General features: G+C 67.7%; 193 protein-coding genes and 1 pseudogene (2 of these 194 cut by a window edge). 106 read left to right on the top strand and 88 right to left on the bottom strand.

The window, feature by feature from the left end:
• From nagA to ACZ9YD_RS11080, 5 genes are all read left to right on the top strand, one after another.
• Positions 1-409, top strand: the end of a protein-coding gene (gene nagA, locus ACZ9YD_RS11100) for an N-acetylglucosamine-6-phosphate deacetylase (RefSeq protein WP_465075271.1). Its footprint begins 731 nt before the window's first position; the window shows 409 of its 1,140 coding nt (coding positions 732-1,140); its start codon lies off the left edge, out of view; its stop codon occupies positions 407-409.
• A 4-nt stretch (positions 410-413) separates the two neighbouring features.
• Complete coding sequence (locus ACZ9YD_RS11095) at positions 414-1,475, top strand: acyltransferase family protein (protein ID WP_465075270.1); 1,062 nt, start codon at positions 414-416, stop codon at positions 1,473-1,475.
• Between the two features lie 124 nt (positions 1,476-1,599).
• Positions 1,600-2,640, top strand: coding sequence for an aminoglycoside phosphotransferase family protein (locus ACZ9YD_RS11090; protein WP_465075269.1), 1,041 nt, complete (start codon positions 1,600-1,602; stop codon positions 2,638-2,640).
• Entirely contained in the window at positions 2,637-2,993 is a 357-nt protein-coding gene (locus ACZ9YD_RS11085) for a bleomycin resistance protein (RefSeq protein ID WP_465075268.1), read from the top strand. The genes ACZ9YD_RS11090 and ACZ9YD_RS11085 overlap by 4 nt, the downstream gene beginning before the upstream one ends.
• A 26-nt stretch (positions 2,994-3,019) precedes the next feature.
• A complete protein-coding gene (locus ACZ9YD_RS11080) occupies positions 3,020-3,856 on the top strand; it encodes a DUF72 domain-containing protein (protein WP_465075267.1) in 837 nt (278 codons plus the stop codon).
• A 17-nt stretch (positions 3,857-3,873) separates the two neighbouring features.
• Here ACZ9YD_RS11080 and ACZ9YD_RS11075 read toward each other — a convergent pair whose 3' ends face one another.
• Complete coding sequence (locus ACZ9YD_RS11075; protein WP_465075266.1) at positions 3,874-5,097, bottom strand: multifunctional CCA addition/repair protein; 1,224 nt, start codon at positions 5,095-5,097, stop codon at positions 3,874-3,876.
• Between the two features lie 5 nt (positions 5,098-5,102).
• Positions 5,103-6,974, bottom strand: coding sequence for a lytic transglycosylase domain-containing protein (locus tag ACZ9YD_RS11070; RefSeq protein WP_465075535.1), 1,872 nt, complete (start codon positions 6,972-6,974; stop codon positions 5,103-5,105).
• Between the two features lie 268 nt (positions 6,975-7,242).
• Between ACZ9YD_RS11070 and purT the strand changes: the two genes are divergently transcribed.
• From purT to ACZ9YD_RS11045, 5 genes are all read left to right on the top strand, one after another.
• Positions 7,243-8,436 carry a formate-dependent phosphoribosylglycinamide formyltransferase gene (gene purT, locus ACZ9YD_RS11065; protein ID WP_465075265.1) on the top strand — a complete coding sequence of 398 codons (1,194 nt, stop codon included), beginning with the start codon at positions 7,243-7,245 and terminating at the stop codon, positions 8,434-8,436.
• A 259-nt stretch (positions 8,437-8,695) separates the two neighbouring features.
• Positions 8,696-9,493: a sulfite exporter TauE/SafE family protein gene (locus ACZ9YD_RS11060; RefSeq protein ID WP_465075264.1), complete on the top strand. Its 798-nt coding sequence runs from the start codon at positions 8,696-8,698 to the stop codon at positions 9,491-9,493.
• 28 nt (positions 9,494-9,521) lie between these two features.
• Complete coding sequence (locus ACZ9YD_RS11055) at positions 9,522-10,700, top strand: amidohydrolase (RefSeq protein WP_465075263.1); 1,179 nt, start codon at positions 9,522-9,524, stop codon at positions 10,698-10,700.
• 163 nt (positions 10,701-10,863) lie between these two features.
• Positions 10,864-11,979, top strand: coding sequence for a PLP-dependent cysteine synthase family protein (locus tag ACZ9YD_RS11050; RefSeq protein ID WP_465075262.1), 1,116 nt, complete (start codon positions 10,864-10,866; stop codon positions 11,977-11,979).
• A gap of 119 nt (positions 11,980-12,098) precedes the next feature.
• On the top strand, positions 12,099-14,972 hold the full coding sequence (locus ACZ9YD_RS11045; RefSeq protein ID WP_465075261.1) for a TonB-dependent receptor plug domain-containing protein: 2,874 nt from the start codon (positions 12,099-12,101) through the stop codon (positions 14,970-14,972).
• A gap of 219 nt (positions 14,973-15,191) precedes the next feature.
• Here ACZ9YD_RS11045 and ACZ9YD_RS11040 read toward each other — a convergent pair whose 3' ends face one another.
• From ACZ9YD_RS11040 to ACZ9YD_RS11025, 4 genes are all read right to left on the bottom strand, one after another.
• Positions 15,192-15,977, bottom strand: a complete 786-nt coding sequence (locus ACZ9YD_RS11040) for an endonuclease/exonuclease/phosphatase family protein (RefSeq protein WP_465075260.1) — start codon at positions 15,975-15,977, stop codon at positions 15,192-15,194.
• A 12-nt stretch (positions 15,978-15,989) separates the two neighbouring features.
• Entirely contained in the window at positions 15,990-16,784 is a 795-nt protein-coding gene (locus ACZ9YD_RS11035; protein ID WP_465075259.1) for a thiol:disulfide interchange protein DsbA/DsbL, read from the bottom strand.
• A gap of 41 nt (positions 16,785-16,825) precedes the next feature.
• Positions 16,826-17,479, bottom strand: a complete 654-nt coding sequence (locus tag ACZ9YD_RS11030) for a thiol:disulfide interchange protein DsbA/DsbL (protein WP_465075258.1) — start codon at positions 17,477-17,479, stop codon at positions 16,826-16,828.
• 143 nt (positions 17,480-17,622) lie between these two features.
• Positions 17,623-18,555: a c-type cytochrome gene (locus ACZ9YD_RS11025; protein ID WP_465075257.1), complete on the bottom strand. Its 933-nt coding sequence runs from the start codon at positions 18,553-18,555 to the stop codon at positions 17,623-17,625.
• A 129-nt stretch (positions 18,556-18,684) separates the two neighbouring features.
• On the opposite strand from ACZ9YD_RS11025, the gene yihA reads away from it, so the two are divergent.
• A complete protein-coding gene (gene yihA, locus ACZ9YD_RS11020) occupies positions 18,685-19,317 on the top strand; it encodes a ribosome biogenesis GTP-binding protein YihA/YsxC (protein ID WP_465075256.1) in 633 nt (210 codons plus the stop codon).
• A gap of 14 nt (positions 19,318-19,331) precedes the next feature.
• Here the strand turns inward: yihA and ACZ9YD_RS11015 are convergent, their stop codons facing one another.
• Entirely contained in the window at positions 19,332-20,048 is a 717-nt protein-coding gene (locus tag ACZ9YD_RS11015) for a VIT1/CCC1 transporter family protein (RefSeq protein ID WP_465075255.1), read from the bottom strand.
• A gap of 117 nt (positions 20,049-20,165) precedes the next feature.
• Here ACZ9YD_RS11015 and ACZ9YD_RS11010 point away from each other — a divergent pair, with 117 nt between their 5' ends.
• From ACZ9YD_RS11010 to ACZ9YD_RS10975, 8 genes are all read left to right on the top strand, one after another.
• Positions 20,166-21,530: a glutamate--cysteine ligase gene (locus tag ACZ9YD_RS11010; protein WP_465075254.1), complete on the top strand. Its 1,365-nt coding sequence runs from the start codon at positions 20,166-20,168 to the stop codon at positions 21,528-21,530.
• A gap of 47 nt (positions 21,531-21,577) precedes the next feature.
• Positions 21,578-24,301: a phosphoenolpyruvate carboxylase gene (gene ppc, locus ACZ9YD_RS11005; protein ID WP_465075253.1), complete on the top strand. Its 2,724-nt coding sequence runs from the start codon at positions 21,578-21,580 to the stop codon at positions 24,299-24,301.
• 72 nt (positions 24,302-24,373) lie between these two features.
• Positions 24,374-25,009, top strand: a complete 636-nt coding sequence (locus tag ACZ9YD_RS11000; protein ID WP_465075252.1) for a glutathione S-transferase family protein — start codon at positions 24,374-24,376, stop codon at positions 25,007-25,009.
• Between the two features lie 151 nt (positions 25,010-25,160).
• Positions 25,161-25,436, top strand: a complete 276-nt coding sequence (frmR, locus tag ACZ9YD_RS10995; protein ID WP_465075251.1) for a formaldehyde-responsive transcriptional repressor FrmR — start codon at positions 25,161-25,163, stop codon at positions 25,434-25,436.
• A 24-nt stretch (positions 25,437-25,460) separates the two neighbouring features.
• Complete coding sequence (locus tag ACZ9YD_RS10990) at positions 25,461-26,570, top strand: S-(hydroxymethyl)glutathione dehydrogenase/class III alcohol dehydrogenase (protein WP_465075250.1); 1,110 nt, start codon at positions 25,461-25,463, stop codon at positions 26,568-26,570.
• On the top strand, positions 26,570-26,902 hold the full coding sequence (locus tag ACZ9YD_RS10985) for a DUF3658 domain-containing protein (protein WP_465075249.1): 333 nt from the start codon (positions 26,570-26,572) through the stop codon (positions 26,900-26,902). The genes ACZ9YD_RS10990 and ACZ9YD_RS10985 overlap by 1 nt, the downstream gene beginning before the upstream one ends.
• Position 26,903: 1 nt before the next feature.
• Positions 26,904-27,746: an S-formylglutathione hydrolase gene (gene fghA, locus ACZ9YD_RS10980; protein ID WP_465075248.1), complete on the top strand. Its 843-nt coding sequence runs from the start codon at positions 26,904-26,906 to the stop codon at positions 27,744-27,746.
• A 107-nt stretch (positions 27,747-27,853) separates the two neighbouring features.
• The gene (locus ACZ9YD_RS10975; RefSeq protein WP_465075247.1) at positions 27,854-28,912 is read left to right on the top strand and encodes a L,D-transpeptidase; all 1,059 of its coding nucleotides are present in this window, start codon (positions 27,854-27,856) and stop codon (positions 28,910-28,912) included.
• A gap of 10 nt (positions 28,913-28,922) precedes the next feature.
• Here the strand turns inward: ACZ9YD_RS10975 and ACZ9YD_RS10970 are convergent, their stop codons facing one another.
• The 6 genes from ACZ9YD_RS10970 to grxD form a co-directional block, all read right to left on the bottom strand.
• Positions 28,923-29,594, bottom strand: coding sequence for a Dph6-related ATP pyrophosphatase (locus ACZ9YD_RS10970; RefSeq protein WP_465075246.1), 672 nt, complete (start codon positions 29,592-29,594; stop codon positions 28,923-28,925).
• Between the two features lie 16 nt (positions 29,595-29,610).
• Positions 29,611-29,952, bottom strand: a complete 342-nt coding sequence (locus tag ACZ9YD_RS10965) for a hypothetical protein (protein ID WP_465075245.1) — start codon at positions 29,950-29,952, stop codon at positions 29,611-29,613.
• Between the two features lie 242 nt (positions 29,953-30,194).
• Positions 30,195-31,133, bottom strand: a complete 939-nt coding sequence (locus ACZ9YD_RS10960; protein ID WP_465075244.1) for a DegV family protein — start codon at positions 31,131-31,133, stop codon at positions 30,195-30,197.
• Positions 31,134-31,748: 615 nt separating this feature from the next.
• Positions 31,749-35,198, bottom strand: a complete 3,450-nt coding sequence (locus ACZ9YD_RS10955) for a hybrid sensor histidine kinase/response regulator (RefSeq protein WP_465075243.1) — start codon at positions 35,196-35,198, stop codon at positions 31,749-31,751.
• A gap of 89 nt (positions 35,199-35,287) precedes the next feature.
• On the bottom strand, positions 35,288-36,796 hold the full coding sequence (locus ACZ9YD_RS10950) for a GGDEF domain-containing protein (RefSeq protein ID WP_465075242.1): 1,509 nt from the start codon (positions 36,794-36,796) through the stop codon (positions 35,288-35,290).
• Positions 36,797-36,985: 189 nt separating this feature from the next.
• Positions 36,986-37,915: a Grx4 family monothiol glutaredoxin gene (gene grxD / locus ACZ9YD_RS10945; protein ID WP_465075241.1), complete on the bottom strand. Its 930-nt coding sequence runs from the start codon at positions 37,913-37,915 to the stop codon at positions 36,986-36,988.
• Positions 37,916-38,032: 117 nt separating this feature from the next.
• Between grxD and ACZ9YD_RS10940 the strand changes: the two genes are divergently transcribed.
• Entirely contained in the window at positions 38,033-38,806 is a 774-nt protein-coding gene (locus tag ACZ9YD_RS10940) for a polysaccharide deacetylase family protein (RefSeq protein WP_465075240.1), read from the top strand.
• Positions 38,807-39,033: 227 nt separating this feature from the next.
• Here ACZ9YD_RS10940 and ACZ9YD_RS10935 read toward each other — a convergent pair whose 3' ends face one another.
• Genes ACZ9YD_RS10935 through ACZ9YD_RS10920 form a run of 4 tightly spaced genes read right to left on the bottom strand, consistent with a single transcriptional unit; the run spans position 39,034 to position 42,165 of the window.
• Positions 39,034-39,570: a hypothetical protein gene (locus ACZ9YD_RS10935; RefSeq protein WP_465075239.1), complete on the bottom strand. Its 537-nt coding sequence runs from the start codon at positions 39,568-39,570 to the stop codon at positions 39,034-39,036.
• Positions 39,567-40,283 (bottom strand): class I SAM-dependent methyltransferase, encoded by a 717-nt coding sequence (locus tag ACZ9YD_RS10930; protein WP_465075238.1) that lies wholly within the window; start codon positions 40,281-40,283, stop codon positions 39,567-39,569. The genes ACZ9YD_RS10935 and ACZ9YD_RS10930 overlap by 4 nt, the downstream gene beginning before the upstream one ends.
• Entirely contained in the window at positions 40,280-40,900 is a 621-nt protein-coding gene (locus ACZ9YD_RS10925) for an SGNH/GDSL hydrolase family protein (protein WP_465075237.1), read from the bottom strand. The genes ACZ9YD_RS10930 and ACZ9YD_RS10925 overlap by 4 nt, the downstream gene beginning before the upstream one ends.
• Positions 40,897-42,165 (bottom strand): aminotransferase class I/II-fold pyridoxal phosphate-dependent enzyme, encoded by a 1,269-nt coding sequence (locus ACZ9YD_RS10920; RefSeq protein WP_465075236.1) that lies wholly within the window; start codon positions 42,163-42,165, stop codon positions 40,897-40,899. Before ACZ9YD_RS10920 ends, ACZ9YD_RS10925 begins: the two co-directional genes overlap by 4 nt.
• A 150-nt stretch (positions 42,166-42,315) precedes the next feature.
• Here ACZ9YD_RS10920 and rsgA point away from each other — a divergent pair, with 150 nt between their 5' ends.
• A complete protein-coding gene (rsgA, locus tag ACZ9YD_RS10915) occupies positions 42,316-43,473 on the top strand; it encodes a ribosome small subunit-dependent GTPase A (RefSeq protein ID WP_465075235.1) in 1,158 nt (385 codons plus the stop codon).
• Positions 43,474-43,651: 178 nt separating this feature from the next.
• Positions 43,652-44,878 (top strand): flavohemoglobin expression-modulating QEGLA motif protein, encoded by a 1,227-nt coding sequence (locus ACZ9YD_RS10910; RefSeq protein ID WP_465075234.1) that lies wholly within the window; start codon positions 43,652-43,654, stop codon positions 44,876-44,878.
• 146 nt (positions 44,879-45,024) lie between these two features.
• Here the strand turns inward: ACZ9YD_RS10910 and ACZ9YD_RS10905 are convergent, their stop codons facing one another.
• Entirely contained in the window at positions 45,025-48,207 is a 3,183-nt protein-coding gene (locus ACZ9YD_RS10905; protein WP_465075233.1) for a diguanylate cyclase domain-containing protein, read from the bottom strand.
• 89 nt (positions 48,208-48,296) lie between these two features.
• Between ACZ9YD_RS10905 and ACZ9YD_RS10900 the strand changes: the two genes are divergently transcribed.
• A complete protein-coding gene (locus ACZ9YD_RS10900) occupies positions 48,297-48,938 on the top strand; it encodes a LuxR C-terminal-related transcriptional regulator (protein ID WP_465075232.1) in 642 nt (213 codons plus the stop codon).
• Positions 48,939-49,140: 202 nt separating this feature from the next.
• Here the strand turns inward: ACZ9YD_RS10900 and ACZ9YD_RS10895 are convergent, their stop codons facing one another.
• The 3 genes from ACZ9YD_RS10895 to ACZ9YD_RS10885 all read right to left on the bottom strand — a co-directional run bounded on the left by ACZ9YD_RS10895 (position 49,141) and on the right by ACZ9YD_RS10885 (position 55,634).
• Positions 49,141-51,786, bottom strand: coding sequence for a hybrid sensor histidine kinase/response regulator (locus ACZ9YD_RS10895; RefSeq protein WP_465075231.1), 2,646 nt, complete (start codon positions 51,784-51,786; stop codon positions 49,141-49,143).
• A gap of 296 nt (positions 51,787-52,082) precedes the next feature.
• A complete protein-coding gene (locus ACZ9YD_RS10890) occupies positions 52,083-54,221 on the bottom strand; it encodes a methyl-accepting chemotaxis protein (RefSeq protein ID WP_465075230.1) in 2,139 nt (712 codons plus the stop codon).
• Positions 54,222-54,461: 240 nt separating this feature from the next.
• Positions 54,462-55,634 carry an OprO/OprP family phosphate-selective porin gene (locus ACZ9YD_RS10885; RefSeq protein ID WP_465075229.1) on the bottom strand — a complete coding sequence of 391 codons (1,173 nt, stop codon included), beginning with the start codon at positions 55,632-55,634 and terminating at the stop codon, positions 54,462-54,464.
• A 237-nt stretch (positions 55,635-55,871) separates the two neighbouring features.
• On the opposite strand from ACZ9YD_RS10885, the gene ACZ9YD_RS10880 reads away from it, so the two are divergent.
• The 4 genes from ACZ9YD_RS10880 to ACZ9YD_RS10865 all read left to right on the top strand — a co-directional run bounded on the left by ACZ9YD_RS10880 (position 55,872) and on the right by ACZ9YD_RS10865 (position 62,253).
• Positions 55,872-57,227, top strand: coding sequence for a dicarboxylate/amino acid:cation symporter (locus ACZ9YD_RS10880; RefSeq protein WP_465075228.1), 1,356 nt, complete (start codon positions 55,872-55,874; stop codon positions 57,225-57,227).
• A 53-nt stretch (positions 57,228-57,280) separates the two neighbouring features.
• The gene (locus ACZ9YD_RS10875) at positions 57,281-58,300 is read left to right on the top strand and encodes an alpha/beta hydrolase (RefSeq protein WP_465075227.1); all 1,020 of its coding nucleotides are present in this window, start codon (positions 57,281-57,283) and stop codon (positions 58,298-58,300) included.
• Between the two features lie 41 nt (positions 58,301-58,341).
• Positions 58,342-59,820, top strand: a complete 1,479-nt coding sequence (locus ACZ9YD_RS10870; RefSeq protein WP_465075226.1) for an OprO/OprP family phosphate-selective porin — start codon at positions 58,342-58,344, stop codon at positions 59,818-59,820.
• 141 nt (positions 59,821-59,961) lie between these two features.
• The gene (locus ACZ9YD_RS10865; protein ID WP_465075225.1) at positions 59,962-62,253 is read left to right on the top strand and encodes an NADP-dependent malic enzyme; all 2,292 of its coding nucleotides are present in this window, start codon (positions 59,962-59,964) and stop codon (positions 62,251-62,253) included.
• Positions 62,254-62,778: 525 nt separating this feature from the next.
• Here ACZ9YD_RS10865 and ACZ9YD_RS10860 read toward each other — a convergent pair.
• From ACZ9YD_RS10860 to ACZ9YD_RS10850, 3 genes are read right to left on the bottom strand one after another with little or no spacing between them, the layout of a single operon-like run.
• On the bottom strand, positions 62,779-63,150 hold the full coding sequence (locus ACZ9YD_RS10860; RefSeq protein ID WP_465075224.1) for a response regulator: 372 nt from the start codon (positions 63,148-63,150) through the stop codon (positions 62,779-62,781).
• Entirely contained in the window at positions 63,150-63,590 is a 441-nt protein-coding gene (locus ACZ9YD_RS10855; RefSeq protein WP_465075223.1) for a response regulator, read from the bottom strand. Before ACZ9YD_RS10855 ends, ACZ9YD_RS10860 begins: the two co-directional genes overlap by 1 nt.
• Position 63,591: 1 nt before the next feature.
• The gene (locus ACZ9YD_RS10850) at positions 63,592-65,409 is read right to left on the bottom strand and encodes a sensor histidine kinase (RefSeq protein WP_465075222.1); all 1,818 of its coding nucleotides are present in this window, start codon (positions 65,407-65,409) and stop codon (positions 63,592-63,594) included.
• Between the two features lie 199 nt (positions 65,410-65,608).
• Between ACZ9YD_RS10850 and aceE the strand changes: the two genes are divergently transcribed.
• The gene (aceE, locus tag ACZ9YD_RS10845) at positions 65,609-68,299 is read left to right on the top strand and encodes a pyruvate dehydrogenase (acetyl-transferring), homodimeric type (RefSeq protein WP_465075221.1); all 2,691 of its coding nucleotides are present in this window, start codon (positions 65,609-65,611) and stop codon (positions 68,297-68,299) included.
• A 74-nt stretch (positions 68,300-68,373) separates the two neighbouring features.
• The gene (locus ACZ9YD_RS10840; protein ID WP_465075220.1) at positions 68,374-70,824 is read left to right on the top strand and encodes a hypothetical protein; all 2,451 of its coding nucleotides are present in this window, start codon (positions 68,374-68,376) and stop codon (positions 70,822-70,824) included.
• A gap of 321 nt (positions 70,825-71,145) precedes the next feature.
• Here ACZ9YD_RS10840 and ACZ9YD_RS10835 read toward each other — a convergent pair whose 3' ends face one another.
• Together ACZ9YD_RS10835 and ACZ9YD_RS10830 are read right to left on the bottom strand one after the other, a co-directional pair.
• Entirely contained in the window at positions 71,146-71,769 is a 624-nt protein-coding gene (locus tag ACZ9YD_RS10835; RefSeq protein ID WP_465075219.1) for a hypothetical protein, read from the bottom strand.
• 36 nt (positions 71,770-71,805) lie between these two features.
• A complete protein-coding gene (locus ACZ9YD_RS10830) occupies positions 71,806-72,672 on the bottom strand; it encodes a protein NO VEIN domain-containing protein (protein WP_465075534.1) in 867 nt (288 codons plus the stop codon).
• Between the two features lie 136 nt (positions 72,673-72,808).
• Here ACZ9YD_RS10830 and ACZ9YD_RS10825 point away from each other — a divergent pair, with 136 nt between their 5' ends.
• The 4 genes from ACZ9YD_RS10825 to ACZ9YD_RS10810 all read left to right on the top strand — a co-directional run bounded on the left by ACZ9YD_RS10825 (position 72,809) and on the right by ACZ9YD_RS10810 (position 77,330).
• Positions 72,809-73,552, top strand: coding sequence for a PIN domain-containing protein (locus ACZ9YD_RS10825; protein ID WP_465075218.1), 744 nt, complete (start codon positions 72,809-72,811; stop codon positions 73,550-73,552).
• 63 nt (positions 73,553-73,615) lie between these two features.
• On the top strand, positions 73,616-74,017 hold the full coding sequence (locus ACZ9YD_RS10820) for a hypothetical protein (protein ID WP_465075217.1): 402 nt from the start codon (positions 73,616-73,618) through the stop codon (positions 74,015-74,017).
• Between the two features lie 485 nt (positions 74,018-74,502).
• The gene (locus ACZ9YD_RS10815; RefSeq protein ID WP_465075216.1) at positions 74,503-75,888 is read left to right on the top strand and encodes a serine hydrolase domain-containing protein; all 1,386 of its coding nucleotides are present in this window, start codon (positions 74,503-74,505) and stop codon (positions 75,886-75,888) included.
• A 104-nt stretch (positions 75,889-75,992) separates the two neighbouring features.
• Positions 75,993-77,330: a Fic family protein gene (locus ACZ9YD_RS10810; RefSeq protein WP_465075215.1), complete on the top strand. Its 1,338-nt coding sequence runs from the start codon at positions 75,993-75,995 to the stop codon at positions 77,328-77,330.
• A 192-nt stretch (positions 77,331-77,522) separates the two neighbouring features.
• On the opposite strand, the gene ACZ9YD_RS10805 is transcribed toward ACZ9YD_RS10810, so the two are convergent.
• Positions 77,523-78,863 (bottom strand): putative bifunctional diguanylate cyclase/phosphodiesterase, encoded by a 1,341-nt coding sequence (locus ACZ9YD_RS10805; protein WP_465075214.1) that lies wholly within the window; start codon positions 78,861-78,863, stop codon positions 77,523-77,525.
• A gap of 332 nt (positions 78,864-79,195) precedes the next feature.
• Here ACZ9YD_RS10805 and ACZ9YD_RS10800 point away from each other — a divergent pair, with 332 nt between their 5' ends.
• The gene (locus tag ACZ9YD_RS10800) at positions 79,196-79,609 is read left to right on the top strand and encodes a hypothetical protein (RefSeq protein WP_465075213.1); all 414 of its coding nucleotides are present in this window, start codon (positions 79,196-79,198) and stop codon (positions 79,607-79,609) included.
• Between the two features lie 6 nt (positions 79,610-79,615).
• Here the strand turns inward: ACZ9YD_RS10800 and ACZ9YD_RS10795 are convergent, their stop codons facing one another.
• The 4 genes from ACZ9YD_RS10795 to ACZ9YD_RS10780 form a co-directional block, all read right to left on the bottom strand.
• Positions 79,616-79,876: a hypothetical protein gene (locus ACZ9YD_RS10795; protein WP_465075212.1), complete on the bottom strand. Its 261-nt coding sequence runs from the start codon at positions 79,874-79,876 to the stop codon at positions 79,616-79,618.
• A 219-nt stretch (positions 79,877-80,095) separates the two neighbouring features.
• Positions 80,096-80,551 carry a nuclear transport factor 2 family protein gene (locus ACZ9YD_RS10790; RefSeq protein WP_465075211.1) on the bottom strand — a complete coding sequence of 152 codons (456 nt, stop codon included), beginning with the start codon at positions 80,549-80,551 and terminating at the stop codon, positions 80,096-80,098.
• Positions 80,552-80,624: 73 nt separating this feature from the next.
• Complete coding sequence (locus ACZ9YD_RS10785; RefSeq protein WP_465075210.1) at positions 80,625-81,539, bottom strand: type 1 glutamine amidotransferase domain-containing protein; 915 nt, start codon at positions 81,537-81,539, stop codon at positions 80,625-80,627.
• 91 nt (positions 81,540-81,630) lie between these two features.
• Positions 81,631-82,647, bottom strand: a complete 1,017-nt coding sequence (locus ACZ9YD_RS10780; RefSeq protein ID WP_465075209.1) for an AraC family transcriptional regulator — start codon at positions 82,645-82,647, stop codon at positions 81,631-81,633.
• A 519-nt stretch (positions 82,648-83,166) separates the two neighbouring features.
• Between ACZ9YD_RS10780 and ACZ9YD_RS10775 the strand changes: the two genes are divergently transcribed.
• Positions 83,167-83,349 carry a hypothetical protein gene (locus ACZ9YD_RS10775; RefSeq protein WP_465075208.1) on the top strand — a complete coding sequence of 61 codons (183 nt, stop codon included), beginning with the start codon at positions 83,167-83,169 and terminating at the stop codon, positions 83,347-83,349.
• A 309-nt stretch (positions 83,350-83,658) separates the two neighbouring features.
• On the top strand, positions 83,659-84,783 hold the full coding sequence (locus ACZ9YD_RS10770) for an LBF_2804 family protein (protein WP_465075207.1): 1,125 nt from the start codon (positions 83,659-83,661) through the stop codon (positions 84,781-84,783).
• Between the two features lie 8 nt (positions 84,784-84,791).
• Here the strand turns inward: ACZ9YD_RS10770 and ACZ9YD_RS10765 are convergent, their stop codons facing one another.
• Positions 84,792-85,628: an alpha/beta hydrolase gene (locus ACZ9YD_RS10765; RefSeq protein WP_465075206.1), complete on the bottom strand. Its 837-nt coding sequence runs from the start codon at positions 85,626-85,628 to the stop codon at positions 84,792-84,794.
• A gap of 26 nt (positions 85,629-85,654) precedes the next feature.
• On the bottom strand, positions 85,655-85,921 hold the full coding sequence (locus ACZ9YD_RS10760) for a hypothetical protein (protein WP_465075205.1): 267 nt from the start codon (positions 85,919-85,921) through the stop codon (positions 85,655-85,657).
• A 361-nt stretch (positions 85,922-86,282) separates the two neighbouring features.
• Here ACZ9YD_RS10760 and ACZ9YD_RS10755 point away from each other — a divergent pair, with 361 nt between their 5' ends.
• The 4 genes from ACZ9YD_RS10755 (at position 86,283) to ACZ9YD_RS10740 (ending at position 98,437) form a co-directional block, all read left to right on the top strand.
• A complete protein-coding gene (locus tag ACZ9YD_RS10755; RefSeq protein WP_465075204.1) occupies positions 86,283-86,972 on the top strand; it encodes a response regulator transcription factor in 690 nt (229 codons plus the stop codon).
• A gap of 342 nt (positions 86,973-87,314) precedes the next feature.
• Entirely contained in the window at positions 87,315-93,287 is a 5,973-nt protein-coding gene (locus tag ACZ9YD_RS10750; RefSeq protein ID WP_465075203.1) for a DUF7507 domain-containing protein, read from the top strand.
• A gap of 14 nt (positions 93,288-93,301) precedes the next feature.
• Positions 93,302-96,991: a hypothetical protein gene (locus ACZ9YD_RS10745; protein WP_465075202.1), complete on the top strand. Its 3,690-nt coding sequence runs from the start codon at positions 93,302-93,304 to the stop codon at positions 96,989-96,991.
• A 30-nt stretch (positions 96,992-97,021) separates the two neighbouring features.
• Positions 97,022-98,437, top strand: coding sequence for a hypothetical protein (locus ACZ9YD_RS10740; protein ID WP_465075201.1), 1,416 nt, complete (start codon positions 97,022-97,024; stop codon positions 98,435-98,437).
• Positions 98,438-98,470: 33 nt separating this feature from the next.
• On the opposite strand, the gene ACZ9YD_RS10735 is transcribed toward ACZ9YD_RS10740, so the two are convergent.
• Positions 98,471-100,048 carry a sensor histidine kinase gene (locus ACZ9YD_RS10735; protein WP_465075200.1) on the bottom strand — a complete coding sequence of 526 codons (1,578 nt, stop codon included), beginning with the start codon at positions 100,046-100,048 and terminating at the stop codon, positions 98,471-98,473.
• Positions 100,049-100,113: 65 nt separating this feature from the next.
• On the bottom strand, positions 100,114-100,473 hold the full coding sequence (locus ACZ9YD_RS10730) for an excalibur calcium-binding domain-containing protein (RefSeq protein WP_465075199.1): 360 nt from the start codon (positions 100,471-100,473) through the stop codon (positions 100,114-100,116).
• A gap of 138 nt (positions 100,474-100,611) precedes the next feature.
• On the opposite strand from ACZ9YD_RS10730, the gene ACZ9YD_RS10725 reads away from it, so the two are divergent.
• Complete coding sequence (locus ACZ9YD_RS10725; protein WP_465075198.1) at positions 100,612-100,959, top strand: hypothetical protein; 348 nt, start codon at positions 100,612-100,614, stop codon at positions 100,957-100,959.
• Between the two features lie 75 nt (positions 100,960-101,034).
• Here the strand turns inward: ACZ9YD_RS10725 and ACZ9YD_RS10720 are convergent, their stop codons facing one another.
• The gene (locus ACZ9YD_RS10720; protein ID WP_465075197.1) at positions 101,035-101,583 is read right to left on the bottom strand and encodes a DUF805 domain-containing protein; all 549 of its coding nucleotides are present in this window, start codon (positions 101,581-101,583) and stop codon (positions 101,035-101,037) included.
• 347 nt (positions 101,584-101,930) lie between these two features.
• On the opposite strand from ACZ9YD_RS10720, the gene ACZ9YD_RS10715 reads away from it, so the two are divergent.
• From ACZ9YD_RS10715 to ACZ9YD_RS10700, 4 genes are all read left to right on the top strand, one after another.
• Positions 101,931-103,853 (top strand): putative bifunctional diguanylate cyclase/phosphodiesterase, encoded by a 1,923-nt coding sequence (locus ACZ9YD_RS10715; RefSeq protein WP_465075196.1) that lies wholly within the window; start codon positions 101,931-101,933, stop codon positions 103,851-103,853.
• 222 nt (positions 103,854-104,075) lie between these two features.
• Positions 104,076-104,360 carry a hypothetical protein gene (locus ACZ9YD_RS10710; RefSeq protein ID WP_465075195.1) on the top strand — a complete coding sequence of 95 codons (285 nt, stop codon included), beginning with the start codon at positions 104,076-104,078 and terminating at the stop codon, positions 104,358-104,360.
• A gap of 101 nt (positions 104,361-104,461) precedes the next feature.
• On the top strand, positions 104,462-105,442 hold the full coding sequence (locus ACZ9YD_RS10705) for an NAD(P)H-quinone oxidoreductase (RefSeq protein ID WP_465075194.1): 981 nt from the start codon (positions 104,462-104,464) through the stop codon (positions 105,440-105,442).
• Entirely contained in the window at positions 105,439-105,939 is a 501-nt protein-coding gene (locus ACZ9YD_RS10700) for a CIA30 family protein (protein ID WP_465075193.1), read from the top strand. The genes ACZ9YD_RS10705 and ACZ9YD_RS10700 overlap by 4 nt, the downstream gene beginning before the upstream one ends.
• Before the next feature lie 71 nt (positions 105,940-106,010).
• Here ACZ9YD_RS10700 and ACZ9YD_RS10695 read toward each other — a convergent pair whose 3' ends face one another.
• On the bottom strand, positions 106,011-106,337 hold the full coding sequence (locus tag ACZ9YD_RS10695; RefSeq protein ID WP_465075192.1) for a hypothetical protein: 327 nt from the start codon (positions 106,335-106,337) through the stop codon (positions 106,011-106,013).
• A gap of 167 nt (positions 106,338-106,504) precedes the next feature.
• Here ACZ9YD_RS10695 and ACZ9YD_RS10690 point away from each other — a divergent pair, with 167 nt between their 5' ends.
• The gene (locus ACZ9YD_RS10690) at positions 106,505-107,107 is read left to right on the top strand and encodes a hypothetical protein (protein WP_465075191.1); all 603 of its coding nucleotides are present in this window, start codon (positions 106,505-106,507) and stop codon (positions 107,105-107,107) included.
• A 67-nt stretch (positions 107,108-107,174) separates the two neighbouring features.
• On the opposite strand, the gene ACZ9YD_RS10685 is transcribed toward ACZ9YD_RS10690, so the two are convergent.
• The 3 genes from ACZ9YD_RS10685 to ACZ9YD_RS10675 all read right to left on the bottom strand — a co-directional run bounded on the left by ACZ9YD_RS10685 (position 107,175) and on the right by ACZ9YD_RS10675 (position 109,352).
• On the bottom strand, positions 107,175-108,332 hold the full coding sequence (locus tag ACZ9YD_RS10685; protein ID WP_465075190.1) for an extracellular catalytic domain type 1 short-chain-length polyhydroxyalkanoate depolymerase: 1,158 nt from the start codon (positions 108,330-108,332) through the stop codon (positions 107,175-107,177).
• A 202-nt stretch (positions 108,333-108,534) separates the two neighbouring features.
• Positions 108,535-109,074 carry a pyridoxamine 5'-phosphate oxidase family protein gene (locus tag ACZ9YD_RS10680; RefSeq protein ID WP_465075189.1) on the bottom strand — a complete coding sequence of 180 codons (540 nt, stop codon included), beginning with the start codon at positions 109,072-109,074 and terminating at the stop codon, positions 108,535-108,537.
• A 74-nt stretch (positions 109,075-109,148) separates the two neighbouring features.
• Positions 109,149-109,352 (bottom strand): hypothetical protein, encoded by a 204-nt coding sequence (locus ACZ9YD_RS10675; protein ID WP_465075188.1) that lies wholly within the window; start codon positions 109,350-109,352, stop codon positions 109,149-109,151.
• Between ACZ9YD_RS10675 and ACZ9YD_RS10670 the strand changes: the two genes are divergently transcribed.
• Both ACZ9YD_RS10670 and ACZ9YD_RS10665 read left to right on the top strand, forming a co-directional pair.
• Positions 109,351-109,794, top strand: a complete 444-nt coding sequence (locus tag ACZ9YD_RS10670; protein WP_465075187.1) for a hypothetical protein — start codon at positions 109,351-109,353, stop codon at positions 109,792-109,794. The two genes, ACZ9YD_RS10675 and ACZ9YD_RS10670, sit on opposite strands and share 2 nt — an antisense overlap.
• 125 nt (positions 109,795-109,919) lie before the next feature.
• Positions 109,920-110,210, top strand: a complete 291-nt coding sequence (locus ACZ9YD_RS10665; protein WP_465075186.1) for a hypothetical protein — start codon at positions 109,920-109,922, stop codon at positions 110,208-110,210.
• Positions 110,211-110,253: 43 nt separating this feature from the next.
• Here ACZ9YD_RS10665 and ACZ9YD_RS10660 read toward each other — a convergent pair whose 3' ends face one another.
• Entirely contained in the window at positions 110,254-110,871 is a 618-nt protein-coding gene (locus ACZ9YD_RS10660) for a TetR/AcrR family transcriptional regulator (protein WP_465075185.1), read from the bottom strand.
• 121 nt (positions 110,872-110,992) lie between these two features.
• Between ACZ9YD_RS10660 and ACZ9YD_RS10655 the strand changes: the two genes are divergently transcribed.
• Complete coding sequence (locus tag ACZ9YD_RS10655) at positions 110,993-112,138, top strand: MBL fold metallo-hydrolase (RefSeq protein WP_465075533.1); 1,146 nt, start codon at positions 110,993-110,995, stop codon at positions 112,136-112,138.
• 152 nt (positions 112,139-112,290) lie between these two features.
• On the opposite strand, the gene ACZ9YD_RS10650 is transcribed toward ACZ9YD_RS10655, so the two are convergent.
• Both ACZ9YD_RS10650 and ACZ9YD_RS10645 read right to left on the bottom strand, forming a co-directional pair.
• Positions 112,291-112,521, bottom strand: coding sequence for a hypothetical protein (locus ACZ9YD_RS10650; RefSeq protein WP_465075184.1), 231 nt, complete (start codon positions 112,519-112,521; stop codon positions 112,291-112,293).
• Between the two features lie 138 nt (positions 112,522-112,659).
• Positions 112,660-113,553 carry a LysR family transcriptional regulator gene (locus tag ACZ9YD_RS10645; RefSeq protein WP_465075183.1) on the bottom strand — a complete coding sequence of 298 codons (894 nt, stop codon included), beginning with the start codon at positions 113,551-113,553 and terminating at the stop codon, positions 112,660-112,662.
• A gap of 113 nt (positions 113,554-113,666) precedes the next feature.
• Between ACZ9YD_RS10645 and ACZ9YD_RS10640 the strand changes: the two genes are divergently transcribed.
• The gene (locus ACZ9YD_RS10640; RefSeq protein WP_465075182.1) at positions 113,667-114,776 is read left to right on the top strand and encodes an aldo/keto reductase; all 1,110 of its coding nucleotides are present in this window, start codon (positions 113,667-113,669) and stop codon (positions 114,774-114,776) included.
• 15 nt (positions 114,777-114,791) lie between these two features.
• Here the strand turns inward: ACZ9YD_RS10640 and ACZ9YD_RS10635 are convergent, their stop codons facing one another.
• Positions 114,792-115,742, bottom strand: coding sequence for a GAF domain-containing protein (locus ACZ9YD_RS10635; RefSeq protein ID WP_465075181.1), 951 nt, complete (start codon positions 115,740-115,742; stop codon positions 114,792-114,794).
• Between the two features lie 120 nt (positions 115,743-115,862).
• Between ACZ9YD_RS10635 and ACZ9YD_RS10630 the strand changes: the two genes are divergently transcribed.
• On the top strand, positions 115,863-116,186 hold the full coding sequence (locus ACZ9YD_RS10630) for a DUF3817 domain-containing protein (protein WP_465075180.1): 324 nt from the start codon (positions 115,863-115,865) through the stop codon (positions 116,184-116,186).
• A gap of 12 nt (positions 116,187-116,198) precedes the next feature.
• On the opposite strand, the gene ACZ9YD_RS10625 is transcribed toward ACZ9YD_RS10630, so the two are convergent.
• Entirely contained in the window at positions 116,199-117,041 is an 843-nt protein-coding gene (locus ACZ9YD_RS10625; protein WP_465075179.1) for a class I SAM-dependent methyltransferase, read from the bottom strand.
• A gap of 127 nt (positions 117,042-117,168) precedes the next feature.
• On the opposite strand from ACZ9YD_RS10625, the gene ACZ9YD_RS10620 reads away from it, so the two are divergent.
• From ACZ9YD_RS10620 to ACZ9YD_RS10600, 5 genes are all read left to right on the top strand, one after another.
• Positions 117,169-118,263, top strand: a complete 1,095-nt coding sequence (locus ACZ9YD_RS10620) for an ABC transporter substrate-binding protein (RefSeq protein ID WP_465075178.1) — start codon at positions 117,169-117,171, stop codon at positions 118,261-118,263.
• A gap of 263 nt (positions 118,264-118,526) precedes the next feature.
• On the top strand, positions 118,527-119,237 hold the full coding sequence (locus ACZ9YD_RS10615) for an outer membrane protein (protein ID WP_465075177.1): 711 nt from the start codon (positions 118,527-118,529) through the stop codon (positions 119,235-119,237).
• 249 nt (positions 119,238-119,486) lie between these two features.
• On the top strand, positions 119,487-120,311 hold the full coding sequence (locus ACZ9YD_RS10610) for an alpha/beta fold hydrolase (protein ID WP_465075176.1): 825 nt from the start codon (positions 119,487-119,489) through the stop codon (positions 120,309-120,311).
• Between the two features lie 171 nt (positions 120,312-120,482).
• Complete coding sequence (locus ACZ9YD_RS10605) at positions 120,483-121,592, top strand: catalase family protein (RefSeq protein WP_465075175.1); 1,110 nt, start codon at positions 120,483-120,485, stop codon at positions 121,590-121,592.
• A gap of 86 nt (positions 121,593-121,678) precedes the next feature.
• Positions 121,679-122,773, top strand: a complete 1,095-nt coding sequence (locus ACZ9YD_RS10600) for a DNA glycosylase AlkZ-like family protein (protein WP_465075174.1) — start codon at positions 121,679-121,681, stop codon at positions 122,771-122,773.
• A gap of 43 nt (positions 122,774-122,816) precedes the next feature.
• Here the strand turns inward: ACZ9YD_RS10600 and ACZ9YD_RS10595 are convergent, their stop codons facing one another.
• Together ACZ9YD_RS10595 and ACZ9YD_RS10590 are read right to left on the bottom strand one after the other, a co-directional pair.
• A complete protein-coding gene (locus ACZ9YD_RS10595; protein WP_465075173.1) occupies positions 122,817-123,536 on the bottom strand; it encodes an alpha/beta fold hydrolase in 720 nt (239 codons plus the stop codon).
• Positions 123,537-123,702: 166 nt separating this feature from the next.
• On the bottom strand, positions 123,703-124,485 hold the full coding sequence (locus ACZ9YD_RS10590) for a transglutaminase domain-containing protein (protein WP_232133977.1): 783 nt from the start codon (positions 124,483-124,485) through the stop codon (positions 123,703-123,705).
• 137 nt (positions 124,486-124,622) lie between these two features.
• Between ACZ9YD_RS10590 and ACZ9YD_RS10585 the strand changes: the two genes are divergently transcribed.
• From ACZ9YD_RS10585 to ACZ9YD_RS10575, 3 genes are all read left to right on the top strand, one after another.
• Positions 124,623-125,825 (top strand): GAF domain-containing sensor histidine kinase, encoded by a 1,203-nt coding sequence (locus tag ACZ9YD_RS10585; RefSeq protein ID WP_465075172.1) that lies wholly within the window; start codon positions 124,623-124,625, stop codon positions 125,823-125,825.
• A gap of 63 nt (positions 125,826-125,888) precedes the next feature.
• The gene (locus tag ACZ9YD_RS10580) at positions 125,889-126,728 is read left to right on the top strand and encodes an SDR family oxidoreductase (RefSeq protein WP_465075171.1); all 840 of its coding nucleotides are present in this window, start codon (positions 125,889-125,891) and stop codon (positions 126,726-126,728) included.
• A gap of 116 nt (positions 126,729-126,844) precedes the next feature.
• The gene (locus tag ACZ9YD_RS10575) at positions 126,845-127,021 is read left to right on the top strand and encodes a CsbD family protein (RefSeq protein ID WP_232133980.1); all 177 of its coding nucleotides are present in this window, start codon (positions 126,845-126,847) and stop codon (positions 127,019-127,021) included.
• Between the two features lie 266 nt (positions 127,022-127,287).
• Here the strand turns inward: ACZ9YD_RS10575 and ACZ9YD_RS10570 are convergent, their stop codons facing one another.
• Genes ACZ9YD_RS10570 through aroE form a run of 3 tightly spaced genes read right to left on the bottom strand, consistent with a single transcriptional unit; the run spans position 127,288 to position 128,738 of the window.
• Positions 127,288-127,542: a YkgJ family cysteine cluster protein gene (locus ACZ9YD_RS10570; protein ID WP_465075170.1), complete on the bottom strand. Its 255-nt coding sequence runs from the start codon at positions 127,540-127,542 to the stop codon at positions 127,288-127,290.
• 6 nt (positions 127,543-127,548) lie between these two features.
• Complete coding sequence (locus ACZ9YD_RS10565; RefSeq protein ID WP_465075169.1) at positions 127,549-127,884, bottom strand: hypothetical protein; 336 nt, start codon at positions 127,882-127,884, stop codon at positions 127,549-127,551.
• Between the two features lie 8 nt (positions 127,885-127,892).
• Complete coding sequence (gene aroE, locus ACZ9YD_RS10560; RefSeq protein WP_465075168.1) at positions 127,893-128,738, bottom strand: shikimate dehydrogenase; 846 nt, start codon at positions 128,736-128,738, stop codon at positions 127,893-127,895.
• 284 nt (positions 128,739-129,022) lie between these two features.
• Between aroE and ACZ9YD_RS10555 the strand changes: the two genes are divergently transcribed.
• Positions 129,023-132,385, top strand: a complete 3,363-nt coding sequence (locus ACZ9YD_RS10555) for a S8 family serine peptidase (RefSeq protein ID WP_465075167.1) — start codon at positions 129,023-129,025, stop codon at positions 132,383-132,385.
• Between the two features lie 211 nt (positions 132,386-132,596).
• On the opposite strand, the gene hemB is transcribed toward ACZ9YD_RS10555, so the two are convergent.
• The 3 genes from hemB to ACZ9YD_RS10540 all read right to left on the bottom strand — a co-directional run bounded on the left by hemB (position 132,597) and on the right by ACZ9YD_RS10540 (position 136,086).
• The gene (gene hemB, locus ACZ9YD_RS10550; protein ID WP_465075166.1) at positions 132,597-133,586 is read right to left on the bottom strand and encodes a porphobilinogen synthase; all 990 of its coding nucleotides are present in this window, start codon (positions 133,584-133,586) and stop codon (positions 132,597-132,599) included.
• Between the two features lie 107 nt (positions 133,587-133,693).
• The gene (locus ACZ9YD_RS10545) at positions 133,694-134,725 is read right to left on the bottom strand and encodes a chorismate transformation FkbO/Hyg5 family protein (RefSeq protein ID WP_465075165.1); all 1,032 of its coding nucleotides are present in this window, start codon (positions 134,723-134,725) and stop codon (positions 133,694-133,696) included.
• Positions 134,722-136,086 carry an NAD(P)/FAD-dependent oxidoreductase gene (locus ACZ9YD_RS10540; protein ID WP_465075164.1) on the bottom strand — a complete coding sequence of 455 codons (1,365 nt, stop codon included), beginning with the start codon at positions 136,084-136,086 and terminating at the stop codon, positions 134,722-134,724. The genes ACZ9YD_RS10545 and ACZ9YD_RS10540 overlap by 4 nt, the downstream gene beginning before the upstream one ends.
• Positions 136,087-136,212: 126 nt before the next feature.
• Here ACZ9YD_RS10540 and ACZ9YD_RS10535 point away from each other — a divergent pair, with 126 nt between their 5' ends.
• The 10 genes from ACZ9YD_RS10535 to ACZ9YD_RS10490 all read left to right on the top strand — a co-directional run bounded on the left by ACZ9YD_RS10535 (position 136,213) and on the right by ACZ9YD_RS10490 (position 144,208).
• Positions 136,213-136,482, top strand: a complete 270-nt coding sequence (locus ACZ9YD_RS10535; RefSeq protein ID WP_159680767.1) for a phosphopantetheine-binding protein — start codon at positions 136,213-136,215, stop codon at positions 136,480-136,482.
• Complete coding sequence (locus ACZ9YD_RS10530) at positions 136,479-137,165, top strand: COG4648 family protein (RefSeq protein WP_465075163.1); 687 nt, start codon at positions 136,479-136,481, stop codon at positions 137,163-137,165. The genes ACZ9YD_RS10535 and ACZ9YD_RS10530 overlap by 4 nt, the downstream gene beginning before the upstream one ends.
• A 64-nt stretch (positions 137,166-137,229) precedes the next feature.
• The gene (locus ACZ9YD_RS10525) at positions 137,230-138,000 is read left to right on the top strand and encodes a lysophospholipid acyltransferase family protein (RefSeq protein WP_465075162.1); all 771 of its coding nucleotides are present in this window, start codon (positions 137,230-137,232) and stop codon (positions 137,998-138,000) included.
• A 3-nt stretch (positions 138,001-138,003) separates the two neighbouring features.
• The gene (locus ACZ9YD_RS10520) at positions 138,004-138,318 is read left to right on the top strand and encodes an ApeI family dehydratase (protein ID WP_465075161.1); all 315 of its coding nucleotides are present in this window, start codon (positions 138,004-138,006) and stop codon (positions 138,316-138,318) included.
• Positions 138,315-139,310, top strand: coding sequence for an LpxL/LpxP family acyltransferase (locus ACZ9YD_RS10515; RefSeq protein ID WP_465075160.1), 996 nt, complete (start codon positions 138,315-138,317; stop codon positions 139,308-139,310). Before ACZ9YD_RS10520 ends, ACZ9YD_RS10515 begins: the two co-directional genes overlap by 4 nt.
• Entirely contained in the window at positions 139,213-139,941 is a 729-nt protein-coding gene (locus ACZ9YD_RS10510) for a LolA-related protein (RefSeq protein WP_465075159.1), read from the top strand. The genes ACZ9YD_RS10515 and ACZ9YD_RS10510 overlap by 98 nt, the downstream gene beginning before the upstream one ends.
• 98 nt (positions 139,942-140,039) lie before the next feature.
• Entirely contained in the window at positions 140,040-142,343 is a 2,304-nt protein-coding gene (locus ACZ9YD_RS10505; RefSeq protein WP_465075532.1) for an MMPL family transporter, read from the top strand.
• A complete protein-coding gene (locus ACZ9YD_RS10500; protein WP_465075158.1) occupies positions 142,340-142,789 on the top strand; it encodes a hotdog family protein in 450 nt (149 codons plus the stop codon). Before ACZ9YD_RS10505 ends, ACZ9YD_RS10500 begins: the two co-directional genes overlap by 4 nt.
• Before the next feature lie 90 nt (positions 142,790-142,879).
• The gene (fabG, locus tag ACZ9YD_RS10495; RefSeq protein WP_465075157.1) at positions 142,880-143,626 is read left to right on the top strand and encodes a 3-oxoacyl-ACP reductase FabG; all 747 of its coding nucleotides are present in this window, start codon (positions 142,880-142,882) and stop codon (positions 143,624-143,626) included.
• Positions 143,627-143,722: 96 nt separating this feature from the next.
• Entirely contained in the window at positions 143,723-144,208 is a 486-nt protein-coding gene (locus ACZ9YD_RS10490; RefSeq protein ID WP_465075156.1) for a hypothetical protein, read from the top strand.
• Positions 144,209-144,370: 162 nt separating this feature from the next.
• On the opposite strand, the gene ACZ9YD_RS10485 is transcribed toward ACZ9YD_RS10490, so the two are convergent.
• Genes ACZ9YD_RS10485 through ACZ9YD_RS10470 form a run of 4 tightly spaced genes read right to left on the bottom strand, consistent with a single transcriptional unit; the run spans position 144,371 to position 148,818 of the window.
• Entirely contained in the window at positions 144,371-145,999 is a 1,629-nt protein-coding gene (locus ACZ9YD_RS10485; protein WP_465075155.1) for an NAD(P)/FAD-dependent oxidoreductase, read from the bottom strand.
• On the bottom strand, positions 145,999-146,826 hold the full coding sequence (locus ACZ9YD_RS10480) for a glycosyltransferase family 2 protein (RefSeq protein ID WP_465075154.1): 828 nt from the start codon (positions 146,824-146,826) through the stop codon (positions 145,999-146,001). Before ACZ9YD_RS10480 ends, ACZ9YD_RS10485 begins: the two co-directional genes overlap by 1 nt.
• The gene (locus tag ACZ9YD_RS10475) at positions 146,819-147,622 is read right to left on the bottom strand and encodes a beta-ketoacyl synthase chain length factor (RefSeq protein ID WP_465075153.1); all 804 of its coding nucleotides are present in this window, start codon (positions 147,620-147,622) and stop codon (positions 146,819-146,821) included. Before ACZ9YD_RS10475 ends, ACZ9YD_RS10480 begins: the two co-directional genes overlap by 8 nt.
• Entirely contained in the window at positions 147,619-148,818 is a 1,200-nt protein-coding gene (locus ACZ9YD_RS10470; RefSeq protein ID WP_465075531.1) for a beta-ketoacyl-[acyl-carrier-protein] synthase family protein, read from the bottom strand. The genes ACZ9YD_RS10475 and ACZ9YD_RS10470 overlap by 4 nt, the downstream gene beginning before the upstream one ends.
• 132 nt (positions 148,819-148,950) lie before the next feature.
• On the opposite strand from ACZ9YD_RS10470, the gene ACZ9YD_RS10465 reads away from it, so the two are divergent.
• Positions 148,951-149,655 carry a YdcF family protein gene (locus ACZ9YD_RS10465; RefSeq protein WP_465075152.1) on the top strand — a complete coding sequence of 235 codons (705 nt, stop codon included), beginning with the start codon at positions 148,951-148,953 and terminating at the stop codon, positions 149,653-149,655.
• A 58-nt stretch (positions 149,656-149,713) separates the two neighbouring features.
• On the opposite strand, the gene ACZ9YD_RS10460 is transcribed toward ACZ9YD_RS10465, so the two are convergent.
• The 6 genes from ACZ9YD_RS10460 to ACZ9YD_RS10435 form a co-directional block, all read right to left on the bottom strand.
• A complete protein-coding gene (locus ACZ9YD_RS10460; RefSeq protein ID WP_465075151.1) occupies positions 149,714-151,510 on the bottom strand; it encodes a DUF885 domain-containing protein in 1,797 nt (598 codons plus the stop codon).
• A 68-nt stretch (positions 151,511-151,578) separates the two neighbouring features.
• On the bottom strand, positions 151,579-152,082 hold the full coding sequence (locus ACZ9YD_RS10455; RefSeq protein ID WP_465075150.1) for a cytochrome c oxidase assembly factor Coa1 family protein: 504 nt from the start codon (positions 152,080-152,082) through the stop codon (positions 151,579-151,581).
• 23 nt (positions 152,083-152,105) lie between these two features.
• Entirely contained in the window at positions 152,106-154,376 is a 2,271-nt protein-coding gene (locus ACZ9YD_RS10450; RefSeq protein ID WP_465075149.1) for a S9 family peptidase, read from the bottom strand.
• A gap of 62 nt (positions 154,377-154,438) precedes the next feature.
• A complete protein-coding gene (locus tag ACZ9YD_RS10445; protein ID WP_465075148.1) occupies positions 154,439-154,717 on the bottom strand; it encodes a hypothetical protein in 279 nt (92 codons plus the stop codon).
• Positions 154,718-154,865: 148 nt separating this feature from the next.
• On the bottom strand, positions 154,866-155,561 hold the full coding sequence (locus tag ACZ9YD_RS10440) for a glutathione binding-like protein (protein WP_465075147.1): 696 nt from the start codon (positions 155,559-155,561) through the stop codon (positions 154,866-154,868).
• Positions 155,562-155,886: 325 nt separating this feature from the next.
• Positions 155,887-158,484, bottom strand: coding sequence for a glycoside hydrolase family 3 protein (locus tag ACZ9YD_RS10435; protein ID WP_465075146.1), 2,598 nt, complete (start codon positions 158,482-158,484; stop codon positions 155,887-155,889).
• A gap of 198 nt (positions 158,485-158,682) precedes the next feature.
• On the opposite strand from ACZ9YD_RS10435, the gene ACZ9YD_RS10430 reads away from it, so the two are divergent.
• Positions 158,683-159,708: a LacI family DNA-binding transcriptional regulator gene (locus tag ACZ9YD_RS10430; protein WP_465075145.1), complete on the top strand. Its 1,026-nt coding sequence runs from the start codon at positions 158,683-158,685 to the stop codon at positions 159,706-159,708.
• A 28-nt stretch (positions 159,709-159,736) separates the two neighbouring features.
• On the opposite strand, the gene ACZ9YD_RS10425 is transcribed toward ACZ9YD_RS10430, so the two are convergent.
• The 9 genes from ACZ9YD_RS10425 to ACZ9YD_RS10385 form a co-directional block, all read right to left on the bottom strand.
• Positions 159,737-161,242 (bottom strand): tryptophan halogenase family protein, encoded by a 1,506-nt coding sequence (locus tag ACZ9YD_RS10425; RefSeq protein ID WP_465075530.1) that lies wholly within the window; start codon positions 161,240-161,242, stop codon positions 159,737-159,739.
• 16 nt (positions 161,243-161,258) lie between these two features.
• Positions 161,259-162,278: a cupin-like domain-containing protein gene (locus ACZ9YD_RS10420; protein ID WP_465075144.1), complete on the bottom strand. Its 1,020-nt coding sequence runs from the start codon at positions 162,276-162,278 to the stop codon at positions 161,259-161,261.
• A complete protein-coding gene (locus ACZ9YD_RS10415; RefSeq protein WP_465075143.1) occupies positions 162,265-162,969 on the bottom strand; it encodes a SapC family protein in 705 nt (234 codons plus the stop codon). The genes ACZ9YD_RS10420 and ACZ9YD_RS10415 overlap by 14 nt, the downstream gene beginning before the upstream one ends.
• A 102-nt stretch (positions 162,970-163,071) precedes the next feature.
• A complete protein-coding gene (locus ACZ9YD_RS10410; protein ID WP_465075142.1) occupies positions 163,072-166,107 on the bottom strand; it encodes a TonB-dependent receptor in 3,036 nt (1,011 codons plus the stop codon).
• Positions 166,108-166,305: 198 nt separating this feature from the next.
• Positions 166,306-167,754, bottom strand: a complete 1,449-nt coding sequence (locus tag ACZ9YD_RS10405) for a glycoside hydrolase family 47 protein (protein WP_465075141.1) — start codon at positions 167,752-167,754, stop codon at positions 166,306-166,308.
• Positions 167,751-169,049 (bottom strand): AGE family epimerase/isomerase, encoded by a 1,299-nt coding sequence (locus ACZ9YD_RS10400; protein WP_465075140.1) that lies wholly within the window; start codon positions 169,047-169,049, stop codon positions 167,751-167,753. Before ACZ9YD_RS10400 ends, ACZ9YD_RS10405 begins: the two co-directional genes overlap by 4 nt.
• Positions 169,049-170,044, bottom strand: a complete 996-nt coding sequence (locus tag ACZ9YD_RS10395; RefSeq protein ID WP_465075139.1) for a carbohydrate kinase family protein — start codon at positions 170,042-170,044, stop codon at positions 169,049-169,051. Before ACZ9YD_RS10395 ends, ACZ9YD_RS10400 begins: the two co-directional genes overlap by 1 nt.
• Complete coding sequence (locus ACZ9YD_RS10390) at positions 170,044-171,333, bottom strand: sugar MFS transporter (protein WP_465075138.1); 1,290 nt, start codon at positions 171,331-171,333, stop codon at positions 170,044-170,046. The genes ACZ9YD_RS10395 and ACZ9YD_RS10390 overlap by 1 nt, the downstream gene beginning before the upstream one ends.
• A gap of 17 nt (positions 171,334-171,350) precedes the next feature.
• Positions 171,351-172,430: a LacI family DNA-binding transcriptional regulator gene (locus tag ACZ9YD_RS10385; RefSeq protein WP_465075137.1), complete on the bottom strand. Its 1,080-nt coding sequence runs from the start codon at positions 172,428-172,430 to the stop codon at positions 171,351-171,353.
• Positions 172,431-172,586: 156 nt separating this feature from the next.
• Between ACZ9YD_RS10385 and ACZ9YD_RS10380 the strand changes: the two genes are divergently transcribed.
• From ACZ9YD_RS10380 to uvrD, 5 genes and pseudogenes are all read left to right on the top strand, one after another.
• Positions 172,587-174,920 (top strand): GH92 family glycosyl hydrolase, encoded by a 2,334-nt coding sequence (locus ACZ9YD_RS10380; protein WP_465075529.1) that lies wholly within the window; start codon positions 172,587-172,589, stop codon positions 174,918-174,920.
• A 368-nt stretch (positions 174,921-175,288) separates the two neighbouring features.
• A complete protein-coding gene (locus tag ACZ9YD_RS10375) occupies positions 175,289-175,939 on the top strand; it encodes a TIGR00645 family protein (protein WP_465075136.1) in 651 nt (216 codons plus the stop codon).
• A gap of 69 nt (positions 175,940-176,008) precedes the next feature.
• A pseudogene (locus ACZ9YD_RS10370) lies at positions 176,009-176,791 on the top strand (hypothetical protein); the annotation flags it as partial.
• 487 nt (positions 176,792-177,278) lie between these two features.
• The gene (locus ACZ9YD_RS10365; RefSeq protein ID WP_465075135.1) at positions 177,279-179,423 is read left to right on the top strand and encodes a putative bifunctional diguanylate cyclase/phosphodiesterase; all 2,145 of its coding nucleotides are present in this window, start codon (positions 177,279-177,281) and stop codon (positions 179,421-179,423) included.
• A 42-nt stretch (positions 179,424-179,465) separates the two neighbouring features.
• Positions 179,466-181,646: a DNA helicase II gene (uvrD, locus tag ACZ9YD_RS10360; protein WP_465075134.1), complete on the top strand. Its 2,181-nt coding sequence runs from the start codon at positions 179,466-179,468 to the stop codon at positions 181,644-181,646.
• Between the two features lie 78 nt (positions 181,647-181,724).
• On the opposite strand, the gene ACZ9YD_RS10355 is transcribed toward uvrD, so the two are convergent.
• On the bottom strand, positions 181,725-181,904 hold the full coding sequence (locus ACZ9YD_RS10355; RefSeq protein ID WP_159680720.1) for a hypothetical protein: 180 nt from the start codon (positions 181,902-181,904) through the stop codon (positions 181,725-181,727).
• Between the two features lie 96 nt (positions 181,905-182,000).
• The gene (locus ACZ9YD_RS10350; protein ID WP_465075133.1) at positions 182,001-182,246 is read right to left on the bottom strand and encodes a hypothetical protein; all 246 of its coding nucleotides are present in this window, start codon (positions 182,244-182,246) and stop codon (positions 182,001-182,003) included.
• A gap of 182 nt (positions 182,247-182,428) precedes the next feature.
• On the opposite strand from ACZ9YD_RS10350, the gene ACZ9YD_RS10345 reads away from it, so the two are divergent.
• Positions 182,429-184,516, top strand: coding sequence for a S46 family peptidase (locus tag ACZ9YD_RS10345; protein ID WP_465075132.1), 2,088 nt, complete (start codon positions 182,429-182,431; stop codon positions 184,514-184,516).
• A gap of 70 nt (positions 184,517-184,586) precedes the next feature.
• On the opposite strand, the gene ACZ9YD_RS10340 is transcribed toward ACZ9YD_RS10345, so the two are convergent.
• From ACZ9YD_RS10340 to ACZ9YD_RS10325, 4 genes are all read right to left on the bottom strand, one after another.
• Positions 184,587-185,630 (bottom strand): oxidoreductase, encoded by a 1,044-nt coding sequence (locus ACZ9YD_RS10340; RefSeq protein ID WP_465075131.1) that lies wholly within the window; start codon positions 185,628-185,630, stop codon positions 184,587-184,589.
• Positions 185,631-185,634: 4 nt separating this feature from the next.
• The gene (locus ACZ9YD_RS10335) at positions 185,635-185,931 is read right to left on the bottom strand and encodes a DUF2782 domain-containing protein (RefSeq protein ID WP_465075130.1); all 297 of its coding nucleotides are present in this window, start codon (positions 185,929-185,931) and stop codon (positions 185,635-185,637) included.
• Between the two features lie 93 nt (positions 185,932-186,024).
• Complete coding sequence (locus ACZ9YD_RS10330) at positions 186,025-187,689, bottom strand: TPM domain-containing protein (protein WP_465075129.1); 1,665 nt, start codon at positions 187,687-187,689, stop codon at positions 186,025-186,027.
• A gap of 24 nt (positions 187,690-187,713) precedes the next feature.
• Positions 187,714-188,499: a DUF3667 domain-containing protein gene (locus tag ACZ9YD_RS10325; protein ID WP_465075128.1), complete on the bottom strand. Its 786-nt coding sequence runs from the start codon at positions 188,497-188,499 to the stop codon at positions 187,714-187,716.
• Between the two features lie 218 nt (positions 188,500-188,717).
• Here ACZ9YD_RS10325 and polA point away from each other — a divergent pair, with 218 nt between their 5' ends.
• The gene (polA, locus tag ACZ9YD_RS10320; protein WP_465075127.1) at positions 188,718-191,462 is read left to right on the top strand and encodes a DNA polymerase I; all 2,745 of its coding nucleotides are present in this window, start codon (positions 188,718-188,720) and stop codon (positions 191,460-191,462) included.
• A gap of 316 nt (positions 191,463-191,778) precedes the next feature.
• On the opposite strand, the gene ACZ9YD_RS10315 is transcribed toward polA, so the two are convergent.
• From ACZ9YD_RS10315 to ACZ9YD_RS10300, 4 genes are all read right to left on the bottom strand, one after another.
• Entirely contained in the window at positions 191,779-192,459 is a 681-nt protein-coding gene (locus ACZ9YD_RS10315; protein WP_465075126.1) for an RluA family pseudouridine synthase, read from the bottom strand.
• A gap of 4 nt (positions 192,460-192,463) precedes the next feature.
• The gene (gene hemF / locus ACZ9YD_RS10310) at positions 192,464-193,375 is read right to left on the bottom strand and encodes an oxygen-dependent coproporphyrinogen oxidase (protein WP_465075125.1); all 912 of its coding nucleotides are present in this window, start codon (positions 193,373-193,375) and stop codon (positions 192,464-192,466) included.
• 61 nt (positions 193,376-193,436) lie between these two features.
• Positions 193,437-193,913: a hypothetical protein gene (locus ACZ9YD_RS10305; protein WP_465075124.1), complete on the bottom strand. Its 477-nt coding sequence runs from the start codon at positions 193,911-193,913 to the stop codon at positions 193,437-193,439.
• On the bottom strand, positions 193,910-196,270 hold the full coding sequence (locus ACZ9YD_RS10300; protein WP_465075528.1) for a S9 family peptidase: 2,361 nt from the start codon (positions 196,268-196,270) through the stop codon (positions 193,910-193,912). The genes ACZ9YD_RS10305 and ACZ9YD_RS10300 overlap by 4 nt, the downstream gene beginning before the upstream one ends.
• A 181-nt stretch (positions 196,271-196,451) precedes the next feature.
• Here ACZ9YD_RS10300 and ACZ9YD_RS10295 point away from each other — a divergent pair, with 181 nt between their 5' ends.
• The 5 genes from ACZ9YD_RS10295 (at position 196,452) to ACZ9YD_RS10275 (ending at position 203,479) form a co-directional block, all read left to right on the top strand.
• Positions 196,452-197,849, top strand: coding sequence for a cytochrome ubiquinol oxidase subunit I (locus tag ACZ9YD_RS10295; protein ID WP_465075123.1), 1,398 nt, complete (start codon positions 196,452-196,454; stop codon positions 197,847-197,849).
• Positions 197,849-198,868, top strand: coding sequence for a cytochrome d ubiquinol oxidase subunit II (cydB, locus tag ACZ9YD_RS10290; protein WP_465075122.1), 1,020 nt, complete (start codon positions 197,849-197,851; stop codon positions 198,866-198,868). The genes ACZ9YD_RS10295 and cydB overlap by 1 nt, the downstream gene beginning before the upstream one ends.
• Before the next feature lie 97 nt (positions 198,869-198,965).
• The gene (locus ACZ9YD_RS10285) at positions 198,966-199,238 is read left to right on the top strand and encodes a YcgL domain-containing protein (protein WP_465075121.1); all 273 of its coding nucleotides are present in this window, start codon (positions 198,966-198,968) and stop codon (positions 199,236-199,238) included.
• Complete coding sequence (locus ACZ9YD_RS10280) at positions 199,231-202,533, top strand: ankyrin repeat domain-containing protein (protein ID WP_465075120.1); 3,303 nt, start codon at positions 199,231-199,233, stop codon at positions 202,531-202,533. Before ACZ9YD_RS10285 ends, ACZ9YD_RS10280 begins: the two co-directional genes overlap by 8 nt.
• A gap of 79 nt (positions 202,534-202,612) precedes the next feature.
• Entirely contained in the window at positions 202,613-203,479 is an 867-nt protein-coding gene (locus tag ACZ9YD_RS10275) for an energy transducer TonB (protein ID WP_465075119.1), read from the top strand.
• 90 nt (positions 203,480-203,569) lie between these two features.
• On the opposite strand, the gene rho is transcribed toward ACZ9YD_RS10275, so the two are convergent.
• Positions 203,570-205,366 (bottom strand): transcription termination factor Rho, encoded by a 1,797-nt coding sequence (gene rho / locus ACZ9YD_RS10270; RefSeq protein ID WP_465075118.1) that lies wholly within the window; start codon positions 205,364-205,366, stop codon positions 203,570-203,572.
• 213 nt (positions 205,367-205,579) lie between these two features.
• Positions 205,580-205,906, bottom strand: a complete 327-nt coding sequence (gene trxA / locus ACZ9YD_RS10265) for a thioredoxin (RefSeq protein WP_465075117.1) — start codon at positions 205,904-205,906, stop codon at positions 205,580-205,582.
• 202 nt (positions 205,907-206,108) lie between these two features.
• On the opposite strand from trxA, the gene rhlB reads away from it, so the two are divergent.
• The 5 genes from rhlB (at position 206,109) to ung (ending at position 211,487) form a co-directional block, all read left to right on the top strand.
• Positions 206,109-207,875, top strand: coding sequence for an ATP-dependent RNA helicase RhlB (gene rhlB / locus ACZ9YD_RS10260; RefSeq protein ID WP_465075116.1), 1,767 nt, complete (start codon positions 206,109-206,111; stop codon positions 207,873-207,875).
• A 325-nt stretch (positions 207,876-208,200) separates the two neighbouring features.
• Entirely contained in the window at positions 208,201-208,890 is a 690-nt protein-coding gene (ftsE, locus tag ACZ9YD_RS10255) for a cell division ATP-binding protein FtsE (protein WP_232134043.1), read from the top strand.
• Complete coding sequence (gene ftsX, locus ACZ9YD_RS10250; RefSeq protein ID WP_465075115.1) at positions 208,883-209,833, top strand: permease-like cell division protein FtsX; 951 nt, start codon at positions 208,883-208,885, stop codon at positions 209,831-209,833. Before ftsE ends, ftsX begins: the two co-directional genes overlap by 8 nt.
• Before the next feature lie 3 nt (positions 209,834-209,836).
• The gene (locus tag ACZ9YD_RS10245) at positions 209,837-210,655 is read left to right on the top strand and encodes a response regulator (RefSeq protein ID WP_465075114.1); all 819 of its coding nucleotides are present in this window, start codon (positions 209,837-209,839) and stop codon (positions 210,653-210,655) included.
• 133 nt (positions 210,656-210,788) lie between these two features.
• Positions 210,789-211,487: a uracil-DNA glycosylase gene (ung, locus tag ACZ9YD_RS10240; RefSeq protein WP_465075113.1), complete on the top strand. Its 699-nt coding sequence runs from the start codon at positions 210,789-210,791 to the stop codon at positions 211,485-211,487.
• A 131-nt stretch (positions 211,488-211,618) separates the two neighbouring features.
• Here ung and ACZ9YD_RS10235 read toward each other — a convergent pair whose 3' ends face one another.
• Positions 211,619-212,020, bottom strand: a complete 402-nt coding sequence (locus tag ACZ9YD_RS10235) for a phasin family protein (protein WP_465075112.1) — start codon at positions 212,018-212,020, stop codon at positions 211,619-211,621.
• Positions 212,021-212,181: 161 nt separating this feature from the next.
• The gene (gene queD / locus ACZ9YD_RS10230) at positions 212,182-212,538 is read right to left on the bottom strand and encodes a 6-carboxytetrahydropterin synthase QueD (protein WP_465075527.1); all 357 of its coding nucleotides are present in this window, start codon (positions 212,536-212,538) and stop codon (positions 212,182-212,184) included.
• Between the two features lie 101 nt (positions 212,539-212,639).
• Between queD and ACZ9YD_RS10225 the strand changes: the two genes are divergently transcribed.
• From ACZ9YD_RS10225 to ACZ9YD_RS10170, 12 genes are all read left to right on the top strand, one after another.
• Positions 212,640-213,737, top strand: a complete 1,098-nt coding sequence (locus ACZ9YD_RS10225; RefSeq protein ID WP_465075110.1) for a glycerophosphodiester phosphodiesterase family protein — start codon at positions 212,640-212,642, stop codon at positions 213,735-213,737.
• Between the two features lie 65 nt (positions 213,738-213,802).
• Positions 213,803-214,588: a hypothetical protein gene (locus tag ACZ9YD_RS10220; protein ID WP_465075108.1), complete on the top strand. Its 786-nt coding sequence runs from the start codon at positions 213,803-213,805 to the stop codon at positions 214,586-214,588.
• Between the two features lie 113 nt (positions 214,589-214,701).
• Complete coding sequence (locus ACZ9YD_RS10215) at positions 214,702-215,271, top strand: sigma-70 family RNA polymerase sigma factor (protein WP_465075106.1); 570 nt, start codon at positions 214,702-214,704, stop codon at positions 215,269-215,271.
• Positions 215,268-216,056 carry an anti-sigma factor gene (locus ACZ9YD_RS10210; protein WP_465075104.1) on the top strand — a complete coding sequence of 263 codons (789 nt, stop codon included), beginning with the start codon at positions 215,268-215,270 and terminating at the stop codon, positions 216,054-216,056. The genes ACZ9YD_RS10215 and ACZ9YD_RS10210 overlap by 4 nt, the downstream gene beginning before the upstream one ends.
• Before the next feature lie 135 nt (positions 216,057-216,191).
• Complete coding sequence (locus ACZ9YD_RS10205; protein ID WP_465075103.1) at positions 216,192-217,145, top strand: acyl-CoA desaturase; 954 nt, start codon at positions 216,192-216,194, stop codon at positions 217,143-217,145.
• Entirely contained in the window at positions 217,142-218,443 is a 1,302-nt protein-coding gene (locus ACZ9YD_RS10200) for an NAD(P)/FAD-dependent oxidoreductase (protein ID WP_465075101.1), read from the top strand. Before ACZ9YD_RS10205 ends, ACZ9YD_RS10200 begins: the two co-directional genes overlap by 4 nt.
• Positions 218,440-219,255: a DUF1365 domain-containing protein gene (locus ACZ9YD_RS10195; RefSeq protein ID WP_465075099.1), complete on the top strand. Its 816-nt coding sequence runs from the start codon at positions 218,440-218,442 to the stop codon at positions 219,253-219,255. Before ACZ9YD_RS10200 ends, ACZ9YD_RS10195 begins: the two co-directional genes overlap by 4 nt.
• Positions 219,252-220,496 (top strand): class I SAM-dependent methyltransferase, encoded by a 1,245-nt coding sequence (locus ACZ9YD_RS10190; protein WP_465075097.1) that lies wholly within the window; start codon positions 219,252-219,254, stop codon positions 220,494-220,496. The genes ACZ9YD_RS10195 and ACZ9YD_RS10190 overlap by 4 nt, the downstream gene beginning before the upstream one ends.
• Entirely contained in the window at positions 220,493-221,284 is a 792-nt protein-coding gene (locus tag ACZ9YD_RS10185) for a DUF1295 domain-containing protein (protein WP_465075095.1), read from the top strand. Before ACZ9YD_RS10190 ends, ACZ9YD_RS10185 begins: the two co-directional genes overlap by 4 nt.
• Complete coding sequence (locus ACZ9YD_RS10180; RefSeq protein ID WP_465075094.1) at positions 221,281-222,363, top strand: SAM-dependent methyltransferase; 1,083 nt, start codon at positions 221,281-221,283, stop codon at positions 222,361-222,363. Before ACZ9YD_RS10185 ends, ACZ9YD_RS10180 begins: the two co-directional genes overlap by 4 nt.
• Positions 222,364-222,400: 37 nt before the next feature.
• On the top strand, positions 222,401-222,991 hold the full coding sequence (locus ACZ9YD_RS10175) for a lipocalin family protein (RefSeq protein ID WP_465075092.1): 591 nt from the start codon (positions 222,401-222,403) through the stop codon (positions 222,989-222,991).
• 229 nt (positions 222,992-223,220) lie between these two features.
• Positions 223,221-223,616: a YbaN family protein gene (locus tag ACZ9YD_RS10170; RefSeq protein ID WP_465075090.1), complete on the top strand. Its 396-nt coding sequence runs from the start codon at positions 223,221-223,223 to the stop codon at positions 223,614-223,616.
• 145 nt (positions 223,617-223,761) lie between these two features.
• Here the strand turns inward: ACZ9YD_RS10170 and ACZ9YD_RS10165 are convergent, their stop codons facing one another.
• Complete coding sequence (locus tag ACZ9YD_RS10165) at positions 223,762-224,196, bottom strand: hypothetical protein (RefSeq protein ID WP_465075088.1); 435 nt, start codon at positions 224,194-224,196, stop codon at positions 223,762-223,764.
• A 12-nt stretch (positions 224,197-224,208) separates the two neighbouring features.
• Positions 224,209-225,306 carry a DNA/RNA non-specific endonuclease gene (locus ACZ9YD_RS10160; RefSeq protein ID WP_465075086.1) on the bottom strand — a complete coding sequence of 366 codons (1,098 nt, stop codon included), beginning with the start codon at positions 225,304-225,306 and terminating at the stop codon, positions 224,209-224,211.
• 154 nt (positions 225,307-225,460) lie between these two features.
• Between ACZ9YD_RS10160 and ACZ9YD_RS10155 the strand changes: the two genes are divergently transcribed.
• The 5 genes in view from ACZ9YD_RS10155 to ACZ9YD_RS10135 are tightly spaced (at most 37 nt apart) and all read left to right on the top strand, a layout consistent with a single transcriptional unit that may run on beyond the window.
• Positions 225,461-225,754, top strand: coding sequence for a hypothetical protein (locus ACZ9YD_RS10155; protein WP_465075084.1), 294 nt, complete (start codon positions 225,461-225,463; stop codon positions 225,752-225,754).
• A gap of 37 nt (positions 225,755-225,791) precedes the next feature.
• Positions 225,792-226,631, top strand: coding sequence for a diaminopimelate epimerase (dapF, locus tag ACZ9YD_RS10150; protein WP_465075083.1), 840 nt, complete (start codon positions 225,792-225,794; stop codon positions 226,629-226,631).
• Positions 226,631-227,308, top strand: coding sequence for a DUF484 family protein (locus ACZ9YD_RS10145; protein WP_465075081.1), 678 nt, complete (start codon positions 226,631-226,633; stop codon positions 227,306-227,308). The genes dapF and ACZ9YD_RS10145 overlap by 1 nt, the downstream gene beginning before the upstream one ends.
• Positions 227,309-227,316: 8 nt before the next feature.
• Positions 227,317-228,198: a tyrosine recombinase XerC gene (gene xerC / locus ACZ9YD_RS10140; RefSeq protein WP_465075080.1), complete on the top strand. Its 882-nt coding sequence runs from the start codon at positions 227,317-227,319 to the stop codon at positions 228,196-228,198.
• 19 nt (positions 228,199-228,217) lie between these two features.
• Positions 228,218-228,570, top strand: partial view of a hypothetical protein gene (locus ACZ9YD_RS10135; RefSeq protein WP_465075078.1) — the 5' portion only. 46 nt of this gene lie beyond the right edge of the window; 353 of the gene's 399 nt are visible here — the first part of the coding sequence; the start codon lies at positions 228,218-228,220; the stop codon falls past the right edge of the window.

Here is a 228,570-nt window from a genome sequence, read left to right as displayed (position 1 = left end):
CATCGTCGACGGCGCGCACGTGCACGCGGCCAGCCTGCGCGTCGCGCTGGCAGCCAAGCCGCGCGGCAAGATCTTCCTGGTCACCGATGCGATGCCGCCGGTCGGCAGCGACAGCGCCGACTACGTGCTCTACGGCGAGACGATCACCGCGATCGATGGCGTCGTGCGCAACGCGGCCGGTGCGCTGGCTGGCTCCGCGCTCGACATGATGACCGCGGTGCGCAACACAGTGCGCACGCTCGGCGTGCCGCTGGACGAAGCAGCGCGGATGGCATCGACCTATCCGGCGCAGTTCCTCGGACTCGACGGCGAACTCGGACGCATTGCGCCGGGTCTGCGCGCCGATTTCGTGGTCGTCGACGAGGCGCTGGCGCTGCAGGCGACGTGGATCGGTGGCGCGGCCGGCTGAGATGATGGCGTCGCGTCTGGCCTCGGTGGACGCGCTGCGCGGCATGACCGTCGCGGCGATGCTGCTGGTCAACACGCCTGGCGACTGGGCGCACGTCGCTGCGCCCCTGCGTCACGCCCCGTGGCACGGCTGCACGCTGGCGGATCTGGTGTTCCCGACCTTCCTGTTCGTTGTCGGCGTGTCGCTGGCGTTGTCGCTGGTGCCGCGCCGCGAGGCTGGTGCCGCGACCGCCGCACTGGCGCGCGGCGTGCTGTGGCGCGCGCTGCGGATCGTCGGCATCGGCTTGCTGCTGCATCTGCTCGCGTGGTGGGCGCTCGACCAGACGCACGTGCGGCCCTGGGGCGTGCTGCAGCGGATCGGCCTGTGCTTCGCGCTGGCCGGGCTGGCAGCGCTGACCCTGACCCCGCGCGTGCAATGGCTGCTGTGCGCCGGCCTGCTGCTCGGCAGCGCTATCGCGCTCATCGGGGGCGGCATGGCGCCAGGCGCCAATCCCTTCGACAGGTTCGATACGGCGCTGTTCGCGCCCTGGCTGTATCGCTACGACCCGACGACGGGCCTGGGCCATGATCCCGAAGGCCTGGCGAGCACGGCCGGTGCGCTGGCGACGACGCTGCTCGGCCTGCGCGCCGGGTCGTGGCTGCGCGCCGGTCGCGTACGCACGTTGGGCATCGCCGGACTGGTGTCGCTCGTCATCGGTGGCGCGTGGTCGTGGTGGCTGCCGCTCAACAAGCCGCTGTGGTCGCCGTCCTACGTGCTGTGGACCGGCGGTCTGGCGATGCTGGCGTTGGCCGCTCTGCATGTGCTGGTCGACCGGCGCGGCTGGCCTCCGTTCGGGCGCCGCTTCGGCGTCAACGCGATCGCGGTCTACGCCGGTTCGATCGCTGTCGTGCTGCTGGCGATCGCGCTGGACCTGTGGACGCCGCTGTACCGGCAGTTGTTCGAAGCGCCGCTCGCGCCGTGGATCGGACCGCAAGGCGCCTCGCTGGCGTTCGCACTGGTCTTCGTCGGCGCGTGGTGGGGCGTGGCGTGGGTGCTGGACCGGCGCGGCATCCACCTGAAGGTCTAGGCCGGTTCGGGACGCGCGCACGTCGATGCCGATGTCGCAAACGCAGGTTCCTGACGAAATCGCGACTTTGGCGACACGCATCCAGCTTGTACCCTGCGCGCTGCCGTTTTCCGGAATCTGCACGATGACCGTTCTCTCCGATGCCGCGCCCGTCGCCCGCGACGCCGAACGCGCGCGCGCGCGCCTGGCCTGGGCGCGCGCGACCACCGGCGATGCCGCGCTAGAGCTCGAGCGGGCGTCGATGGACGCGGGCTTCCGGAGCTACTGGCGCACGCACGGCGCGGGCGCGAGCCGCATCGTCATGGATTCGCCGCCCGACCTCGAGGACGTGCGCCCGTGGCTGCGCATCCGCATGCTGCTGCGCGACGCTGGCGTGCGCGTTCCCGAGGTGTGGGCCGAAGACGCCGACACCGGCTTCCTGTTGCTCGAAGATCTGGGTGCGAAGACCTGCCTTGATGTCGTCGACGACGGTTCCGCCGATGCGATGTTCGACGCCGCGTTCGACCAGCTGCTGCGCGTGCAGGCGATCGCGTGCCCCGACGATCTGCCGGTCTACGACGCGCCGATGCTGCAGCGCGAGCTCGACCTGTTCGAAGACTGGTTTCTCGGGCGCCATCTCGGCGTCACGCTCGACGCCGACGCGCGCGCTGGCCTGCAGGCGGTGCAGCAGACGCTGATCGACGCGGTGCTGTCGCAGCCGCAGGGCTTCGTGCACCGCGACTACATGCTGCGCAACCTGATGCCGCTGGATGCGGGCGCGGCGGTCATCGATTTCCAGGGCGCGGTGCGCGGACCGCTGGCTTACGATCCGGTCAGCCTGTTCCGCGATGCCTTCCACAGCTGGCCGGCCGCGCGCGTCGATACCTGGCTGGCGCGCTACCACGCACGCGCGATCGATGCCGGCCTGCCGTTGCGCGCGGAGCTTGCCGCGTTCCGGCGCGACGCGGATCTCGCCGGCATGCAGCGCCACCTGAAAATCCTCGGCCTGTTCGCACGCCTGCACTATCGCGACGGCAAGCCGAAATATCTCGCCGATGCGGCCCGCTTCGTCGTCTACCTCGACGACGTGCTCGCACGCGAACCGTCGCTGTCGCCGCTGGCGTCGATCCTCGATCGCCACGTGCGCCCGCGGCTTGCCGCCCGGGCTTCAGGAGAGCCGCGATGATCCAGACCGTGATCCCGCAACTGCGCATGACCGACGCCGAGCGCAGCCTGGGGTTCTACGCCGCACTCGGCTTCACCGTCGACTGGGAACATCGCTTCGACACCGGCATGCCGGTGTTCGCGCAGCTCACGCGCGAGGGCCAGACGATCTTTCTCAGCGGGCACGCCGGCGATTGCGCGGTCGGCGGTGCGATCTATTTCAAGGTGCGCGACGTCGACGCCTGCGCGCGCGCGTTCGCCGCCGCGGGCGTGCCGATCGTGACGGCGCCCTGGGACACGGACTGGAGCACGCGTGAGATGGTGCTCGTCGATCCCGACCACAATCGCCTGCGGTTCGCGCAGCACCCCGACTGATCGCGCTGCGGCGCGAGGAGATTCCGATGGACGACCTGTTCGCAGACGCACCCGTGCCCGTCCACGGCATCCGTACCGGCATCGGCGGCTGGACGTATCCGGAGTGGCGCGACAACTTCTATCCCAAGGGTCTCGTGCAGAAGCGCGAGCTCGAATACGCGAGTCGCCGGCTGACCGCGATCGAGATCAACGGCACGTTCTACGGCGCGCAGAAGCCGGCGACCTATGCGAAGTGGGGCAGCGAGACGCCACCGGGCTTCGTGTTCTCGCTCAAGGCGCCGCGTCACATCGTCGGTGCCCGTGCGCTGGCCGGCACGGGCAAGCAGATCGCGGGCTTCGTCGAAGGCGGCATTGCCGAGCTCGGCGAACATCTCGGTCCGTTGCTGTGGCAGTTCGCGCCGCAGCGGCGTTTCGATGCCGAGGATGTCGAAGCCTTCCTCGGCCTGCTGCCCGATGCGGTCGACGGTCTGCCGCTGCGCCATGCGGTCGAAGTGCGGCATCCCTCGTTCCAGAGCGAGGCCTGGCTGCGCCTCGCGCGTGCGCGCGGCGTGGCGACGGTGTTCACCGATTCCACCGAATACCCGTCGTTTGCCGATATCACCGGCGATTTCGTCTACGCCCGGCTGATGGCCAGCCGCGACACCAGCACCACTGGCTATCCCGGCCTGCAGCTCGACGCCTGGGCCAAGCGCGCGCTGCAATGGGCAAACGGCGAGGCGCCGGCCGATCTGCCGTATGCCGGGGCGCGCGATGCCGCACCGGTGGCCCCGCGCGACAGCTTCGTGTTCTTCATCTCGGCGGCGAAAGAACGCAACCCCGCTGCAGCGATGGCGTTGCAGCAGCGGCTTCAGGCCGCCGCGTAACTCAGCCGTCGGCGCGCTCAGCCTGCGCGCGACTGCGCGATCGCCGCGATCCGCGCCTTGCGCAGCGCGTCGCCGATCGCGGGACCGGTGATGCCCTCGGCGACGATGTCGCGGGCGTTGATCGCGAGCGCGGCGGCGTGCGCCCGGCGCAGGATGTCGGCCTGCGGATAGGCGTCGTCTGCACTGCCGAGCCGGCCGCGCTTGTCGCATTCGCAGACCAGCGCGAGCTGGTCGATACGCGCGGGCTTGCGGAACCCGTCGCAGCGGGCGATCAGGTCGTGCAGCGTGGCGTCGCGCAGTTCGGCGATGCGGTGCACGTTGAGGTGTTCGCGGCAGGCGACGATCGCGAGCTCGCGTTGCAGGGCCGGCACCTTGAGGCGCGCGCACAGCGCGTCGAGCGGCGCGAGTCCGGCGTGTTCGTGGCCGACGTGGCGCGGCAGCTTGTCCGCCGGCGTCAGCGCCTTGCCGAGGTCGTGGGTCAGCGCGGCGAAGCCGATCACCGCATCGCCGGGCGCGACCCGTGCGGCCATGTCGACGACCAGTTCGATGTGCACGCCGGTATCGACTTCGGGATGGAACTCGGCGCGCTGCGGCACGCCGTAGAGCGCATCGACCTCCGGCAGCACAACTGCGAGCGCGCCGCAGTCGTGCAGGGTGCGCAGGAACGCGGACGGACGCGCCGACGCCAGTGCCCGCGACAGCTCCTGCCACACGCGCTCGGGCGTCAGCGTTTCGAGTTCACCGGCCGCGACCATGCCGCGCATCAGCGCCATCGTCTCGTCGGCGACGGTGAAGCCGAGCGGGGCAAAGCGGGCCATGAAACGCGCGGCGCGCAGCACGCGCAGCGGATCTTCGGAGAACGCGTCTCCGACGTGCCGCAGCACGCGCGCTTCGATGTCACGCGCGCCACCGTAGGGATCGATCAGCGTGCCGTCCGGCGCTTCGGCGATCGCATTGATCGTGAAATCGCGGCGGCCGAGATCCTGCTCCAGCGTCACCGACGGATCGGCGTCGACGACGAAGCCGCGATACCCGCGACCGGACTTGCGTTCCGTGCGCGCGAGCGCGTGTTCTTCCTGGGTGTTGGGATGCAGGAACACCGGGAAATCACGGCCGATCGCGCGGAAACCTGCGGCTTCCATCGAGGCCTGGGTTTCGCCGACGACGACATGGTCGCGGTCGCCGGCCGGTTGCCCGAGCAGACGATCGCGGACCGCGCCGCCGACGAGATAGATCTCCATCGTTCTCAGCCCGGGCAGGCGAAACGCTTGTTGCGCTGCGCCTCGGCGCCACGCATACGCGGTTCCAGCGGCGCGGCCTGGCCGTACATGCGCCAGTCGTAGAGCACGCTGAAGGCGAGCACGCGCGCGACGTATTCGCGCGTTTCGCGATAGCTGATCGTCTCGATCCAGATATCCGGGTCCATGTCCGGGCGCTGCGCGAGCCAGCGGCCGGTCGGTGTCGGGCCCGCGTTGTACGCGGCGATGGCCACGTAGGGCAGCGTGTACATGTCCTTCTTCTCGCGCAGGTACGCGGTGCCGATCGCGACGTTCGTCGCCGGGTCGTACAGGCTGTCCGGGCCGCCGTAGGCGATGCCCAGGCGACGCGCGACCGCGGCGCCGGTGGCCGGCATCACCTGCATCAGACCGCGCGCATCGGCGGGCGAACGCGCATTGGGATTGAAGGTGCTCTCGGCGCGGATCTCGGCCGCGACCCATGCGGGATCGAGGCCCTGGCGCTGCGATTCGCGTTCGATCAGCGCCTGCTGGGTCAGCGGGAACCGTAGCGTGTAGAGACGCGTTTCTTCCGGCTGGCGACCGAGACCGAACACGCCGCGGTCGTACCAGCCGCTTTCCTGCGCGACCTGCACCGCGATGCGGCGCTGGCTGTCGTCGAAGTTGCGCAGCGCGGCGGTCCATTCGCGCGTGGCCCAGCCGGGGCGGTCGATGCGATACAGCGCGAGCGCACGCGTCAGGCCCGGATCGGCGGCGATCTTCGCGCGTGCATCGTTCGACGGCGAGAAGTCGAGCGGGCACAGCGCGTACGGCTGATCGACGCGATCGGCTGCGAGAAAGCCGTGGAAATCGGAATTCTTCGCCGCCTCGCGGAACAGCGGTGTCGCGCCGGCACGATCGCCGGTGAGTTCGGTCGTGCGCGCCTGGAACCAGGTCCAGCGCGACTGGCCGCGCTGGCTGGCGCCCATCCTCTTGATCGCCGTCAACGCGGCCGGCCAGTCCTTGCGCGCGAGTGCTTCGCGTACGCGCCATTCGTGCAGCCGGTCGTCATAGGCACTCTCGGGCACGCGGTTGAGCAGGCGCGCCGAGTCGGGCAGATACGACGCGACCGTCCACAGCGCGGCCTGGTACAGCACGCGGCCGTTCTCGGTCTCGCCGAAGCCGAGCGCATCGGCCAGCGCCGGCAGCTGGCGTTCGGCGGCCAGCGGATCGGACTTGGCGAACTTCGCCAGGCCGTGCGACGCGACGAGGCGGCTACGCGCGGTCTTCGGCCACTGCAGCGCGCGCGCATGCGGCGCGGTCATGTAGGCGGCGTAATCCTCGGCGAGTGCCTGCTGGCCCGTCGACAGACCACGCGCGACGGTGCGCATGACGCCGACATCCTGTTCGGCGACGGCGAGATCGAACCGTTCCCAGCGCAGGTCGTCGCCGAGACCGCCGCGCGTGGCCAGCGTCGCGAACGGCGCATCACATTCGTTCGGCAGCGAACTGCCGCTGCTGCGCCACAGCGCCTGCGCGTCGCGCGTCCACTGTGCATCGGTGGCGCCGGCGCGCGCGCGCGCGTCGAGCTCAATGCAGCGCAGCGTCGCGTTGGTCGTGCCGGGCACCCAGGCCTCGCGCACGGCCGCCCATTCCTGGCGCTTGGCCAGCGCGCGCAGCCAGCCCTCACGGAACACTTCGGCGACCGGCTCGCCCTGATGGCGCGTGATGAAATCCCGGCCTTGCGCGAGCGGCAGGGTGTCGAGATTGCGACGCAGCGCGGCGAGTTCCAGCCACGCGCCCGCGGGATGCGACTGCATCGCCGGTGCGACCGGCTGGCCGCGTTCGGCCGCCAGCATCGCAGCGCGGAATGCGGCGTCGTCGACGGTCTGCGCACAGGCCATGCCCGGCAGCGCAAGTGCGAGCGCAGGCAGCAGGACACGCAGCGCGCGAACGCGCAGCGGGCGGTGGGTCGGGGTCGTTTCGCGGCGGTTCGGCGGCATCGGCACAGGCATGTCGAGGGCGGCGGCCGACTATAGCGGAGGCGGGCTGAAGCGCCCTTCGCAGGCAGTGCTTGCGCGAGACGTGTTGCCGGTGCGGGAGAGCCGAGTCGGAGCCGCTGGCGGCGACGCTTTAGAATTGTCGTCCCCAACCGCTTCCCGGCCCGCGCACATGATCACTCTCGGCACGCCCCTGTCTCCCTCCGCCACCCGCGTGCTGCTGCTCGGCTCGGGCGAACTGGGCAAGGAGGTGGCGATCGAGCTGCAGCGCTTCGGCGTCGAAGTGATCGCCGCCGACCGCTACGCCGATGCGCCGGCGATGCAGGTCGCGCATCGCAGTCATGTGCTCGACATGCTCGATCCGGCCGCGCTGCGTGCGCTGATCGCCAAGGAGCAGCCGCACCTCGTGGTGCCCGAGATCGAGGCGATCCACACCGACACGCTGGTCGCGCTGGAGGGCGAAGGCCTCAAGGTCGTGCCGACCGCGCGCGCAACGCGCCTGACGATGGATCGCGAAGGCATCCGCCGTCTCGCTGCCGAAACGCTCGGCCTGCCGACGTCGCCGTACCGCTTCGTCGACACACGCGAGGAATACCGCGCTGCGATCGACACCGTCGGTCTGCCCTGCGTGGTCAAGCCGGTGATGTCGTCGTCGGGCAAGGGCCAGAGCACGGTGCGCAGCGAGGCCGACATCGATGCGGCGTGGGACTACGCGCAGACCGGCGGCCGCGCCGGTGCGGGCCGCTGCATCGTCGAAGGCTTCATCGATTTCGATTACGAGATCACCCTGCTGACCGTGCGCCACGCTGGCGGCACCGCGTTCTGTGCGCCGATCGGCCATGTGCAGATCGCCGGCGATTACCGCGAGAGCTGGCAGCCACAGCCGATGTCGCCGGCCGCCCTGCAGCGCGCGCGCGATGTGGCGCGTGCGGTCACCGACGATCTCGGCGGCCGCGGCGTGTTCGGTGTCGAACTCTTCGTCAAGGGCGATGAGGTGTGGTTCTCGGAAGTCTCGCCGCGTCCGCACGACACCGGTCTGGTGACGTTGGCCTCGCAGGATCTCAGCGAGTTCGCCCTGCATGCGCGCGCGATTCTCGGCCTGCCGATTCCGGTCGATGCGGATGATGTCGTGCAGCACGGCGTCGCCGCGTCCTGCGCGCTGTTGGCGCAGGGCACGGGCGTGCCTGTGTTTTCGAACATCGACGCCGCGCTGCAGTCGCCCGACAGCGCGCTGCGCCTGTTCGGCAAGCCGCGCGTCGAAGGCCAGCGCCGCGTCGGCGTGACGCTGGCGCGTGGCAGCGATGTGGATGCGGCGCGGGCGACGGCGCGTGAGGCGGCGGCTGCGATTGCGATCGAGTGGACCTGATCGGGCGCGTGATTCGGTCAGAGATCCCTACGCTCGCGAATTCCTGCTCCTTCCCCCGCATGCGGGGGAAGGCTGGGATGGGGGCGAACGATCCGTTTGCTGCTCTGCGTGATCCCAAGTCCGATTTACCGCTTGTGTGCGATTGCCGTAGCGATCTGACGGTTCGCCCCCACCCAACCCTCCCCCGCGCGCGGGAGAGGGCTCTTGAGCGCCGCGTTCGTTCCGCACCGCGTCCCGCCGCGCAAAGTGGTTTCCAGGCATGCTGACCTGGTCGATGCTCTGCTTCCCGCTGCTCGGTGCAGTCGCCGGCGTGCTCGCCGGTCTGCTCGGCATCGGCGGTGGGCTGGTGCTGGTGACCGCCCTGGTCTGGTTGCTGCCGCTCTACGGCGTGCCGCAGGACGCGGCGATGCACACCGCGCTCGCGACCGCACTGGCGAGCATCATCCTGACCGGACTGTCGTCGGCGCGCGCGCATCATCTGCGGCGCAGCGTGTTGTGGCGCACGGTCGCGTGGATGGTGCCCGGCGTGATGCTGGGCGGCTGGATCGGCAGTTGGCTCGCGGTGCTGCTCGACGGCGACGTGCTGCGCTACTGCGTCATCGCTTACTGCGGTGTTGTCGGCACGCAGTTGCTGCTGTCGCGCACGCCGCCACCCGGTGGCGATGCGGTGGTGCCGACCGGCGTCGGACTGTCGGGCGCGGGTGTCGGTATCGGCGCGCTGTCGTCGATCGTCGGCATCGGGGGTGGTGGCATGACCGTCCCGCTGCTGGTGTGGCGGGGCGTGTCGCCGGTGCGCGCGGTCGGCACGTCGTCGGCCTGCGGCGTTTTCATCGCCTTCGCCGCGGCCGCGGGTTACGCGCTGCAGGCGCCGGCGGATGTGCTGCCGGGCGTGTCCTGGGGGTATGTGTATCTGCCCGGCGCCATCGGCATCGCGCTCGCCTCGGTGATCGCCGCGCCGTATGGCACGCGGCTGGCGCATGCAATCAGCGGCGCCGCGCTCAAGCGCGTGTTCGCGGTGTTCCTGTACTGCATCGGCGCGAGCCTGCTGTTCCTGTGATTCCTCTTCCTTTTCCGTTGGACCGTCCATGACCACTGCCGTCCCCGCCATCCCAGACTCGATTGCCGCGCTGGCGCCGCAGATGACCGCGTGGCGCCACGAGATCCACGCGTGGCCGGAACTCGGTTTCGAGGAAGAGAAGACTTCGGCACTGGTCATCCGCGAGCTGCGCGCGCTCGGTCTCGACGTGCACACGGGCCTGGGCGGCACCGGCGTGGTCGCGGTGATCGACAGCGGCACTTCGGGCCTGTCGATCGGCCTGCGCGCGGACATGGATGCGCTGCCGATGGACGAAGTCGCCGACGAACGGGGCGAACTGCCGTACCGCTCGCAGCGCCCCGGTGTGGCGCATACCTGCGGGCACGACGGTCATACCTCCGCGTTGCTCGGTACCGCGCGACACCTGGTGGCGCATCCGCCGGCCAGCGGGCGCGTGGTGCTGATCTTCCAGCCGGCCGAAGAGGGCGGTCGTGGTGCGATCCGAATGATCGAGGACGGCCTGTTTGCGCGCTGGCCCTGCGACGAGGTCTACGCCTTCCACAACATGCCCGCGCTGAAGACCGGCGAGGCCAGCGTGCGCAGCGGTGCCACGCTGCAGTCGCTGGCGGTGTTCGAGATCGCGATCGAGGGCGTCGGTGGCCACGCCGCCGCGCCGCATCGTGCGAACGATCCGCTGCAGGTCGCGGCCCGTCTGGCCGTGGACATCGGCGCGATCGTCGGCCGCCATATCGATCCGATGGAAGCGGCGCTGATCAACGTCGGCTCGCTGCAGGCCGGCACCACGCACAACATCATTCCGTCGACCGCTACCCTCAGCGGCACGATCCGCTCGCTGTCGAAGGACGTGCACGACGAACTGCTCAAGCGCCTGCGCGCACTGTGCGAGGGCCATGCGCAGATCTCGGGCTGCAGCATTGCGCTGGAGATTCCACATTCCTGCCCGCCCTGCGTCAACGCACCCGAGCAGGCGGCGCTGGCGGCCGAGGCAATCGCCGACGTGCTCGGCGCGGACCACGTGAAAACCGATCTGCGCGCGTATCCGTTCTCCGACGACTTCTCGTACATGCTCGAACAGTGGCCCGGCGCCTATCTGTTCCTCGGCATGGACAGCGCGATGTGCCACCACCCGACCTTCCGCTTCGACGACGGCCTGCTGCCGGTCGCGGTCGCCGTGTTCGACCGCATCGTGCGGCGCCGTCTGGGCTGAGCCGGCGACGGCCGAGTCGTCGCCTTGTGTAGGAGCGCGCTTGCGCGCGAGACGCCTTCCCGCTGAAGCTCCATCGCGCGCAAGCGCGCTCCTACGGGGCGTCGTAAGCTGTGCGCCGCGCCGCAGACGCACCACGGCGCGCCGACGTCCACGCGAGTGCCCCATGTCCCAGCGCGACTGGGTGGCCCAGGCCATCCGCAAGATCGAAGCCGATTTCAACCGTTCGGCCGACACCCATCTGATTCCGCTGGCGCTGCCGGGCTTTCCGGGCATCGACGTCTATCTCAAGGACGAATCCAGCCATCCGACCGGCAGCCTCAAACACCGGCTCGCGCGCTCGCTGTTCCTCTACGCGCTGGCCAACGGCTGGCTGCATGCGGACAGCACGGTGGTGGAAGCGTCGAGCGGTTCGACCGCGGTTTCGGAAGCGTATTTCGCACGGCTGCTGGGCCTGCCCTTCGTCGCGGTGATGCCGGCGTCGACCTCGCCGGAGAAGATCGCCGCGATCGAATTCCACGGCGGCCGCTGCCATCTGGTCCCCAGCGCCTGCGGCATCGGTGAGGCGTCGGTGCAGCTCGCGCGCGAGACCGGCGGTCATTTCATGGACCAGTTCACCTATGCCGAACGTGCGACCGACTGGCGCGCGAACAACAACATCGCCGAGTCGATCTTCAAGCAGATGTCGCAGGAAGCGCACCCGGTCCCGCGCTGGATCGTCTGCAGCGCCGGCACTGGTGGCACCAGCGCGACGATCGGCCGCTACGCCAGCTACCGCGGCTACGACACGCGCGTGCTGTGCGCCGATCCGGAACATTCCGCGTTCTTCGCCCATTACGCGCGCTGCATCGATGGCGACACGTCCGGCCATGCCGACGCCGTCGCGCCGTCGTCGCGCATCGAAGGCATCGGTCGTCCGCGTGCGGAGGCCAGCTTCATTCCCGGCTGCGTCGACGCGATGCTGAAAGTGCCCGATGCCCTCAGCCTCGCGGCGATGCGCTGGACGAACACGCGTCTGGGCCGGCGCGTCGGCGGCTCGACCGGCACCAACGTCATCGGCGTGCTCCATGTCGCGCATGCGATGCGCGCGGCGGGTCGCAGCGGTTCGATCGTCAGCATCCTGTGCGACGGCGGCGAGCGCTACGCGCACAGCTACTACAACCCGGACTGGTACGTGGCGCACGGCTTCGACATGGACGCCGCGGATACGCTGGTGCGCGCAGTGGCCGAGCAGGCCGCGGCCTTGCCATCGCTCGCGACCGCCGGCGACGCTGTCGACTGAATGCTGCGCGTCAAGCTGGGGTTGACCCCGGGTGCGGTCAGGTTAAGGATTCGTTACAACAGATCGCCGGCGGCGCAGGGGCACCGGCTCGACCTTCCGCACCATTCGGAGTTGCACACATGACGATGCCTCGCCACCGCCTGGCCGCTGCAGTCCAGCTGTCGCTGCTGCTGGCCCTCCCGGCCGCCGCCAACGCCCAGACCTCCGCGCCGGAGCCCGAGGCGCGCACGCTCGATACCGTGCAGGTCACCGGCTCGCGCATCCGCAAGGCCGAGCTGGAAACCGCGGTGCCGGTGCAGGTCCTCACGCGCGAGGACATCGACCGCAGCGGTTTCACCTCGGTCGCCGACATCGTGCAGAACCTCACCGCCAGCGGCGCGGCGCTCAATACCAAGTTCAATTCCAGCGGCAACTTCGGCTTCCCGCCCGACGGCGGCGGCGTGGGCGCGGGCGCGGCGACGGTCGATCTGCGGCACCTGGGCGCCAAGCGCGTGCTGGTGCTGGTCGACGGCATCCGCTGGGTCAACGAATCCTCCGCCTCGGGCGTCGGCTCGGCGGTCGATCTCAATACGATTCCGCTCGCGCTGATCGACCGCATCGAAGTGCTGGAAGACGGCGCCTCGTCGATCTACGGCTCCGACGCGATCGCCGGCGTGGTCAACATCATCACCAAGCGCGATGCCGAAGGCGGCACGCTCGACCTGCATTACGGCGAGTACGACGATCTCGGCGGTGCGACCTGGGGCGCAGATCTGGGCTGGGGCGGCAGCAGCGAGCGCGCGCAGTGGTTCTTCGGCGCCTCGTATTACAAACAGCGCGAAATCGCCTCGACCAAGTTCGCCAATGCGAGCGTGCCGGTGCCCGGCACAGGTCTGTCCAACGGCAGCTCGGCAACGCCGGAAGGTCGCTTCATCTTCCAGGATCCGAACACCGGCGAGACCTTCGACCTGACGCCCAACGATGGCGCCACGTCGCCGGTCTACGACCCGACCCAGATCGACTGCGCACGCAGCGATGACTTCCACTGTTTCGGCACCGCGGACCGCTACAACTTCGCGCCGAACAACCTGCTGCTGACCCCGTCGGAACGCAAGTCGGTGTTCGGCCAGGCGCGCTTCGAGTTCACCCCGCAGGTCTCGGCCTATGCGCGCGTGCTCTACAACGAGCGCACCTCGGCCAACCAGGCCGCGCCCGAGCCGATCTTCCTCGGCACCGATGCCGGCGTGTACAACCCCTACGCGGAAAGCACGCTGACGATTTCCGCGCTGAATCCGTTCAACCCGTTCGGCTTCGACCTCACCACCGAGGGCGACAATCCGAACCTCTTCCTGCTCGCGCGTCGCCCGGTCGAAGGCGGCCCGCGGCGCTACCAGCAGGACGTCAAGACCTGGTACGCGGCCGGTGGCCTGGAAGGCACGTTCGGCGTCGGCGTGCGCACCTGGAACTGGGACGTGAATCTGGTCCGCAGCCAGAGCCGCGCCGAGCAGACCAATACCGGCAGCTACAACATCCGCCGCATCAACGAAGCGCTGGGCGATCCTGCCGCGTGCGCGGCAATCGCGGGCTGCACACCGCTCGATCTGTTCGGTGGCCCGGGCACGATCACCCCGCAGATGCTCGCCTTCATCCAGCCCGTGGTCCGCGATGAGAGCAGCAACACGCTCACCCTGGCCTCGGCCAACGTCACCGGCGACCTGTTCGAGATGTGGGCCGGTCCGCTGGCCTTCGCGGCGGGCGTGGAATACCGCAAGTACGAAGGCAGCTACACCCCCGATCCGATCACCGTTGCCGGCGAATACAACGGCGTGCCATCGGGCATCACCCGCGGCGATTACGACGTCAACGAGGCCTATGCGGAGTTCAGCGTGCCGCTGATGCGCGACACCGTGTTCGGCGAGACGCTCGACCTCAGCATCGCCGGCCGGTATTCGGACTACTCGACCTTCGGCGGCGAAACCACCGGCAAGGTTGGCCTGCGCTGGCAGCCGGTCGACGAACTGCTGTTCCGCATGAGCTACGCCGAAGGCTTCCGCGCGCCGTCGATCGGCGAGCTCTACGGCACGCTGAGCCGCTTCGACGCGACCCTGGTCGATCCGTGTTCGGGCGCCGCCACGCTGTCCCCAGCCTGCGCCGCGGACGGCGTGCCGGCTGGCTACGAGCAGACCAATTCGCAGATCTCGGTGGTGACCTCGGGCAATGCCGATCTCGAACCCGAGCGCAGCCGCAGCCTGATGGTCGGCTCGGTGTGGAGCCCGTCGTTCGCCGATGAAGTGTGGTGGTCGGACCGCGTCGATCTCGGCGTGACCTTCTACCGGCACCACATCGACGATGCGATCCAGGCGCCCGATGCACAGGCGATCCTCGAGCGCTGCATCGCCACGCGCGATGCGTTCTCCTGCGCGTCCTACGACCGCAGCGACCGTGGCCAGATCATCCGTTTCGACGACATCCTTGCCAACCTCGGCACGATCAAGACCGACGGCTGGGATTTCACCGCCGCGTGGACGCTGCCCGAGCGCGACTGGGGCCGCCTGCGCTTCGACGCCAAGACCACCTGGGTCACGCGCTACGAACTGGCGAACGAGACCGGTGAACTCGAACCGCGCCGTCCGGGCGTCGAGGTCAATAACAGCGCGATTCCCGAGTGGAGCGGCACCCTGGTCACCGACTGGACCCGCGGCCCGTGGTCGCTGGCGTGGACGGTGCGCTACATCGACAGCCTCGTCGAATCCTGCGGCGGCGCCAACGGTTTCCCGATCTGCGACGACAGCGACAACGATCTCAACGGCCTGGGTTCGACGACGTACCACGACCTGCAGCTGTCCTGGCGCAACACCGCCTGGCTCAAGGGCACGCGTCTGGCGCTGGGCGTCAACAACGTCACCGGCAAGGAACCTCCGGTGTGCCTGAGCTGCAGCCTCAACGGCTACGACGCCTCGACCTACGACCTGCCGGGCCGCTTCATCTACGCGCGGTTGGGCATCGATTTCTGAGGTCGCGTCAGGGTTGCTGAAACGAGTGATCCGGATTCAAGGCGATCGGATGATTCGCCCCCACCCAACCCTCCCCCGCGTCGCGGGGGAGGGCTAGAAGCGCGCGTGTCTCGCCCGATTGCAGACGACCAAAGCCCACCCCCGCTTGCGGGGGAGGGTTGGGTGGGGGCAATCGGTCCGTCCCGCGTGGTCCTGAATTAGGCGGCCATCACGGAAAGATCATCTCCGCAGCGCGGCCTCGGGCACGTGCAACTCGGTCGACAGCGCCAGATGGTCCGAGAACGCGGCCGGCAGCGCCTTCATGTCGGCGCACTTGAGATTGCCGGTGACCAGGATGTGGTCGATCGCGCGTTGCGGGCGCCAGCTGGGGAAGGTGTGCACTGCGCACTCAGGCGGCTGCAGGCCGGTCTGGCGGTAGAGCACCGACATCTCGGGCCGGTCGGAGGTGCAGTTGAAGTCGCCCATCAGCACCGCATGTGGGTGATCGGCCAGCACTTCGGCGATGAAGGACAGTTGCGACAGACGCGACTGCGCGCCCAGCGACAGATGCGCCACCGCGACCACCAGACCTTCGTCGCCGTCGCCGAAACGGCTCAGCAGCACGCCGCGGCCGGAGATGCGGCCGGGCAGAGCGTGGTTGACGACTTCGACCGGCTCCAGCCGGCTCAGCAGGCCATTGGCACTCGAGGCAACTGCACCCACGCGCCGGTTCGGCTGGTGGGTCCAGTACTCGAAGCCGCCGCGTTCGGCGAGGTAGTGCGTCTGGTTGGTGAAACCGGAACGCCAGCTGCCCGGATCTGCTTCCTGCAGACCCACGATGTCGTGGGTGCCGGCGAGCGTGGCGATGGCGTCGAGCGCCGTGCGCTTGCCGGCCGGCAACACATGGGACCAGCTGCGCGTCGCGTAGTCGCTGTAGCGACGCGTGCTGGAGCCGGCCTGGATGTTAGCGCTCAGCAGCTTGAGCGTGCGCGACGCCTCGGCGGCCTGCGGATCGGAGTTGTTCACAACGTCGGACGCTTACTGCGCCGCACGCTCCATCGCGACCAGGTGGTCGGTGATGCGCAGGATGTCTTCCAGCGACTTGCCGCCGATCACGCGGTACTTGCCGTTGACGACGATCGTCGGCGTGGCGTTGATACCGCTGCGCACGGCGAACTGGCGGGCGCGGCCGAGGTTGGCGTTGACCGCGAAGCTCTGCATCGTGCTGGTGAAGCGCTGCTGGTCGATGCCCAGCGTGCCGTAGAACGCGGCGATCGCAGCGGCGTCGGCGTTCGGGCGCAGCGTCTTCTCGATGTGGATCGCGTTGAACGTGGCGTCGTGGGTGCGCGGCAGCGTGCCCATCGTCTCGGACGCGAAGAACGCGCGCGGGAAGTTGTCGCTCTCGTCGAACACGGCCGGCAGCGCGACGAAGTTCACGTCGCCCGGCAGGCGCGCCTTCCACGCATTGACCAGCGGTTCGAACGCGGCGCAGTGACCGCACCAGTAGGCGAACACTTCGGCCACTTCGATTTCGCCCGAGGCGTTGGCGAACGGCTGGCCGCCCTGGATCTCGACGTAGTCGGTGCCGGCGACCGGGGCCGGACCCTGCGGTGCGACGACGGGATTGCTGTTGGCGGCGGGCGCCTCGGCCTGCGGATCGGTCGGCGCGGCAGCGTCGCCGACCGGCGCGGCATCCGCAGCGGGCGTCGCCGGCGCGGTCTGCGCCGGCGTCGCGGCCGTGGCAGCCGGCGTGGCAGCAGGATCGGGCTGCTGGCTGCAGGCCATGAGCAGGACGGGTGCGAGCATCAGGAGCAGGGTGTGGCGGATCTTCATGTTCATTCTCTCGAAGGAAATCGTTCGATGGGCGACGCGCGTCAGCGCTGGGCGCGTTCGCGTGCGATCAACTGGTCGGCAATCACGAGGATGTCCTCAAGCCGCCGTCCCATCACCCGGTAACGGCCGTTGATGATGAGCGTGGGCGTGCCTTCCACGCCACTGCGCACCGCGAACGCCCGCGCGGCGTTCAGTTTTTCGTCGGTCGTCGGGCTCGCCATCGCGTCTGCGAAACGGGCCTGCGAACGTGCGCCCTGCGTGGCGTAGAACGCCGCGATCGCCTCGATGCTCGCGCCGCTGCGCGGCAGCACGGATGTTTCGTGTACGGCCGAGAACACCGCGTGATGGCTGCGCGCATCGAGGCGCTGGGCCTGTGCGACGAAGAAGCCGCGGGCGAAGTTGTCGCCGGCCGAGAAGGCCGCCGGCAGATAGGTGAAACGCACGTCGGGTGGCGCCTTCGCGCGCCAGGTGTCGACCAGCTTCTGGAAGTGGAAGCAGTGCACGCAGCCGTAGGAAAAGATCTCCACGACCTCCATCTTGCCGTCGAGCGGCTGCCACGGCTGGCCGTCGGCGATCAGAGCGTAGTCAACGCCTTCGACGGGCGCAGCGGTCTGCGCGGCCGCCGGCAAGCATGCGGATGCGGCGAGCACGGCGATCGCGAGCAGATGGCGCCAGCTGCGGGTCAGGGACGACATCGTCGGGTCACTCCGGAATGCAGACGCCGTGCGCGCGTCGGCCCCTGCGCGCGGAGGCGCGAGGACCGGCATCGGCACGGCGTGGAAGGGGGATGTGCAGGTTCAAGTCGACAGGGTGCCGGAGTCCGGCACCGGGGAATGCATCACGGCGTTTCGGGCGCCGGTGCGGGCGCGGGCTCCGCGGCAGGCGCAGGCTCCGCAGCTTCGAGCGCGTCGTCGGCGGTCGCATCGGTCGCCGGGACCGCCTGTTCTTCGGCCGGCACCGCCGGCGCGGGCATCGACGCGGCCTGTGCCTCGATCGCGGCCAGCATTGTCGGGTCGGGGCGCGCATGCAGGCCCTGCATGTAGCTCGCCACCGCTTCGATCTCTTCGTCGGTCAGCGACTTGGCCACCGCGGCCATGACGTTGAACAGGTGCTTGTCGTCTTCACTGCTCTGGCCTTCGCGGTAGGCGTAGAGCCGCCCGGAGCTGTACCAGGCCTGCTGGCCGCCGACATGCGGATACGCCGGGCCTGGATTGCCGCTGCCCGCCGGGCCGTGGCAGGCCATGCAGGCCGGAATGCCGCGCTCGGTGTCGCCGCTGCGGAACAGTTTCTGGCCGACCTCGAAGAACTTCATGTCCTTGTACGGACCGGCCTCGACCACGGCATCGTCGGCAATGCCGGCGCCGCTGGTCTGCTGGGCGAAGTGCGCGCCGAGATCGCGCATGTCCTGCGCGCTGAGCGGCATCGCGAACGGCTGCATGATCGCGTTGACGCGCTCGCCGCTCTTGAACAGCGCCAGCTGGCGGGCCATGTAGCGCTCGCTCTGGCCAGCGATGCGCGGGTAGAGACTGGGGTCGGCTTCGGCATTGCCGTCCAGACCGTGGCACGCGGCGCAGGCGCCGGCGAGCTGGGCACCCTTCTGGGGATCCCCGTGCGTCGTCTTGGTGAGTTCGGCGACGGCGTTGTCGTCCAGATTCCGTGTTTCCACGGCCGGCGCGTCCGGCAACGGCTGCACGGAGGACTGCGCGAACGCGACTGCGCCCACGGCAATGACAACAAGACCGGCGATACCAATGACGCGAGCATGGCGCATTGCTGGGCTCCGAGATCGTTCAACGCCGGTCCGACAGGTGCCGGCCGCGAGTCTCCGGATTATGTTGGCCCGCACCGGGCGGGTCAAACCGCGCGGGCAAGGCGGCGTCTGTCGTGCCAAGCTATTGCGATGTCCAATCCCTTTGCACGCGCCAAATATCTGTTGGCCGCCCACACCCCGCAGCAGCTTCCGGCCGACGGCGGGTACGAGGTCGCATTCGCCGGCCGCTCCAATGCCGGCAAGTCCAGTGCGCTCAATGCGCTGTGCCAGCAGAACGCGCTCGCGCGCGTGTCCAAGACGCCGGGCCGCACCCAGCAGCTGGTGTTCTTCGATTTCCCGCCGCACGACAACCGCTTCCTCGTCGATCTGCCCGGCTACGGTTACGCCAAGGTGCCCCGTGACCTCAAGGCGCACTGGCAGGCGTTCCTGGCGCAGTACTTCCGGGAACGCCAGGCGCTCAAGGGTCTGGTCGTGGTGATGGACATCCGCCATCCGCTCAAGGAGTACGACCGCCAGATGATCGCCTTCGCGGTCGAGCACGGCATGCCGGCGCACGCCCTGCTGACCAAGGCCGACAAGCTGGGCCGCGGCGCGGCGGGCAACACCCTGCAGGCGGTCCGCAAGGAACTGCTGGCGCTGCACGGCGACAAGGTCAGCGTGCAGACGTTCTCCGGCGAAACCAACATCGGAATCGACGAGGCGCGGGGCGTGATCGCGCGCTGGATGGACATCGGCCCGCGGACCCCCGTACGCGCGTCCTGAGCGGACCGCGCGCCTCAGAGCGCGACGTGGAAGAGCCGGCCGATCAGGCTGGCCGCCGCCATCGCCAACGCGCCCCAGAAAAACACCCGCATAGCGCCGCGCGCGACCGGCGCGCCGCCGGCCCAGGCGGCCAGTGCGCCTGAGGCCAGCAGCGCGATCAGCGTGGTCGCCACGATCACCGGCTCGGCGTGGCCTGCGGGCGTCAGCAGCGCGGCCAGCATCGGCAGCGCGGCACCCACGCAGAATGCGGCGGCCGAAGCGCCGGCCGCCTGCAGCGGACGCGCGGTCAGGGTGTGACTGAACCCCAGTTCGTCGCGGGCATGGGCGCCGAGCGCGTCATGGGCGGTCAGCTGCACTGCGACCTGTTGCGCCAGGGCCGGATCGAGGCCCCGGGCGCGGTAGATCCCGGCAAGTTCCTCGAGTTCTTCGGCAGGCGTGTCGCGCAGCTCGGCGCGCTCTGCGGCCAGGTCGGCGTGTTCGGTGTCGAGCTGCGAACGCACCGACACGTACTCGCCCGCGGCCATCGACATCGCACCTGCCACGATGCCGGCCACGCCGGTCAGCAGCACAGTGGCGTGCGGGCTGCCGGCTGCGGCCACCCCGACAATCAGGCCCGAGATCGACACGATGCCGTCGTTGGCGCCGAGCACCGCCGCGCGCAGCCAGCCGACCCGCTCGCCGCGATGACGCTCGGGGCGCAGATGACGTTGCAAAGACGGCGCGCTGACCATGATCCGAGCATACGCCGCGGCGACGAGACACTGCGGCTCCATTGACGAGGCCGACAGCGCCGCACGGGACGCTTATAGTGCCGGCCTGCGGGCTCTGCCCGATCGCGAGTTGCCGCCTTGTCCAGTCCCAGCCACGTCGCAGACACCCCGATCACCGACCGCGCGCAGCTGGTCGAAGTGCTCGCATCCGGCGAGAAGCCGATCGAGGACTGGCGCATCGGCACCGAGCACGAGAAGTTCGGCTTCCGTCTCGACGATCTGCGCCCGCCGACCTTCGACGGCGCACGCGGCATCGAAGCGCTGCTCACCGGGCTGACCCGCTTCGGCTGGGCGCCGGTGGACGAAGGCGGCCGCACCGTCGCGCTGCTCAAGGACGGCGCCTCGGTGACGCTGGAGCCGGCCGGTCAGCTGGAGCTCTCCGGCGCACCGCTCGAACACATCCACCTGACCTGCAGCGAAGTCGAAAGCCATCTGCGCGAAGTCCGCGCGGTGGCGGATGGCTTGGGCCTCGGTTTCCTCGGCATGGGCTTCCAGCCCAAATGGTCGCGCGCCGACATGCCGTGGATGCCCAAGGGCCGCTACAAGATCATGCGCGACTACATGCCCAAGGTTGGCGATCTGGGCCTGGACATGATGACCCGCACCTGCACGGTGCAGGTCAACCTGGACTACGCGACCGAAGCCGACATGGTGAAGAAGTTCCGCGTGTCGCTCGCGCTGCAGCCGGTGGCCACGGCGCTGTTCGCCGATTCGCCGTTCGTCGAGGGCAAGCCCAATGGCTACCTCAGCTACCGCTCGCAGATCTGGACCGATACCGACGCCGACCGCACCGGCATGCTCGATTTCGTGTTCGAGGACGGTTTCGGCTACGAGCGCTACGTCGACTACCTGCTCGACGTGCCGATGTACTTCTCGTACCGCGACGACACGTATCACGACGCCAGCGGCCAGAGCTTCCGCGACTTCATGCGCGGCGAACTGCCCGTGTTGCCGGGCCAGCTGCCGACACTGCGCGACTGGAACGATCACATGACCACCGCATTTCCCGAAGTGCGGCTGAAGAAGTTCCTGGAAATGCGCGGCGCCGATGGCGGCCCCTGGAACCGGCTGTGCGCGTTGCCGGCGTTCTGGGTCGGCCTGCTGTACGACGACGCCTCGCTGGACGCGGCCTGGGATCTCGTTCGCGATTTCTCGATGGCCGAACGCAACGCGCTGCGCGACGACGTGCCGAAGTTTGCACTCAAGACGCCCTTCCGCGGTGGCACGCTGCGCGATCTGGCGGTCGAGGCGCTGAAGATTTCCGCCGCCGGCCTGCAGCGTCGCGCGCGCACCAATGCGCGCGGGCAGGACGAGCGCGTGTTCCTCGAGACATTGATCGAGATCGCCGAGTCCGGCGAAACGCCGGCCGAGCGCAAGCTCGCTCTGTATCACGGACCGTGGCAGGGCGACATCGACCGTGTGTTCCGCGAGTTCGCGTACTGACGCAGACGTTGCACGACAGTCACACGGGGCTTGTGTAACGTGGTCGGATGAACGCCCACGACGATCTGCCCCTACCGCTGCGCGAAGTCGGTTTCGCGAAGACCGATGTCCTGCTCCGCGATGACGTCCGCCGCCTGGGCGCGATGGTCGGCCATATGTTGTCCGAACAGGTGTCGCCTGCACTGCTCGACCAGGTGGAAGCGGTGCGTCGCGCGGCGATCGCACGACGCGAAACCGGCGCGCCGGTCGACACGCTCGCCGATGGTCTGGCCAATGTCTCGCTCGACGATGCCGATGCGCTGGTGCGCGCGTTCGCCGCGTACTTCGGCGCGATCAACCTCGCCGAACGCGTGCACCGCATCCGCCGACGCCGTGACTACCAGCGCACCGGCGACGCGCCGCAGCCCGGCGGCCTGGAAGCGGTGCTGCAGGAACTGAAAAGCGCCGGCGTCGAACTGCCGCAGCTCGAAGCCGCACTCGCGCGCCTGCACATCGAGCCGGTGTTCACCGCGCATCCCACTGAGGCCGTGCGCCGGGTGCTGCTGGAGAAAGAGCGCACGATCGTCGAACGGCTGATCGCCGACATCGACCGCGAGCGCACGCCGACCGAACGCCGCGCCGACGATGCACGCATCGTGCTCGCGCTGACGTCCGCGTGGCAGACCTCGGAATCGCCGGCGCACAAGCCGACTGTCGCCGATGAGGTCGAGCATGTCGGCTACTACCTGTCGAACGTGCTCTACCGCGTGCTGCCGGTGTTCTACGAGGCGCTGGGGGAGGCGATCGAATCCGTCTATGGCGCGCGTCCAGAGCTGCCGCAGGTGCTGCGTTTCGGCACCTGGGTCGGCGGCGACATGGATGGCAATCCAAACGTCAACGCCGACACCATGCGCGCCGCACTCGGCGCGCAGCGCAGCCAGGCGCTGGCGCAGTACCGCCGCGACCTGCGCGGGCTGGGCAATGTACTGACCCAGACCCTGGGCCGCGCGACGATCGACGAGACCATCTCCGCACGCGTCGACGATTACCGGCGCCGCCTGCCCGACGCCGATGCCGCGCTCAATCCGCGCCATGCCGACATGCCGTACCGGCGCCTGCTTGATCTGATGCAGCTGCGCCTGCGCCTGACCGACGCCGATCATCGCGCCGGTTACGCGGACGCCGACGCGTTCCGCGCCGACCTCGACCTGATGGACGACAGCCTGCGCACGAACCGCGGCGATCACGCCGGCCTGTTCGCGCTCGAACGCCTGCTGTGGCGTGCGCGCACGTTCGGCTTCCATCTCGCAGCGCTCGATCTGCGCCAGGATTCGGCGGTGCATGACGAGGTGCTCGGCCGCATCGACGGCAGCGACTGGGCCGCGCTGGCCGTCGACGCGCGCGTCGAGCGTCTGCACGCAATGCTCGATGCGCCGCCGAAGGCCAATGGCGCGCTGTCGAATGACAGCGTCGCCTCGACGCTCGGCGTGTTCGATGCGGTCACCGATCTGCGCCGCAGCCATGGCGCGTCCGCGACCGGCCTGTACATCATTTCGATGGCGCGCAGCGCCGCCGATGCGCTCGCGGTGCTGGCACTGGCGCGCATCGCCGGCTGTGTCGAAGACGCTCAGGTGCCGCTCGATGTGTCGCCGCTGTTCGAGACCGTCGACGATCTGCAGGCCGCGCCTGCGGTGATGCGCGCGCTGTTCGACGATCCGCGTTATCGCGCGCACCTCGCCTCGCGTGGCGAACGGCAGACGGTGATGCTCGGCTACTCCGACAGCGCGAAAGACGGCGGCCTGCTGGCCTCGCGCTGGGCGCTGCAGCGCACCCAAGTCGAACTGACCGCGCTCGCCCGCGATGCCGGCGTGCGCATCGTGTTCTTCCACGGCCGCGGCGGTTCGGTGAGTCGAGGTGGGGGCAAGACCGGGCGTGCGATCAACGCCGCGCCACGCGGTTCGGTCGATGGCAGCCTGCGCGTGACCGAGCAGGGCGAGGTCATCCACCGCAAGTACGGCATCCGTGCACTGGCGCTGCGCAATCTTGAACAGTCGACCGCAGCGGTGTTGCAGGCGACGCTGCGTCCGCGTGCGCCGGATCCGCGCGAGGACACCTGGCGCGCGATCGCCACCGATCTGGCCGACGTGTCGCGCGCGCACTACCGCGCGCTGGTGCACGAACGCGCCGACTTTCCCGACTATTTCCGCGCGGCCACGCCGATCGACGTCATCGAACGTCTGCAGATCGGTTCGCGCCCGTCGCGCCGGCGCGATGGCGGCATCTCGAACCTGCGCGCGATTCCGTGGGTGTTCGCCTGGGCCCAGAACCGCTCGGGCCTGACCGGCTGGTACGGCCTCGGCACCGCGCTGCAGCACGGCATCCAGACCTACGGCCAGCAGGCGATGACCGAAATGGCGCGCGACTGGCCGTTCTTCAGCGCCGCGCTCGACGATGTGGAGATGCTGCTCGCCAAGACCGACATCGCGATCTTCGAGCGCTACTCGCGACTCGCCGGCGACGCGCACGACGCGTTCTTCCCCGGCATTCTCGAAGAGTGCCTGCGCACCCGGGACGCGATCCTGTTGCTCAAGGAACAGGACGTGCTGCTGGCCGACGACTACCGCCTGCAGCTGTCGATCCGCCTGCGTAATCCGTACGTCGATCCGATCAGCCTGCTGCAGGTCGAACTGCTGCGCCGCTGGCGCGCGACGGACCGCGAGGACGATGCGCTGCTCAGCGCACTGGTGTCGACCGTCAACGGCATCGCGGCGGGCATCCAGAACACGGGTTGAGGTGCCGACTGGCGTCGTCCTGCTGTCTCGATGCCAAGCGCACACTCTGCTTTCCGTAACGGGAGAATTCTCATGGCTGCAGCCGAACTCGTCCTCTACACCAACCCGATGTCGCGCGGCCGCATCGCGCGCTGGATGCTCGAAGAAACCGGGCAGCCCTACCGGGTCGAGACGGTCGGTTTCGACGGCGGCAACCGCGCGCCGGACTTCCTCGCCGTCAATCCGATGGGCAAGGTGCCGACGCTGGTGCACGGCGGCGCCGTGGTGACCGAGGCTGCTGCGATCTGTGCGTATCTCGCGGATGCGTTTCCGCAGGCCGATCTGCTGCCGGACCCGACGCCGGCGTCGCGCGCTGCGTATTTCCGTTGGCTGTTCTTCGCGGCCGGTCCGGTCGAGGCCGCGGTCACGGCCAAGTCGCTCGGTCTGCTGGCGCCGCCCGAGCGTTCGATGATGGTCGGCTACGGCAGCTTCGAGCAGATGGTCGACGTGCTGGAGCAGGCCGCGGAATCCGCCGCGCCGTGGATCGCCGGCACGCGCTTCACCGCCGCCGATGTCTACGTCGGCAGCCAGATCGCCTGGGGCCTGATGTTCAAGTCGTTGCCGGCGCGTCCGGCCTTCGTTGCGTACGTCGAACGGCTGCAGGCGCGACCCGCGTGGCAGCGCGCCAGCGCGCTCGATGATGCGGCGATGCCGAAGCCTGCAGGCTGAGGGCAGGCCAGGGGCGGATCGCGCGCCGGCGCGCCGCTGTCATGCGTGGGGTGGCGTTTGCGGGCCGGTCGCGGGCTGTCAATGCCCGCGGCCGACTGCAGGTTCAGTCGCGGCCCGATATACTCCCCGGCAGTATCGAGACGCAGCTGCCATGCCCCATTCGCCGGACGAGAAAAAACGGGTGCTCACCCGCGTGCGTCGCATGCGCGGGCAGCTCGATGCGCTCGAGCGTGCGCTCGAAGCCGGCGCCGACTGCGGCCCCGTGCTGCAGCAGCTCGCCGCGCTGCGTGGTGCGGTCAACGGGCTGATGTCCGGCGTGCTCGAAAGTCACCTGCGCGAGGAACTCGGCCAGCCGGCCGACTCGCCCGAACACCGCCGCGCCAGCGTCGACGATGCCGTCGCCCTGGTGCGGACCTATCTCAAGTAACCATCGTTTTTTCGGGAGTCCATCATGAAATCACGTGCCGCCGTTGCGTTCGCCGCGGGCGAACCACTGCAGATCGTCGAGATCGACGTCGCACCGCCGCAGGCCGGCGAGGTGCTGGTCAAGATCACCCACACCGGTGTCTGCCACACCGACGCGTTCACGCTGTCGGGTGATGATCCGGAAGGCCTGTTCCCTGCGGTGCTCGGCCACGAAGGCGCGGGCATCGTGGTTGAAGTGGGCGCGGGCGTGACCTCGGTGAAGCCGGGCGATCACGTGATTCCGCTCTACACCGCCGAGTGCGGCGAATGCCTGTTCTGCAAGAGCGGCAAGACCAACCTGTGCGTCGCCGTGCGCGCCACGCAGGGCAAGGGCGTGATGCCCGACGGCACCACGCGCTTCTCCTACAACGGCGAGCCGGTCTATCACTACATGGGCTGCTCGACCTTCAGCGAATACACCGTCGTTGCCGAAGTCTCGCTGGCGAAGATCAATCCGGATGCGAATCCCGAACACGTGTGCCTGCTCGGCTGCGGCGTGACCACCGGCATCGGCGCGGTGCACAACACCGCCAAGGTGCAGGCGGGTGATTCGGTTGCCGTGTTCGGCCTGGGCGGCATCGGTCTGGCGGTGATCCAGGGCGCGCGCCAGGCCAAGGCCGGCCGCATCATCGCCGTCGACACCAATCCGTCGAAGTTCGAACTGGCCAAGGAATTTGGCGCCACCGACTGCATCAACCCGAAAGATTTCGACAAGCCGATCCAGCAGGTCATCGTCGAGATGACGGACTGGGGCGTCGACCATTCGTTCGAGTGCATCGGCAACGTCAACGTGATGCGCGCCGCGCTCGAATGCGCGCACCGCGGCTGGGGCCAGTCGGTGATCATCGGTGTCGCCGGCTCCGGTCAGGAAATCTCCACGCGCCCGTTCCAGCTGGTGACCGGCCGCAAGTGGCTCGGCACGGCGTTCGGTGGCGTCAAGGGCCGCACGCAGCTGCCGGGCATGGTCGAGGACGCGATGAAGGGCGACATCGAACTCGCGCCGTTCGTCACCCACACGATGGGACTCGATAAAATCAACGATGCCTTCGACCTGATGCACGCAGGCACATCCATCCGCTCCGTGGTGCACTACTGATGACTGATTTCATGGACACGATCGCGCTCGAAGCCGCGATCGAACATCTCGATCTCGAACAGGAACAGCGCGATGCGATCGCGCAGCTGGACGACGGCGATCTCGAACAGATCGACCAGGCCATCCTGTCGGCACTCGACAGCAGCTGGAAGAAGGCGGGCTTCATCGCCTCCGGCGTGATGATCGCCGCGCCCGACGAGCACGAGGAACTGCCGGAAGTGCTCTACACGCTCCGCATCCGCGCGCTGGTGCAGGCCGGTCGCATCGAGGGCAAGGGCGATCCGCAGGTGATGAAGACCTTCGAGATCCGGTTGCCGCAGGACGGTCGCTGACGTGGCGCTCGAGCGCATCGAGCACCGCGCCTGCTCCGGCGGCTGGCAGGACGTCTACGAACACGATTCGAAGACGCTCGGCTGCACGATGCGCTTCGCGGTGTACCTGCCACCGCAGGCCGGGACGGCGAAGCTGCCGGTGCTGTACTGGCTCTCGGGCCTGACCTGCAACGAGCAGAACTTCATCACCAAGGCCGGCGCGCAGCGCTACGCGGCCGAGCACGGCGTGATCCTCGTCGCGCCCGACACCAGTCCGCGCGGCGACGACGTGGCCGATGCCGACGGCTACGACCTCGGCAAGGGCGCGGGCTTCTACGTCGATGCGACGCAGCAGCCCTGGGCCACGCACTACCGGATGTACGACTACGTCGTGCACGAACTGCCGGCGCTGGTCGAGGCCGAACTGCCGGCGAACGGCGCGCGTGCGATCAGTGGCCATTCGATGGGCGGCCACGGCGCGCTGGTGATCGCGCTGAAGAATCCGGGCCGCTATCGCAGCGTGTCGGCGTTCTCGCCGATCGTCGCACCGAGCCAGGTGCCGTGGGGCGAGAAGGCCTTCGGTGCGTATCTGGGCGACGACCGCGCGGCATGGCATGCGTATGACGCGACTGCGCTCGTCGAGCACGCGACCGAACGCCTGCCGCTGCTGATCGACCAGGGCGATGCCGACGAGTTCCTCGACGGCCAGCTCAAGCCGCACCTGCTGCAGGCCGCGTGTGAGGCCGCCGGTCATCCGATCGAACTGCGTCTGCAGCCGGGTTACGACCACAGCTACTACTTCATCCAGAGCTTCATCGGCGCGCACATCGCGCATCACGCGCAGGCGCTGCACGCCCAGGGCTGAGGCAAAACGCGCTCGCAGGCGAGAGGCATCCGCCTGCGCGGCCTTGCGACGCGTGTGATGCGCATCGCGTGCTAGCGTCGAGTTCCACGCGTTCCGGGGAGAAGACGATGTCGATACGACGACAGTGGTGGCTGCTGTGCTGGCTGTGTCTGCTGTGCGCTCCATTGGCGGCAACCGCCGCGACATCGGTACCGTCCTGGGGTGCGCCGCAGTCGAGCGCGATCGACACGCCGCCCGAACAGCTGAAGCCGGGCGCCTGGATCTGGGCGGGCGACGATCCCGCGCTCGGCCCGATGGTCATGGTGGTGAGCCTCGACGAGCAGCGTGGTTACGTCTATCGCAATGGACTGCGGATCGCGGTGACCACGGTCAGCACCGGCAAGCCGGGCCATGCCACGCCGACTGGTGTGTTCACCATCCTGCAGAAGGATCGCGACCACCACTCGAACAAGTACAACAACGCCGCGATGCCCTACCAGGAGCGACTGACCTGGGACGGCGTCGCGCTGCATGCCGGCGGTCTACCAGGCTATCCGGAATCGCACGGCTGCGTGCATCTGCCGACCGAGTTCGCACGACGTCTGTTCGCCGCGACGACGCTCGGCATGACCGTCGTCATCGCGGAGGCCGGGCATGCGTCCGCCGATGCGGTACATCCCGGCCTGCTCGCGCCCGTCGATCCGGCCAGCGGCGCGTCGCTGGCCGCCTTGCCGCTTGACGATGGTCAGCCCTGGCGCTGGACGGGTGACGCGGCGGCGACGGGATCGCTGTCGCTGGTGCTCAGTCGCAGCGACCAGCGTCTGATCGCGCTTGCGGACGGCCGTGAGGTCGGCCGCGCGCGGATCGTCGTGCCCCCGGCGGTTACCCCACGCGGCACGCACGTCTATGTGATGGGCGCGGGCACCGTGCCGGTGCACGTGGACGGCGTCCCCGATGGGCAATGGCCACAGTGGCAGTCGATTGCGGTCCCCGGACGCGAAACAGATGCCGGCCAGACACTCGATCCGGCGCTGTTGGCCGGCGTGCAGGTGCCGCCCGGATTCGTCGAACGCGTGTTGCCGCAGCTGCGTTCGGGCACCGTACTGGTGGCGACCGATGCCCACGTGCTGCCGGAAACCACGGGCCACGGGCAGCGTGTGCTCGATGCGCTGCCGCCGGAGCACTGATCGCCGCAGCTCAGTCGCGCAGACGGAAATCGGTATAGGCGAAGCGCGCGTCGCGGAGCACGGTTTCGCCCTGCACCAGCGGGAGCGGCGCCGCGAACATTGGACCGTCGAACACGCAGGTATGGAACTCGCCATGCTCGCCGCAGGGATCGATCTGCGGGGGCAGAGTGTCCAGCAGCGTGGCGTCGAATACGTGGCCGGCGAAGCGCGCGTCGAGCTGGGTGGTGTCGACGCAGCACAGCGCCGCGCACAGGCCCCTCTCCTGCATCTCACGCGCGAGCGCGTGGGTGTCGCTACCGAACAGCGGGAACATCGCATCCCAGTCCACCGCCGCGCATTGCGCCTGCCGCCACGCGCGGATGTCGTCGAGGAACAGATCGCCGAACGCGATCGTGCGCAGTGCAGGCCAGCGTGTGCGCGCCACACGCAGCGCGTCCGCGAACGCGGCTGCGTAGATCGTGTTATCGGCGGCCTGCGGGATCCGCGCCTCGATCACCGGCAGGCCCGCGGCCCGCGCCTGCGCATGCAGCACGTCGACGCGGATGCCCTGCATCGAGATGCGCTCGAAACCCTCGGTGATCGTCGTGACCAGCCCGACGACTTCGACGTCATCGCGCTGTCGCAGGACGTGCAGTGTCCAGGCCGCATCCTTGCCGCCGCTCCAGGACAGGAGCACGGGCATGGGCGCTGCGGCCATCTCAGCCGGCGCGGACGTCGCGCAACTCCCAGGCGCTGCCCGCGAGCAGACCCAGGCGGTGCTTGAGGATGCTGCTGGAGATCGACGTGGTGACGACCAGATCGACACCGAGGTCGCGATCCTCGCCACTGACCTGCGCCTGCGGATCGGTCACGCCAAGCGCGGGATCAACTTCGTCGGGATCGGGCTGCTGATCGCGCCAGCGTGCGAACAGCGTGTCGTTCTGCAGCGCGGCCTGGACTTCGGCGGCAATGCCGTCGGCACCCTGCGATTGCAGGGCATGTGCGCCGGACGCGCGGGCCTTGGCGGTATCGGGCAATCGAATCAGGTAACGGGTGCTCATGCGGCGTCCATCCGGCAATATGAAGGCCGCCAGCCTAGCAACCGGATGCGTTAGAAATCTGTCATGTCGGCGCGCGGGCGGTGAGGCACGGCCGATCAGACGGCGCCACCCAGGGAGACGGGGCGATCGGGATGATCAGAAGCGGCTCTGCGCGCAATGTCACATCGCAGCAGTACAGATTCCTGCTTCGCCTGTGCCTGTTTCCGCCGTCACAGCGCGAATCCCGATCAGCTTGAAAGCGTCTACGCGAATGCGTGCGGCGGTGCCGCGAAGCCGAGCGTCAGCGAGCCGGCACCCACGTTGACCATGCCGGTCACGCTCATCACGGTCTCGAATCGCTCGACGTGGTGTTCCTCGCACGCGGCCACGAGCGCGGCGTAGCCGGTCAGGGCGCGCATCTGCGCGAGCTCACCGCCGTAGCTCAGACACAGCGTCGGGGTCAGCAGACCGGCGCGCACGCGCTCGGCGGCGAAGGCGAACAGTGTCTCGGCGGCGGGTTCGAAGCCGCGAACCTTGCCGACCGGGCCTGTGTCGCCGCGGTGGCAATGCAGGATCGGCTTGATGTCGAGCGCGCCGCCGATCAGCGCTGCCAGCAGGCTGACGCTCTTGTCGCCGCGATGCTTGATACGCGCGCGCAGATAGCCGAGGTCGCGCGGCACCATGTAGGCGTAGCTGCGTTCGGCGAGGAATTCGAGGCGGCTGCGAATTTCCGGTGCGCTGGCACCGGCATCGCGCAGGCGAACCGCTTCCACCGGCAGGATGCCCTGGCCGGCGAACACCTGTTGCGAATCGACGATGCGCAGCGCGAACGGCGTGGTGCGGCCGGCCTGCGCGCGGATCGGCTTGTACTCGTTGAGGATCGCGAAGCTGGCGAGCGTTGCGTTGTCGTGGATCTGGCTGCGATGGCGCGTGACCGTCAGGCAGAACACGTAGTCGTACTCGATGACCAGCTGTTCGAGGAACAGCGCCTTGATCTTGTCGGCGGGAAACGCCACGGTCTCGGCGGTGTGGCGCCCGGTGACATGGCTGTCGATGAAGTCCAGCGTCGCGCGCTCGTCGCGCAGGTCCACGAATTCGGACTGGCCGATCTTGACCGTGACCGGCAGCAGATGGATGCCGTGGGCGGCCAACCAGTCGGGCGGCAGGTCACAGGCCGAGTCGACGACGATTCCGATGCGCATGCGTGCTCCCCGTTGTGTATCACCGGCGCCCGTCTGTGCCGACGGATCGCGAATCGGGCGCGCGGCGCCCATTCGCACTCTACGCGATAGGCGCCTTGGCCCGCATGTCAGCTGCGCGCCGCATGTCCGGCGTGGCGCGCAGGTCGGGACCCTCAATCGCCGACAGCAGCGCTGCAAACAGGCCCGACGCCGGGCGGATGTCGCGCGTGGCGCGCAGGGACGCGAAGGGGGAGACGACGTGGAGGTCGCAGGCCTGACCGGCGCCGTCGGTGGGAGTGCTCTTGCCAATCCGCGGGTGCGCGGCGCATCGATCTCCCTGCGACGATGCTGCCGGCCGTGAGGCGCTTACTCCACGCCACCACCGATCCCGATCGCCACCATGTAGATGACGAGCGGCAGTACCACGATGGCAACCACCGCGCCGAACAGGAACACGCGGCGGCGCTTGGTCATGGGCGGCTTGGGAGTCTTCTCGTTGGAACGCATAGCGGGTATCCGGGCGGAACAGGGCTCACGATCCTAGGCATTCGCCTGTGAGGCCATTGAACACGCGCGTAAGGGCCTTGGCATGTTCTGTGTGACGTGCAGTCATACGGCGCAATCGCGACTCTCCCTTCAGGCGTCCGTGCGTCTGCTGGCGGCCATGCGCTGCGCGCCGAGGAAGGCACGCATCGAGGCTGGCTTCACCGGCTTGGTCAGCACGCGGTAGCCGCGGATACGTGCGGTCTGCTTGAGCGCATCGCTGCCGTCGGCGGTGAGCAGCGCGCCGGGCACGTCGGGCGAGATGCCGCGCAGCGTGTCGAGCGTGTCCAGTCCGTCCAGCCGGTCGTGCAGGTGGAAGTCGACCAGCATCACGTCGGGCGATTCGTCCATGCACGCGATCGCTTCGTCGATGGTCTTCGCACACAGCGGCTCCACGCCCCAACGGCGCAGCAGGGCGCGCATGCCGGCCAGGATGTCGTCGTCGTTGTCGACGCACAGCACGCGCAGGCCCTGCAGCGACGTGTCAGGCACCACGTTGGGCATCGGTGTCGGCAACAGCGGTCCTGTGCTGCGCGGCACATTGATCGAGAACATGCTGCCCTTGCCGACCAGAGCGCGCGCATCGAGCGTGTGCCCGAGCAGGCGCGAGATGCGCTGGCAGATCGACAGGCCCAGACCCAGGCCGCGACCATCCCAGTCGAAGGGCTGTTCGTAGCGATGGAACTCGTCGTAGATCTGCCGCATGTGGTGATCGGGAATGCCGGGGCCGGTATCCCAGACCTGCAGCGCGATGGTGTCGCCGCGCGTGCGGCAGGCCAGCACCACGCGGCCCGTGCGCGTATAGCGCAGCGCATTGGCGAGGAAGTTCTGCAGCACGCGGCGCAGCAGGCGACGGTCGCTGCGGACCGGCGTCGGCGGTGCGTGCAGGCGGATTTCCAGGTTGCGCGCGGCTGCCATCGGCGCGTACTGGCCCGCCAACTGGCGCAGCAGTTCGGCCGCGTCGAAATCGACGATCACCGGCCGCATGGCGCCCGCGTCGAGGCGCGACACGTCGAGCAGGCCGTCGAGCAATTCCTCGGCCGCGCGCAGTGACGTGTCCACGCGTTCGGCGAGATGCTTCTGCTCGGCGCCGTCCTGGGTTTCGCGCAGCGCAGAGGTGAACAGACGTGCGGCGTTGAGCGGTTGCAGCACGTCGTGGCTGACCGCGGTGAGGAAGCGTGAACGCGACTCCTGCGCGACTTCCGCATCGCGCGTGCGGTCGGCGACGCGCTGCTCCAGCGTTTCGTTGATGTCGCGCAGCTCCCGTTCCACGCGCTTGTAGTCGGTGACATCGCTGTAGCTGGTCGCGTACCCGCCGCCGGGCAAGGGCTGGCCGCGCAGTTCGATGACCTGGCCGTTGCCGAGCACGCGCTCGGACACGTGCGGCGAACCGGCGCGCATGTAGGCGATGCGCTTGTCGATTTCGGTGTCGATGTCGATGACATCGCGCGGACCGAGTTCGCCGCGCTCGGCGTTGTAGCGGATCAGATCGGCGACCGGGCGACCGACGTAGAGCATGTTGTCGGGATAGCCGAACAGGCGCTGGTAGCTGCGGTTCCAGGCCACCAGCCGCATGGTGCGATCGACCACGCTCACGCCGTGATCGATATTTTCCAGCGTCGACGACAGCACCTCGCGATTGAAGCGCAGTTCCTGGCCGGCCTCGTCGAGCATCGCGACGACCTCGTCGACCTCCATGCCCGAACCTTTGAGTGCGCTGGTCATCAGCAGGCGCGCCGACGACGCGCCGACTGCAGCGGCGAGCTGACGTTCGGTGAACTGCAGCCAGGTGCGGTCGGCCGATACGTTGAGCGCCAGGCCACGTCCCTGCACCAGCGCCTGTTCGTCGAACGCGCGTTGCGCGGTGCGGTCGCCGACGACGCGCCCGGTGAGCGTCAGCAGTTCGCCGACGCGCACATTGCCGTGCCAGTCCTCGGATGCCAGCGATCGGCGCTCCGCATAGGGATCGAGAAACGGCGCGGCGCGCAGGCGTTCGTCGAGCGAAGGCCGCCAGCGCGCCGAGACCAGCAGCATCGCGCCGACATTGAGCAGCAGGGACCAGAACGTCCCGTGGGTCAGCGCGTCCCAGCCATCCAGACCGAACAGCTGTCGCGGCTGCAGCCATCCGATACCGAGCGGACCGGTGCTCAGCCAGCCGGCATCGAGCCAGCCCGAGTCGGTCAGCGTGGGCAGCAGCAGGGTGTAGGTCCAGACGCCGAAGCCGATCAGCATGCCGACCTCGACGCCGCGCCGGCTGGCGCCACGCCAGTACAGGCCGCCGATCAGCGCCGGTGCGAACTGTGCGACCGCCACGAACGCCAGCAGTCCGTAGGCCGCCAGCGTGGTGTCCGATCCGCTGACCCGGTAGTAGCCATAGGCCAGTGCGGCCAGCCCGACGATTGCGACGCGGCGGACCCACAGCACGGCCGATGCGACGTTGCCGCCGTGACGTTCCGCATAGCCGCGGCGCAGCAGCAGCGGCATCACCAGATCGTTGCTGATCATCGTCGCCAGCGCGACGCTGGTGACGATGACCATGCCGGTCGCGGCCGAGAAGCCACCGATGTAGGCGAACAGCGCCAGCAGATCGGCGTTCTCCGCCATCGGCAGCGCCAGCACGAAGCTGTCCGGTGCCACCGGTCCGTCGCGACCGAACAGTGCCACGCCGGCGCTGGCGATCGGCAGCACCATCAAGCACACCAGCACCAGATAGCCGCCGAACAACCAGCGCGCGCGGCGGATGTCGCGCACGTCGCCGCATTCGACGATCGCCACGTGGAACTGGCGCGGCAGGCAGATCAGGGCGGCGAAGGCGAGCAGGGTCTGGGCGACGAAACTCGTCGGCGGCGCAGAGGCGATCAACGCGCGTGTGGCGTCGACCAGGTGCAGTTCGCGCGCATCGAGCCAGAAGATCGCGAACACGCCCACAGCCACCAGGGCGACCAGCTTGATCAGTGATTCCAGTGCGACCGCCAGCATCATGCCGGGGCGGTGCTCGGTGGCATCGACGGTCCGGGTGCCGAACAGGATCGCGAACAGCGCCATCAATGCGGCGACGTAGAACGCGGGGTCGCCGAACGGCGTGACCGGTGCGTCAGGCCCGCCCAGCACACCCAGGCTGATCGCCACCGCTTTGTATTGCAGCGCGAGGTAGGGCACCGCGGCCATCAGCGCGATGCCGGCGATCATGCCGGCCAGCCGCTGCGAGCGTCCGTAACGGCTGGCGATGAAGTCGGCGATCGAGACCGTGTTCTGCGACTGCGCGATCAGCGCCAGGCGTTCGAGGATGCGCCAGCCAAACAGCAGCAACAGCAGCGGCCCGAGATAGATCGGCAGATAGCCGATGCCGTAGCGCGCGGCCGTGCCGACCGCGCCGTAGAACGTCCACGACGAGCAGTACACCGCCAGCGCCAGGCTGTAGATCACCGGGCGCAGCCAAGGACGATCGGGGTACAGCGGGCGTCGATCGCCGTACCACGCCACGGCGAACAGCAGCGCGGCGTAGCTCAGCGACACCAGCAACAGTACCCAGCCCGGCAGCATTCCGTTTTCCGCGATGCGATCTGCGCAGTGTACGTGGCGGTGTCGCTACGAATACGCCGCGCGGCGCATGTCCGCGTGCCGCGTCGGGCTCAGCCCGGTGCGGCGAGGCTCCTGTCCTTGCCTTCGCGTTTGGCGCCGTACATCGCCAGATCCGCGCGCTTGAGCAGGGACTCGAACGTCTCGCCTGGCCGCTGCATCGCGATGCCGGCGCTGAAGGTCATCGAGATGCGGGCGTGCTCGTGCACCACCGGGCGGTGGTGCAACACCGTGCGCAGGCGAGCGAACGCGGCCAACGCATGCGGCAAGGTGGTCGCCGGCATCAGGATCACGAATTCCTCGCCGCCGAAACGGCCGACGACATCGTTGTCGCGCAGCGTCAACTTGGTCACGTCGGCGAAGTGGCGCAGCGCCGCGTCGCCGCCCAGATGGCCGTGCACTGCATTGAGGCGGCGGAAATCGTCGAGGTCGGCCAGCGCCATGCACAAGGGGCGGTCTTCGCGCATGCGCGCAGCCTCCCGCTCGAAGGCCTCGTCAAAACCGCGGCGGTTGAGGCAGCCGGTGAGCTCGTCCTCGCGCGCCAGGCCCGAGGCGTCGCTGAGTTTCTGTTCCAGCTGGTGGATGCGCCGCTCGCTTTCTTCCAGTTCGCGGCGCGCGGCCACCAGATCGTCACGCGCGCGGATCGCGCGGGCCTGGATACGTCCGGTGTCGTCGAGCACCGCGTCCAGCACGCCGTTGAATTCGGCGATGCTGCGCGACTCGCGGATCCGGCTTGCATGTCCGGCCAAACGGTCCTGGAACTCGCCGGTGTGCGTGGCCATGCTGTCGAGGCGTTCGACGAACGTGCCCATCATCGAGCGCATCGCCGTCCGCGACTCGTCGATGCCCGCCTTGAGCAAGGTCTGCCGGTACAGGACTTCGCGCAGGTTGGCGCGCGCTTCCTGCATGGTCGTTTTGTCCATCGGCCCGGCCAGCAGGCTGCGGATCTGGGCAACCTGGCCGTGCAGCCAGCTCTTCTCCTCCAGCAGCTCGCCGACATTCTCCAGCAGCAGGTCGAACAGGCCGATCAGCAGCGAGAGCTGTTCTTCGGTGTCCTGGGTGTGCACGCCGACCCGGTGGCACAGATCGGTCAGTCGTCGTGCGAGCCCCGTGAGGTCCTGGCCAGGCGTCCAGTTGCGGAATCCGGTGGCCAGTGAGAGCGCCTCGTCCGACAGCGCCGGATCGTTGCGCAGCAGTGCCGCAAGCGCCGCGCCCAGAGTGTGGCGCAGCAGGTCGCGCAGACGTTCGATTTCCGCGCCGCCCGGTGGCGGCGTCTCCAGTTCGACGTGACGGACGTACTTGTCGATCAGCTGGCGCATCGCGCGCCCGTAGGTCAGCCAATCGCCTGACTTGGATGCCGCCTGCAGATAGCGGCCCAGGTCGCCCAGCTCGTCATGCAGGCCAGCCATGCCATCGGCGAACGCGACCAGCAGGCGCTGTGGTTCATCGACGCCCGCGAACAGCGCCACCAGTGCCTCGGCGCCGATCGCACTGCCAGCATCACGCGCCCGCCCACGGAATGGGGGTTCGGCGGCGACGTTGGCGTCGGTCGGCTTGGGCATGGCACTCACGGCGTGAAGGCGATGGTCCGCGCGTGCGCGTCATCTCCCGGAATCGGTCATCCGCTATCGGCCGATCCACGCGCGACTTGAGCGCGCCGACGTGTAACGGGCAGCGCCGGACGCCCGACCTGCGACCCTTCACGGACAGTCGGGACGCGGCCACCCGGAACGGGTGACCGCATCGGGGACTCAGTACTTCGGCACGCCGCCGTCCACGCTATCGCTCCAGGCATCGATGCCGCCGGCGACGTTGTAGATGTGGGTGAACCCCTGGTTGCGGAAATGCTCGGCGGCCTGCTGGCTGCGGCCACCGTGGTGGCACAGGAACGCCAGCGGCGTGTCCTTGGGCAACTCTTGCAGGCGGGTGATCGCGTCGCCGTCGAGCACTTCGAACGGACGCGCGACGCTGGCGGTCGCGCGCTCGTCCGGCGGGCGCACGTCGACGAGGGTCAGCGTGCCGGCGGCGAGGCGGTCGTTGGCGTCGGCCGGGCTGATGTCCTGCACCGGCTTCGGCGCGTTCGGGTTGTCGATGACCAGACCGCGGCCGCGAATGTCGTCGGCGAAGTCGATCGTCATGCCCTCGGCGCGGCGTGCGCCGGCGAGGTCGAACTGCACGTCGATGCCGTCGGCCTGGGCGATGATCGCCGAGGCGCTGCGCGGTGCGAGCTGCAGGCGGGTGCGGAAGTTGCCGTCGATGTCGACCTGCAGCACGTAGTCGCCGCCGGCGTCGCCGACCGCCTTGGCGATCATCTCGCGCGCGGCCGGGGTGATCGAGATCGACGGCGGTGTGCGATCCGGCGGGGCGACGCCGAACAGGCCGTGCAGTTCACCGCTGCCGACCATCTGCTCGATGATGTCGCTGCCGCCGACGAGTTCTCCGTCGACATAAAGCTGCGGGATCGTCGGCCAGTCGCCGTAGGCCTTGATGCCTTCGCGGATCTCGCCGTCCTCGAGCACGTTGACGGTCGTGTACTCGATGCCCACCGCGTCCAGCGCGGAGATGGCCTTGGCGGAGAAGCCGCATTGTGGGGTCGTCGGCGAGCCCTTCATGAACAGCACGGCCCGGTTGCCCTGCAGCAGGGTGTCGATGCGGGTGCGGAGAGCGGGGTCGAGGGACATGGCAGACATCCGGAGTGCGGGAACGACCCACATGGTACCGCGCGGCCCCTGATGCAAGCCTGATGTGGCGGCGCGCGGCCCCGGAACGCCGCGTTGCGCGGCAGTGGCGATGGCATCATGCGCGCCATGTCCGTGCACCGCCCGCCCCGTCGCCCGCAGCTGTGGCTGCCGCTGCTGATCGCTTCGCAGCTGCTGATCGCGCTGGTCTGGTGGTGGCTGGGCTGGGCGATCGGCCTGCCGTTGCTGCTGGCCAGCCACGCGGTCTGCCTGTGGGGCGTGCTGGCGCCTGCATCGCGACTGTACGGGCCGGTGCTGACCCGGCTGCCGGGCGACGGCGTGTGGCTGACGATCGACGACGGCCCATCCGACGACACCCGCGCGATGCTCGATCTGCTTGATGCGCACGATGCGAAGGCGACGTTCTTCCTGGTGGGCGACCGCGCAACCGCGCGGCCGGAGCTCGTGCGCGAGATCGCCGCGCGCGGCCACGGCATCGGCAACCACAGCCAGACACATCCGCAGGCGGTGTTTTGGGCGCTCGGCCCGGCGCGGATGCGGCGCGAGATTCTCGACTGCCAGCGCACGCTGGCCGGGATCACCGGCCATGCACCGGTGTGGTTCCGCTCGGTCGTCGGTCATACGAATCCGTTCGTGCATGCGCCGCTGCGCGCTGCGGGCCTGGCGCGCGTCGGCTGGAACGCCCGCGGGTTCGACGCGGTGAAGGCGGATGTCGATGACGTGGTCGCGCGGATCGATGCCGACCTCGCACCCGGCGCGATCGTGCTGCTGCACGAAGGCGCGAAGCACGGCGCGAATGTCGCGATGGTCGAGGGCGTGCTTGCGCGGATGCGGGCGAAGGGATTGTGCGCGGTGCTGCCGGATCAGCTCTGACGATCAGGCCAAGCAGGCTGCAGTGATTGATGGGATTCGCTGCGCTCTACACATCCTGTGAATACCGCATCGTGCGGATCGAGCCCCTCTCCCTCAGGGAGAGGGGTTGGGGTGAGGGCAGCGCGCGCACGGCCGACGGATCGAAGATGGCTGTGTCGGACGGGTAGAGCGCAGCGACACCCATCGTGTGGCGTTCGCACATCCCGTCGACCCGTGCGAAACCCGGCTTACTCCGCGCGCAACCACGCCAGCGTCGCGTCGATATCGTCGGCTTCGAGCAGCAGTTCGGCCACCGCATGCTGTCCGGTCGCCGCCGCGGTCGCGGCCAGCGCGGCGATGCACATTAGCTCGCTCCAGTCGGGCGCTGCGACGAGGCCCGCCAGCAGCGGCAGTCGCGCCAGCGCGGTGACGTAGCCATCGATCAGGTGTTCGGGAATCTCCGCATCATGCGCGGCGCGCGCCAGTTCGATGCTGGCCGGCAGCACGAAATGGCTCGACGTCGCGCGTTCCGGCGCCTCGGCGAGTAGAGCCACGATGTGCGGCACGGCGGCGAACGAGGCGCTGTACACCGTGCCCTGATGACACAGCGCGGACCACAGCGCATTCCAGGGCTCGCTCTGCCAACCGTCCTCGCGCGCGCCGTCGAGCTGGGCCAGCAGCGCCGGGATCCCGCGCGCGTCGCCGTATGCGCATTGCAACGTGGTCCATGACGGATCGTCGAGCGCCAGCATCGGCGCATCCGGCAGGCCGTCGCGGGCGGTCACGTGCGGGTGCCGGTGATCAGCCAGTTGTTGAACGGCGTGTCGCCGTAGAGCGGGCGCAGCGTCGTCTGCAGGCCGGCGCCCTCGAGCTGGCTGCGCAGGCCGTCGGCGGTCGGGTAGCTCTTCGCGCGCTCCTGCATCCAGCCGGCGAAATTGGCGAGGCGGTCGGTGATGCGCGATGTGCGGCTGCGCGAGGTGTCGTCGGCGAGACCGCTGCGGATCACCAGCCGTGCCCCGGGCACCAGCATCGTGATCACGGTGTCGAGCAGTTCGCGTTGGCGCTCGGGCGACAGGTACTGCAGGACGTCGAGGATCGTGACGCTGCCCTGGTGCGCCGGCAGGCCGACGCCGAGATCGAGCACGTCGAGCTGCACGTCGGCGAGTCCGGTGCGCGCGGCGACTTCGCGGCCACGACGGATCTTGGCCGCGTCGATGTCGACACCGGTGAACGGCAGCGCCTGCCCGTCGGCGCGCAGTGCATGCGCGAGCAGGCCGAGGCCGCAGCCCAGATCGAGCACCGGCGCGGTTGTCGGACGCAGCGCCTGCAGCACGCCCGGATACAGCGGGTCGGTGCGCAGCTTGGTCAGCGTGTAGTAGTAGTCGTAGCGGTTGCCCAGCGCGTGCGTCGGCAGGAACGCGCGCGCGATGTTACGGGCGTCCTCGCGCGGATACGGTGCGGTGGAGAGCGGCGTGGTGTCGGAAGTGGTCGCAGTCATGCCCGGGACAATAAGCCGCGCGCGACCGGCAACGCCAGCTGCATCCATTCGGTATGCAGTGCGGCAGAAGGATGCAGGCCGTCATCGGCGAGCATTTCCGCCTCGCCGCCGTGGGCGCGACTAACTGGCGCGATGTCGACGAAGGCGACGCCGCGCGCGGCGCAGATCGTTGCGGCGGCGGCGTTGTAGGCGTCAAGTTCGCGCGCGATCGCGGCGACGTCGCGCCCCGAATGCGCACCGAACGGGGTGACGCCCCAGTCCGGAATCGCGAGCACGAGGACACGCGCTGCATCACCACCGGCGAAGCTGGTCGCACGGTCCAGCAGCGCCGAGAACGCCGGGCCGTAAAGCGCAACGTCGCGCCCGCGGTACTGGTCGTTGACGCCGATCAGCAGGCTCACCAGATCGAACGGGCCGACCGGCGCCGCGGCATCGATCGCCGCATCGAGTTCGTCGGTCGTCCAGCCGGTGGTCGCGATGATCTCGGGCGCATCGAGCGCGATGCCCTCGCTGCGCAATGCATCGGCCAGTTGTACTGGCCAGCGGTCTTCGGCGGCGATGCCTTCGCCGATCGTGTAGCTGTCGCCGAGTGCGAGGTAGCGTCGAGGTGCGGTCATCCGGCGGCGCGAGCCTGGCGCTTCGCGAGCGGCACGACCTTGCGCGCGTCGGTGATCTGCCGCTCCAGTACGCGATGGATGCGCGCGAAGACCTCGCGCAGCTGCGCGGGTTCCGGCAGCAGGGTCACGCGGAAATGGTTGCGATAGGGCACGTTGAAGCTGTTGCCCGGCACCACCAGCACGCCCTCGGCTTCCATCAGTTCCAGTGCGAACGCGTGGTCGTCGAAGCCCTGGCTGAATTCTTCGGCGATGCCCGGGAACGCGTACAGCGCACCGGCCGGCGCGACGAGTCGCAGATACGGGCTCGCATCGCAGGCCTCGACCACCGCGCGGCGTGCTTCATGCAAACGGCCACCGGGTGCACACAGGGCGCTGATCGTATCGATGCCGGTCAGTGCGGCTTCGATCGCGAACTGGCCCGGCACGTTCGCGCACAGGCGCAGCGCACCGAGCAGGTCCATCGCATTGCGGAAGTCGCGGCTGCGCGCCTCGTCGCCCGACAGCACCGCCCAGCCCACGCGCCAGCCGCAGGCGCGGTGCACTTTCGAGAGGCCGCCGAACGACACGCAGGGCACGTCGCCGGCGATCGGCGCGATCGGTTCGAACGGCGCGTCGTCGTAGGTGATGCCGTCGTAGATCTCGTCGCACAGCAGCAGCAGCTCGTGCTTGGCGGCGATCGCGACGATGCGCTCGAGCAGTGCACGCGGATACACCGCGCCGGTCGGATTGTTCGGATTGATCAGCACGATCGCGCGCGTGCGCGGCGAGACCAGTGCTTCGAGTTCGTCGGGATCGGGCAGGAAGCCGTTGCCTGCCTTGCACTGGTAGAACACCGGGCGGCCGTCGTTGAGGATCGTTGCCGCCGACCACAGCGGATAGTCGGGCGAGGGCACCAGCACTTCGTCGCCGGGATTGAGCAGGGCGCGCAGCGAGATATCGATCAGTTCGCTGACGCCGTTGCCGACGAACACGCGCTCGGCCGACACGTCCCGCGTGCCGCGCGCGGCGTGGAACGCGGCAATGGTCTCGCGCGCGGCCGGCAGGCCCTGCTGGTGCGTGTAGGGATCGGTATCGTGGATGCGCTCGGCGATCGCGCGCTGCAGATGATCCGGCGCGCGGAACCCGAACGCGCCGGGGTTGCCGATGTTGAGCTTGATCAGCGTGCGGCCCTGCGCCTCCAGTTCACGCGCTCGCCGCGCCAGCTCGCCGCGGATCTCGTAGCGGACTTCGGTCAGGCGTTCACGGGTCTTCAGGGGGGCGGACATCGGCGGCGCTCGGCGCAGGAATGTCGCGCGATGCTATCGGAAAAGCGGGGCGCATGCGGCCGCAGCCGGCGCGTGGCGCCGATTGCCGGTTCGCGCGTGCGCACCCGGCGCCCGTAGAATCCGCGGCATGACGACCGCCCGACCCAGCGCTTGAATCCCGCCGACCCGACTCCCGACGACAGCGCGCTGCGCGCGATCGGCTGGCCGTTCGACGGCGCTCCGTCAGGCCCCTGGGGCGAGATGATGGCTGCGCATCCGCAGGCGCAACCGATGCGCGTGGTCGAGCAGCACCGCTCCGGCTATCTGGTCGCCGGTGCGCCGGGCGAGGCGATCGCGGTCGAATCGCTGCCCGACTGGCTGCGCCGCAGCGGCTACCGCAAGGGCACGATCGCGCCGGAAGACCGCGCCGCGGTCGGCGACTGGGTGCTGGTCGAAGACGGCAAGCGCATCGTCGCGATGCTGCCCCGGCGCAGCGCGATCAAACGCGCCGCCGCCGGCGAGCATTACAAGCAACAACTGATCGCCGCGAACATCGACACCGTGCTGGTGGTCTGCGGCCTCGACGCCGACTTCAACCCGCGCCGCATCGAACGTTATCTGCTGCTGGTGCAGGGCGGTGGCACGCCGGTGATCGTGCTGACCAAGGCCGACAAGCCCGAGGCCGACATCGCCGCCGCCGTGGCCGCACTGACCGAGATCGCCGGGCTCGGCGTCGCGGTCGTGCCGGTCAACGCGCGCGACCATGACAGCGCGGCGGTGCTGCACCGCTGGCTCGGCCCCGGCATGACCGCGGTGCTCGTCGGCAGTTCCGGCGCGGGCAAATCCACGCTCACCAACAGTTTGCTCGGCACCGAGCGCATGAAGACCGCCGCGGTGCGCGAGACCGACGATCGTGGGCGCCACACCACGACGCATCGCGCGCTGATTCCGCTGCCGTCCGGCGCCTGCCTCATCGACACGCCCGGCATGCGCGAGCTCAAGCCGACCGGCGAAGAGGATCTGTCGGAAGGCGGATTCGCCGATGTCGAAGCGGTCGCGGCGCAATGCCGGTTTCGCGACTGCACCCATGGCGACGAGCCGGGCTGCGCGGTGTGGGAGGCGGTCGACGCGGGCACGCTGGATCCGGGGCGCCTGGGCAGTTACCTGAAGCTGCGCGACGAGCTCGCCGGCGCTGCGGGGCAGCTCGCAACGCGCATGGCGCAGAAGGTGGAGAGCCGGCCGTCCGGAAAAAAGCCGGCGGCGAAGACGGGTGGGCGCCCGGGTGTGAAGCCGGCGAAGCGCGGGTCGGACTGGACTAGGGAGGAGTAGGGCGTTTCGGCGCTCTGGTCGCTTCGTTTCTGAAGGGAGGCCAGTCGCAGGAACCGTCCGAAGCGCGGCGCTTTTGAACGTTCCCAGCGTGCGGTGCCTCTCGAAGCCGGCGCATACGCCACTTTGAGTCCCCCACCCCAATCCGCTAGCGTGACCACACCGCCCGCCGGAGTCCCCGATGCCCGACGCCATCGCCCATCACGCCGCACTCGATGCGCGCATGGTCGCGGCCGCGCGCGGGATCCGGGTGTTGAGCCTGGCGAGCTGGCCGCCCGATGCGCAGCAGCGGTTCCTGTCCGCGTTCGCGTGCGGGCGCAGGGACATGCCGGAGATCGCATACCCGGTTCTGGACTTCACCGAGACCCGCCGGGACCTCGCCTCGATCGGCGCCGCCGCAGATCCGGATCACCCGCTCGGCGTCTACATCCTCGAATCGACGCGCGCCTGGGACACGGCCGCGCAGCTGCTCGAATCGCTCGGCACCGCAGCGGCCAGCAGTCATGCGATCGCGCTCTACGGCCGTCCGGATGCGGCATTGCCCGGCGGCGCGCTGACGACCTGCGACGCGGCGCGGCACTTCATCCAGATCGCCGACGAACTCGATCCCGGGCTGCTCGCCGACGTCGAATATCCGACGCTCGATGCGGCCACTCTGCAGGCGCAATTGCAGGGTGATCTGGATGCCTACTTCGGCACGCGCGTGGTCGCGGTCGAACTCGATCCGGGCATGATCGCCAAGGCTGCGGCCGGTGCGTATCGACTGCGCTTGCGCAGCGATGCGCGCTACTCGATCCACGATCGCGAGCAGCTGCTGCAGCACGAAGCCTTCGTGCATTCGCTGACCGCGCTCAATGGCCGCGAACAGCCGGTGCTGCCGAGCCTGGCGATGTCGTCGCCGCGCACGACCTGCACGCAGGAAGGGCTGGCGGTGTTCGCCGAACAGATCACCGGCAGCATCGACATCGGCCGGATGAAACGCGTGAGCCTGCGTATCGAGGCGATCGCGCGCGCCCTCGACGGCGCGGACTTCCTGCAGGTGTTCGACTATTTCCATGACGCCGGGCAACCGGCCGCGGAAAGTTTCGCGTCCGCGCAGCGCGTGTTCCGCGGCGTGCCGCTGACCGGCGGTCATGCGTTCACCAAGGACGCGGTGTATCTGCGCGGCCTGATCGACGTGCACACCTTCTTCCGCCAGGCCCTGGCCGCGCAGCGCCTGCCGCTGTGCCGGCACCTGTTCGCCGGCAAGATGACGCTCGACGATGTGCGACGACTGTCGCCGCTGTTCGACGACGGCACGCTCGCACCGCCGCGCTGGTTGCCGCCGTGGCTGGAACGCGCCGGCGGGCTGGCCGGCATGCTGGCGTTTTCTCTGTTCGCGAACCGGATCCGGATCGATCAGCTGTAGGCGATCACATGCACGGATGGGTTTCGCTGCGCTCTACGGATTCGACGTCGTGTGTAGGCGCGCGCCTGCGGCAAGATCGAAGCGCGCGTCCGCGAAGCCACTGCAGGAGGGGTCGAGCGTAGCGACACCCGTCGGCAGAACGCCGATCAACGCTCGAAGCGCGGCGGCGTCATGGTCGAATGCAGCAGCCGCACCGCATTGCCCAGCATCACCGGATCGGCGCCCGACAGCAGCGCCTGCAGGCGCGGTCGGTCCGCGTCGAGACCCGGCAACAGGCCCACCCAGGCATCGCGGCCGGCATCCTTGGCGGCGTAGAGGCAACGGTCGGCGATCGCGATCGTCTGCTGCCAGTCGCCGAGCGTCGGCCACGCGGACGAGAACGGCCACGGCGCGAAGCCGATCGAGCAGGTCATGCGCAGCGAGGTGCCATGCGCAAGTGCGATCGGGGTGTCGGCGATGGTGCTGCGGATCCGCTCGGCCAGCCCGGCTGCGGCATCGGCATCGTCGAGGCGCGCGACGAGCATGAATTCCTCGCCGCCCCAGCGCAGCAGCAGGTCGCCGTCGCGGGTCAGTGCACGCATGCGCGCGGCGAACTGCACCAGCGCTTCGTCGCCGGCCTGGTGGCCGTGGCCATCGTTGATGCGCTTGAACGCATCGATATCGAGCATGAAGAAAAACAGTGCGTCCGAACCGCGACGACCGGGTGCATGTACGGCTTCGCGGCTGAGCCATTCCTGCAGCTCCCGGCGGTTCGGTACCTGGGTCAGCGGGTCGAGGCGCGTGGCCGCATCGAGCTGGGCGTTGCTCTGCTGCAGCTGCTGGTTGGCCTGTTCCAGCTGCGCGGTGCGCTCGGCGACGGTGCGGTTGAGCAGTTCGACGCGCTCGCGTTCGCGCTTCACCGCACGCCGCGTGCGCCGCACGAAGAACGCCACCGCCAGCGCGGCCAGTACGGCGTAGAGGATGTAGGCCAGTGGATGCCGCCACGGCGGCGGTGGCATCGCGATCGTCAGCACGCGCGACTCGCCGAACTGGCCGTCGCGGCCCGCAGCCTGCACTTCCAGCCGGTAGCGGCCGGCCGGCAGATGGTTGAGCGAGAACTCGGTGCGTGCCTGGTGCGGATAGATCCAGCCGGTGTGCAGGCCATCGACGCGATAGCGCAATTGCGCGGCCGCCGGGGCGAGGAAATCGATCGCCGTCATGCCGATCGTGAACACGCTGTCCTCGTCGCCCAGATCGATGCCGGGCGCGTAGACGATGTCGGTCTCGGCGCCATTGCGCGCGTCGGTGTCGGATTGGCGGCTCAACAACTGCAGGCTGGTCAGCACCGGATGCGCGGATGCGCTGCGCCTGGGCAGCTGCATCGGCGCCAGCACGTCCACGCCCATCGTGCCGCCGAAGTACAGCAGGCCGTCGCGGCCCTGGAACGCCGAGCCGCTGTTGTACTCCTGGTTGCGCAGGCCGTCGCGGCGGCCGAGGTTCTGCACGATGCCGCTGTCGGGGTCGTACACGCTCAGGCCGAGATTGGTGCTCAGCCACAGGCGCCCGTCACCGTCGGGCAGGATCCGGTAGACCACGTTGTTGGTCAGGCCATCGCGTTCGGTCAGCACGGTCGATGCGCCGCTCGCGCGGTCGATGCGGTAGAGACCGGCGGCGAACGCGCCGACCCAGATCGCGTCCGCGTCGCCGTAGATCGCCCAGACCGAGCGGTGCATGCCCGCCCCCGTGGGTGCGACCTGCGCGAGCACGCCATCGTGCAGGCGCCACAGACCACGCGTATTGGTACCCACCCACAGGCTGCCGTCCGCGTCGCGGTAAATCACGGTCACCATGTCACCGGCGATCGCGGCGAAACGCGGATCGGCTTCGAGGCGTCCATGACGCAGCTGCATCAACCCACTGCGCGTGCCGATCCACAACACGTCGTCTTCGGCCAGTAGGGCATCGATGCGCGAATCGGGGAGTCCGTCGAGCGTGTCTACGCGCGCGTCCGCATACAGCCGGTGCAGGCCGGCCTGCGTGCCGACCCACCAGCCGCCGCCGCGCGCCGGTTCGATCGCGCGGACCGACATGTCCGCCAGTCCCGGCACCGCGCGCCAGTCGGACCGCGCGCTGTCGCGCATGCGCAGGCCGCTGTCGGTGCCGATCAGCACGCGTGCGCCCTCCCGGTGGATCGCGCGGACGCTGTGGCTGGCCCAGTCGTCCATCGTGCCGACGCCCGCGCCGTCATGCCGGATGACCGAGGCCAGCGGCCGCACGCGGTACAGACCCGAGGTGTAGGTGCCGATCCACCACGCGCCTGTCTCGCCCTGATAGAAGCTGGTGATCGCGCTGCGCGGCGGATTGTCGAACCGGAGACGTCGCGGCCGGTCACTGCCGGGCGCGAGCTGCACCACTGCGCCACTGCCGTAGCCGATCAGCACGCGCCCATCCGCGAGCCGGATCATCGCGGTCGGATCGGTGCCGTTCACGCCGAGCGTCGCCAGCGGCCAGTGGCGCCGCAGGCGGCCGGCGGTATCGAGCCGGAACAGGCCGGCATCGGCGGTCAGCACCCAGAATCCTTCACGACCGGACTGCAGCGACACACAGCGCGTTGCGCCGGGCAGTGCCGGCAGCGGCACCAGTGCATCGGATTCAACCGACCATAGGCCGCAGTCAGCGTCCAGCGCGACGGGACGTCCGCGTGCAGCCGACCACGCCAGGTCCACGATCTGGCCGGTCGCGCCCAGGGTGCGTGCACTGCGGACCTCGGCATCGACATGGTCCACGCCGGCTTCGGTCCCCAGCCAGGCGCCGCCGGCGGGATCGAGCAGGATGCGCACCACGCGCGTATGCGACAGGCCGTCGGCAACGCCGAGCCGGCGCTGGGTCCAGGTCGGCAGATGTACGACCTCCAGGCCGGTATCGTTGCTGCCCAGCCACATCCGCGTGCGCTGCGGTTCGAAGGCCAGGCTGTCGATGCTGCTGCTGACCAGATTCGCGCCACCCACCGGCTGGTCGGGCGCGTTGCGATAGGCGCGGAACCGATGACCGTCGAAGCGGTTGAGGCCGTCCTGCGTGGCGACCCACAAAAAGCCCTGGTCGTCGCCGGTCATCGCCGACACCGTCAGCTGCGACAGGCCTTCGTCGAGGCCGTACATCTCCAGGCTCAGCGGCGGATCGTCGACCGGGTCAGGCACCTGCGCAGCTGCACTGATCGTCGCGCAGGCCAGCAACGCCGCACCCAGCGCACGCGTTGCGCGCCGCACACGGCCGAGCATGCCGACGCTGCACGCATCAACACGCACTGGCTGGCACCCGTGGCGCACGCTGGCGACGGCTTGGTTGCGCAATTGAGATTCCCCCTTTGCGTAGTGTGCCTGCGAATCCCGTGCCAGCGTGACCGACGTCGCATTCGGCCGTCCGTGCCAGACTGCACACAATGGACGCCGTGCCCACCATCCTCGTCGCCGACGACCACCCGCTGCTGCGCGCCGCCGTGCTGCATGCACTGCGCGACAGCCTCGGCCAGATCCGTGTCATCGAGGCCGCCACCGCATCGGCGCTCGAACCCGCGCTCGACGCGCACCCGGACATCGAACTGGTGCTGCTGGATCTGACGATGCCCGGTGCGCGCGGCCTGTCGTCGCTGGTCTGGCTGCGCGGCGAGCGTCCGGAACTGCCGGTCGTGGTGATCTCGTCCAACGACCACCCGCGCACCGTGCGCCGCGTGCAGCAGTTCGGCGCGTCGGGCTTCATTTCCAAATCGGCGCCGGCCGAGTCCATCGGCCAGGCAGTGTCGAACGTGCTCGACGGCGGCAGCTGGTTTCCGCCGTTGACCGCGGAGCGTTCGGAAGAAGACGCGCAGCTCGCCACGCGTCTGGCCCAGCTCACGCCGCAACAGTTCCGCGTGCTGCTGGGCATCGCCGACGGCCTGCTCAACAAGCAGATCGCGCATCAGCTCGGGTTGGCCGAGAACACCGTCAAGGTGCACGTCACCGCGATCCTCAAGAAGCTCGAATGCCACAGCCGCACGCAGGCGGCGGTACTGGTGAAGGCGTTGGAGCGGGAGGATGAGGCGTAGTCGCCTCAGGGATTCCAGATTCCGTCGCCCCGGCGAAAGCTGGGGCCCATTTTGATCGTTGCTGGAAAAGCCGGATCAAATGGATGACCAGCCATTCGGCTGTTGAAAAGCGTGTCCAGCGTCCGCTGGGATGACGAGCGGATCGACTTGGGGAAAGAATTGAGCTGAGGTTCGCTCCGCCAATGTAGAGAGCAGCTTCGCCTCAATACCCCCGCAACCGCATCTGCATCATCAGCGCCCGCAGGGCCGGCGGTCGCACCGGTTTCTGCAGGAATCCCTGACCCGCATCGCGTGCCTGCGCGCGCAGGGCCGGGTCGGATTCGCCGGTGACCAGGATCGCCAGCGGCACCGCGCTCCAGCGGTCGCACAAGGTGTCGAACAAGGTCGGCCCGTGGTGCTCGACCATACCCACATCGAGCAGCACGATGTCGGGCGCTTCGCCGCGCACGGCGGCGGCCAGCGCGGCGTGCGGGCCGTCGGCGAGGGTGACGTCGCAGTCCCAGCGCTCGAGCAGATGCCGGGTCGCGGCGCAGACCTGCGCGTCGTCGTCGATCACCCAGACGCGGCAGCCACGCAGCGGCGCATCGTCTTCGGCCGGCACGCTGGGCGGCGCGGCTTCGGCGACCGGCTGCGCCGGCGCGTCGGTCACGGGCACCGAGACGCGGAACACGCTCCCGGTGCCCGGGCGCGAGCGCAGGTCGATGCGATGGCCCAGCAGGCGGGCGATGCGATCGACGATCGCCAGCCCCAGACCCGCGCCGCGATCGCCGGCATTGCCGTCGTCGAGACGACGGAATTCCTCGAAGATCTCGCGCTGGCGGTTCGGCGGAATGCCCGGGCCGGTGTCGTGGACTTCGATCCACAGGCGATCACCATCGCGGCGCACGCCCAGCACGATGCGGCCGCGCGCGGTATAGCGCACCGCGTTCGACAGGAAGTTCTGCACCAGCCGCCGCAGCAGCGTGGCATCGCTGCGCACCCACGCGCGCGTCGCCACGTGATCGAAGCGCAGTCCGCGCGCCTGCGCGAGCACGCCGGTTTCGCGCGCCAGACCTTCGAGCAACGGCCCCAGCGCGACGGCGCGGATGTCGGTGCGCAAGGTCCCGGTCTCCAGCCGCGAGATGTCGAGCAGGCTGGCGAGGATGCCGTCCTGCGCCGACAGCGCGCCGTCGATGTTGTCGGCGATGCGTCGTGTTTCGTCGTCGCGCAGGCGCACGCGCAGGCCGGCGGCGAACATGCGCGCGGCGTTGAGCGGCTGCAGCAGGTCGTGCACCGCGGCGGCGGCGAACCGGCCCTTGTAGCGGTTCGCCGCCTCGGCTTCCGCGCGCGCCTGTTCGAGATCGGCAGTGCGTTCGGCGATGCGCTGTTCCAGCGCGTCCGCCAGCGTGCGCAGTTCGCGCGCGGTGGTCTTGTAGGTGGTGATGTCGGCGTAACTGGTGACGAAGCCGCCGTCGGGCAGCGGATTGCCGCGGATCTCGAGCACCGTACCGTCGTACTTCTCGCTCTCGCGCATGTGCGGCTTGCCGCTGCGCAGATGCCCCAGCCGGCGCTCGATCGCCTCTTCCACCGGACCCGGACCGAGCAGGCCGCGGCGCGCGTTGTAGCGGAAGATCTCCTCGATCGGCGTACCCACGCGCACCAGGTCCTGCGGAAACCGGAACAGTTCGATGTAGCGCGCATTCCACGCGACGATGCACAGCGATGCGTCGATGATCACCACGCCCTGTGGCAGGTGCGCCAGCCGCCGGCTCAGGCCGGTATCGGCTTCCTGCGCCGCAGCGACCAGTCCGTCGCGCGCGCTGCGCAGTTCTTCGGCGTGGTGGCGCACCAGGGTTTCCAGCTCATCGCGGCTGCGCCGGCGCAGCGCACCCAGGCGCACGCGCTGCTGCAGGAACAACGTCAGGAATACCAGGGCGGCCCACGATGCACCGGCGATCGTCGCCCACTCGCGGCCCGCCGCTGCAATCGGCGCAGCGTCGTGCAGCAGGTGCAGGGTCCAGTCGGTATCGGCGACCGGCGCGCGCTGCCACAGCCACGTGCCGGGCATCGCCGGCATGTCGACCCGCACCACCGCGCCATGTGCGCCGGCGTTGCGCAGCACCTGCCCGGCATACGCGCGCAGCTGTTCGCCTTCGTACTGGCGCGTCGCGACCAGTTCCCGACGTGCGTCCGCATCCAGCGGCGCGAGCACGCGATAGCGCCACGCCGCGCGGCTGGCCAGAAACACCACGTCGTGCGCGTCGCTGGCCAGCACCAGGTCACCGTCATCGGGCCAGGTGCGTTCGATCGCCGCCAGTTCGATCTTGATCACGATCACGCCGACCGCGCGGCCGGCATCGTCACGCAGGGCTTCGGACAGGAAATAGCCCGGCACCGACGTGGTCACGCCGATGCCGTAGAAGCGTCCGCGGCCATCGCGCAAGGCCTGCTGCACGTAGGGACGGAACGCGTAGTCCTCGCCGACATTGCTGCCGGCGTCGCGCCAGTTGCTCGCGGCGATCGCGATGCCGCGTGCATCGATCAGCGTCAGCGTCGACGCGCGCGTGGTGCGGTTGGCGTCTTCGAGGCGCTGGTTGAGGCGCGCCTGGGTGGCGGCATCGACCGGGGTGGCCACCGCGGCGCGCAGGTCGGGATCCAGCGCCAGCACCTGGGGCAGGGCGCGGTAGCGCTCGATGCGCTGGTTGAGCGCCTGCGCCTGCAGGTCGAGCTGCTGCGCGGCCTGCGTCGACTGCGTGTCGAGCGCACGCCGCGATCCTTCGCGGTAGCCGAGACCGGCGACCAGCACGAGGCCGCCGCAGGCGATCAGCACGGTCAGCAGCAGACGTCGCAGACGCGGGCGGGTACGCATTACGAGGTCCCCGGCGCGCGGCGGGAGGGCGCGCGTCCGCTGCGATGTGTCACGGCCGCGCGCAGCGCCGGGTCGCGACCTGGGCGCAGCAGTACAGGCTGAATCGGGCGGAATTGTGGGCGCAGACGCATCGCAGACAGTGTAGAGCGACGCCCTCGCGCGGGCACGGCAGGCTGCGCGCGCGCGTGCCGACATGTGCGCAGCGGATCGCGAACATCGCTGTGCGTCAGAGATACCGGCAGCCGCCTGCGCGCCCACCGGTCCGCAGCAATGATCCTGCAGCGCCGAGGCGCGCGTCAGGCCTCGGCGAGCACCGGCTGGCGGCGGGTCGCCGGCACCAGGCGGAACGTCGCGACCGCGCGCGTGAGCTGCTGCGCCTGATCAGCGAGGCTGCGCGCTGCAGCCGTGGCCTCCTCCACCAGCGCGGCATTCTGCTGGGTGGTTTCGTCGAGCTGGATCACGGTCTGGTTGACCTGGTCGATGCCCGAAGACTGCTCCTGCGACGCGGCGCTGATCTCGGCCATGATGTCGGTCACCCGGTCGACCGAGGTCAGCACCTGCGCCATCGTGGCACCGGCCACGGCGACCTGGCTGGACCCTTCGCGCACGCGCGTGACCGATTCGCCGATCAGCTGTTTGATCTCGCGCGCGGCCTCGGCCGAACGCTGCGCCAGCGTGCGCACCTCGCTGGCGACGACCGCGAAGCCACGACCCTGTTCGCCGGCGCGTGCGGCTTCGACCGCCGCATTGAGCGCGAGAATGTTGGTCTGGAACGCGATGCCGTCGATCACCCCGATGATCGCGCCGATGCGCGCCGACGCGGCATCGATCGAGGCCATCGTCGCCACGACCTCCTCGACCGCGCGGCCGCCCTGGCCGGCAACATCCGCGGCGCTGCGCGCCAGCTCGTTGGCCTGGCGCGCGTGATCGGCGTTCTGGCGCACGGTGGAGGTCAGTTCCTCCATCGAGGCGGCGGTCTCTTCGAGATTCGCGGCCTGGCTCTCGGTGCGGCGCGACAGGTCATCGTTGCCGGCTGCGATCTCACCGGCGGCCGTGTCGATCGAGACTGCCGACTGCTGGATGCCGCGCACGACACCGGCCAGCTGGGACGCGGTGCGGTTGGCGTCGTCGGCCAGCCGGCCGAACGCGCCCTGGTAACGCGCGTCGACGCGCTGCGACAGATCGCCATCGGCGATCGCGGCCATGATCCGGCCGACATCGGTCAGGCCGGCATCGGCCTGCTGCATCAACCGGTTCAGCGCCTCGATCATCTCGGCAAACGCGAAGCTGTAGCGGGACGCGTCACCGCGTGCGCCGAAGTCGCCGCGTGCGGCGGCTTCGGCCAACGTGGCGATTTCGCCATTGACCGCGCCCATGTTGGTCTTCACCGCGTCCAGCGCTTCGTGCAGGCGCGCGCGCTGACCGGGCAGGCGGCGCATGTCGCGGCTCAGGTCGCCCTGGCCGTACTCGTCCATGACTGCCATCGCATCGGCGATCGCGTCGAGGTGTTCGAACACCACCGTGTTCACGCCACGCGCCAGCGCGCCGTAATCGCCCGGGAAATCTTCCGGAATGCGGTGGCTGATGTCTTCGCCCTGCTGCAGGCGGATCATCGTGTTCATCTCACCGTTGAAGCGCTGCAGCTGGTCCTGCATCTGGCGCATGCTCGCCATCAGTTGCCCGGTCTCGTCGCGCGAAGTGATCGCGATCGGAGTGTCGAACCGCCCCGAGGCGATCGACTCCGCGGTGCGCGTCGCCGTCCGAAGCGGCGTCACGATGGCGCTGCCGATCAGCCACGACAGGCCGATCGCCGCCAGGATCACCAGGCCGCCGAACAGCGCCAGCAGGCGCGTGAATCCCATCGCCTGCTGCTGGATGTCGTCGGCGTATACGCCCATCGCCAGAATCCAGCCCCACTCGTCGAAGGCCTGGGCGTAGCTGATCTTCTCGAACTGGCCCTCATGGCCCGGCTTGGGGGCGCTGTAACCGGAGAACCCGTCGCCGTCCGTCACCGCAGCGAGGATGTCGCGGTAGACGAATTCGCCCGCCTCGCTCGTGTAGTCGCGCATGTCGGTGCCGACGGCGCGGGTGGGGTGGAGGACGATCTTCAGTTGCGGATCGGCGACGAAGTAGTAGTCAGTGCCGTCGTTGGTACGTATCGCACCCAGCGCGCCCAGTGCCAGCGTCTGCGCCTGCTCGGTCGTGATCCGGCCGGCCCGGGACTGGGCGGCATAGTGCTCGACGATGCTCATGCCGGTGTCGATCTGCGTCTTCACGCTCTGCTTGCGCGCGTCGACCAGTTCCACGTACTGCAGCCGGGCTGCCGACACGCTCAGGACCAGGATGCCCAGTGCCAGCACCGCGCACAGCAGGATGAACTTGCGGGCGACCGGAAGATCGGCAAGGCGACGCTGGAGCGGGGCGAACAGGGTCATGGCGGCGGAACCGGAGAGGCGAACTCGCGATATCGGCCGATCGACCGCACGCTGAAGCATGCGGTCGATGAAAGACGTGTGTATCCAGCGACGCCCGCCGTAGCGCGTGGGGTGCACGCGCATGGGGGCACGCGATCTGTGCGGACGGCAGCGCGCAGGACGCACGCCGCCGTGCACGCGGGACCCTATGACCCCGGCGGTCTCAGGACTGCCCGCGGGCGACGCCGCGTCCGCACACGATCAGAAGTGGACCTGTGCGCGCACTTCCACCGCGTCCGGGCGTGTGGTCACCCCGTTGCGGGTGGCGTTGAGGCGCACGTAGTTGGCCTGCAGCTTCACGTACGGGGTGAGGTACCAGTTCGCGCCGAAGGTCCAGTCGTGCTGGCGACCGCCGCCGACCGCGCCGTCGTCGAGATCCAGCGTGCTGTAGCGCGCCGCGAGTTCGACCGCGCCGTAGCCGTTCGCGGGCTTCGGGTTGGCGACATTGCCGGCCGAATACGCGCGGCTCTCGCCAGTCAGCAGCCAGCTCGCCGACAGGTAACCGCCATCAGCGCGATAGTCGCCCAGGCCGTCGTCGCGCGCGATGTCGGCGCGCAGCAGTTCGGACTGCAGCGAGACGGGGCCCTGGATCCAGATGCCTTCCAGGCCCGTGCGGCGGATGTGGCCCACCGGCGCGAGGTTGCCGGAATCGACCAGGCGCACATCGGTCAGGCCTGCGCCCGGACGTGCACGCAGACGTGCGTTCGCATCGAAATCCACGCCACGGCCATCGGTCCAGCCCTGCGGGTTCTCGCGCGAGGCGGCAATGCCCAGGTGCAGCACGTCGCCGGCGGACTTGCGCGGCGTCCACGCGGCGCGCGCCACATAGGTCTGGCCGGGGTTGTCGCCCTGCAGGTCCTGGCCGCCGTAGCCGCCGAGCTGGAACAGCGCCCTGTCCTGCTCGAGCGTCCATTCCACGCCGGTGCGGCGGCCCTGGTAGACCGCCTGGATCGGCGCCGCCAGTTCCATGAACGTGCCCGCGCGCGAGCTGGTCACGCCTTCCAGGCCGACCGGCACCTTCATGTAGCCGACGCGCAGCTTGCCGAGGTCACGGTCGAAGAAATGCTTGCTGTCGAAACGCACGAACACGTCGAGCCAGGCCTTGGATTCGAAGTCGAAATAGACCATCGCGTCCCAGATGCCGGCTTTCTTGACCGTCGCGCCGAACTCGCGGCGACGCATGCCGTTGTCGCTGCCGAGACGGGCATCGCCGCTGAAATCACTGTGATCCCAGGCGAAATTGCCGGTGAGCGAGACTTCGGTCTCGTCGGCGAAGGTGAATTTCGGTGGCCAGGCCTGCGCGCCTTCGGCGGCAGACGCGGACGTAGCGGCGGTGCAGGCGCACAGCAGCAGAAGCGGGGGTAGGAGGCGCATGGAATCCTTGGGGGAGGGCGGACGCGCGGGCGTCGGACGGCGGGTGGGGGCGTCGCGCGCACGCGCGCGGGACGGGCGGATTCTAGTGCGGCGCCGTCTCGCGGGCACGTGAGCTAATCCGAAAGGATTAGGAATAGGGGCGTTAACACCAATGCGCTATCGGCAGCGGCGCCGCGCACGCGTACAACGCATCGCCTGCATCCACATTCGATGGATGCGCACACCCGGTACGCACCCATGCACGCCATTCCGTCCAACGTTCCGGCCGCGCCGCGGCTGCCGTGGTACCGCCAGCTGTACGTGCAGGTGCTGATCGCGATCGCACTCGGCGCGCTGCTGGGCCATTTCGAGCCGGCGTTCGCCGAACAGCTCAAGCCGCTCGGCGATGCCTTCATCAAGCTGGTCAAGATGATCATCGCGCCGGTGATCTTCCTGACCATCGTCACCGGCATCGCCGGCATGACCCATCTGCGCACGGTCGGCCGCGTGTTCGCCAAGTCGATGGCGTACTTCCTGTTCTTCTCCACGCTGGCGCTGGTGATCGGCATGGTCGTCGCGCATGTCGTGCAGCCGGGCGTGGGCATGAACATCGATCCGGCCTCGCTGGACACCGCCGCGGTCGAGGGCTACGTGCAGAAGTCGCACGAGATGACGCTGACCGGATTCCTGCTCGACATCATTCCCGGCACGCTGGTCGGCGCGTTCGTCGACGGCAACATCCTGCAGGTGCTCTTCATCGCGGTGCTGTTCGGCATCGCGCTGGCGCTGGTCGGCGAGAAGGGCAGGCCGATCCTGTCGTTCCTCGAAACGCTGACCGTGCCAGTGTTCAAGCTGGTGCACATCCTGATGAAGGCCGCACCGATCGGCGCGTTCGGCGCGATCGCCTTCACCATCGGCAAATACGGCCTGTCGTCGCTGGCGAACCTGGCGTGGCTGGTTGGCACGTTCTATGTCAGCGCGGCGCTGTTCGTGCTCGTGATCCTGGGCGCGGTATCGCGCGCCTGCGGCTTCTCGATCTTCAAGCTGATTCGCTATCTGAAGGCCGAACTGCTGCTGGTGCTGGGCACGTCGTCGTCCGAATCCGCGCTGCCGTCGCTGATGGAGAAGATGGAAAAGGCCGGCTGCCAGAAGTCGGTCGTGGGTCTGGTCGTGCCGACCGGGTACTCGTTCAACCTCGACGGCACCAATCTCTACATGACGCTGGCCGCGCTGTTCATCGCCCAGGCGACGAACACCGAACTCACGCTGTGGCAGCAGATCACGTTGCTGCTGGTCGCGATGCTCAGCTCCAAGGGCGCCGCCGGCGTGACCGGCGCGGGCTTCATCACGCTGGCCGCGACGCTGTCGGTGGTGCCGACGGTGCCGGTCGCGGGCATGGCACTGATCCTCGGCATCGACCGCTTCATGAGCGAGTGCCGCTCGATCACTAATTTCATCGGCAATGCCGTCGCCACGGTTGTGGTCGCGCGCTGGGAAGGCGCACTCGACCGCGACCAGCTGGCCGCCGCGCTCGACGGCAAGCCACTGCCGGTGGCCGCCGCGCCCGATCCGGCTGCGGGCCCGGGCGACCGCAACGTGCTCGCGCTGGACTGAGGGCGCGCACGCGGCTTGAAACGATTCACACGCAACGCCCTGGGAGGGGACCCATGACGACACGACACCGCTGGGCCGGCCTGATCGCCGGCCTCCTGCTCACCTGCACCGGCCTGGCACATGCCCAGGCTGGCACGCAGACACTCAATCTATGGCCGGATGGCCATCTGCCGCAGATCGTCAGCGGCCCGGAACAGATCGGCAACGAAGGCAGCTCGATGGGCGCGGTCACCCGCGTCTCGCAACCGCGACTGGAGATCCATCGCCCGGCGAATCCGAACGGCACCGCGGTGCTGATCCTCGGCGGCGGCGGCTACTTCCGCATCCAGATCGGCACCGCCGCGCGCCCGATGGCGCAGTGGCTCGCGTCGATCGGCGTGACCACCGCGGTGCTGTACTACCGCATGCCGGTCGACGGTTGGCCGGCCTCCGCGCCGTTCGCCGACGGCCAGCGGGCGATGCGCCTGCTGCGTGCGAATGCCAGCGAGCTGGGCATCGACCCGACCAAGATCGGGGTCATGGGCTCGTCCGCCGGTGCCAATCTGGGCGGCATTCTCGCCACGCGTTTCGACCACGATTTCTACCCCGCGCTCGACGCCAGTGACCGCCTGCCGTCGCGTCCGGATTTCCTGGCGATGCTCTATCCGGTGGTCACGCTGAAGCCGCCGTACGACACCACGCGCAGCCGCCGCGAACTCGCCACGCAGGCCGACGCCGTCGAGGCGTATTCGGTCGAAGACCACGTGCGCAGCGACATGCCGCCGGTGTTCCTCGCCCATGCCGCCGATGACCGCATCGCCGACGTCAACCACAGCCTGCTGATGTTCCAGGCCGCGCGCGCGCAGAACGTGCCGGCGGAACTGCACGTCTTCGATCGCGGCGGCCACAGTTGGGGCCTCGGCAAGCCGGGCACGCAGGTCGCGCAATGGCCGCGCCTGTTCGTCACCTGGGCGCGCGCGAACGGCTTCATGGCCGCGCCGCCCGTGCGTCTGCAGCCGCTGACCGGCGAGACCGCGACGCTGCCGCCGCCGGTCGAAGACGACGACGCCGATTTCGAAGAAGACGGCGACTGAGCCGTCCACGCCTTGCACCCGTTTTAGGGAGAGAACACCGAATGAATCACACGCACACCCGCGCGCTGGCCGCCGGCGCCCTGCTGGGCCTGGCCGCGCTGCCCGCCCTCGCTGCCGACACCGCCACCGAAACCGAACTCCGTGAGCTGATCCGCCTGCAGGCCGCGCAGATCGAGCAGCAGTCCGCGCAGCTGCAGGCGCTCAACCAGCGTCTCGACGCGATGGGCGCACCGGCCGTCGCCGGCGCACCTGCGGCAGCGCCGGCCGATGGCGTGCAGGCGCAGATCGATGCCGCGGTCGCCGACACCCGCCAGGACGACATGGCGATCCTGCAGGCCCAGGTCGCGCAGCTCGCCGCCGGTGGTGGCGGTGGCGGTGGTGGCAACGTCAGCTGGCGCCGCGGCGGTCCCGAGTTCCGCAGCAGCGACCGCAGCTTCACCTTCAATCCGCGCGGCCGCGTGCTGGTGGACTTCTCGTCCACGCACGGCTCCAGCTTCGACGACCGCAACATCACCGGCACCAACCTGCGTCAGGCGCGTCTCGGCGCGCAGGGCAACATCGGCGCGCTGGGCTACAAGATCGACGCCGAACTCTCGGACAACACCGTCAGCCTGTCGGATGCCTACCTGAGCTGGGACACGATGCTGGGCAGCATTCCGACCGAGTTCTACGTCGGCAACAAGTTGAAAGACCGCGCCATCGATTCCAGCACCACGCTCACCCGCACGCCCTTCATGGAGCGCAATGCGGTCGCCAGCGTCGGCATGCCGGCCAGCGGCTACTTCGGCCTCGGCGTGCAGATGAAGATGATCGGTCAGAACTGGCACACCAGCTTCGGTGTGACCGGCGACGATGTGGGCAACACCGGCACCGAGACCGATTCGCTGACCTACTCGTTCCGCGGTCACGTGAACCCGATCAAGCGTCCGGCGGGTTTCCTGCATGTCGGTGGCTGGTACGTGCACGAGGACTACGGCATCGACACCAACCGCATCAACCGCACGCCGCGCGTGGCCTCGCGCTTCAACGACAACGTGCGCGTGTCGGCCAGCGCCATCAACGACGTCACCGGCGAGAAGGTCTGGGGCGCGGAACTGGGCGGCACCTTCCGCAACTTCTGGGCGTTCGCCGAAACGAGCGAAACCACGCTGCGCTCGACCTCGGTCGGCGATGTCGACCAGAAAGCGCATTCGGCGTACGCCGGCTGGCTGATCACCGGCGAGAAGCCCGGCTTCAGCGCCCGCTCGGGCGTGTGGGGCACCACCCGCGTCGCGCGTCCGGTCACCGACGGCGGCATCGGCGCGTGGGAGCTGGCGACGCGCTACGACAAGTACGACTTCACCGACGCGCGCCGCGGCGGCGAGGCCGATTCGTGGACGCTGGGCCTGAACTGGTACCTCAACAACTGGTCGCGCGTGATGTTCAACTACGTGCGCTGGAATACCGACAACCAGGTCGGCGCCTACGCGGGCCAGGATTCGGGCAATACCTTCAACATCCGCACCCAGGTCGTGTTCTGACCGGCCGGCCCGGTCGGATGTCCTGGCCGGGCCTTCGACAGCGGTCCTGAAGCGGACCACACGCCCCCGTCCAGGGGTTTGCGCGGGGCGGGGTTAGAATCCTGTCCCGCGTCATTTTTTTCCAGAGCAGATCCCCCGACGATGTCCAACGACGAATTCCGCCAGGCCGCCCTCGACTATCACCGCGCGTCGCCGCCCGGCAAGATCACGGTCAGCGCGACCAAGCCGATGCTGACCCAGCGCGATCTCGCCCTGGCGTATTCGCCGGGTGTCGCCTACGCCTGCGAGGAGATCGTCAAGGATCCCAACGCCGCCAGCGAACTCACCGCGCGCGGCAACCTCGTCGCGGTGATCTCCAACGGCACGGCGGTGCTGGGCCTGGGCAACATCGGCGCGCTGGCCGGCAAGCCCGTCATGGAAGGCAAGGGCGTGCTGTTCAAGAAGTTCGCCGGCATCGACGTGTTCGACATCGAAGTCGACGAGACCGATCCCGACAAGCTGGTCGACATCATCGCCAGCCTCGAGCCGACGTTCGGCGGCATCAACCTCGAAGACATCAAGGCACCGGAGTGCTTCATCGTCGAGCGCAAGCTGCGCGAGCGGATGAAGATCCCGGTGTTCCACGACGACCAGCACGGCACCGCGATCATCGTCGGCGCCGCGATCGTCAACGCGCTCGAAATCGCCGGCAAGCGCATCGAGGACGTCAAGTTCGCCACCACCGGTGCGGGCGCCGCGGGCATCGCGTGTTTGGACATGCTGGTCGCGCTGGGCCTCAAGCCCGAGAACATCCTCGCCTTCGACCGCGACGGCGTGATCCACACCGGCCGCGACAATCTCGACCCGGACAAGGCGCGTTACGCGCGCGACACCGACAAGCGCACGCTGACCGAGATCCTCGAAGGCGCGGACGTGTTCCTCGGCCTGTCGGCCGGCGGCATCCTCAAGCCGGAAATGGTCGAGGGCATGGCCCCGAATCCGGTGATCCTGGCGCTGGCCAATCCGTATCCGGAAATCATGCCGGAGGACGCCAAGCGTGTGCGCCCGGACGCGATCATCGCGACCGGCCGCAGCGACTACCCCAACCAGGTCAACAACGCGGTCTGTTTCCCGTACATCTTCCGCGGCGCGCTCGATGTCGGCGCGACCGGCATCAACGAGGCGATGAAGCTCGCCTGCGTGCACGCGATCGCGCAGCTGGCGAAGGAAGAAGCCAGCGATCTGGGCAGCGCCTACGGCGAAGAGATTCCGAGCTTCGGTCGCGAATACATCATTCCGCGCCCGTTCGACCCGCGCCTGCTGACCATCGTCGCCCCGGCCGTCGCGCAGGCCGCGATGGATTCGGGCATCGCGCTGCGTCCGATGGAGGACATGCGCGCCTACCGCGAGAAGCTGGGCCAGTTCATCCACCGCACGGGCCTGGCGATGAAGCCCGCCTACGACCGCGCACGCGCCGACCGCCAGCGCATCGTCTACGCCGAGGGCGAAGAGGAAGTGGTGCTGCGCGCCGTGCAGACCGTCGTCGATGAAGGGCTCGCGTTCCCGATCCTGATCGGCCGTCCCGACGTCATCGACATGCGCATCCAGCGCCTGGGCCTGCGCCTGGTCGCGGGTCGCGATTTCGAACTGACCAACATCAACGACGATCCCCGCTTCAACGAGTATTGGCAGCACTACCACGCGCTGACCGCGCGTCGCGGCGTGACCCCGGATTCGGCGAAGAACCTGCTGCGTTCGCGCCCCACGCTGATCGCCGCGATCATGGTCGACCGCGGCGAAGCCGACGCGATGATCACCGGCATCGTCGGCCGCTTCCACAAGAAGCTCGGCTACGTGCGCAGCGTGCTGGGTCTCGACCCGGGCCTGCAGAGCACGTCCGCGATGACCGGCGTGGTCAACGACCAGGGCCTGTGGTTCTTCGTCGACACCCACGTGCAGCCCGACCCGACCGCCGAGCAGATCGCCGAAAGCACCATCCAGGGCGCCTACCGCCTGAAGCTGTTCGGCATCGAGCCGAAGATCGCGCTGCTGTCGCATTCCAACTTCGGCAGCCACGACGATCCGAGCGCCCGCAAGATGCGCGAAGTGCGCGAGATCCTCGTGCGCCGCGCGCCGAAGCTGGAGTTCGACGGCGAGATGATGGGCGACACCGCATGGGACGAGTCCCTGCGTCGTCGCATGCTGCCCGACACCACGCTGAGCGGTCGCGCGAACCTGTTCGTGTTCCCGAACATCGACGCCGCCAACATCACCTACAACATGATCCGCGTGATGACCGGCGGCGCCGCACTCGGCCCGATCCTGATGGGCGTCAACAAGCCTGCGCACATCCTCACCCCGTCCGCCACCCCGCGCCGCGTCATCAACATGACCGCGATCGCCGCGGTGGATGCACAGATCCGCAAGGCGCAGCTGGCGGAAGCGGACGCTTGAGTCATGGGCGACGCGTCATTGCTTCGGTGATGACGCGTGGGATTGCAAGTGCATCACGCGGTGCATTCGACGCGTTCCACTTCGATTGAAGCATCGCCGCTTCGGTCGCCCTCACCCCAACCCCTCTCCCAGAGGGAGAGGGGCTAGCAGGCTGGCTCTCGCGAGTAATCGAGCCCCTCTCCCTCTGGGACAGCACGCTCGCATGACCGAGCCCCTCTCCCCCAGGGAGAGGGGTTGGGGTGAGGGAAACGCTCGCAGCCAACTCACTGAGCCCTCTCCCTCTGGGGTGAAGCGGCACGCTGGCGAGCCATCGGCTCGCGTGCCGATGAACGCCCCCGCGGAGACGCGAGGGCCGGGCGCGGAGCGAGAGGTGAGGGCAGGCGCCCGCAGCCATCCAGCCGCGAGCGCGCGGCCAACATTCCGTAGGTCAGAGCGCGAAGCGAAACCATCGCATCACCAGCGCCGTGAACCCAGCGACGCCACACAGGTCAGACGCGCATCACCACGCGCGTCCGCACTCGCCGATTACGGCGCGACCAGCCGCCGCACCACGTCCGGTAGCAATTCCAGCGTGTCCTTGAACACCAGGCCGTCGCCGACGGGCAACTCCTCGCCCGGTACGCCGATCTCCGAGCCGGTGAGAAACACCACCGGCACACCCGGCAGCAGTGCGCGCGACAGGCCCATCGCTTCCGCACCGGAGAAACCCGGCAGGTTCACATCCGACAACACCATCTGCGGTTTGAAATCGCGCAGCAGCTCGGTCAGGCCCGCCTCGCCGTAAGCGCGGCGGACCTCCACGTCGATACCCGCGTCGCGCAGGGCGAGCTCGGTCAGCTCGGCGTCGTCGCGTGAATCGTCGACGATCAGCACCCGCAGCGGCGTGGCCTCGACCATCACTCGTCGTCGGGCGTTTCGTTGAGCACGGCCCAGAACTTGCCCAGCGTGCGCACCGCTTCGAAGAACTGGTCCACGTCCACCGGCTTGACCACGTAGGCGTTCACGCCGAGGTCCCAGCTGCGCGCCAGGTCGCTCTCTTCGCGCGAGGACGACAGGATCACCACCGGCATGCGCTTGAGCGTCTCGTGCTCGCGCAGCTGCTTGAGCACTTCCAGGCCGTCGAGGCGCGGCATCTTGATGTCGAGCAGCAGCACCGCCGGATCACCCGGTGCGCGGTCGGCGTATTTGCCACGCTGCAGCAGATAGTCGAGCGCTTCCACGCCGTCTTCCACATGCACGATGGGGTTGGCGAGGTGGGCGTCGCGCAGGGCGTCGATCGCCATTTCCGCGTCGTGCGGGCTGTCCTCGGCGAGGAGGATTGTGCGGATTTCGCTCATGTCAGGCGTGTCCAGAAGAAGAAGACGGACCCGCCTCGGCAACCGAAGCGGGCAGGGTGAAGTGGAACGTGGCGCCCTTGCCGGGCTCGGCTTCGGCCCAGATGCGGCCACCGTGACGACCCAGCACGCGGCGCACGCTGGCCAGACCCACGCCGGTGCCCGGGAACTCGGTCGCCGAATGCAGGCGCTGGAACACGCCGAACAACTTGCCCGCGTACTGCATGTCGAAGCCGGCGCCATTATCGCGCACGCTGAACTGGTAACCGCCATCGGCGCCGCGGCGACAGTCCACCTCGATCTGCGCCGGCTCGCTGCCGGTGCTGTACTTGACCGCGTTGCCCAGCAGGTTGAGCCACACCTGCCGCAGCATGTTCTCGTCGCCGACGATGATCGGCAGCGGCGTGATCGTCCATTCGATGCGGTGACCGGGATGTTCGGACGCCGCGTTCGAATCCAGCATCGCGCGGGTGTCGGCGACCATCGACTGCAGGTCCACGCTCTGCAGGCGCAGCGCGCTGCGGCCCAGGCGCGAGTACACCAGCAGATCGTCGATCAGCGCCGACATGCGCCGCGCCGAGCCGCCGATGACGCCCAGGTAATGCGTGGTCTTCTCGTCGACCTCGGTGCCCAGATGCCGGCCCAGCTTGTCGGCGAAACCGGCGATATGGCGCAGCGGGGCGCGCAGATCGTGGGAGACCGAATAACTGAAGGCTTCCAGCTCGCGGTTGACGTCCGAGATCTGCTCCACCTTGCCTTCGAGCTGCTGGTTGAGCTCGCGGATCTGGCGCTCGCTCAAGGTCTGCGCGGTCACGTCGGAGGCCGTCACCAGCACCACCGCATCGTCGCGATCGGGCAGCGGCATGCGCCGCGCATTGATCAGCATGGTGCGTTCGATGCCGTCCACCGTGCTCTGGTTGAGGCGGTGGTCCCACAGCTCACGGTCGCGGGCGAGCACGTCGTGCAGCCGGCGCAGCGTTTCCGCGTGATCCCACGCGCCTTCGCCGATTTCCGCCAGCCGCTCGCCGCGGATCTCGCCGCCGCTCACGCCATAGAGTTCCGCGAACGCGGCGTTGTGCATGACCACGCGCTGGTCGCGGTCGATCAGCACGATCGGCTCGCGCACGCTGTCGAGCACCAGCGCCGAGCGATTGCTGGCGCGCGCGGCCAGTCCCTCGGCCTGCCGGCGTCCGCTCTGCTCGCGCAGTGCGAAGTAGCTCGCGCCCAGCAGCAGGGCCAGCTGCACCAGCATCGAGGTCCAGCGGGCGATGTCGGCATTGCGGTCCGCGCGGTAGGCGGCCGCACTGCGGTCGGCCAGCAACGACTGTTCCTCGCCGACGATCTCGTCGATCAGTCGCTGCAGCGGATACAGCACCAGCATGTCGTCGATATCGCGGGCGCTGGCCGCCTCGCCCGCACCGTAGACCGCGTCCACGCGCTGGAGTTTCTGTTCGATGTTGCCGCGCAGCGCGCCCAGGCGCGCCAGCTGTTCGGGGTTGTCGCGGGTCAGCTGCAGCACCGCGTCCACGCTCGGCAGCACCCGTGCGCGCGCTTCGTCGAAACGCTGGCGCAGCGCCGGCGTATTGATGCCGCGGGTGCGGATGACCGCCGCGCCTTCCAGGCTGCGCGTATCCGCCGCCACCGTCTGCATCAGCGATTCCACCTCGCGGGTGTGCAGCACCTTCTCGGTCGCGTAGTCCGCTTCGCTGATCGCCGACCGCATGATCAGGAACGGTCCCACCACAATCGCCACGATCGCAACGCCCAGGACAGGCAGGCGCCAGCGGCTCAGCAGGGAGGGGGCGGGTGTGGCGTGCGGCATCGGGCGGGTGTCTCGCGCGGGCGGAGCGGTCGCGCATGATGCCGCATCCACCCCTGAACACGGGATCATCGCCGAGGGGCCCGTGCGTGGCAACGCGCACCGTCCGCTGGCGTCCGGTGTCAGTCGCGCCGCCTGTTAGAATTCAGGGTCCGAACGACCCCCATGAGACGCGGGCATGCGCGCCGCGCTGGAGCACAGAATGAACTGGCTGAACGACGTCCTGCAGAACGACCCCGATCCGACCGAGACCCGCGAGTGGGTCGAGTCGCTCAAAGCGGTCATCGACGTCGGCGGTCCGGAACGCGCCCACCAGCTGCTGGAGAACATGGTCGAGCTGACGCGCCGCGCCGGTGCGCACCTGCCGTTCGCGCCGACCACCGAATACGTCAACACCATCCCCACGCATCTCGAGCCGAAGATGCCGGGCAATTCCGAGCTGGAATGGCGCATCCGCTCCATCATCCGCTGGAACGCGATGGCGATGGTCGTGCGTGCGAACCGCAAGCCCGGGGATCTGGGCGGCCACATCGCCAGCTTCGCCTCGTCGGCCACGCTGTATGACGTGGGCTTCAATCACTTCTTCCGCGCGCCGTCGGCCGATCACCCGGGTGACGTCATCGCCACCCAGGGCCACAGCTCGCCGGGCATCTACGCGCGCTCGTTCCTCGAAGGCCGCTTCACCGAAGCCCAGCTCGACCACTTCCGCATGGAAGTCGACGGCCAGGGCATCTCGTCCTATCCGCACCCCTGGCTGATGCCCGATTACTGGCAGGTGCCCACGGTCTCGATGGGCCTGGGCCCGATCGCCGCCATCTACCAGGCGCGCTACTGGAAGTACCTCGAAGCCCGCGGCCTGATGCCCAAGTCCGACCGCAAGGTGTGGTGCTTCATGGGCGACGGCGAGACGGACGAGCCGGAAAGCCTCGGCGCGATCTCGGTCGCCGGCCGCGAGGGCCTCGACAACCTGGTCTTCGTCATCAACTGCAACCTGCAGCGCCTCGACGGCCCGGTGCGCGGCAACGGCAAGATCATCCAGGAACTGGAAGGCGGCTTCCGCGGCGCCGGCTGGAACGTCGTCAAGACCGTCTGGGGCAGCTACTGGGATCCGCTCCTTGCCAAGGACAAGGACGGCATGCTCAAGAAGCTGATGATGGAGACCGTCGACGGCGAGTACCAGAACTGCAAGGCGTTCGGCGGCGCATACACGCGCGAGAACTTCTTCGGCAAGTACGACGAAACCGCGAACCTCGTCGCCAACCTCAGCGACGACGACATCTGGCGCCTCAACCGCGGCGGCCACGATCCGCACAAGGTCTTCGCCGCCTACCAGAACGCGATGGACACCAAGGGCCAGCCCACGGTCATCCTCGCCAAGACGGTCAAGGGCTACGGCCTGGGCAGCGCCGGCGAGGCGCTCAACCCGACCCACAACACCAAGAAGCTCGACGACGAAGCCGTGCGCACCTTCCGCGACCGCTTCAAGATTCCGGTGTCCGACGCCGCGCTCAAGGACGGCGAAATCCCGTTCTATCACCCGGGCAAGGATTCCGAGGAAGTGCAGTACATGCTCGAGCGCCGCCAGGCGCTGGGCGGCTTCCTGCCGCAGCGTCGCCGCAAGAGCACCGAGACCCTCAAGGCGCCCGAGCTCAAGGTGTTCGACCGCCTGCTGCAGGACACCGGCGAGCGTTCCATCAGCACCACCATGGCGTTCGTGCAGTCGCTGTCGATCATCCTGCGCGACAAGCAGGTGGGCCCGCGCGTGGTGCCGATCGTGGCGGATGAGGCCCGCACCTTCGGTATGGAAGGCCTGTTCCGCCAGCTGGGCATCTATGCCCCGCAGGGCCAGAAGTACAAGCCGGTCGACCGTGACCAGCTTTCGTACTACCGCGAAGACGCGGCCGGCCAGGTGCTGGAAGAAGGCATCACCGAAGCCGGCGCGTTCTCCAGCTGGATGGCGGCCGCGACGAGCTACAGCACCAACGACGTGCCGATGCTGCCGTTCTACATCTACTACTCGATGTTCGGCTTCCAGCGCATCGGCGATTCGGCCTGGCAGGCCGCCGACATGCGCGCCCGCGGCTTCCTGCTCGGCGCCACAGCGGGGCGCACCACGCTCAACGGCGAAGGCCTGCAGCACGAAGACGGCCACAGCCACCTGCTGGCCGGCGCCATCCCGAACTGCCGCGCCTACGACCCCACCTTCGCCGGCGAAGTGGCCGTGATCCTGCACTACGGCATGCAGCGCATGCTCGACCAGCAGGAAGACGAGTTCTTCTATCTCACCCTGATGAACGAGAACTACAGCCACCCGGCGCTGCCCGAAGGCGCGGCCGAGGGCGTCATCAAGGGCATGTACCTGCTCAAGGATGCCGGCAAGGCCAAGAAGGGCGAGCTGCGCGTGCAGCTGCTGGGCTCGGGCACCATCCTGCGCGAAGCCATCGCCGCCGCCGAGCTGCTGGACAAGGACTTCGGCGTCACCGCCGACATCTGGTCCTGCCCCAGCTTCACCGAGCTGCGTCGTGATGGTTGGGATGCGGAGCGCTGGAACCGCTTCAACCCCGAAGCCAAGACCCCGCGCAAAGCCTACGTCACCCAGCTGCTCGAAGGCCGCCAGGGCCCGGTCATCGCCGCGACGGATTACGTCCGCGCGTTCGCCGACCAGATCCGCGCCTTCGTCCCGGCCACGTACACCGTGCTCGGCACCGACGGTTTCGGCCGCTCCGACACCCGCGCCAACCTGCGCCGTCACTTCGAGGTCGATCGTTACTACATCGCCCAGGCCGCTATCGAGGGCCTGATGAAGGACGGCAAGATGACCGGCAAGGATGTCGCCCGGGCGATCAAGCTCTACAAGATCGATCCGGAGAAGGCGAATCCGGTCGGGGTCTAAGATCGTCGTTGTTTTGATATATAGAGAAGGCGGCCATTGGCCGCCTTCTTAATTTTCGGGATAGGAGTTGAGACATGAGTTCTCTCCGAGCTGACTGGGGCGATGCTTCGGAAAAATTTGATCCGATCAAAAATTTTGTCGGAGAAAAAGACCTCACTGGCATAAACGAAGCTCAAACTCGCTACGACGTTATTGATCGGCTCGTAAGAGAAGTGCTCGGATGGCCAAATGGTATGGTCAGAGTGGAGGAGCATTCCGCGGGTCAACGGTCCGGATTCGTGGACTACTTACTTCGTGCGGGAGACTTCTCGATAGTCGTCGAAGCTAAGAAAGTGGGCGCGGCGTTTCCGTCGCCAACAGACAAGACCAGGCTAAAATTTAACGGCTCAGTACTTTCTACCAAAGAAATTTCAGACGCCATAGAGCAAGCCAAAGCGTATGCAAAAGTAAAAAAGGCAAAGGTTGTCGTAGTCACTAACGGATTTTGTTGGTGCTACTTCAATCTTGAGAAGTCGGATGGCGACAGCTACGCCAATCTCCTTTTTCCCTTCTCTAAGGATGGCCACGCAGAGCGTCTTTTCGATATTTTTGCATGCAGCAACGTCGCTTTAGGCAGCTTATCTAAAGTTACAAATGACGAGGTTGTGCCTGAGGAAAGGCTGCTCACCGCCTTTCGAGCGGCGGATGATCGAGTTGATCGGAATAATATTGCTGACCATATAGCGCCTGCACTAGATCAGGCGCTTTACTCAGAGTCATTGCTTGTAAATGTTGAAGCACTTAAAAGGTGCTTTGTTACGACCGAAGCGCGCACCAAGTTTGATGCAATGCTTGGAATGCATTTGGGAGACCCTAAGCCGAATTCTGTGGCGCCTGCGAAGCGGATTAATCGCGGAAAAAGCGGTGATCACCTTGAAACAATCCTAAAATCCTCCAGTCCAAGCTACGCTCCGCCCGTTACGCTGATTATTGGAACTGTCGGTGCGGGTAAATCAACGTACCTAAAGCATTTCGAATTGGTTGCGGGTCGAAATGCGCTGTCGGCCAAGAAAGCCCACTGGATTTACGTTGACTTGGAAGGCTTGGGTGTAGGCGGTGATCCAAGAAAGTTTATCTATGAGAAAATCCAGAAGTACTTAAATGCAGTTATTTCAAGCCCGGGCGGCCACGAGAAGTATGTGAAACCCGCCTATGCACAGGATATAGAGGCTTGGAAGTCGGGCCCGCTCGCAATGATGGCCGGCGACTCCAATGAGATAAATAAAATCTTATCGCGAAAGATTTTTGAGGACTACGAAAAGATCGAGCCATACGTTGACAAAGTATTAGGTCACATGGCGAGTAATTCACTCGCGGTCATTGTTTTAGATAACGTGGACCTGTACGAGGACGATTCGCTGGAGACTCGAGTTTTTGCCGAAGGCCTCGCGCTGTCGAAACGAGTTTTCTGCCATGTGATGGTCAGTATTCGAGACACAACGTTCGTGAGGCACAAGACGGACTCTGCATTTGATGCTTATGAGCTACGCAAGCTGTGGCTGGATCCGCCGCCGCTAAAAGCAGTTATTTCCGCACGACTTTCGTATTCCAAGAAGATACTTGAGAAGAAATCGGCGACGATTGACCTTCCTAATAATAAATATCTTAGTGTTCCTGATATGAGTTTCTTTTTTGATATAGTTCAACAGAGCATACTGAGGGGTGAGGCTGGGGACTATATCGAAGCTATATCCGACCTAAATGTACGAAAAGGTATATCCCTGGTGAAAAACTTTCTTACTTCGGGGCATATCGAGGCCGATCGGGCTCTCCAGCAGTATTTGGCCGGAAACGTTACCTACTACTTTCCTTTTCACGAAGTTTTCAAGGGTTCCATGCTCGGGCAGTGGCTTCATTTTAGTGAGTCCCGTGCGGAAGGTATAAATATTTTCGACTCAAGGCTCGGTTCGAGGCGTCTTCGTCTCTTGCGCTGCTTCGTGCTTCAGTTCCTTTTGCAGCGCGCAAGGTTCGATCACTCCATGGAGGTTAAAGTTTCGGAGTGTTACGAAATTTTCGCTGGAGCGGGAGCTACCGAAGATAACGTCCGGGATTGTCTTGCAACGCTTCACAATCACAGATTGATCAAGACGGTCGACTCCGCCGATGTGTCTAGCTCATCGTCTGTAATGGTGACTCGATCCGGTGGCTTCTACGTAAAAATTCTTTCCCGTAAATTCGTATATGTAGAAGAGTGCATGTACGACACGGCTATCGATAGCTCGGTTTGGCAACGAGTGCATGATCTCACTGCAGAAATTCTTGTCGAAAGTAATCCCGTCGTCAAAATGCGATTGAGGAAGAACAGGATGATGGTTTTCTTGCAGTATTTGTCTGACATTGAAAAGGAGGCGTCGGCGGATGATCCTCGCCTTGACGGTTACAGGACTATTGAATTTATTAGGACTGCTGTCTTGGACAATGTCGATGAAGCAATAAGGAAGATTAAGTCTAATACGCCGAAGAGAAACTGGGGCAGAAGTGTGTAACTTCAGCAAACGGTGCAGCAAACGGGATCAGGTTCACTTATCAGTTCGACTACGGCGACACTCAAGGAAGAAGTGCTTGTGCGGATTTCGGTGAGAATAGTGGCGCTGCAGTTGTGCCTCGCAACGCCGGCCTTCGCCCGGCCACCTGCCGAGATGGCCTTCTACGAGTTGTTGGATGCATTCAACCGCAACGATCGCACCGCGCTGACGGAGTTCAACAAGCGACGCTTCGGCGAGCCCGAGCACAACATCGGAGTAACGGGGTCAGGTTCACTTTCCGGATTACGAGGTAGGCGCCTTGCGCCGCTAACGGGGCTAGCTTCACTTATTATCCGCGCCGGCAGGCGGGGTGATGTCGCAGACGCCGTTGATCCTTTTGATCCACGCTTCGCCGACCTTGGCCGCCGCCTTCTCAGCCTCTCCGTGCCACAGGCTGATAAACGCGCAAGAAATCATGACGGCGGCAAAGATCGAAATGACCCACTGGGTGAGGCCGCTGATGTGCGCTGCGTAGTACGCGGCGCCGGCACCACTGAAGGCGAACAAGAAATATCGAATGAGCGGCCAGTAGCGTAGAAGTCCGCGCGTGGTCTGGTTGCGATGTATTGAGTACTGCCAGCTGACCGTCCGTGTGTCAGCGTCGTAGCTGAGAAATGCCCAGATTTCGGACAGATCACTCAACGCTTGGCTTGCGTGCGGATGTGCAAGCGCGGCGCGAATGACATGTGCGGGGAGATTCGTGCCGTACAGGTGGCGGATCGTCACCTCCAGCCACAGATCGTCGTCAATTCGCTTCGGATCCCATCGCTCCAAGAACTCGTTCCGGCTTTGATTGCGTCTGCCGTGCAGGCCGAACAAGCCGCGCGCAGCGTAGAGCACCAATCCGAACAACACGACAGGAATGAGCAAGCCGGGACCGCCAGCGCCTAGGACGTCCTTGATCAAGTGCATGCCCTCCCTGGGCGATCGCGTGGAAATGAATTAACGGGCCAAGAGCGTTGCACGAAAGCTGACCGGATCTAGACGGCAATGCGTGCCTACCGCGCCCGGCAGCATGAACATCCGCGGCGACTGCCGGAAGTCGAACAGGCGATAGAGGTGGAACTGTTCGGCGTGCGTGTCCGAGAACGCCGCCTCGTTTGGCGAGATGAAGAAGGGGGTCTCGGCCAGGTACGCCGTGGTCTTGACCTCGATGAAGCGCTCGCGCCCATCTTGTTCGAACGACAGCACGTCGTGGCCCAAGCCATCGCCACGCGTTTGCGACACATGTTCGATGCGCTCGGCCAGTGTTCGGGCTCCTAGGCTGTGCAAGCGTCGGGCTTCGTACTCCATGACGAGTCGTTCGCCGGCGAGTCCGAGGGAGCGATTGAGTGCCTCGCGGTGCAGGTAGTCGCGCTTGATCGGCACGACGGTCGACCAGTCCTTTCGTGGCTCGCGGATTTTGCGGCTTGCCCGCGCGGGGGCATCGACCACAAACGTGTCGTAGCTTTCGAGCAGCGGGGTTTCCACCGCGCTCTGCACGTTGCGAAGTGCCGCCTCATCCAGCACACGGTCGGCTGCGAGCGCGTGGCCGACCGGGATCACGAGATCGCTCTGATAGTTGAAGCGGGGCAGGTAGCCGCGCAGCTGCGGCGCGTCATAGACCTCCATGAGTACCGCACTGATGTTAGCGTGCTTGAACTCGATGGCACCCCGGCTGCGCGCAGGTATGCACGCCTGCAGGCGGCGGTTGTGTTCCGCCTTGTTGAGCGCCTGACCCAGCTCCTGCGTCCTCAACATCTGGAAATAGGTGGCGACCGTCGCTTCGATCTCCGCGTCGGTCCAAGGGGCTCCGGTTTCGCCTTCCATGATGTCCAATGCGCGCGCTCCTGCGGGGTCGTACCAGGATAGCGGGACGCTTCGTCGCATGGCTCGCCGAGGATGCGCTTCCCAGCTTCCCGCTGCTTCGACGACGCGGCAGAATCGGGCCAACGGGGGAGGGCGCATGGACAAGCCGTATTACCTGATCGATTTCGAGAACGTGCAGCCCAAGGCGCTCGACTGCCTCAAGCCGGGCACGTCGTGCGTCAAGGTCTTTGTGGGCGCACAGCAGACCAAGGTGATGCTGGATCTGGCGCGGGCACTGCAGCCGTTCGGCACGGACGCGGAGTACATCCAGATCACCGGTAGCGGGCCGGATGCTGTGGATTTCCACATCGCCTATTACATCGGATGCCTGTCCGCTCATGAGCCGAACGCCAGGTTCCGGATCGTCTCGAAGGACACAGGCTTCGATCCGTTGGTGCGCCACCTGGTGGCAAAGGGGGTCGACTGCAGGCGAATCCCGGAGCTCGGTCCAGTCACGAAACCGACCAAGGCGGCGACAGGCGTCCAGAAGACAAGCGCCACGAAGGCCGCGCCCGTCGAACCTGCATCCGCACCCGCTGCAGCCAAGCCGGCCGTCGCGAAGTCCGTAAAGACAGCGAGCATCAAGATCGTCGTCAGTCCACCGACTTCCGCGTCTGCGCCCAAAGTGCAGACGCGTTCCAGTGCCGCACACGCCGAGTCCGTACTCGCACTGCTGGCCAAGTCCACGAAGCCGGGCACAGTGTCGGGCCTACGGGCCTCGATCAAATCGTGGCTCAGGCCTGCACTGGACGAGAAGGCCATCGATGCAGTGCTTCAGAGCCTCAAGGACACACATCGCATCGTGATCGAAGGGACAAAAGTGAGATATCCGCCGCGTTGATTCTCGCAAGTAGCGGGGTCAGTTTTACTAAAACAGCTCGAATGAGACGACACTTGCTGCTGGGTGACCGGCAAGGATGAAATGCTTATGCGGATCTCGTTGAGGGCGGTCGCGTTGCTGCTATGCATCGTTACGCCGGTTTTGGCCAAACCGCCTGCCGAGACAGCATTCGACGAATGGCTGGACGCATTCAACCGCAACGACCGCGCCGCGCTGACCGAGTTCAACGCACGGCGATTCGGCGAACCCGAGCACAACATCGAGTACCTGCTCGACAGCCGCGAAGAGACCGGCGGCCTGGATGTGGTTGCCGTCGAACGCAACGATTCCTTGGAGTTCGTCGCGTTGACGCAGGAGCGCAGCTTTCCGGTCCAGCGACGCATCACCGTGACAGTCGAAGACGCAGCGTCGGGCCTTCTTGACCACATCACGCAGGAGCCACTCCAGATTCCGCAGTCCGGATAACGGGGTCAGGTTCACTTCCACGTTCTGTGAGCTCTCGGTGAGAGCAGGTTACAACCGAGGCTGCAAGGAGAGCGCGCGATGGATGCAGCGACCCTAGGGGTTCTGATCGGAGGTTTCGTGCTTGGTGCAGGCTTTTATTGGGCGTGGACTCCCACTGCGCCCCTTGGTGTGATGGAGCCTTATCTGGGGCATGAGAGCTTTCAGCGCATGCGCGTGTGGGTCTGGGTCAAGTTTCTAGTGATGTTCCTGCCTTTAGCGATTTTTTTTCCAGAGGCAGACCCCGACTACCCGTTGGCGCAGAAAGCTTGGGCTGCACTCCTCGTTGGGTTCGCCACCTTGCACGCACGTTTCCTTGCGACAAGCGAGGCGCGGTGGGACATGAGAGCGGGCGTGAGACCGTTCCCAACCGATAGCTAGGGTTCCAAACTTCTCGGCTCGATTAGGGACACACTTGCTGCTCCGGTGACCAACAAGCAGGGATGCTCATGAGGATCTCGTTGAATGCGGCAGTTTTGCTGTGTTGCCTCGCAATGCCGGCATTGGCCAAGCCACCAGCTGAGACAGCTTTCGACGAATGGCTGGACGCATTCAACCGCAATGAACGCGCTGCGCTGACCGTGTTCAACGCACGGCGATTCGGAGAGCCCGAGCACAACATCGAGTACCTGCTCGACAGCCGCGAAGAGACCGGCGGTCTGGATGTGGTGGCGGTTGAACGCAGCGAACCATTGGAGTTCGTCGCGTTGACGCAGGAACGCAGCTTTCCCGTCCAGCGACGCATCACCGTGCAAGTCGAGGACGCAGCGTCGGGGCGTCTCGACCACATCACGCAAGAGCCGCTGCCGATTTCGCAGGCGAACGCGCTGGAGGCATTCGACGCTTTCGCCACGCAACTGGCGGCAGGGGATCGCTTCTCGGGCGTGCTGGTCATCGAACAGAACGGCCAGCGTCTCTACGCAAAGCCCTTCGGGCTCGCCAACCGCGAAAACGACACGCCGGTGCAGCTGGACACGCCGTTCCTGTTCGCCTCGCAAGGCAAGATGTTCACCGCCGTGGCGGTGCTGCAGCTGGTCGCGGCCGGGAAGCTCGGCCTGGATGATCCGCTCGGCAAGCACCTAACCGACTACCCCAATAAGGCGATGGCAGCCGTCACCATCCGGCAGTTGCTCGCACACCAGGGCGGCACCGGCGACATCGGCGTGCTGCAGCCGGACGAAGCCGCAAACCGCGCCTGGGTGCGCTCGATCGCCGATCTGATCAAGCTCAATGGCGACCGCGCACCGGTGTTCCCGCCGGGAACGGACTTCGAGTATTCGAACTACGGCTTCCTGCTGCTCGGCGCCGTGGTCGAGGCGGTCAGCGGACAGAGCTACTACGACTACGTGGCCGAACACGTCTTCACGCTGGCCGGCATGACCGCCACGCGCTTCCCGACGCTGGAAGAAATGGATGGCGTCGCACGCGGCTACACGCAGGCCGACGACGGCACGCTGGTGCCCAGTACCGATCAACTCCCATGGCGTGGCACACCAGCAGGCGGCGGCGTCACCACGGCCGATGACGAGGTGCGGTTTGTCGAGGCACTCAAAGCCGGCAAGCTGATCCCGCTGCCGCTGCTGGAAGACGCGATCAAGCAGCAGACCGACTGGTACGGCTACGGCTTCATCTCGTCGGGCCCGCCCGAGTTTCCGCACTGGGGCCACGGCGGCGGCGCACCCGGCAACAGCGCTGCCTTGTCGATCTATCCGACCAACGACATGACCATGGTCTGCCTCAGCAACCGCGACCCGCCGGTCTGCGACCGCCTGCTGACGCGGCTGCATTGGCATCTGTCGCCGCCGCCAGCACCCAGTGACGCCTTGGGGCGGTAATGCTGCAGCGCGTTCACCCGAAGCCGCGTAATGGCCGGCGGTTTGCGTACCAAGAAGATTTGATATAAATATCTATCAAATTTATAGAAAACTGATAGTTCGCCATGAAGCTACCGGTCAAGGCACCGCAACTCACTGATTTTTTTGGAAAGGGCGGCGCTGACGTTGCGACGCTGCTGCGCCACGGGATCGGCGCGGAGGTCAACGGCGTCTACGACCATTGGGACCATGTCAGGCATCTGACGCCACCTGCTGGGCTGAGCGCCGAGAGCTGGTGGGCCGGCATCAAATTGGCCCGCGCAGGTCTGGAGCGGCCTGTCGCTTTGGCCGACAAGGCGGGGCAGCCGTTCAACGTGTCGCTGACCAGCAACATGCAGCGGCAATTGCATTTTCTGGACCGCGAGGCAGCCGGTGCAATCCAGGCCAGTGGTCTGGTGGATGAGGACACGACGCGAAAGCACTATCTGATGCGTTCGCTGATCGAGGAAGCGATGACCTCATCGCAACTGGAAGGCGCCTCCACCACGCGGCAGATCGCCAAGGAAATGCTCAGCACCGGGCGTGCGCCCCGCGATCGCAGCGAACGGATGATCCACAACAACTACGCGATGATGCAGTCGTTGCGGCGGCGGCAGGCGGATCCCCTCACCATCGATTCCATTCTCGAGATCCATCGCGAGTTGATGGATGACGCAATGGATGATCCATCGCAGGCGGGACGTTTGCGCACTGCCGAAGACAATGTTGTCGTCCAGGACCGGCTCGACCCTGAGATCGTCCTGCATGTGCCGCCGCGTGCTGCGGAACTTTCGCGACGGCTGCAGGCGCTCTGCGACTTCGCGAATGCCAAGGACGAGGGCGAGTTTCTGCATCCGATCGTCCGTGCGATCGCGATCCATTTCCAGATCGGCTACGACCACCCGTTCTGCGATGGCAACGGCCGCACCGCTCGCGCCTTGTTTTACTGGTCAATGCTGCGGTCGGGATACTGGTTGAGCGAGTACATCTCCATCTCCAGCGTGCTGAAGAAGGCGCCGGCGCCTTATATCCGCGCTTACCTCTACACCGAGAGCGATGGCACCGACCTGACCTACTTCGTCGCGCACCAGTTGAACGTCATCATCGATGCTGTCGAGGGCTTGCGTGGCTACCTCGCGAGAAAGGCACGGGAGCGCAGCCAGGCCGAAACACTGTTGCGCCCCGGTTCTCCATTGGGCGCGCTGCTGAACCACCGTCAGCGTGCGCTGCTGCTGCACGCCATCCGCAACCCCGAAAGCGCCTACGAGATCGCCGGTCACCAGGCGGCCCATCGGGTCACCTATCCAACCGCTCGCGCGGATCTCTTGGGCCTGGTCAAGCTGCGGCTGCTCGATCAAGGGCGCAGCGGAAAGGCGTTCGTGTTCACACCTGCGGAAGAGATGTCCAAGCGTCTGCAGCGTTGAGGTGCAGGAGGAAGACCCAAGCAGGGGACGGGAACGTCGGACGCGGGGACGAGCCAGTTTGCGGACTGGTGAAAAAGTCACTTTCTGCTTCATGCTGCGCTACCGATTCCGACGCGCTAAAGCGATCGGATGACGAGGGGTAACGGTGCCGGGTTCACGTACTTAGCGGGCTGACGCCTCCGGCCGTCGTCTTCACTGTGCGTCGAGCCACTCCTCCAGCAACGATTCGGGCATGGGGCGCGCAAACAGATAGCCCTGGAAATGGTCGCAGCCCATCCCGATCAGCAGATCGCGCTGCGTAACGGACTCGACACCTTCGGCGAGCGCGCTCATGTGCATCACTTGGGAGATCTCGATGATCTTGCCGAGCAGGCGCTGTGCGCTGTCCTGGGCGGTGGCTTCCTGCACGAACTGGCGGTCGATCTTCAGCTTCCGCACCGGCAATTGGCGCAGCGTCGCCAGGGACGAATAGCCGGTGCCGAAGTCATCCAGTGCCCAGGTGATTCCCAACGTCTCGATGGCCCGCATCTTGTCGACGATCGCCGATGTGTCGGTGGACAACGCGGACTCGGTGAGCTCCAGTTCCAGCAGGGCAGGGTCAATGCCCGTCTGGCGGATGACGGCGGTCAGGGACGGCGTGAAATCCTCGTCCATCAGCTGGATCGGGCTGACGTTGACGGCAATGCGGAGATGACGGGTGCGCGTCCCCTCGGACCATGCCCGAAGCTTCTCGCAGGCCTGGCGCAAGACTTCCAGGCCGATGTCGCTGATCAGCGTGCTTTCTTCGGCGACGGGGATGAACACGTCGGGTGACAGCAGGGTGCCCGACGGGTGGCGCCAACGCGCCAGCGCTTCCACGCCCGTGACCGTGCCATCGCCCCGTACCTGCGGCTGATAGCGCAATTCGATCTCGCCGTTGCGCACGGCCCGGCCCAGTTGGCGCTCGAGACGCAGGCGCTTGCCGACGTCTGCCCGATAGATCCTGAAGATGGCCGCCAGCAGCGCGATGGCAATGAGGATGTTGGATCGTGCGCCCCACTCCCGCACCTCCAGGGGCGGCGAAATCTGCGGCGCCAGTGGATCCAGTGCACCGGCCGCGAACGCGGCGAACGCGGCCAGGCAGATCAACGGGAAGACCAGGGAGCCGTAGCGCTCGCGCGCTTCGAACGTGAAGGCCGCCCCGGCGGCGAGCGGGAGCAGGAACATGTGCGTCGATCGCGGCACCCACTCGATGGGCGCGTCGATCAGCGAGATCGCGCACACCGCGGCGAGGATGCCGTGCGCGACGAACAGAATCGACCTGCCATCGCTGCGCTTGCTGCGGGCCAGTGCCAGTACGCCAACGACCATGACGCCCACGAACAGCACCGACAGTCCCGCGCGGTCGAAATACCAGTAGCACAGCGCCCACGCCAGCCCGAGAACCACGCATGCCACGCCTGTCAGCGACAGGAGGGCGGCCACCTTCTCGCGACGCGCCGTGGTCTGGAATTTCAGCATTCCGTGCTGATCGCGCCCATCGATGTCCGTCATTCTGTTGATCGTTCTTTCAGCGTTGGCGCGACGCGGCTACATCAATGCGTCTTCCCGTAAGAAGGCTGATTGGGCAAGGTCATTCGGGGGGGTGTTCTGGTGCAGCGGATGCGGCTTCGAGGCCGCGCCGATCGGGTGCGGATGATGCCGGTTCCGTGTTCATCTTTGGGCCGCCACGTGCGACTGACATCACCAAGTGCGAACGCTGTCACAGCGCTTGGCTCCGATGTGCTGCCGCGTGCGCAGCGCGTCCCGTCACGTCCCTGCATGTCGTCGCCGCCGCGCTGACGATCAACGATGGAATCCATGGCAGAAGCTCGAAGCCGGCACTGGTGCAGAGCGCCGAGCGACCGCCATGGCGCGGCACGCCTGCAGGCGGCGGCGTGACCACGGCCGATGAAGCGCTGCGATTCGTCGAAGCGCTCAGAGCCGGCACGCTGATCCCACTGCCGCTACTGGAGGAGGCGATCAAGCGGCAGACCGACTGGTACCGCTACGGCTCTCTCGTCGGCCCGACCGAGTTTCCGCATTGGGGCCACGGTGGCGGCGCGCCCGGCAACCGCGCCGCGCTGTCGAACTATCCGACCCGCGACATGACCCTGAGGTGCCTCAGCAACCGCGATCCGCCTGTCTGCGATCGTCTGCTGACACGACTGCATTGGCATCTGTCGCCGCCGGTGGTGTCACCCGGGGCCACTGGGGATGGATCCACTCGCGATGCGGGCCCACAGGCCACGTCTTCGTGAAGCGCCTCACCAGCTCAGGGTGTAGTGCGCGACGAAGCCGCCCTCGCGCTCCCATGCACCCGTGCAACCGACTCGCCCCATGGCAGCCATTGCCTCGTGGAGCGCGTCGTCGCTGAGCCCGCCGACGTTGACGCTCCAGGCCAGCTCACTGCACCCCATTGCCTTCTGCCTTCGTACATGAGCTTTCAGTTCGGCCACCACGGCATGCATCGTGCGGCGAGGCAGCGTGGTGACAGCGAAATCGTGCGCATACGCGAGACGCGCCATCGCAACTCTCCAGAATGTGAGCAGCAGCTTGGAGAGATAGATACGAGTGGAAAGCGGAGTGCGGATGCAGATTTCGGCGAATCCCTGAGCAGGAACAGGGTCAGAGTGCTACTTCCGGGTGGTCAGGAGAGCGCTCTCTGCAGCCCCCTTGCTACGAAGGCGCCAGCTGCATCGCAGCTGGCGCGTTGCTGTCGGGCTAAACGGTGGGCATCGGCCGCATTACGGTGTCCGCGGCGTCAGATAGCCCGTCCACGTTTTGCTGGCGATCATCCACTCGCCTTCGACCTTGATCAGCACGACGTAGTCCACGCCGCGCCAGCCGGGGTAATCCAGATCCACGCGGACCGCAGCGAGGTCCCGAGCCACGTCCACGATTTCATAGCTGCGTTTGCGCTGGTCTTCGTTGGCGGCGGGTTTGCCGTCGAAGCCTTCGGCGAACTGCGCGCCGGTGCGCTGGGCGAGCGCGGGACCGCGGTTCGCCGAGGTGCCGATCATGACGCCGTCGCTTCGGAAGACTTCTTTCGCCAGCGCGTTGTCGGCGGTCGTGTACGCGCGCATGAAGGTCTGCATGACGCGATCCACGGCGTCTCTGTCGCTTGTCTGGGCCATCGCGGCGGCGGGCAGCAGGAAGAACAGGGCGGCTGCGAAGGCGGTGGTGCGGTGTGAGGTGTGCATGGGTCTGTCCTGGTGATGGTTGGGTGGGTGGGGCGTACAGCAGCGCCGCCTGGCGATGGCGCTGATGGGGGCTTCAGCGTTGCGCTGTGTCGGCGCGGGGCGGTTGCGCCGCAAGCCCGCGCAGCACGTCGACGACGGCTTCGGCCACTGGCGCTGCGGAGGCGTAGTTCTGCCCGGTGACGACGCGGCCGTCGACTTCGATGTACGGCGCTGGGCTGTCCACCATGTGGAAGGCGCCGCCGCGGGCTTCGACCGTCTGCCGGATCAGGAACGGGAATTGCCTGAAGTACGCGGCGTCCTGGTCTTCATGCTCTTCGGGGTAGCCGCTGATGCGCTTGCCCGCGACGAGGTATCGGCCGTTGCCGAGCCGGATGTGCGCGATGCCCGCGGTGCCGTGGCACACGGCCGAGATCACGCCGCCATTGCGCTCGTAGACATGCGTGGCGATGCGTTGCAGAACGGGATGCTCGGGCACGCCGTACATGGCGTTGCTGCCGCCGACGTAATACACGGCGCGGTAGCGGTCGGGATCGATCTGCGCGGGCGTCGCGGTGTTGCGCAGGCCACGCATGATGCGGGCGTCTTCAAGGCGCGGCGCCACGTCGTCGTCGACGTAGGCATCGAGGATCGGCACATCGCCACCGTCGGGCGTCACGAAGTCGATCGCATAGCCCGCGGCGTGGAACGTATCCCAGGCATGCACCACCTCGCCGAAGCTGATGCTGGCGGGGATCGTCGAGCTGCCGTGGACCCGGGCGCTGGCGAGGATGAAGAGGATGCGGGCCTGATCAATGCTGGCGGGCGTGTTGAGATCAGCGGGTGCGGTGGTCGCGATCGTGCTGGCCGACGCCGGGGACGCGGTCGTCAGGGTGCTCTCGACACCGGTGCGCGCGGAGATCGTTTCGGCGGCATGGGCCTTGGACCCACCGCATGGCCAGGGCGACAGGACGAGAAGCAGGAGCGCGATGAGAAAGCGGATGGCAGGCATGCGGCGGGCTCGCAGGAAGGAGCCCGTACGCTAGGCGAATCGCTTTCGAATCAATGCATTGCAATCTGTTCCAGGAGTGCTGGAATCGATTCTAGGAGTCGGCGTGCGCCGCGCGGAACGCGGCCGGGGTGGCGCCTTCCTGTTTCTTGAAGGCGCTGTAGAAGGTCGACATCGACTGGAAGCCGGCTTCTTCGGCCACCACTTCAAGCGGCTTCGCCGGTGTCTGCCGCAGCAGCGCCTTGGCCTCGATCACGCGCAGCTGCGCCAGGTACTGCTTGAACGAGGTCTGGTTGTTCTGGTTCAACAACTGCGACAGCCGCGCGGCGGGCATGCCGAGTCGGCGTGCGAGACGGGGCAGGGTCAGCGCCGGGTCCAAATGCAGACGCTCGCGCGCCATCAGCTCGGCCAATTTCTGCAACTGCGCAGTGGCCTCGGTTTCGGGAATCCGACGGTCCTGATACGGCTCGATTGCCGCGTGACCGGCGCGCATGCGCAGATAGACCAGCACGCTCGCCGCGAGCACGAAGGTGAAGGACAGCGCGCCGACGATGTAGGCGGTGTAGCCCGCGGTGTAGTACGCGGTCCAGATGAGCCAGATCCCGGCCAGCGCACCCAGCAGCAGCGTGCCGGATGGCGTGCCTTGAAGTCGCGCGCGATGGCGGTACAGCTGCGCGCTGGCGAGCAGCAGATAGCCCAGCCACGCGTAGTTGATGCCCGGCGTGATCACGCCGCGCCACAGCGCGACGTGGTCGTCATAGGGAAACAGCAGATTCACGCCCGCCGCGATGACCAGCAGCGCGGCGATGTGCCACCGGTCCGCCGCGCCCGGTCCGGGCGTATCGCCCTGGCTCGATCGCACCAGAAAGAACAGGCAGGGCCCGATGAGGAAACACGCGGTCAGTCCGATCTGCAGCACGACCAGCGGAATCTCCGGCCAGACATGGAAGGCCGCCGACTTCCCGGTGCGCACGCTGACCATCAGGAGCAGCAGCGCCAGCCATCGCTGCGTCGGCTGACCTTTCGCGCGCCACCACAGGAACGACGCCACGCCGATTCCATTGAAGGCGCCGAGCATGGCGAAGAAGAACAGGAAGTGTTGGCTCAGCATGGTCGGAGCATTCGGGAATTCGGCTTTGTGAATAGAGTAACGGGACCACGACCGACGAAGTCAGGCTCACGTCCTGGCCTCGAGTGGCGCCAGGATCCACTGCTCGTAGAGCGCGTGCGATCGCGTGGTCAGGGTAATTTAGGGGTGCGTCCGGATTCGTTCCGGTCCTGCAAGCTCGAGCGGTCCGTTCGCTCTCCCGGCATCGAGGTAGAGGATGCTCTGGAGATGGCGGAGCGGACGGTGGCGTGGACTTGGCGTGTCCGTTCGACGCGAGGTGCATCGACGGCGGCTTCCAGTCGAATGTCTGCGTCCTGCCACTTGGATTCCGATCGCTGAGCACGGATTGATGCCAAGGAATGCAGGTGCGACAAACGGTCGCGTGGTGGCCCTTTCAGACAGGTCTAAGATGCCATTCGACAATGGCCGGCGCAAAGAATGAAGCTGCTCGCGCAGCCGAGTGAGGCAATGCGTGCGCCTCACGACACGTGGTGTCGAGTGACCACCCGGAAGTAAACAGACATGTACGATTGGTTCCCGATAGTCTTTATCGTGTTCAAGGTGGTCGTGCTTGGCACGGGCATGTTCTTCGCGATCAAGTGGCATCACGATCAAGCCAAGAGAGAAACGCAGGAAAAGAAGGACGCGCAAGCGAGACAGGACGCGCAAGAGATGAAGCGCAGGAACGAATCCAGCGACCCGTAAGCGCCTGGCGCACACGCGTCGTTGAATGATTCGGCAGTGGCGCCCGGCTCGTGGCGACCGTCGAGCGCACTTTTGAGCGGGACGAACGAGGCAGGCGTCAGAGCGCAATTGAACGGCGCCCCCCGCATCGCAGTGCGGCACCCGCGCGTTTGCGGCCCGTGCGCTCACTTCTGTGTCCGAAGACGCGGACTTGACCGGTCGACGCGGGCCGCGGGCACAGGTCGCGTGGACCTGCCGCTTGCCGGTCGATGCACCCGGTCTTGCCAGCACGGTCGCTAGACTCGGCCGATCTCACTGCGCTGGAGCATCGTGGACACCGAAGCGGACGTCGGACGCCTGAACATCGTGGAGCGCACGGGCCTGGCGTTTCTGCGCCGTGGTTGTCGTCGCGACGACAGCGAGATCAATGCGTGGCAGGACGAGGATCGGACGCGCATCCAACGGTTGCAGTGGTGGGCGGTCGGCCTGTGCGCGCTGGCCGGTGCCGTCTCCGCGGCGTTGATCGGTGCTGCGGATGTCGGGCTCCGCGAGGCGCTGGGCACGAGTGCCGAGCCGTCTCTGTTTTCCCCGGCGCGTGACCTCGCGTATTGGGCGTGGTACGGCGGGATCGCGCTGCTGGTGAGCCTGCTGGAAATACTGGCGGTGTACTGGGTGCTGCTGCGCAGTGTTGCGGGCATTGCGGATGCGGCTGGCGTATCGGTGTCGCGCGGTGACGCTGACGATGTGCTGGTGACGGGCCTGTCGCGCGCGGCGCTCGATATTCCGAATCCGCGCCGTTCGCTGCACGGTCTCGATCCCTACGTGCGGACCTCGCGCTTGAGGATGCTGGCGTACACCGTGCTGTACCGCGTCAAGATCGGCGCGACCAGTTTCGTGGTGCGGATCCTTGCCCGCCGCGTGCTCGCGCGCAGCAGCTTGCGCGTGCTGCTGCCGTTCGCAGCAGTGCCCGTGTTTGCCGGCTGGAACGCGCTGATCGCATGGTGGGTGATCCGTGAGGCGCGCGTGCGTGCGGCCGGTCCGCTGGTCGTCCGCGACGCCGTCGTGGCGCTTGAGCGTGCGCAGCTGGACGACGATGGCCGGCGCCTGGCGCTGGACGCCGTTGCGGAACTCATCGTCGCGGCCGAGGACGCGCATCCCAATTACGACCTGCTGCTCGCGCGCCTGTGCGAGACGCTCGGCATCGAGGCGCGCATTCCCGAGTGGACGGACGTGCGCACCCGCCTCGCGCGTGCCGATGCGCCCACGCAGCAGGCAGTGCTGGCGCTGTCGACGACGACCATCGCCCTGCGCGGACGCAGCAGCCGTCGACAGCGACGCGTGCTCGCATCCGCCTACGCGGCTTGCGGCGCGTCCCTCGGCGACGCGCTGCGTACGGCACGGCGACGTGTCATCGAAGGGCGATGCGCGCCCGATCCGTCAGGCATGCGTGCCTGATCGACTCGTTACTCGGGCGTCGGCTCACTGCAGGACGGCGTCAGGTCCACGCCACTAAGAAACGTGGTGCTCGCCGCGATACAACAGGTCGGCGCGACGAAGGCCAACATGTGCGCGCCTTGTTCGACGGTCGTCATCTCGATTCGCCCGGCTTCGCGCAGTGTGGACACGTGGGCCAGCGCGCCCGCGTACGGCGTGTTCGGATCGAGCGTGCCATGGACGACGAGCGTGCGAGGCAGACGCGCCGGGGCGCCGCCAAAAAAACGGTCGCGTGGATACAGAGGCAACGGCGTGTCGGCCAGGACGCCGGGGAGGGGACTCTTGAACAGCGCATCCCGCGCTTCGGCATCCACGGTGGCGCGGTCGAGGTCGCGCCGGTCGTTGTTTTCCGAGTCAGAGATCGACATCACCAGCGGCAACGACGGTGGCGAGAATGGATCGGCGTTCAACGCGGCGTGGATGACTTGCAGATCCTTGAGGGCGAGCTGCAATGGCGCTGCGTCATCGTCGGCCAGGGCATCGACGATCGCGGGAATGCGCGCGCGAAGGCTGGGAAAGTTGATCAGCATGCCGAGCGTGCAGCGCAGGTCACCGCCGGGCACGTGCGCGCGCCAGGGGGCGTTTTTGTCCGTCTCTAGCAGGGTGCGGTAGGCAATGACGTCATCGGGACCGAGCAACGCCCGCCCGACTCCATCCACGACTGTGGTGCGATGTCCCAAATCCCATTGCGCGGCTGACTCGGGGGGCACCAGCCCATCGAGCACCAGGCCGTCGAGTGGCTGCGGCGCGACCTGCAGCATGCGCAGCGCGAGCTGGGTGCCATAGGACACGGCGTACAGGCGCACTTCGCCATCGCGCCGATGGCGCGCGATCAGCGTCGACAGTCCTGCGCCGCCTCGGTGATGTTGAAGGCTGCGGTGCGCGCTGCATTCGCGTGCAGCGCCCCGATACACCGTCCCCATTCCTCGCCAGCAAGCGCCACGCCATCGGCGCTCTCGGGCGATGCCTGCTCGGCGCACAGCCGCGTCGAACGCCCTGTGTCGCGATGATCGGGCAGGACGAGATCATGCTCGGCAGCCGAGGCGACACCCGTCGTGCAGGTGGTCAGCACGAGAAGCATGAGGACGGACAGGCGCATCGGCGTGGCTCCAAAGTCGGCATTCGAACGGAGCAGCCGCCATCACGTGGACACGTGCGCCGAAAGTCATGCGCGTGCGTTCGTGATCGATGTGGAATGTCTGCAGTCGATCACGGTCTGCGAGCGCGCTGAGCGCGCGTCCGCGGAGGCAGGTGTCGTCATGGACCTGTGACGGTTCGTTGCCTGACGGTGGGCAATCAAGTGTCGGCAAACGATCCGTCTGGGCGCGTAACGCCTGCGCGCGTACGCGCTCCGCGCAGACGGCAGCCATCTGCCGGGATCTCGGAACCGGACGACTGCATCGATTTGCTATCTTCGCGGCGCCTACAAAAGAGGCGTGCGGAGCCGAGGCGATGCGAGCGTGAGTGAAGTCGACCAACCGATGGTGGCGGTCGTCGAGGACGACGACGCGCTGCGCGAGCAGATCCTGCTGCCATTACTGCGTGCGTCGGGTTTCAGGGCAACCGGGTTGGCGAGCGCGCTTGCGCTGTATCGCGATCTCGTCGCCAATCGCTACGACCTGGTGCTGCTCGATGTCGGTCTTCCGGACGAGGATGGCGTCGAGGTCGCCCGCCATCTGCGCAAGGCGGCGCCGGCAACGGGCCTGGTGATGCTGAGCGGGTACATCTCCGACCGCGATCGCCTGCGCGGCCTCGAGGCTGGTGTGGATGCGTACCTCAACAAGCCCGTCGAGTCCGAGACCTTGGTCGCCACCCTGCGCAACGTGTCCCGCCGTGTGGGAGTGGGCGCCGGTGAGGCCGCCGGGCGCTGGCGGCTGGATACCGCGGGCTGGCGCATCCTGCTGCCCGATGGTCGCGCGGTCGCGATGTCGCTGCCGGAACAGCAGATCATGCGGCTGCTTGCCGCAGTGCCCGGCACGCCTGTCCGCCGCGACAGATTGATGGCCAGCCTGTCCGACGATTTGCAGAGCTTCGACCCACACCGGCTGGAAATGCTGGTGTACCGCCTGCGTCGCAAGTGCCAGGACGCGACCGGTGTGTGCCTTCCGCTCCAGACGGTGCGCGGCGTGGGTTACGTCCTCGCCTGGTAGCGCTTGTGGCCCGCAAGTCGCATCTGGCCCGAGGAATCGGGCCGTCTTCCAGGGCGGCGTGCGGTCCCGATGGACGACCCTCGCTTCTCTAACCCTACGTCTGCCTGCGGATCACCGGGCTCCCTCACATGAGGTGAGGCTCGGCAACACAAGGTGGGTGATTCTGGGGCGCGCATCACATATAGTGCGCGCCGCACGTCTCATCAGTCCGCGGCATCGCGGTCCGGTCGAGACGTCCGGGGGAGGCGCGTGTTGGGCAACGCGCCGAAGCAGTGAAGACAGAGGCGCCACATTGGCGCCAGAACGCATGCGCTGTTTTTAACGGCGCAAAGGGGCAGCTACGTGTTCGAAACATCGCTTTCCGGCCGGGCGCGGACGACCGCGTCCGGTTTTCTGCTGGCACTGGCCTTCACGCTGATCGCGGGCGTCTCGCATCTGGCGATCGCGCAGTCCTCGACGGTGACCAATGTCGCGACCGTCACTGCTCCTGCCGGCCGGAACGATGTCGACCCGGCCAGCAACACCGACAGTGCCACGGTGGCGATCGGCGCGAGCGGCCCGGACTTCTGCGCCACAGGGGATGTGTTCAACATCGTCAACGGCGTGGGTATCTACCAGTATCCACCGGGCTCGCCTAGCGACAATCGTGTCACCAGCCTGGATCTGACGCTCGCCCCCAACGTCAACGCGTTGATGGTGGATCCCGGGGCTGGCGGCGAGCGCAACCGCCTGCTGTTCCATGACGGAGGCTCCGGCAGCATCTGGGCCTACGACCCGACCAATCCGACGAATCCCGGCTGGTACCAGACGGGTGCAGTCGTCAGTCCGAATCTGCCGCGCGCGGGCATGACCGCCGAGGGCGTGGGTTATCTGATCACCGCGGCCAGCCAGGTCGGCGCCGGCGCGACCGCGCAGATGTATCGGCTGGTGCGCAGCAGTGCCTACGGCTACACCGTGGGCGCGCCGACCACGCTGGTCTACGACGTGGCGCCGAGCGACGTGGGCTCTGGCGACATCGCGTTCGACGACCAGGGCTTCGGCTGGCTGGTCGCGGGTTCCGATCTGTACAAGGTCGATGTCGCAGCCGCAACCGCCACCCGGCAGCAGGCCTTCACGGGTGCCCCGGCTGGCAACGTGGTCTATGCCGGCGCGGCTTTCGGCGGCGATGGCCTGCTGTACGTGGTGAACAACAGCTCGGGCGTGTACTACGCGATGAATCTGGGCACGGGCACGATGACGCAGGTCGCGACATCGGTCAGCACCGGCAGCAACAATCGTGGGCGTGACCTTGCGTCCTGCAGCTTTCCGACGATCACGCCGGCTGAGCTCCAGGTGACAAAGTCCCTGGCCTCGATCACCCGCGATGGCGCAGCCGTTCCCATGGGCGAACCGGCGGCGCCGGGCGATGTCCTGACCTACGACATCCGGATCGAACACATCGGCGGCACCCAGGCCGCGACCCTGTTTGCCGGCGATATCGTCGAAACCGTGCCAGCGAACACCTCGCGCACCGGAACGACGGACGCCTTCAGCTGCACCGCCGACGTCTGCACCAACACCAGCCCGGTCAACATCGCGGTGGGCCAGAGCGTCACCCTGCAGTTCGTGGTGCAGATCGATGTCGATCTCGCCGATACCGTCAGCCAGATCTCCAACAGCGTCGTCGTCAACGGCACACCGGGCATCGACTGCGCCGTCGGTGGCAACGACTGCACGGAGGACACGCCGGTCGAGGTCGAGCCCGCGCTCACTTCCGCCAAGGCGCTGACGGCGGTCAACGGGGTTCCCGTCACCGTGGCCGCACCCGTCGCCCTCGGCGATGTGCTGACCTACACGATCACGGCGACCAATACCGGCAACGTCGTGCTGCCGACGGTGACGCTCACCGACGCCCGCATCACGCCGACCTCCATCACCTGCGCGCCCCTCGCGGCGGCTGCGGTCTGCACGCTGACGGGCACGTATACCGTGACCGCGGCCGACATCGTCGCGGGCGCCGTGTCGAACACCGCGGTCATCACCACGCCGGACACGCCCGGGCTCTGCCCGGTCGGTTCGACCGACGTGGTCTGCCGTCCGAGTCTCGATGTGCCGACTGTCGCCCCCGCGCCGGCGCTGACCGTGGTCAAGACCGCCGGCACGCCGACCGGTGCCATCGCCGGCAGCACGATCGCGTACGCGTTCCTGGTGACCAACACCGGCAACGTGCCGCTCGCCGATCTCGCGATCGACGACGACCGGCTCGACGCCCCGGCGGCCTGTCCGGTCACCACGCTGGCACCCGCGGCGTCGACGACCTGTACCGGCACGCACACGATCACCCAGGCCGAAGTGGACGCGGGCGAGGTGCTGAACACCGCGACCGCGACCGGCACGCCGCCGGGTGGTGGCACGACGACCAGTCCGCCGGACGATGACGACGTGACGCTGGCGGCGACGCCGTCGCTGACCGTCGTCAAGACGGCGGGCACGCCGAGCGGCAATGCGGTCGGCAGCACGATCGGCTACACGTTCCTCGTCACCAATACCGGCAACGTCACGCTGACGGGCCTCGCGATCGACGATGCCCAGCTCGATGCCGCCGCCGCTTGCCCGGTCACCACGCTGGCGCCCGCCGCGTCGACGACCTGCACCGGTACGCACACGATCACCCAGGCCGAAGTGGATGCGGGCGAGGTACTGAACACCGCGACGGCGACCGGCACGCCGCCGGGTGGCGGCACGACGACCAGCCCGCCGGACGACGCCGACGTGGACATCGTCCGCAGTCCCGGGCTTGCGACCAACAAGGCGCTGGGCGCGAACGCCGACGAGGATGGCAGTGGCACGGTCACGCTCGGCGATACGCTGACCTACACCGTCACCGCGACCAACACCGGCACGGTGACGCTGGCCGATGTCGACGTGCGCGACGATCGCATCACGCCCGACCGCATCGTCTGCGCCAGCCTCGCGCCGGGCGCGAGCTGCGTGCTCACCGGCACGTATGTGGTGACGCAGGCCGACGTCAATGCCGGCCAGCTGGTCAACACCGCCACCATCGCCACGGGCGAGCCCGGCGTCTGTCCTGCAGGCAGCACGTCCGCCGCGTGCAGCCCGACCGTCACTGTCGGCATCACGCCCTACGAGATCGCCGCCAACGACGACAGCTTCGGCCCGGTCAACGGTACGGACGGTGATCCGTCGGTCGGCAACGTGCTCGACAACGACACGCTTAATGGCGTGCCGGCGACCCCGGGCACGGTGACGATCACGCCCGGCACGGTGCCGCCTGGTCTCGCGCTGGATTCGACCACGGGCGTCGTCAGTGTCGCGCCGGGTACGCCGGCGGGCAGCTACACGTTCGACTACACGATCTGCGAGACGGCGAATCCGGCGAACTGCGACACCGCCACGGTGACTGTCGTGGTCGAGGCGGCCGAGATCGTCGCCAGCGACGACAGCTTCGGCCCGGTCAACGGCACCGACGGTGCCCCGTCGGTCGGCAACGTGCTCGACAACGACACGCTCAACGGTGCGCCGGCGACTCCGGGCACGGTCACGATCACCACGGGCGCGTTGCCCAATGGCGTCACCGTCGATACGACGACGGGCGTCGTCGGCGTCGAGCCGGGCACGCCAGCGGGCAGTTACACGTTCGAATACACGATCTGCGAGACCTTGAATCCGGCCAACTGCGACACCGCGACGGTGACCATCGTGGTCGAGGCGGCCGAGATCGTCGCCAGCGACGACAGCTTCGGCCCCGTCAGCGGCGCCGATGGCGATCCCTCGGTCGGCAACGTGCTCGACAACGACACGCGCAACGGTGTGCCGGCAACGCCGGACACGGTGACGATCACGACCGGCGCGCTGCCGCCCGGTGTCACGGTCGATACGACGACGGGTGTCGTCGGTGTCGAGCCGGGTACGCCGGCGGGCAGCTACACCTTCGAATACACGATCTGCGAGACGCTCAACCCGGACAACTGCGACACCGCAACCGTGACGGTCGTGGTCGAGGCCCCGGCGATCGACGCGGTCGATGATGGTGCGACGACCGACCAGAACACGCCGGTCACGATGCCGGTGCTCGACAACGACACCCTCAACGGCATCCCGGTCGATCCGGATGCGGTCACGGTCATCGAAGTGACGCCGCCCGCCAACGGCCGCATCACGATCAATCCGGACGGCACGATCACCTACACGCCCAACCCCGGCTTCTCGGGCGACGACGTGTTCGAGTACCAGATCTGCGAGATCACCAATCCGTCGAACTGCGCCACCGCGACGGTCACGGTCACAGTGATGCCGAACATCGTCGAAGCGATCGACGACGACGCGGGCACGGTCGAATCCGGCGTGCCCACGCCCGTCCTCGTCGTCGGCAACGACACCAGCACGGGTGCGCCCCTGGACCCCGGCTCGCTGACGATCCTGACGCCGCCCGGCCACGGCGTCGTGGAGTGTGCGAACGGCATCTGCACCTACACGCCCGAATTCGGCTACACCGGCGAGGACAGCTTCGTCTATCGCGTCTGCGATACCTCGTACCCGTCGCCGGTCTGCGATACCGCGACGGTGCTCGTCCGCGTCGAAGGCGTGGCGCCGCTGCGCGTGACCAAGACCGCCGCCGTGCGCGAGGTCAAGGTCGGCGATCTGGTGCGCTACACGGTGACGGTCGAGAACATCGGCAATGCCGTGGTCTCGGGCGCCAGCGTGGTCGACACGCCGCCGGCGGGCTTCAGCTACGTCGACGGGTCGCTGGCCGCCAGCGATGGCCGTGCGCTGTCGGTAACGGGCGCACGTCCGATCCGCATCGCCAGCCTCGATCTCGCGCCGGGCGACAGTCTGACGATGAGCTACCTGCTGCGCGTGGGTGCCGGCATCCGCGCCGGTGGTCACGTCAACCAGGTGCAGGCGCAGGGCGCAGGCGGCATCGCGCTGTCCAACGTCGCGACTGCGCAGGTACAGACCGCGTTCGATCCGCTGCTCGACGACAGCCTGGTGTTCGGCACCGTGTTCGACGATCGCAACGGCGATGGCTGGCAGGCGAGTGCTGCGCTGCGCGATGTGCGCGTGCAGGGCGGCTTCGCGCCGGGTGCCTACATCGCGGGTTCGACGACGATCGATCATGGCGACGGCCCGCAGCCGCTCGCCGACGCCAGCGCGCCGCTGGTGCACGGTGTGGTGCTCGACACGATCGCCGGTCGCCAGTCGGTGGCCGATCCGGTCGAGGCGAACCAGGTCGTGATCCGCCAGCGTCTACGCAGTGCGGACTTCACCGGTGACTTCGTGCTCACCAGCGGCGACGGCGCGACGCTGCGCATGTCGGCCGACGGCAGCACGCGCCTGGAGCGCAGTGGCGACGTGGCGAAGGGCCTGTCCGCTGCCGAGCCGGTGGTGACCCGTCGCGTCTCGCAGGACGGCGAAGGCGTGCTGGTCGAGTACGTGATCGGCAATGTCGGCATCGACGAGCGCGGCATTCCGGGCGTGCGCATTGCGTCGGTCGAAGGTCTGCTGATCGAGACCGACCAGTACGGCCGCTACCACCTGGTCGACGTGCCGGGCGGCACCGCCGCGCATGGCCGCAACTTCATCCTCAAGGTCGATCCCGCGACGCTGCCGCCGGGCACCACGTTCACCACGGCCAATCCGCTGGTGCGTCGCGTGACCGCCGGTCTGCCGGTGCGCTTCGATTTCGGCGTGCGTCTGCCGGTGGTCGAGCTGCAGGCACCGGGCGAGACCGTCGAAATGACGCTGGGCGAAGTGATGTTCGATCCCGACAGCAGCGCGCTGCGCGCGGACATGCTGCCGGCGATCGAAGCGATGGCGCGCGAGGTCGACCGCCACGGCGGCGGCAGCATCGTCATCACCGGCGAAGGTGGGCAGGAAGCGCTGGCGTTCGCGCGTGCGGCTTCGGTGCGCGACGCGCTGCAGGGCAAGGTCTCGCCAGCGGCCGTGCAGGCGCTGCAGGTCGAACTGCGCACGCGGGTCGAGGATCCGCATGCGCTGGTGGCCGGTGTCGGCAACGGCGACGTGCTGCTCGGCACGGTGCTGTTCGAGACCGATCGCGCGACGATCCGGCCCGAATTCGCAGCGCTGCTCGATGCAGTGGCCGCGCGTCTGGAAACGCTGGGCGGCGGCGTGGTCGGCATCGTCGGACACACCGACGTGCGCGGCGCGCATGCCTACAACGTCGGTCTGGGCCTGCGCCGTGCGCGGGCTGTCTACGACGCACTCGCAGGACGCCTGAGTCCGGGGGCGCGTGCGAATACACGGGTCGAGGCCACGCGCGATCCGGCTGCACCGGTCGGGGAGGTGCGCAAGTGAACGGGAACCGCCACATGAAGATGAAACTGCTCGACGCCACCCTGCTGGGCATCCTGGCCAGCATGGCGTCGGCAGCCGCGACGGCGCAGGACGCTGTCGCGACGGAAGCCGCGACTGCAGCGCCGACCGGCAGCTCGATCGATTGCGACGCGTCGGGTTGCCGCGACGGCGATGCGACGCTGTTCCAGCTGCGCACGCGCAGCTTCGACCAGCCGGTGACCACGGGCACGTCCGCGCGCTCGTCGTCGGCCGCGCTGCAGCCCGATCGCCGCGTCAGCGTGGCGCTGGAGCAGCCGGGACGCGCGACCGCGCTCGGTCGTTTCTCGGTGCAGCTGCCCGGTGGCGGTGCGATCTGGGCGACCGAAGATCCCGATCTCGGCCAGCCCGAGCTGTCGGTGTCCGGCCCGTCGCTGGCGCCGTTCGAAGCCGGTCGCATCACGCGTCCGGTGCGCTTCTACGCGCGCAGCAACTACGTCGACTTCATCGATCGCCTGGAGCTCACGCTGTATCGCGCGAGCGATGTCGATCTGATCGAACCGATCGCGCAGTTCGATCTGCCGCACGCGGCCGTCGCCGACGCCGAGTGGGACGGCACCTTGCCCGCCGGCCGCCAGTTCCGTCCCGGCGACGAGCTGGTCTACGTGCTGCGCGCCTACGACGCGCAAGGCCACTTCGACGAGACGTATACGCATCGCCTGCAGCTGGTCACGCCGGCCGAGGCCGATCGCGGCGACCAGATGCTGCGCTCCGGCACCGAGCGTGCGCTCGGCACCGCGCTGACCACGGACCAGGCGGCCACGCAGTCGCTGGTCGATGCCGTGTTCTCCGGCAACGGCCTGCGCCAGCAGAACATTCCGGTGTACGGCTCGCGCGTGCGCATCCAGGGCCGCAACCTGGCCGAAGGCCAGACGCTGCTGATCAACGGCGACAGCTATCCGGTCGATCTGGAACTCAAGTTCGTCGCCGAATACCTGATGCCCGTCGGCCAGCACCGGTTCGACATCGGCCTGAAGAACCGCAACGGCGACACCGCGCAGCACGCGCTGGATGTCGACGTCAGCGGCCGCTACTTCTTCGGCGTCGGCATTGCCGATGTCACCGTGTTCCAGAACAAGGCCAGCGGCCCCGGCCGCGAACTGGCACTGGCCGGCCGCGAAGACGACATCCTCAGCGACGGCCGCCTGGCGTTCTACGGCAAGGGCAAGATCGGTGGCAAATATCTGATCACCGCGCAGGCCGACACGCAGAACCGCCCGCTCGGCGATCTGTTCGACGGCTTCACCGCCGCCGATCCGCAGGACATCTTCCGCCGCGTCGATCCGGACCTGTACTACCCGAGCTACGGCGACGATTCCACGACGTACCGCGACGTCGACACCATGGGCCGCTTCTACGTGCGCATGGACTGGGACAAGAACCAGGCGCTGTGGGGCAACTTCTCGACCGGTTTCACCGGCACCGAGTACGGCCAGTACCAGCGTGCGCTCTACGGCGCGGCGCTGGCCTGGCGTTCGCGCGCGGCCAACGTCTGGGGCGACCCGGTCAGCGAACTGCGTGCGTTCGGATCCGAGGCGCAGACCGCGCCGGGCCACAGCGAGTTCGTCGGCACCGGCGGCAGCCTGTACTACCTGCGCCACACCGACGTGTTGCCGGGGTCGGAACAGGTGGTCGTGGAAACGCGCGACCCGACGACGGGCCGTGTCGAAGCGCGCGCCGTGCTGCTGCGCGGCGCCGACTACGAGATCGACGAGCTGCAGGGCCGCATCATCCTGACGCGCCCGCTGATGCCGGTGTCGCGCGACAACGTGCCCACGATCACCCGTGACGCACCGCTCGATGGTTTCGAGCAGCGCCTGATCGTCGACTACGAATGGGTGCCGGCGGGCTTCGACCCCGACGAAATCGCCGCCGGCGTGCGCGCCAAGCAGTGGTTCGGCGATCACGTCGGCCTCGGCGCGACCTGGGTCGACGAAAACCGCGCGGGCGAGGATTACACGCTGATGTCGGCCGACCTGACCTTGCAGGCCGGCAAGGGCACCTACCTCAAGCTCGAGCACAGCCGCACCGAGTCCACCGGCGCGCCGGTGTTCTTCTCCGACAACGGCGGTTTCACCTTCACCCAGCTCAACCCGGTCGGTCCGCGCGAAGGCGAGGCGAGTGCGGTCGAACTGCGCGCGAACTTCCGCGAGCTCGGCTGGACCACGCAGGACTGGAGCACGGGTGCATGGTGGCGTCGCGTCGATGCCGGTTTCTCGGTCGCACGTTTCGACACGGGCGCCGACATCGAGGAATACGGCGCCGAAGTGCTGGGCGAGTTCACGTCCGACATCGGCTTCTACGCGCGCTACAGCCGCGCCGAACGCGGCGTCGATGCGCTGGTGCAGGCGCAGGCGACGACCGAGTGGCGCTTCTCCGACGTCTCCGCGCTCGCTGCCGAACTGCGTCGCGTGCAGGAAGAGCGCGCAGCAATGGCCGACATCGCCGGCACGCTCGGCGCGTTGCGCTACACGCATCGCTTCGGCACCTCGCTCGACGTCTACGGCGTCGCGCAGCTGACGCTCGACGATGACGATGGTCGTTACGCGGACAATGATGCGTTCACGCTCGGCGGCCGCTACAACTTCGCCAACCTCTCGACGCTGGGCGGTGAAGTCACGACCGGCGATCGCGGCGACGCGGCACAGGTTAACGGTGAGTACCGTCTTTCGTCGCAGCACGCGCTGTATGGCGCCTACACCTACTCGACCGACACCACCGAGTACGACCCGCTGTTCAACCCGACCCGCCAGAACGGCTGGACGCTCGGCCAGCGCTGGCGCCTGTCGAACCAGGTCAACATCTTCAACGAGAGCCAGTTCCTCAAGAGCCGGCAGGAGTCGGGCCTCGCACATACCTACGGCATGGATTTCTATCCGGGCGTGGGCTGGAACCTCGGCTTCACGCTGTCGGACGGCGAGTTGACCACGCGCGATGGCGGCCAGGTCGACCGGCGCGCGATCAGCGTCTCGGGCGGTCGCACGTCCAACGTCACCGACTGGCAGAGCAAGATCGAGTGGCGCGAGGACACTGGCGCGGAACGTCGCACGCAGTGGATCACCACCAACCGCGTGCAGCATCGCCTCAACGAAAGCTGGCGCGTCGCCGCGCGGTTCAACTACGCCGACACCCAGGACGATCTCGATCCGCGCGCCAGCGCGAAGTTCATCGAGAGCAACCTCGGTTTCGCGTACCGCCCGTGGGATGGATCGCGCTGGGGCGTGTTCGGCCGTTACACCTATCTGTACGACCTGGCGACGCTGGGCCAGCTGGGCGGCGCGGATTACGACCAGAAGTCGCAGGTGCTGTCGCTTGAAGGCGTGTACCGCATCGACGATCGCTGGGAAGTCGCCGGCAAGCTCGCACGCCGCGAAGGCGAAGCGCGCTACGGCCGCGGCACCGGCGCATGGTTCGACTCGGCGACGACATTCGCCGCCAGCCAGCTGCGTTACGAACTGCTGCATAAGTGGCACGCGCTTGCAGAGTACCGCTGGCTCGACGTCGACGACGGCGGCACGCGCCAAGGCTGGATGGCCGGCGTGGATCGCGACATTGGCCGCAACTTCCGCGTGGGCGTGGGCTACAACTTCACCGATTTCAGTGACGACCTCACCGATCTCGACTACGACCACCGCGGGTTCTACATCAACTTCGTCGGCAGCTACTGACGCCGCTCCGGTAACGCAAAGGCTTCGCTCATGATCGATCATCGCCCCGCTTCCGCCCGTCGCCGCGCCGCGCTTTCCGTGGCGACCGCATTGGCGCTCACCGCTGCTGCAGGCGGCGCGTCCGCGCAGGTCGGCGTCGCGGCCGTGCAGCGCAGCTTCATCAATCTCAGCTTCGAGCAGCCGAACCTGCAGACGGTGGGGTGTCGCGTCTATATCGCCGAGCAGTACGTGCCCGGCTGGACCACCACGCACAGTGCGCAGCCGCAGGAGAATTCCGGAGGCTGCATAACGCCGCCCGGTTTCGTCGTCGGCGCGACGGCGCCGATCATCGAGCTGTGGCGCACGCCGCGCACGAACGGCGGCTTGACCGTGAACGCACGCAATGGTGCCCAGCTGGCCGAGTTGAACGCCTCCGAGCTGTCGCGGATCTCGCAGAACGTGTGTCTCGTGCCGGGGGACGAGGTGCGCTGGCGCTTCAGTCACAAGGGACGTGGCAGTGCCACCGTTCCGGACCAGATGCAGTTTCTGCTCGGCACCGCACCCATCGTGCAGGTGGGCACCACCAATACCGGCGACGGCGGCGTGACCTCCACGTTCATCGGCACTGCGGGGTCCAGTGCAGGCCCCGACGGCTGGCGCGACTACGACGGCGAGTTCGCCTATGCAGGCGCTGGCGGTGTCACCAACATCGGCTTCGAAGCGCTCTCGGGCACCGCGACGACCGGCAATTTCCTCGACGAGATCCAGGTGGTCCTCAAGCCCTTCATCGAACTGGCCGGCGCCGGCTTCGAAACGGTCGAGGGCGCGGGTGCAGGCGCACCGTCCCTGCGCATCGTGGGCACGCTGGAGGCTGATCTGACCATCGATGTCGCCATCACCGGCGGGAGCGCGGTGCTCGCCACCGATTACACGACACCGTCAGGCGGCACGAGTTTCAGCGTCGTGATTCCTGCCGGCACCTACGAGGGGGATGTGCTCCTTCCTCTCGGACTCACGTCGATCGGCAACGCCATCATCGATGGCACACGCACCGTGGAACTCGCACTGGCACCGAGCCCCGACGATTTCCTGCTGAGCTCGACCGAGGCGTGCGGCGGTACCGCCAACGCGGCCACCACGTGGACCCTGCTGGATGACGATCTCGACCTGCAGATCCAGAAGACCGCGTCCGCGGCCAACGCCGCCGTCGGTGATCCCGTCACGTTCAATCTGCTCGTCACACACGCCGGTGGCGCCGATGCCGACGGCGCCGTGGTGCGCGATCCGGCGGTCGCGGGTCTCGACTGCAGCGCGGCCGTGCCCACGTGCAGCGCTAGTGCAGGCGCGGTCTGTCCGGCATCGCCGACGATGGCCGCCCTGCAGGGTGCGGGACTGGTCATCCCGACCTGGCCGGCTGGCGGCACGATCGAGATCGGGTTCACCTGCGAAGCGACCGGCACGCCCTGATGTGATGCCCGCACGCAGGCGAGCGCGTCGACGCTAGGCCGCGACCTGGTCGGTCGCGAGTGGCAGGCGCAGGCGAAAGCGCGTTCCCTGGCCGGGGGTGCTGTCGACGGTCAATGTGCCACCCGCATCCTCGACGAGGCCCGCGACCACGGCCAGGCCCAGCCCGGTGCCCTCGCCTGCCGGTCGGGTCGTGAAGAACGGTTCGAAGATCCGCGCCTGCAGGTCGGGTGGAATGCCGTGTCCGGTATCGACGAGATCGAGCTGCATCTCGCCGTCTGCATCCGACGCGCTCAGGTGGATGCCGAAACGGCCGCCATAGGGCATCGCTTGCGCGGCGTTGGCGGTCAGGTTGAGCACCGCGAGGGCGAACTGCCCCCGGTCGAAGAGAATCGGGCCAGCGGTCTCCGCCAGATTCAGATCCAGCGCGATGCGCGGACCCAGCGTCTGCTGCAGCATCGGCACGGTCTCCCGCAGCGCTTCCGCCGCGTCGAAATATTCCGGATGGCTCGCATCGTTGCGTGCGAAATGCAGCAGCTTGTGGGTGATCGCAGTGGCCCGACGCACGGCCACGTCGAGTCCGCTCAGCACGGCATCGATCTCGTGCGGGTCGCTGCTGCGACGTCCCCGCTCGACGTATCCGAGCATCAGCGTCAGCAGATGATTGAAGTCATGGGCCACGCCACTCGCCATGCGGCCGATGGATTCGACCTTCTGCGCATGCAGCAGCTGGGTCTGTGCGCGTTCGCGCGCGGTCATCTCTTCCGACAGCTGCGCATTCGCCTCCGCCAGCGCCGTGGCCTGCCGGGTGGCCTCGGCCAGGCTGCTGCGCAGGGCTGTCGACGTGCGGTCAACGACGATGGTGATCAACAGGAACATCACCGAGCGCACGCCCACGTCGGCGAACGTCGGGAGGAGAGGCTCGCCGGTCCGAGTGGCGTCGGTATAACCACCTGCCACCATGGCGATGACCAGGACGACGTACATCGCCCACAGCGCGCCACGGCCGATCATCATGCCCGCCACCAGGAGCCACATCACCTGGATCGGCTGCTCGAAGGTGTGCGACATCAAGCCGGCCATCGCGTATGAGACGAGCATCATGCTGGCGACGACTACCAGAAGTTGCCGGATCGCCCACTGAAAGCGTCCGCGACGGATCAGCATCAACGACCAGGCGGCAACCGCGCTGATGACCAGACTGGTGATCAGCGAGGCGGTCTCGCCCGGTTGCCACGGAAGTCCGCTTCCGAAGACCCGGTATAGCCAAAGCAGCGGCGGAATGGTGCCGAGCACCCCGAGGACGATCTGCAACATGGGCGCGTTGCGGCGATCGACGGGCTCCAGGATCGCAGGCACATCGAGCCATCGGGAGACGAAATGCATGCTGAAGACCTTCGTGAGCGTGAGATCCAGTGATCCACAGCGTTGGCTGAGAATACGCAAGAGTGGTGCTTTGCTACCGCGTGCGCCGCGTGCGCCGCGTCGGCGAGAATGCGCCCGGGTCCTGAAAAGATCGCAACAAACCTGTGGCACGGCAAGCGCGACCGCGCCGTGTGATGGTGTGCGATACGGACATCGTGTTTCGCGGCGTCTGCGCGGGTCGCGGATCACACGCTGCAGTGACGGGAAGGCCGCAAGTGCGATGTCGTCGTTGCCCTGAGTCGGTATCCAGGCGCCTACTTGGACTCACACCCCACACCATCGTTGTCCCGATCCAGATGGGGGCCATAACCCGGATCACCGCGATGTACCGGGGCTGCACCGGCGCCGCGTGCGTCCGCGCAGTTGCGATAGGTGCGTTGCATTGCTGCCGGTTGTACGCCGGAACCAGTCGGCCGCTGCTGCGCCTCCGGAGTGGTGCGTGGTGCCAATGGATGCACGGAATGCGCAGCAGCGGGACCGCGATGGCAGTGGTAGCCACCGGTCTTCCGGTCGTTGTGGCATCCATCCCGGTTGAGGCCGCCGCCGTGGGCGTGCGCGACCCCAACGCCGAGTGTGCAGAGCAGCGCGATCAGGCGGCAGGACGGTCGAGGCATTCTGGCGTCGCGGTCATGAAGTCGCTGACAGCTTGCGCCTTCCGCGCCACGTTGCCTGATGCCGTAACCATTCGACGCCCGTGCGTGCGAACGCCAGGCGTCTCACTCGGTGACCCGGCGGCCGATCACCATGCGCCCATGGAATGGCAGACCAACCCCTTGCTGCGGGAAGAGATCGGCGTGGCCCGTCGGCCGCTGCGCTCGATCCCGCTGCTCTACGAATGGCGCGCATGCGCCGGCGTCATGATGCTGATGTGGAAGGGCAAAGCGGTGGGGGCGGTGTATCCGGGCGGGCGCTACTGGCTGAAGTGGCGCCGGCGGGAGTATGCCGGGACGGCAGCTTCGCCGGCGCAGGCCAGGCGGTTCATGGCGCGCTGGATCGGGGCGCGCCGCAATGCTGCGCCGCTGCTGGACGCGGATCTGCCGCCGAAGGCGCTGATGCCGCTGGAGGCGTTTCTGCGGGAGTACGAAGCGCAGGGCGATTGATTGCGATGCGGCGTGGCCTGGGTGTCCGCCGATACCGATGCCGCGGTGCTGACCGCGCGTGCGCGGCAAGTCGCCTCAACCTGCGGATGCGACGAGCGGTGCCTCCGACTTCGCCGGATAGCTCAGCAGCCAGAGCAGCACCAGAATGCCGCCGACCGGTGCCAGGCTGATGAGCTGCCACCAGGGATTGAAGCCGGCATCGCGCAGGCGCCGGGTGCAGGCGGTGACCCACGGCAGCAGCACGATCAGCGATGCGATCTGTAGTGGCAGCGGGCCGGCCGCCTCGGCGAGCAGGCTGGCCAGCGCCAGCACCATCGCCACCGCGAGCGCGAACCACCAGAAGTCCGCGCGTCGGGTGGTGCCCGTGAACTCCAGGCCGCGCAGCACGCCGTCGCGCATCGCTGCGAGCGCCGGCTGGCTGGGTGCCGGCGCGCCCAGCAACAGCTGCTCGGCCGGCACCTCGAAGACGGCGGCCAGGGCACGCAGGGATTCGATCGAGATTTTCGCCCCGGATTCGAGACGCTGGATGGTTCGCAGATTGAGGCCGCTGAGCTCGGCCAGTTGCTCCTGCGACCAACGCTGGGCGGTCCGCAGCTCACGGAGATAGACGCTGTTGATGTGCATGAGGTGCCTCGGCAATCTGTTACGAATTCCGGTCATCATCCTGCCGCACGCCGGCCCAGCGCTACGACTTGTACCCGACACGGGCACGACATGCGGCTGACAGCACATTCCGATGCACCGGAGTGCAATCAAGCCTCGGTTGGAACCCGGGCCCTTGCGCCCACGTTGTGCACGCCTTGGCTTTCTCGACGTGCGCCAGCGTCGCACTTCGTCCATGCGTCATCCGTTGGGCGGTCCGATCGCGCGCGCGGTACTGTGCGCCGCTTTTGGGCGTACTGTGCTGAACGAGTGCTCGACGCATCCGCGGGATGTGCTTGTTACGCCTCGAGGGAACGTGAGGTGGGCCGATGACCCTGCAGATGTTCAGACCTGTGCGGCCAACGGGGTCGCAACTGGAGGAGGCCAACGCGGGCGAGCGCTTCACGCGCGCGCTGGTCGCGCTGACACGCACGGTCTGGAGTCCGGACTGCACGTTCGAGACGGCCATCGCATCGATCTGCCAGACGGCTGCTACCGCGTTGCAGATCGAACGCGTCAGCGTGTGGAATTACGAACCTGCCGCGTTCTGTCTGCGCTGTCTGCACGCCTACGACGCCATCACCGCACAGAGCATGCCGCCCGAGCATCTGGAAACGCTGCCGCTGGATGAGGACGATTACATCGCTTCGTTCGACGACGTGCGCACATTGGAAATGGACGAGCTGCAGCGCGATGCGTTGATGGCCCGTTCCCATCTGGCGTTGCGCGATTATCTGCAACGCCATCGCATCCACGGAATGCTCGATGCGCCGGCGTTCGTCGGCGGCGAGTTGCAGGGTCTCATCTGTCACGAAAGTCTCGCCGCTGCGCGGGTCTGGTCGCGCGAGGAAACCACCTTTGCCGCGAGCATGGGCGATTACGTGGCCATGGCGTTCGAGATCGCCCGGCGGCGTCGGGCCGAGGCCGAAGTCGAGCATCTGCGCCTGCACGACACCGCCACCGGCCTGCCGAATCGTGACTACATGACAGAGCTGATCCGTCAGCGTTTCCTGGGTGGACCGTCCCGTAAGTACGATGTTCTGGCGGTCGTCCATCTGCAGGTGGATGTCAGCGGCGGTGCGGTCTGGTCGGCGGGTGCGCCCAGTGTCGATACCGTGATGGGGCGCATCGCCCAGGTCCTGCGCCCTTTGATGGGCGGTGACACCGAGCTTGCGCGCACTGGCGTCGATGGCTTCAGTTTTCTGGTGGCGACCCATCCCGGCAAGCGCTCGGTCATCCGCCTGGCCGAAGCGATCCTCAGCGTGCTCGAATCGATGGACTGGCAACACGTGGACGTCGACCCGGGCGCGAGCATCGGCATTTCGGTGGCCGGGCATGCCGGCGGTCAGAACCCGTTGCTGCTGTTGCAGCAAGGCGAAGAGGCCGCCGCGCAGGCACGCGCTGCGGGACGGTTCGGCTACGCGATCTACGACACCGAACACCACGTGGCGCTGCTGGAGGCACTGCGCTTCGAGCGCGCGCTGCGCGATGGATTCTCCAGAGGGGAATTCGAGTTGCATTACCAGCCCGAGTACGACGCAGAGCGCGGGCGCTGGGCGGCGGCAGAAGCCCTGCTGCGTTGGCGGGTGGGGGATGAGCTGCGGACTGCAGGCGAATTCATCGGCGTGCTGGAGCCGTCGCGGTTGATGCCGGCGGTCGGACGCTGGGTATTGCGTCAGGCCTGCCAGGATGCGGCGACCTGGCCGGCGCGCCCGGGCGAGCAGGCGCCGGGCGTGCGGGTGAATGTCTCGGCGCGTCAGTTCGACGAAACCGGTCTGGTGGAAGACGTACAGGCCGCGCTGGATGCCTCGGGGCTCGATCCCACGCGTCTGAGCCTGGAGCTCACCGAAACCACGCTGATGCGCGATGTCGACCGCGCGCTCGAGATCCTGCGTCCGCTGCGGGCCATGGGCGTGCAGGTGGCGATCGATGATTTCGGCACGGGCTATGCGTCGCTGGTCTATCTCAAGTGCCTGCCGGTAGATGCCCTGAAGATCGATCGCAGCTTCGTGCAGGGACTGCCCGACAGCGCTGCGGACCTGGCGATCGTGCGGGCGGTGGTGGGGCTGGCCGCGGCGTTCGAGATCGAAATCATTGCAGAAGGCGTGGAGACCCGCGCGCAGGCCGCCTCGCTCGCTGCGGCCGGCGTGCATCGGCTGCAGGGTTGGCTGTATGGGAAGGCGATGCCCAGCGCGGACCTGTGCCGTGTACTCGAAGCGCCCGTGGAGTCGCAGGCGCCGTTTTCGCACTGAGCTCGTTGGACCCTGCGATGCGGGATGTGCGCCGTCGCAGTGATCCGCGAGTTGCAGGCGGTGATCCGGCCGCGCGCAACGCACTCTCGATCCATCGCGTATGCGGCACAGCAACAAGCGAGACCGTCCGGAGAGACGGAATGTGTCCTTTGACGGCCACCAAGGCCGTTCTACCGAAGTCCGGGCACTGCTGTGCCCAGGTGCGACGCTGCAGGTGATGCCATGCCCAACACATACAACTGGCTGCTGGACATCCCGTTCTGGGAGGAGAGCGCCATCGGCCAGGAGTCGAAAGTCTTCGCGCTGGAGGACTTTCTGGCGCGCAGCAATCGACCCGGCGCCCGCGTCTGGTGCGTGCATTTCAGGCGCTGGTGTCGCGTGCGACGCGCCGACACGGCGGAACTCTACGACGCGCGCTCGATCGGCCCGGTTCACGGTGTCGAGATGCTGGTCGTCACGCGGTATCGCGCGCATCGCACGATCAACGCCGGACAGGCGATCAACTGACGTGCGCGGGCATTGCGTGGTGCGGCAACACTTGATCGCAACACACGCGCCTTTAGGGTGATGCCCTCTGCGAGCCATGCTCGCGACCGCAGGACAGTGCCATGCCAGAGCAGACCATGACCGCCATCGCCATCCGCGGTGGCACGGGCGATGCCGATGCGCTGCATCCGGTGCAGGTGCCGCGGCCGGTGCCCAAGGACGGCGAAGTCCTGATCCGCGTGCGCGCGGCGGGCGTCAATCGACCGGACATCGCCCAGCGCGGCGGCACGTATCCGCCGCCGCCCGGTGCACCCGAGACGCTGGGCCTCGAAGTCGCGGGAGAAATTGTGCGTGGTGCGGGACGCTGGAAGGAAGGCGATCGCGTCTGCGCGCTTCTGGGAGGGGGCGGCTATGCCGAATACGCCGTGGCGGATGCGCGGCATGTGCTGCCGATCCCGGACGGTCTCGACTGGGCGCACGCGGCGGCGCTGCCGGAAACAGTGTTCACCGTCTACGCCAACGTGTTCGAACACGGTGCGCTGCAACCGGGCGAATGGCTGCTGGTGCATGGCGCGACCTCCGGCATCGGCGTCGCTGCGATCCAGATGGCCAAGGCCACCGGCGCGCATGTGCTGGCGAGCAGCCGCGGCGCGGACAAGGCCGCGCGCACCCACGCACTGGGCGCGGACGTCTCGATCGACACCTCGACGATGGATTTCGGCGCGATTGCGAAGGAACACGGGGGCATCGACGTGGCGCTGGACATGGTCGGCGCACCGACGTTCGACGCCACCCTGGACGCGTTGAACCCGAAGGGCCGCATCGTCTACATCGCGACGCTCGGTGGACCGACGCTGCAGGTGCCGGTGATGAAGGTCATGCAGAAGCAGGCGGTGATCACCGGGTCCACCTTGCGCCCGCGCAGCGCCGACGAGAAAGCGCGCCTGGCCGTTGCTGTCGAGCGCATCGTCTGGCCATGGATCGCCGAAGGACGCGTCAACGCGATCATCGATCGCAGATTTCCGCTGACCGAAGCCGCCGCCGCGCATGCGTATCTCGAAAGCGGCGAGCACTTCGGCAAGGTCGTGCTGGAGGTTGCATGAGCGCGACGCCTGCCGTGTTTCCTGTCGGCGCGATTGACGCGCACTGGATCACCCTCGACGACGATGTGATGGGTGGACACTCCCGCAGCCGCGTCGCCGTGTGCGATGGCGTGCTGCACTTCAGCGGCGCTACATCGCTGGACGACAACGGCGGCTTCGCCTCGATCCGCGCACGCAGTGCCTTCAATCTCGATGGTGCGACTGCGATGCGCCTGCGCGTCCGCGGTGATGGACGCGCCTATCAGCTGCGCATCGCCACGGACGCACGGCATCGCGGTTCGAACGTCTCCTGGCGTGGTGACTTCGAAACCCGCGCCGGCGAGTGGATCGAAGTGACCGTCGAGTTCGCCGGCATGCAGCCGACGTATCGCGGCACCGTGCTCGATGGCCCGACGCTGGACCTGTCGAAGGTCGAAGAAATCGGACTGCTGATCGGTGATGGCGATGCCGGCGAATTCGGGCTGGAAGTCGACTGGATCAGGCCGCTGGCGCGATAGCACTGTTACGGACTGGCTGCGATCGCAGCGGCGCTCATCATCAATCGCGAATTGCGAGTTGTCGCAGCGAATCAGGTGCGCAGCCGCGACTGCTTTGCATACCAGCCCGCATACGGTGAATTCCTGACCAGATACCGGTTGTAGTCCGGCGTGCCATCGGTCCACCACACGGGGCCGCGTTCGCCGAGTGCGTGCTTCGCGGTATCGACATCGCGGCGGGCTTGCGCGAGGGCGTCTGCATCATCGGCGTGCTTGGCGTGCTTCACCGCGCGGCGTGCATCCATCAATGCGTCGACGAGGCGCTGACGCTCTGCGTCCGGCAGCCCGGGATTGCTCGTGCGCCACAGTCGACCGCGCACGATCAGATAGCGGCCGTCAGGTGTGAGCAGTTCCGGCATGCGGTGTGCGCGATGGGATGTGGTGGCAGGCGAGTCTAGGCACGAACATCGTGTGCTGAACGCATACGCGACGCGATGCGCACTTCACGGCATGCGAAGGCGTGCGCGGCGAGGATCGGTGCTCCGGGCCGCCGATGTGAAGCGCGGCCGCCACGTATGAGGTCTGCATGTCCCAGACGAAATCCGCTGCGCTTGAACCCTCTTCCATCGCGAAGGCGCTGGCCATCGCGGTGTTCTCGACCGCATTGCTCGCCGCGTGTTCGCCCGCCGGCGACGCCGCCGAACCGGCTGCCGATTCACCTGCGATCGCGCCGACACCGACCGCTGCCGACGAAGTCGCGCCCGAGCCTGCCGCACCTGCACCGGTGGCTGCGAGCGGCACCGTGGGGGGTGATGGATCGGAGATCGTGCTCGATACCTTGAGCGAGGCCGATCTGACCGGCGCGAATCTGTCGGGCGAACTGGCCTGCAGTTTTTCGGCGGACGGCCAGCAGCCGTTGCTCCACGCGATGGGCGTCGTCGGCTCGCAGGATCCCGCGTTGGGCATCGTGAAGGTTGCCGGGTATGTCGAGCCGGTGCGTGCACCGGGCGGGTTTGACGGCATGACCCAGAACCCGACGTTCACCGGACAGGGCAAGACGATCCGCATCGAAGAAACGGGCGCAGCGATCGGCGGTGGCGAATCGCCGCCGCGTCCGGCGACGTTGACCTATCTGCGCGCTGACGGCGCAAGCCGCACGATCGAAGGTCGCTGGCAGTGCGGGCCCTGATGCGGCTGTAGCGGCGCCGCAGAATTCATCCAGCACATCAGGGCAGCCTCGGTTGCCCTGATCGGTATCAGTGCTTCTGACGCAGGCAGAACGCAAGGATCAGCGCGGATGCATCGGGCCCCTTGGCATCGGTGTGGCTGCCTGACGGATCGCCGCCGCTCCACGTATGACCGGCGCCGGCAATCAGCACGTGCTCCACGCGGACGCGGCCTTCTGCATCGACAAACGCGGTGTGCGTGCATTCGCGACCGTTGATCTTCGTGGTGCCGGACATCTCTGCGCGCAACGGCGCGACCGTCGTGTTGCCGGACGTGGCATCGGCCACGATCGCGCTGCCGTTCTCCGGTCGCACGGTGTGATCGGCGGTACCGTGTACGACGATCGTCGGCACGCGCTGCGCATCGTTCCCGGGCAATGTTTCGGGCCGCTTGCTGCGACCCTGCATCGCAGCGAATGCGCCGGGTACGTCGGTGGCCGCGGCAAAGGGCAGACCCGAATGCGCGCCGACGGCGGCGAATTTGTCTGGATACGTGCGGCCGAGGATCACCGCCATTGCCGCGCCGGCGGACAGGCCGGCGACGTAGACGCGGCGCGCGTCCACGCGGTGATGGCCGGCGATGTCGTCGACGATGCCGGCGAGGATCGCGGGCTCGCCGGCGTCACGCGTCTGGTCTTCGCTGCGGAACCAGTTCCAGCATTTCTGGCCGTTGTCGCGTGCGGTTTGCGCGGGGTACACCACGATCACACCGTGCGCATCCGCGACGGCGTTCATGCGCGTGCCGGCCGCGAAGTCCGCAGGCGTCTGCGTGCAGCCGTGCAGCATCATCATCAGTGGCGCGGCGGCGGCATCGTGCGCATCGAGTCCCGGCGGCACATACAGCGTGTAGCTGCGCGTGCCGGCGTGGTTGCTGTAGCTGTGTTCGGTGGTCGTACCGTGTGCGGTGCGTGTCGTCGGCTCGGCACCACGCAGGCGAGCACTCGTGTCCTGCGTCGATCCGGTGCCTCGGGGCGCTGCGTCATCTGCGGACGTGGTCTGCGCAGGCGCGTCCTGCACCCCCAGAAGACCGGCCTGCTGCAGCGCGTCCTGGATCGTCTTCTGTACACCGGTCGCATTGCCATCGGCGCGGATGCCCGCGGACGACCACGCATCCTGGATAGTGGTCTGGATCTGCTGCGCACCTGCGGTGCCGCGGTCCAGCATGGATTTGGGAACCAGTGCGGTCATCGCCGGCGCGTGCCGGCGGAACAGGGAACTGAAGGATTTCAAGAGAGGCGCCAGGCGGAGCGGGGGAGTCCGCTCGCCGAGCCTACGATCGAGCATGTGAGCGTAATGACGCGGTGCAACAAAGGCGCCTGAACGGTTATGGCGGCGTTCCCGATGGCATGGGCGCGAGACGGGGCGATGCGCCCCGCCTCGCACCGGTCGTTCAGGGCGAGACGCGGCCTTCGATCGAATCGTCGAGCGTCTTGCCGATCGCGGCACCGACGACCATCTTCGACGCGGCGACGAAATCGCCGTGCTTGTTGTCCCAGTAATAGCCACCGGTCGGCTTGACCTGGATCACGGTGATGCGAGGGTCGTCCTTGCCCTCGGTGAACCAGGTTTTCATGATCGGGTTCCACAGGTCCTCGATGCGCTGGCGATCACGGCTGATCGTCGCGTGGCCGTCGAGGGCGAGGAAGCCCGAGTGCTTCGATCCCTGAAAATACAGGCGCACGGCGGGATCGGCTTCGATCTCCGCATTCTTGTGACTGTCGGACGCGCTGAGGAACCACAGCGCGCCGGATTCGTCGGCCTCTTCGATCGACATCGGCCGCGTGCCGCCGGTCTCGCTACCGGACAGCGGCGTGGTGCAGAAGAAGCATGATTCGGCGTCCTTGGTCATGTCGCGAATGCGCGCAGCGGCGTCGGTGCCGGCGAGGTCTTCGCGGTTGTGTTCGGGCTGGTTGCGGTTGATCGAGTCCATCAGTGTCTCCGGAAGATGTGTTGCGAAGCCGCGCGCGTTGCCGTCGTCGGCGCGGCGCGCAGTAGACGGAAACGTCAGTGCGCGCTGGCGCCCGGCGTCGATGTCGCGTCTTCATAGGACGCGCGGTTGGCGTCGTCGGAGACGTTGGTGACCAGCGAGCGGTCTGTGCGCGCCGGTGCGTCTTCTTCGATTTCGAGTGCGGCGGTCGAGCGGCGCTGCCAGGCCTGATACGCGAAGTAGCCGAGTGCGCCGGCGGCGGCAATTCTGAGAAGTCCCATGGGTATTCCTGTGTTTGAAAGGGGAGCGGGGAAAGACGCGTCGCGGATCATGCTGGCGCGCGGTGTGGTGGAGCAGGTGCTGAAACCTGGACGGCTGGAGCGCGGCTGCTCTCTGGCGCGTCGGGGTGCGGCGTCCGGATTCCGGCAGGCGCCGCGTCGTCTTGGCGCTGCAAATGGGCAGGCGCTTGCTCTGGATCTCGATCACGTCGGATCGGTGTGCGGCGCATGGTCGATTCGTCGCGTTCGAGGGAAGCGCGACGCTGCACTGGACGGTGTGAATCCCGGGCGATTCCGTGGCATTCATCTGCGCGTGTGGCGGGCGTGGACAGGCGGGCTTCACCTGCGCGGGTGGCGTGTGGTGGTGGGGCACCACCGCGCAGCGGACAACACAGGGCATGCGTTTCGCCGGCCTCGACCGGTCGCGGATGCACATTGCGTTTGACTGGCAGACCGGTACGGAGGCTCGCGGAGGCGCGTATGCAAGACGACTTGCAGATTGAAGTGCGTCGGAAGCCGGAGTCGCTGCTCCATGTCCATGTGCGCGGCAGGAACACATTCGCCCACACGATGCAGTACTGGCATGCGATTGCGGACGAGGTCGAACTGCAGCCGGCGCAGGCACTGCTGCTGGTGGACGAGCTGGTCGGTCCGGGTCTGACCGCGGCGGAGTGGCTCTACCTGGTCCGTGAAGTGGGCCCGCGACTCGGACGCCTGCGGATCGCGCATGTGAAACCGCATGGCCTCGACACCGTCGAGTACTGCGTGCTGTCAGCGATGGGCGCGGGCCTGGATGCGCGCGTGTTCGAGGATGCCCGCATGGCCAGCCTGTGGCTGCGCTACGGGCCTGTCGATACCTGATTGGTGACGTCGCGCGCACAGCGCGTCGACGCGCGCGGCTGCCTCAGCCGTAGCGCGCCAGGAACATGTCGACCGCGCCTTCGGCGACCTGACGCTGCTGCGCGGGATCGAGCGACGGTTGGCCCATCGACATCTGCGGCCAGAACGCGAAGCCCTTTATCAGTGACTGCAGCTGATGCGAGGCGAACAGCGGGTCGTCGATCTTCAGACGGCCATCTTTGGCAGCGGCGCGGACCCAGGTGGTGATGCCTTCCTCGCGATCGCCGAGGCGTTCGAGCATCTGCCGCGCCAGTTCGGGCGAATGCAGGCCGGCTGCGATGGCGACGCGGGCGAGATCGACGAAATGCGGGTCGTCGAGCAGGCGCAGTTTCTGGTCGACCAGTTCGAACAGCTGCGCGCGCAGCGGCCGGTCGGCGCGGTAGGCGAGATCGGGGCCGCCGACGCCACGCGCGAACATCTCTTCGAGGATGCGCAGGAACAGCGCGTCCTTGCTCGGGAAGTGGTTGTAGACGGTGCGCTTGGACACGCCGGCGGCCGCGGCGATGCGGTCCATCGTGGTCGCCTCGAAACCGGCGGCGCGGAATTCGGCCACGGCGGCATCGAGGATGGCCGCGTGTTTGCGGTCGGTCAGGCGGGTCGTCGCGGGATCGGATCCGGGCATCGGCCAAGTTTACACCGAGGGGTTTACTTTTCCGATTCGATAACTACACTGCACGGTGTAGTTCCTGACCATGGATCCCCGAATGCCCGCGTCCGCCCCCGCCAAGCCACGCCGCCGGATCCTGCGTCGCCTGGTCCTGTCGACCCTGTTCGTCTTTGGAGTCCTCGCCGTGAGTGCCTGCACCCTGTCGTTCGTCCGTACCAGCCAGCCCGTCGCCGATCACGCCGCCTCGCCGCAGTCGGCGGACGGCCGGTTCCGCAATCCGCTGCCGCGCCCGCCGAACGGTTTCGTGAGTGGCGCGAAGCTGGGATGGGACTTCATGTTCAACAAGCCAGGCGGGACCACACCGCCCCTGCCGACGCCCGTGCTGCCGATGACGCGCGCCGCGCTCGATGCCGCACCAGACCGGAGCCTGTATCGCCTCGGCCATTCGACGTTGCTGATCAAGCTGCGCGGTGGGTTCTGGATCACCGATCCGGTGTTCGCCGAACGCGCGTCACCGGTCTCGTTCGCCGGCCCGAAGCGCTGGCACGCACCGCCGATCGCGCTCGAGGATCTGCCGCCGCTGCGTGGCGTGGTGCTGTCGCATGACCACTACGATCACCTCGATCGCGAGACCGTCGTCGCGCTGGCGCAGCGCACCGAGGTCTTCCTCGCACCGCTCGGCGTCGGCGATCGCCTCATCGCATGGGGCGTGCCGCAGGCCAAGGTGCGGCAGTTCGACTGGTGGCAGTCGGCGGAGATCGACGGCCTGCGCTTCACCGCGACGCCGGCGCAGCATTTCTCCGGCCGCGGCCTGTTCGATTCCGATCGCACGCTGTGGGCGTCGTGGGTGATCGAAGATCCATCGCAGGGATCGGATGATGCCGGAATGAAACTCTTCTTCAGCGGCGACACCGGTTACTTCGACGGCTTCGCCGAGATCGGCCGCCGCTTCGGACCCTTCGATGTCGCGGCGCTTGAAACCGGCGCCTACGACCGTCGCTGGGCGTTCGTGCACATGCAGCCCGAGCAGACCGTGCAGGCGCATCTCGACCTGCAGGCACGCGTGCTGTTGCCGGTGCACAACGGCACCTTCGATCTGGCGATGCACGCCTGGGATGACCCGTTCGAACGCGTCAGCTTGATCGCGGCCGAGCAAGGTGTGCGCCTCGCGACGCCACGCATGGGCGAGCGTGTCGATCTGACCGCGCCGCAGCCGGGCAGCGCCTGGTGGCGGGAGATGCGGCGCGAGCCGGCCGGGTCTAGCGAGGCCGCACTCCCCTGATCCGAGTAAGTCACGCACGCGACGTGGTGTTCGGTCGCGTCACGCGTCTCGGATGGAATACGCCCGTCGGGCGCTGGAGCCGGTATGTTCCAGCGCCCATCGAACAGCGGGCATCCGCCATCGCGCGCGGGATGCCCGGTTTCGTGGATCGCTTACGGCGCGCCGAATCCGGGACTCGAGTGCGAGGTACTGCGCGGCACCGACGTGTCGAGGTCTTCGTCCGCGATCAGCGGATCGCCGTGCGGTGCGGTGCGCGCGCCTGTGTCCGGCAGCGATCGCAGGTCCTGCTGCGGCAGTACAGTCTGTGCATCACGCTTGCGCTTCCACGCGCGGAACGCGAAATAGCTGGCCGCGCCAGCGGCAACGATCCTCAACATCTTCATGGCGGCTCCATCGATCGGGTGGGGATCGACAGGGTGGCGAGCACGCGGTGAGCCGCACGTGACCTGTCGAGGGTCGCGTTCGAGGTGGTGCGTGCGATGCGATCGGGGCCTACTGCGTTCGCCGACGGCAGGAATACGTCAGTCTACGTGCCGCAACGCATCGATCAGCGCCCGCAACGCCGGCGGTGTCTGACGGCGACTCGGGTGATAGAGGTGGTAGCCGGGGAACGTTGGGCACCACGCATCGAGCACCTGCACCAGACGCCCGGCGGCGAGATCGTCGGCGACCTCGTGGTCCATCACGTACCCCAGGCCCACGCCGGCGCGCACGGCGGCAAGCGTCAGCGGCACTTCGTCGACGACCAGCGGGCCCTGGGTGCGCACGTTGTAATCGCGTCCGTCGCGTTCGAACTCCCATGGCAACAGACCGCCGGTGCTCTTGAGCCGGTAGCCGATACAGGCGTGGCGATCGAGATCCCCGGGCGACACCGGCGGTGCATGGCGGGCGAAGTAGTCCGGCGTGCCGACGACGATCGTGCGCAGGTCGGGACCGACGCGCACGGCGATCATGTCGCGGTCGACGTGTTCGCCGAATCGGATGCCCGCGTCGAAGCCTTCGCCGACGAGATCGCTCAGGCCGTTGTCGATGCTCACTTCCACGCGCACGTCGGGATTGGCCAGCAGGAACGCCGGCAGTTTCGGTTCGAGCACCATCTGCGCGGCATAGGCGAACGTCGTGATGCGGACCGTGCCCGACGGTGCATCGCGCCAGTCGCCCAGCGCCAGCAGTCCGTGCTCGATCTCCGCGAGCGCGGGTGTCAGCGAACGCAGCAGCCGCTCGCCGGCCTCGGTCGGGGCGACGCTACGCGTGGTGCGTGCGAGCAGGCGCACGCCGAGCCGCGTTTCGAGTCCGCGCATCGCGTGGCTCAGCGCCGAGGGCGACATGCCCAGCGCCCCGGCCGCCTTCGTGAAGCTGCGCGCGCGGGCCACGGCCGCAAAGGCCAGCAGATCGTTGAGTTCGCCTCGTTGCATTGCTGCAGTGTGCTCACAAGCCCATGCGGCCGGCAACGGCTAATCCTGCCCGGCCATCGCGCCTAGCCTGTATGCAGAGCGCCACCCCCGCGGCGACACGACTGGAGATCTCCATGGACCTGACCCATTACCGCAGCATCGGCCGCTCCGGCCTACTGGTGAGCCCGCTCGCGCTGGGCGCGATGACCTTCGGGACCGAACGCTGGGGCACCGATGCCACCGCGTCGCGCGCCGTGTTCGATGCCTATGTCGAGGCGGGTGGCAACTTCGTCGACACCGCGGATCTGTACGCGGGCGGACGCAGCGAGGAGATGCTGGGCGGCTTCATCGCCGATGCCGGCCTGCGCGATCGCATCGTGCTGGCGACCAAGTCCGGTTTCCCGCGCATGCAGGGCAACGCACACGGTGGAGGCAACGGCGCGAAGAACATCCGCACCGCGCTCGATGGTTCCCTCAAGCGCCTACGCACCGACTACATCGACCTGTACTGGATGCACGTCTGGGACCGGCTGACGCCGCCTGAAGAAGTGCTGCAGACGATGACCGATGCGGTCCGGTCCGGCCGCATCCTGCATTACGGCTTCTCGAACACGCCGGCCTGGTACGTCGCGCGGGTGGCGACGCTGGGGCAGGCACATGGTCTGCCGGTGCCGATCGGCCTGCAGTACCAGTACTCGCTGCTCGATCGCGGCGTCGAACTCGAGATCCTGCCGGCGGGCGATGCGCTCGGTCTTGGTCTGGTGCCGTGGAGCCCGCTCGGTGGCGGACTGCTGACCGGCAAATACGGTCGCGAAAAACTCGCCGACGCAGCGCGTGCATCCCGATTGCCCGGTGATGCGAGCGGCGCCAACGGCCCACGCGGCGATGACGACGGCCGCCTCGACGGCGACAACCCGTTCGGCGGCATGTTGTTCACCGAACACAACTTCGACATCGTCGACGTGGTGCGCGCGGTCGCCGAGGAGATCGGCCGTTCGATGGCCGAGGTCGCACTCGCGTGGACGGCGCGTCGGCCTGGCGTGTCGTCGGTGCTGGTCGGTGCGAGCCGCCTCGAACAACTGCATCAGAACATCGCGTCGCTTGATATCGAATTCACCGCGGCGCAGCAGGCGCGACTCGACGCTGCGAGCGTGCCGCCATCAATCAATCCCTATTTCATTTTCCAGTTGCCGCCGCAGATGCTGTTCGGTGTCGAGCACGCGACCGGGTGGGCCGCGCGCTGACGTTCGATCGCGGGTTCAATGCGGGGTCTGCGCTGCCTTGCGGTCGAGCAGGTCGGCCTCGGCGCGCAGGAACACCATGCCGGTGTGCTCGCTCGCCGCGCCCTGCGTGGTGCCGGTGAGGAAACGTAGGCCGTGCGCAGCGGCGCGCGTGGCGATCTCGGTCTGCAGGCGTTCGAGCGTGCGCGGGGCATCGGCGCCGTGCAGTACCGCGACGTACTCGCCGCTGCCGCTGCTGCGGTTCACCGCATCGGTACCGCCAGATGGCAAGGCCGATTCGAGCGCGGCGTCGAGCGCCTGCAACAGTTTCTCGGTGCCCCGTTCGCCCAGACGCGCGACAGCACCGGCAAGGTCCTGCAACTCAATCAGCGCCAGCGTGTAGCCGGGATCTTCCAAGGCGACGCCGGTGTGGGCGGGTGCCGGCGCAGGTGCGGCGGTCGCGACGAAGGCTTCGAGTTCCAGCGTGCGTTCGCGTGCGCGGGCATCGAGCAACGTCATCGTCAGCCGCGCGAGCGACTGCAATGCCGCGCGCTGCGCCTCGGTCAGATGGCGTGGCATATCGTCAAGCACGCAGACCGTGCCGATCGCCGCGCCGTCCGGCGTGACCAGCGGCATGCCGGCGTAGAAACGCGCATCGCCCTGTTCGCCGTTGACGAAAGGATTCGCAGCGAAGCGCGCGTCGTGCGCGAGGTCTGGGATTTCCATCAGCGTGTCGGGCGCGCGGATCGCGTGATCGCAGACGGCGGCGCTGCGGTCGGTCTGCGTATCGTCGAATCCCGTGCGCGCCTTGAACCATTGACGATCGCGATCGATCAGCGTGATCAGCGCGGTCGGTGTGCCGCAGAGCGTGGCGGCCAGTTGCACGATGTCGTCGAAAGCGCCTTCCGGCAGGCTGTCGAGGACATGATAGCCATCGAGCGCGCGCTGGCGCGTGGCTTCGTCGAGGGGCGGCGTGGGATTGGCCGTCATGGTCTCGCGTCGTGGATGCGGGACGAAAATCCTAAGCAGAGCCGCGTTAAAAATGGGCATCGAGAAGCATCACGCGACGACGCGCCATTACACTGCGACGCCCCACTCACGGAACGCCGCATGCCGCCTCGTCCGCTGTCCACCACCGGCCGCATCTTCGCCGCCGCGGCACTCTTCGAAGCGCTCACCTGGGCTGGTCTGTTGATCGGCATGCTGCTCAAGTACGGCACGCAGACCACCGAACTCGGCGTGTGGTTCTTCGGGCGACTGCACGGCGTCGCGTTCCTGGTCTATCTCGCGGTCAGCCTGTTCACGTGGATCCGTCTGCGCTGGCCGCTGTGGGCGGTGCTGGTCGCGCTGCTCGCCGCGATCCCGCCGCTGGTGACCATTCCAGTAGAGATGTGGTTCCGGCGCCGCGGATTGCTGTCAGCGTCACGCGACTGAGCGTGGCCAGCCTCAGCGCTTGACTGCCAGCACGCCGTCGAGCGCGAGTTCGGTTTTCAAACCCGACTTTTCCAGTCGCCGCGCGACTTCGCGCGGGACGTCGCGGCCGCTGGTCAGGCGGTTCGGTGCGCCGGTGTAATGGAACAGGCGGCCGCCACGACGCAGCACTCGCGCGAGGTGGTCGTAGAACACCTGCGAATAGAGTTCGCCGGCGATGCCGAAACGCGGCGGGTCGTGCAGCACCGCGTCGACGCTCGCGTCGGCGATGTCGACGATCGCCTGCGAGATGTCGGCGTGCGCGAGGTGCAGGCGGCCGCCGGTGTCCGGCGCGTCGGGATCGGGCGACCACGGGTTGAGCGTGCGCAGCCACAACACGTCTTCGTTCTTCTCGAATGAGCGGATCTGCGCGACGCCCGATTCGAGGCAGCATGCGGCGAAGTAGCCGAGGCCGCCGCAGGTGTCGAGCACGGTCTTGCCGCGCGGCGCGACGAGCGCGACCTTCTGCCGCGCGTCCTCGATCGGCGAGATGCGCGCCGACACCAGCATCTTGATGCCGTCGATCTCGAACGTCGGCGGGCCCCAGTCGGTCGGCACCAGCTTGATCAGCGCGCGCCCGAAGCGGGACACCGCGGTCCAGTCGTCGCCGTCCAATACGTAGAGCGTGCGGTCCTTCAATGTGCCCGGCCACGGATACGCACGGCCGCGCCACGACCAGTGGTCGCCTTCGAAGGTCACGGTGTCGACATTGCGACCCAGATCGAGCGAGCCCGTCCAGTTGTCCGCGCCAGCGCGTCGCGCGGCCAGCATCGCGTCGGCGGAGTCGCGGGTCAGCAGGGGGCCGGTGGCGTGGGGCATCGCGGGATCGGGTCGCGGATCGGGCGGGCATCGTAACCGGTCCGCGTTTCGCCCCTGTCCGATTGCCCGCGCTTCGACGAGAATCGCGACTCCGGACGGATCCCGTCCCCTCATCGGAAGTCGTCGCATGCGCGTTGCCGCTTTGAGCCTGGCCGTCTCGGCCGGATTGCTGCTGTCGGGGTGTGGATTCAACGTGTCGGGAAGCGGTGATGGCGACGGCGCCGCGTCGACCGCGAGGACGGACGACAGCGCGACGGCGCTGGCGCTCGACGGCGAGGTGTCCGGCGAAATCACCTCGTCGAGTGGCATCAACTACAGCGACGGCAGCCGCTACCAGCGCTTCTCGCTGCCGCTGACCGAAGGTCAGGCGGTGTCGCTGACGCTGGAAGGCGCGCTGCCCGGCACGTTGGCGGTGTTCAACGGTGATCAGCTGATCGCGCAAGGCGAGGGTCCGGGTCTCGCGTTCCGTGCGAAGTCGGCGGGAGACTATCTGGTCGCGGTCAGCGGTCGTGGCGCCGAAGCGTTCGGCCCGTTCCGTCTGGGTGCGAAGACCATCGCGGTCTACGACGGCAAGCCGCTGGCGGGCGAGGGCGAAGTCATCGACTGGCTGACCGGCAGTGCGCAGGACTACACGCTGCAGGTCGAGCGCCCGGGTCTGTACACGATTACGCTCGCGTCGAGCGCGTTCGATCCTGTGCTGCGCGTGCGTGGTCCGAACGTCGAGGCCGAGAACGACGACAGCGGTGGCGGCACCGATTCCATGCTGCGTCTGTTCCTCGAACCCGGCACCTACACCTTGAACGCAGCCGCGCTCGAAGACGCAGGTCGCGGCGATTTCAATCTGGCCGTGCGCTATGCGCCGCTGCCCGGCGGCATGGTGACGCGTGACGGCACGTCGCTGGTCTCGGGCCAGGTCGCGGTCGCGCGCGTCGAGGGCGGCAGTGGGCGTCGCTTCGTGCTCGATGTGCCGAATGCGGCGCAGGTAACACTCGAAGCACGTTCCGACGAGTTCGACACCGTGCTGCATGTCGACGGTCCGGGCGGCACCTTCGAGGATGACGATGGCGGTTCGGGCACCAACTCGCGCCTGTCGACGCAGCTCGCCGCCGGACGTTACGAGGTGCGTGTCGAAAGCCTGGGCGGCGGATCCGGCATGTTCGAAGTCGAAGCGCGCATTGACGGTGTGGACGCACCGGTCGTGGAAGCGGTGACTGCACCCTGAATTTCGGCAAGGCATCAGGTACGCGGCATGCGGATTCGCATGCCGCGACCTTTTTTACGGCGCCCGGTTCCTCATTGCCGTAAACGGAACTTGAACGTATCGGTGCCGAATCCGTGCAGGACGCGTGAAGGTTTGTGTGCGCTTCAGCCTTGAAGGTCTCTACTGCGGCCCGCGACGCCCCTTTGGCGTTGCGGAATTTCCCCCGCAGACGCGCGATCGACTGATCGATCGAGCGCGTCCAAGACCAAGAAAGGATGGCCCCGATGAAGAAGCTCCTGATTCCCGCCGCGATCGCGGCCGCGCTGTGCGCTCCCACTGCCTTCGCCCAGAGCGCCGGCGGCGACACCTACCGTCCTGACCTGCAGGTCGGCCAGGGCAATGCTTTCGTGGCCGGTAACGTCGGCCGCACCGACGGCGGCACCGCCGGCCGTTTCGGTACCGGTGATTTCAACGTGTTCGAAAGCCGCGACGGCCGCAAGACCGGCTATGGCCTGGTCGGCGGTTACCGCTGGAAAGTCGCGCAGAACTTCGGCCTCGGTCTCGAGGGTGGTTACACCGATCTGGGCAATATCGTCGTCAAGAATGCGTTCAACGACAACGACGTGAATCAGCGTGATGACGAGAATGCGCTGCGCGGCTGGATCGTCGGTGGCAACGCGCGTTTGAACATCACGCCTGCCTGGTATGTCGGTGCCCGCGGCGGTTACTTCCGCGCCTCGGACAACAATGTCGACTACTACAACAGCGTCGGCGAGAACCTCGGCCTGGAAAGCGGCGGTAGCGATGGCCGTAACAGCTGGTATGCCGGCGTCGGCACCGGCTGGAACGCGACGCAGAACTTCAGCGTCGGTCTGCATTACGACTACTTCCGCGCCAAGTCCGGCGACCTGCGCGAGCCGGTCACGGGCGCAACGTTCGAAGGTCCGAAGCGCTCGACGGCGCTGCTGGGTCTGACTGCCGAGTACGCGTTCTGATCAGGCTGCACTGATCGCGACACGAAGAACGGGTGCCCTTGGGCGCCCGTTTTTTTTTGGATGCGCGCCTGGTTGTTGCCTCGCCTGACGATGCCGGCGCATGCATGCAGGCGATTCATGTGTGCCGCGACCGGACCGGCACATCGCCACACGCTGGCTGACTGTCCGGTGCCTGTCCGGGCGGGCTTCACGGGCGCGCCATGGCGCGCCGGGCCTGATGGCCGCCCAACCTACGCACTGGAATCACCCATGTCTTCAGTCAACGCCACGCCCCGCGTCCGCCTGCATATCGACGACACCGGAGGCGATGGCCGCCCGGTCGTGCTGATCCACGGCTGGCCGCTGTCCGCCGAATCGTGGAAGGCGCAGACCGGCCCGTTGCGCGATGCCGGCTATCGCGTCGTGGCCTATGACCGCCGTGGTTTCGGCCGCTCGGAAAAGCCGCCGACCGGCTACGAGTACGACACGCTCGCCGCCGATCTCGCCGGCGTGCTCGACGATCTCGATCTGCGCGATGTCACTCTCGTCGGCTTCTCGATGGGCGGTGGCGAAGTGGCACGCTATATCGCCAACCACGGCGAAGATCGCCTGCACAGCGTCGTGTTCGCCGCGGCCGTGCCGCCGTACATGCTCAAGACGTCCGATAACCCCGACGGTCCGTTGACCGAAGACAAGGCCAAGGACATGGAAGACGGCCTCAAGCAGGACCGTGACACCTTCTTCGACGGCTTTACCAAGGATTTCTTCAGTGCCAATGGCGAACTGAAGGTCGACGAGAAGACGCGCCAGGAGGCGATCGCGCTGTGCAAGCAGTCCGACCAGACGGCCGCACTCGGTTGCATGCAGGCCTTCGGCACCACCGATTTCCGCCAGGATCTGGAGAAGGTCACGGTGCCGACGCTGGTGATGCACGGCGACAGCGACGGCACCGTGCCGTACGAGGGTTCGGGCAAGCGCACGCACGCCGCGATCGCTGGCAGTGAGGCTGTCGTGGTGCCGGATGCGCCGCACGGCTTCAACGCCAGCCATGCAGATGCGTTCAACCGCGCGCTGATCGCGTTCCTGCAGAAGTAAGGCGTCAACCACCAAGACCGACTTTGAAGGCCGCGTCCATCTCGACGTGGCCTTCTTCTGTTTGCCTCACTGAATCGCGCACGCTGGTGGGCCCATGGCCGGTCCGAATCGACGAACGCGTCATGCCAACGCCCGCACTTTGAACCCAGCCCCCGAGCCGGAAGCCACGCCATGTCCGTTCCGACCCCCGACACCTTCGCCCGTTACGACGAGCGCCTCGCCACCCCCGGCCCCGACGAGGCGGAGCTGGCGGCCGATCTGGTCGAGGTGCTGCAGTCGATCCAGCAGATCACCCTGGAGGACGAAGGCCATGGCCTGCGCGCTGTCCATGCCAAAAGCCACGGCCTGCTCGAAGCCACGCTGCACATCGACGACGGCCTGGCGCCGGAACTCGCGCAGGGCCTGTTCGCACAGCCTGGGCGCTACAGCGCGGTGCTGCGCCTGTCGACGACGCCGGGCGATCTGCTGTCGGATCGCGTGTCCACGCCGCGCGGTGTCGCGATGCGGATCTGCAGCGTCGAAGGCGCGCGTCTCGAAGGCAGCGAAGACATGGCCGTGCAGGAGTTCATTCTGGTCAACGGGCCGACCTTCAACTCGCCCAACGGCAAGTCCTTCCTGCGCAATCTCAAGCTGCTGGCCAAGACCACCGATCGGATGGACCGCACCAAGCGTGTGATCTCGGCGATCCTGCGCGGCACCGAGCGTGGCCTCGAGGCGATGGGCGGCGAGAGCGCCACGCTCAAGTCGATGGGGGGCGAGCCGCCGAACCATATTCTCGGCGAAACTTTCTTCACCCAGTTGCCGATCCGGCATGGCGACTACATCGCCAAATACCAGCTGGTGCCGGTGTCCACATCGCTGCGCGCGCTGACCGACGTCCGCCTCGACCTCAAGGACGACGACGCGATCCGCGATGCGGTGGTCGCGTTCTTCGGCGCCAACACCGCCGAGTGGGAATTGCGCGCGCAGCTATCGACGTCGCTGGCCGACATGCCGGTCGACGATGCATCGGCGGAGTGGGACGAGGCGCGCAGCCCGTTCCGCACCGTGGCGCGTCTGGTGGCCGGACCGCAGGCGGCGTGGACGCAGGCATTGAGCCGCGAGATCGACGACGGCGTGGGTTTCAGCCCGTGGCACGGCCTGGCCGCGCATCGCCCGCTGGGCGAGATCATGCGTCTGCGCAAGCCGGCGTACGAGGCCTCGCACCGGTTCCGTGCGCAGCACAACGGACAGCCGCTGCAACGGGGATGTCCGTTCGCGGGCGCTGGTTCGCACACGTGATGTGTTGCGCTTGCGCTTGATCGGCACTGCGTCGTGGTGCGCATGACGCAGTGCCGATGCCGTGCGCGCGCTGGCATCATGCGGCGATGCCGCCGCTGACCCTCGACCATCTGCGCCGCCATGCGGTGGCGCGATCCCTGTTCAAGCCGACCACGCTGATGCGCGCGGTCGGCAGGCTCGGTTTCGTGCAGGCCGATCCGATCCGTGCACCGGCGCGCGCGCAGGACCTGACACTGCGCCATCGCGTACTCGACTACCGCGCCGGCGATCTGGAGCGCCGCTATCCGCGACTGGCGCTCGAAGAGGATTTCTTCGTCAACTACGGCTTCCTGCCTCGGGCGACGCAGGCGCTGATGCATCCGCGCATCGCGCGCGAGACCTGGACGCCCGCGCGCTGGCGGCAGGCGCAGGCGGTGCGCGCCTTCATCGCCGAACGCGGCGCCGTGCATCCACGCGAGGTCGATGCGCACTTCGCCCACGGCAAGGTCACCAACTGGTTCGGGGGCTCGTCGAATGCCAGCACCCAGCTGCTCGATGGCATGCACTACCGCGGCCTGCTGCGCGTCGCCCGCCGTGATGGCGGCACGCGGGTGTATGCGCTGCGCGAGCCGGATGCGGCGCAACTCGATGCGGACGAGATCGACCGGCGCCTGGACCGGATGCTCGATCTGCTGGTGCACAAGTACGCGCCGTTGCCCGAGGCCAGCCTGCGCCAGTTGATGTCGTATCTCGGACGCGGTGTGCCGCAGTGGCACGCCGCGCGCGCTGTGACATTGGCGCGTTCACGTGCACGCCTCGGTGGTGCACGCATCGATGGCATCGACTGGGTCTGGCCCGCCGACGAATCACCGCAGAGCCGGCGCTGGCGGCCCGATCCCGGTGTCCGGCTGCTGACGCCGTTCGATCCCGTGGTCTGGGATCGGCGTCGTTTCGAACTGCTCTGGGACTGGCGTTACCGCTTCGAGGCCTATACGCCGGCACCGAAACGCCAGCTCGGCTATTACGCATTGCCACTGCTGTGGGGCGACCGCGTGATCGGCTGGGGCAACGTATCGGTCGTCGATGGCGGGTTGAACGCGCGCTTCGGCTATGTCGACGGCGCGGCGCCGCGCGACGCGGCGTTCCGCGACGCGCTCGATGCCGAACTCGAACGCATGCGGGTGTTCCTCGGTCTCGCGTGACGCGTGCGACGCAGCCCGAGCCGCGTCGCACGCACATAGCGGCTTACTGGATCAGATTCACCTGCAGCACCGCGGTGTCGGTCAACAGGCCGAAGTGTCCGGTCGCGAGCGTGTGGCTCGCGGTCTCGCCCGGCAGCGTGGAGCTGTGCACGCCGGCGACGGTGCAGACGCCGCCGTAGCAGACGATCTGGTCGATCCAGGATTTGATCGAGTAGGTCTGCATGCCGAGCGGCTTGCCGGCCAGCGATGCCAGCAGTGGACTGTTGATCGACAGACCCTGCGCGCCGCAGGTCGAGGTGACGACATTCCACGGATACGTGCCGCAACTCCACAGGCCGCGATACGCACCGGCGATGCCGACGAAGGTCGCGACATCATTGGCGAGGCCGTAGTTGACGATCTGTTTCGCCGCCAAGGTGACGCCCATCGAGTGGCCGATGACGTCGATCTTGCCGGTGCACGAGCGCGCGATCGCCTCGACCAGCGCATCGAGCACCGGCGTCTCCTCGCTGCCGCTGTGGTCGTTGCACGCGGCGCAGGTCTTGCTGCCCCAGTTCGGCCGCAGGATCTCGAAATCGGTCCAGCCGCGGGCGCGCAGTTCCACGTAGGTATTGTCGAAGTGCGCGGGCGTGCCGGCGTTGCCGTGCACCAGCACCACGGCGTCGCGGCACACGGCCTGCGCAGTCGAGGCGAATGTGGCGACCAGCAGAATCAGCAGCAGTCGCAACAGCCGCGTGTCGCGGCGATCGAAGGATCGGAGCATCGGACATCTCCCACGGCCCGCAGGCCGCACGCAGGTGGCGCGGCCGACGGCGTCGGTCGCGAGCCGGCCATGTGGGGGAGAGGGCCAGTGGCCGGATGTCAGCACGCGCGCATGGCATGCGGCATTGGACCTTCGGCCAGTCGTGACGGTGTGCGCGTTTGCGGCGTCAGGGCTTCTCGCCGACCCAGACCTGCATCTCGACCGTCTGCAGCAGGCCGTAGTTGGTCAGGAACGCCACGTCTGCCGCGTCGCGTCCGTAGGCGACGACGATGCGCCCGCCGCGCGGCGCCGACTGCGTCGCATCAAAGGTGTACCAGCGGCCGTCGAGATAGGCCTCGAACCAGGCGTGCAGGTCCATCGGTTCCAGACCATGCAGATAGCCGACCACCATGCGCGCGGGAATCCGCAGGCTGCGGCACAGGGTGATGCCGACATGCGCGTAGTCACGACAGACGCCGGCGCCGTGCCCCATCGTGTCGAGTGCATCGGTGGTCGCATCGCTGACGCCGTAGCGGTATTCGATGTGGCGACGGATCCACGCGACGATCGCGCCGACCTGGCCGGCGCGCGGGCCGGCCTCATCGACGATCTCCAACGCACGCTCGAACGTCCGGTCGCTCGGGCAGTAGCGGCTCGGCAGCAGGTATTGCAGCGTATGGTCGGGCAGGGCGGCCGGTGGCATCGGTGCGGTCCATGGCGCGACCGCGATGTCCCGTTCGGTCTCGACTTCCAGCTCGGTGCGGATGCGCATCCGCCCGCTGTGCACCACGAAGCGCTGACACAGATTGCCGAACGAATCGACGAACTCCGTGGGCCGCACATCGGGATCGAACGCGTAGTGCTCGCTGACCAGCCACTGGGCATCGCCGCTGCGGGGACGGAGCATGGCGACGACGGCGCAGTCCACCTCCGCTTCGACGACGAGTTCGCAACCGGCCAGCAGGCGCATCGTGCATCCAGGAGGGGGAAAGACGCAGCGTGGGCGCCGCCGCGTGTAGCGGGCGTCGCGGTTCGGCAGACGCCTCGCTGGCGGCGCCGGACCCGGCCGCGTAGGCTGGCGGCCAATTCCGTCTGCCGCCCGTTCCCATGCACGCACAGACACAGGTGCAGCGCGATCTCGAAGCCGTCGCCCGCATCGCTGCCGTTCCGAAGATTCTCGAGGTCATCACCCGGACAACGGGCTTGCGTTTCGCCGCGGTCGCGCGCGTGACCGATACCCGCTGGACCGCCTGCGCGGTGCGCGACGAGATCGCATTCGGCCTGCAGCCCGGTGGCGAGCTGGAGCTGCGGACGACGATCTGCGACGAGATCCGCCAGCATCGCCAGCCCGTCGTGTTCGGCCACGCCAGCGCGAATCCCGAGTTTGCCGAACACCAGACGCCGCGCCTGTACGGGCTTGAGAGTTACATCTCGGTGCCGATCCTGCGCGCCAGCGGTGAGTTCTTCGGCACCCTGTGTGCGATCGATCCGCTGCCTTCCAGAGTGGAGGCGCCGGAAACGCTACAGATGATGGAGCTGTTCGCCGAACTGATCGGCGCGCAGCTCGAGAGCGACGAGCGGACCGCGCTGAGCCAGGCCGCGCTGCACACCGCGCTGGATGTCGCCAAGTTGCGCGAGCGTTTCATCAACGAGGTCAGTGATGATCTGAAAGCACCGATCCAGGCGCTGGTCATGGATGCCTATCTGATCAGGACCACGCCCGGACTCGACGCGACAACGCGTGCGCGCGTCGTCGACATGGAGGCCAGCCTGTGGCGCATGGCGTCGGTGGTCGACGGGATCTTCGATTTCGCGCACGACAAGCTGGTCGCCAGCGCACCGTTGACGCGGACGCCGCCGGGGGCGCTGACAGTCGAGCTGCAGCGTGTGCTGTCGCAGGTCGTCAGTGCACATCCGCACCGTGCGCTGGCGACATCGGTCCGGATCGATGCCGAAGTCGACTGCGATCCTGCACGCCTTGGTCAACTGCTGGTGCACCTGGCGCTCAATGTGCTGCGACACGTGGGCGAGCGCGAGACCGTGTCGATCGACGTGGTGACCACCGGCGATGCCCTGGTGCTCGGCGTGCAGGCGCCAGGGCTGGCGCTGTCCGGCGACGAACTCGATACCGTCGCCGGTCCCCTGGCCTCGCGCACTGTTGCAGGCGATGGCGCGCGTGCCTGGGACTTCTTCATTCCTGGCGAGATCGCACGTGCCCATGCCGGCCGGATCGAGGTGACACCGGCGGTCGGTGGCACGCGCCTGTCGTTCGTGATGCCGCTGCAGGCCGCGTCCGACGTGGTGGCGTAGGGATTCACGGGCATTCGACGGGTGCAGCGCGAGCGTGGCAGGCCCCGCACAGGAGCACCCACCATGAGCCAGCCCGCGCAGCAACAGGACGTCCCCGGCGTCGAAACGAAACTCGATCCGCCTGCCGACCACGGTGAAGCCAGCTATCGCGGCAGCGGTCGGCTTGCAGGCAAGGTCGCGATCATCACCGGCGGTGACAGCGGCATCGGTCGCGCGGTCGCGCTCGCTTACGCGCGCGAGGGCGCCGACGTCCTGGTCAGCTATCTCAACGAAGACGAGGACGCGCGTGCAACGCAGCGCCTGGTCGAGGACGCCGGCCAACGCTGCACGCTCGTGCCCGGGGACATCGCGGATCCCGCGCATTGCCGCGCGATCGTGCAGAAGGCAGTCGACGTGTTCGGCCGCCTCGACATTCTCGTCAACAACGCCGCCTACCAGATGAGCTACGACTCGCTCGACGAGATTCCCGATGACATGTGGGACTACACCTTCCAGGTCAACGTCAGCGCGATGTTCCACCTGTGCAAGGCCGCGGTGCCGCACATGCAGCCCGGCGCGTCGATCATCAACACCAGCTCGATCAACTCCGACAAGCCCAAGGCGACGTTGCTGCCCTACGCGGCGACGAAGGGCGCGATCGCGAACTTCAGTGCGGGTCTGGCGCAGCTGCTGGCCGACAAGGGCATCCGCGTGAACTCGGTCGCGCCGGGGCCGATCTGGACGCCGCTGATTCCGTCGACGATGCCGCCGGACGAAGTGGCGTCGTTCGGCTCGCAGGTCCCGCTCAAGCGGCCTGGCCAGCCGGCCGAATGCGCACCGATCTATGTGCTGCTGGCGTCGGACGAGGCGAGCTACATGAGTGGCGGACGGTATGCAGTGACCGGTGGCGCGCCGATCCTGTGATGCAGCTGAGCCGTTCCGTAATGACGCGCGGCGCTGTGCAATTTCTTCACCCCGGCATTGCGGTGCGCGGCGCATATCGTTTCCACCCTGCAATCCAGCAGGCCGGAGACATCCACGTGGACAAGAATCGCAGCGAAGGCATCAAGAACCAGGTCAAGGGCACCGCGAAGGAAGTGGTCGGCAAGGTCACCGGCAACACCTCCAAGGAAGTGGCCGGCAAGGCGCAGAAGACCGCCGGCAAGGTCCAGAGCGCGGTCGGCAAGGCCAACGACGACGCGCGCAAGGGCCGTTGAAGCGGCGGCAGGTGTCACGGATGGGCGGCTTCGGCCGCCCTTTTCGTGTGTGCGGTCTGGAGTGCCGCTGTTGCGGGATGACCAACCACCGCTCGATACGGGCGTCACTGTTCAGATCGCGAGATACGAGCACGTCTCCCTCAGGGAGAGAGCCTGCCCCGGACCTGATCCGGGGTCGACGCGCGAAGCGCGTCGGGTGAGGGCCCGTCCCCCGCGCGAAACAATTCCGAGAAAGCGTGTGCGTCGTTAGACGTGCCTGTCCGCGCTCAAGGCGCCGTCACCCGCTCGAGCGCTTCGAGCATCGCGAACGCAGCAACACGCGAACTCCCGCACATCTCCAGCGCAGGCCGCAGCGATCCGCAGAACTCCGGCCGCTCCGGACGCCCGAACAGGCGACACCGCAGACGATCATCCAGCTGCACACACGCCACGCCGGCCGGCTTGCCATCGGGCATGCCCGGAATCGGCGAGGTGATCGAAGGCGCGATGCAGCAGGCCGCGCAGCCGTCCCGGCACTGCACGACGAATCAGCGCGCGCCGCGCACGATCGCAAGGGCCAGCAGCACCAGCCCGGCTGCATCGAGCAGCGCCAGCGGCACCGCCAGCAGCGCGAACGTCATCTGCACCTGCGTCGCCGACATCGCCGCACCCATGACGTACATCTGCAGCAGCGGCCAGCCGAGCATGGCCAGCACATTCGTGAGCAGTAGCAGCCCGAAGCCGAGCAGGCCTGCCCGGCGCGATGCGGGCGCCAGCGTGCGCCGCTGCGTGACCAGCACCAGACCGACGACCAGCGCGATCAGGATCGGCAGCCGGCCCGGCAACTGGCTGCCGATCATCAACAGGAGTTCGCGTAGGTCCATAACCGGACTCAGTCCGCGTTGACCAGCAGCGTGTTCCGCGACTGCAGGGATTCGAACACCGCTGAGGTGTCGGGCCGCAGGCCATGCCACAGCGCGAAGCTCTCTGCCGCCTGTTCGACCAGCATGCCGAGGCCGTCGATCGTGTCGCGGCAGCCGTGTGCACGCGCCCAGGCCAGGAACGGCACCGAGGCTTCGGCATAGCTCAGGTCGACCGCTGCGGTGCGTACGCCGACCAGCGAGCGCGGCAACGACAGCATCGCGCCGCCGCGTCCGGCCGAGGTCGCATTGACGATCAGTTCGAACTCACCCAGTTCGCCGAGCTGCTCGAGATAACGCGGATGCACGCGTCCGGGCTCACCGAGTGCATCGGCGAGTGCGTCCGTGCGCGATGCCGTGCGATTGACCACATAGAGTTCGCTGATGCCGGCTTCCAGCAGCGCCGGCGCGACGCCGCGTGCCGCGCCCCCCGCGCCGACCAGCAGCGTGCGACGACCACGCAGGTCGAGCCCGTGGCGTTCGGTCAGATCGCGGACGAGACCCGCGCCGTCGGTGTTGTCGCCATGCCAGGCGTCGCCTTGGCGTACCAGCGTGTTGACCGCGCCCGCGCGTGTCGCCCGCTCGCTGCGCGTCGATGCCAGTCCATGCGCGAGCTCCTTCAACGGCAGCGTCACGTTCGCCCCGATGCCCCCGGAAGCAGCAAACGCCGCCAGCGCATCGGCGAATGCTGCGGGCGCCGTATCGATGGCCGTGTAGTCGATCGCGATCCCGGTCTGCGCGCCGAACGCGGCATGTATATGGGGCGACAGTGAATGCGCGACGGGATGACCGAACACGGCAAGACGGGCAGGGGGCATGGAAAGCCTCTGGATGCGGCACGCCGGGCTGGCGTCGGCGCAGTCTAGCCGTGCGACGCGATTCCAGCGTCACGATGCGAGGCCCCGACCCGATGCTCGGCTTGCAGAAAAAATGGCAGAAACATGCCCGGTGGGTCAAAAAGTTGTATACAACGTCACATGCTGATGGGGTGGTATGGCAGGGGGCTTGCCCGCCGTCGGAAGGAAGGATGTCGATGCAGTCGGCAGTCGGACGGCATCGTCGTTTGGGTCTGGCAGGTTCCATCACTAGGGGATACATCCGCATGTCACGCATTCGAAAGGTCGGGGTGGCTTCGGCCCTGCTCGGCCTCGCCGTCGTCGCGGTCGCGAGTACCGCACTTCCGTCCCGTGTCCCGGTCATCGGGAACGCGGTCGATTCCGCCAAAGCGAGCGTCGGTTCGCTGTTCGGCGCCACGTCGTCCAATGCGTCCGTCGCGACCGCCACCGGCGGCCGTGCGGCCACGCCCGCAGCGCCGGCGGCACTGTCGTCCGGCACGCCCGAGCGCTACATCGTCGTCTTCGAAGAGCCCGCGCTCGCCGGCTACAAGGGTGAGATCAGCGGCCTCGCGGCGCCCGCCCGACGCACCGATGCGCGCGGCAAGTCGCGCCTCGACGTCAAGAGCGCGACTGCACGCAATTACGTCAACTATCTGCAGGGCCGGCAGTCCGATCTCGTCGGCGCCATGGCGTTGCGCGTCGGTCGTCCGATCGATGTCGAGTACCGCATGCAGCACGCGCTCAACGGTGTGGTGGTCGAGCTGACCACGGCCGAAGCGGCGCGCATCGAGCAGTTGCCCGATGTGCAGCTGGTCGAGGCCTATCGCGAGTACGTGCTCGACACCGACACCGGTCCCCGGCTGATCGGTTCCGAGGCCGTGTGGACCGGCACGTGGTCCGGTGCGACCGGCCAGTTCCAGGGCGAGGGCATCGTCTACGGCATTCTCGATTCGGGCATCAACTTCGGTGCGCCGTCGTTCACGGCGGTCGATCCGATCGACGGCTACCAGCACATCAATCCGCTGGGCGCCGGCAACTACCTCGGCACCTGCCAGACGGGTCAGGTCGACGCCGGTCGTTGCAACGACAAGCTGATCGGTGGCTACAACTTCGTCTGCGGCGCGCCGGGTAACCAGTGCGGCCTGCCGAACATCCGCGAAGAGCCCGGTTTCGGCGACACCAACGGCCACGGCAGCCATGTGGCCTCCACGGTCGCCGGCAATCGCCGTGACGCCCTGTTCCGTGGCAATACGCGCCGGATATCCGGTGTCGCGCCACGCGGCAACATCGTCGCCTACGACATCTGCTACACCAACACCGCGACCGGCCAAGGCCTGTGTCCGAACAACTCGGCTGTCGCGGGCGTCAACCAGGCCATCGCCGACGGCATCATCGACGTACTGAATTACTCGATCGGCGGCGGCGCGGCACCGTGGAGCGAAGCGGTGTCGCTGGCGTTTCTCAACGCCGTCGATGCGGGCATCTTCGTGGCCTCGTCGGCCGGCAACAGCGGCCCGGGCCCGAACACCATGGGTCACCTGGAGCCGTGGGTGTCGTCGACAGCCGCTGCCCAGCACGGTCGCGGTTCCTTCGCACTCGCGCTCGACGTGACCGGCCCCGGCAATGTGCCCGAGCCGCTGCGCCCGGTGCTGGTGGAAGAAGGCACCGGCGGCGTCGCGTTCAACGCCACGATTCCGGGCACCACCCCGTTGCGCGTCAGCGCCCGGATCGACGCGGCCGACGACGGCTGTGCAGCCTTCCCGGCCAACAGCTTCCAGGGCGCGATCGCTGTGGTCCGTCGCGGTACCTGCTCGTTCACCATCAAGGCCGATTTCGCCAAGGCCGCCGGTGCGGTCGCCGTGGTGATCGCCAACAACGCGGCGGGCGGCATCATCCCGTCGGTGCCGGGCGCCACCATCCCGGTCTTCGGCATGCCGCAGGCCGATGCCAACCTGCTGCGTGATTTCGTCGCCGCCAATCCGACTGCGACCGCCGGCGTGCAATACCCGCCGCTGGTGCTGCCGAATGTCGCCGATGCCCTCGGTGCCTTCAGCTCGCGTGGTCCGGCGGGTACGTTCGACCTGGTCAAGCCGGACGTCACTGCGCCCGGCGTGAGCATCCTCGCCGTCATCGCCGGCACCACGATCACCGGCTTCGAAAACGCGGTCGATCTCTACAACGGCACCTCGATGGCATCGCCGCACCAGGCGGGTGCTGCAGGCCTGATCCGCCAGGCGCGTCCGACGTGGTCGGTGCCCGAGATCAAGTCGGCCCTCGCGCTGACCGCCAAGACCGAAGTGTTCAAGGAAGACCAGGTCACGTTGGGCACGCCGTTCGACAAGGGCAGTGGCCGCATCCAGGTCGACCGGGCGATCAACGCCGGCCTCGTGATGCACGAAACCAAGGCGAACTACCTCGCGGCCGATCCGGCGCTGGGTGGTGATGTGTCGGCCCTCAACCAGCCGAGCCTCGGCAAGCGCAACTGCTACTCGAGCTGCAGCTTCGTGCGGACGTTCCGCAATCCGCACGGCAGTGCGTCGAGCTGGCGCATCCGCTTCACGGGCGTCAACGCGACGGCAGTGCCGTCGACACTGAAGGTGCCGGCCGGTGGCACGGCGTCGGTGCGCATCACCGTCAACACCCGTGCACAGGCAGCCAATGGCGTCTTCAGCTTCGGCGAAATGCGTCTGGAGTCGACCGGTCCGATCCTGGGTGTGCAGCGCGCGCCGCTGACGCTGCCGATCGCGGTCGCGATCCAGGCGCCGGTGGTCAAGCTGCCGGAATCGATCACGCTGGCACTGGCGGCCGGTCGCAGCGGCACCGCCGTTGGCTCGGTCGGCAATACGGGCGGCTCGCCGCTGACCTACACGGTGGCCAATACCGGCAGCGGTGCGCTCAAGGTCGACGAGCGTCTCCGCGGCGCGGTCAGCAACGGCTTCCGCAGCGTGCACCGCACCGACGCGGGGGCGCCGCTCGCCCAGTTCGCTGCGGACGACTTCGTGCTGCAGTCCGAGACCCGCATCACCGCGCTGTTCAATGAAGGCTTCGCGGTGGGTGGAACCTCGACGAGCACCAGTCTGGGCTGGGCGATCTATCCGGACGTCAACGGACTGCCGGCAGGTAATCCGATCACGGCACCGGGCGCGGCAGCCTGGCAGTACACCAGTGCCCTCACCGGCGCCGGTGTCAGCGTGTCGGGCACCAACTACGGTCTGAACCTGGCCGCGGCCGGTCAGAACGTGGTGCTGCCGGCGGGTCGCTATTGGCTCGTGACCTACGCACGTGGTCCTTACGCGACGAGCTGGGCGTGGTTCGCAACCGCTGAAGGCGACAGCCGCTTCATGACGCTGTCCGCCACCAATGCCACCACGGCCACCGCCTGGACGCCGAACAATTCGTTCGGTGGCCTGTCCCTGCGCATCGTGGGGGAAGTCACCTGTGGCGCGCCGTGGCTCGGTGCGGTCACGCCGGCCTCGGGCACGGTGCAGGCGGGCGCGAGCCAGGCCAACCGTCTGGCGGTCAACGCGGCCGGTCTGGGCGCGGGTCGCCATGTCGGCCACCTGTGCGTGAGCAGCAACGATCCGGCGACGCCGAAGGCAGCCGCTCCGGTGGTGCTGACGGTCAACTGATCGATCGCTTCAAGCGTCACGAGAACGCCCGGGCTTGCCCGGGCGTTTTCTTTGAAGATCTTCAACCGGGACGAGATGTCGCGCGTCGTGGGTGCGGTCGTCGCGCGCGGCGTTCGATACCGCGTGTCCGGTCATCAAGCGGGCACACACAACAGAACGCCCGGCGATGCCGGGCGTTTTTCATTCACGGGCGGCGTCGCGCGGGTGCGGCTCAGTCCTCGCGCAGCCAGCGCGCGGCATCGAGCGCGAAGTACGTCAGCACGCCGTCGGCGCCGGCCCGCTTGAAACCCAGCAGGGCTTCGAGCGCGCACTTGCGCTCGTCGAGCCAACCGTTCGCGGCGGCCGCTTTCAGCATCGCGTACTCGCCGCTGACCTGGTAGGCGAACACCGGGACGCCGAACTCGTCCTTGGCGCGGCGCACGATGTCGAGATACGGCATGCCCGGTTTGACCATGACCATGTCGGCGCCTTCGTCGAGATCCTGCGCGATCTCGCGCATCGCCTCGTCCGAATTGCCCGGGTCCATCTGGTAGGTCGACTTGTCGGCCTTGCCGAGCGCGCCGGACGAACCCACCGCATCGCGGAACGGCCCGTAGAACGCACTGGCGTACTTGGCCGCGTAGCTGAGGATGCGCGTGTGCACATGGCCGTCGGCCTCGAGCGCGTCGCGGATCGCGCCGATGCGGCCGTCCATCATGTCGCTGGGCGCGACCACGTCGGCGCCGGCGCGGGCATGCGACAGCGCCTGCTGCACGAGCGCATCCACGGTGATGTCGTTGACCACGTAGCCGCCGGCATCGGTGATGCCGTCCTGGCCGTGCGAGGTGTAGGGATCGAGCGCGACATCGGTGATGACGCCGAGTTCCGGGAAGCGCGACTTCAGCGCGCGGATCGCGCGTTGGCAGAGGCCGTTGTCGTCCCACGCCGCCACCGCGTCGAGCGACTTGGCCTCGGGCGCGGTGACCGGGAACAGCGCGAGCGCCGGAATGCGCAGTTCGCTCGCGGTCTCGGCGACGTGCAGGAGTGCTTCGATCGACAGGCGCTCGACGCCCGGCATCGACGGAATTGCGACACGGCCGTCGGCTTCATGCACGAAGACCGGATAGATCAGGTCGTCGGCGGTCAGCGTGGATTCGCGCATCAGCCGGCGCGAGAAGTCGTCGCGGCGCATCCGCCGCATGCGGGTATCGAGTCGGGTCATGGCGCGGATTCTACGCGTGCGCCCGGCGGACGGCCTGCGACGCCGGGTCGCAGCGCAAACGGGGCTGGCCCGCTGGCGCTCGGGGCGCGACGCGACGCGTCGCCGGATCAGCCGGCGTCGTGGACGCCGTCGATTTCCAGCGCCAGCTCGCGGCGGCAGATCGCCGCATGCAGCACCACACGCGGCAGGCGGTCGCCGAAACGCGCATCGAAGGCATCGGAGACGGCCTGCAGGTCGGCGGCATCGCGCACATAGATTTTCAGCCGCGAGCCGGGGCCGAACCCGGTAGGCAGCTCGGGGCGGTGCGTGCGCGCCGACGCGATCAGCGCATCGAAATTCGCGAAGGTCTCGTCGAGCTGGGCCAGCAGTTCGCCTTCGTGCTGCGAGGCGTGGCCGACGACGCTGGCCGTGCCCGAGAGCATCAGCGGAATCGCGCTGCCGGCCGGCGGCAGCATTGCGCGGGCGAAGCTCGGCGCCTGCGGGCCGTACTGGCGCGGATACTGGTACGCGCTGACCTGGCGCGGGTTCTCGACCGGAATGCCCGGCACGCGCGCGGCGAGCCAGTAGACCTGGATCGTGCGCGCGTCGTCGCAGCGGCCGATCGCCGTGGCCGCTGGCAGCTGCGAGGGATCGAACGTACCGAGACCGCGCGCGCGGCCCACGCAGAACTGGCGGTAGCGTTCGGTGTCGCCGTCGCCGTGGGTGATCGCGTCGAGGTAATTCCAGATGCGCAGCAGGTGCGGAAATTCGCTGTCGCCGATAAAGCGCGTGAGTTCGCGATACGCGTGTTCGGCGGCCAGCAGGATGCCGCTGTGGTCGCCTTCGCCGGTGTGGCCTTCGGGCTCGTCGACTTCGATCGCGCCGAACATCAGATGTCCGTCGGTCGACCAGGCGATCTCGCCATCGCGGCCCGAATGCACCGGCGCGCGGCCGCGCCAGACTTCCAGCGGCGCCGCGCCGTAGGGCTGCAGCGGCACGCGCAGCCAGCGCGGATCGTCGATGACGGGCGCGGCATCGCCGAAACCGAACACGGCCAGCACATCGGATTGTGCGAGCAGATCGGCCGGCGCGGTGTCGTCGACGTAATCGACGCGCAGACGCGGTGACGGTTGTGGGTGCATCGGTGCGGGTCGGCTCATGGATTGCCCTCGTGCAGGGTGTCGCCGCGGAACTGTTCGCGGACCTGGCGGCGACGCGCGAACCAGCCGCGCAACGCAGCGGGCGCGATCGCGATCGCGTTCACCGCATAGATCAGGCGGAACAGCCGCAGGCGGCGCAACACCGCGGGATTATCGAACACATCGCCGGCGAGCATCGAGATCACCGCCTGCTCAAGCTGCCAGTCGTTGCGCGGCGCGGCGAACAGACGCTGCATCACCGGCGTCGTGAAGCGGTGGATGAACCAGCTGAAATGACGCAGGCCACGGCGCAGACGCTTGTCCATCGCCCGCTGCAGCGCACGTTCCGTGGACGGATCGCGCAGCGCACCGTCGACGACATCGGCTGCGTGCTCGGCACTGTTCATGCCCAGATACACGCCCGACGAGAACACCGGGTCGATGAACGCATACGCGTCGCCGGCCATGACCCAGCCCGGTCCTGTCATGCGCTTGCACGCGTAGGAGTAGTTGCCGGTCGCGTGCACCGGCGCAACGCGCTCGGCATCAGCCATGCGCGTCGCCACCGACGGCGTGCCCAGCAACGTGCGCATCAGGAACGCCGCGTTGTCGAGGCCCTGGCGCTGCTTGAGGTATTCGGGGAAACACACCGCGCCGACGCTCATGACGTCGTCGCCCAACGGAATCAGCCAGTACCAGCCGTGTTCGAAACGGTCGATGGTGATGTTGCCGGCGTCGTCTCCCTCGCGGCGCTGCACACCGCGGAAGTGACTGAAGATCGCCGCCGACTGGTGCTTCGTGCTCTTGCGCTTGAGCTTGAGCTTGCTGCCCAGGAACGTGTCGCGTCCGCTGGCATCGACGAGATAGCGCATCGACACATCCAGCCGGCCACCTTCGGCATCGCGCGCGACCGCGCCCGTGGGGCGTCCGTCGGCATCGTGGACCAACGATTCGACCTTGACCCGCATGCGCGCATCGACGCCGTTGGCGCGCGCGTTGTCGAACAGCAATGCGTCGAACTCCGAGCGGCGTACCTGGAAGGCATAGCCGAACTTCGGATCGAGCGCGCGATCGAAGCGGAACACGTGGGTGGTGTCGTGCCCATCGTGCACCGGGAAATCGGCGCCGAGCTTGAGTGTGCCGATCTCGCGCACCTGCTCCAGCACGCCGAGGCGTTCGAGGATCGGCAGGTTCATCGGCAGCAGCGATTCGCCGATGTGGAAACGCGGGTGCACGTCCTTTTCCAGCAGCAGCACCTTCCAGCCGCGGCGCGCGAGCGTCGTGGCCGCGGTGGTGCCGGCCGGGCCGCCCCCGATGACCAGGACGTCGACGTCGAGCCGGGCGGACTCGGAAGTGGCAACGGCGGTCGCGATCGGGTTCATCCTGAATCTGGGGGTGGTTCGGGCGGTCGCGCATCATAACGGGAAGCCCTCACGGCGGCCCGGAGTGCTTGCACGCGCCGGTCCGATGCCGGATCGTGGCAGCCCTGCCAACCCACGGAAGTCCCGATGTCCGCCCAAACCGAAGCCGAACGCGCGCTCGCCGACCTGCTGGTCGAGAGCCTGAACCTGGAGGACGTCCAGGCGGCCGACATCGATCCCGAGGCGCCGTTGTTCAACGCTGGCCTGGGTCTGGATTCGATCGACGCGCTCGAACTCGCGCTGGCGGTCAGCAAGCGCTACGGCTTCCAGCTGCGTTCGGACAACGACGAGAACCGGCAGATCTTCGCCTCGCTGCGCGCGTTGTCTGCGCACATCGAGCAGCACCGCACCACTTGATCCTGCTGCTGCAATTGCTGCTGGGGCTGGGGTATACGGCCCTGGCGCATCTCGCCAGCCGCTGGCACCACGACGGCCTCGCGCTGGGCGCGCTGGTGTTGCTGATCGCGATGGTGGTCATCGAGCCGCTGCTGGCGCGTCGCCCGTGGGCGTTCATCGCCACGCCGCTGCTGGCCTGGGGCGCGTGGGCGCTGTACGCCGCCGGGCACGCTGCGCTGCCGCTGTTGCTGGTGCCGGTGGTGTTCGTGGTCGCGATCGCCTGGCTGTTCGCACGCACGCTGCGCGCCGGCTCGGTGCCGCTGATCACCCGCATCGTGCTGGGCATCGAAGGTGGCGATGGTCCCGAAGCACTGGGCCCGGATCTGCGCCGCTACACGCGCAATCTGACCGCCGCATGGGCGGGTGTGCTGCTGCTGATGGCCGGCGCAAACCTGCTGCTCGCGCTGATTGCCAGCCCTGCTGGGCTGCTGGAAAGCATCGGCGTGGCATCGCCGTGGCCGATCACCCAGGAGCAGTGGTCGCTGTGGGCGAACCTGCTGAACTACAGCGTGATCGGCGGTTTCTTCGTCATCGAATTCGCGTTCCGCAAGCGGCGCTTCCCGGGCCGCTACAGCGGATTCTTCGATTTCCTGCGCAAGCTGGCCGGTCTGGGCCCGATGTTCTGGCGCGATCTCCTGCGCTGACGCGGTATTCGCTGAACGCATTTCGCGCGATGCGCAGCTGTCACACGGGATATCCTATCGACTCATGGAATACCGACAGACCCGTGCCGCACCCGGGGCCGTGGCGTTCGCGGCCTTGTCCGCACGCGCGATCAACGTCCTGGAGTGCCTGTACACCCTGCTATGGACGGCGGGCTGGATCAGCGTGTCGCTGATCCGCCAGGCGGTGACGGGCCGGCGTGAGCTGGCGCTGGACATGGCGCGTACGCACTGGGCGCCGGGTCTGGTCCGTCCCGCCGGTGGATTGACTGTCGAAGGCGCGGATGCGATCGACTGGAACCGCCCGTATCTGGTGGTGGCCAACCACGAATCCCTGCTCGACATCTGCGTGCTGTTCATGGCCGTGCCGGTACCGCTGCGCTTTCTGCTGAAACAGGAAATGTGCCGCGTGCCGCTCCTGTGTACCTACGCGCGCGCCACCGGCATGCTCTTCATCAGTCGCGAAGACCGCCGCGCCGGCCCGCTGCTGCGGCGCCAGGTCGCCGGATTGCTGGACGCGGGCCATTCGCTGTGCCTGTTCCCCGAAGGCACGCGATCACGTGACGGCCGAATGGGCGAGTTCAAGTCGGGTTCGTTCCAGGCCGCGATCGATGCCGGTGTCGACGTGTTGCCGATCGCGCTGCACGGCACCGGCAAGGTGCTGCCGCCGACCGGGTTCTTCCGCACCTGCCGCGGTCCGATGCGCGCCACCGTGGGCACGCCGATCCGTGTCGAAGGCCGTGTCGGCGCCACCGGTCGCCAGGCGGTCGCGCGCGAAGCGCAGGACGCCGTGGCTGCGATGCTCGGCAGGCGCTGAGCGATGGCGTCGCATACGTTCGTCATCGATGCCACGCATCCCTGCCTGCCGGGACACTTTCCGGGTCAGCCACTGGTGCCGGGCGTGGTGATCCTCGATCGCGTGGTCGCGGCAGTCGAAGCCGCGCACGGCCCGCAGGGCGCATTGCGGCTGCCGCAGGTGAAGTTCGTGCAGCCGCTGCTGCCGGGCGAGCGGGCCGAGATCGCACTCGAGGACGCCAGCCGCGACGGCGTATCGCGGTGGCGCTTCCGGGTGGAACGCGCGAGCGTGCTGCTCGCCAGCGGCGAACTCGTCGCCGACGGTCCCGCGCTGGCATGACCAGCGCGTGGAAGGCGCGCCGCGAGGGCGGCGGGCGGCTCGCGTTGCGCACGTTGCTGGTGTTCGCATCGAACTTCGGACGCGCGCCAGCGCGCGCGTTGCTGCATCCGATCGCGCTGTATTTCATGCTCCGCCGCGGCCCCGAGCGTCGCGATTCGCGCCGGTATCTGGCGCGGATGTTCGGCCGTCCGGCGACGCTGCGCGAGGTCGCGCGGCATTTCCGCACCTTCGCCGCGACCATCCTCGACCGGCTGTTTCTGCTCAGCGAGAACACCCGCCGTTTCGACGTGCACACGCAGGGACTCGAGGTGCTGCACGGGCATCTCGACGCCGGCCAGGGCGTGCTGCTGTTCGGCTCGCACCTGGGCAGTTTCGAAGTGCTGCGCGTGCTCGCCACCCAGCGGCCCGAATACAAGATCCGCGTGGTGCTCGACCGTGCACACGGCCAGGCGATGACCGAGCTGCTGGAAGCGCTGAACCCTGCAGTCGCGGCGACGGTGATCGATGCAGGCGAGAGCGGACCCGCGGTCGCGCTGGCGATCCAGGAAGGGCTGGCGCAGGGCGCCATGGTCGCGCTGCTGGTCGATCGCAGCCAGGAAGGCGGCGCGACGATGCCGGTGCCGTTCCTCGGCGCCCCGGCGCCGTTCCCGGTCGCGCCATGGCTGCTGGCCTCCGTGCTCAAGGCGCCGGTGATGCTGGCCTTCGGCCTGTACCGTGGCGGCAATCGCTATGACCTGCTGTTCGAATCCTTCAGCGATGGCATCGACCTGCCGCGCCGCGAACGGCAGGCCGGTGTGACCGCGCTCATCCACCGTTACGCCGCGCGGCTGGAACATCACGCGCGCAGTGCCCCCTACAACTGGTTCAATTTCTATGACTTCTGGACAGGCGCCGATGACAAGCGCGACGACCTTTCGCCCGCGGCCGGCAATCCGCCTGCTGCTGGCGATGCTGCTCGCAGTGCCGACATGGGCCGCAGCGCAGACCGCTGAGACGCCGCGCGCGAACCAGTCACGCGACCGCGTGCCCGCACCGGTCACCGCGACCGGTCGCAGTGTCGATGCCGACTGGATCCTGCAGCGCCTGACCCAGCACGGCGCGAGCGCCACGCCGTTCGTCGAGCTGCGTGTCTCCTCGATGCTCAAGCGGCCGCTGCTGCTGTCGGGCGAATACCGCCGCCCCGACACCGACACGCTGGTACGCGAAGTGCGCGCCCCCTACGTCGAGACCACGACGATCCGTGGCGGTGAAGCGACGATCGCCCGCGAGGGCCGCAACCCGCGCACATTCTCGCTGTCGCGCGTGCCCGAACTCGCCGCGCTGCAGGGCAGCTTCGGCGCGCTGCTCGCCGGTGACCGCAAGGCGCTGGAAACGGTCTACGCGCTCGAAGCCGACGGTGTGCCGGCCGACTGGACCTTGACCCTGACGCCGCGCGATCCACGCGTCGCCGCCCGGGTCACCGGCATCGTGCTGCGCGGTCGTGATGCGGAACTGCGCTGCATCGAGACGCGACCGAAGCAGGGCGATGCGCAGCCGACCTTGCTCGGCAGCGCCGCCACCGCCGCGGCCAACGTGGATTCGCTCGAAGCCGCGCGGCGGCTGTGCCACGACGTTCCGCGTTGAGCGGGCGCCGCGGATTCCGCGACACGCTGCTGCAGCGTCCTGGGCTGCGGCTGACGCTGGCCGTCGCGTGGCTGCTGGCGCTGCTCGCGCTGGGCTGGATGGCATCGGCGAAACTGGAATTCAGCGGCGACTTGCGCCGCTTCCTGCCGGACGCGCGCACGCCCGAGCAGCGCCTGCTGATGGAGGAACTTGGCGACGGGCCCGGTTCGCGTCTGCTGATGCTGGCGATCTCCGGCGACACACCCGAAGGACTCGCCGAACGTTCGCGCGAGCTGCATGACGCACTGGCCGGCGATCCGCGCTACACGTTGGTCACCAACGGCGGCGAAGCCGGACTCGATGCGTTTCCGCAGGATCTGCTGCCCTACCGCTATCTGCTGACATCGTCCTTCGACGCCGCGCCGCTCGATGCCGACACGCTTCGCGATGCGCTCGACGCGCGTCTGCAGGATCTCGGCTCGCCCGCCGCCGGCATGGTGGAACCGCTGATTCCGTCCGACCCCACGCTGGAAGTGCTCGCGCTCGCTGAAGCCTGGCAGCCCGCGGGCGCGCCGCAGCGACTGCATGACGTGTGGTTCGACCAGGCGGGCACGCAGGCGCTGCTGCTGGTGGAAACGCGCGCGGCGGGTTTCGATCCGACCGGCCAGCTCGATGCCGTCGGCACGATCCGCGACACCTTCGCGCAGCAGGTGGGCGAGGGCGATGCGACGCTCGAAGTCGTCGGCCCGGGCGCGTTCTCGGTCGATATCGGCGGTCGCACGCAGGGCGAAGCGCAACGCATCGGCATGGTCGACACCATCGGCCTGATCCTGCTGCTGCTCGTCGCCTACCGCAGCTGGAAGATGCCGCTGCTGGGCGTGCTGCCCCTCGCGAGTGCGGGTATCGCGGGACTCACTGCCGTGGCGCTGCTGTTTCCGGGCGGCGTGCACGGCATCACCATCGCGTTCGGCTTCACCTTGATCGGCGTGGTGCAGGACTATCCGATCCACTTCTTCAGTCACCAGCGCGCCGGCCTGTCGCCGTGGAAGAACGTGCGCGGACTGTGGCCGGCGTTGTCGACCGGCGTCGTCGCGACCTGTATCGCCTACGCGACGTTCCTGTTCTCGGGCGTCGACGGCCTGCGCCAGCTCGCGGTGTTCACGATCGCAGCCCTCGGTGTCGCCGCGCTGACCACCCGCTATCTGCTGCCGGGTCTGGTCGATCCGTCGCCACCGGATCTCGCCGAATCGCCGCGTCTGCAGCGCCTGTGGCACCGGATCGAATCGCTGCCGCGACCGAAGTGGTCGCTGGCCGTGCTGGCGCTCGCCGCCGTTGCCGCGATCAGTTTCAGTCCCGGCGCGTTCTGGCAGAACGATCTGTCGAAGCTGACCCCGGTCGATCCCGATTCGATGCAGCGCGATACCGAACTGCGTGCCGAACTCGGGGCGCCCGACGTGCGCTACGTGCTGGTCGCGCAGTCGGCCGACAGCGATGCAGCGCTCGGTGCGACCGCCGCGCTGCAGCCCGCGCTCGATGCGCTGGTCGCCGACGGTCACCTCGACGGTTACGACATGGCCGCGCGGTATCTGCCCGGCGCCGACACGCAACGCGCGCGCCAGGCCGCGCTGCCCGACAGCACCGCGCTGCGCGCGATGCTCGCCGACGCGTTGACGGACTCCGCGTTCAACGACGACGCGTTCGAACCGTTCGTCGAAGACGTCGCGCGCGCCAAGGCTGCCCAGCCGTTGACGCGTGCCGATCTCGAAGGCTCGCCGCTGGCGACCGCGGTGTCCGGCCTGCTGCTCGAAAGCGAAGGCCGATCGACCGCACTGGTGTCGCTCAGCGGCCTCGACGATCCGGCCGACGTCATCGCGCTCGCGTCGCAGGCGGGTGCGCCCGGCGTCGACGTGCGCCTGCTCGACATGAAGGATGCGTCCGAATCGCTGGTCATCGAATACCGCGGTCGCGTGCTCGCGGCGATGGCGGTCGCGCTGGTGCTGCTCATCGGCACCGTGTGGATCGCGCTGCGCAGTCCGCGCCGGGTCTGGCGCGTGCTGCTGCCGACGCTGCTGACCTTGCTGGTCGTCGTTGCGGTGCTGCGACTGGCGGGCGTCGAACTGACGCTGTTCCATCTCGTCGCGCTGATCCTCGCCGCCGGTCTCGGACTCGATTACGCGCTGTTCTTCGAACACGCCGGCGACGACCGCCAGGATCAGATCCGCACGCTGCACGCGATCCTCGTCTGCAGCCTGATGACGCTGCTGGTCTTCAGCCTGCTCGCGCTGTCGTCGATTCCGGTGCTGCGCGCGATCGGCAGCACGGTCGCGCTCGGCGTGGTCTTCAATTTCGTACTGTCGCTGCTGGTCGCGCGCCAACGCGCAGCGATCGACGCGGCACGCACCGAACCGGAGCCGGTGGCATGAACCACGTCGATCGCGACACCATCCTGTCGTTGATTCCGCACCAGGGCGCGATGTGCCTGTGGGATGCGGTCACGGCTTGGGACGACGCCAGCGTGACCCTGCGCAGCGCCAGCCATCGCGATCCGGCCAACCCGTTGCGCAGCGACGAGCAGCTGCGCGCGTTGCATCTGTGCGAATACGGCGCGCAGGCGATGGCGGTGCACGGCGGTCTGCGTGCACGCGAGAGCGGCTCGTCGGTACGCCCTGGCATGCTGGTCGCATTGCGCGGGGTGCAATTGCATGCAGCGCGCATCGACGATCTCGCCGGTGATCTCGAATGCATCGCCGAGGTGCTGGTCGAGGCCGGCGACAGCCAGCAGTACGCGTTCCGCATCCAGTGCGATGGCGTCCTGCTCGCCGAAGGGCGCGCGGCCGTGATGCTCGGGCCGGCGCGGGACGCTGCGTGAGCTGAGGCTTCCCGTTGTCTGTGGACAGGCGGCGAAATCATCGATCCGCATCCAGGGTGACCGTCTCGCGTCGCCCGCTACAATCGCCGCATGACCAATTCCGCATCCACCACACCCGTGCGCCGCGCGCTCGTCACCGGCGGCAGCGGCGACATCGGCGGCGCGATCTGCCGTCGTCTCGCGGCCGACGGTTTGCATGTGATCGTCCATGCCAACGGCAATCTGGCGCGTGCAGAAGCCGTCGTCTCCGAGATCGTCGCCGCAGGCGGCAGCGCCGAGGCGATCGCGTTCGATGTCGCCGACGGTGCGGTCACGCGACGCGCGCTCGACGGGCTGCTCGAAGCGGGGCCGATCCAGGTGATCGTCAACAACGCCGGCATCCACGACGACGCGCCAATGGCCGGCATGTCGGAGGCGCAGTGGAAGCGCGTCATCGACGTGTCGCTGCACGGCTTCTTCCACGTCACCCAGCCGCTGCTGCTGCCGATGGCGCGCAAGCGCTGGGGCCGCATCGTCAGCGTGTCGTCCGTCGCAGCGGTGACCGGCAATCGCGGGCAGACCAATTACGCGGCGGCGAAGGCCGCGTTGCACGGCGCATCGAAATCGCTGGCCCGCGAGATGGCGAGCCGCGGCATCAGCGTCAACGTGGTCGCGCCCGGGGTGATCGCCGGCAGCATGGCCGACGACGCGTTCCCCGACGAGATGATCAAGCAGATCGTCCCGGCCGCGCGCGCAGGCACGCCGGATGAGGTCGCGTCGCTGGTCGCGTTCCTGTGTTCGGAGCCGGCGGGCTACATCAATGGCCAGGTCATCGGCATCAATGGCGGCATGGGCTGATCGCGGCAGACTTGCGGAAAGCCGCCCTTCAGCGCCATGAATCCGGATTCACGCCCGCAGTCGCATGATCCCTGCACCCGCCACGAGGACTGCCCGATGCGCGTTTCCCGCCTGCTTCCGTTGTTGCTCGGCGTCAGCCTGCTGGCCGGCTGCGCGAGTTCCCATGTCCTGACCGGTACGCCGCGCGCGCCGATCGATCCGGCGCAGGTGCGCATCTACCACGGACCGCCGCCGGGCCAGTACGAGGAGATCGCGATCCTCAACACCAGCAGCGGTGCGCTGACCTACGGCGAGCAGAACAAGGTCGACTCGGTGCTGCAGAAGCTGCGCAACGAGGCCGCCAAGCTCGGTGCCAACGGCGTGCTGTTCCAGGGCACTGCGGACGGCTATCGCAATGGCGGCGTCAGTGTCGGCGGTGGCGTGGGACGCGGCGGCGGCCGCTCGTTCTCGTCGGCCGGCGTGGGTGTCGATATCAGCCCGCAGCAGAAGTACGCCAGCGGCGTTGCGATCTGGGTGGCGAATCCGCCGCCGCTGGACGCACCGCAGACGCCGCCGGTGCTGCCGACGTCGCCTGCGAACTAGACGGTACCCGTGCGCCCTCGTCTGGGGCGCACGTAGATCGGCCTGCACACACCGCTGCCGCGATCCCCGGGTCGCGGCAGCGGCGTTTGAGCAGGCGCAACGGTCGTTTGTCGACGTCGCCGCGTCCGTGCGCCGTCGAGCGCGCGGCACGGATCCCGACGATCAGGCTGCGTCGGCGTACCAAGTGTCCGACAGCGACGCGAGCTTGTGCGGATCGGCGTTCGCCAGCAATGCATCGAGGCCCGCATCGTCGATGTCAGGGTGCGCCGTACGCGCGTGCTGCAGGATCTCCATGCCCAGCCACTGCATCCGCGCGACGTTGTCGCCGATCCGTGCAACCAGCGCATCGTCATCGAGGACATCGTTGAGCGCACCGTTCATCTCGCGGAACCAGTCGATCCGCGACTGGTCGAGCATCCGCGCACCCGGAACGCCAGCGTCCCGGTTACGGCGTCCCCAGTCACCCAGCAACGTCTGCATGCCCAGGTTCAACGCGCTCGCGCAGGTGAACATCGGCCGCAGGCGGCCCAGCACCGACATGCTGGTCAGGCGATCGGCGAAGAACAGCGGTGCCAGCAGCGCCCAGTAATAAGTGTAGTCCCAGATCACCTTGACCGGCATGACCTGCTCGTCGCCGAACAGCGGGTACTGGTCCTGGTAGAGCGTGAGTGTGTTCTCGTAGAACGAGGCATACAGCTGCTGGTACAGCGCGACATACGGCCGGAAATCGGTGCCCGCCCTGTCCTTGTCGATGAGGTCGCAGATGTAGGTGTTGGAAATCGCGATGAAGTCGGTGCCCGGCGAATAGAACGGGTCGAGGAACAGCCCGGCTTCGCCGGTGAGCGCCCAGCGCTCGCGCGAGAACACCTGCTTGCAGCCGTAGGAAAAGTGCCGCAGGAACAGGAAGTCCTGCAGCCCGTGTTCGCTGCGCTCGAGTGTGGCGGCGACCTGCGGCTGGTGCATGCGCAGCCAGTCCATCGCCTTTGCATGGGTGTTCATCGTTTCGAGCGGATGCATCTTCGCGTCGCAGACGATGCCCAGCGAGTGCGCACCCGACGCCAGCGGAATCAGCCAGAACCAGTAGCCCGGCCCGCACATGTGATTGGTCGAGCGCCAGCGGTCCGGTGGATCGCAGCGCTGCAGCCAAGTGGCGTCCTGCGACCAGGCGTTGGGATCAACGACGCCGTCCACGCGCCACCACACGGCATTGGCGTCATGATCGTTGGGCTGCGCGAGATCGAGCTTGCGCTTGAGCAGGCCCGCGCGTCCGCTGGCGTCGATGAGCCAGCGGCTGCGCAGCGTCTGCGTCGCGCCGTCCCGCTCGAACGCGACGACATGATCGTCGGCGCCGTCACCGGCCATCGTCAGCTCGCGCACCACCGCGGCATCCTCGAACTGCACGCCCAGTTCGCGCGCCCGCTCGCCGAGGAAGTTCTCGAAACGGCCGCGGTCGATCTGCCACGACGGTGTCGGCAACAGTTCGCTGACGCCCAGTTCGGTGCACTGGTCGATATCGGTGCGCCGATCGGAGAAAAAGAAGCGGAACCCGAACTTGCGGATCTGTTCGGTCTCCAGATGCGCTTCGAGCCCCAGGACTTTCGCCAGATAGTGGGCGCCGATCTCGACCGTGGACTCGCCGACCTTGTGCGCGGCCTCGCGCACGGGGTGCGCGCGGCGTTCGATGACCGTGACCGCGCAGGTGGGGTCGCGCTGCCGCAATTGCAGGGCCAGGGTGAGCCCGGCGAGTCCGCCGCCGAGGATCGCGACATCGGTGTGGGGCATGTTCGACATCATCGGGCGCCCTGCATGGGTTCGGAGGCGAGCAGCGCTTCGGGTGCGGCGTCAGGATCGAAAATCACCGGCGGATTCGCGCGCGTGGCGCGCCAGGTGCGCAGCAGATCGCCGCGCGTCAACACCTGCCGCAGCACGTGCAGGGTGATGAGTTTCAGGTCGCGGTACAGGCGGAAATGGCTCTTGCGGAACTGCTCGTCGGAATCGGCGCAGTGGTAGCGCGTCTCCACCGGCACCGACACCACGCCGCAGCCGAGCCGGCGTGCAGCGCTGATCAGGATCTGCGCCTCGAACACGAAGCCTTCGCCGGGCACGCCGTCGAGCGCGAGTACGGATGCCGGGTACAGGCGCTGGCCACTCTGTGTGTCGACCATGCGGTAGCCGCATCCCCAGGCGATCCCCCAGTCGCCGAAATCGTTGCCGATCCGCCGGTACCAGGGCTGGGTGCCGCGCTTCTTCAGGCGTGCGCCGTTGACGATGCAATTCGGGTGCCGGTTCGCGGCTTCGATCATCCGCGGAATGTCGCTCGCGCGGTGCTGGCCATCGCCATCCATCGTGACCACCGCGGCGAAGCCGCGTCGTCGTGCTTCGGCGAACCCATCGCGCAGCGCCTGGCCCTTGCCGGTGCGCTGCGGATGACGCAGCAGGGTCACCGGCAATGCGGCGACGATGTCGGGCGTCGCATCGTCGGAGCCGTCGTCGACCACGATCACGTGTTCGCAATAGGCCAGGGCTTCGCTGACGACCTCGTCGATGCGCAGCGCTTCGTTGAGCGCCGGAATCACGACCGCGACATTGCCGCGATGCAGGTGCGCGTGCTCAGCCATCGGCCTGCTCCGCGTGTGCAATGTCCAGCGACAGCGAACGATGCGGGCCGGCGCGCACGATCGCGCGCGTGCCGCCGGTAGCGAGCGCGTCGAACAGCGGCAACATCTGCGCCATCGCGTTGTGTTCGGCGTGCGCGCCGAGCGGGCCGGGGGTGTCGAGATCGGCGCCATCGCGCAGCGTCGCGCTGACCCGCGGACCGTCGCCTTCGCGCGTCAGCACCAGCGCAGCGCCGAGCAGGCCCTCGCTGCGCGTCACCGTGCCGAGCAGGCCGGCGGACGCGGTGTCGTAGGCGACCAGCAGCACGGCCGGCGTGCCGGTGGCGAGCTGCATCATCGCTTCCAGCAGGCCCTGGGCGAACGTGGCGTCGTGGGCGCTGAGCGCGGTCGTCGCCTCGGTGCAGTGCGCGCCGATGGTCCAGTAGCCCGCGGCGGCGTTGTGCACGGAATTGTGGAACTTCGTCGGCGAGATCGCGGTGGGATCGGTCGCCAGCGTGTCGCACATGTAATCGGTGATGCCCAGATCGCCGTGTGTCGATGCGAACACCGACGGCAGCGTTTCCGGTGCGATGCCGGCATCGCGGCATGCGGCCATCGCGACTTCGAGCGCGACCGCGACCGAGCCCGGTGCTCGCCGGCGTTCGTTCGGCGCCAGCAGTTGCGGCGATGGGCGCGTGGGCGCGGATTCGGATCGGGTGCCTTCGCGTGCGAACGCGCGTGCGGCGTCCCAGTCCGGCAGGCCGTCGGTCCAGAAGCCGACGCCGGCGATCGTCGCGGTCAGCGCGCTCGAGATGCTCATGCCGCCACCTTGCCGAACACCAGCGCGCAGTTGTTGCCGCCGAAGCCGAAGGAATTGTTCATCGCGTAGCGGATGTCGGCCTGCGCATTGTCGAAGCGGATCTGCGGGCCGCACGCGGGATCGCGCACCGTGCTGTCGAGAATGCCCGGCAGCAGGCCGTTCTCCAATGCGAGCAGGGCGAACACCGATTCGACGATGCCGGCCGCGCCCAGCGTGTGGCCGGTCCAGCCCTTGGTCGAACTGGCGTGCAGCGTCGCCGGGAAGAGCGCATCCACGGCGCGCGCTTCGACCGAATCGTTGGCCGGCGTCGAGGTGCCGTGCAGGTTCAGATAGCCGACGTCTGCCGGTTCGATGCCGGCGCGATCGAGCGCGCCGCGCATCGCGAGCGTCGCGCCGAGACCCTCGGGATGCGGCGCGGACATGTGGTGCGCATCGCTGGACTCGCCGTAGCCGCGCAACTGCAGTCCGACATCGCCGCTGCCCGCACGTTCGAGCAGCGCGAATCCGCCGGCTTCGCCCAGCGACAGGCCATCGCGCGTGGCGTCGAACGGGCGGCAGCGCTCGGCCGATACCAGGCCCAGTGCGTTGAAGCCGAACAGCACGCTGCCGCACAGCGTGTCGACGCCGCCGACCAGGGCCGCATCGACGAGGCCGGCCTCGATCATGCGCGCCGCCTGCGCGAATACTTTCGCGCTCGACGAGCAGGCGGTGGCGACGGTGATGCAGGGGCCGCGCAGTCCGGTCGCGTGCTGCAGGAAATCACCGAGCGAATGCGGGGTGTGCACGATCGGACGGGCCAGATCGTCGGGGAAATGGCGCACGCCATCGGCATCGACGTCCGCGCGTGCATAGGCTTCCTCGCTCGCGCCGATGCTCGATGTCGACGTGCCGACGACCAGCGCGATGCGATCCGCGCCGTAAGTCGCGACCAGTGTCTCGAGCGCACCGAGCACGCCGTCCTGCTGCAGGGCCATCCAGGCAAGCCGGTTGTTGCGGCATTCCCAGCGCGACAGCGCGGACGGCAACGGCGCGTCCTCCACACCTTCGACACGGCCGATCCAGGTCGGCAGCGGGGTGGGGCCGAAATCGTTCCGGCGCAGACCGCCGCGTCGTTCACGCAGCGCCGCGGCCTGTGCAGCGGTGCCACGTCCGAGCGCGGTGGTCGCGGTAAACGCGCGGATGGCGAGTGCCGGCATCGGCGACGGGGACAGCGGTTCAGGCACGCAGCGAATCCGGGAAACAATCAGGCGGCCGAGTATAGCGAGGGCACCGTGAGGTTAGACTCCCGGGTCAACCCCAGTTCCAGAGTGTTGACCCAGCCGCTCGCGATGGCCCGGACCCGCCTCCTGCACCGCCTGAAACGCCTGTCCGACCGCGATGCGCTGCACACGCTCGCGATCGCGGCAGCCGCCTGCTTGCTGAGTTTTGGCCTGGTCTATGTGGGCTATGTCGTTCATGTATTGCGGGTTGCGCGCAACGCGCCCTGCGTGCCCGTGCGCGGCGAGTGCGTGCTGGTGTTCGGCAAGCATTCGCCGCAGGGCCGGCTGGACGCGGATTTCCAGGCGCGGTTGTCGCGGGCGGCGACGCTGTGGATCTCGCATGCGCCGGGCAGCGTGCTGTTGCTGGGGGGCGGTCCGGCCGGCAAACCGACCGAAGCTGCGCTGGCCCGGGATGCCCTGCACGCGCTCGGCGTGCCCGTGGATGCACCGCTGGTCCTCGAGGACGCCTCACGCGACACCCTGCAGAACCTGCGCAACGCGCGCAGCCTGCTCGCTGCCGTCGCAGTCGATCCCGAGGCGCCGGCGCGCCAGGTCACGTTGCTCAGCAGTCGCTACCACCTCGCGCGCTGTGCCCTGTTCGCACGCGGACTCGGCCTGCACTGGGAACTGTGCGCGGCCGAACCGGCGCTGTCCTGGCGCCCCGGCTCGCTGTGGCGCATCGCCGGCGAGGCCGCCTACGTCTGCTGGCTCGACATCGGCATGCGCTGGGCGCGACTGATCGGGCATCGACGGTTGATGGACCGGATCAGCTGAACATCGACCGTGGGTCGGGATGCGCCCCGCCCCGGCGGGGCAGGGCGCACCGGATCGATCAACGGCGCTGCTGCGCGGGGATGAACACCGTCTCCACCGCTTCGGCCAGCTGGTCCGGCGGCAGCAGGCCCTGATCGAGCAGAAAGTTGTTGAACGCGCGGCGGTCGAACTTCGCACCCAGCGCCAGCTCGGTGCGCATGCGCAGTTCGAGGATGCGGGTGTAGCCGTAGAAGTAGCTCGTCGCCTGGCCCGGTGCGTTGAAGGTGTAGCGGTCCAGCTCCTGGCGCGCCATGGCCGGCGAGAGCATCACTTCTTCGGTCAGCACGCGGCCGGCCCGTTCGCGGTCGATCATGCCGAGATTGAGCATCGGGTCGAGCATCGCGCGCGCGGCGCGCAGCAAGCGGAACTGCAGGGCGATCAGCTGGCCGTCGAGCGGCTCATAGGGCACCAGTTCGGCTTCGGCATACAGCGCCCAGCCTTCGACGTTGACCGAGTTGAACGCGAACATCGAGCGGGCCAGCGAAACGCCGCGTTCGACCATCGCGGTGAACTGCAGCTCGTGTCCGGGACGGCCTTCGTGCGCTGACAGCGTCCAGCGCACGGCGTCGAAGTTGAAGTCGTCGTAAGCCGCGTCGTCGCCGGTGCCGCCGGGATTGCCCACCGGCAGCACGAACGTGCCCTGCTGGCCGGTGTTGCCGACCAGCGGCGCCGGGCGGAAATGCGGCGCGGGCTGCGCGGCCGATTCGGCGTCCGAACCCAGGCGCATCTGCATCTCGCGCTGCGGCACGTCGACGATGTCCTCGCGCTCGATGATCGGATCGATCGCGTCGATGACCTCGCGGTAGCTCGCCTCCAGACGCGCGTTCGGAATCGTGTCGCGCTTGAGCGCGGTGATGACACCGCGGTAGTCGGTCACGTCGATGCCGTTCTCTTTCGCGACCAGCGGCGCAAGCTGCTGCATCTGCGCGCGGATTTCCATGAAGGCCAGCTGCGCGCGCTGCATCAGCAGTTGCGGGTCGACATCGGTGCCGTACTGCTTGAGCCCGAACGCATAGAGTTCCGGCGGCAGGCGCGTGTCTTCGCGCGCCTTCGGCAGCACGGTGGTGCGGGTCCAGTCGGCGTAGGCGGTGATCTCCTGCGCGATCGCTTCAAGTGCAGGTTCGGCGCCCTCGATCTCGTATTCCTCGAAGAGCTTGCGGATGCCGGCGATGTAGGTATCGGCGCTGTCGAGCGCGCGCTGCACCTCAAGCTTCGTGGGCTGCAGCAGGTCCGGATTCGGCAGGCGCTCTTCGTAGCGCTGGCGGGCGAGGGTGGTGATCGGTGTGCTGCCTTCGGTGAGGCCGGCATAGCGCTGCAGACGGGCGAGCGCATGCACGCGCCGCTCGGCCGGCGTCTGTGACGACAGCAGGCCGTTGATACCACCGAAGATCAACTGCGGCGCATCGGTCCACGGCAGCAGGTAGCGCTCGCCGAGCGTGCTGCCTTCGATGCTCTGGTCGATGCTGGACAGCAGGATTTCGAGATCCTGGCGCACGTTGGCATCGCGCTCGAGTTCGAGCTGCGTCTGCAGCTTGGCGCGCGCCGCGGTCATCGCGTCGCGATAGCGGCGGTCGTTGTCGGGGCCGAAATCTGCGACCCGGTCGTCGTAGCCCGGAATGCCGAAGAAGCCTGCGGATTCGGGCTGGAACGGCGCCTGGGCATCGATCAGGATCTGCGCGAGCTCGTTGCTGCGCGTGACCCAGGCCGGCGATGCGGACTGCGACGCGGCGACGGCGGCCTTGGCGTCATCGGTGTGGGCGAGGGCCGTGAGTGGCGCGGCAAGGGACAGGGCGATCGCAAGGACAAGCGGTTTCATGGCAGCACCAGCGGCAAGGACGAACGCCGACCGTAGGCGCTCGCGTGCGTGCCGGCAATGGCCGGAGGTCACGGCACCGGCAAGGCGTGGTGTTCGACCGGCGTATCCGCTTCGGCGATCGTGATGATGTGCTCCAGATCGTTGTCGCCCGGCACGTACAGCAGCGACTCCCAGGTCCATGCACCCAGCCGACGATCGGCCGTGGCGATGAGGCGACCTTCACCGCGCGGGCCTTCGATGCCGATCACCAGGTCCGCGCGGCCCGAGCCGCCGCCGTCGGTCGAGGTGCTGACCGAGCCCATCGGCATGAAGCCGGGCGTGATCGGCGTGCCGATCGTCGCGACGAGTTTCGGATGCGCGCGGGCGCGTGCCATCGCGTCGGCGTAGACATCCGAGCGCACCATCGAGCCGCGGATCGCGAACAGCACGATCGCGACGAACGCCGCCACCAGTGCGACGAACGTGACCACGACGACCGGCAACGCCCACTTCCAGTTGCGCTGCCACCAGCCACGCGGCGGTGGCGGCACAGGCGCGGGACGCGGCGGCAGTGGGGGCGGACTCGTGGACATGCGTGTGCCTTCGGCGGGTGCGGTCAGGGCGCCAGGCAACGCCCGAGAAACGCCTCGCTGGTGCGATAGCGATGCAACGCGTCGCGTCCACGCAGGCCGTGCTTGGCGCCCGGATACGTCATCAGTTCGAACGGCGTGCCGGCCTGCTGCAACTGGCTCATCAGCTGCGTGGCATTGGTGAACAGCACGTTGTCGTCGGCCATGCCGTGGATCAGCAGCAGCGCGTTCGGCTTGATGTTGTCGGCGTGGGTGAACACGCTGGCCTCGCGGTAGCCGTCGACGTTGGCCTTCGGCAGATTCATGTAGCGCTCGGTGTAGTGCGTGTCGTAGAGCGCCCAGTCGGCGACCGGGGCGCCGGCGATGCCGCAGGCGTACGCCTCTGGCGCTTTCGCCAGCAGCATCAGCGTCATGTAACCGCCGTTCGACCAGCCGTTGACCGCGATGCGGTCGCCGTCGACCCACGACTGCGACTTCAACCATTCGACGCCGCGCAGCTGGTCTTCGACTTCGACCGTGCCCTGGCGCTCGTACAGCGCGCCGACGAAGTCACGGCCGCGACGCGGGGTGCCGCGGTTGTCCAGCGAAAACACCACGTAGCCCTGCTGCGCCAGGTACTGGTGGAAGCTCGCATCCGCGCGACCGGGCCAGGTGTCGAGTACGGTCTGCGCGGCCGGGCCGCCGTAGACGAACACGACCACCGGATGCGGCTTGGTTTCGTCGAAATCCGCTGGCTTGATCAGCGAGTAGTGCAGCGGCGTGCGGCCGTCGGCGGCGGTCAGCGTGCCGAACTCGGTCGGACGATGCGCGGCCAGGAACGGCGCGTAGGGATGATCGGCCGCGGCGAGATCGTTCTCGACCAGCGTCGCGAGTTGTGTGCCGTCGGCGCGGTGCAGCGCGATCTGCGGCGGCGTGGTCGTGTTCGACCAGCTGTCGACGTAGACCGACGCATTGCGCGCGAAGCTCGCGCCATGCATGCCGGGCTCACGCGACAGTGCGGTGTAGGCACGCTTGCCGTCGAGGCCGACGCTGTAGAGCCGTGACTCCGTCGCGCGCGGCAGCGCCTTGCCGTCTTCGAGTGCCATACCGGCGCGGAAGTAGGCCAGGCCCGTCGTGGCATCGACCGCCAGCAGTTCGTCGACCGGCCAATCGCCCTGCGTGAGCTGGGTCATGCGGCGCCCGTCTTCGGACGCGAGATACAGATGCTGGAAGCCGTCGCGCTCGGACGACCACACGAAGCGGCCGTCTTCGAGGAAACGCAGGCTGTCGTGCAGCGGCACCCAGGTGCGGCCGCGTTCGGTGACCAGCGTGCGTTGCGCGCCGGTGGCGAGCGTGGTCTCGATGAGTTCGAGCGTCTGCTGGTCGCGCGACTGGCGCTGGAAGGTCAGACGCTGCGCATCGCGCCACTGCACGCGGGCGAGATAGATGTCGGTGTTCTTGCCGAGATCGACGTCCGTCACCGCGCCGCCCTGCGGGGCGACGACGTGCAGGGTGACGCGCACGTTGTCGTCGCCGGCAGCCGGATAACGCTGCTCGACGACTTCGGTGCGATCGGGATACACCTCGTAACGCTTCTGCACCGGCACCGGCGATTCGTCGATGCGCGCGTACGCGATGCCGCTGTCGTCCGGCGCCCACCAGTAGCCGGTGTGGCGGTTCATTTCCTCGTCGGCGACGAACTCGGCAACGCCGTTGCCGATCACCTCGCTGCCGTCGGTCGTCAGCTGGCGCTCGGTGCCGCTGGCGAGATCGATCACCCACAGATTGCGTGCGCGCACGAAGCTGACGAAGCCGCCACGCGGCGACACCTTCGGGTCGGTCGCGAAGCCGCCGCCGTCGGTGAGCTGGCGCACCGCCTCGGAACCGGTCTTCGACAGGTCGTACAGATACAGCTCACCGCCTAGCGGAAACAGCAGACGCTGTGCATCCGGCGCCCACTGGTAATCGACGATGCCCGACTGGCCCGCGATGCGCTGACGCTCGCGACGCGCCTTCTCGGCATCGCTGAGTGTTTCCTCGCCCGGCAGCACGACCTTCGAATCGACCAGCATCCGCGTCTGCCTGCTGGCGATGTCGTATTCCCACAGGTCCAGCTGGTTGCGGTTCTCGTCCTTGCCGCGCAGGAAGGTCACACGCGAGCCATCCGGCGCGACCTGCGGCTTCATCAGCGTCGGCCCCGACAGCGGCGCATCGCCGGTGATGGCTTCGAGCGTGAGACCACCGGCGGCGGGCGGCGTGGCGGCAAGGGCGGAGGAGGTGGCGATCATCAGGGCGGCAGCGGCAAGTACGGAGCGCATGGCGGGTCCATTGGAGCGAGGCGCCCAGTGTATCGGGTGGGCGGACCGCGCTCCGGTGACGCTCAGTCCGCGCAGGCCTCGTGGCGCGTCGTGCTGTCCGACCAGCCCCACATGCGATGCACCTGCGGCTGGAAGGTGTGCAGTACATGGCCGCACGTGCTCGTCGTGACCGGTGGCAGACATGCGCCCTGCGCGCCGTCGGCGGCGATGTACCAGACCGCGCGATCGGGCGCTGTCGTGACGTGCGCCAGCGTGAGCAGCTCGGCCGCCACGTCGGGTGCCGCGGTGCGTTGCCAGTCATCGCCGGCGAGTGCATCGCAGCGGTCGGTGTCGGCGGTCACGGGTGTAGGGGTTGTGGCGCATGCGGCGAGCAGACAGGCCGCAGTTGAAAGCACGATCGTTCGCATCGGACGTCATCCTTGATCCGGAATGGCGTTCGATCCTACGCAACCGCGCGCGGCGGTGTAGACCGCCACGCGCATCGACGCCTCAGCGACGCCCCTGCCCGAACAGCAGCCTCTTCTCCTCGTCGCTCATGGTCTTGCCCGCATCAGGGTTGACCTCCAGCGCCTTGGCATACGCGCGCGCCGTTGCAGGGCGCGCCTGGATCGCAGCGTGCCAGCGCTGGACTTCCGGATAGGGCGTCATGTCGATCGGCGCCTTGTCGTAGACGCCGATCCACGGATACGTCGCCATGTCGGCGATCGAATACGCGTCGCCGGCGATGAAGTCGCGACCCTTCAGATGCGTGTCGAGCACCTGCAGCAGGCGGTTGGACTCGTTGGTGTAGCGCTCGATCGCGTAGGGAATCTTCTCCGGCGCGTAGACGTTGAAGTGGCCGTACTGCCCGGTCATGGGCCCCAGGCCGGCCATCTGCCAGAACAGCCATTCCAGCGTCTCGATGCGCACGCGCGGATCGGTCGACAGGAACTGTCCGGACTTCTCCGCCAGATACAGCAGGATCGCGCCGGATTCGAACACGGTCTGTGGATCGCCGCCGTCGGCCGGGGCGCGGTCGATGATCGCCGGCATCTTGTTGTTCGGCGAAAACGCCAGGTACTCCGGTTTGAACTGGTCGCCCTTGCCGATGTTGACCGGGTGAATCGTGTAGTCGAGGCCGGACTCTTCGAGGAATAGGGTGATCTTGTGGCCGTTGGGGGTGGGCCAGTAATGCAGGTCGATCATGGGAAGGACGCTCCGCGGGACAGGTGCATCGAGTCTAGGCGGACGCTCGTGGAGTGGCGTGGATACGGGGCGCACGCTGCGTTGCGGTGGAGGGGCTTGGGACGCGGATATGACGACGCCGCCCGGAGGGGCGGCGTCGGTGAGGAACGAAGCCCTCCCCCGCCAGCGGGGGAGGGTTGGGTGGGGGCGAACGCTGATGCAAACTCGGTTCAGGATCCAGGCAGCTTTTTGTCTGCTTGCGAGCCAGGTTTTCCGGCGAGCGGATCGTTTGCCCCCATCCCAGCCTTCCCCCGCGAGCGGGGGAAGGAGTGGATCGCTTCAGCGCTTATTGCGTCTTGCAGTCGAGCTTGTGCGTCGCTTCGGTGCCGATGCGGATGTCGGCCAGGCCCAGGGTCAGGCCGGCCGGCGCACGGATCGCGAACGGGGTGCTGACGCGGGCGGCGTCGAGGCCGGCGACGGTCAGGCACTTCAGCGGCACGCCGGCGGTGATCCACTCGCCGCGTGGCAGCGTGGCCAACCATGGACCGATCGACAGTTCGGCCTTGCAGTCTTCGCCGCAGTCCGCGTACAGCACGGTGTCGCCCGCGGCCGGCAATGCATCGATGCGCAGCGTCGCCAGCAGCAGCGAGTCGCCGTTGGTCTCGCGGCTCAGATCGAACGGCGAGTGCGACAGCAGCTCGGCGGTGGCATTGCCGGTCCAGGTCAGCAGGCGCGCGCCTTCCTGGGTCTGGTAGTCGACCGCGGCCAGCGTGAGCGTGCCGTCCGGCGTGATGACGCGCGGGTGCAGCACGTCGGCCCCACGTCCGTCCGCGCCGGTGACCACCAAGCGAATACCGGGACCCGGCACGCCCTTGGCGAAGTAGCCTGCATCCTTGCCGTCTTCGGCGCTGACACCGGCGTCTTCCGGCAGTGCGGCCAGGTTGCCGTCATCGGCGTAGGTCAGGCCGTGGCCGAACGCGAACAGCGGGTCGTAACCGTCCATGCCGACATTGTTGACGTACTGGTCGGCGCGGCGCGGCCACGAGAAGCTCAGCTTGCCCTTGAAGTCGTGCTGCGGCTGACCATCGGCGCCGCGCAGCAGCACGTCGGCGATGCCCGCACCCTCCGAGCCCGGCAGCCACGCGGCGACGAATGCGTTGGACGCGTTGATCTCGCGGTTGACCCACAACGGGCGGCCGCTGAGGAAGACCGAGATCACTGGAATGCCGTCGGCGCGCAGGCGCTTGACCAGTTCCAGGTCGGCGTCGTCGCCGGGCTTGTACAGCAGGTTCGGCAGATCGCCGAGGAACTCGGCATACGGATCCTCACCGAACACCACGATCGCCACGTCCGGCTTCTGCCGGTACGTGCCGTCGATTGCGAGCTGCGCGCTGCCGCCGGCGGCCGTGACTTGCGTGCGGATGCCGTCCCAGATGCTGTCGGCATTCGGATAGTCGGCGCGCTTGGTGCCGGTGCCCTGCCAGTTGAGTGTCCAGCCGCCGGACTGCTTGCCCAGATCATCAGCGCCGTCGCCGGCCACCAGCACCTTCTGGTTTGGCGCCAGCGGCAGCACGCCGTCCTGGTTCTTCAGCAGCACCAGCGATTCGCGCACCGCGCGACGTGCGACGTCGCGATGTTCCGGCGCACCGAGCAGTTCGAACTTGCCGCCGAGCGCACGCTCCGACGGCTTGGGCGCATCGAACAGGCCCATGCGGAACTTGACCCGCAGGATGCGGCGCACCGCATCGTCGAGACGCGCCATCGGGAGCTCGCCCGACTGCACGTGCTTGACGGTGCTGTCATAGAGGCCGCGCCAGCTGTCGGGCGCCATCGCCATGTCGAGTCCGGCATTGAACGTCGCCGCGCAATCGGTGGTGGTGCAGCCGGGGAGCTGGCCGTGGCCGTTCCAGTCACCGACGACAAAACCGCCGAAATTCATGCGGTCCTTGAGCACGTCGGTCAGCAGGGCCTTGTGCCCGTGCATGCGCTGGCCGTGCACGCTGTTGAACGAGGCCATGACCGCCTGCGCACCGGCGGCGATCGCCGGCGGATAGCCCGCGCCGTGGATGTCGCGCAACTGCGCTTCGGTGACCGCGGTTTCGCCCTGGTCCTTGCCGCCGGCGGTGCCGCCGTCGCCGAGGTAATGCTTCACCGACACCATGACGTGGTGATCGTCGAGGAAATCCGGCGAGCCGGCCTTGCCCTGCATGCCTTCGACGACCGCCGGCGCGAATGCGGCGACGATGTCGGGCGATTCCGAATAGCCCTCGTAGGTGCGGCCCCATCGATCGTCCTGCGGCACGGCGACGGTCGGTGCGAACGCCCACTCCATCCCGGTGGTACGGGTTTCGATCGCGGTGACGCGGCCGATCTCGCGCATCAGCTCGGCATTGCGCGTCGCGCCCAGGCCGATGTTGTGCGGGAACAGGGTCGCGCCGACGATGTTGCTCTGGCCGTGCACCGCGTCGATGCCGAAGATCACAGGAATCGCCTTGCCGCCGCCGGCGGTGTCCATCGAGGCTTCCCAGAATGCATCGGCCAGCTTCAGCCACTCGGCCGGCGCCGCGTCGTAACGGCCGCCCGGATCGGAGTTGCCGCCGGCGAGGATGGAGCCGAGCCGGTACTTGCGCAGGTCTTCGGGGGTGATGTCGGCGATGTCGCCTTGCACGATCTGGCCGACCTTCTCCTCGACGGTCATCGTCGCCATCAGGTCGGTGATCTTCTGCTCGAGCGCGGGATCTTCGGCCAGCGGCCAGGCGGTCTCGGGCCAGTTGGCCGGATCGATCGCGCCGGCATCGGCGGTGTTCGCCGTCGCGGGCGCTGGTGTGGCGCCTGGGGCGGGCGCTTCGTCACGCGCGCAAGCGCCAAGGACCAGCGCGGCGAGCATCGCGGGCAACAGTGCGCGACGGAAGGAGCGATATGCGGGGCGATGCGACTGGATCATCGAAGGGCTCCGGAGCAGGAGAGTGCGACCGGAGCCGCGGGTGGAACGGACGCCATGCTGCGGGGCAGCGATGACAGCGTTGTCAGACTTTGTCTAGCATAGCGGCCGACAGGCCTCCGGGCTTGCTGCACAGCATCATCGACGTGCACGGCACGTAGTGCATTGTGTGCTCTGGCAGAATGCGCCACCGGGAAGACGATGGCCGGATTGAACAGCATGCGTGTGCGGATCGAGGATGTCGCCGAGGCGGCGGGCGTGTCGATGAAGACGGTGTCGCGCGTGCTCAACAACGAGCCCAATGTCTCCGAGCGCACGCGTGTGGCGGTCGAGGCGGCCGTCGAGAAATTGCAGTACCGGCCGCTGGCCTCGGCGCGGCTGCTCGCCGGCCGCCGGTCCTATCTCGTGGCGATGCTCTACGACAATCCGTCGAGCAACTACCTCATGGAAGTCGAACTCGGCGTGCTCGATGCCTGCCAGTCGCAGCATTACAACCTGATGCTCGCGCCGGTGGACTACACGGCCAAGGACATTGTCGCCAAGGTCGAGTCGATGATCGTGCAGTCGCAGCTCGACGGCGTGGTGCTGACACCACCGATCACCGACGACGCCAAGCTGCTCGCGCGTCTCGACGAGATGGGCATTCCATTCGCGAGCGTATCGGCGCAGGAGCAGAACCGGCGCATCGGCGCGGTGGTCGACGAACGCAGCGCCGCGCGCGACGTCGTGCTGCATCTGGCTGATCTCGGGCATCGCCGTATCGCCCATATCAAGGGCCATCCTGCGCACGGCGCCAGTCGCTGGCGTCTGGCGGGCTATCGCGACGGGCTCAAGCAGGCGGGTCTCGATTACGACGCCTCGCTGGTCGTCGCCGGCAAGTTCTTCTACGAATCCGGTTTCGATGCGACCAACACCTTGCTCGATCTGCCCAATCCGCCGACCGCGGTCTTCGCCGCCAACGACGACATGGCCGCCGGTGCGATCTGCGCGATCTGCGAGCGCGGCCTGTCGGTGCCGAAGGACGTCTCGGTCTGCGGTTTCGACGACATGCCGATCGCGCGCCACATCTATCCTTCGCTGACCACCGTGCGCCAGCCCAGCCGTGAGATGGGCCGGCTGGCCGGTCTCGAACTGCTCAAGGCGATCCGCGACAGCGGCGCCGGCAAGACGCTGGAATTGCCCTACGCATTGCAGGTGCGCAAGTCGACGGGACCGGTGCGCGTCTGAGTCCACTGACGTGGCGGTCCAGCCGGTCTCAGGGTTTCGGCGCGGGGGCGTAACGGCGCATGTACGCCATATGCGCGGGCAACTGGTCCGTCGTCGCGCGGGCCTGCGTGCGAATGTCGTCGAGGAACCGCGTCAGATCCTCGGGGGCCATGACGTCGGCGGTCGGGTGGTAGCGCTTTGGCACGACGCCTTGCCCCATCATCACCTGGATCCACGAGTTCTCGCCGAACAGCTCGCCGGGCACATGGAAGACACTTCCGGTTTCGCGGAAAAGTTCGATGCGATGCCGCAGCGTCGGCGGAATCTCTATCTGCGTGATCGCGCGCCAGTACGGCGTGTCGTCGCGCCGGGTGAGGTGGTAGTGCATCACCACGAAGTCGCGGACGTGCTGCAGTTCTTCGGCCAGGCGCGCGTTGTATTCGTCCACCGCGACCCGGGTGATCGTCTGCGGAAACGCCTTGACCAGATGCAGGATGCCGCGCTGAATCAGGTGGATCGTGGTCGATTCGAGTGGTTCCACGAAGCTGCCGGCCAGGCCCAGTGCGACGCAGTTCCTGTGCCAGGCTTTCTGCCGCTGTCCGGGCCGGAAGCGGATCGGCCACGGATCACGCATCACCTCGCCCTCGAGGCTGGACAGGAACTCGTGCTTGGCCTCGTCGTCGGCCATGTGCCGGCTGGAATAGACGATGCCGTTGCCCACGCGGTGCTGCAGTGGAATCCGCCACTGCCAGCCGGCTCCGCCGGCGATCGCCCGCGTATACGGCACGGCGTCGCGCACGGCGGTGGTCTGTGTGGCCAGCGCGCTGTCATTGAACAGCCAGTGCGACCAATCGTCGTAACCGACGTTGAGCGTGCGTCCGATCAGCAGCGCGCGGAAGCCGGTGCAGTCGATGAACAGATCGCCCTCGATCTCGTCGCCGTTCTCCAGGCGCAGCGCGGTGATGTCGCCCGACGTCGCATCGGTGCGGACTTCCACGATCTTGCCCTCGACGCGTCGCGCACCATGGCGCGCACTGAACTCGCGTAGGAACCGCGCGTAGTGCGCGGCGTCCATGTGGTAGGCGTAGTTGATGCCGTTCCGGGGCAGATGCGCGAAGCGGTCCTCCAGCCCGGCCAGCAGTTCGACGCAATAGTCCTCGTAACCGCTGGCGATGCCTAGCTCACGACCGCGCAGCCAGAAATGCTGGAATCCCGCCGACCAGTGGTCGCGGCCCGAGGTGCCGAAGGAATGGATGTAGCGATGGCCGGGCTCCAGCCAGTTCTCAAACGAGATGCCAAGTTTGATCGTGCCCTGCACGGCGGACATGAAGGCCTGCTCCTCGATCTCGAGCAGGCGATGGAACGTCACCAGAGTGGGAATGGTCGCCTCGCCGACGCCGACCGTCCCAATCTCCTCGGATTCAACCAGAGTGACCTCGATGGCGCGACCGAGCACCTTGGACAGGGCCGCGGCGGCCATCCAGCCTGCGGTGCCGCCGCCGGCGATGACCACGCGCCGCACGGGTGCGCGTGAGGAAGGTTCGACATCGCGCATCGTCATGGTGTCCCCGTCATCGGTTGAGGCGCTGCAGCAGCTTGGTCCGCAGGTCGCGGGCAAGAGCCTCGTCCAGCGGCGCGAGCACCCGGCGCGCGTGCTCGGGAATGTGATCAACCGTCGCGTCGTCGGCATCGAACACGTAATGGCGGAAGATCTCGCGCCAGTGCGCACGTTCGCCATCCGGCAGGTCGCGGATCGACATCAATGCGAGCATCAGGGCGTTCATCGGCGTGTCCATCCATGCCGGCGACTGTCGCCACCAATAGTTCACCAGCACGTTGAACTGCTCGAGACCTTCTATGTGATGCCACCACAGCGACGGAATGAACACCGCATCGCCAGGATCGAGTTCGGCGCCCTGCGCGTGGCGCATCGCTTCTTCGAACTTCGGAAAACGCGCAAGGTCGGGCGCGGCGAAGTCCACCAGGCTGATCGGCTGACCGGCCGGGGTCAGATCCAGCGGGCCGATGTAGAGGTTGCCCAGCTGATCCGGCGGAAAGAGCGTGACGCGTCGCCGGCCCGCAGCGACGCAGGCAAGGTTGTCGGGCAGATCCTGGTGCGCGGCGATGCGGGTGCGGTTACCGATCCAGATGCTGGCCAACGGCGCGCGCGCGCCCAGATCGATGGCATTGGCGGCATTGAAGCCAGGCAGCCAGGTGTCGATCGTCGTCGAAGCCACGTAGATCGCAGGGGGCGCCTCGGTCTGCGCGTAGTTCAGCAGCGTGCGCAGCACGACGTCGAGCGGCACCTGTTCGCGGCGGAAATTGAAGCCGCGCATCGCGTCGTCGTAGAAGAAACGGCCGCCGATCTCCGGCGGCCCCACGGTCACCGCCGCCGGCGGCGCGCCGGGCCGCATGATGTCGGTGAGGTAGGTGACGGCGGCATGTGCACCTGCGTGGGCGGCGCGCACCATCGGCCAGTCGCGGACCAGTCCGCGCAGCACGACCGGTCGCCCGCCGAGCAGGACATCGTCCGGTACCGGCGCATCGCCGCAGACGTCGTGCCGCTCGACGATCGCCTCAGGCCGTTGCAAGCCGGCCTCGCATGCGTTCGATCAGATCGCGGAACCGCGACGCGGACGCGAGTGCCATGTAGATCGCCTCCAGATGTCCTGCTGCATGCAGCGCGCCAATCGCTTCGGGCGCAAGGGTACGCAAACGCGTCTCGTCGATGATGTGGAAGCCCGACAGACGATGCGTGCGTCCGTCGTCGAGCGTGATGTCGAGCGTGAAGGGTTCCAGCAGCGCGTGCGCCCGTAGCGCGTCTACGAATGCCGGCGTCTGCGCGATGCCGTCATGCAGGCGCTGCAACACCGATTGCACGCGTTGGAAATAGGGCGTGAAGCCGCCGTGCGGTAGAAAAAGTGCTTCGCCGGCTTCCGATTGCAGACGCGGATGGTCCAGATCGACGTGGACCATGGGCGGCTCACCGGCGTTGCCGCCGATCAGGAACGGCCCGCGCTCGATCGCGAGCGGCACGTAGTGCGCCTGCCAGCCGTCCGCATCGAGAAACAGGTTCTGGCCGTGTTGCAGACCCAGCAGGGCCAACGGTTGCACGCGGTTGCCGTCGACGTGGAAAAGGACGGGATAGTGCGCGTGCAGTTCGCGGAATTCGTCTGGAAATGTCGGCGCAATCATCACGCCATCGCCCAACGCCGCGCTGTGGATGGTGTCGATGCGCAGATCGCGATGCGTGACGGGGTCGAGCTGTACGTGGCGGGTCATTGTGGGCCGGCCGGCAGCGGTCGCTGAAGAGAGCACGCAGCATAGCGCTGCGCGCGGGCGGAGACCGCGCGTCCTTCCGAGGATGCGCGGCCCGGTGACGCATCAGAAGCGGTAGCGCGCGCCGAACATGTAGCGCGGACCGGTCTGCGTGGCGAAGCGCAGCTGATTGGTATGCCGCGCATGCACGCGGTAGGTCTCGTCGGTCAGGTTGATCGCCTCTGCATGCAGCGAGAACTGCGGCGTGACCTGGTAGCTGATGTTGAGATCCAGCTGGCCGTAGGCTTCAGTGTAGTTCGGGTTCGGACCCTGGCCACCGATGCCTGACAGGAACTCGTCGCGCCAGTTGTAGGCCGCACGCACCTGCCACTGGTTCCTGTCGTAGAAGGCAACAACGTTGGCCGAATCGCTGAGACCGATCATCGGGTACTGGTCGCCCAGGCTGTTGTTGTCGAACGTCAGGCCCGAATCGACCATCGTGTAGTTCGCCGCGACGCCGAAGCCGCTCGATCCGAACATGTGCTGGACGTTGAATTCCCAGCCATCGAGCGAATCGGAGCGCTGGTTGGCCGGCGTGTTGATGTCGAAGCCGGCGATCGGATCCGTCTCCAGGCCGACGATGCTGCCCGTCCGCTCCCCATTGGAGTTGATGCCGGTGTAGGTGACGCCCGGATCGCCCGCGTGGTTGAGGAAGATGTAGTTGCGGATGCACACCGCGTCCGACGTCCCGCACCCATTGGCGATCGCGTTGTTCCAGTAAGTCCCGCCGACGGGGGTATGCAGATTGAACGGCGTGTCGCGGACGATCGTGTCGCTGATGAAGTTGTCGATGTTCTTGCGGAACCAGCCCACCGACACGTAGCTCGCTTCGGCGTAGTACCACTCGAACGAGAGGTCGAAGTTGGTCGACTTCAGCGGCTCAAGCCCCGGGTTGCCCTGGGAGCCGTCGCCACCGTCGATGCGCACGATGTTGGCTAGGCTCAGGCCGCCCTGGATCTGCTGCCAGCCCGGCCGGCCGATCGTTTGGCTGTAGCTGCCGCGCAGCACCATGTTCTCGGCCACTTCGAGGCTCAGGTCGAGGCTGGGCAGGAAGTGGTCGTACTTGCCGGTCTGGCTGATGAAGTCACGCTCGCCGTCGTAGACCACGTAGAGCTCGTTCGCCGAATCCCAACTGATGCCGTTGGCCACGCGCGCGAGCGCTTCGGAGGTGACGTCGGTTTCCTCGTAGCGCACGCCGGCTGCGACGCGGAGCGGCATCGACCAGTCGAACTCAGTGCTCCACTGCACGTAGGCGGCCTTGGATTTTTCCTCGGTGCGCAGGTCCTCGGTGAATTCCGTCGGCGCGCGGTACAGCGAATCGTCACCGGCGATCTCACCAGCGCGTTCCCGCAGCCGGTCGAAGTCGAACATCATGAAACGGCCGGTGAAGCGCGGATCGTTGTGGCCACGAAACGCGTCGAAATAATGCGCCATGTCGTCGGCGTAGAAGATGCTGTCGTCGTAATCGCCAGGGCTGCCCACGCCGCCCCACGTGTCACGCTGCATGACGGCAGAGGCGGTGCGGTTGTTGACCTCGGTCATCGACACGCCGAAATCGAGGTTCGAGTAGTTCTCGAACGTGAAACGGCCGCCAGTCTGGATCTGCTCGACTTCCGACTTGTTGTAGCTGTTCTGGAACACCGAGCCGGTGACCACGACGTCGGACGCCTCGATCTGATCCACGCCCGGCGGCAGACCGATCGTCAGGATCGGGAAGTCGCCGCTGTAGTCGACCGATGTGGAAGCGCGACGGAACGCCGCGGTGCCGAGCACGCCGGCCGAGCCGTACGGACTGTCAGGGCTCGATTCGGCGGTGGAGTTGTGATAGTCGAGATGCAGCTTCAGCGAATCGGTGGCATCCCACTCGACGTTGAAGCCGGTCGACTCCAGCACGTTGCGCGTGGCGAGCTCCATGCCGCCCATCGCGATGTCGGCGTAGACCGGATTGCCGTTCTCGTCGAAGGAGACGTTGTCTTCGCCGTATTCGATCGGGCCGGCAATCGGGCCATCGGTCCACGAGCTGTCGCCGGGGCCGTAGTTGAACCACACCGACAGTTCGTTGCGCTGCTGCTGCACCTTGTTCTCGGCATAGGTGTAGTCGAGCGTGGTGCGCACGGAGTCGATCGGCTGCCACTGGAACGTCGCCTGGCCGTTGGTGCGCTGACGCTGCACACCATTGACGCTGTAACCAGTGTTCTGCGGACGACCGTAGATCGTGTCCGGGCCTGGCCGGTTGGTGATGCGGTCGTAGCCGGTCTCGCCGGGCAGCGGCAGACGGTTCCAGGAGTTGGTGTCGTCACCCTGGAACATCGCCCAGCCATCAGCCACCGAGGCCTGGCTGTAGCCCGAATCGCGCTCCTGGTAGCTACCGCTCAGGGCGACGCCGAAGCGACCGTCGGCCGAGGTGTTGCTGAAGATGCCCGACAACTCGCCGGTGATCGAATCGCCCGGATACGTGTCGGGCAGATTGTCGACCGACGTGTCGTGCACGCCCTTGATGCCGACGTTTGCGTGGAAACCGGGATTGTCGAGCGGGCGTGCGGTCTTGACGTTGATCGTCGCGCCGATGCCGCCGGTCGGGGTGGACGCCCGACTGCTCTTGAACACCTCGATTTCCGAGACCGACTCCGACGCCAGATTGGCGAAATCGAATGCACGCGAGTTGGACGTGCCGCCGCCGCCCGGTCCGAGGTTGGAGGCCGGCATCTGACGGCCGTTGAGCAGCACGAGATTGAAGTCCGGACCGACGCCGCGGACGGTGACCTTGGAGCCCTCGCCGCTGGCGGTGCGGTCGATCGACACGCCCGAGATGCGCTGCAGCGATTCGGCGAGATTGGTGTCCGGGAACTTGCCGATGTCCTCGGCGACGATGCCGTCGACGATGCCCTGCGAGTCGCGCTTGAGGTTCATCGACGACGTCAGGCTGCCGCGGATACCGGTCACGGTGACCGTATCGAGTTCGGTGGCCTCGTCGGTGCTGGCGGTGTAGGGCGTCTGGGTCTGGGTCTGGTCGGCGACCTGCGCTGCCAGTGGCGGCGCGAGCGCGAACAGCAATGCGGACGTGAGAAGCCGCTTCTTCGGTGCGGCGTGTAGTTTCTTCATGGATCTCCCCTCCCAAGGATTCGCATGCGGTCTGGTTGTGTGCCCGCGCCTCCGGAGGAATGCGGGCGGTGAACGTCAGCGCGGATTTGATGTCAGGTTGACAGCGTTGTCAACGGGAACTGCCACAGCGGCCGGAAACGATTCCCACGCGCGGGAAAGCGCCTGATTCGTGCTGCGACGCAACAGTCAGCTGCGACATCAGGGTGTCGGCGCCACGGCTTCGAGCGGATGCGCCTCGGTGGTCAGGACCGTGGTCGCGGGATCGAGCGTCGCCGGGTCGGCATAGAGCAGATAGAAATACTTGAAGGTCTCGGCAAGCACGAAGCTCTCCATGTCGTCCTTCTTCTCCTTGGTGACCACGTTCGCGAGTGCGGCGAAACCCGAGTCGGTACGCGTGTGGCGGACGAAGTCGTCGAACAGCGTGCGGCCCATGTCGCGCCAGGCGGTGTCACCGCTCAGCCGATACAGGTACCAGGCGGACTCGACGATCTCCGGCCGCAGCGGGTAGCCGGGCGATACGACTTCGCGGGCGCGGTAATCCCAGATTTCCGGTTCGATGCCGTGTGCCTGCCACATCGAGAACGCCGACCGCTGCAGGCGCGCCGCGCGAACGGGATCGCCGGATACCGCGAGCAGGCCGGGGAAAAACGCATCCAGCGCGCCGAAGCGTGGGGCGATGCGCGCGCCGGTCGCCATGTCGACATGGCCGTACCACAGCGCGCCGTCGACCTCGTCGGCCACGTGGGTGTTGATCGCGGCAATATGCGTGTCCCACATTGCCTTGCAGCGCGGCTCGGCGAACAGCTGCCAGCATTTCCACAGGTACTCGTAGTACGAGTCGATGCGCGCGCCGACGTGGGTGCGGGTCTGCGTCCACTGGCCGGTGTCGACATTGAAGCGCTCGCCGACCAGTCCGATCGGTGAGCGCATCGCATACGTCGCTTCGAGCGCGCGCCAGGCCGTGTCCCAGTACACCTGCTTGCCGGTCAGTCGCGCGAGCGTGCCGTATTCGAGCAGCAGCGTGCCGGACTCGGCCGGGTTGCTGTCGGTGCCGCTGGTCTTGCCGGTGCGCAGGTTGACGGTGACGTAGGGCAGGCCGGTCGGCGAATCGAATGCCGGCAGCAAGCGCGTGCCGAGATCGTCGGCCAGGGCGAGCAGCCGCGCGTCCCCGGTCATCTGGTAGCCGGACAGCAGCCCGCCGAGCAGGCGGATCACGATCTCGAAATGCTTGACGTCGAGGTCCTTTTCGAACGACAGCTGCGTGGCGATCAGCTCGCGCGCGGCGTCGGCTTCCTCGGTCAGGCCCATGAGCAGCAGCGTGTCGAGCGCGTCGACCGGCGTCATCAGCAGCGACTCGCCGTACCAGTCGCTGCCGGTGTTCGACAGCGGCTTGAGCGCATCGTGGCCCCATGCGTACTGCCGGTAGCCGCGCCAGCCATGCAGGAACTCGGCCTTGACGCGTTCCGCCATCGCCGCGTCCGCGCCGTTCGCATCGAGGCGCTGCTGTGCCTCGGGTGCGATGTGGACGACGGTGTGGGTGGCGGCTGTCTGCGGCGGTGTCGATGCGCAGCCCGCAAGGAACGCGGCGCATGCGGCGATCGCGATGACGGCGGACCGCTGGCGAACGCGGTGTCGCAAAGGATTCATGCGGGGATTCTCCGAGTATGCGTGCCGCGCATCACCGCGAGCACGTCGTGGCAGGCGCCCATCGTGTGGTAGTCGGTCTTGCCGGCGGGGCTCTTGAGGTCGTCGAGCTTGCGGTTCTGGCGGTCGAGAATCCGGAACCAGGCGCCATGGATGTGGTCGACGAAATGGCGCCATACGTAGTCCCACAGGCGCAGATAGTCGTCGCGGTAGCGCGTCTCGCCGGTCGCGTCGAACAGCCGCCAGGCCGTGGCGATCGCCTCGGCCTGCACCCAGAAATACTTGTCGTCGTCGCACCAGAACATCGGCGTCTGGGCGAGATTCGGCGGTGGCGCGCCGGGCGCGGGCGAGCTGTTTCGCAGCGATTCCGGCGCGAAGCCGTAGACGATGCCCCCGTGCTCGGTGTCCCAGCCGTGCGCGATCGCGGTGTCGTAGAGATGGCGCGCGGTCGGCAACAACCAGTCCGGCGCGGCGTCGCCCAGATGCGCGCGCAGCGACAGCAGCAGCTTCGCCCATTCGATCTGATGACCGGGCTGGAAGCCCCATGGCCGGAACAGGTGCTTGGGATCATCCCGGTGGTAGTCCCAGTCGACCGACCAGTCTGCGTGCCAGTGCTCCCAGACCAGGCTGCCCGACAGCGCCGCCTGGCGGCGCGTCATGTGATCGGCCAGCTGCAGCGCGCGTTGCAGATAGCGCGCATCGCCGCCGGCTTCGTGCGCGGCGATCAACGCTTCGCACAGATGCATGTTCGCGTTCTGGCCGCGATAGTCGCTGTAGCGCCACTGCGCATCGGCTTCGTCGCGGTACAGGCCCGCATTCGCGTCCCAGGCGTGGCGTTCGAGCAGATCCCAGGTCTCGTCCATCCAGTTCTGCGTCGGCAGTCCTGCCTTGCGTGCGCTTGCGCAGGCCAGCAGCACGAAGGCCAGGCCGTAGCTGTGGCGGGTGTCGTCCTCGACCGCTCCGTCCTGCAGGGTCCAGGCGTAGCCGCCGCGCTCCGCATCGCGATGTGCCTCGCGCAGGAAGCGCAGGCCGTGCAGCGCGGCGTCGCGCCAGTCGTGGGCGTGACGCGACTCGGCGAACTCGACCGCGGCCATCGCGTAGTCGTAGACGAAGCGCGTGCTGCTGACGAGATGACGATGGCCGCGGTCGTAGAGGCTGCCGTCGTCGCGAAAATAGTGGAAGAAGCCGCCGTCGGGATCGATCGCGCGCGGGTGATAGAACGCCATCGTGTCGGCGACGTGCGCGCGCAAAGTGGCTTGGGCGGTGAAGTCGGGCAGTGGCGTCGCGGGCAGGCTCATCATGCGGTCTCCAGCAGGGTGCGCACGGCGGCCGCGGCGGGCATCGCGTCGAACGCGCCGTGACGTGTGGTCGCAAGCGCACCGGCGGCCGCCGCATGACGCAGCAGGTCCTCGCGCACTGGGTCATCCTCGAACGCGGCGGCGAGTCCATCGGCATCGATGCCGCGCGACACCACACGCTGCAGCAGGCCGGCGACGCAGGCATCGCCGGCGGCCGTGGTATCGATGGCGTCGACGCGGAAGACGCCGGCGGTGCCGGCGCGCATACGCGTCCACCAGCGCATCGGTGCGGCGCCGTCGGTGACCAGCAGCACGTCCGCTTCACCCGCGAACACGCGTGCAACCGTGCCCGCGCTGTCGCCATCCCCGGTCAGGAATACGAATTCCTCGGCGCTGAGCTTGACCAGTCGCGCCAAGGCAAGCGCCTGCCACAGGGTCGGCGCGGGATCGACATCGCGCGGCCACAGCGCGGGTCGCAGGTTGAGATCCAGACTCACCAGCGCGCCGGCCTGCGCCGCGCGCGTCATCGCCTGCAGCGTGGTCGCGGCGATCGCCGGCGCGGTCATGCTGTTCGAACACACGTGCAGCACGGCGACATCGTCGAATGCGTCGTCGACGAAATCGCTGTCCTGGAACAGCAGGTCCGCGGCCGGCGGCCGGTAGAAACTGAAGCTGCGCTCGCCGTCCTCGGCCAGCGCCACGAAGGCCAGCGCAGTGGGCGCCTCGCCGGTCCGCCGCACCTGTGACACATCCACGCTGCGCGCGGCGAGCGCCGCGTGCAGCGCTTCGCCGAACATGTCATCGGCGAGCATGCCGATGAAGCGTGCGCGTCCGCCGAGCGCCGCCACACCAACTGCGACGTTGGCCGGCGCGCCGCCGGGCTGCTCGACGAAGCGACGCGTGCCGTCACTGGCGTGTTCGGCGCGGAAATCGATCAGCGCCTCGCCGAAGCAGGCGACGATGTCCCGTGCGGAACTGGATGCTGCGTCCGCCATCAGTGCATCGCGCCCGGGCGCGGTGCCGGCACATCGGCCGCGGTCAGCGCGGCACCACTCAGGCGCGAGCCGCGCAGGCCGTACCAGATGATGTAGACGTAGCAGGCCAGCGGCACGACGAACGCGTGCTGGATGCCGATGTTGTCGGCCAGCGCACCCTGCGCGAGCGGGATCAACGCGCCGCCGACGATCGCCATCACCAGCAGGCTCGACGCCTTGCTGGTCAAGGTGCCGAGACGCTCGATCGCGGTGGTGAAGATGGTCGGGAACATGATCGAGTTGAACAGTCCGATCGCCAGCGCACTCCACATCGCCACCTGTCCACTCGTTGTCATGGTGACCACGAGCAACAGGCACACCATGCCGGCGGCAAAGCCGAGCAATTTGCGTGCATCGATCCTGGTCATCAGCGCGGCGCCGATGAACCGTCCGACCATCGCGCCACCCCAGTAGAACGCGAGGAACTGCGACGCGCGCGCCTCGGTCAGGCCGCCGATCGCCGGCTCCGCCATGTAGTTGATCAGGAAGCTGCCGATCGCGACCTCTGCGCCGACGTAGCAGAAGATCCCCAGCACGCCCCAGCGCAGATGCGGCGTGAGCAGCGCTTCGAGATAGGTGTGGTGCACGGCCGGGCCGGCTTCGGTGGCGTCGCGCAGGGACGGAATGCGCATCAGCAGCACGAACACCGCCACCAGCAGCAGGCCGCCCGAGAGCAGCAGATAGGGCATTTCCACCGAGCGCGCTTCGGCCGCGCGATAGGCGATCTGTTCCGCCGCGCCCATCGCGGCGATCTCGTCGGCGCCGAGTACCGCACCGACCAGGATCAGCGGGCCGATCAGCAGCGGAAAGATCGTCGTGCCCAGCGAGTTCAATGCCTGCGCCAGGTTGAGGCGACTGTGCGAGGTTTCCGGCCGGCCGAGCAGGCTGATGTACGGATTGGCCGCGACCTGCAGCAGCGTGATGCCGCTGGCAAGCACGAACAACGCCGCCAGGAACACCGGATATGACGGCAGGCGCGCGGCCGGATAGAACATCGCCGCGCCGATCGACGCGATCACCAGGCCGATGACGATGCCCGCCTTGTAACCCACGCGCGCGACAACGGCGCCGGCCGGCATCGACATCAGGAAGTACGCGCCGAAGAACGTGAACTGGATCAGCATCGTCTGCGTGTAGTTCATCGAGAACACGGCTTTGAGATGCGGAATCAGCACGTCGTTGAGACTGGTCAGGCCGCCCCAGGTGAAGAAGATCAGGCTGACCACCGCGATTGCGGCGGGATTGGACATCGTGCGGCTGGACGGATTCATGCGGCGCTACCTCGGGCCCGGGCGGGCGATTGGAATGCGGTGTCGGGCGCGGCGGACGTGCTGGCACGGACCTGCAGCGCAACGGGGGCGATGGTGGAGTGGGGCGGGTCGGGCAGCGCGCCGCGCAATCGCGCGAGCACCAGTCGCGCAGCCTGCAGGCCGCGGGCGCGCGGATCGGTGGCGATGGTGGTCAACGGCGGCGAGGCGAACGCGGCTTCGGCGACATCGTCGAAACCGGTGACGGCAAAATCATGGCCGGCGCGGCGGCCGCAGCTCGCGAGGCCGGCGATCAGTCCCAGCGCGACGGCGTCGTTGTAGCAGACCGCCGCGGTCGGCGCGGGATCGCGCGCGAACAGCGCCTGCGTCTGCCGCGCGGCCTCGAGGCGTGTGGGCGCGCACTCGATCAGCCACGCGGGGTCGGGTGCGATGCCGGCATCGGCCAGTGCTTCGCGATAACCGGCGCGACGTTCGCCGCAGGAACTCGAATCGCGATGGCCGCCGAAGAACGCGATCGCGCGATGACCCTGCGCAAGCAGGTGCTCGGTGGCCAAACGCGCGCCGGCGCGGTTGTCGAGCGCCAGATAGTCCCAGTTGCCGGTGCCGCCGTCGTCGAGCGTGCGGTTGAACAGCAGCACCGGCAGGCGCGGCCCGCAGACTTTCCGCAGACGCGCGGCGCTGCTGTGCTCGGCGGGGGAGAGGATCAGCGCGGCCGGACCGTGCTCGACCAGCGAGGCGAGCACGGCCTGCTGGCGCTCGACCGATTCGCCGGTGCTGCCGAGCAGCAGCACGTGGCCTGCTTCGGCCAGGGCGGCATCGACGCCCGCGGCAAACTCCGCGAAAAACGGATTGGCCAGATCATTGACGACCAGCGCCACCGCATTCGACGCGCCGCCGTGGCGCAGGCTGGCGGCTCCGCGGTGATAGACGTAGCCCTGCCGCTCCAGTTCGGCGCGGACCCGTGCGCGGGTGTCGGGGTGCACCTGCGGGTTGTCGCGCAACACCATCGAGACCGTCGCTTTGGACAGCCCGCAGGCGGCCGCGATATCGGCCAGGGTGACGCGTCGGGTCGGGGACATGCCAGGCAATTGAACCGGTTCAGACGCGCGCATGGTGACCATTGCGGCCGCCCACGGCATCCTGCGGCGCAACATGCGGTGCAGTCGGCGCGATGGTAGGTTCGCGCCAATTGAACCGATCCAAACGAGGATGCGATGGCGAAGCTGGGGACGGCGATGGCACAGGCGGTATTCGCGATGGGCGCGCTGCTGGGCGCGGGCACGGCGCTGGCGGACGCGGGCGATGCGGGGGACAAGGCGTACACGTCGGTCGATCCCTTCATCGGCACCGGCGGCGAGGGCCACACCTATCCAGGCGCGACGGTGCCGTTCGGCATGGTCCAGCTGAGCCCGGACACGCGTATCCAGCCGCGCGCGCAGGCGTACGACTGGGCGGCCGGTTACCGCTATGACGACACCAGCATCGTCGGCTTCTCGCACACGCATTTCTCCGGCACCGGCCACTCCGATCTCGGTGACGTGCTGCTGATGCCGGTCACTGGCCCCGAGACGCTCGAACGCGGTGATCCCGAAGTGCCGGGCAGCGGCTACGCCTCGCGCTTCCGCCACGACGACGAAATCGCCCAGCCCGGGTACTACGCCGTCACCCTCGACGATTCGCGTGTGCGTGCCGAACTCACCGCGAGCGCGCGCGCCGGCGTGCACCGCTACACCTTCCCCGAGGGCACCGATGCGCGCGTGCTGCTCGACCTGCGTACGTCGATGTACGACTACCCCGGCAAGATCCTGTGGTCGCGACTGCGGCAGATGCCCGACGGCACGATCACCGGCTTCCGCGAGACCCGCGGCTGGGCGCCGGGCCGGCAGCTGTACTTCGCGATGCGTTTCTCGCGCCCACTGACCGGACACGCCTTCCACAACACCGAGACCGACATCGCCTACAAGGGCTTCGCGCCGCCGGGCGACCGCAGCCCGGGCGAACGCGCGCAGATCGAAGGCCGGCAACTGGTCGGCACCTTCGATTTCGGCAAGCTCGATGCGCCGCTCGTGGTCAAGGTCGCGATCTCGTCGGTCGACGAGGCCGGCGCGATCGCCAATCTCGACGCCGAGGTGCCGGACTTCGATTTCGACCGCGTGCGCAGTGCTGCGAAGGCCGAATGGACCGAGGCGTTGTCGGTGCTCGACATCGACGCACCCGAGCCCGACCGCCGCAGCGCCTACACCGCGCTCTACCACACGCTGCTCGGTCCCACGCTTTTCATGGATGTCGATGGCCGCTATCGAGGACCGGACCAGGCCGTGCACACGGCCGAGGGCTTCGCCCACTACTCGACATTCTCGCTGTGGGACACCTATCGCGCGCTGCATCCGCTGCTGACGATCGTCCAGCCGGAGAAGCGCAACGCCGACTTCGTCGACTCGCTGCTCGCGCACCGGCACCACAGTCCCTACGGGATCCTGCCGGTGTGGTCGTTCCACGGGCAGGAGACGTGGACGATGATCGGCTACCACGCGGTGCCGGTGATCGCCGACGCGTATCTCAAGGGCATCCGCGGCTTCGATGCCGACGCCGCGCTCGACGCGATGGTCGCCAGCGCGTCCTACGGTCCCTACGACGGCCTGCGCCAGTACATGGAACTGGGCTGGGTGCCGATCGACGAAGAGGGCGAGGCCGCGTCGAAGACGCTCGAATACGCCTACGGTGACTGGACGATCGCGCGCATGGCGCAGGCGATGGGCCGCACCGACATCGCGCGCCGATTCGACACCCGCGCAGCAAATTGGCGCAACGCCTTCGATCCTGGCACGGGCTTCATGCGCGCGAAGAAGCGCGACGGCAGTTTCCGCACGCCGTTCGATCCGACTGCCAGCGGTTACGGCACCGACTACACCGAGGGCAACGCCTGGCAGTACTCCTGGTACGTGCCGCACGACGTCGCCGGCCTGGCCGCGGCGCACGGCGGTGCCGACGCGCTGCTGGGCAAGCTCGATCAGGCCTTCGAGGCCGAGGTCGACCCGTCGATCTTCGAGCACATGGAAGACATCACCGGCCTGATCGGCTGGTATGCCCACGGCAACGAACCCAGCCACCACGTCGCGTATCTCTACGCCTACGCTGGCCAGCCCTGGCGCACGCAGGCGCGGCTGAAGACGATCATGGAGACGCAGTACGCCGACCGGCCCGATGGCCTCGCCGGCAACGACGACCTCGGCCAGATGTCGGCCTGGTATCTGTTCACCGCGCTGGGCTTCTATCCGGTCGCGCCGGGCAGCGGCGAGTATGTGATCGGCCGGCCGTTCCTGCCGCGCGCGACGCTGAAGCTGCCGAACGGCAAGCAGTTCACCGTCATTGCCGACGGACTCGAACAGGGTCATGGCTACATCGGCAGCGCTACGCTCGACGGCAAGCCGTTGCAGCGCGCGTTCCTGCGTCACGCCGAGATCCTCGCCGGCGGCGAGCTGCGTTTCACGATGCAGGCCGAACCGTCGCAGGCCTGGCCGGGCAGGGATGCGCAGGCGCCGTACTCGATGACACCTGCCGCACGCTGACCACGCCGGGCAGTCCACCAGTGACCGGGCGGCGCGGCAAACACCGCGTCCGCCGTTCGCGCCAGGCGCGTCGACGACATCCTCAGACCCTCCCAGATCCCGGACGCGGTGCCGGACGGCACCGCGGAATGCGTTGTACCCAGTGCATGACAACGCTGTCAATTCGAAGGGGGCGGTGCAGGACTCGATTCCCGCCGTGAGGCGGTTCGGCACATCGATGCGCGGCGAAAGCGCTGCGTTGCAGCATCGGCAGCGATGCGCGTCATGACGGCCCGCACCAGCCTGTGCCAAGCGCCAGATCCTGCGATTGGCAAAGTCATGCCCGGTCGCTACGCTCCGTGCACCGTTTTCAGGCTCCACCCCACGCCATGTCGATCCAGCCCAACGCGCCGACGCGCATGACCCCGCTCACCTACGTCATCTTCGGGTCGCGCTGGCTGCAGCTGCCTTTGTATCTGGGCCTGATCGTCGCGCAGTGCGTCTACGTGTTCCTGTTCCTCAAGGAACTCACGCATCTGGTGACCGACGCCAACACGCTGACCGAGCAGGGAATCATGCTGCTGGTGCTGGGCCTGATTGACGTCGTGATGATTTCCAACCTGCTGGTCATGGTGATCGTCGGCGGCTACGAGACCTTCGTCTCGCGACTGGGCTTGCAGAACCACCCGGACCAGCCGGAATGGCTGAGCCACGTCAACGCGAGCGTGCTCAAGGTCAAGCTGGCGATGGCGATCATCGGCATCTCTTCGATCCATCTGCTCAAGACCTTCATCGCTGCCGGCGAAGTCGGCCTGCCGGTCTGCGGTTCGGCGGACTTCATCACGGCTGCCACCGTGCATGCGCAGGCGCTTGCCGCCGGCCTGTCGCTGGCCGCGCCGGTCTGCACCAAGGTCACCCAGGCCGGTGTGATGTGGCAGACCATCATCCATGGCGGTTTCATTCTCTCGGCGATCGGCATCGCCTACACCGACCGGCTGATGACCAACAGCAGCGCCAAGCGCGAGCACGCCATCTACTGAAGCCGACGCCCGGACCGTTATCTGTGGCAGCATCGATGGTGCCGTGACAGGGGGACGTCGGGCTGCGCGATGCAGGACGAAGGGGCCAGCAAGAAAAATCGGCCGTACGGCGCGCCTGCCCAGCGTCGACGCAACCGTGCGCTGCTGATCGGCGGACTGTTGGTGGCCAGTGTCTGCATCGCGGCTTCGGTCGTGGCCTGGAACGATCTGCGCGTACGCCAGGAAGCGGGCGAGCGCTACGTGCTGGAAATGTCAGCCGGTCTAGCGCGTAATCTCGAACTGACACTCGACAACCTCGATCGGGCCTTCACCGGCATCGGCGCGGACCTGGACGCGATTCCGCAGCGAGGGGCTGATACCACCGGCGCGCTCGTCAATGACGTGGTGCAGGGCGTGCTGTCGCGACACCCTGATTTGCAGGATCTCGCGCTGGTCGACGCCCTGCCTGTCTTCGTGACGCCAGCCGATGCGGATGGTGCGCGGCTGCAGGCCGGCGAACCGCTGCCAGCCAGAGACGGCGAAGGCTGGGTGTTGCCGCTTGCATTGCCTGTGTCCAGCGGTCCCGACGGGTCGCCCCGCTGGGTGGTGGGGCATCTGCGCGTCGACGCACTGCATGCGCTGCTGCGCGAGCTTGATCTGGGCCGTAGCGGCACTGCGACCTTCGTGCACCGCAACGGCCAGATCGTCACGCGCTCCGATCCGGACGACCAGTACGTCGGCACCGATGTCCGCCAGTCAATGCTGTTCACGCACGGCGTCAATCTGGCCGATGCCGGACTTCTGCAAGGGCGCGGCACTCTCGACGGCACGCAGCGCCTGATCGGCTTCCGCGCACTGTCGCGTTACCCGTTGATCGCCACGGTCGGCGTGGGACGCAACGACCTGCTTGCGGGCTGGTGGGCGTTCGTGGCGGCGCTCGCGACAGGCGCCATCCTGCTCTTGCTGGCGTGGCTCTTCGGTCTGCGGATGCTGATGATCGGCGCGCGCCGGGAGCGTGCGCTGAGCGAGGACATCGCACGCTCGGCGGGCGCGATCACCGACCTGACCACGCGCATGCGCGATGTCGAAGTGCAGTACCAGTATCTCTACGAACGCCATCCGCTGCCGGCACTGGTCTACGACCGCGACACGCTGCAGATGCTCGCCGTCAACGACGCGGCGATCGCCGAGTACGGCTATGCGCGCGACACGTTCCTGGCCCTCCACGCCGACGCGATCGTCGTCGACATGGACCGCGATGACATCCGGCATGAACTCGCCCGGGCACCGGCGCCGCACGTCGGACGTCGGACGTCGATTCCGCCATCGGCGACGCGACGGCAGCACGTTCGCGGTCACCGTGTACTCGAGCAGCCTGCAGTTCCTGGGCCGCGCTGCGCGGCTGGTGCTGGTGATGGATACCAGCGATCGCGAGCGCGTGGAGGCCGAGCGCGAACGCAGCGAGGCGCGTTTCCAGATGGTCGCGCGCGCCACCAGCGACGCGATCTGGGACTGGGATCTCGCCACTGGCAGCCTGTGGTGGAGCGAAGGCTTCACTGCGCAGTACGGCTGGGACTGGCGCACGCATGCATCGACGGTCGATCAGTGGACGGCGCTGTTGCACCCCAACGATGCCGCGCGCGTCGCCGAGAATCTCGATGCCGCGATCGCGAGTGACGTGACCGAGTGGAGCGCGCAGTACCGCCTTCGCTGCGAAAACGGCACATACGCCTCGGTCGAGGACCGCGGCACGATCCTGCGCGACGCGGCGGGCCGGGGCGTGCGCGCGGTCGGCGGCATGCTCGACGTCACGCGCCAGCGCCGCGACGAAGCCGATCTGCGGCTGTTGCGACGTGCGGTGGAGGCCACCGAGAACGGCATCGTCATTGCCGATGCGCGCGCCGCCGATCAACCGATCGTGTACGTGAACGCAGCCTTCTCGCGCATCACCGGTTACACGCCTGAGCAGAGCATCGGGCGCAACTGCCGGTTCCTGCAGGGCGAGGAGCGCGACCAGGCCGCGCGCGGCGCGATCCGCGATGCCATTGCCCAGGCGCGCGAAGTCCGTGTGCAGCTGCGCAACTACCGGCGCGATGGCTCGCCGTTCTGGAACGAGCTGCGCATGGCGCCGGTGCGCGACCAGGACGGCGCACTCACGCATTTCGTCGGCATTCTCAACGACATCACCGAGCGTCGCCGCGCGGAAGACGCGCTCGCGCATCGCGCCACGCACGACGAACTCACCGGGCTTCCGAACCGCGAGCTGGTGATGGAATGTCTGGCCAAGGCCGTTTCTCGCGCCGATGCCGAGGACAGCTGCGTCGGTCTGGTGTTCGTCGATCTCGACGACTTCAAGCTGATCAACGACAGCCTCGGCCATGCCAGCGGCGATGAAGTACTGCGCACCGTCGGTCGTCGTCTGCTCGGCGCAGTACAGCCGGGCGACACCGTGGGCCGGTTCGGCGGCGACGAGTTCGTGCTGGTCATGAACGCCGCCGACCGCGACGCGGTGGCGCGTGCGACAGAGGACGTGTTCGCAGCCCTGTCGCAGCCGATGGAGATTGGCGCGGCGTCGCTGCAGATCACCCCCAGCATCGGTTACTGCCGTCACCCGGGGGATGGTGATGATCCCGCAATGCTGCTGCGCCATGCCGACCAGGCGATGTACCAGGCCAAGCAGCAGGGACGGAACTGCGTCGTCGCGTATCGCGAGGCATTCGGCGTGCAGGCCAGCGAGCGTCTCGCGCTGGTGTCGCAGCTGCGCGATGCGCTGCAGGCCGAGCAGTTCGAACTCGCGTTCCAGCTGCAGTTCGACCAGCAGCGCCGGCCGGTCGGCATGGAAGCGCTCCTGCGCTGGCGGCATCCCGAACGTGGTCTGCTGACGCCTGATGCGTTCATCACCGTCTGCGAAGACAGCGGGCTGATCGTGCCGATCGGGCGCTGGGTGCTGCGCGAGGCCGCGCGCCATCATCAGATCCTCGCCGCGCAAGGCTGGGGCCATCTACGGATCGCGGTCAATGTGTCGGCGGCGCAGTTCCAGCAGGGACTGGTCGACGACGTACTGTCGGCCCTGCAGGCCTTCCAGTTGCCGGCCGGCACCCTCGAACTCGAGCTCACCGAGAGCGTGGTCATGGCCAGCCCGGACAACGTGATCCGCGACATGGCGACATTGCGCGATGCCGGCGTGTGCATCGCGATCGACGATTTCGGCACCGGCTATTCCAGCCTCGCCTACCTCAAACGCCTGCCGCTGCACCGGGTGAAGCTGGACCGCTCCTTCGTGCAGGATCTCGGCCGCGATCCCGACGACGAGGCGATCTGCGACGCGATCATCCGCATGGCGCAGCGGCTGGGCCTGTGCACCACGGCCGAGGGTGTCGAGACCGACCTGCAATGGAACTGGCTGGCCGCGCACGGCTGCGAGGAACTGCAGGGCTATCTGTTCGCCCGTCCGGTGCCGTTCGAGGACGCGCTGGCCTTGCTCAACCGCCCCGGCGGCGCCTGATCCGTCGCAGGGCCGGCGACATCGACCGCGTAGAATGCGGCGATGGATGTGTCACACCTTATCGACGGCCTCAATGCCGCCCAGCGTCAGGCGGTCTCTGCGCCGGATGCCCACTATCTCGTCCTCGCCGGCGCCGGCAGCGGCAAGACCCGCGTGCTCACCCACCGGATCGCATGGCTGAACGAGGTCGTCGGCGTGCCCGCGCACGGCATCTTCGCCGTCACCTTCACCAACAAGGCCGCGGCCGAGATGCGTCACCGCGTCGACGCGCAGCTGCGCAGCGGTGCACGTGGCATGTGGATCGGCACTTTTCACGGCCTCGCACATCGGCTGCTGCGCCTGCACTGGCAGGACGCGAAGCTGCCCGAGAGTTTCCAGATCCTCGACAGCGACGACCAGCTGCGTCTGGTGAAGCGCGTCGTGCAGCAGCTGGAACTTCAGGACGATGCGCGCTTCCCGCCGCGGCAGATCGCGTGGTGGATCAATGCACAGAAGGACGAGGGCCGCCGCCCGCAGCACATCCAGGACGGCGCGGATGAGTGGTCCGAGGTCATGCGCAAGGCCTATGCGCTGTACCAGGAACGCTGCGACCGCGCGGGTCTGGTCGACTTCGCCGAGATCCTGCTGCGCGCGCACGAGCTGCTGCGCGACACGCCGGCGCTGCTCGCGCATTACCGGCAGCGCTTCGGCCATCTGCTGGTCGACGAATTCCAGGACACCAATGCGATCCAGTACGCCTTCGTGCGTGTGCTCGCGGGGGAGACCGGCAAGGTGTTCGTGGTCGGCGACGACGACCAGGCGATCTACGGCTGGCGCGGCGCCCAGGTCGAGAACGTGCAGCGCTTCCTGCACGACTATCCCGGCGCGGAGACCATCCGCCTCGAACAGAATTACCGCTCGAGTGCCAACATCCTCGGCGCCGCGAATGCGGTGATCGCGCACAACCCCGAGCGCCTCGGCAAACAGCTGTGGACCGACAGCGGCGAGGGCGATCCGATCGATCTCTACTCGGCCTACAACGAGATCGACGAAGCGCGGTATGTGGTGGAGCGCGCGCTGCAGTGGGTCCGCGACGGCGGTTCGCATGGCGATATCGCGATCCTCTACCGCAGCAATGCGCAGTCGCGCGCGATGGAAGAACAACTGGTCGCCGAGCAGGTGCCGTACCGCGTCTACGGCGGCGTGCGCTTCTTCGAACGCGCCGAGATCAAGGACACGCTGGCCTATCTGCGTCTGGTCGCCAACCGCGACGACGATGCCGCGTTCGAGCGTGCGGTCAACACGCCGCCGCGCGGCATCGGTGAGCGCACGCTCGACGAAGTGCGCCAGCAGGCGCGCGCGCAGGGCATTCCACTGTGGGAGGCGGCGATCCGCAGCGCGCAGGGCAATGTGCTCGCGGGGCGTGCGCGCAATGCGCTGGCCGGCTTTGCGCAGCTGATCGACCAGTTGTCCCTCGAGCTGGCCGAGCTGTCATTGAAGGACAAGATCGACCATGTGCTGGCACGCTCGAACCTGCGCGTGCACTACGCCAACGAATCCAAGGGCAGTGCGGATTCGCGCGTCGAGAATCTCGACGAACTGGTGTCGGTGGCGTCGCGCTTTGTGCGCGGGGACGACGAGGAGAGCGCGCAGTTGACCGAGATGGTCGCGTTCCTCGCCTACGCCTCGCTGGAAGCCGGCGAAAGCCAGGCCCAGGCGGGCGAGGACGGCGTGCAGCTGATGACGCTGCACAGCGCAAAGGGTCTCGAATTTCCCCTCGTGTTCCTGGTCGGTCTGGAAGAGGGCCTGTTCCCGAGTGCACGTACGGCCGAGGAAAGCGGGCGTCTGGAGGAAGAGCGCCGGCTGGCCTACGTGGGCATCACCCGCGCGCGACAGAAGCTGGTGCTGACCTACGCCGAGGCGCGACGTCTGCACGGCCAGGACATGTTCGGCGTGCCGTCACGCTTCCTGCGCGAGATCCCCCCGGTGCTGCTGCACGAAGTGCGGCCGAAGGCGCAGGCCACGCGCGCCTCGTTCCCGCAACGCCAGCGCGATTTCGGCCACGCGAGTCTCGCGCCGTCGGTGGGCGTGCGGCTGGGCCAGAACGTGAGCCACGTGAAGTTCGGCACCGGCACCGTGACCGATATCGAAGGCGACGGCGCGCATGCGCGCGTGCAGGTCAATTTCGATGACGCCGGCAGCAAATGGCTGGTGATGGCCTACGCCAACCTGCAGCCCGCCTGAGTGCCGTCAAACGCTCTGCTGCGCGCGCAGCAGGCCTAGCGACGGCTGCAGCGTGCGGCTGCGCCACCGTATCTTCGATCAGGCGGACGGCGGATCCGGGCGACGCGTACGCGAGACCGCCTTTACGATCCCCAGGCCCAGCAGCACGATCACGCCGACGGCGATCCACTGCGGCGCGAGGCCAGCGAGGTGCGCGCCATAGGCAAGCCCGCCGATCAAAACGAACATGCCCACGAGGTAGATGGAAAACGAAGACATCGGCCGCTCCTGTCGTCAGAGACGGCCGGATGCTAGCGATGCGCGCGTGATGGTCATCCGCATTCAGCTGAACCATCGGCGTTGTGGCCGGGACTCTCAGTCGCGGATGTCGAAGCTCTGGCTCTCGTCGAGCCCGCCATCGCCGTCGACGACGACCCAGCGGCTCCCATTTTTTTCGAACAACACGGGCACCGGATCGCGGAACAGCGGCCGGCGCACGAATCGCAGCGTCCAGCCGAACTGCTCGAGCGTGGCGATCGCGCTGGTCTGCGCGGGCGTCAGACCAGCGCGGAGGGCGACGGCGTCGGGATGGTCAGGTTTGCGGCGATCGGCGGGATGCATTGGGCTCCTCGAGGGACTGGCGACAGCCCTCCGTAGCGTCGCGCGCGGTCCGATCGTACGTGAATGCGGCGTGCAGGCCAAACCGCCCGCCCAACATGACCTTCCGGCCACGCCGGCGGCAACGGGTACGCGTACGCTGGGCGGCCTATGGCCGTGACGCGGCCGCTTCGAGTGGAGATTCCATGGCGTTCGCCGCTTTCATGCCCGTCCTGCCGCGCGCCCGGGTACGCATCCGTCTGGCCGCGTCGGTCGGTGGTCTGCTCGCCCTTGCACTGGCACCCGCCGCATTCGCCGCCGAGGGCATGTGGACGCTCGACAACCTGCCCAAGGCCGCGCTGCAGTCGCAGTACCAGTTCGCGCCCGACCAGGCCTGGGTGGACCATGCGATGCAGTCCTCGGTGCGTTTGGCCGGTGGCTGCTCGGGTTCGTTCGTCTCGCCCGACGGCCTGGTGCTGACCAACGCGCATTGCGTCGTCGGTTGCGTGCAAGGCCTGTCCTCGCCGCAACGCGATCTGCAGAACGACGGCTTCGTTGCCGATGCGCGCGGTGAAGAGCTGCAGTGCCCGGCCGAGGAACTCAACGTGCTGCGCGCGATCACCGACGTCAGCGGGCGGCTGACCAGCGCGGCTGAAGGCAAGCAGGGCCAGGCCTACGTGGATGCACGCAACGCCGAGAAGAGCCGCATCGAGTCGGAATGCGTGGGCGACGATGAAGCAAAGACGCGTTGCGATGTCGTCGAGCTCTACAACGGCGGCCAGCAGCATCTCTATCGCTACCACCGCTATTCCGACGTGCGCCTGGTGTTCACGCCCGAGTATTCGGTCGGCTTCTTCGGCGGCGATCCCGACAATTTCAATTTCCCGCGCTACAACCTCGACGCCGCGCTGCTGCGTGCTTACGAGGACGGCAAACCGGCAAACGTCGAGCACCACTTCACGCTCAAGCCCGAAGGCGCCGAGCCGGGCGAACTGGTCATGGTCACCGGCCACCCGGGCCGCACCCAGCGCCAGCTTACCGTCGCGCAGCTCGAAACCGTGCGTGACGTCAGCCTGATCAACAACCTGCTGTGGCTGGCCGAGCGCCGCGCAATGCTGGGCCAGTACGGCCGCAGCGACGAGGAGGCCACGCGTCAGGCGCAGTCGGATCTCACGTTCACCGACAACAGCTACAAGGTGTTCCGCGGACAGTTGCAGGCGCTGCTCGACCCGCAGGTGTTCGCCGGCAAGCGTGCCGAGGAAGCGCGTCTGCGCGACGGCGTGGACGCCGCGCCGTGGAACGAGGTCGAAGCGGCGCAGGTCGTCGCGCGTCAGCTCGCCGTGCCGTACATGCTGCTTGAGCAGGGCCGCGGTTTCGACTCGCGCCTGTTCGGCATCGCCCGCACGTTGGTGCGCGGCGGCACCGAGCGCGCGAAGGCGAATGACGCACGTCTGCCGGAATTTCAGGACGCCGGTCAGGGCCGCCTGCGCCAGACCCTGCTGAGCAAGGCGCCGGTGTATCCCGAGTTCGAGATCGCCAAGCTGACCTGGTCGCTGACCAAGTTCCGCGAACTGCTGGGCACCGACGATCCGCTGGTGAAGTCCGTGCTCGGCACGCAGTCGCCCGCGCAGGTCGCCCAGGCACTCGTCGAAGGCTCGAAGCTCGCCGACGTCGCCGAACGCGAGCGTCTGTGGAACGGAGGCGCCGCGGCGATCGAGGCCTCGGACGATCCCTTTATCCGTCTGGCCCGCGCAGTCGATGCGCCGGCACGTGCGCTGCGGCAGCGGCAGGAGTCGGAGGTGGCGTCGATCGAATCGCGCGCCGCCACGCAGATCGCCAAGGTGCGCTTCGAGAAGCTCGGCACCACGGTGTATCCGGATGCGACGTTCACGTTGCGCCTGTCCTACGGCGATGTCGCCGGCTGGGAGGAAAACGGCAAGGCGATCGAACCGTTCACGACGATGGGCGGCGTGTTCGCGCGCAACACCGGCGCCGAGCCGTACGCGTTGCCGAAGCGCTGGCTGGACGCGGAAGGCCGCATCGCACAGGACACGCGTTTCAACTTCGTCAGCACCAACGACATCATCGGCGGCAACTCCGGCAGCCCGGTGATCAACCGCGACGCGCAGGTCATCGGCCTCGCGTTCGACGGCAACATCCATTCACTGGGCGGCAGCTTCTGGTACGACCCCAAGCTCAACCGCACGGTGTCGGTGCACAGCGCGGCGATCATCGAATCGCTGAAGTCGGTTTACGGTGCCGACGCGCTGGTGGGTGAGCTGCTGCAGAAGTAAGCGCGTTCCGTCATCGCGTCAAAAGGACGGCGTCCCGGATTCGGGGCGCCGTTCGCATATGCGTCGGCGCCTACGACAGCGCCACCACACGCCCGTTCGCCGCGCTGTCGATGCCCGCCTGCAGCACGCGCATGACATCGAGTGCTTCATCGACGGTCACAGGTGGCGGCGCACCGTCGCGGATCGCATCGCGGATGCCGGCATAGAACGCGCGGTAATCGCCGGCAGTCGTCGGCGATGGTGCGTCGTGCAGCGCGCCGTCCGCGTCGACGCGCAGCAGCCGCCCGGGCGCTGGATCGACGCCCCAGTTCTCCCCGCCCGGCACGCCGCCTGCACGCAGCGCGGCTTCCTGCGGATCGAGCCCGTGCTTGCACCAGCTGCCGCCCGTGCCGTGCACGGCGAACCGCAAGCCTGCGCCCGGCACCAGTGCGCCCGCATGCAGGATCACGCGCAGCCGTGGATAGCGCAGCACCACATGGAAGTAGTCATCGACCTCCGCGCCAGTGCGCTGGATCGCAATGTCGGCCTGCACCGCATCCGGCACACCGAACAGCTGCAGGGCCTGATCGACGAGATGCGGGCCGAGATCCAGCCACAGCCCCGCGCCCGGACCCGCGCGTTCGCGCCAGCGGTCGGGCACGGTCGGGCGGAAGCGATCGAAATGCGAATGGACTTCGGCGATGTCGCCCAGCGTGCCGGCCTCGATCAGCGTACGCAGCGCGAGGAAATCGGCATCCCAGCGACGGTTGTGGAACACGCCGAGCAGTCGGCCGCTCGCGCGTGCTGCCGCGGCGACGGTCTGCGCCTGTGCCAGATCGATCGCGAACGGTTTGTCGACGACGACATGCTTGCCGGCCTGTAGCGCCGCGCTGGCCAGCGGCGCATGTGTCGCGTTGGGCGAGGCGATGACGACGAGATCGATTGCAGGATCGTCGAACGCGGTCTGCGGATCCGCGACGACACGCGCGTCGGGCAGGTCGGCATGCACCTTGCCCGCGTCACTGGACACGACCGTGTGCAGCGCCAGCCCCGGCGTCGCCTTGATCAGCGGCGCATGGAACACGCGGCCGGCGAGGCCATAGCCGACCAGCGCGACCCGCAGGGCCTCGCCCACGGTCTTACCAGCCGAACAGCTTGAAGTAGGTCTGCGGCACGTCGTCGCGATCGCCGTCGATGCTCCCGTCGCCGTTGCGGTCGTACAGGAAATACGCCGGACCACGCGAGGGCACGACCTGCACCGCGCGCAGCTGGCCGGAGATGCGGTACTCGGTGATCTGGTCGCCGTTGGACTCGGTGCGGGTCACCTGCTCGGCATCGGCAGGCACGCCGTCGGGCAGGCCGGAACCGCCAGTCGTCGCGCAGGCGGACAGCCCGGCCAGGCAGGCGGCGAGCAGCGCGATTCTGAGACGTGTCATGACGGATTTCCCTGTGTCGGAGATTGAAGTCGCAGTATGCGCGTGGCGCGCGGATGCCGACGTGGACGCGGCGTCCGCGAACGACCGTCGTGCTCAGTCGAGCGGGTCGTAACTGAAGAGCCAGAGCTGCACATTGCCCTGCAGGACGCCCTGGTCGGTGTGGAACGCACCGGTCGACATCAGCTCGCCGACGAAGCTGTAGCGCTTGCCGACCTCCAGCCTGCCGCCCGGCATCAGCTGTTCGGTCTGCGGCTGCAGATACAGCGTGGTGTCCTTGCCGTCCTCCGTGCGGACCACGACGGCCCGCCAGCGGCCGTCGCGCACCACGTTTTCGTTGACCTTGAGCTGCTCGGGTTCGGGTGTCAGATCGGTGACGGTGGCCGTGAAGCGGGTCAGCGAGCCCAGCGCCTGGTCGCGCTTGTCATCCCAGGCGCGGCCAGCACGACGTTCGGCCAGGCGCGCGGCAGAGAAATCCAGTACCTCCTGGATCGATTGGAAGCGGATCTGGAACTGCACGCCGCTGCTGGTCAGCGAACGCACCTGCGACTCGACGATGCCGAGCAGACTCCGGCTGGAGATGCCGCAACCATCCGCGTCTTGGCAGTCGCGCTGCCACGATTCGTTGATCCAGCGATCGAACTGCTTCACCGGATCGGCGAACTCCAGCTGCTTGGCGATGCCCGGCGCGAATGCCACCGCCGACGTGCCCTGGCCGGGTGCGACGACAAACACGCCGCCATTGCCGAGATCGAGCTTGCCGATCCGCAACTGCCGCAGCATCGCCCATGCATAGTCCTGCGCGCTCATGCCATGCAGATCGTCGACCACCAGCAGCGCCAGTTCGATGCCCTGCTTCTGCGCGAGATCGTAGAGCGCGGTATCGAGGCCCTTGAGCAGTTCGGGATCGAGTCGTCCGGTTTCGTCGACGACGAAACGCCCGTACTTGAACGGAATGGTCTTCGCGGACGGCGCCGGCAGTCGCACGGATGCACTGCGCGGAGACGGCATGGTCTGCGGAGGCGGCGTGCCCGTGCCGGTGCCGCCCCGGCAGTCGGCGCGGCCCGCCTGGCTGCAGGCTTCCATCCAGCCGTCGCCGATCGCCGCGAGACGATCGCTGCGCGCGGGGTGGGTCGCGGTCACGTGGTCGGCGCCCAGAGACGTCATCGCGCTGCGCGCATCGGCCAGGCTCGCGCCCATGCGCTGCAGCACGAAACCGCTGAACTTGTCGGCTTCCAGCTCGATCGGCGGCTGGCTGCCGGTGCCGGTGATCGTGTGGCCCGACAGATGGTGGCCGATCTCGTGCGCCATGATACTGACCGGCGCCCAGGGATTGTCGTTCGTCGCCGCGCGCACCTCGCCGAGGAAATTGCGGTTGAACGCGATCACGCGCTGCGGAATCTTCTGTTCGTCGAACAGGATCACCGCCGCCGCATTCGCGACCGGACCTTCGGTCACGACGAAGTTCTGCGGCAGGCCGGTGAAGCCCATCACCTGTTCGACCATCGAGCGGCAGTCGGCCGGCGCGTCGCCGGTCAGCGTCGCCGGATCGAGCAGTTCGGGACGGCCGTCGTAGGAGCAGGCCTGCAGCGTGGAGGCGAGTTGCTCGACCAGCTCAGCGCGGTCGGGTGTATCGCCAGCGCCTGACGCGGTGGATGCGGGCTGCGTCGCCTCGCGATCTCCACAGGCGGCCAGCAGCAGGGCCAGCGGCAATGCCACCGGCAGCGGACGGAACGAGCGGAGCGGCAGGCGTCGGGACATGACGATTCCTCTGGTAGCGTGAAGTCAGGGCGTTCGCGCGAGCACGATCGCAACGATGAGATGGGCGTAGGCGCGTCGCAGCAGCCAGTCGATCGCGATGAACACCACCAGCGCGAGCGCCAGGCGCCACCATTCGCGGCGCAGATCGAGTTCGAAGAACTGCCGGAAGGCGAGGGCCAGTACCACGGCCTTGACGGCGTACATGTACCACTTGGCCGCCTCGCGCCAGGGCAGCACCAGCGCGGGATCGCGCATCGCCAGCAGCGGCAGCTGGTTGACCAGATTCAGCACGATGATCACGGCCGATGCATAGGCGGCCAGCACCATGTGTTCGACAAGGTTGTAACGGCGGCGTCCGAACACCAGCACCGTGCTGGCGACCACCGCGAAAAAGCCGAGGGTGAAGCTCCAGTTGGCGTAGCGCTGCATCATCGCCATCGCATCGCGATAGTCGACCCCGCCCACGCGCAGGAAGCCGCTCGCATTGAGCACCAGCAACAGCAGCGCGACGCAGACCAGCAGCAGTTTCAGCGGATGCACATGACGCACGCGCGCACCCGCCACGTATTCGCGGGCCACAGTGCCGGGGCGCAGCAGCAGACGGCCGGCAGTGCGCGCGACCGACAGTTCGAACAGCCGCCACTTCTCCCAGGTCTCCCGGCGCAGATCGCCCAGCTGCAGGCGCTGCGCCGCCTTCTGTCCGCACTGGCTGCAGTAGGGACCTTCGCCGCCCCATGCGGCGCCGCAGTTGCGGCAGACGGTGCCTGCTGTCCAGTCGGTCGCGGGCGGCACGCCGTCCGGACGCGTCATCGGCCCGACCACGCGTCCGGGCCGCGGATGGCGTGACACCGGTGATTCGACCAGCCCTGGCAGGACATGCGCATACAGACTCCCCGTATGGGCCGGATTATCGCGACGCGATGTTCGGATTCTGTCAGTGCGCGTCGGTCGCGGCCCCGCGCCACGCAGCCGCATCCGGGGCTCCGATTCGAACGCGGCCCGAACGATGGACCCCTTAGAATCCCCGGATGACGAAACGCCTCATCCTGATTGACGGGTCCTCGTACCTGTATCGCGCGTTCCACGCGCTGCCGCCGCTGACCAATGCCGACGGTGAACCCACCGGCGCGCTGTTCGGCATCGTCAACATGCTGCGCGCGACCTTGAAGGAAGCGCCGGACTTCGCGGCGTTCGTCGTCGATGCGCCCGGCAAGACCTTCCGCGACGATCTCTACGACCAGTACAAGGCCAATCGTCCGCCGATGCCTGACGAACTGCGCGCGCAGGTTGAACCCATGTGCGGAATCGTCGAGGCGCTGGGCTTTCCGATCCTGCGCGTTGCCGGCGTCGAGGCTGATGACGTCATCGGCACGCTGGCGCTGCAGGCTGCCGACGCCGGCATCGAGGTGACGATCTCCACCGGCGACAAGGATTTCGCCCAGTTGGTGCGCCCGCGCGTGACCCTCGTCAACACGATGAGCGGCAGCCGCATGGACAGCGACGACACCGTGCGCGAGAAGTTCGGCGTCCGCGCCGACCAGATCGTCGACCTGCTCGCGCTGATGGGCGACAGCATCGACAACATTCCCGGTGTGCCGAAGTGCGGACCCAAGACCGCCGCGAAGTGGCTGACCGAATACGAATCGCTCGATGGCGTGATTGCGAACGCGGGCAACATCAAGGGCAAGATCGGCGAGAACCTGCGTGAGGCGCTGCACCAGCTTCCGCTGAGCCGTGAGCTGGCGACGATCAAGACCGACGTCGCGCTCGATGGTGGTCCGGAAACGCTGATCCTGCGCCCGCGTGCGATCGACGCCCTGCGCGTGCTGTACGCGCGCTACGGCTTCGGCCAGGCGCTGAAGGATCTCGACGCCGCATCCGGCGATACGGGCGCTGCGCCTGCAGGTGCCGGCGCGATTGCGATGCCCGCGCCGCCGTCGACACTCGATCCCGCGCTGTCGGTGCCGGGCGAGTACGAGACGGTGATGACGCGCGAGCAGCTCGATGCCTGGGTCGCGCAGCTGCAGGCCGCCGACGAGTTCGCGTTCGACACCGAAACCGATGCGCTGGATGCGATGCGTTCAGGCCTGGTCGGTCTGAGCTTCGCGATCGAGCCGGGCCGCGCTGCCTACATTCCCGTCGGCCACGACTATCCGGGCGCACCGGCGCAGTTGGATCGCGCTCTGGTGCTCGATGCGCTACGCGGCGTGCTGGAAGATCCTGCGAAGCGCAAGCTCGGCCAGCACGGCAAGTACGACATCCACGTGCTGCGCCGGCATGGCGTCGACCTGCGCGGTTACGCGGATGACACGCTGCTGGAAAGTTTCGTGCTCGATGCGGGCATCGCCCGCCACGATCTCGACTCGCTGGCCAAGCGTCACCTCGGCATGGACACGATCAAGTTCGAGGACGTCGCCGGCAAGGGCGCCAAGCAAATCTCGTTCTCGCAGGTCGCCATCGACGACGCGTCGACGTACGCCGCCGAAGATGCCGACATCACCCTGCGGCTGCACCGCGTCATAAAGCCGCGGATCGAGGCCGATGCGGGTCTGGCACGCGTGTACGCCGACATCGAGATGCCGCTGGTGCCGGTGCTCGCACGCATCGAAGCCAATGGCGTGCGCGTCGATGCCGACGAACTGCGCCGGCAGAGCGCGGACCTGTCCAAGCGCATGCTCGCTGCGCAGCAGAAGGCGACCGAACTTGCCGGCCGCACCTTCAATCTCGATTCGCCCAAGCAGCTCGGTGCATTACTGTTCGACGAGCTGAAGTTGCCGGCAGTCGTCAAGACGCCCAAGGGCCAGCCGAGCACCAACGAAGAAGCCCTCGAGGCGATCGCCGACCAGCACGAACTACCGCGCGTGATTCTCGAATACCGCGGTCTCGCGAAGCTGCGCAGCACCTACACGGACAAGCTGCCGGAGATGATCAACGCCGATACCGGCCGCGTACACACCAGTTATCACCAGGCGGGCGCGGCGACAGGGCGGTTGTCGTCGTCGGATCCGAATCTGCAGAACATTCCGATCCGCACCGATGACGGCCGCCGCATCCGCCGCGCCTTCGTCGCACCGCCGGGTCGCAAACTGATCGCTTGCGATTACTCGCAGATCGAACTGCGGATCATGGCCCACCTGTCCGAGGATCCGGGCCTCGTGCGCGCATTCGAATCCGGCGTCGACATCCACCGCGCGACCGCGGCGGAAGTCTTCGGCCGTCCGCTGGACGAGGTCACCGGCAACGAACGCCGCGCGGCGAAGGCGATCAACTTCGGCCTGATGTACGGCATGAGCGCCTTCGGTCTGGCCCGCAATCTCGGCATCGGCCGCGGCGAGGCGCAGGACTACATCGCGCTGTATTTCTCGCGATACCCGGGCGTTCGCGACTTCATGGACCGCACGCGGCTGCAGGCACGCGAGACCGGCTACGTCGAAACCGTATTCGGCCGCCGGCTGACCCTGGACTTCATCCAGAAGGGGAACCCTGCGCAGCGCGCCGGCGCCGAGCGCGCCGCGATCAATGCGCCGATGCAGGGCACCGCGGCCGACATCATCAAGCGCGCGATGATCACGATCGACGGCTGGATCGCCGATCACGCGGATCGCGCGAAGATGATCCTGCAGGTGCACGATGAACTGGTATTCGAGGCAGATCTGGATTTCGTCGACACCCTGCTGGCGGAGGTCGTTTCCCGGATGACCGCCGCGGCTGAATTGCGTGTGCCACTGGTCGTCGACAGCGGCATCGGCGACAACTGGGACGAGGCGCATTGAGACCCGTTCGTCATCCGAAATGTGCCGCGTTTGGCGGTGCGGGTATGTGCTCGAAAGCTGAGTAAATGCGGCCTGAATCCAACAGAAAATTAACCGGAATCTTCACGATTCATCCATTCGCGAAATGGTCTTATGTCCCTCGACAGATGCAAGGTCTGTCGACAGATCGCTTCCTCCCCTGGAGTGATCGACCGGAACCATCAGGCGTCTCCCCGCGCCCGGTTCCCCGAGCCCCGTAGGCCCCCCCTGCCTGCGGGGCTTTTTTATGTCCGGAATTTGCCGCGCCGGTGGGTGGAGCGCGCCTGCCGACGAAGCGTCAGAACGGAACCGGGCACGCGATGCGCAGCGACGCGCCGGTCACCGGATGCGTCACGGTCAGCGATCCGGCATGGAGTAGCAGGCGCGGCGCACGCGCGCATGCCTCCGGCGAGGCGTAGAGCGCATCGCCGAGGATCGGGTGACCGATCGCCTGCAGGTGCACGCGCAGCTGGTGGGTGCGGCCCGTATCGGGTGTCAATGCGAGGCGGGTGCAGGGCGTGCCGTCGGCAGCCCGCGTGCGTGACAGGACCTGCCAGTGCGTGCGGGCGGGCTTGCCGGTCACCCGATCGACCTGCTGGCGCGGCCGGTTCGGCCAGTCGGCCTGCAGCGGCAGGTCGATCGTACCGGCATCCGCGTCGGGCCAGCCGTCGACGACGGCGACGTACTGCTTGTCGACACGGCGTTCGGCGAACGCATCCCCGAGCGCGCGCTGCATGTCCAGGCCCCGTGCCAGCACGATCACGCCCGAGGTCGGCTGATCCAACCGATGCACCACGCGCGCGTCAGGCCATCGCGCGAGGACACGGGTCGCGAGGCAGTCCTGCTTGTCCGCGCCGCGGCCGGGCACCGACAGCAGGCCGCTGGGCTTGTCGAAGGCCAGCAGGTGATCGTCCGCGTGGAGTACCTGCAGGCCGTCGGGCGCGACGTCCGGTCGGGTGGCGTCGTCGGACGCGCTCACAGGATCACGCCAGCTCGGCGAGCCAGTCGCGCGGACGCAGATAGTCGGCCAGGCGCGCCTCGTCGCTGCCGGCCGCCGGGCTGAAGCCGTACTCCCAGCGCACGCGTGGGGGCAGGCTCATCAGGATCGATTCGGCGCGGCCACCCGACTGCAGGCCGAACAGGGTGCCGCGGTCGTAGACCAGGTTGAACTCGACATAGCGGCCGCGTCGGTACAGCTGGAACTCGCGCTCGGCCTCGCCATGCGGCGCATGCTTGCGGCGTTCGACGATCGGCAGGTAGGCATCGAGGAAGCCGTCGCCGACCGCGCGCATGTAGGCGAAGTCGTTGTCGAAATCCCCATGCAGATCGTCGAAGAACAGGCCGCCGACGCCGCGCGTTTCGTTGCGGTGCTTGAGGAAGAAGTAGTCGTCGCACCATTGCTTGTGGGCGTCGTAGCGCGCCTGCCCGCCGAAGGGTTCGCACAGCGCGCGCGCGGTGCGGTGCCAGTGCAGCACGTCTTCGTCGACCGGATAGAACGGCGTCAGATCGAAGCCGCCGCCGAACCACCAGGCCACGGTTTCGCCGTCGCGCATGGCGCGGAAGTGACGCACGTTGGCGTGTGTGGTCGGCAGGTGCGGATTGTGGGGATGGAACACGAGCGACACGCCGCAGGCGCGCCACGAGGCGCCTGCGAGTTCCGGACGGTTGGCGCTGGCCGACGGCGGCAGGGCCGTGCCGGAGACATCGGAGAAACCGATGCCGGCCTGCTCGAAGACCGCGCCGTCGCGCAGGATGCGGGTGCGACCCCCGCCGCCTTCTGCCCGCTGCCACAGGTCTTCGACGAACCGGGCGCGGCCGTCGGCGCCTTCGATCGCATGGCAGATCCGGTCCTGCAGGCCGGTCAGATAGTCACGGACGGTGTCGAAATCATTCATGGTCCGCATTGTAGGCGGCGCCGGTGTGGCGGCATGGATCCCGGTCGATGCGGCGCTGCGCTCAGGCGTGGGCCTGGCGCCAGATTTCCAGCTTCGCCGCGAGGACGGACGCCTTGTGTCCGAACGTGTCGGGCAGGGCGCCATCGAAGCCGGTCAGTCCGCGATTGACGCGGCGCAAACGCGCCGCTGCATCCACGTGGTCGGCGAAATCGATGCCGACCATCGTGTGCAGGCCCACGCGTGTCGGGCCGAAGCGCACGACGTCGCGCCAGCCCCAGCGCGTGACCCGGAACAGCGAGCGCAACTCGATGCCATCGGCATCGAGCCGCAGGTGGTTGGCGCCGGGCAGCAGCGACACCAGTGCGACCAGCGCGCACAGCCCGAAGAATCCACCGCACAGCCATGCGATCAGCAGATGGCGCTCGCCGATGACGACCGCCATCCACACGAACCCGGCGCAGATCGCCAGCAGCGCGAGCATCTTCCACGGCGACGGCCGCAGCAGCTCGACCGCCGGCAACGGGCCGGGTGCGGTCATTTCAGCGTGCGCTCGAAGAGCTCATAGATGCGGCGGTACTGGTCGTACCACGAGGCCGGGTGCTGGTAGGCGTGGCGCTCGAGCGGGTAGCTCGCCAGTTCCCATTTGTCCTTGCGCAGCTCGATCAGGCGCTGCGCCATCATCACCGAGTCCTTGTAGAACACGTTGTCGTCGATCATCCCGTGTGCGATCAGCAGATTGTCCTGCAGGCCGTCGGCGTACTCCATCGGCGAGGACTTCAGATACGCCTCGGGATCGATGTCCGGCGTATTGAGGATGTTGGCGGTGTAGCTGTGGTTGTATTGCGACCAGTCGCTGACCGGGCGCAGCGCGGCGCCGGCCTTGAACACGCCGGGTTCGCGGAACAGCGCCATGAAGGTCATGAAGCCGCCGTAGCTGCCGCCGTAGATGCCCACGCGGTCGCGGTCGGCCTGGTGGTTGTCGACCAGCCAGTCGATGCCGTCGAGGTAATCCTCAAGTTCCGGATGGCCCATCTGCCGGTAGATCGCCGTGCGCCAGTCGCGGCCGTAGCCGGCGGACGCGCGGAAATCGAGATCCAGCACGATGTAGCCCTGCTGCACCAGCAGGTTGTGGAACATCTGCTCGCGGAAGTAGTTCGGATAGCGGTCGCTGACGTTCTGCAGATAGCCGGCGCCGTGCACGAACAGCACGACCGGATACTTGCGGCCCGGCTCGTAATTCTCAGGCGCGTAGAACTTGCCCCAGACATTGCCGGCGCCGTGCTTGGAGGGAATCTGCACGTACTCGGGCTGCAGCCAGTCGTGCGTCTTGAACTCGGCCGTGCGGGTGTCGGTGAGCACGCGCACTTCGCCGCCGGCGACATCGGCGACCGCAAGCTGCGGCGGGGTGTAGCTGCTGGAGGTGCGCAGCAACAGGCGGGTCTCGTCGGGCGACAGCGCGAAGTCCTCGATGCCGCCGGTCTTCGTGAGCTCGCTGACGGTACCGCCGTTCGCGCTGCAGACCTCGTAGCGCCCCGGCCACTGCTGGTTGCACAGGAAGAAGAAGCGGCTGCCGTCGCGTGACATCACCGGCGAGGACACTTCCCACTGGCCCGAGGTCAGCGCGCGCGAGCGGCCGCCGTCGTTGAGATACAGATGCGCGTAGCCGGAGGTTTCCGACAGGAACCATAGCGTGCGGTTGTCGGGCAGCCAGCCGAACTCGTTGAAATCCCAGTTGATCCAGGCCTTGTCGGTCAGGCGGTCACGGCTGTGCAGTGTGGCGTCGGCCAGATCGACCGTGGCGAGCCAGCGGTCCTTGTTGTCGATCGAATGGATCGACAGCGCGACGTTGCGACCGTCGTCGCTCCAGCGGATCGCACCGCCACCACCGCCGCGACCGTCGAGTTCCAGGCGCACCGGGCGGTTGCCCTTGAGTGCGTCTTTGCCGGCGGCGCGGCGCAGATCGGCCAGCGGATCGGTGCCGATGCCGGGCAGGGTATCGGTGTCGAGCTCGCGGGCCTGACCGCTGGCCACGTCCACCAGCCACAGCGTGTGCGGCAGCGGATCGTTGCGGCCGACGCGCGTGCGCACGTCCTCGAATTCTTCGTAACCGGACTCGGTGACGTAGCGCGGCATCTTGCCCTCGCGCCCTTCATCACCGCTCTTGGCGGTGGTCGCGACGATCAGGCGGTCGCCGGCCGGCGACAGCGCGCTGCCGGCGATCGTGACGTCCTTGCCGAGGAACACCGGGCCGGGCGCGCGCGTGGCATCGCTGCGGCGCCAGGTCTCGTTCTGCATGCGCACGCCATCACGACGGTCGCGCTCGACGCGCAGGGTTTCGATCATGCGCAGCTGGCGGTCGCGCAGGTCGTCGTCCTTGGGCGGCTTGGCCGGGTCGTCCTCGGCCTTAAGGCTCGCGAGTTGCGTGGTGCCGCGCTGCGCGTCCCAGCCGAACCAGTCATTGCCCGCACGCCAGACCAGGCCGCCGGTCGTCGACCACTGCGCCTGCGCTTCCTGGGTCTCGGTGCGGGTGATCTGGGTCAAGGCGCCGGTACGCAGATCGCGCACGAACAGATCGCCATTGCGCAGGAACGCCATCCGCGTGCCGGTGGCGTCGGTGATCGGGTTCTGCGCGTCGAGATCGCCGCGCGCGCCGTCTTCGACGCGAGCCGATGCGCCCCCCGCGAGCGGCTGGCTCCACGTTTCGCGGACATTGCTGCCCGCGCGTTTCTGGGTGAAGTAGGCGGCCTGGCCATCCCAGCGCCACCACGCGCCTTCGACCGGGGCACCGATCCAGTCCGGATCGGCCATGATCCGCTCCATCGTCAGCGGCTGCGCCGGTTGTGCCAGGGCGGCAGGAGAAACGAGGGCACAGGCGAGCACCCAGCTCAGCGGCAGTCGACGCATTCGACGGTTCCATGACGGAAAAGGAGGCCGAGTGTAACGGGCAGGGCCATGTCATCCGCTCTGGCGAAGGTCATGGTCGAGCTGCGACCCTGGGCCGCGCGACGCGATGCCGCATTCTGTTTTCACACGCGCGCGCGCAGACTGGCTGTGCGCTGCCACACCGGAGCCCCGCTTGGACGCCCTGCTGCTGTCGCGGATTCAGTTCGGATTCGTGATTTCGTTTCATGTGCTGTTTCCCGCCTTCACGATCGGCCTGTCGAGCTGGCTGGCGTTCCTGGAGTACCGCTGGTTGCGCACGCGCGAGCCGGTCTGGCGCGAGCTCTATTTCTTCTGGATGCGGATCTTCGCTGTGTCGTTCGGCATGGGCGTGGTGTCGGGCATCGTGATGAGTTTCCAGTTCGGCACCAATTGGGCGGCGCTGAGCATTGCGGCCGGCAATATCCTCGGGCCGTTGCTGAGCTACGAAGTGTTGACCGCGTTCTTTCTCGAGGCGAGCTTCCTGGGCGTCATGTTGTTCGGCTGGGGACGGGTGTCGGAGAAACTGCATTTCCTGTCGACGTGCCTGGTCGCAGTGGGCACGCTGATCTCCACGTTCTGGATCCTCTCGGCCAACAGCTGGCTGCATACGCCAGCGGGTTATGAATTGATCGATGGCGTGTTCCATCCGGCCGACTGGATGGCGATCATTTTCAACCCCTCGTTCCCGTACCGGCTGGCGCACATGGCGCTGGCGTCGTTCATCACCACGTGCTTCGTCATCGGCGGCGTAGCGGCGTGGTACCTGCGCCGCGGTGATCACGTCGATGCGGCCACGCGGATGCTCAAGCTGTCGGTCGCGTTCGCAGCGATCACCGTGCCGCTGCAGATCTTCGTCGGCGATCTGCATGGCCTGAAGACCGGCGAGATGCAGCCGGTCAAGCTCGCGGCGATGGAAGCGCACTGGCACGACAGCGAGCCGGGTGCAGGCGTGCCGCTGGTGCTGTTCGCCGTGCCGAACGTGGCGGAAGAACGCAACGACTACGAGGTCGCGATTCCGCGGCTGGGCAGCGTGATCCTGACTCACAGCTGGGACGGCACCATCGCGCCGCTGACCGCGGTGCCACGCGACGAGCGGCCGCCGGTCACGCCGGTGTTCTATGCATTCCGGGTCATGGTCGGCATCGGCATGGCGATGCTGCTGCTCACCGTGGTGTCGCTGTGGGCGTGGCGACGACGCTGGCTGATCGAATCGACCTGGCTGCTCAACAGCTGGCGCCTGATGGCGCCGAGCGGTTTCATCGCGGTGCTGGCGGGCTGGTTCGTCGTCGAGCTCGGCCGTCAGCCCTGGGCGATCCAGGGGCTGCTGCGCACTGCGGATGCGGTCAGCGACATCGACCGCACCAGCGTGATCATTTCGCTGGTCGCGTTCGTCATCGCCTACGCGGTGGTGTTCGGCGCCGGCGGCGGCTACATCCTCAAGATGATCAGGAAGGGCCCACAGCCCTTCGACGACGGCCCGGATCACGATGAGGGCGAGCGCACGCCGATGCGGCCGATCTCGGCGGCCGACGGCCCGGTGGGAGACGACTGATGGACCTCGACCTGCAGACCGTGCTGCCGGTGATCTGGTTCGGCGTCATCGGCTTCGGCGTGCTGATGTACGTGCTGCTCGACGGCTTCGTGCTGGGCCTGGGCGTGCTGGCCCCGTTCGCGGAGGACAGCGACCAGCTGGACCACATGATGACCACCGCGGCGCCGATCTGGGACGGCAACGAAACCTGGCTGGTGCTCGGCGGCGCCGGCCTGCTGGCGGCGTTTCCGCGCGCCTACGCGATCGTGCTGTCGGCGTTGTATCTGCCGGTGCTGCTGATGCTGATCGCACTGGTGTTCCGCGGGGTCGCGTTCGAGTTCCGATTCAAGGCGCAGCGCGGCAAGCGTTTCTGGGGCGTGGCGTTCGCGCTCGGCTCGCTGCTGACCGCGTTTGCGCAGGGTGTGATCCTGGGCGCGCTGGTCGAAGGCATGGCGCTGGAGGAGGGCAAGTACGCAGGCGGCGCGCTCGACTGGTTCAGTCCGTTCTCGATGCTGACCGGCGCGGCGGTGGTGTTCGGCTATGCACTGCTCGGCAGCGGCTGGCTGATCCTCAAGACCGAAGGCCGTCTGCAGCAGATGGCGCGCAAGGCAACCCGCCCGCTGGTGCTGGTGGTCGCCGCGTTCATGGGCCTGGTCAGCGCGTGGTTGCCGTTTCTCGACTCGCAGATCATGGCGCGCTGGTTCGAAGACGGCAATTTCTGGTGGCTGTCGCCCGTGCCGGTGCTGGCGCTGGTCAATGCCATCTGGTTGTGGCGCGCGGCGATGCGTGAGGGCCGCGACGCGCGCCCGTTCCTGCTGACGCTGAGTTTCTTCGGGCTGGGCTTCATCGGCCTGGTGCTGGGCATGTGGCCGAACATCGTGCCGCCGTCGCTGAGCATCTGGGAGGCCGCGTCGCCGCCGTCGTCGCAGGGCTTCGTGCTGGTCGGACTGGTCGTGCTGCTGCCGCTGATCCTCGGCTACACCGCGTGGTCGTATCGCGTGTTCCGCGGCAAGGTGGCCGCCGACGCCGGCTATCACTGAACCCCGCGTTGTCGAATTTCCGCAGCGGGCGCGCGATGCGATACCCAAGTCCGTGGATATGCCGCACAATCCAGCGTGTTTCCGCGGTTCTTCGGCCATGCACGCCTACGTCTATAAAAGCCAGCGCAAGGCGGACACTTACGTGTACCTCGCCGAGCGCGACGCGTTCGACGTCCTGCCAGATCCGGTGCGCGCGCAGCTGGGCGAACTCACCTTCGTGCTGGATGTCGCGCTGACGCCTGACCGCAAACTGGCGCGCGAAGACGTTGCAACCGTGCGCGAGAAGCTGCGCACGCAGAAGTTCCATCTGCAGATGCCGCCGCGTCTGGTCCACGATCCGCTGACGGAGGATTGGGGCACCGATGCCTGAGTCCGCGCAGCGGCCCGCGTCCGCGTTCGCCCGTTCCCTGATCCTCGTGCTTCTGGCCGGCATCGCGCTGGCTGCGTTGACGCTTGTCGGCGGCCCGCTCGCGGCGATCGCCGGTGCGCTCGCGCAACCTGCCTTCGCGCTGGTCATCCGCGGCTGGCGCACGCGCGCCGTGCCCGCGGGTATCGCGTTTCGGACCGATGTGATGTCGCTGGCCGGCGCCTGGGGCGCTGCGACGCTCGCGACCGCGGCGCTGGTCGCCTGGCCGCTGTCGGCGTTGCGACAGGGTGGCGAACTCGGCGCGGCACTCGCCTTGAGCGTCGCGGTGGGGGTCGCGGTCATCGGCTTCTGGCGCACATGGCCGCTGTGGCACACGATCGAGCGCGATGGCGGAGATCTGCGTACGCAGTGGCGCGCGCTGTCGGAACGTGAGACCGGCAACTGGCGCGGCGTCGGCGCGGCCCTGTGCGTGGCGGCGATCGTCGCGCTTGTGCTGGTACCAGCATGGCTGCCGGACGGCGGCATCGGCCCGCGCGTCGGACTGGCGATGCTTGCCGTGCTCGCCTCGCTCGGCCTGCATGCCGTCCTGCAACGGCTCGCGCCGCCAGCGGCGTTGCCGATCCAGATTGTCGAGATGCAGGGCGATCCCGCAGTCGCCTTGTCGGAAGAACCGCTCGACGCGGCGCCCGATGTCGCGCTGTACACCGCTGCGCGGGCCGGTCGTGTCGATCGCGCGCTGGCCCTGATCGAAGCCGGTGCCGACGTGCGCGTGCTGCCCGCGAGTGATGATCGCGACCAGCGCAGTCTGCCGGTGCTGGCGGCGGTGCTGCCGGACCTGCGTCTGCTGCGTGAACTCATCGCGCGCGGCGTCGACGTCAACACTGCGCACGCCGGCATGACCCCGCTGCTGGCCGCGACCCGCGACAGCTGGCACGGCCGCCCCGACGCGGTGATGACCCTGCTGGCCAACGGCGCCGATCCGCGGATCACCGATCACGAAGGCAACACGCCGCTGCATCTGGCCGCGCGCAGTTCCGATCCCGGCGTCGCCGCGTTGCTGCGCGATGCCGCGGCCGAACTCGAAGCGCGCAACCACGACGGCCTGACCCCGCTCGGCATGGCCTGCGCAGTCGGCAACTGGCGACTGGCGAAATTCCTGCTCGAACGCGGCGCCCGCGCCGAGGTCGACGGCGGCACGCCTGCGCTGTTGGCTGCGGCCGGTGGCGACGAGGACGATGCCGCCGGCGTGCAGCTGCTGCTCAAGCACAAGGCGCGTGTGGATGCGCGCGATGCCCTGCGTCGCAGCGCGCTGCATGTCGCGGCGTTCCAGGGTCACGACGAAATCCTCACTGCGCTGCTCGGCGCCGGCGCCGACGTGCGCGGTCGTGACAACGATGGCTGCACACCGCTGCTCGAAGCCGCACGCGGCGGCCGGTTGTCTGCACTCGAAGCACTGCTGGCCGCCAATGCCGATGTCGCGGCGGTCGATGTTGCCGGTCGCAATGCGGTGATGCTGGCCTGCACTGCCGAGCTGCCATCGGCCGCGCTGCTGCAGCGCCTGCTCGAACTCGGCGTGCCCGCCGACATCGCCGATGCCGATGGCCGCAAGCCGGTCGACCGCGCCGCGGAAACCGGTCGCTGGACGCTGGTGCGCCTGCTCGATCCCGATTACCCGTTGCCAGCCAATCTCGGCATCGGCGACGACGAGGACAGCGCGGCCGCCGCTGATCGCACGCCCGTGCTGCTGCTGCGCGCCAGCCTGCGCGAAGGCCGCTTCGACGATCAGGGGCCGTTGCTGCGCCTGCTCGGTGCACGCGATCTCGGGGGTCTGTTGCTCGATCCCGAGATGCCGCCATCGCTGGACCGCATCGAATGGCTGCTCGAGCAGGGCGCGGATGTCGAAGTGCCTGACTCTGCCGGCTATCCACCGCTGTGCGCGCTGCTGTCGTCGGCGCCGCAGCATCTGCCGATCCTGCAGGCGCTGTTGCGCCATGGCGCTTCGCCGGGCGGCGCCGGCGGTCTCGCGCGCTATCTCGCGGGCTGCAGCGACGACGACCAGGCCGCGCGCGCGTTCGAGACGTTCGCGCTCGACCTGCTGGCCCGCGGTGCCGATCCCTTCGCCGCGTCGTCCGCCGGCGATCCGCCGTTGTCGCTCGCCGTGCGTCTCGGCTGGCTGCGCCTGATCGAACGGCTGGTCGGCCACGGCGTCGATCTCGACGCCCGCGATGCCCGCGGCATGACCGCCCTGCATCTCGCCGCCGCGCTTGGCCGCGAAGGTGCATTGAAGGTCCTGGTGCGGCATGGCGCTTCGCCGGCCGCCTGCGCCGCCGACGGCCAGACGCCACTGGGCGTGGCCTTGTCTGCCGGCCGCCGCGATCTCGCCGACTGGCTCGACTGGCGCGGCTGGAAGCTGCCGCGTCGCGCTCTGGAACCGAGCGATCTGCCGGCCGCTGCGAATGCAGGCGACGCGCAGGCCGTGCGTCGACTGCTGGATCTCGGGTTCCCGGTCGACACCGTGGACGCCCAGGGCTGCACCGCGCTGCTGCGCGGCGCCGGTGGCGGGCATCGCGACGTCGTCGATCTGCTGCTGACACGAGATGCCGACGCCGCGCTCGCCGCGCAGTCCGGTGCGACCCCGTTGTCAGCGGCGGTCAGCATGCGTAACGCGGAGGTCGTCGATCGCCTGCTGGCATCGGGCGTGTCGCTCGACCAGCGCCTGCCGGGCGAAGTCAGCGTGCTGATGCTCGCGGCAGCGCTGGGCCTGCCCGATCTCACCGCGCGCCTGCTGACGGCTGGCGCCGACATCCACGCCACCGATGCGCAGGGCCTGACGCCCCTGCATTGCGCCGCGCTCTACGGCTTCACCTCGCGTGACCGGCCGCGTCTGCTCGCGCTGTTCGACACGCTGCTGCTGGCCGGCGCCGAAGTCGATGCGCCCGCGGCCGGCGGCGTCACCCCGCTGCTGTTGCTGCTCGGTGCCCGCGCCGAGCCCGGCACGGCCTGCGACGAGGACGTGGTGCTGGCGGCGATGGAGCATCTGCTCGACGAGGGCGTCTCGCTCGATTCGCAGGACCAGCGCGGCTTCGGCCCGCTGCATCTGTCCGGCCTGCACGGCCAGCTTCGGCTTGCCCGCCGCCTGCTGCGCGCCGGCGCCGATCCCGACCTGCGCGACACCCTCAACCGCACCCCGCGCGAGATCGCGGTGATGCGCGGCTTCATCGACGTCGCCGCCGAGTTCGCCCCCGCGCAGAGCGGCGACGGCGTGTCGATGGCGCGGTTCCTGCGCGAGCAGCGCTGAAGACCCGGGATTTGCCCGGGCTTGTTCCTTGCTTCGGGAGGCGGCACAGTCGGGGCCCGGTCCTCTGCAGGAAGCACTCATGAACCGCACGCTCTCTGCGTTGCTCGCCCTCGCGTTTTTCGCCGGGGCAACGCCCGTCGCCGACGCCCAGAGCGCGCGGCAGGCGCGCCAGGAAGTCGAAGCCTCCATGCTGGTGACAGGCCACGTCGACATCGACCACGAAGGCAAGGTCAGCGGTCATGCGTTCGACCAGCCGGACAAACTGCCCGCCCACGCTGTCGACCTGATCGAACGTGCGATTCCCGCACTGCGTTTCGAGCCGCTCCTTGTCGACGGCGCGCCCGTGCTCGCACGCGCGAAGATGAGCGTGCGGCTGGTCGCGACACCTGTCGGCGACAGCGAAGGCAACATGCGTGTGCGCATCGCCAGCGCCCACTTCGGCGAGGAATATTCGGATGCCGATCGCACCAGCGTGCGTCGTTCTGACCTGCGTCCGCCGCGCTACCCGATGAACATTGCGCAGATCGGCGGCAAGGGCACGGTCTACCTGCTGGTCAAGGTCGGCCGCGATGGCAAGGCTGAAGATGTCGTCGCCGAACAGGTCAATCTGACCGCCCTCGGCAACGCACGACAGATGCAGATGATCCGCAACACCTTGTCGAAGACTGCAATCGACAATGCGCTCAAGCACTGGACGTTTGCGCCGCCGGAGCAGGGTGACGAGACGACCCGCGATTACTGGGTGGTCCGAGTGCCGGTGCAGTTCTCGTTCAACGAGGACAAGGAAACAGCGTACGGCCAGTGGAGCGCCTACCATCCCGGCCAGCAGCAGCGCCCAGTCTGGGCCGCCCCGACGCCGCCCGGTTTCAGCCCCGACACCCTGGTAGCCGGCGGCATGACCCCGGAAACCTCGCGCTTCAAGCTGCTGACTCCGCTCCAGAGCTGAGTGGAGACGTAGTCATCGCGTGTCGCGGTGTCCCGATCGCATAAAAAAGCCCCGCAATGCGGGGCTTTTTCTTGAGCGATCCGCCGAGGCTTAGCGCTTCATCGACGAGAAGAATTCGTCGTTGGACTTCGTGCTCTTCATCTTGTCGAGCAGGAACTCCATCGCGGCGATCTCGTCCATCGGGTGGAGGAGCTTGCGCAGGATCCAGATGCGCTGCAGCAGGTCCGGCTCGATGAGGTAATCCTCGCGGCGGGTGCCCGACTGGTTGACGTTGATCGCCGGGTACACGCGCTTCTCGGTGATGCGACGGTCCAGATGCACTTCCGAGTTGCCGGTTCCCTTGAACTCTTCGTAGATCACCTTGTCCATCGCGCTGCCGGTGTCGACGAGCGCGGTGGCGATGATGGTCAGCGAACCGCCTTCCTCGACGTTGCGCGCGGCGCCGAAGAAGCGCTTCGGACGGTGCATCGCGTTGGCGTCGACACCACCGGTCAACACCTTGCCCGAACTCGGCACGACGTTGTTGTAGGCGCGGGCGAGGCGGGTGATCGAGTCGAGCAGGATGACCACATCCTTCTTGTGCTCGACCAGGCGTTTGGCGCGCTCGATCACCATTTCGGCGACCTGCACGTGGCGCGCGGCCGGCTCGTCGAACGTCGACGAGATGACTTCGCCGCGCACGGTGCGCTGCATTTCGGTCACTTCTTCCGGACGCTCGTCGATCAGCAGCACGATCATGTGCACGTCGGGATGGTTGTAGGTAATCGCACTGGCGATCTGCTGCATCATCATCGTCTTGCCCGCCTTCGGCGGCGAGACGATCAGGGCGCGCTGGCCCTTGCCCTGCGGGGCCATCAGATCGAGGATGCGGCCGGCAATGTCTTCGCTGGAACCGTCGCCACGCTCGAGCTTGAAGCGCTTGCGCGGGAACAGCGGGGTCAGGTTCTCGAACAGCACCTTGCCCTTGCTGGCTTCCGGCGGCTCACCGTTGATCGTGTCGACGACCGACAGCGCGAAGTAGCGCTCGCCGTCCTTCGGCCAGCGTATACGACCGAGCAGATGGTCGCCGGTGCGCAGGTTGAAGCGGCGGATCTGGCTGGGCGAGATGTAGACATCATCCGGGCCGGCGAGATAGCTCGCCTCGGCCGCACGCAGGAAGCCGTAGCCGTCGGGCAGGATTTCCAGCACGCCGTCGGCGACGACGCCTTCACCGTGGCGGGTCAGGACTTTGAGCAGGCCGAAGATCACGTCCTGCTTGCGTGCGCGGGCCAGGCCCTCGATCGCAAGCTGATCGGCGATGTCGTACAGCTTGTGCGCCGGCATCTGCTTGAGATCGCTCAGCGTGTACTGCGGAAAACCTTCCGGAATATTCGGCGGCGGCAGGCGCTGGACGTGGTCGTTGCCACCTTCCTGCGGCAGGCCGTCATCGCGGCCACCCCCACGCGGACGATCACGCCGGTTCTTGAACCGGTCTCGACGGTTGTTGCCGCCCTGATCGTTATTGTTGTTGCCACCGCCACCATTGCCGCCGTTGTTGCCACGGTTCTGGTTCTGCTGGCCGCCGCCGTGCTGGCGCGGCTCGCCGCCCTGCTGGGCGTGATGCTGGCCGCCGTTCGGCTGGCTGTTGCCCTGGTTGCCGCGCTGGGGGTCGCCCTGGCCGGATTCGCCGGATGTCTTCGGCGCCTCGGATTGCGGCGCGGCCTGCTGTGGCGGTGCGCTGGCAGGCGGCGCCTTGGGAGCGGCGGTGTCCTGGGTCGCCAACGGCAACTGGGACTGGGAATCGGGAGACGCGGTGTCGGTGGCCTTCTTGGCCACGCGCGGCTTGCGCACGCGCTTCACGGCGGTGTCGCCCTCGGGCGTGCCGGGATCGGATGTGTGGTCGGACAAGCGGAAAATCCTCGCTCGGTTGCGAGCGCCCGGGACGGGCGGCGGCAGGAAAACGGACAGTCGGGAGTGACGCCAGATGGGTGCGGCGCGCGGTACACACGCCGGAGCAGAGCAAACCTAGCACTGCGTCCGACCGGCGGCAAGCGGAGGCCGCGCAGTCGGTTCAGACGGCAGGGCGTCTTCGGACGGCCTGCCGCTGGCTTTGAACGGGCCTCAGAGGGCCTTGTCGATCAGCTGGGCGAGCTGCGGCTTGCCCACGGCGCCGATCTGGGTGGCCTGCACCTGGCCGTCCTTGAACAGCAGCAGCATCGGGATCGAGCGCACGTGGTACTTCAGCGCGGTGGCCTGGTTCTGGTCGACGTCGATCTTCACGATCTTGGCGCGGCCGGCGTAATCGCCTGCCAGTTCGTCGAGCGCCGGCGCGATCATCTTGCAGGGACCGCACCAGGGGGCCCAGAAGTCGACCAGCACCGGCACGTCGGATTGCAGCACGGTGGCATCGAAATCGGTATCGCTGGCATGGATGACGGCGTCGGTCACAGGGGGCTCCGGGGGGCTGGGGCGCGCTTTGAAGCAGCGGCGCCGGGATGGATGTAAAATGGGGGATCGCCGACCGGAATCAAGGTGGCGCTCCTGCGGGACGACCCATGCGTCCTGCGCCCAGGCAGTCTGCCGTCGCGACTGCCTCCCACGCAAGCACGCGGCGCCCTCCAGTCGGCGACGCCCGGACACCTTCCTACGCATGAGCGACAAACCTCTTACCGACATCACCTTCTCGTCCTTCGACCTGCATCCGGCGTTGCTCGCCGGCCTGGAAGAAGCCGGGTTCACCCGCTGCACGCCGATCCAGGCGCTGACGCTGCCGCTGGCCCTCAACGGCCGCGACGTCGCCGGCCAGGCCCAGACCGGGACCGGCAAGACCCTGGCGTTCCTGGTGGCGGTGATCAACCGCCTCCTGCAGAGGCCGGCGCTGGCCGACCGCAAGCCGGAAGACCCGCGCGCGCTGATCCTCGCGCCGACCCGCGAACTCGCCATCCAGATCCACAAGGACGCGGTGAAGTTCGGCAGCCACCTCGGGCTGAAGTTCGCCCTGGTCTACGGCGGTGTCGATTACGACAAGCAGCGCCAGATCCTCACCGAGGGCGCCGACGTCATCATCGCGACCCCCGGCCGCCTGATCGATTACGTCAAGCAGCACAAGGTCGTCAGCCTGCACGCCTGCGAGATGTGTGTGCTCGACGAAGCCGACCGCATGTTCGATCTCGGCTTCATCAAGGATATCCGCTTCCTGCTCCGGCGCATGCCGATCCGCACCGAGCGCCAGACGCTGCTGTTCTCGGCGACGCTGAGCCATCGCGTGCTGGAGCTCGCGTACGAGCACATGAACGAGCCGGAGAAGCTGGTCGTCGAAAGCGAGTTCATCACAAACGCCAAGGTCCGGCAGGTGATGTATTTTCCCGCCGACGACGAGAAGCTGCAGCTGCTGCTGGGCCTGCTGTCGCGCAGCGAAGGCGCGCGCACGATGGTCTTCGTCAACACCAAGGCGTTCATCGAGCGGGTGGCGCGTGCGCTGGAAAAGGCCGGCTACCGTGTCGGCGTGCTGTCGGGTGACGTGCCGCAGAAGAAGCGCGAGAGCCTGCTGAAGAAGTTCCAGGCCGGCCAGCTCGAACTGCTGGTGGCCACCGACGTCGCCGCGCGCGGCCTGCACATCGACGGCGTCAGCCACGTCTTCAACTATGACCTGCCGTTCGACGCCGAAGACTATGTCCACCGCATCGGCCGCACCGCGCGCCTCGGCGCCGAGGGCGATGCGATCAGCTTTGCCTGCGAGCGCTACGCGCAGAGCCTGCCGGAGATCGAGGCCTACATCGAGCAGAAGATCCCGGTGGAGCCGGTGACCTCGGAGCTGCTGACCGCACTGCCGCGCAAGCCGCGCGAGGGCGTCGAGATCGACGACGAGGACGGCGAAAGCATCAACGAAATCTTCAAGGAAGTGCGCGAAGCACGCGCCGTCGAAGACGCCAAGCGCGGCGGTGGTCGCGGTGCGGGTGCCGGCGCAGGTGGTCGTGGTGCGCCCGGTTCGCGTGGTCCGCGTTCGGCGGGCAGCGGCGAAGGTCGTGGTGAGCGCGGACCGCGCAAGCCGCGTCCGCCGCGTGCCGAAGGCGAAGAAGCCGCGGCTGCACCGGCCGTCGCCGCTGCGCAGCCGATGATCGATGCCGCCGGTTCGGTCGCACAGGCGATGCCGGACGAATCGCGTCCGCCGCGCAAGCGTCGTCGCCGTCGCGCCGGCAAGAAGATCGAAGGTGCCGAGGGCGCAGTGCCGCAGACCGCCGAGACGACCGCAGTCGATGCGTCGAAGAAGCCCCAGGGCAACGGCGGCAAGGGTCCGCGCGAAGTGCGTCCGACCCAGCGTCCGGCGCCGGCGTCGAAGTCCGAGCAGGCACCGTCGCTGCTGAGCCGCATCGGTCGCGGGCTGCGGCGCCTGGTGTCAGGCGACGACAAGCGCTGATCGCAGCTTGCTGCGTGCAAAAAAAAGCCTCGCCTCGGCGGGGCTTTTTTGTGGCGCCTCTGGTGCATTCGTCGGATGGGTAGAGCGCAGAGAAACCCATCATTGGCGCACGATGGTGGCTCCTCGCGACCGTCTGCCCTCACCCCAACCCCTCTCCCAAAAGGAGAGGGGCTTGTCATGCGGCGGTGGTGTCCGTCGGTCGCTTCGGGCGTTGCCTTGATCCGGTTCGCTTGCGGAGCAGCGCCGCCGCACTTACTGCAGATCAAAGCCTGGCGCGCGTCCGACCATGACGCTGTTGTCCACATTCCCTGCGATACTGCCGCGCATGAGCGTTCTGCGATTCGACAACGTCAGCAAGCAGTATCCGGGCGGCCATGTGGCGCTGTCGGAGGTGAGTTTCGATGTGGCGGCCGGCGAGATGCTGTTCGTCACTGGCCACTCCGGTGCGGGCAAGAGCACGCTGCTGAAACTCATCCATCTGGCCGAGCGGCCGAGCCGTGGCGCCGTTGTGTTCGGCGAGCGCAATCTGCTCAAGGTGCGCGGTCGCAAGGTGGCGATGCATCGCCGCGACATCGGTGTCGTGTTCCAGGATCACCGGCTGCTGCCCGACCGCACCGTGTTCGACAACATCGCGCTGCCGCTGATCCTGCGCGGCATGCGCCGGCCGGAGATCGGCAAGCGTGTGCGCAGCGTGCTGGAGCGGCTGGCGCTGGGCGCGCGCGAACGTGCGCTGCCCACGCAGCTGTCGGCCGGCGAACAGCAGCGCATCGGCATCGCCCGCGCGATCGTTGGCGAGCCGATGCTGCTGGTCGCCGATGAACCCACTGGCAACCTCGATCCCACACTGTCGGCCGAAATCATGGCGCTGTTCGCCGAGCTGCCCGAGCGCGGTACCAGTGTGCTGATCGCCAGCCACGACCTCGGTCTGGTGAAGCGCATGAAGAAGCGCACGCTGGTGCTCGATCACGGCACGCTGGCCGACGACATCTCGCCGGAGGACCTCGCCGATGCCTGAGGCACCCCGCAACCAGCCCGTGCGCAGTGGCACCTCGCCTGTCGGTACCTGGGTCGACCATCACGTCTACAGCGTGCTCGCCAGTCTCGGCCGGCTGTTCAAGAAGCCGTGGTCGGCGGCGCTGACGATCGGCGTCATGGCGGTCGCGCTGGCGCTGCCGCTCGGTCTGTGGCTGGTGCTCGACAACGTCGGCCGCCTCGGCGGCAGCATCGACGCCTCGCGCGAGATCAGCGTGTTCCTCAAGCAGGACATCGACGGTCCACGCGCGGAGGCGCTGGCCGGTGAGTTGCGCGGTCGCGGTGATGTCGGCAGTGTCGTGCACCGCTCGCCCGACGAAGGCCTCGCGGAACTGCGCGAACGCGGCGAATTCGGTGATGCGATCGACGTGCTCGGTGAGAACCCGCTGCCGCACGTGCTGATCGTGACGCCCGGCGGCGACGAGATGCTGCTGGCCGAATCGCTGCGCACGCTGCCCGAATCGGAACTCGTCCAGCACGATGCGCAGTGGCGCGAACGGCTCGACGGCTGGCTGCGCTTCGGCGGCCGTGTGGTCTGGGTGCTGGCGGCGATGCTCGGCATCGGCGCCCTGCTGGTGGTCGGCAATACCGTGCGGCTCGATATCCAGTCGCGCCGCGACGAACTCGGCGTGCTGCAGCTGCTCGGCGCGACCGACGGCTTCATCCGCCGGCCGTTCCTGTATCTGGGCGCCTGGTACGGGCTGGCGGCCGGTGCAGTCGCACTCGGTCTGCTCGCATTGGCCGGTCTCGCCTTGCAGCCGCCCTTGGCGGAACTGGCGGCAAGTTACGGCGCGGCATTCGCGTTGCGTGGTTTCAGCCCGGTGAACGTCGTGGCGGTGCTGGCCGGTGCGACCGCGCTGGGCTGGTGTGGTGGCGGCATCGTCACCGGGCACTTCCTGCGCCAGACGCGACCCACCGACACCTGATCCATGCACGATCTCCGTCATTTGGCCGGCGACGCGCCCCGGGTGATGGTCGTCGACGGCTCGAAACTGGTGCGCCGACTGATCGGCGACGTGCTGCGGCAGTCGCTCGCCGATGTCGAGGTGGTCGAGTGCACGGGGCTCGCCGAAGCCGTGGTCGCACTCGATGCGGCGCCGGTCGATCTGGTCAGCACCGCGCTGTCGCTGCCGGATGGCGACGGCCTGCAGCTCGCGCGCCGCGTGCGTGAGGCCGCCGGCCAGCGCTACGTGCCGGTGATCGTGGTGTCGGGCGACGCGCAGTCGCATCTCGAATCGCGACGCTTCACAGAAGACGTCACCGACCATTTCGACAAGGCCCTCGGGCATCGCGCGCTGGCGGAATTCATCCGCGGCTACGTGCAGCCGGCGCCGATTCCCGATGCCCACGTGCTCTATGTCGAGGACAGCCGCACGGTCGCACTCGCCACCCGTCGCATGCTCGAGGCGCAGCAGATGCGCGTCACCCACGTGCTCAGCGCGGAGGACGCGCTGGCGTATCTGGATGCCTACCGCGATGGCCCGGCGGCACCCGGTGCCGACCTGCTGCTGACCGACGTGTATCTAAAGGGCGAACTCAGCGGCCACGATCTGCTGCGCGCGGTGCGGCGCGACTTCGGCTACGGCAAGCGGCGCCTGCCGGTGCTGGTGATGACCGGCGACGGCAATCACGACAACCAGGTCGCGCTGTTGCGCGCCGGCGCCAACGATCTGGTCGTCAAGCCGGCCGAGGAACGCGTGCTGGCGACCAAGGCGCTGTTCCAGCTGCGCCTGTCCGCGATGCAGTAGCCCATCGTCCGTGGGAGCGCGCTTGCGCGCGATGGCGGTCGCGGCCGTGCCGCATCGCGCGCAAGCGCGCCCCCGCGGCCTCACCCACCGTCGTGCCGCTACGCTGGCAGGCGTGTCCATTTACGGTTGCCCCATGTCCGACATCCGCCTCGAACCCTCCTGGAAAGCGCGCGTCGGCGACTGGCTGCGCCGCGAGGACATGCAGGCGCTGTCCGCATTCCTGCGCCAGCGCAAGGGGGCGGGCGCGCGCATCTATCCGCCGGGGCCGGAGATCTTCGCGGCTTTTGATGCGACCCCGTTCGATGCGGTGAAGGTCGTACTCCTCGGCCAGGACCCGTACCACGGGCCCGGGCAGGCCCATGGACTGAGCTTCTCGGTACGCCCGGACGTGCGCGTGCCGCCGTCGCTGGACAATATGTACAAGGAACTCGAACGCGATCTCGGCCTGCCGCGACCCGATCACGGCTGGCTGATGCCGTGGGCGCAGCGCGGCGTGCTGCTGCTCAATGCAGTGCTGACGGTGGAAGCGGGCCAGGCCGGCGCCCACCAGCGCAAGGGCTGGGAAGGCTTCACCGATCACGTCGTCGACGTGCTCAACCGGGAGCGCGAGGATCTGGTGTTCCTGCTGTGGGGCAGCTACGCGCAGGCCAAGGGCAAGGTAATCGACACCCAGCGCCACTGCGTGCTGCGCACGACGCATCCGTCACCGCTGTCGGCCTATCGCGGATTTCTCGGCAGCGGGCACTTCTCCAAGACCAACAACTTCCTGCGCAAGCGCGGCATCGCGCAGATCGACTGGTCGCTGCCGCCGCTGGCATCCCTGGACGTCTGAGCGTTCGGCGCCGCATCGACGGACGTCGCCCATAAAAAAACCCGGCAGCGTGGGGGCTGCCGGGTCGGCTACGGGCGAGGGAGGGATCGCCCGGAGTTCAGAGTCGCGAAGCCGGGGCTCCGCAGCGCGGTTCAGCGCTTGGTGGTCTTCGCGGTGGCCTTGACGACCTTCTCGGCCTCGGCGCGGACGTCGGCAGTGGCCGATTCGACATGCGACTTGGCGAGACCGGCGATGGCTTCGTTCGTCTTCACCGTGCGGCCCAGGGTTTCCTGGCCGGCGCTGACCAGACGCTCGACGTTCTCGCGGGCAACCTGCGCGCCCTTCGGCCACAGGGCCTTGAGGCCGTCCATGTCACGCACTTCGATCGCTTCGTTGACGAAGGCGAACGTGGCATTGGTGTTGTCGTTGAACGTCGAGACGTGGAGACCGAACAGGGTCTCGACATTCTCGAGGGTCAGGCGGTTGAACTGGGCGGCGGCATCGGCGAACTGGCGCGACGCGGCCGTGAACTGCTCGTTGAGCTGGTAGGACATGGCGGTTACCTGCGTGAGCCGGCGGTTTGCCGGGTTTGTGCGGTGCAGCATAGCGCAGCCATGTTGCATTGCAACAAAGAGCCGACAAGCGGTCGTCGAGCATTCAGTTTCGTATATGGATCAGTGACTTGAAACCGTTTCCAGTCCGCAGGGCTGCCGACTCACGGTCCGGTGTAGCGGCAGCCCGAGGTGCAGGTTTCGCGGATCACGATCGCGCTCAGCGCCGGCAGCGTGGGCTTGAGGCGCTCCCAGATCCAGATCGCCAACCGCTCGCTGGTCGGGTTCTCGAGTCCGGGAAGGTCGTTGAGATAGTGGTGGTCGAGCTGGGCGTAGAGCGGGGCGAACGCGGCCTTCAGGTCACCGAAGTCCATGATCCAGCCGGTCTCGGGGCCGGGTTCGCCAGACACGTGCACCTCCACCTGGAACGAATGGCCGTGCAGGCGCGCGCACTTGTGGCCCGGCGGCACGTTCGGCAACCGGTGCGCGGCCTCGAGGGTGAAAACCTTGAAGATGTCCATGCGCGCATTCTCGGGCGTGGCCGCCTGCGCGGCAATCGTCGCGATGCTGACATGCGTGGCTGCCACGATCGCCGGCTCCTGTGTGCACCGGCCGATACCCGATGTCACCACCGCGCTGCCTGCTGTCTTTGTTGATCGCCATCGCCGCCATGACCCTGCCCGATCCCGCCGCGTCCGCCGCCACGCCCGCCGCCGAGACGCCGCGGGTGATCGCGCATCGCGGTGCGAGCGCGCGCATGCCCGAACACACGCTGGCGGCGTATCGCCGCGCGGTGGAGGATGGCGCCGACTTCATCGAGCCGGACCTGGTGATGACCCGCGACGGGGTGCTGGTCGCGCGCCACGAGAACGAGATCGGCGGCACCACCGATGTCGCGTTGCATCCGCAGTTCGCGGACCGGAAGCGCACGCAGCGTATCGACGGCGCCGATGTCACCGGCTGGTTCACCGAGGACTTCACTCTGGCCGAGCTGAAGACGCTGCGTGCACGGGAACCGCTGCCGGCGCTGCGCGGTGTCTGGTACGACCGCCAGTTCGCGGTGCCCACGCTGCACGAAATCATGGTGCTGCTCCACGATCTGGTGCGCGACTCGGGCCGCCAGGTCGGTCTGATTCCGGAGATCAAGCATCCGACGCACTTCCGCAGCCTCGGCCTGCCGATGGAGCAGGCGGTGATCGACGTGCTCGCGAAGCACGAGGTGGCCGCGCGCGTGCCGCTGGTCGTGCAGTCGTTCGAGCCGACCAGCCTGCGCACGCTGCGCGGGATCTCCGCGCCGGTGCTGCCTGATCTGCAACTGCTGCAGCTGATAGGCGATTCGCGTGCGAAGCCGGCGGATGTCGACGCCGCAGGCGGCGATCTGCGCTATCGCGACATGCTCACCGCGGACGGTCTGCGCGCGATCGCGGAATACGCGTCGTTGCTCGGACCGCACAAGTCGCAGATCGGCGAGATCGGACGCGACGGCCGTTTCGAGGCCACGACACTGATCGCCGACGCGCATGCGGCCGGCCTGCAGGTCATGCCGTACACGTTCCGCCCCGAAAATCCGTATCTGCCGCGTGCGCTGCGCAACGGCGGCGCCAATGCCCGCAACGAGGCCGGCGCGATCGTCGAGATGCGCGCGTTCCTCGATGCTGGTGTCGACGGCCTGTTCGCCGACGACCCTGCGCTCGCGCGACGGGCGGTGGACGCGCGCTGAACCGACTGCATCCGCGCCACGCAATGCCGGCGTACGTCCCGTGAACCTCAACACGGGAGTCCTCCATGTCGTTGCCCGCTGTCGAACGTGTCACCTGCGCTCGCATGCGCTGCGTCGCGCTGGTGGCGTGTGCACTCGCCGCGCTGCCGTTGGCGGCCGCCGAGCGCGAGGAGGCGCGCGCGCTGGCACGCGACGACGGGCGGCTGCTCTACCGGGAAGTGCATTACCAGGATCGTGACGGCGACGCTGCCCGGCGCGTGGTGCTGTATCGCTGCCCGGACGGCGCGGCGTTCGCGCGCAAGATCGTGCGCACGCAGAGCGCTGCGACCGAGCCCGATTTCGCGTTCCACGATGCACGCAGCGGGTATCGCGAAGGCGTGCGTACCCGCAACGGGCAGCGCGAGATCTTCGTGCAGCGAGGCGACAGTGCGCCGCGCACCGCTGCGCTGCCGTCCGCCGACGACGCGGTGATCGATGCAGGATTCGATGCGGCGGTGCGGTCCCACTGGACGGCGCTGAGCGACGCGCCGCAGCGCCTGTCGTTCCTGCTGCCCGAGCACTTTGCGTTCATGCCCGTACGCGTGGCGAAGGTCGGCGATGCCGACGGCATGCGCCAGCTGCGCATGTCGGTCGATCGCTGGTTCGGCTTCGCGGTGCCGCCGATCGAGCTGCGTTACGGCCTCGAAGACAGGCGACTGCGCGAATTCGCCGGTCCGGGCACGGTGCGCGACGCCCGCGGCAAACCGCGCGAGGTCCGCATCGTGTTTCCCGCCCAGTCACCGCGCAGCGTGGACGCGACCGAAGTCGCCGCCGCGCTCGCCGATCCCCTGGCCGGTCGATGCAGCACCTGACGCCCGTCGCCCCGCGCACACGCCCCCGCCGGCGCGCCGCATCCCCGCGCTTGCGCGAACGGCGGGCCGCTGTGAGGATGTCGGTCCATCACGACACGGGATGCGCGCGCCGGATGCCACAGCATGAAGCGACCGCCACTGCGAACGAACCCGGACTGGACGTCTGGCTGGGGCGGGTTGCCGACGGCGACCAGCACGCCTTCGAATCTCTGTATCGCGCCAGTGCCTCGCGCCTGCTCGGCGTCTGCATCCGCGTCCTGCGCGATCGCGATGAAGCAGAAGACGCGCTGCAGGACGTTTACGTGCGCATCTGGCGCAAGGCCGCGCAGTTCGATCCCGCGCGCGCCGCGGCGGCGACCTGGCTGGCGACCATCGCGCGTAACACCGCGATCGATCGACTGCGTGCACGGCCACAGCATCAGCTCGCCCCGGTCGAACTGATCGAGGCCGTGCCCGACAGCGGTGACACGCCGCTGGAATCGACCGAGCGTGCCGGCGACCGGTCGCGCCTGGAAACGTGTTTCGACACGTTGGAACCGCGGCGCCGGCGCCTGATTCGCGCGGCATTCTTTGACGGCGACACCTACGAAGAACTCGCGCAGCGCGTGGGCTCGCCGCTGGGTTCGGTGAAGAGCTGGATCCGTCGCGGGCTGCTGCAGCTGCGCACGTGCCTGGAGCCATGAACGTGCGCGACCTCGACTTCGACATCGACGACAACGGCGGTCCCGAGCCGCCGCGCGCGGATCTGCTCGCCGGCGAGTACGTGCTGGGCGTGCTCGACGCGCCGGCGCGTGCGTCGGCCGAAGCGCGCATCGCCCGCGATCCGGGCTTCGCGCGCCTGGTCGCCGAGTGGGATCTGCGGCTGGCGCCGTGGTTCGCTGAATTCCCGACTGCCGACGTGCCGGCCCATGTGTGGCCGCGCATCCGCACCGCGCTCGGCTGGACGCCGGTGGCCGCGCAACCCGAAGGGCTGTGGCACAGCATCGGTTTCTGGCGCGGCGCCACGGCGTTGGCGGCCGTCGTCGCGATCGTCGCGGTGCTGGTTGGCCGCGTGCCGGTCGACGACACGCGTGAAGTGCCGGTGGCCATCGCACCGACGCCTGCGCCACCTGCACCTGCACCCGTCGCCGAAGCCTTGCCGGTCACCACGCTCGCGCATGAAGACGGCTCGCCGGGGTGGCTCGCGTCGGTGGATGCCGCGCATGGACAGGTGCTGGTCGTCCCGTTGCCTGCGGATGTCGACGCCGAAGGTCGCGTCGCCGAGCTGTGGCTGATTCCCGAAGGCGGTGCGCCGGCGTCACTCGGTCTGTTGCCGCATGACCGCACGCGTGCCGTCGAGGTGCCTGCTGCATTGCAGGCGGCGCTGATCGCAGGCGCCACGCTGGCGGTCTCGCTCGAGCCGCCGGGCGGCGCGCCGCATGGTGCACCGACCGGTCCGGTCGTCGCGAGCGGCGAATTGCGTATCTGAGCAGGGCGCATGCGGCGACGTCCGTCGTCGCATGTGTCGCGTGTGCGCACGCGTGCGTGAACGCAGACGCGCTGCATGCATCCGTTTTTCACGCCTGCGCGTATTTCCTGTAAGCCACATCCGCAGGAGTCCCCCATGTCGAGCGAATCCGGCCGCATCGCGACCGGTACCCGCACATTGCGCGCGAGTCTGAGTCGCTGGTTCGATACCGGCGCGCAGGCGAACGAAGTGCGCGAGGGCGACGACCGGATCGACTGGCTGCGTGCGACGCCGTTCGTGGCGATGCATCTCGCCTGCCTGCTCGTGTTCTGGGTCGGGGTGTCGCCGATCGCGGTGATCGTTGCGGTCGCCCTGTATGCGATCCGCATGTTCGCGCTGACCGGTTTCTATCATCGCTACTTCTCGCACCGCACGTTCCGTACATCGCGTGTGGTGCAGTTCGTGTTCGCGCTGATCGGTGCGTCCTGCGTGCAGCGCGGTCCGCTGTGGTGGGCTGCGCATCATCGCAATCATCACCGCCACACCGAGACCGCACTCGATCCGCATTCGCCGCGCGTGCATGGCTTCTGGTGGAGCCACATGGGCTGGTTCCTGACCCGCGAAGGTTTCCGCACCGACTGGTCGCGCATTCCTGATCTGGCGAAGTTCCCGGAGCTGCGCTGGCTCGACCGGTTCGACACGCTGATCCCGGTCGTGCTTGCGGCCGCGCTGTTCGGCCTGGGCGCGTTCCTCGAACGTGTCGCACCGGGTCTGGGTACCAGCGGCGGTCAGATGCTGATCTGGGGCTTCTTCATCTCCACCACCGTGCTGTTCCACGCGACGGTGACGATCAACTCGCTGTCGCATCGCTTCGGCAGCCAGCGCTTCGAGACCGGCGACGACAGCCGCAACAACATCTGGCTGGCGTTGCTGACCTTCGGCGAGGGTTGGCACAACAACCACCACTTCTTCCCCGGCACCGTGCGTCAGGGTTTCCGCTGGTGGGAAATCGATCTGACCTGGTACGGCCTCAAGGCCATGTCCTGGGTCGGGCTGGTGCGTGACCTCAAGCCGGTGCCCGACTGGGTGCACGGAAAGGCACGCGGATGAGCCAGCGCATCGCTGTCGTCGGTTCGGGCATCGCCGGGCTCGCCACGGCGTGGTGGCTGTCGCAGCGCCACGCGGTGACGCTGTTCGAAGCCGACACGCGTCTGGGCGGCCACACGCATACGCATGCCGTGCAGATGGCCGGCCGCGAGTACGCGGTGGACACCGGCTTCATCGTCTTCAATCCGCAGCACTATCCGCTGCTAAGCGGGTTGTTCGAATCGTTGGATGTCGCCTCGCAGCCGACGACGATGAGCTTCTCGGTGCACAACGAGGCCGACGGCCTCGAGTACAACGCGACCTCGCTCGACACCCTGTTCTGCCAGCGCCGCAATCTGCTGTCGCCGCGGTTCTGGGGCATGTTGCGCGACCTCAAGCGCTTTTATCGCGAGGCGCCTGCGCTGCTCGACGGCGACGCCGCCGGACCGACCCTCGGCGAGTACCTGCAGGCCAACCGTTATGGCGACGCGTTCCGCGATCTGCATCTGGTGCCGATGGCATCGGCGCTGTGGTCGTCGCCGAGTGCGGGCATCCTCGAATTTCCGGCGCGTTACCTCGTCCAGTTCATGGCCAACCACCACATGCTGCAGCTGACCGGACGCCCGGAATGGCGCGTGGTGCGCGGCGGCTCGTCGCGTTACATCGACGCGTTGCGCGCGCGCTGGTCGGTGACCGAACGCGTCGGCTGCCGCGTCGACGCGGTGCGCCGCGATGCGGCCGGCGTGCATGTGGCGTCCGCAGCGGGCAGCGAACGGTTCGACCAGATCGTGCTCGCCTGCCACAGCGACCAGGCACTGGCGCTGCTCGACGATGCCGACGGCGCCGAGCGCGAGGTACTGGGCGCGATCCGCTACCAGACCAACGAGACCGTGCTGCACACCGATGCGCGTCTGTTGCCGCGCGACCGCAAGGCCTGGGCGGCGTGGAACGCGCACGTGCCGGCGACGCCCGATGCGGCGTGCACGGTGAGTTATTGCATGCATCAGCTGCAGTCGCTGGACACGCCCGAGCCGCTGGTGGTCACGCTCAACCGCAGCGACGCGATCGATCCGGCGAAGGTGATCGCGCGCATGCGTTACGCGCATCCGGTCTACGACGCGGCGATGGTGGCGGCGCAGGGGCGCCGCGACGAGATCCAGGGCCAGCGCCGCACCTGGTTCGCCGGTGCGTACTGGGGCTGGGGCTTCCATGAAGACGGCATCCGCAGCGCGGCGCAGGTCGCGCGTGCGTTCGGTCTCGGGCCGCTGGCGGCCGCGGGCCGCGCGCAGTCGGCGCCGATGCCGGTGAGCGCGGTCGCATGAGCGGCGATGGCGATCGCCCGGTGCCCCTCGCACCGCTGCAGAGCGCGGTGTACGAGGGTGTGGTGCGCCACCGCCGCTACCAGCCCGTACCGCACGAATTCTCGTATCGCGTCGCGCAGCTGTGGCTGGATCTCGACGAGCTCGATCGCGTGTTCGACGGTCGCTGGCTGTGGTCGAGCCGACGCCCGGCACTGGCCCGGTTCCGCCGCGCCGATTACCTCGGCCCGGCCGATGTGCCGCTCGCCGAAGCGGTGCGCATGCGCGTGGAATCGACCCTGGGGCGCAGGCCCGATGGGCCGATCCGGCTGCTGACGCATCTGCGTTACTTCGGATTCGTCTTCAATCCGGTGAGCTTCTACTACTGCTATCGCGCCGATGGCATGACGCTCGACTGCATCGTCGCCGAGATCACCAACACGCCGTGGAAGGAGCGCCACGCCTACGTGCTGCCGGCCACGGACGCCGAGCGTCACGGCCGCGCGCTGCAGTGGGCGTTCGCCAAGCAGTTCCACGTGTCGCCGTTCATGGCGATGGATCATGGCTACCGCTGGCGGCTGACGCCCCCGGTGGAAGACCTGCATATCCACATGGATGTGCTGCGCGAAGACGTGCGTGAATTCGACGCCACCGTGACGTTGCAACGGCGACCCTTGGACGCGACTTCGCTGGCGCGCGTGCTGTGGCGCTATCCGCTGATGACCGTGCAGGTTGTCGCCGCGATCCACTGGCAGGCGCTGCGTTTGTGGCTCAAGCGCAACCCGGTGCACGACCATCCGCGCCTGCCGGGCGCCGAACAGGAACCTTTCCGATGAACCAGATCGCCGCGCACGCGACATCCCGCGCCTTCGGCGCCCTCGAACGCGCCCTGCGGACGCGACTCGTCGCGCAGTTCGCGCAGATGCAAGGCGGCGCGTTGCGACTGGAGGATGCGCTCGGCAGCGAGACCTTCGGTGATGCGCAGCTGCGTCCGGTGCAGGTCCGTGTGCACGATCCTGCGTTCTACCGGCTGGTGGCCGCCAACGGCAGCGTCGGTGCGGGCGAGGCCTACATGGAAGGCCACTGGGACTGCGACGATCTCGTCGGCCTGGTGCGTCTGCTGGTGCGTAACCGCGATCTGCTCGACGGCATGGAAACCGGCATCGCGCGGCTCGGCGGTCTGGCGATGCGCGGGTGGAACGCGCTGCGCCGGAACACGCGCGACGGCAGCCGCCGCAACATCGCCGCGCACTACGATCTCGGCAACGATTTCTTCTCGCTGTTCCTGTCGCCGGACCTGATGTATTCGTCCGCGCTGTTCGAGCGCGACGGCGACACGCTGGAGACCGCATCGACCCGCAAGCTCGATCGCATCTGCGACCGACTGGCGCTGCGGCCCGGCGATCGGGTGATCGAAATCGGCACCGGCTGGGGCGGCTTCGCGCTGCACGCGGCGCAGCACTACGGTTGCCACGTCACCACCACCACGATCTCGCGCGAGCAGCACGCACTGGCGAGCGCGCGGATCGCCGAGGCCGGCCTGCAGGACCGGGTCACGCTGCTGCTGCAGGACTATCGCGACCTCGACGGCAGCTACGACAAGCTGGTGTCGATCGAGATGATCGAGGCGATCGGCGCGCAGTATCTCGAAACCTATTTCGGCAAGCTCGGCAGCCTGCTCAAGCCCGACGGCGCTGCGCTGGTGCAGGCGATCACGATCGAAGACCACCGCTACGTGCAGGCGCGCGATTCGGTGGACTTCATCAAGCGCTTCATCTTCCCGGGCAGCTTCATTCCGTCGATCTCGGCGATGCTCCAGGCCAAGACCGCAGCCAGCGATCTGCAACTGCTGCAGCAGGACGACTTCGGTCCCTCGTACGCCCGCACGCTGCAGATCTGGCGCGAGCGCTTCCTGTCGCGTCTGTCCGACGTGCGCAAGCAGGGCTTCGACGCACGCTTCGAGCGCATGTGGACCTTCTATCTCGCCTATTGCGAAGGTGGCTTCCGCGAGCGCTCGATTGGCGTCTCGCATCTGCTCTTCGGCAAGCCGGGCCACGTGCGGGCGATGGCGTCATGAGTCCGCTCTGGACACTGCTGCTGGTCTGGGCGCTGGCCGCGATCGCGATGACGGCCGCCTGGCGCTGGCAAAAGGCCCGCGACAACGCCGGCATCGTGGATGTGGTCTGGGCCTGCAGTGTCGGCGGGGCGGCGATCGTCGTCGCGTTGCTCGGCGATGGTGCGCCGCTGCCACGGATCCTGCTGGCCGTACTCGGCGGGCTATGGGGTCTGCGTCTGGCCGCGCATCTGTGGAAGCGCGTACGCAGCGAGGACGAGGATGGCCGTTACGCCTACCTGCGCAAGCACTGGCACGGCGACCAGCGCAAGTTCTTCCTGTTCTTCCAGGCGCAGGCGTTGCTGGTCGCATTGTTCGCGCTGCCGTTTCTCGGGGTCGCAGCCAATCCGGTGTCTTCGCTCGGTCTGCTCGCGGCGATTGCGGTGTGGCTGATCAGCGTCGGCGGCGAAGCGGTCGCCGATCGACAGCTCGCGGACTTCCGCGCCGACCCGGCCAACCGTGGCAAGACCTGCCGGGAGGGTCTGTGGCGCTATTCGCGACACCCGAATTATTTCTTCGAGTGGCTGCACTGGCTGACCTATCTGGTATTGGCCGCGGGCTCCTCGCTGTGGTGGCTCGCACTGGCCGGACCAGTGGTGATGTACCTGTTCCTGCGTTATGTCAGCGGGATTCCCTACACCGAGCAACAGGCGCTGCGCTCGCGTGGTGATGACTATCGCGACTACCAGCGCACCACGCCGATGCTGTTTCCCTGGTTTCCCAAATCCGACTCGAAAGGACCGTCTGCATGAATGCCGTGGCTCGCCCCGAACTCGAACGCGACACCGCTGCGCCGGGTCTGATCGGCATGGCCGAACGTGGCCTGGTGCCTGACTCGGCGCTGCGGCTGGGCATCCGCCGCCTGTGCGCGCAGCGCCTGGCCGAGGAGACCCAAGGCAGTATGGAAGCGCAGTCGGCGCGCTTCGAAACGCTGCTGCAATCATTGCGTACCAGCCCGGTCGCCATCCACACGGATGCGGCGAACACGCAGCACTACGAACTGCCACCGGAATTCTTCGCGCTGTGCCTCGGGCGTCGCTTCAAGTACAGCAGCTGCTATTACCCGACCGGTAACGAAACGCTGGACGAAGCCGAAGAGGCGATGCTGGCGCTCTATGGCGCGCGCGCCGAGCTGGCTGACGGCCAGGACATCCTCGAGCTGGGCTGCGGCTGGGGTTCGCTGACGCTGTGGATGGCGGAGCAGTTCCCCAGCGCGCGTATCACCGCGGTGTCGAACTCGCAGCCGCAGCGCCTGCATATCGAAGCGCAGTGCAAGGCGCGTGGACTGGGCAACGTGCGGGTGATCACCTGCGACGTGAACCAGCTCGAGCTCGATACAGAAGCGTTCGACCGCGTGGTGTCGATCGAGATGTTCGAACACATGCGCAACTACCAGATCCTGATGACCCGCATCGGCACGTGGCTGCGACCGGGCGGCAAGCTGTTCGTGCACATCTTCGCGCACCGCACGTTGATGTATCCCTACGAGACCGCAGGCGAGGACAACTGGATGGGCCGGCATTTCTTCACCGGTGGTTTGATGCCCGCGGCGGACACGCTGCTGCACTTCCAGCAGGTCGATCTGGGCATCGAGGCGCGCTGGCTGCTCGACGGCACGCACTACGAGAAGACGTCCAACCACTGGCTCGCCAATCAGGATCGCAACCGCGATGCGGTGATGCGCGTGCTGGAGCAGGCCTATGGCCAGGACGGGGCGAAGCTGTGGTTCCAGCGGTGGCGCATGTTCTGGATGTCGTGCGCGGAACTGTTCGGATACGAGCGGGGCCAGCAGTGGCTGGTGGCGCATTATCGATTTGCACGCGCGGGCTGACCGCGATCGACGCCGCATACGCGGCAGGAAGGGTGTCATGACAACTTCGAACCGGCGGTTTGCCGCTGGCCTGATTCTCGCGGGCATCGCCACCGGCATGCTCGCGGCCTGTGGAGGCGGCAACGTGAAGGAACAGATTCCCCCGGTCGCGCATGTCGACGTCCCCCGGTTCATGGGCGACTGGTACGTGATCGCGCAGATTCCGACGCGCCTCGAGAAGGAAGCGTTCGACTCGGTCGAAACCTACACGCTGCGCGAGGACGGCAAGGTCGACACGACGTTCCGTTATCGCGACGGTGGCTTCGACGAGAAGATCAAGACGATGCACCCCACCGGCACCGTGCGCGAGGGCACCGGCAATGCGATCTGGGGCATGCAGTTCGTCTGGCCGATCAAGGCCGAGTACGTGATCGTCTACGTCGACGATGACTACCAGCAGACCATCGTCGGGCGCAGCAAGCGCGATTACGTCTGGCTGATGGCGCGCACGCCGGCGATTTCGGAATCCGACTATGCGGCGCACATGGAGCGTATCGCCGCGCTGGGGTACGACATCTCCAAGATCCGCCGCGTGCCCCAGTCGGCAGCCGACCCGGCGCGCGTGCCCGACGCGCGTGCGATCGAGTAGCCAGCGATTTTCTCCTTCCCCCGCATGCGGGGGAAGGTTGGGATGGGGGCGAACCAGCAGGGCGACTGAAGACCGGTCTCAGGAAATCGCTGGTCGCCCGATCCGCTTTCGAATTTTGCTGAAGCTTTGCCCCCACCCAACCCTCCCCCGCGAGCAGGGGAGGGCTCAAAAGCATGGGTCATCCCCGATTGGAACAGCCCATACAGGCCCGCCGCATAGAATGCGCGTCATGCAACGACGCACGCGGTTCCGCTGGGCCTGGTGGCTGCTGGCTTATGCCAGTCTCGGCCTCGGCATCGTGGGCGTGTTCGTGCCCGGCCTGCCGACGACGGTGTTCGTGCTGATCGCGGCCTGGGCCGCCGCGCGCGGGTCGGATCGTCTGCATCGCTGGCTGCTGGCGCATCCACGCTTCGGTCCGCCGATCCGCGACTGGCAGGCGCATGGTGCGGTCAGTCGCCGCGCGAAATGGCTCGCGACCGGCACGATGACCGTCTGCGCCGCAATCCTGCTCGCGTTGATGCTGTGGATTCCCGCGCATCGCTGGTGGATGACCGCACTGCCGATCGCGTGCATGGTTGCGGTCGCGACCTGGCTGTGGCTGCGGCCCGAGCCGCCGGCGGTCTGATCTGCAGGTGCGCGCTTGCGTGCCATGCGAATCCGTCGCGGCAACGCCCCATCGCGCGCAAGCGCGCTCCCACATGGGCTGCGCATCGCGCGGAAGCTGGTTTCCACATCGGCTGCGCATCGCGCGCAGCGCGCTCCGACAGGTTCTAGGGCGCGCCGGTCTCGGCCTTGAAGCGCTCGAGATAATCGCGGTAGCGCGTGTCGTTGAGGTTGCCCGACAGGCGATACGGCGCGGTGTAGGCGAACTGGAAGTCGTACTGGCCGTCGCGCTCGACGACCAGCGTGCTGGTGGTCCAGTCCTGACCCTTCTGCGCATGCATGATCCGGCCGATCTGTGCGAAGCCGGCCTTGGCGTCCGGCGACAGACGGAACGCGACCTTTTCCAGCGGACCGTCGCCCTCGCGCGCAATCGCGAACGAGATGCTGCTGGTGCGCGGCGCGCCGCCGTCTTCGGACAGCGATTCGAAATCGACCACGAGGCGCAGCCAGTCGCGCGCGCCCCATTCGCCGTCGTTCACATCCCGGACGCTCGCCGCGACGGCACGCACGGTGTCGGCATAGGCGGCATTGAGATCATCCATGGCGTGTTCGCATCACTTGTTGGGGAAGGTCTGGTCGATCCAGTCGCCGCCATCCACGCGATATTCCGCAACGAAGGTGTCGGGACGGTTGCTGGTGTTGCCCGGATTGTATTGGGGCGATACCCGCATATCCACCTCGTGCCCGTCGCCGGCGAGTCGCGCCAGTTCGTTCTCGAAGCGCTTGTAGTCGCCGTTGTTGAGATTCGGCAGGCCATCGCCGATCGGCTTGCCATTGCCCGGCACGACGTTCAGACGGTTGGTCGGGCCGGCGAGACGGTCGGCGATGATGTGGAAGCCGACGTCGGTCGCGCGGCCTTCGTTGCCGATGTCGCGCTGCAGGCCTGCATCGTTGCGGCCGACGGGTTCCAGATCGACGCGGCCTTCGGCGCGGATCACGCGCGCCTGGTCGTCGGTGGTCCAGCGGTAGTTGCCGAATTCGTAGACGGTGTCCGGACGCGCGGCGTTCGCGGCGAGGTTGAAGTCGTCCATCGATTCGAACGCCAGCACCGGACGGCCGCCGACCGTGCGACCGGTCTCGGCGTCGGCGAGGATGTCGCCTAGATCCGCCTCGTCGGCGCGCGCCGCGGTGGTGCGGCCCGCGTCGCCCAGATCATCCGTGCGCTCGGCGACGCGCGCGGCATCGGCAACCGTGTCCGCGGCATCCGCTACCTTCGCGCCCTTGGCCGCCTTGTCGGCGCCCTTGGTGCCGACCACGGCCAGCACCAGTTCGGTCGCGCCGCGGCCGATCGCTTCACCGTAGTTGCCGGCCTCCCAGTCGGCCTTGATCGGATCGACCACCGCGTCGATCAGCAGGCCGGGATTGCGGGCGAGGGTGGAGACGACCTCGGCGGCGGCTTCCATGCGTTCGCCGCCGCGTGCGGCCGACGGCAACCAGTCCGGTGCGTCGAGCGTGTCGCCAGTCGCCTGTTCGTACAGCCCGGTCACGCCGTCGACGGCAAGGCCCGCGGGGCTCAGGTCGTAGCTGGCCTTGAGCGCGTTGCCGCCGAGGGTGACGACGCCTTCGCCGGTCTCCCACAGCACTTCGCCGGCGCCCTTGAAGACGCCGCCTACTTGGGATGCGGCGTTGCCCAGCCCATCGAGAATGCCCATCGTGCGGTCCTGTCGGCGCGGATGCCGCAAAGTCTGGGCGGGGCCGCAGGCCCGGACAATCTGGGGCGCACCCTTGGTCCGCAGTCATCGTGCTGTCATCTGAACAGCAACGCCGGTGATGTCGCCTGCCACGCGGCGGGCTACACTTCCGCGCATGCACACCCGTCTCCTGCCGATCCTCGCCGCCACCCTGTTGTTGTCCGCCTGCGGCAACAAGGCCGACCTCCTGCAGCCGCGCCAGGTGCCGCCGGAAGACCGCGGCCGCTACATCTTCAAGTCGTCGATTCCGACCCAGGAACAGCTCGACGCCGAAGAAGAAGCGGCGTGGGAAGACGACGCCGACGAAGCGGCCACTGACGACGCGACCGACGACGCGACCGGCACGCCGCCCGCGCAGCCAGTGCCGCTGATCCGCGACGTGCCGCCGGCCACCACCGGAACGCCGTGAGCCTGCGCGACACCCGTTCGCACTGCTGTCGTCCCTGATGTCCGGAACCGTCTCCCCGCTGCGCTTCACCAAGATGCATGGCGCCGGCAACGACTTCGTCGTGCTGGACCTGCGCGGTGATGTGCCGCCGCCCGATGCCGCGCTGTGCCGCGCGCTCGCCGATCGCCACACCGGTGTCGGCTGCGACCAGATCCTCACTGTCGAAACCCCGCGCGCCGTCGGCGTGCTCGCGCGTTACCGCATCTGGAATGCCGACGGTTCCGCCTCGCAGCAGTGCGGCAACGGCGCGCGCTGCGTGGCCGCATGGCTGGTGCGCGACGGCGTAGGCGATGACGGTTTCGTGCTGGAAAGCCCAGCCGGCCTGCATGCGGTCACGCGCGAAGGCACGGACTACCGCATCGCGATGGGCGTGCCGGAGTTCGTGCCGGCGCGGATTCCCATGGCAGGCGTCGACGCGGCGCAGCCGCTGTACACGCTGCCGGTCGACGGCATCGGCACGCTCGCGTTCGGGGCGGCGTCGATGGGCAATCCGCATGCGGTGATCGAAGTCGACGATGTCGAATCCGCGGACGTCGAACACATCGGCCGCGCGCTGCAGGCCTCGTCGTGGTTTCCCGAATCGGTCAACGTCGGCTTCGCCCAGGTGATCGCGGACGACTGCATCCGTCTGCGCGTGTTCGAGCGCGGCGTCGGCGAGACGCTGGCCTGCGGCAGCGGTGCCTGTGCGGCGGTCGCGGTGCTCGCGCGTCGTGGTCGCACCGGGCGCAGCGTCGCCGTATCGTTGCCCGGCGGCACCTTGCATATCGACTGGCCGGCCGACGACGTCACCTTGTCGATGGCCGGGCCGGCCGCATTCGTTTTCGAAGGGGAATTGTGATGAGCGAGACGAGCGAAAAACTCGGCGTGCATGAAGTCGCCGCATGGCTGCGGCGTCACCCGAGCTTCCTGCAGCAGTTCCCCGATCTGGCGCTGACCCTGGTGGTGCCGCGCGAGGACGGTCCGGCCGCGTCGCTGGCGAGCTATCAGCTCGAAGTGCTGCGCGACAAGAACCGCGAATTGTCCAAGCGCCTGCGCGATCTCTTCGCGATCTCGCAGGAGAACGAGCGTCTCGCGGTGCGCACGCACCAGCTCACGCTGGCGCTGATGCGCCAGTCCGATCCGGCGTCCACCGTGCGCGCGCTCGCCGCGACGCTGGCAGAAGACTTCAACGGCGATCTGGTGCGCATCGTGCTGTTCGCGCCGGTGCCCGGGCTGGAGGAAGACTGGTTGCAGGTGGTCGCGCGCGATGACCGTCTGCTGCAGCCCTTCGTCGATTGTCTGAAGGACGAGGAACCGCTGTGCGGCCGCCTGCATCCGGACAAGCAGTCGCTGCTGTACGGCCCGCGCGTCGACGAAGTGCATTCGAGCGCGTTGCTGCCGCTGGCCGGCATCGGCCTGGTCGCGGTCGGCAGCGGCGACGCCAACCGGTTCTATCCCGGCATGGGCACGCTGTTCCTGCGCATGATGGGCGAAGCGTTCGTCACCGCGATGCGACGGTTCGACACCGCCGCCTGAGCCCACGCATGCACGCCGACGTCGACGCGTTCCTCGAGCATCTGCAGTTTGAACGGCGGATGTCGGTGCACACGCTCGATGCCTACCGTCGCGATCTGACCGCGCTGGTCGACTGGGCCGGCGCGCAGGCGCGCGGCGATATGCGCTCGCTGCACGGCGAGGACATCCGCGCCTTCGTCGCCGCCGGCCATCGCGGCGGCCTGTCGCCCAAGAGCCTGCAGCGTCGCCTGTCCGCGTGTCGCAGCTTCTACCAATGGCTGCTCAAGCATGGGCACGTGGGCGCGAATCCCGCTGCCGGCGTGCGTGGCCCCAAGGCGCCGCGCAAGCTGCCGCAGGTGCTCGATGTCGACGAGGCCACGCAACTGGTCGAAGTGCCGGTCGACGCGCCGCTGGGCCTGCGCGATCGCGCGCTGCTCGAACTGTTCTATTCGTCGGGCCTGCGCCTGTCGGAACTGGTCGGCTTGCGCTGGCGCGATCTGGATTTCGACGGCGGTCTGGTGACCGTGCTCGGCAAGGGCAGCCGTCAGCGCAGCGTGCCGATCGGCAGTCATGCGTTGCGCGCATTGACCGAGTGGCGCAACGAGAGTGGCGGCACGGCGGCAACGCCGGTGTTCCCCGGCCGCGGGGGTGCGCCGATTACCGCGCGCGCCGTGCAGCTGCGCCTGCGCCTGCTCGCGCAGCGCCAGGGGCTGTTCAAGCGCGTGCATCCGCATCTGCTGCGGCACTCGTTCGCGAGCCATGTCCTCGAATCGTCCGGCGACCTGCGCGGCGTACAGGAACTGCTGGGCCACGCCGACATCGCCACCACGCAGATCTACACCCATCTCGATTTCCAGCATCTGGCCAAGGTCTACGACGCCGCGCATCCGCGCGCGCGCCGCAAGTCCTGACGCACACCCGGAGTTGTCCATGAACCTGCGCATCGTCATCGGTCTGGCCGCGTCGGTTTCCCTGCAGATGCTGCTCGGCCTGCTCGCCGCGTCCCTGTTTCCGCCGATGCCGTCGGGCGTGGCGCCGGTGTCGACAGCGGTACAGGCCGGCGTGATCGCATTGCTGTCGTCGACCGGCGGCGCCTTCGCCGCGCGGCAGCCGTTCATGCGCGCGGCGCTGGTGCTGTGGGCGGTGGGCTGGGTGTCGAGCATGCTCGTGGTCCAACGCCTCGGTGGCGGGCAGTTCACGTTCGCCGATGCGGCGAGTGCGAACGCGATGGCGATCGTCGTGTCGGGCATCGCCACGGTACTGGGCGTGCGCGCCGGGCGCCG

This window comes from Luteimonas sp. AC640a, from assembly GCF_979256585.1.
The sequence above is the reverse complement of the archived record's forward strand: the minus strand, read 5'-3'. Positions and strand labels throughout refer to the sequence as shown.

Excerpts from the sequence above, each read along its gene's own strand:
- ACZ9YD_RS11095 (WP_465075270.1), top strand. The coding sequence starts at position 414 with ATGGCGTCGCGTCTGGCCTCGGTGGACGCGCTGCGCGGCATGACCGTC.
- ACZ9YD_RS11090 (WP_465075269.1), top strand. The coding sequence starts at position 1,600 with ATGACCGTTCTCTCCGATGCCGCGCCCGTCGCCCGCGACGCCGAACGC.
- ACZ9YD_RS11085 (WP_465075268.1), top strand. The coding sequence starts at position 2,637 with ATGATCCAGACCGTGATCCCGCAACTGCGCATGACCGACGCCGAGCGC.
- ACZ9YD_RS11080 (WP_465075267.1), top strand. The coding sequence starts at position 3,020 with ATGGACGACCTGTTCGCAGACGCACCCGTGCCCGTCCACGGCATCCGT.
- ACZ9YD_RS11075 (WP_465075266.1), bottom strand. The coding sequence starts at position 5,097 with ATGGAGATCTATCTCGTCGGCGGCGCGGTCCGCGATCGTCTGCTCGGG.
- ACZ9YD_RS11070 (WP_465075535.1), bottom strand. The coding sequence starts at position 6,974 with ATGGCCTGTGCGCAGACCGTCGACGACGCCGCATTCCGCGCTGCGATG.
- purT (WP_465075265.1), top strand. The coding sequence starts at position 7,243 with ATGATCACTCTCGGCACGCCCCTGTCTCCCTCCGCCACCCGCGTGCTG.
- ACZ9YD_RS11060 (WP_465075264.1), top strand. The coding sequence starts at position 8,696 with ATGCTGACCTGGTCGATGCTCTGCTTCCCGCTGCTCGGTGCAGTCGCC.
- ACZ9YD_RS11055 (WP_465075263.1), top strand. The coding sequence starts at position 9,522 with ATGACCACTGCCGTCCCCGCCATCCCAGACTCGATTGCCGCGCTGGCG.
- ACZ9YD_RS11050 (WP_465075262.1), top strand. The coding sequence starts at position 10,864 with ATGTCCCAGCGCGACTGGGTGGCCCAGGCCATCCGCAAGATCGAAGCC.
- ACZ9YD_RS11045 (WP_465075261.1), top strand. The coding sequence starts at position 12,099 with ATGACGATGCCTCGCCACCGCCTGGCCGCTGCAGTCCAGCTGTCGCTG.
- ACZ9YD_RS11035 (WP_465075259.1), bottom strand. The coding sequence starts at position 16,784 with ATGAAGATCCGCCACACCCTGCTCCTGATGCTCGCACCCGTCCTGCTC.
- ACZ9YD_RS11030 (WP_465075258.1), bottom strand. The coding sequence starts at position 17,479 with ATGTCGTCCCTGACCCGCAGCTGGCGCCATCTGCTCGCGATCGCCGTG.
- ACZ9YD_RS11025 (WP_465075257.1), bottom strand. The coding sequence starts at position 18,555 with ATGCGCCATGCTCGCGTCATTGGTATCGCCGGTCTTGTTGTCATTGCC.
- yihA (WP_465075256.1), top strand. The coding sequence starts at position 18,685 with ATGTCCAATCCCTTTGCACGCGCCAAATATCTGTTGGCCGCCCACACC.
- ACZ9YD_RS11015 (WP_465075255.1), bottom strand. The coding sequence starts at position 20,048 with ATGGTCAGCGCGCCGTCTTTGCAACGTCATCTGCGCCCCGAGCGTCAT.
- ppc (WP_465075253.1), top strand. The coding sequence starts at position 21,578 with ATGAACGCCCACGACGATCTGCCCCTACCGCTGCGCGAAGTCGGTTTC.
- ACZ9YD_RS11000 (WP_465075252.1), top strand. The coding sequence starts at position 24,374 with ATGGCTGCAGCCGAACTCGTCCTCTACACCAACCCGATGTCGCGCGGC.
- frmR (WP_465075251.1), top strand. The coding sequence starts at position 25,161 with ATGCCCCATTCGCCGGACGAGAAAAAACGGGTGCTCACCCGCGTGCGT.
- ACZ9YD_RS10990 (WP_465075250.1), top strand. The coding sequence starts at position 25,461 with ATGAAATCACGTGCCGCCGTTGCGTTCGCCGCGGGCGAACCACTGCAG.
- ACZ9YD_RS10985 (WP_465075249.1), top strand. The coding sequence starts at position 26,570 with ATGACTGATTTCATGGACACGATCGCGCTCGAAGCCGCGATCGAACAT.
- ACZ9YD_RS10975 (WP_465075247.1), top strand. The coding sequence starts at position 27,854 with ATGTCGATACGACGACAGTGGTGGCTGCTGTGCTGGCTGTGTCTGCTG.
- ACZ9YD_RS10970 (WP_465075246.1), bottom strand. The coding sequence starts at position 29,594 with ATGCCCGTGCTCCTGTCCTGGAGCGGCGGCAAGGATGCGGCCTGGACA.
- ACZ9YD_RS10965 (WP_465075245.1), bottom strand. The coding sequence starts at position 29,952 with ATGAGCACCCGTTACCTGATTCGATTGCCCGATACCGCCAAGGCCCGC.
- ACZ9YD_RS10960 (WP_465075244.1), bottom strand. The coding sequence starts at position 31,133 with ATGCGCATCGGAATCGTCGTCGACTCGGCCTGTGACCTGCCGCCCGAC.
- ACZ9YD_RS10955 (WP_465075243.1), bottom strand. The coding sequence starts at position 35,198 with ATGCTGCCGGGCTGGGTACTGTTGCTGGTGTCGCTGAGCTACGCCGCG.
- ACZ9YD_RS10950 (WP_465075242.1), bottom strand. The coding sequence starts at position 36,796 with ATGCCCAAGCCGACCGACGCCAACGTCGCCGCCGAACCCCCATTCCGT.
- grxD (WP_465075241.1), bottom strand. The coding sequence starts at position 37,915 with ATGTCCCTCGACCCCGCTCTCCGCACCCGCATCGACACCCTGCTGCAG.
- ACZ9YD_RS10940 (WP_465075240.1), top strand. The coding sequence starts at position 38,033 with ATGCGCGCCATGTCCGTGCACCGCCCGCCCCGTCGCCCGCAGCTGTGG.
- ACZ9YD_RS10930 (WP_465075238.1), bottom strand. The coding sequence starts at position 40,283 with ATGACTGCGACCACTTCCGACACCACGCCGCTCTCCACCGCACCGTAT.
- ACZ9YD_RS10925 (WP_465075237.1), bottom strand. The coding sequence starts at position 40,900 with ATGACCGCACCTCGACGCTACCTCGCACTCGGCGACAGCTACACGATC.
- ACZ9YD_RS10920 (WP_465075236.1), bottom strand. The coding sequence starts at position 42,165 with ATGTCCGCCCCCCTGAAGACCCGTGAACGCCTGACCGAAGTCCGCTAC.
- ACZ9YD_RS10910 (WP_465075234.1), top strand. The coding sequence starts at position 43,652 with ATGCCCGACGCCATCGCCCATCACGCCGCACTCGATGCGCGCATGGTC.
- ACZ9YD_RS10900 (WP_465075232.1), top strand. The coding sequence starts at position 48,297 with ATGGACGCCGTGCCCACCATCCTCGTCGCCGACGACCACCCGCTGCTG.
- ACZ9YD_RS10895 (WP_465075231.1), bottom strand. The coding sequence starts at position 51,786 with ATGCGTACCCGCCCGCGTCTGCGACGTCTGCTGCTGACCGTGCTGATC.
- ACZ9YD_RS10890 (WP_465075230.1), bottom strand. The coding sequence starts at position 54,221 with ATGACCCTGTTCGCCCCGCTCCAGCGTCGCCTTGCCGATCTTCCGGTC.
- ACZ9YD_RS10885 (WP_465075229.1), bottom strand. The coding sequence starts at position 55,634 with ATGCGCCTCCTACCCCCGCTTCTGCTGCTGTGCGCCTGCACCGCCGCT.
- ACZ9YD_RS10880 (WP_465075228.1), top strand. The coding sequence starts at position 55,872 with ATGCACGCCATTCCGTCCAACGTTCCGGCCGCGCCGCGGCTGCCGTGG.
- ACZ9YD_RS10875 (WP_465075227.1), top strand. The coding sequence starts at position 57,281 with ATGACGACACGACACCGCTGGGCCGGCCTGATCGCCGGCCTCCTGCTC.
- ACZ9YD_RS10870 (WP_465075226.1), top strand. The coding sequence starts at position 58,342 with ATGAATCACACGCACACCCGCGCGCTGGCCGCCGGCGCCCTGCTGGGC.
- ACZ9YD_RS10865 (WP_465075225.1), top strand. The coding sequence starts at position 59,962 with ATGTCCAACGACGAATTCCGCCAGGCCGCCCTCGACTATCACCGCGCG.
- ACZ9YD_RS10860 (WP_465075224.1), bottom strand. The coding sequence starts at position 63,150 with ATGGTCGAGGCCACGCCGCTGCGGGTGCTGATCGTCGACGATTCACGC.
- ACZ9YD_RS10855 (WP_465075223.1), bottom strand. The coding sequence starts at position 63,590 with ATGAGCGAAATCCGCACAATCCTCCTCGCCGAGGACAGCCCGCACGAC.
- ACZ9YD_RS10850 (WP_465075222.1), bottom strand. The coding sequence starts at position 65,409 with ATGCCGCACGCCACACCCGCCCCCTCCCTGCTGAGCCGCTGGCGCCTG.
- aceE (WP_465075221.1), top strand. The coding sequence starts at position 65,609 with ATGAACTGGCTGAACGACGTCCTGCAGAACGACCCCGATCCGACCGAG.
- ACZ9YD_RS10840 (WP_465075220.1), top strand. The coding sequence starts at position 68,374 with ATGAGTTCTCTCCGAGCTGACTGGGGCGATGCTTCGGAAAAATTTGAT.
- ACZ9YD_RS10830 (WP_465075534.1), bottom strand. The coding sequence starts at position 72,672 with ATGGAAGGCGAAACCGGAGCCCCTTGGACCGACGCGGAGATCGAAGCG.
- ACZ9YD_RS10825 (WP_465075218.1), top strand. The coding sequence starts at position 72,809 with ATGGACAAGCCGTATTACCTGATCGATTTCGAGAACGTGCAGCCCAAG.
- ACZ9YD_RS10815 (WP_465075216.1), top strand. The coding sequence starts at position 74,503 with ATGAGGATCTCGTTGAATGCGGCAGTTTTGCTGTGTTGCCTCGCAATG.
- ACZ9YD_RS10810 (WP_465075215.1), top strand. The coding sequence starts at position 75,993 with ATGAAGCTACCGGTCAAGGCACCGCAACTCACTGATTTTTTTGGAAAG.
- ACZ9YD_RS10805 (WP_465075214.1), bottom strand. The coding sequence starts at position 78,863 with ATGACGGACATCGATGGGCGCGATCAGCACGGAATGCTGAAATTCCAG.
- ACZ9YD_RS10795 (WP_465075212.1), bottom strand. The coding sequence starts at position 79,876 with ATGGCGCGTCTCGCGTATGCGCACGATTTCGCTGTCACCACGCTGCCT.
- ACZ9YD_RS10790 (WP_465075211.1), bottom strand. The coding sequence starts at position 80,551 with ATGCACACCTCACACCGCACCACCGCCTTCGCAGCCGCCCTGTTCTTC.
- ACZ9YD_RS10785 (WP_465075210.1), bottom strand. The coding sequence starts at position 81,539 with ATGCCTGCCATCCGCTTTCTCATCGCGCTCCTGCTTCTCGTCCTGTCG.
- ACZ9YD_RS10780 (WP_465075209.1), bottom strand. The coding sequence starts at position 82,647 with ATGCTGAGCCAACACTTCCTGTTCTTCTTCGCCATGCTCGGCGCCTTC.
- ACZ9YD_RS10775 (WP_465075208.1), top strand. The coding sequence starts at position 83,167 with ATGTACGATTGGTTCCCGATAGTCTTTATCGTGTTCAAGGTGGTCGTG.
- ACZ9YD_RS10760 (WP_465075205.1), bottom strand. The coding sequence starts at position 85,921 with ATGCGCCTGTCCGTCCTCATGCTTCTCGTGCTGACCACCTGCACGACG.
- ACZ9YD_RS10745 (WP_465075202.1), top strand. The coding sequence starts at position 93,302 with ATGAAGATGAAACTGCTCGACGCCACCCTGCTGGGCATCCTGGCCAGC.
- ACZ9YD_RS10740 (WP_465075201.1), top strand. The coding sequence starts at position 97,022 with ATGATCGATCATCGCCCCGCTTCCGCCCGTCGCCGCGCCGCGCTTTCC.
- ACZ9YD_RS10730 (WP_465075199.1), bottom strand. The coding sequence starts at position 100,473 with ATGCCTCGACCGTCCTGCCGCCTGATCGCGCTGCTCTGCACACTCGGC.
- ACZ9YD_RS10725 (WP_465075198.1), top strand. The coding sequence starts at position 100,612 with ATGGAATGGCAGACCAACCCCTTGCTGCGGGAAGAGATCGGCGTGGCC.
- ACZ9YD_RS10720 (WP_465075197.1), bottom strand. The coding sequence starts at position 101,583 with ATGCACATCAACAGCGTCTATCTCCGTGAGCTGCGGACCGCCCAGCGT.
- ACZ9YD_RS10715 (WP_465075196.1), top strand. The coding sequence starts at position 101,931 with ATGACCCTGCAGATGTTCAGACCTGTGCGGCCAACGGGGTCGCAACTG.
- ACZ9YD_RS10710 (WP_465075195.1), top strand. The coding sequence starts at position 104,076 with ATGCCCAACACATACAACTGGCTGCTGGACATCCCGTTCTGGGAGGAG.
- ACZ9YD_RS10705 (WP_465075194.1), top strand. The coding sequence starts at position 104,462 with ATGCCAGAGCAGACCATGACCGCCATCGCCATCCGCGGTGGCACGGGC.
- ACZ9YD_RS10700 (WP_465075193.1), top strand. The coding sequence starts at position 105,439 with ATGAGCGCGACGCCTGCCGTGTTTCCTGTCGGCGCGATTGACGCGCAC.
- ACZ9YD_RS10695 (WP_465075192.1), bottom strand. The coding sequence starts at position 106,337 with ATGCCGGAACTGCTCACACCTGACGGCCGCTATCTGATCGTGCGCGGT.
- ACZ9YD_RS10690 (WP_465075191.1), top strand. The coding sequence starts at position 106,505 with ATGTCCCAGACGAAATCCGCTGCGCTTGAACCCTCTTCCATCGCGAAG.
- ACZ9YD_RS10685 (WP_465075190.1), bottom strand. The coding sequence starts at position 108,332 with ATGACCGCACTGGTTCCCAAATCCATGCTGGACCGCGGCACCGCAGGT.
- ACZ9YD_RS10680 (WP_465075189.1), bottom strand. The coding sequence starts at position 109,074 with ATGGACTCGATCAACCGCAACCAGCCCGAACACAACCGCGAAGACCTC.
- ACZ9YD_RS10670 (WP_465075187.1), top strand. The coding sequence starts at position 109,351 with ATGGGTATTCCTGTGTTTGAAAGGGGAGCGGGGAAAGACGCGTCGCGG.
- ACZ9YD_RS10675 (WP_465075188.1), bottom strand. The coding sequence starts at position 109,352 with ATGGGACTTCTCAGAATTGCCGCCGCCGGCGCACTCGGCTACTTCGCG.
- ACZ9YD_RS10665 (WP_465075186.1), top strand. The coding sequence starts at position 109,920 with ATGCAGTACTGGCATGCGATTGCGGACGAGGTCGAACTGCAGCCGGCG.
- ACZ9YD_RS10660 (WP_465075185.1), bottom strand. The coding sequence starts at position 110,871 with ATGCCCGGATCCGATCCCGCGACGACCCGCCTGACCGACCGCAAACAC.
- ACZ9YD_RS10650 (WP_465075184.1), bottom strand. The coding sequence starts at position 112,521 with ATGAAGATGTTGAGGATCGTTGCCGCTGGCGCGGCCAGCTATTTCGCG.
- ACZ9YD_RS10645 (WP_465075183.1), bottom strand. The coding sequence starts at position 113,553 with ATGCAACGAGGCGAACTCAACGATCTGCTGGCCTTTGCGGCCGTGGCC.
- ACZ9YD_RS10640 (WP_465075182.1), top strand. The coding sequence starts at position 113,667 with ATGGACCTGACCCATTACCGCAGCATCGGCCGCTCCGGCCTACTGGTG.
- ACZ9YD_RS10635 (WP_465075181.1), bottom strand. The coding sequence starts at position 115,742 with ATGACGGCCAATCCCACGCCGCCCCTCGACGAAGCCACGCGCCAGCGC.
- ACZ9YD_RS10630 (WP_465075180.1), top strand. The coding sequence starts at position 115,863 with ATGCCGCCTCGTCCGCTGTCCACCACCGGCCGCATCTTCGCCGCCGCG.
- ACZ9YD_RS10625 (WP_465075179.1), bottom strand. The coding sequence starts at position 117,041 with ATGCCCCACGCCACCGGCCCCCTGCTGACCCGCGACTCCGCCGACGCG.
- ACZ9YD_RS10620 (WP_465075178.1), top strand. The coding sequence starts at position 117,169 with ATGCGCGTTGCCGCTTTGAGCCTGGCCGTCTCGGCCGGATTGCTGCTG.
- ACZ9YD_RS10615 (WP_465075177.1), top strand. The coding sequence starts at position 118,527 with ATGAAGAAGCTCCTGATTCCCGCCGCGATCGCGGCCGCGCTGTGCGCT.
- ACZ9YD_RS10610 (WP_465075176.1), top strand. The coding sequence starts at position 119,487 with ATGTCTTCAGTCAACGCCACGCCCCGCGTCCGCCTGCATATCGACGAC.
- ACZ9YD_RS10605 (WP_465075175.1), top strand. The coding sequence starts at position 120,483 with ATGTCCGTTCCGACCCCCGACACCTTCGCCCGTTACGACGAGCGCCTC.
- ACZ9YD_RS10600 (WP_465075174.1), top strand. The coding sequence starts at position 121,679 with ATGCCGCCGCTGACCCTCGACCATCTGCGCCGCCATGCGGTGGCGCGA.
- ACZ9YD_RS10595 (WP_465075173.1), bottom strand. The coding sequence starts at position 123,536 with ATGCTCCGATCCTTCGATCGCCGCGACACGCGGCTGTTGCGACTGCTG.
- ACZ9YD_RS10590 (WP_232133977.1), bottom strand. The coding sequence starts at position 124,485 with ATGCGCCTGCTGGCCGGTTGCGAACTCGTCGTCGAAGCGGAGGTGGAC.
- ACZ9YD_RS10585 (WP_465075172.1), top strand. The coding sequence starts at position 124,623 with ATGCACGCACAGACACAGGTGCAGCGCGATCTCGAAGCCGTCGCCCGC.
- ACZ9YD_RS10580 (WP_465075171.1), top strand. The coding sequence starts at position 125,889 with ATGAGCCAGCCCGCGCAGCAACAGGACGTCCCCGGCGTCGAAACGAAA.
- ACZ9YD_RS10565 (WP_465075169.1), bottom strand. The coding sequence starts at position 127,884 with ATGGACCTACGCGAACTCCTGTTGATGATCGGCAGCCAGTTGCCGGGC.
- aroE (WP_465075168.1), bottom strand. The coding sequence starts at position 128,738 with ATGCCCCCTGCCCGTCTTGCCGTGTTCGGTCATCCCGTCGCGCATTCA.
- ACZ9YD_RS10555 (WP_465075167.1), top strand. The coding sequence starts at position 129,023 with ATGTCACGCATTCGAAAGGTCGGGGTGGCTTCGGCCCTGCTCGGCCTC.
- hemB (WP_465075166.1), bottom strand. The coding sequence starts at position 133,586 with ATGACCCGACTCGATACCCGCATGCGGCGGATGCGCCGCGACGACTTC.
- ACZ9YD_RS10545 (WP_465075165.1), bottom strand. The coding sequence starts at position 134,725 with ATGAGCCGACCCGCACCGATGCACCCACAACCGTCACCGCGTCTGCGC.
- ACZ9YD_RS10540 (WP_465075164.1), bottom strand. The coding sequence starts at position 136,086 with ATGAACCCGATCGCGACCGCCGTTGCCACTTCCGAGTCCGCCCGGCTC.
- ACZ9YD_RS10535 (WP_159680767.1), top strand. The coding sequence starts at position 136,213 with ATGTCCGCCCAAACCGAAGCCGAACGCGCGCTCGCCGACCTGCTGGTC.
- ACZ9YD_RS10525 (WP_465075162.1), top strand. The coding sequence starts at position 137,230 with ATGGAATACCGACAGACCCGTGCCGCACCCGGGGCCGTGGCGTTCGCG.
- ACZ9YD_RS10520 (WP_465075161.1), top strand. The coding sequence starts at position 138,004 with ATGGCGTCGCATACGTTCGTCATCGATGCCACGCATCCCTGCCTGCCG.
- ACZ9YD_RS10515 (WP_465075160.1), top strand. The coding sequence starts at position 138,315 with ATGACCAGCGCGTGGAAGGCGCGCCGCGAGGGCGGCGGGCGGCTCGCG.
- ACZ9YD_RS10510 (WP_465075159.1), top strand. The coding sequence starts at position 139,213 with ATGACAAGCGCGACGACCTTTCGCCCGCGGCCGGCAATCCGCCTGCTG.
- ACZ9YD_RS10505 (WP_465075532.1), top strand. The coding sequence starts at position 140,040 with ATGGCATCGGCGAAACTGGAATTCAGCGGCGACTTGCGCCGCTTCCTG.
- ACZ9YD_RS10500 (WP_465075158.1), top strand. The coding sequence starts at position 142,340 with ATGAACCACGTCGATCGCGACACCATCCTGTCGTTGATTCCGCACCAG.
- fabG (WP_465075157.1), top strand. The coding sequence starts at position 142,880 with ATGACCAATTCCGCATCCACCACACCCGTGCGCCGCGCGCTCGTCACC.
- ACZ9YD_RS10490 (WP_465075156.1), top strand. The coding sequence starts at position 143,723 with ATGCGCGTTTCCCGCCTGCTTCCGTTGTTGCTCGGCGTCAGCCTGCTG.
- ACZ9YD_RS10485 (WP_465075155.1), bottom strand. The coding sequence starts at position 145,999 with ATGTCGAACATGCCCCACACCGATGTCGCGATCCTCGGCGGCGGACTC.
- ACZ9YD_RS10480 (WP_465075154.1), bottom strand. The coding sequence starts at position 146,826 with ATGGCTGAGCACGCGCACCTGCATCGCGGCAATGTCGCGGTCGTGATT.
- ACZ9YD_RS10475 (WP_465075153.1), bottom strand. The coding sequence starts at position 147,622 with ATGAGCATCTCGAGCGCGCTGACCGCGACGATCGCCGGCGTCGGCTTC.
- ACZ9YD_RS10470 (WP_465075531.1), bottom strand. The coding sequence starts at position 148,818 with ATGCCGGCACTCGCCATCCGCGCGTTTACCGCGACCACCGCGCTCGGA.
- ACZ9YD_RS10465 (WP_465075152.1), top strand. The coding sequence starts at position 148,951 with ATGGCCCGGACCCGCCTCCTGCACCGCCTGAAACGCCTGTCCGACCGC.
- ACZ9YD_RS10460 (WP_465075151.1), bottom strand. The coding sequence starts at position 151,510 with ATGAAACCGCTTGTCCTTGCGATCGCCCTGTCCCTTGCCGCGCCACTC.
- ACZ9YD_RS10455 (WP_465075150.1), bottom strand. The coding sequence starts at position 152,082 with ATGTCCACGAGTCCGCCCCCACTGCCGCCGCGTCCCGCGCCTGTGCCG.
- ACZ9YD_RS10450 (WP_465075149.1), bottom strand. The coding sequence starts at position 154,376 with ATGCGCTCCGTACTTGCCGCTGCCGCCCTGATGATCGCCACCTCCTCC.
- ACZ9YD_RS10440 (WP_465075147.1), bottom strand. The coding sequence starts at position 155,561 with ATGATCGACCTGCATTACTGGCCCACCCCCAACGGCCACAAGATCACC.
- ACZ9YD_RS10435 (WP_465075146.1), bottom strand. The coding sequence starts at position 158,484 with ATGATCCAGTCGCATCGCCCCGCATATCGCTCCTTCCGTCGCGCACTG.
- ACZ9YD_RS10430 (WP_465075145.1), top strand. The coding sequence starts at position 158,683 with ATGGCCGGATTGAACAGCATGCGTGTGCGGATCGAGGATGTCGCCGAG.
- ACZ9YD_RS10425 (WP_465075530.1), bottom strand. The coding sequence starts at position 161,242 with ATGCGCGATGTCGAACCTTCCTCACGCGCACCCGTGCGGCGCGTGGTC.
- ACZ9YD_RS10415 (WP_465075143.1), bottom strand. The coding sequence starts at position 162,969 with ATGACCCGCCACGTACAGCTCGACCCCGTCACGCATCGCGATCTGCGC.
- ACZ9YD_RS10410 (WP_465075142.1), bottom strand. The coding sequence starts at position 166,107 with ATGAAGAAACTACACGCCGCACCGAAGAAGCGGCTTCTCACGTCCGCA.
- ACZ9YD_RS10405 (WP_465075141.1), bottom strand. The coding sequence starts at position 167,754 with ATGAATCCTTTGCGACACCGCGTTCGCCAGCGGTCCGCCGTCATCGCG.
- ACZ9YD_RS10400 (WP_465075140.1), bottom strand. The coding sequence starts at position 169,049 with ATGAGCCTGCCCGCGACGCCACTGCCCGACTTCACCGCCCAAGCCACT.
- ACZ9YD_RS10395 (WP_465075139.1), bottom strand. The coding sequence starts at position 170,044 with ATGGCGGACGCAGCATCCAGTTCCGCACGGGACATCGTCGCCTGCTTC.
- ACZ9YD_RS10390 (WP_465075138.1), bottom strand. The coding sequence starts at position 171,333 with ATGTCCAATCCCGCCGCAATCGCGGTGGTCAGCCTGATCTTCTTCACC.
- ACZ9YD_RS10385 (WP_465075137.1), bottom strand. The coding sequence starts at position 172,430 with ATGTCCCCGACCCGACGCGTCACCCTGGCCGATATCGCGGCCGCCTGC.
- ACZ9YD_RS10380 (WP_465075529.1), top strand. The coding sequence starts at position 172,587 with ATGGCACAGGCGGTATTCGCGATGGGCGCGCTGCTGGGCGCGGGCACG.
- ACZ9YD_RS10375 (WP_465075136.1), top strand. The coding sequence starts at position 175,289 with ATGTCGATCCAGCCCAACGCGCCGACGCGCATGACCCCGCTCACCTAC.
- uvrD (WP_465075134.1), top strand. The coding sequence starts at position 179,466 with ATGGATGTGTCACACCTTATCGACGGCCTCAATGCCGCCCAGCGTCAG.
- ACZ9YD_RS10355 (WP_159680720.1), bottom strand. The coding sequence starts at position 181,904 with ATGTCTTCGTTTTCCATCTACCTCGTGGGCATGTTCGTTTTGATCGGC.
- ACZ9YD_RS10350 (WP_465075133.1), bottom strand. The coding sequence starts at position 182,246 with ATGCATCCCGCCGATCGCCGCAAACCTGACCATCCCGACGCCGTCGCC.
- ACZ9YD_RS10345 (WP_465075132.1), top strand. The coding sequence starts at position 182,429 with ATGGCGTTCGCCGCTTTCATGCCCGTCCTGCCGCGCGCCCGGGTACGC.
- ACZ9YD_RS10335 (WP_465075130.1), bottom strand. The coding sequence starts at position 185,931 with ATGACACGTCTCAGAATCGCGCTGCTCGCCGCCTGCCTGGCCGGGCTG.
- ACZ9YD_RS10330 (WP_465075129.1), bottom strand. The coding sequence starts at position 187,689 with ATGTCCCGACGCCTGCCGCTCCGCTCGTTCCGTCCGCTGCCGGTGGCA.
- ACZ9YD_RS10325 (WP_465075128.1), bottom strand. The coding sequence starts at position 188,499 with ATGACGCGTCCGGACGGCGTGCCGCCCGCGACCGACTGGACAGCAGGC.
- polA (WP_465075127.1), top strand. The coding sequence starts at position 188,718 with ATGACGAAACGCCTCATCCTGATTGACGGGTCCTCGTACCTGTATCGC.
- hemF (WP_465075125.1), bottom strand. The coding sequence starts at position 193,375 with ATGAATGATTTCGACACCGTCCGTGACTATCTGACCGGCCTGCAGGAC.
- ACZ9YD_RS10305 (WP_465075124.1), bottom strand. The coding sequence starts at position 193,913 with ATGACCGCACCCGGCCCGTTGCCGGCGGTCGAGCTGCTGCGGCCGTCG.
- cydB (WP_465075122.1), top strand. The coding sequence starts at position 197,849 with ATGGACCTCGACCTGCAGACCGTGCTGCCGGTGATCTGGTTCGGCGTC.
- ACZ9YD_RS10285 (WP_465075121.1), top strand. The coding sequence starts at position 198,966 with ATGCACGCCTACGTCTATAAAAGCCAGCGCAAGGCGGACACTTACGTG.
- ACZ9YD_RS10280 (WP_465075120.1), top strand. The coding sequence starts at position 199,231 with ATGCCTGAGTCCGCGCAGCGGCCCGCGTCCGCGTTCGCCCGTTCCCTG.
- ACZ9YD_RS10275 (WP_465075119.1), top strand. The coding sequence starts at position 202,613 with ATGAACCGCACGCTCTCTGCGTTGCTCGCCCTCGCGTTTTTCGCCGGG.
- rhlB (WP_465075116.1), top strand. The coding sequence starts at position 206,109 with ATGAGCGACAAACCTCTTACCGACATCACCTTCTCGTCCTTCGACCTG.
- ftsE (WP_232134043.1), top strand. The coding sequence starts at position 208,201 with ATGAGCGTTCTGCGATTCGACAACGTCAGCAAGCAGTATCCGGGCGGC.
- ftsX (WP_465075115.1), top strand. The coding sequence starts at position 208,883 with ATGCCTGAGGCACCCCGCAACCAGCCCGTGCGCAGTGGCACCTCGCCT.
- ACZ9YD_RS10245 (WP_465075114.1), top strand. The coding sequence starts at position 209,837 with ATGCACGATCTCCGTCATTTGGCCGGCGACGCGCCCCGGGTGATGGTC.
- ung (WP_465075113.1), top strand. The coding sequence starts at position 210,789 with ATGTCCGACATCCGCCTCGAACCCTCCTGGAAAGCGCGCGTCGGCGAC.
- ACZ9YD_RS10235 (WP_465075112.1), bottom strand. The coding sequence starts at position 212,020 with ATGTCCTACCAGCTCAACGAGCAGTTCACGGCCGCGTCGCGCCAGTTC.
- queD (WP_465075527.1), bottom strand. The coding sequence starts at position 212,538 with ATGGACATCTTCAAGGTTTTCACCCTCGAGGCCGCGCACCGGTTGCCG.
- ACZ9YD_RS10225 (WP_465075110.1), top strand. The coding sequence starts at position 212,640 with ATGTCACCACCGCGCTGCCTGCTGTCTTTGTTGATCGCCATCGCCGCC.
- ACZ9YD_RS10220 (WP_465075108.1), top strand. The coding sequence starts at position 213,803 with ATGTCGTTGCCCGCTGTCGAACGTGTCACCTGCGCTCGCATGCGCTGC.
- ACZ9YD_RS10215 (WP_465075106.1), top strand. The coding sequence starts at position 214,702 with ATGCCACAGCATGAAGCGACCGCCACTGCGAACGAACCCGGACTGGAC.
- ACZ9YD_RS10210 (WP_465075104.1), top strand. The coding sequence starts at position 215,268 with ATGAACGTGCGCGACCTCGACTTCGACATCGACGACAACGGCGGTCCC.
- ACZ9YD_RS10205 (WP_465075103.1), top strand. The coding sequence starts at position 216,192 with ATGTCGAGCGAATCCGGCCGCATCGCGACCGGTACCCGCACATTGCGC.
- ACZ9YD_RS10200 (WP_465075101.1), top strand. The coding sequence starts at position 217,142 with ATGAGCCAGCGCATCGCTGTCGTCGGTTCGGGCATCGCCGGGCTCGCC.
- ACZ9YD_RS10195 (WP_465075099.1), top strand. The coding sequence starts at position 218,440 with ATGAGCGGCGATGGCGATCGCCCGGTGCCCCTCGCACCGCTGCAGAGC.
- ACZ9YD_RS10190 (WP_465075097.1), top strand. The coding sequence starts at position 219,252 with ATGAACCAGATCGCCGCGCACGCGACATCCCGCGCCTTCGGCGCCCTC.
- ACZ9YD_RS10185 (WP_465075095.1), top strand. The coding sequence starts at position 220,493 with ATGAGTCCGCTCTGGACACTGCTGCTGGTCTGGGCGCTGGCCGCGATC.
- ACZ9YD_RS10180 (WP_465075094.1), top strand. The coding sequence starts at position 221,281 with ATGAATGCCGTGGCTCGCCCCGAACTCGAACGCGACACCGCTGCGCCG.
- ACZ9YD_RS10175 (WP_465075092.1), top strand. The coding sequence starts at position 222,401 with ATGACAACTTCGAACCGGCGGTTTGCCGCTGGCCTGATTCTCGCGGGC.
- ACZ9YD_RS10170 (WP_465075090.1), top strand. The coding sequence starts at position 223,221 with ATGCAACGACGCACGCGGTTCCGCTGGGCCTGGTGGCTGCTGGCTTAT.
- ACZ9YD_RS10165 (WP_465075088.1), bottom strand. The coding sequence starts at position 224,196 with ATGGATGATCTCAATGCCGCCTATGCCGACACCGTGCGTGCCGTCGCG.
- ACZ9YD_RS10160 (WP_465075086.1), bottom strand. The coding sequence starts at position 225,306 with ATGGGCATTCTCGATGGGCTGGGCAACGCCGCATCCCAAGTAGGCGGC.
- ACZ9YD_RS10155 (WP_465075084.1), top strand. The coding sequence starts at position 225,461 with ATGCACACCCGTCTCCTGCCGATCCTCGCCGCCACCCTGTTGTTGTCC.
- dapF (WP_465075083.1), top strand. The coding sequence starts at position 225,792 with ATGTCCGGAACCGTCTCCCCGCTGCGCTTCACCAAGATGCATGGCGCC.
- ACZ9YD_RS10145 (WP_465075081.1), top strand. The coding sequence starts at position 226,631 with ATGAGCGAGACGAGCGAAAAACTCGGCGTGCATGAAGTCGCCGCATGG.
- xerC (WP_465075080.1), top strand. The coding sequence starts at position 227,317 with ATGCACGCCGACGTCGACGCGTTCCTCGAGCATCTGCAGTTTGAACGG.